This is a genomic window from Paenarthrobacter nitroguajacolicus (assembly GCF_051027655.1).
GTDB lineage: Bacteria > Actinomycetota > Actinomycetes > Actinomycetales > Micrococcaceae > Arthrobacter > Arthrobacter nitroguajacolicus.
Genome location: NZ_CP073234.1, coordinates 1,699,952 through 1,930,637, shown reverse-complemented (window position 1 = coordinate 1,930,637; position 230,686 = coordinate 1,699,952). Strand labels below are relative to the sequence as shown.

At 62.2% G+C, this 230,686-nt stretch carries 199 protein-coding genes, 1 tRNA gene and 3 rRNA genes (2 of these 203 cut by a window edge); 59 read left to right on the top strand and 144 right to left on the bottom strand.

Translation table 11 applies throughout. The features are described 5' to 3' along the window. The 3 genes from acnA to KCX59_RS09240 form a co-directional block, all read right to left on the bottom strand. Positions 1–2,565 carry the 5' portion of an aconitate hydratase AcnA gene (gene acnA, locus KCX59_RS09250; protein WP_091466740.1) on the bottom strand. The gene continues 243 nt to the left of window position 1, outside the view, so only the first 2,565 of its 2,808 coding nucleotides appear in the window; the start codon lies at positions 2,563–2,565; the stop codon falls past the left edge of the window. A gap of 243 nt (positions 2,566–2,808) precedes the next feature. After that, entirely contained in the window at positions 2,809–4,176 is a 1,368-nt protein-coding gene (locus KCX59_RS09245) for a class I SAM-dependent RNA methyltransferase (RefSeq protein ID WP_179017351.1), read from the bottom strand. Next, positions 4,176–6,149, bottom strand: a complete 1,974-nt coding sequence (locus KCX59_RS09240; protein WP_091466736.1) for an APC family permease — start codon at positions 6,147–6,149, stop codon at positions 4,176–4,178. Before KCX59_RS09240 ends, KCX59_RS09245 begins: the two co-directional genes overlap by 1 nt. A 114-nt stretch (positions 6,150–6,263) precedes the next feature. On the opposite strand from KCX59_RS09240, the gene KCX59_RS09235 reads away from it, so the two are divergent. Next, positions 6,264–6,935 carry a potassium channel family protein gene (locus KCX59_RS09235; protein ID WP_179017352.1) on the top strand — a complete coding sequence of 224 codons (672 nt, stop codon included), beginning with the start codon at positions 6,264–6,266 and terminating at the stop codon, positions 6,933–6,935. Beyond that, complete coding sequence (locus tag KCX59_RS09230) at positions 6,935–7,672, top strand: potassium channel family protein (protein ID WP_178995517.1); 738 nt, start codon at positions 6,935–6,937, stop codon at positions 7,670–7,672. Before KCX59_RS09235 ends, KCX59_RS09230 begins: the two co-directional genes overlap by 1 nt. Here KCX59_RS09230 and KCX59_RS09225 read toward each other — a convergent pair. From KCX59_RS09225 to dut, 4 genes are all read right to left on the bottom strand, one after another. Next, a complete protein-coding gene (locus KCX59_RS09225; RefSeq protein WP_178995519.1) occupies positions 7,639–8,466 on the bottom strand; it encodes a DUF3159 domain-containing protein in 828 nt (275 codons plus the stop codon). The two genes, KCX59_RS09230 and KCX59_RS09225, sit on opposite strands and share 34 nt — an antisense overlap. Then, on the bottom strand, positions 8,463–8,720 hold the full coding sequence (locus KCX59_RS09220; protein ID WP_091467644.1) for a hypothetical protein: 258 nt from the start codon (positions 8,718–8,720) through the stop codon (positions 8,463–8,465). Before KCX59_RS09220 ends, KCX59_RS09225 begins: the two co-directional genes overlap by 4 nt. A 103-nt stretch (positions 8,721–8,823) precedes the next feature. Then, positions 8,824–9,582: a DUF3710 domain-containing protein gene (locus tag KCX59_RS09215; RefSeq protein ID WP_178995521.1), complete on the bottom strand. Its 759-nt coding sequence runs from the start codon at positions 9,580–9,582 to the stop codon at positions 8,824–8,826. A 118-nt stretch (positions 9,583–9,700) separates the two neighbouring features. Further along, entirely contained in the window at positions 9,701–10,240 is a 540-nt protein-coding gene (gene dut / locus KCX59_RS09210; protein WP_179017353.1) for a dUTP diphosphatase, read from the bottom strand. Positions 10,241–10,326: 86 nt separating this feature from the next. On the opposite strand from dut, the gene KCX59_RS09205 reads away from it, so the two are divergent. Further along, a complete protein-coding gene (locus KCX59_RS09205; RefSeq protein ID WP_178995522.1) occupies positions 10,327–10,824 on the top strand; it encodes a DUF3093 domain-containing protein in 498 nt (165 codons plus the stop codon). A 16-nt stretch (positions 10,825–10,840) separates the two neighbouring features. Here KCX59_RS09205 and KCX59_RS09200 read toward each other — a convergent pair whose 3' ends face one another. Beyond that, a complete protein-coding gene (locus tag KCX59_RS09200) occupies positions 10,841–11,140 on the bottom strand; it encodes a DUF4193 domain-containing protein (protein ID WP_017198899.1) in 300 nt (99 codons plus the stop codon). A gap of 304 nt (positions 11,141–11,444) precedes the next feature. Between KCX59_RS09200 and sepH the strand changes: the two genes are divergently transcribed. Continuing rightward, on the top strand, positions 11,445–12,782 hold the full coding sequence (gene sepH / locus KCX59_RS09195; RefSeq protein WP_178995524.1) for a septation protein SepH: 1,338 nt from the start codon (positions 11,445–11,447) through the stop codon (positions 12,780–12,782). Here sepH and KCX59_RS09190 read toward each other — a convergent pair. Genes KCX59_RS09190 through KCX59_RS09175 form a run of 4 tightly spaced genes read right to left on the bottom strand, consistent with a single transcriptional unit; the run spans position 12,779 to position 18,226 of the window. After that, positions 12,779–13,537: a thymidine kinase gene (locus tag KCX59_RS09190; protein WP_178995526.1), complete on the bottom strand. Its 759-nt coding sequence runs from the start codon at positions 13,535–13,537 to the stop codon at positions 12,779–12,781. The genes sepH and KCX59_RS09190 overlap by 4 nt on opposite strands. Next, positions 13,530–14,759, bottom strand: coding sequence for an alkaline phosphatase family protein (locus tag KCX59_RS09185; protein ID WP_179017354.1), 1,230 nt, complete (start codon positions 14,757–14,759; stop codon positions 13,530–13,532). Before KCX59_RS09185 ends, KCX59_RS09190 begins: the two co-directional genes overlap by 8 nt. Next, positions 14,756–15,481, bottom strand: coding sequence for a DUF5998 family protein (locus KCX59_RS09180; protein ID WP_179017355.1), 726 nt, complete (start codon positions 15,479–15,481; stop codon positions 14,756–14,758). Before KCX59_RS09180 ends, KCX59_RS09185 begins: the two co-directional genes overlap by 4 nt. A 57-nt stretch (positions 15,482–15,538) precedes the next feature. Further along, the gene (locus tag KCX59_RS09175) at positions 15,539–18,226 is read right to left on the bottom strand and encodes a bifunctional acetate--CoA ligase family protein/GNAT family N-acetyltransferase (RefSeq protein WP_179017356.1); all 2,688 of its coding nucleotides are present in this window, start codon (positions 18,224–18,226) and stop codon (positions 15,539–15,541) included. 54 nt (positions 18,227–18,280) lie between these two features. Here KCX59_RS09175 and KCX59_RS09170 point away from each other — a divergent pair, with 54 nt between their 5' ends. Next, complete coding sequence (locus KCX59_RS09170) at positions 18,281–20,797, top strand: DNA gyrase/topoisomerase IV subunit A (RefSeq protein ID WP_091466719.1); 2,517 nt, start codon at positions 18,281–18,283, stop codon at positions 20,795–20,797. A 98-nt stretch (positions 20,798–20,895) separates the two neighbouring features. Here KCX59_RS09170 and KCX59_RS09165 read toward each other — a convergent pair whose 3' ends face one another. Then, positions 20,896–21,279 (bottom strand): VOC family protein, encoded by a 384-nt coding sequence (locus KCX59_RS09165; RefSeq protein WP_091466718.1) that lies wholly within the window; start codon positions 21,277–21,279, stop codon positions 20,896–20,898. A 129-nt stretch (positions 21,280–21,408) separates the two neighbouring features. Between KCX59_RS09165 and KCX59_RS09160 the strand changes: the two genes are divergently transcribed. Beyond that, positions 21,409–21,927 carry a DinB family protein gene (locus KCX59_RS09160; RefSeq protein WP_178995532.1) on the top strand — a complete coding sequence of 173 codons (519 nt, stop codon included), beginning with the start codon at positions 21,409–21,411 and terminating at the stop codon, positions 21,925–21,927. Between the two features lie 3 nt (positions 21,928–21,930). Here the strand turns inward: KCX59_RS09160 and KCX59_RS09155 are convergent, their stop codons facing one another. Genes KCX59_RS09155 through KCX59_RS09140 form a run of 4 tightly spaced genes read right to left on the bottom strand, consistent with a single transcriptional unit; the run spans position 21,931 to position 29,134 of the window. Beyond that, positions 21,931–22,941 (bottom strand): GNAT family N-acetyltransferase, encoded by a 1,011-nt coding sequence (locus tag KCX59_RS09155; RefSeq protein WP_179017357.1) that lies wholly within the window; start codon positions 22,939–22,941, stop codon positions 21,931–21,933. A 9-nt stretch (positions 22,942–22,950) separates the two neighbouring features. Then, entirely contained in the window at positions 22,951–26,427 is a 3,477-nt protein-coding gene (gene cydD / locus KCX59_RS09150; protein ID WP_179017358.1) for a thiol reductant ABC exporter subunit CydD, read from the bottom strand. Positions 26,428–26,434: 7 nt separating this feature from the next. Further along, positions 26,435–27,517: a cytochrome d ubiquinol oxidase subunit II gene (cydB, locus tag KCX59_RS09145; RefSeq protein WP_179017359.1), complete on the bottom strand. Its 1,083-nt coding sequence runs from the start codon at positions 27,515–27,517 to the stop codon at positions 26,435–26,437. Positions 27,518–27,535: 18 nt separating this feature from the next. After that, a complete protein-coding gene (locus KCX59_RS09140) occupies positions 27,536–29,134 on the bottom strand; it encodes a cytochrome ubiquinol oxidase subunit I (RefSeq protein ID WP_178995540.1) in 1,599 nt (532 codons plus the stop codon). A 280-nt stretch (positions 29,135–29,414) separates the two neighbouring features. Between KCX59_RS09140 and KCX59_RS09135 the strand changes: the two genes are divergently transcribed. Further along, on the top strand, positions 29,415–29,801 hold the full coding sequence (locus KCX59_RS09135) for a BlaI/MecI/CopY family transcriptional regulator (RefSeq protein WP_011774471.1): 387 nt from the start codon (positions 29,415–29,417) through the stop codon (positions 29,799–29,801). A gap of 5 nt (positions 29,802–29,806) precedes the next feature. After that, positions 29,807–30,829, top strand: a complete 1,023-nt coding sequence (locus KCX59_RS09130; protein WP_091466709.1) for a M56 family metallopeptidase — start codon at positions 29,807–29,809, stop codon at positions 30,827–30,829. A 21-nt stretch (positions 30,830–30,850) separates the two neighbouring features. On the opposite strand, the gene KCX59_RS09125 is transcribed toward KCX59_RS09130, so the two are convergent. After that, complete coding sequence (locus KCX59_RS09125) at positions 30,851–31,387, bottom strand: Chromate resistance protein ChrB (RefSeq protein WP_179017360.1); 537 nt, start codon at positions 31,385–31,387, stop codon at positions 30,851–30,853. Positions 31,388–31,420: 33 nt separating this feature from the next. Here KCX59_RS09125 and KCX59_RS09120 point away from each other — a divergent pair, with 33 nt between their 5' ends. Further along, positions 31,421–32,632 (top strand): MFS transporter, encoded by a 1,212-nt coding sequence (locus KCX59_RS09120; RefSeq protein ID WP_179017361.1) that lies wholly within the window; start codon positions 31,421–31,423, stop codon positions 32,630–32,632. Here KCX59_RS09120 and KCX59_RS09115 read toward each other — a convergent pair. Continuing rightward, entirely contained in the window at positions 32,629–34,737 is a 2,109-nt protein-coding gene (locus tag KCX59_RS09115; protein WP_017198883.1) for a DNA gyrase/topoisomerase IV subunit B, read from the bottom strand. The genes KCX59_RS09120 and KCX59_RS09115 overlap by 4 nt on opposite strands. A gap of 255 nt (positions 34,738–34,992) precedes the next feature. Between KCX59_RS09115 and KCX59_RS09110 the strand changes: the two genes are divergently transcribed. After that, positions 34,993–35,214 carry a DUF7455 domain-containing protein gene (locus KCX59_RS09110; protein ID WP_054809363.1) on the top strand — a complete coding sequence of 74 codons (222 nt, stop codon included), beginning with the start codon at positions 34,993–34,995 and terminating at the stop codon, positions 35,212–35,214. 212 nt (positions 35,215–35,426) lie between these two features. Here the strand turns inward: KCX59_RS09110 and KCX59_RS09105 are convergent, their stop codons facing one another. From KCX59_RS09105 to KCX59_RS09090, 4 genes are all read right to left on the bottom strand, one after another. Beyond that, positions 35,427–36,740 (bottom strand): RNA polymerase sigma factor, encoded by a 1,314-nt coding sequence (locus KCX59_RS09105; RefSeq protein ID WP_091466703.1) that lies wholly within the window; start codon positions 36,738–36,740, stop codon positions 35,427–35,429. Between the two features lie 246 nt (positions 36,741–36,986). Next, the gene (locus KCX59_RS09100) at positions 36,987–38,240 is read right to left on the bottom strand and encodes a DUF4192 domain-containing protein (protein ID WP_179017362.1); all 1,254 of its coding nucleotides are present in this window, start codon (positions 38,238–38,240) and stop codon (positions 36,987–36,989) included. Positions 38,241–38,323: 83 nt separating this feature from the next. Continuing rightward, positions 38,324–39,679: an MFS transporter gene (locus KCX59_RS09095; RefSeq protein ID WP_179017363.1), complete on the bottom strand. Its 1,356-nt coding sequence runs from the start codon at positions 39,677–39,679 to the stop codon at positions 38,324–38,326. A 35-nt stretch (positions 39,680–39,714) separates the two neighbouring features. Then, positions 39,715–40,653: a proteasome assembly chaperone family protein gene (locus KCX59_RS09090; protein ID WP_179017364.1), complete on the bottom strand. Its 939-nt coding sequence runs from the start codon at positions 40,651–40,653 to the stop codon at positions 39,715–39,717. Positions 40,654–41,014: 361 nt separating this feature from the next. Between KCX59_RS09090 and KCX59_RS09085 the strand changes: the two genes are divergently transcribed. From KCX59_RS09085 to KCX59_RS09070, 4 genes are all read left to right on the top strand, one after another. Next, entirely contained in the window at positions 41,015–42,538 is a 1,524-nt protein-coding gene (locus KCX59_RS09085) for a leucyl aminopeptidase (protein WP_179017365.1), read from the top strand. Positions 42,539–42,834: 296 nt separating this feature from the next. Then, on the top strand, positions 42,835–44,217 hold the full coding sequence (gene lpdA / locus KCX59_RS09080; RefSeq protein ID WP_026005508.1) for a dihydrolipoyl dehydrogenase: 1,383 nt from the start codon (positions 42,835–42,837) through the stop codon (positions 44,215–44,217). 111 nt (positions 44,218–44,328) lie between these two features. Next, complete coding sequence (gene sucB / locus KCX59_RS09075; protein ID WP_179017366.1) at positions 44,329–46,065, top strand: 2-oxoglutarate dehydrogenase, E2 component, dihydrolipoamide succinyltransferase; 1,737 nt, start codon at positions 44,329–44,331, stop codon at positions 46,063–46,065. Between the two features lie 160 nt (positions 46,066–46,225). Then, on the top strand, positions 46,226–46,579 hold the full coding sequence (locus KCX59_RS09070) for a hypothetical protein (RefSeq protein ID WP_178995552.1): 354 nt from the start codon (positions 46,226–46,228) through the stop codon (positions 46,577–46,579). Positions 46,580–46,611: 32 nt separating this feature from the next. Here the strand turns inward: KCX59_RS09070 and KCX59_RS09065 are convergent, their stop codons facing one another. After that, positions 46,612–46,995: a VOC family protein gene (locus KCX59_RS09065; protein ID WP_178995554.1), complete on the bottom strand. Its 384-nt coding sequence runs from the start codon at positions 46,993–46,995 to the stop codon at positions 46,612–46,614. 131 nt (positions 46,996–47,126) lie between these two features. Between KCX59_RS09065 and KCX59_RS09060 the strand changes: the two genes are divergently transcribed. Further along, a complete protein-coding gene (locus tag KCX59_RS09060) occupies positions 47,127–47,555 on the top strand; it encodes an OsmC family protein (protein WP_026005506.1) in 429 nt (142 codons plus the stop codon). A 76-nt stretch (positions 47,556–47,631) separates the two neighbouring features. Here KCX59_RS09060 and KCX59_RS09055 read toward each other — a convergent pair whose 3' ends face one another. After that, positions 47,632–51,153: a S41 family peptidase gene (locus KCX59_RS09055; protein WP_179017367.1), complete on the bottom strand. Its 3,522-nt coding sequence runs from the start codon at positions 51,151–51,153 to the stop codon at positions 47,632–47,634. Between the two features lie 85 nt (positions 51,154–51,238). Here KCX59_RS09055 and KCX59_RS09050 point away from each other — a divergent pair, with 85 nt between their 5' ends. Further along, entirely contained in the window at positions 51,239–52,138 is a 900-nt protein-coding gene (locus KCX59_RS09050) for a TIGR01777 family oxidoreductase (RefSeq protein ID WP_178995558.1), read from the top strand. 26 nt (positions 52,139–52,164) lie between these two features. On the opposite strand, the gene KCX59_RS09045 is transcribed toward KCX59_RS09050, so the two are convergent. After that, entirely contained in the window at positions 52,165–53,832 is a 1,668-nt protein-coding gene (locus KCX59_RS09045) for a serine/threonine protein kinase (protein ID WP_179017368.1), read from the bottom strand. 148 nt (positions 53,833–53,980) lie between these two features. Here KCX59_RS09045 and lipB point away from each other — a divergent pair, with 148 nt between their 5' ends. The 3 genes from lipB (at position 53,981) to KCX59_RS09030 (ending at position 56,527) form a co-directional block, all read left to right on the top strand. Continuing rightward, positions 53,981–54,649, top strand: coding sequence for a lipoyl(octanoyl) transferase LipB (gene lipB / locus KCX59_RS09040; protein WP_178995561.1), 669 nt, complete (start codon positions 53,981–53,983; stop codon positions 54,647–54,649). Then, positions 54,646–55,653 (top strand): lipoyl synthase, encoded by a 1,008-nt coding sequence (lipA, locus tag KCX59_RS09035; protein WP_179017369.1) that lies wholly within the window; start codon positions 54,646–54,648, stop codon positions 55,651–55,653. Before lipB ends, lipA begins: the two co-directional genes overlap by 4 nt. A gap of 112 nt (positions 55,654–55,765) precedes the next feature. Next, a complete protein-coding gene (locus KCX59_RS09030) occupies positions 55,766–56,527 on the top strand; it encodes a DUF4191 domain-containing protein (protein WP_017200871.1) in 762 nt (253 codons plus the stop codon). Between the two features lie 96 nt (positions 56,528–56,623). Here the strand turns inward: KCX59_RS09030 and KCX59_RS09025 are convergent, their stop codons facing one another. After that, positions 56,624–57,061 (bottom strand): RDD family protein, encoded by a 438-nt coding sequence (locus KCX59_RS09025; RefSeq protein WP_179017381.1) that lies wholly within the window; start codon positions 57,059–57,061, stop codon positions 56,624–56,626. Positions 57,062–57,385: 324 nt separating this feature from the next. On the opposite strand from KCX59_RS09025, the gene glnA (KCX59_RS09020) reads away from it, so the two are divergent. Then, entirely contained in the window at positions 57,386–58,810 is a 1,425-nt protein-coding gene (glnA, locus tag KCX59_RS09020) for a type I glutamate--ammonia ligase (protein ID WP_091466683.1), read from the top strand. Between the two features lie 72 nt (positions 58,811–58,882). Here the strand turns inward: glnA (KCX59_RS09020) and KCX59_RS09015 are convergent, their stop codons facing one another. The 5 genes from KCX59_RS09015 to glnA (KCX59_RS08995) all read right to left on the bottom strand — a co-directional run bounded on the left by KCX59_RS09015 (position 58,883) and on the right by glnA (KCX59_RS08995) (position 64,582). Further along, positions 58,883–59,233 (bottom strand): hypothetical protein, encoded by a 351-nt coding sequence (locus tag KCX59_RS09015; RefSeq protein ID WP_178994930.1) that lies wholly within the window; start codon positions 59,231–59,233, stop codon positions 58,883–58,885. Between the two features lie 104 nt (positions 59,234–59,337). Then, positions 59,338–59,553 (bottom strand): AsnC family protein, encoded by a 216-nt coding sequence (locus KCX59_RS09010; protein WP_178994934.1) that lies wholly within the window; start codon positions 59,551–59,553, stop codon positions 59,338–59,340. Between the two features lie 48 nt (positions 59,554–59,601). After that, the gene (locus KCX59_RS09005) at positions 59,602–60,201 is read right to left on the bottom strand and encodes a GNAT family N-acetyltransferase (RefSeq protein WP_179017382.1); all 600 of its coding nucleotides are present in this window, start codon (positions 60,199–60,201) and stop codon (positions 59,602–59,604) included. Positions 60,202–60,220: 19 nt separating this feature from the next. Next, positions 60,221–63,232: a bifunctional [glutamine synthetase] adenylyltransferase/[glutamine synthetase]-adenylyl-L-tyrosine phosphorylase gene (locus KCX59_RS09000; RefSeq protein WP_179017383.1), complete on the bottom strand. Its 3,012-nt coding sequence runs from the start codon at positions 63,230–63,232 to the stop codon at positions 60,221–60,223. A gap of 9 nt (positions 63,233–63,241) precedes the next feature. Further along, a complete protein-coding gene (gene glnA, locus KCX59_RS08995) occupies positions 63,242–64,582 on the bottom strand; it encodes a type I glutamate--ammonia ligase (RefSeq protein WP_011774437.1) in 1,341 nt (446 codons plus the stop codon). A gap of 190 nt (positions 64,583–64,772) precedes the next feature. Here glnA (KCX59_RS08995) and panB point away from each other — a divergent pair, with 190 nt between their 5' ends. Further along, entirely contained in the window at positions 64,773–65,678 is a 906-nt protein-coding gene (gene panB / locus KCX59_RS08990; protein WP_179017384.1) for a 3-methyl-2-oxobutanoate hydroxymethyltransferase, read from the top strand. Between the two features lie 12 nt (positions 65,679–65,690). Here the strand turns inward: panB and KCX59_RS08985 are convergent, their stop codons facing one another. Beyond that, a complete protein-coding gene (locus KCX59_RS08985) occupies positions 65,691–65,855 on the bottom strand; it encodes an SPOR domain-containing protein (RefSeq protein WP_017200863.1) in 165 nt (54 codons plus the stop codon). Positions 65,856–65,963: 108 nt separating this feature from the next. On the opposite strand from KCX59_RS08985, the gene map reads away from it, so the two are divergent. From map to KCX59_RS08970, 3 genes are all read left to right on the top strand, one after another. Next, on the top strand, positions 65,964–66,842 hold the full coding sequence (gene map / locus KCX59_RS08980) for a type I methionyl aminopeptidase (protein WP_091466673.1): 879 nt from the start codon (positions 65,964–65,966) through the stop codon (positions 66,840–66,842). 72 nt (positions 66,843–66,914) lie between these two features. Next, positions 66,915–67,718: a polyphosphate--glucose phosphotransferase gene (ppgK, locus tag KCX59_RS08975; RefSeq protein ID WP_091466671.1), complete on the top strand. Its 804-nt coding sequence runs from the start codon at positions 66,915–66,917 to the stop codon at positions 67,716–67,718. Positions 67,719–67,725: 7 nt separating this feature from the next. Continuing rightward, the gene (locus tag KCX59_RS08970) at positions 67,726–68,505 is read left to right on the top strand and encodes an SDR family oxidoreductase (protein ID WP_179017385.1); all 780 of its coding nucleotides are present in this window, start codon (positions 67,726–67,728) and stop codon (positions 68,503–68,505) included. Positions 68,506–68,565: 60 nt separating this feature from the next. Here the strand turns inward: KCX59_RS08970 and nrdR are convergent, their stop codons facing one another. From nrdR to KCX59_RS08955, 3 genes are all read right to left on the bottom strand, one after another. Then, a complete protein-coding gene (gene nrdR, locus KCX59_RS08965; protein ID WP_091466668.1) occupies positions 68,566–69,066 on the bottom strand; it encodes a transcriptional regulator NrdR in 501 nt (166 codons plus the stop codon). A 173-nt stretch (positions 69,067–69,239) separates the two neighbouring features. Further along, a complete protein-coding gene (hisD, locus tag KCX59_RS08960) occupies positions 69,240–70,604 on the bottom strand; it encodes a histidinol dehydrogenase (protein ID WP_178994920.1) in 1,365 nt (454 codons plus the stop codon). A gap of 4 nt (positions 70,605–70,608) precedes the next feature. Continuing rightward, positions 70,609–71,142 carry a hypothetical protein gene (locus tag KCX59_RS08955; RefSeq protein ID WP_179017386.1) on the bottom strand — a complete coding sequence of 178 codons (534 nt, stop codon included), beginning with the start codon at positions 71,140–71,142 and terminating at the stop codon, positions 70,609–70,611. A gap of 114 nt (positions 71,143–71,256) precedes the next feature. Here KCX59_RS08955 and KCX59_RS08950 point away from each other — a divergent pair, with 114 nt between their 5' ends. Next, positions 71,257–71,757: a flavin reductase family protein gene (locus KCX59_RS08950; protein ID WP_341802538.1), complete on the top strand. Its 501-nt coding sequence runs from the start codon at positions 71,257–71,259 to the stop codon at positions 71,755–71,757. Positions 71,758–71,776: 19 nt separating this feature from the next. Here the strand turns inward: KCX59_RS08950 and dnaE are convergent, their stop codons facing one another. The 23 genes from dnaE to dinB all read right to left on the bottom strand — a co-directional run bounded on the left by dnaE (position 71,777) and on the right by dinB (position 98,942). After that, positions 71,777–75,334 carry a DNA polymerase III subunit alpha gene (gene dnaE / locus KCX59_RS08945; protein ID WP_091466663.1) on the bottom strand — a complete coding sequence of 1,186 codons (3,558 nt, stop codon included), beginning with the start codon at positions 75,332–75,334 and terminating at the stop codon, positions 71,777–71,779. A gap of 58 nt (positions 75,335–75,392) precedes the next feature. Further along, positions 75,393–76,319, bottom strand: coding sequence for an RluA family pseudouridine synthase (locus tag KCX59_RS08940; protein ID WP_091466661.1), 927 nt, complete (start codon positions 76,317–76,319; stop codon positions 75,393–75,395). Continuing rightward, on the bottom strand, positions 76,312–76,920 hold the full coding sequence (gene lspA / locus KCX59_RS08935; RefSeq protein ID WP_179017387.1) for a signal peptidase II: 609 nt from the start codon (positions 76,918–76,920) through the stop codon (positions 76,312–76,314). Before lspA ends, KCX59_RS08940 begins: the two co-directional genes overlap by 8 nt. Positions 76,921–77,035: 115 nt before the next feature. After that, positions 77,036–77,734 (bottom strand): DivIVA domain-containing protein, encoded by a 699-nt coding sequence (locus KCX59_RS08930; RefSeq protein WP_179017388.1) that lies wholly within the window; start codon positions 77,732–77,734, stop codon positions 77,036–77,038. Positions 77,735–77,890: 156 nt separating this feature from the next. Next, the gene (locus KCX59_RS08925; protein WP_091466654.1) at positions 77,891–78,178 is read right to left on the bottom strand and encodes a YggT family protein; all 288 of its coding nucleotides are present in this window, start codon (positions 78,176–78,178) and stop codon (positions 77,891–77,893) included. Between the two features lie 106 nt (positions 78,179–78,284). Next, positions 78,285–78,821, bottom strand: coding sequence for a cell division protein SepF (locus tag KCX59_RS08920; RefSeq protein WP_011774422.1), 537 nt, complete (start codon positions 78,819–78,821; stop codon positions 78,285–78,287). A gap of 85 nt (positions 78,822–78,906) precedes the next feature. After that, positions 78,907–79,665, bottom strand: coding sequence for a YggS family pyridoxal phosphate-dependent enzyme (locus KCX59_RS08915; protein WP_178994914.1), 759 nt, complete (start codon positions 79,663–79,665; stop codon positions 78,907–78,909). Next, entirely contained in the window at positions 79,658–80,413 is a 756-nt protein-coding gene (locus KCX59_RS08910; protein WP_179017389.1) for a polyphenol oxidase family protein, read from the bottom strand. Before KCX59_RS08910 ends, KCX59_RS08915 begins: the two co-directional genes overlap by 8 nt. 25 nt (positions 80,414–80,438) lie before the next feature. Continuing rightward, positions 80,439–81,659, bottom strand: a complete 1,221-nt coding sequence (ftsZ, locus tag KCX59_RS08905; protein ID WP_011774419.1) for a cell division protein FtsZ — start codon at positions 81,657–81,659, stop codon at positions 80,439–80,441. A gap of 217 nt (positions 81,660–81,876) precedes the next feature. Next, positions 81,877–82,818 carry an FtsQ-type POTRA domain-containing protein gene (locus KCX59_RS08900; RefSeq protein WP_179017390.1) on the bottom strand — a complete coding sequence of 314 codons (942 nt, stop codon included), beginning with the start codon at positions 82,816–82,818 and terminating at the stop codon, positions 81,877–81,879. Further along, positions 82,811–84,178: a UDP-N-acetylmuramate--L-alanine ligase gene (gene murC, locus KCX59_RS08895; protein ID WP_179017391.1), complete on the bottom strand. Its 1,368-nt coding sequence runs from the start codon at positions 84,176–84,178 to the stop codon at positions 82,811–82,813. The genes KCX59_RS08900 and murC overlap by 8 nt, the downstream gene beginning before the upstream one ends. After that, the gene (gene murG, locus KCX59_RS08890; RefSeq protein ID WP_178994905.1) at positions 84,175–85,293 is read right to left on the bottom strand and encodes an undecaprenyldiphospho-muramoylpentapeptide beta-N-acetylglucosaminyltransferase; all 1,119 of its coding nucleotides are present in this window, start codon (positions 85,291–85,293) and stop codon (positions 84,175–84,177) included. Before murG ends, murC begins: the two co-directional genes overlap by 4 nt. 6 nt (positions 85,294–85,299) lie before the next feature. Beyond that, positions 85,300–86,601, bottom strand: a complete 1,302-nt coding sequence (ftsW, locus tag KCX59_RS08885) for a putative lipid II flippase FtsW (RefSeq protein WP_091466639.1) — start codon at positions 86,599–86,601, stop codon at positions 85,300–85,302. Positions 86,602–86,603: 2 nt separating this feature from the next. After that, positions 86,604–88,193 (bottom strand): UDP-N-acetylmuramoyl-L-alanine--D-glutamate ligase, encoded by a 1,590-nt coding sequence (gene murD, locus KCX59_RS08880; protein WP_178994904.1) that lies wholly within the window; start codon positions 88,191–88,193, stop codon positions 86,604–86,606. Next, positions 88,175–89,284, bottom strand: a complete 1,110-nt coding sequence (mraY, locus tag KCX59_RS08875; RefSeq protein ID WP_011774413.1) for a phospho-N-acetylmuramoyl-pentapeptide-transferase — start codon at positions 89,282–89,284, stop codon at positions 88,175–88,177. The genes murD and mraY overlap by 19 nt, the downstream gene beginning before the upstream one ends. Next, positions 89,281–90,771 (bottom strand): UDP-N-acetylmuramoyl-tripeptide--D-alanyl-D-alanine ligase, encoded by a 1,491-nt coding sequence (locus KCX59_RS08870; protein WP_179017392.1) that lies wholly within the window; start codon positions 90,769–90,771, stop codon positions 89,281–89,283. Before KCX59_RS08870 ends, mraY begins: the two co-directional genes overlap by 4 nt. Positions 90,772–90,777: 6 nt before the next feature. Next, positions 90,778–92,424: a UDP-N-acetylmuramoyl-L-alanyl-D-glutamate--2,6-diaminopimelate ligase gene (locus KCX59_RS08865; protein ID WP_179017393.1), complete on the bottom strand. Its 1,647-nt coding sequence runs from the start codon at positions 92,422–92,424 to the stop codon at positions 90,778–90,780. 101 nt (positions 92,425–92,525) lie between these two features. Continuing rightward, entirely contained in the window at positions 92,526–94,322 is a 1,797-nt protein-coding gene (locus KCX59_RS08860) for a peptidoglycan D,D-transpeptidase FtsI family protein (RefSeq protein WP_179017394.1), read from the bottom strand. A gap of 42 nt (positions 94,323–94,364) precedes the next feature. Then, the gene (locus tag KCX59_RS08855) at positions 94,365–95,033 is read right to left on the bottom strand and encodes a hypothetical protein (RefSeq protein WP_179017395.1); all 669 of its coding nucleotides are present in this window, start codon (positions 95,031–95,033) and stop codon (positions 94,365–94,367) included. Continuing rightward, positions 95,030–96,058 (bottom strand): 16S rRNA (cytosine(1402)-N(4))-methyltransferase RsmH, encoded by a 1,029-nt coding sequence (rsmH, locus tag KCX59_RS08850; protein ID WP_178994896.1) that lies wholly within the window; start codon positions 96,056–96,058, stop codon positions 95,030–95,032. Before rsmH ends, KCX59_RS08855 begins: the two co-directional genes overlap by 4 nt. 138 nt (positions 96,059–96,196) lie before the next feature. Then, entirely contained in the window at positions 96,197–96,628 is a 432-nt protein-coding gene (gene mraZ, locus KCX59_RS08845; RefSeq protein ID WP_091466623.1) for a division/cell wall cluster transcriptional repressor MraZ, read from the bottom strand. 445 nt (positions 96,629–97,073) lie between these two features. Next, complete coding sequence (locus KCX59_RS08840; protein ID WP_017200835.1) at positions 97,074–97,442, bottom strand: DUF3040 domain-containing protein; 369 nt, start codon at positions 97,440–97,442, stop codon at positions 97,074–97,076. A 237-nt stretch (positions 97,443–97,679) separates the two neighbouring features. Next, complete coding sequence (gene dinB, locus KCX59_RS08835) at positions 97,680–98,942, bottom strand: DNA polymerase IV (RefSeq protein ID WP_179017396.1); 1,263 nt, start codon at positions 98,940–98,942, stop codon at positions 97,680–97,682. Between the two features lie 72 nt (positions 98,943–99,014). Between dinB and KCX59_RS08830 the strand changes: the two genes are divergently transcribed. After that, positions 99,015–99,590: a hypothetical protein gene (locus KCX59_RS08830; RefSeq protein WP_178994893.1), complete on the top strand. Its 576-nt coding sequence runs from the start codon at positions 99,015–99,017 to the stop codon at positions 99,588–99,590. Continuing rightward, positions 99,587–100,681, top strand: coding sequence for a polyprenyl synthetase family protein (locus KCX59_RS08825; RefSeq protein WP_178994891.1), 1,095 nt, complete (start codon positions 99,587–99,589; stop codon positions 100,679–100,681). Before KCX59_RS08830 ends, KCX59_RS08825 begins: the two co-directional genes overlap by 4 nt. A gap of 97 nt (positions 100,682–100,778) precedes the next feature. Here the strand turns inward: KCX59_RS08825 and KCX59_RS08820 are convergent, their stop codons facing one another. Then, positions 100,779–101,132 carry an Rv2175c family DNA-binding protein gene (locus KCX59_RS08820; protein ID WP_017200830.1) on the bottom strand — a complete coding sequence of 118 codons (354 nt, stop codon included), beginning with the start codon at positions 101,130–101,132 and terminating at the stop codon, positions 100,779–100,781. Between the two features lie 260 nt (positions 101,133–101,392). Between KCX59_RS08820 and KCX59_RS08815 the strand changes: the two genes are divergently transcribed. Together KCX59_RS08815 and pknB are read left to right on the top strand one after the other, a co-directional pair. Next, positions 101,393–102,730, top strand: coding sequence for a LysM peptidoglycan-binding domain-containing protein (locus KCX59_RS08815; RefSeq protein ID WP_178994889.1), 1,338 nt, complete (start codon positions 101,393–101,395; stop codon positions 102,728–102,730). A gap of 75 nt (positions 102,731–102,805) precedes the next feature. Then, the gene (pknB, locus tag KCX59_RS08810) at positions 102,806–104,890 is read left to right on the top strand and encodes a Stk1 family PASTA domain-containing Ser/Thr kinase (protein WP_179017397.1); all 2,085 of its coding nucleotides are present in this window, start codon (positions 102,806–102,808) and stop codon (positions 104,888–104,890) included. A gap of 71 nt (positions 104,891–104,961) precedes the next feature. Here pknB and KCX59_RS08805 read toward each other — a convergent pair whose 3' ends face one another. Together KCX59_RS08805 and KCX59_RS08800 are read right to left on the bottom strand one after the other, a co-directional pair. Continuing rightward, positions 104,962–106,365 carry a class II 3-deoxy-7-phosphoheptulonate synthase gene (locus KCX59_RS08805; protein ID WP_178994993.1) on the bottom strand — a complete coding sequence of 468 codons (1,404 nt, stop codon included), beginning with the start codon at positions 106,363–106,365 and terminating at the stop codon, positions 104,962–104,964. A gap of 66 nt (positions 106,366–106,431) precedes the next feature. Further along, positions 106,432–107,223: a lysophospholipid acyltransferase family protein gene (locus tag KCX59_RS08800; protein WP_091466614.1), complete on the bottom strand. Its 792-nt coding sequence runs from the start codon at positions 107,221–107,223 to the stop codon at positions 106,432–106,434. Positions 107,224–107,333: 110 nt separating this feature from the next. On the opposite strand from KCX59_RS08800, the gene KCX59_RS08795 reads away from it, so the two are divergent. The 3 genes from KCX59_RS08795 to KCX59_RS08785 are packed head-to-tail and all read left to right on the top strand — an operon-like array spanning position 107,334 to position 109,475. Further along, positions 107,334–108,122 (top strand): alpha/beta hydrolase, encoded by a 789-nt coding sequence (locus KCX59_RS08795; protein WP_179017398.1) that lies wholly within the window; start codon positions 107,334–107,336, stop codon positions 108,120–108,122. Next, positions 108,119–108,922: an alpha/beta hydrolase gene (locus tag KCX59_RS08790; protein ID WP_178994996.1), complete on the top strand. Its 804-nt coding sequence runs from the start codon at positions 108,119–108,121 to the stop codon at positions 108,920–108,922. Before KCX59_RS08795 ends, KCX59_RS08790 begins: the two co-directional genes overlap by 4 nt. Then, positions 108,909–109,475: a hypothetical protein gene (locus KCX59_RS08785; protein ID WP_179017399.1), complete on the top strand. Its 567-nt coding sequence runs from the start codon at positions 108,909–108,911 to the stop codon at positions 109,473–109,475. The genes KCX59_RS08790 and KCX59_RS08785 overlap by 14 nt, the downstream gene beginning before the upstream one ends. Positions 109,476–109,505: 30 nt before the next feature. Here the strand turns inward: KCX59_RS08785 and KCX59_RS08780 are convergent, their stop codons facing one another. Next, entirely contained in the window at positions 109,506–110,564 is a 1,059-nt protein-coding gene (locus KCX59_RS08780) for an ROK family protein (protein WP_091466607.1), read from the bottom strand. Between the two features lie 188 nt (positions 110,565–110,752). Between KCX59_RS08780 and KCX59_RS08775 the strand changes: the two genes are divergently transcribed. Beyond that, entirely contained in the window at positions 110,753–112,564 is a 1,812-nt protein-coding gene (locus KCX59_RS08775) for an AMP-dependent synthetase/ligase (RefSeq protein ID WP_091466605.1), read from the top strand. A gap of 79 nt (positions 112,565–112,643) precedes the next feature. Here the strand turns inward: KCX59_RS08775 and KCX59_RS08770 are convergent, their stop codons facing one another. Then, positions 112,644–116,039: a pyruvate carboxylase gene (locus KCX59_RS08770; protein WP_179017400.1), complete on the bottom strand. Its 3,396-nt coding sequence runs from the start codon at positions 116,037–116,039 to the stop codon at positions 112,644–112,646. Between the two features lie 302 nt (positions 116,040–116,341). Here KCX59_RS08770 and KCX59_RS08765 point away from each other — a divergent pair, with 302 nt between their 5' ends. Then, the gene (locus KCX59_RS08765; RefSeq protein ID WP_179017401.1) at positions 116,342–117,151 is read left to right on the top strand and encodes a ParA family protein; all 810 of its coding nucleotides are present in this window, start codon (positions 116,342–116,344) and stop codon (positions 117,149–117,151) included. Between the two features lie 91 nt (positions 117,152–117,242). Here KCX59_RS08765 and KCX59_RS08760 read toward each other — a convergent pair whose 3' ends face one another. The 5 genes from KCX59_RS08760 to gcvH all read right to left on the bottom strand — a co-directional run bounded on the left by KCX59_RS08760 (position 117,243) and on the right by gcvH (position 120,313). Beyond that, entirely contained in the window at positions 117,243–117,836 is a 594-nt protein-coding gene (locus KCX59_RS08760) for a MerR family transcriptional regulator (protein ID WP_017200818.1), read from the bottom strand. 235 nt (positions 117,837–118,071) lie between these two features. Then, the gene (locus tag KCX59_RS08755) at positions 118,072–118,575 is read right to left on the bottom strand and encodes a bifunctional nuclease family protein (protein WP_017200817.1); all 504 of its coding nucleotides are present in this window, start codon (positions 118,573–118,575) and stop codon (positions 118,072–118,074) included. Further along, on the bottom strand, positions 118,575–119,291 hold the full coding sequence (gene ftsR / locus KCX59_RS08750; RefSeq protein WP_178995005.1) for a transcriptional regulator FtsR: 717 nt from the start codon (positions 119,289–119,291) through the stop codon (positions 118,575–118,577). Before ftsR ends, KCX59_RS08755 begins: the two co-directional genes overlap by 1 nt. 20 nt (positions 119,292–119,311) lie before the next feature. Continuing rightward, a complete protein-coding gene (locus KCX59_RS08745; RefSeq protein ID WP_011774388.1) occupies positions 119,312–119,788 on the bottom strand; it encodes an FHA domain-containing protein in 477 nt (158 codons plus the stop codon). Between the two features lie 138 nt (positions 119,789–119,926). Continuing rightward, positions 119,927–120,313: a glycine cleavage system protein GcvH gene (gene gcvH, locus KCX59_RS08740; protein ID WP_017200815.1), complete on the bottom strand. Its 387-nt coding sequence runs from the start codon at positions 120,311–120,313 to the stop codon at positions 119,927–119,929. A gap of 116 nt (positions 120,314–120,429) precedes the next feature. Between gcvH and KCX59_RS08735 the strand changes: the two genes are divergently transcribed. Further along, entirely contained in the window at positions 120,430–121,011 is a 582-nt protein-coding gene (locus KCX59_RS08735; protein ID WP_179017402.1) for a hypothetical protein, read from the top strand. A gap of 72 nt (positions 121,012–121,083) precedes the next feature. Here KCX59_RS08735 and KCX59_RS08730 read toward each other — a convergent pair whose 3' ends face one another. After that, a complete protein-coding gene (locus KCX59_RS08730) occupies positions 121,084–122,304 on the bottom strand; it encodes an MFS transporter (RefSeq protein ID WP_179017403.1) in 1,221 nt (406 codons plus the stop codon). A 169-nt stretch (positions 122,305–122,473) separates the two neighbouring features. Between KCX59_RS08730 and KCX59_RS08725 the strand changes: the two genes are divergently transcribed. After that, complete coding sequence (locus KCX59_RS08725) at positions 122,474–122,917, top strand: MarR family winged helix-turn-helix transcriptional regulator (protein ID WP_178995011.1); 444 nt, start codon at positions 122,474–122,476, stop codon at positions 122,915–122,917. A 127-nt stretch (positions 122,918–123,044) separates the two neighbouring features. On the opposite strand, the gene KCX59_RS08720 is transcribed toward KCX59_RS08725, so the two are convergent. The 10 genes from KCX59_RS08720 to KCX59_RS08675 all read right to left on the bottom strand — a co-directional run bounded on the left by KCX59_RS08720 (position 123,045) and on the right by KCX59_RS08675 (position 132,805). Continuing rightward, positions 123,045–123,121, bottom strand: a tRNA-Pro gene (locus KCX59_RS08720). Positions 123,122–123,262: 141 nt separating this feature from the next. Next, positions 123,263–124,813, bottom strand: coding sequence for a ribosome biogenesis GTPase Der (gene der, locus KCX59_RS08715; RefSeq protein WP_141284728.1), 1,551 nt, complete (start codon positions 124,811–124,813; stop codon positions 123,263–123,265). Positions 124,814–124,823: 10 nt separating this feature from the next. Beyond that, positions 124,824–125,519, bottom strand: coding sequence for a lysophospholipid acyltransferase family protein (locus tag KCX59_RS08710; RefSeq protein ID WP_179017418.1), 696 nt, complete (start codon positions 125,517–125,519; stop codon positions 124,824–124,826). Positions 125,520–125,547: 28 nt separating this feature from the next. Beyond that, on the bottom strand, positions 125,548–126,261 hold the full coding sequence (gene cmk, locus KCX59_RS08705; RefSeq protein ID WP_091466590.1) for a (d)CMP kinase: 714 nt from the start codon (positions 126,259–126,261) through the stop codon (positions 125,548–125,550). Next, on the bottom strand, positions 126,261–127,367 hold the full coding sequence (locus tag KCX59_RS08700) for a prephenate dehydrogenase (protein WP_179017404.1): 1,107 nt from the start codon (positions 127,365–127,367) through the stop codon (positions 126,261–126,263). The genes cmk and KCX59_RS08700 overlap by 1 nt, the downstream gene beginning before the upstream one ends. Positions 127,368–127,370: 3 nt before the next feature. After that, on the bottom strand, positions 127,371–128,582 hold the full coding sequence (locus KCX59_RS08695; protein WP_091466587.1) for a pseudouridine synthase: 1,212 nt from the start codon (positions 128,580–128,582) through the stop codon (positions 127,371–127,373). A gap of 151 nt (positions 128,583–128,733) precedes the next feature. Continuing rightward, the gene (scpB, locus tag KCX59_RS08690; RefSeq protein ID WP_179017405.1) at positions 128,734–129,399 is read right to left on the bottom strand and encodes an SMC-Scp complex subunit ScpB; all 666 of its coding nucleotides are present in this window, start codon (positions 129,397–129,399) and stop codon (positions 128,734–128,736) included. Further along, positions 129,383–130,300, bottom strand: a complete 918-nt coding sequence (locus KCX59_RS08685; RefSeq protein ID WP_179017406.1) for a segregation and condensation protein A — start codon at positions 130,298–130,300, stop codon at positions 129,383–129,385. The genes scpB and KCX59_RS08685 overlap by 17 nt, the downstream gene beginning before the upstream one ends. Positions 130,301–130,306: 6 nt before the next feature. Continuing rightward, positions 130,307–131,206 (bottom strand): ParA family protein, encoded by a 900-nt coding sequence (locus tag KCX59_RS08680; protein ID WP_024820433.1) that lies wholly within the window; start codon positions 131,204–131,206, stop codon positions 130,307–130,309. 252 nt (positions 131,207–131,458) lie between these two features. Then, positions 131,459–132,805 carry a C4-dicarboxylate transporter DctA gene (locus KCX59_RS08675; protein WP_017200804.1) on the bottom strand — a complete coding sequence of 449 codons (1,347 nt, stop codon included), beginning with the start codon at positions 132,803–132,805 and terminating at the stop codon, positions 131,459–131,461. A gap of 139 nt (positions 132,806–132,944) precedes the next feature. On the opposite strand from KCX59_RS08675, the gene KCX59_RS08670 reads away from it, so the two are divergent. From KCX59_RS08670 to KCX59_RS08635, 8 genes are all read left to right on the top strand, one after another. Further along, entirely contained in the window at positions 132,945–134,591 is a 1,647-nt protein-coding gene (locus KCX59_RS08670; protein ID WP_179017407.1) for a sensor histidine kinase, read from the top strand. Next, positions 134,588–135,301 (top strand): response regulator, encoded by a 714-nt coding sequence (locus KCX59_RS08665; protein WP_178995023.1) that lies wholly within the window; start codon positions 134,588–134,590, stop codon positions 135,299–135,301. Before KCX59_RS08670 ends, KCX59_RS08665 begins: the two co-directional genes overlap by 4 nt. Before the next feature lie 57 nt (positions 135,302–135,358). Next, on the top strand, positions 135,359–137,014 hold the full coding sequence (locus KCX59_RS08660; RefSeq protein ID WP_179017408.1) for a response regulator transcription factor: 1,656 nt from the start codon (positions 135,359–135,361) through the stop codon (positions 137,012–137,014). Between the two features lie 134 nt (positions 137,015–137,148). Beyond that, a complete protein-coding gene (locus KCX59_RS08655) occupies positions 137,149–138,234 on the top strand; it encodes a class I SAM-dependent methyltransferase (protein WP_179017409.1) in 1,086 nt (361 codons plus the stop codon). 69 nt (positions 138,235–138,303) lie between these two features. Further along, positions 138,304–138,945, top strand: coding sequence for a GntR family transcriptional regulator (locus KCX59_RS08650; protein WP_178995029.1), 642 nt, complete (start codon positions 138,304–138,306; stop codon positions 138,943–138,945). A 26-nt stretch (positions 138,946–138,971) separates the two neighbouring features. Further along, the gene (locus KCX59_RS08645) at positions 138,972–140,492 is read left to right on the top strand and encodes an MmgE/PrpD family protein (protein WP_179017410.1); all 1,521 of its coding nucleotides are present in this window, start codon (positions 138,972–138,974) and stop codon (positions 140,490–140,492) included. Then, positions 140,493–141,398: a methylisocitrate lyase gene (gene prpB / locus KCX59_RS08640; RefSeq protein ID WP_179017411.1), complete on the top strand. Its 906-nt coding sequence runs from the start codon at positions 140,493–140,495 to the stop codon at positions 141,396–141,398. A 76-nt stretch (positions 141,399–141,474) separates the two neighbouring features. Then, entirely contained in the window at positions 141,475–142,614 is a 1,140-nt protein-coding gene (locus KCX59_RS08635) for a bifunctional 2-methylcitrate synthase/citrate synthase (RefSeq protein WP_179017412.1), read from the top strand. An 85-nt stretch (positions 142,615–142,699) separates the two neighbouring features. Here the strand turns inward: KCX59_RS08635 and KCX59_RS08630 are convergent, their stop codons facing one another. After that, the gene (locus tag KCX59_RS08630) at positions 142,700–143,197 is read right to left on the bottom strand and encodes an 8-oxo-dGTP diphosphatase (RefSeq protein WP_091466570.1); all 498 of its coding nucleotides are present in this window, start codon (positions 143,195–143,197) and stop codon (positions 142,700–142,702) included. Between the two features lie 56 nt (positions 143,198–143,253). Between KCX59_RS08630 and KCX59_RS08625 the strand changes: the two genes are divergently transcribed. Further along, positions 143,254–144,012: a hypothetical protein gene (locus tag KCX59_RS08625; RefSeq protein WP_179017413.1), complete on the top strand. Its 759-nt coding sequence runs from the start codon at positions 143,254–143,256 to the stop codon at positions 144,010–144,012. A gap of 43 nt (positions 144,013–144,055) precedes the next feature. Here the strand turns inward: KCX59_RS08625 and xerD are convergent, their stop codons facing one another. From xerD to KCX59_RS08550, 15 genes are all read right to left on the bottom strand, one after another. Then, positions 144,056–145,015, bottom strand: a complete 960-nt coding sequence (gene xerD, locus KCX59_RS08620; RefSeq protein ID WP_091466566.1) for a site-specific tyrosine recombinase XerD — start codon at positions 145,013–145,015, stop codon at positions 144,056–144,058. A gap of 2 nt (positions 145,016–145,017) precedes the next feature. Then, on the bottom strand, positions 145,018–145,680 hold the full coding sequence (locus tag KCX59_RS08615) for an NUDIX domain-containing protein (protein WP_091466564.1): 663 nt from the start codon (positions 145,678–145,680) through the stop codon (positions 145,018–145,020). A gap of 27 nt (positions 145,681–145,707) precedes the next feature. Continuing rightward, on the bottom strand, positions 145,708–147,453 hold the full coding sequence (locus KCX59_RS08610; RefSeq protein WP_091466563.1) for a CTP synthase: 1,746 nt from the start codon (positions 147,451–147,453) through the stop codon (positions 145,708–145,710). Between the two features lie 144 nt (positions 147,454–147,597). Next, positions 147,598–149,337, bottom strand: coding sequence for a DNA repair protein RecN (gene recN / locus KCX59_RS08605; protein ID WP_179017414.1), 1,740 nt, complete (start codon positions 149,335–149,337; stop codon positions 147,598–147,600). A gap of 3 nt (positions 149,338–149,340) precedes the next feature. After that, positions 149,341–150,381 carry an NAD kinase gene (locus KCX59_RS08600; RefSeq protein ID WP_179017415.1) on the bottom strand — a complete coding sequence of 347 codons (1,041 nt, stop codon included), beginning with the start codon at positions 150,379–150,381 and terminating at the stop codon, positions 149,341–149,343. A gap of 12 nt (positions 150,382–150,393) precedes the next feature. Beyond that, positions 150,394–151,206, bottom strand: a complete 813-nt coding sequence (locus KCX59_RS08595) for a TlyA family RNA methyltransferase (RefSeq protein ID WP_054809331.1) — start codon at positions 151,204–151,206, stop codon at positions 150,394–150,396. A gap of 3 nt (positions 151,207–151,209) precedes the next feature. Then, positions 151,210–151,494 carry a hypothetical protein gene (locus KCX59_RS08590; protein WP_179017416.1) on the bottom strand — a complete coding sequence of 95 codons (285 nt, stop codon included), beginning with the start codon at positions 151,492–151,494 and terminating at the stop codon, positions 151,210–151,212. Positions 151,495–151,503: 9 nt separating this feature from the next. After that, a complete protein-coding gene (locus KCX59_RS08585) occupies positions 151,504–152,490 on the bottom strand; it encodes an HAD-IIA family hydrolase (RefSeq protein ID WP_091466556.1) in 987 nt (328 codons plus the stop codon). Further along, positions 152,483–154,441: a hypothetical protein gene (locus tag KCX59_RS08580; RefSeq protein WP_179017417.1), complete on the bottom strand. Its 1,959-nt coding sequence runs from the start codon at positions 154,439–154,441 to the stop codon at positions 152,483–152,485. The genes KCX59_RS08585 and KCX59_RS08580 overlap by 8 nt, the downstream gene beginning before the upstream one ends. A gap of 332 nt (positions 154,442–154,773) precedes the next feature. Further along, positions 154,774–154,890, bottom strand: a 5S ribosomal RNA gene (gene rrf, locus KCX59_RS08575). Positions 154,891–155,052: 162 nt separating this feature from the next. Further along, positions 155,053–158,206, bottom strand: a 23S ribosomal RNA gene (locus KCX59_RS08570). Between the two features lie 570 nt (positions 158,207–158,776). Continuing rightward, a 16S ribosomal RNA gene (locus tag KCX59_RS08565) occupies positions 158,777–160,297 on the bottom strand. Together the 16S, 23S and 5S rRNA genes form the textbook arrangement of a ribosomal RNA operon. 699 nt (positions 160,298–160,996) lie before the next feature. Next, complete coding sequence (tyrS, locus tag KCX59_RS08560) at positions 160,997–162,307, bottom strand: tyrosine--tRNA ligase (RefSeq protein WP_091466555.1); 1,311 nt, start codon at positions 162,305–162,307, stop codon at positions 160,997–160,999. A gap of 37 nt (positions 162,308–162,344) precedes the next feature. Continuing rightward, entirely contained in the window at positions 162,345–164,573 is a 2,229-nt protein-coding gene (locus KCX59_RS08555) for an ATP-binding domain-containing protein (RefSeq protein WP_179018916.1), read from the bottom strand. 132 nt (positions 164,574–164,705) lie between these two features. Beyond that, positions 164,706–165,362, bottom strand: a complete 657-nt coding sequence (locus KCX59_RS08550) for a DNA-3-methyladenine glycosylase (RefSeq protein ID WP_179019382.1) — start codon at positions 165,360–165,362, stop codon at positions 164,706–164,708. Between the two features lie 95 nt (positions 165,363–165,457). On the opposite strand from KCX59_RS08550, the gene KCX59_RS08545 reads away from it, so the two are divergent. After that, on the top strand, positions 165,458–167,026 hold the full coding sequence (locus KCX59_RS08545) for an AlkA N-terminal domain-containing protein (RefSeq protein ID WP_179018918.1): 1,569 nt from the start codon (positions 165,458–165,460) through the stop codon (positions 167,024–167,026). Positions 167,027–167,169: 143 nt separating this feature from the next. Here KCX59_RS08545 and KCX59_RS08540 read toward each other — a convergent pair whose 3' ends face one another. The 9 genes from KCX59_RS08540 to argC all read right to left on the bottom strand — a co-directional run bounded on the left by KCX59_RS08540 (position 167,170) and on the right by argC (position 176,765). Further along, positions 167,170–167,907: a maleylpyruvate isomerase family mycothiol-dependent enzyme gene (locus KCX59_RS08540; protein WP_179018920.1), complete on the bottom strand. Its 738-nt coding sequence runs from the start codon at positions 167,905–167,907 to the stop codon at positions 167,170–167,172. A gap of 82 nt (positions 167,908–167,989) precedes the next feature. Beyond that, positions 167,990–169,465, bottom strand: coding sequence for an argininosuccinate lyase (gene argH, locus KCX59_RS08535; protein WP_179018922.1), 1,476 nt, complete (start codon positions 169,463–169,465; stop codon positions 167,990–167,992). Further along, the gene (locus KCX59_RS08530) at positions 169,462–170,667 is read right to left on the bottom strand and encodes an argininosuccinate synthase (RefSeq protein WP_091466547.1); all 1,206 of its coding nucleotides are present in this window, start codon (positions 170,665–170,667) and stop codon (positions 169,462–169,464) included. The genes argH and KCX59_RS08530 overlap by 4 nt, the downstream gene beginning before the upstream one ends. A 71-nt stretch (positions 170,668–170,738) precedes the next feature. After that, positions 170,739–171,275 (bottom strand): arginine repressor, encoded by a 537-nt coding sequence (locus tag KCX59_RS08525; protein WP_011774347.1) that lies wholly within the window; start codon positions 171,273–171,275, stop codon positions 170,739–170,741. Continuing rightward, entirely contained in the window at positions 171,275–172,282 is a 1,008-nt protein-coding gene (argF, locus tag KCX59_RS08520) for an ornithine carbamoyltransferase (RefSeq protein WP_178996242.1), read from the bottom strand. Before argF ends, KCX59_RS08525 begins: the two co-directional genes overlap by 1 nt. Then, positions 172,279–173,619 (bottom strand): acetylornithine transaminase, encoded by a 1,341-nt coding sequence (locus KCX59_RS08515; RefSeq protein WP_218649656.1) that lies wholly within the window; start codon positions 173,617–173,619, stop codon positions 172,279–172,281. The genes argF and KCX59_RS08515 overlap by 4 nt, the downstream gene beginning before the upstream one ends. Continuing rightward, positions 173,616–174,560, bottom strand: a complete 945-nt coding sequence (argB, locus tag KCX59_RS08510; RefSeq protein ID WP_091467630.1) for an acetylglutamate kinase — start codon at positions 174,558–174,560, stop codon at positions 173,616–173,618. Before argB ends, KCX59_RS08515 begins: the two co-directional genes overlap by 4 nt. 10 nt (positions 174,561–174,570) lie before the next feature. After that, entirely contained in the window at positions 174,571–175,737 is a 1,167-nt protein-coding gene (gene argJ / locus KCX59_RS08505; protein ID WP_091466544.1) for a bifunctional glutamate N-acetyltransferase/amino-acid acetyltransferase ArgJ, read from the bottom strand. Beyond that, positions 175,734–176,765, bottom strand: coding sequence for an N-acetyl-gamma-glutamyl-phosphate reductase (gene argC / locus KCX59_RS08500; protein WP_178996244.1), 1,032 nt, complete (start codon positions 176,763–176,765; stop codon positions 175,734–175,736). The genes argJ and argC overlap by 4 nt, the downstream gene beginning before the upstream one ends. Before the next feature lie 167 nt (positions 176,766–176,932). Between argC and KCX59_RS08495 the strand changes: the two genes are divergently transcribed. From KCX59_RS08495 to KCX59_RS08480, 4 genes are all read left to right on the top strand, one after another. Continuing rightward, complete coding sequence (locus KCX59_RS08495) at positions 176,933–178,021, top strand: fatty acid desaturase family protein (RefSeq protein ID WP_178996246.1); 1,089 nt, start codon at positions 176,933–176,935, stop codon at positions 178,019–178,021. 85 nt (positions 178,022–178,106) lie between these two features. Beyond that, positions 178,107–179,072: a quinone oxidoreductase family protein gene (locus KCX59_RS08490; protein WP_178996248.1), complete on the top strand. Its 966-nt coding sequence runs from the start codon at positions 178,107–178,109 to the stop codon at positions 179,070–179,072. A gap of 154 nt (positions 179,073–179,226) precedes the next feature. Next, positions 179,227–183,138 carry a Pls/PosA family non-ribosomal peptide synthetase gene (locus tag KCX59_RS08485; RefSeq protein ID WP_179019386.1) on the top strand — a complete coding sequence of 1,304 codons (3,912 nt, stop codon included), beginning with the start codon at positions 179,227–179,229 and terminating at the stop codon, positions 183,136–183,138. Between the two features lie 11 nt (positions 183,139–183,149). Then, positions 183,150–184,484: a M1 family metallopeptidase gene (locus tag KCX59_RS08480; RefSeq protein WP_179018924.1), complete on the top strand. Its 1,335-nt coding sequence runs from the start codon at positions 183,150–183,152 to the stop codon at positions 184,482–184,484. Between the two features lie 3 nt (positions 184,485–184,487). On the opposite strand, the gene KCX59_RS08475 is transcribed toward KCX59_RS08480, so the two are convergent. Continuing rightward, on the bottom strand, positions 184,488–185,126 hold the full coding sequence (locus KCX59_RS08475; RefSeq protein ID WP_179018926.1) for a 4'-phosphopantetheinyl transferase family protein: 639 nt from the start codon (positions 185,124–185,126) through the stop codon (positions 184,488–184,490). Between the two features lie 282 nt (positions 185,127–185,408). Between KCX59_RS08475 and KCX59_RS08470 the strand changes: the two genes are divergently transcribed. Further along, a complete protein-coding gene (locus tag KCX59_RS08470; RefSeq protein WP_179018928.1) occupies positions 185,409–185,786 on the top strand; it encodes a hypothetical protein in 378 nt (125 codons plus the stop codon). A gap of 176 nt (positions 185,787–185,962) precedes the next feature. Here KCX59_RS08470 and KCX59_RS08465 read toward each other — a convergent pair whose 3' ends face one another. The 11 genes from KCX59_RS08465 to KCX59_RS08415 all read right to left on the bottom strand — a co-directional run bounded on the left by KCX59_RS08465 (position 185,963) and on the right by KCX59_RS08415 (position 199,280). Beyond that, positions 185,963–186,889 (bottom strand): phosphotransferase, encoded by a 927-nt coding sequence (locus KCX59_RS08465; protein WP_179018930.1) that lies wholly within the window; start codon positions 186,887–186,889, stop codon positions 185,963–185,965. Further along, positions 186,856–187,887: a hypothetical protein gene (locus tag KCX59_RS08460; protein WP_179018932.1), complete on the bottom strand. Its 1,032-nt coding sequence runs from the start codon at positions 187,885–187,887 to the stop codon at positions 186,856–186,858. Before KCX59_RS08460 ends, KCX59_RS08465 begins: the two co-directional genes overlap by 34 nt. Positions 187,888–187,909: 22 nt before the next feature. Beyond that, complete coding sequence (locus tag KCX59_RS08455; RefSeq protein ID WP_434122640.1) at positions 187,910–189,040, bottom strand: MFS transporter; 1,131 nt, start codon at positions 189,038–189,040, stop codon at positions 187,910–187,912. A 104-nt stretch (positions 189,041–189,144) separates the two neighbouring features. Further along, entirely contained in the window at positions 189,145–189,837 is a 693-nt protein-coding gene (locus tag KCX59_RS08450) for an HAD family hydrolase (RefSeq protein WP_179018936.1), read from the bottom strand. Continuing rightward, positions 189,837–190,784, bottom strand: coding sequence for a peptidogalycan biosysnthesis protein (locus KCX59_RS08445; RefSeq protein ID WP_179018938.1), 948 nt, complete (start codon positions 190,782–190,784; stop codon positions 189,837–189,839). Before KCX59_RS08445 ends, KCX59_RS08450 begins: the two co-directional genes overlap by 1 nt. 124 nt (positions 190,785–190,908) lie before the next feature. Then, positions 190,909–191,673, bottom strand: a complete 765-nt coding sequence (locus KCX59_RS08440) for a methyltransferase domain-containing protein (protein WP_179018940.1) — start codon at positions 191,671–191,673, stop codon at positions 190,909–190,911. Further along, on the bottom strand, positions 191,670–192,842 hold the full coding sequence (locus KCX59_RS08435) for an ATP-grasp domain-containing protein (RefSeq protein ID WP_179018942.1): 1,173 nt from the start codon (positions 192,840–192,842) through the stop codon (positions 191,670–191,672). The genes KCX59_RS08440 and KCX59_RS08435 overlap by 4 nt, the downstream gene beginning before the upstream one ends. Positions 192,843–193,447: 605 nt before the next feature. After that, positions 193,448–194,314, bottom strand: a complete 867-nt coding sequence (locus KCX59_RS08430) for a trypsin-like serine peptidase (protein ID WP_179018943.1) — start codon at positions 194,312–194,314, stop codon at positions 193,448–193,450. Between the two features lie 183 nt (positions 194,315–194,497). Continuing rightward, positions 194,498–197,041, bottom strand: coding sequence for a phenylalanine--tRNA ligase subunit beta (pheT, locus tag KCX59_RS08425; RefSeq protein ID WP_179018945.1), 2,544 nt, complete (start codon positions 197,039–197,041; stop codon positions 194,498–194,500). A gap of 2 nt (positions 197,042–197,043) precedes the next feature. Beyond that, positions 197,044–198,105 carry a phenylalanine--tRNA ligase subunit alpha gene (gene pheS / locus KCX59_RS08420; protein WP_179018947.1) on the bottom strand — a complete coding sequence of 354 codons (1,062 nt, stop codon included), beginning with the start codon at positions 198,103–198,105 and terminating at the stop codon, positions 197,044–197,046. A gap of 203 nt (positions 198,106–198,308) precedes the next feature. After that, on the bottom strand, positions 198,309–199,280 hold the full coding sequence (locus tag KCX59_RS08415; protein WP_179018948.1) for an LppM family (lipo)protein: 972 nt from the start codon (positions 199,278–199,280) through the stop codon (positions 198,309–198,311). Between the two features lie 101 nt (positions 199,281–199,381). Between KCX59_RS08415 and KCX59_RS08410 the strand changes: the two genes are divergently transcribed. Beyond that, positions 199,382–199,834 carry a hypothetical protein gene (locus KCX59_RS08410; RefSeq protein ID WP_179018950.1) on the top strand — a complete coding sequence of 151 codons (453 nt, stop codon included), beginning with the start codon at positions 199,382–199,384 and terminating at the stop codon, positions 199,832–199,834. Continuing rightward, entirely contained in the window at positions 199,831–200,460 is a 630-nt protein-coding gene (locus KCX59_RS08405; protein WP_179018952.1) for an SIMPL domain-containing protein, read from the top strand. Before KCX59_RS08410 ends, KCX59_RS08405 begins: the two co-directional genes overlap by 4 nt. Here KCX59_RS08405 and pcp read toward each other — a convergent pair. Continuing rightward, positions 200,457–201,098 carry a pyroglutamyl-peptidase I gene (gene pcp / locus KCX59_RS08400; protein WP_179018954.1) on the bottom strand — a complete coding sequence of 214 codons (642 nt, stop codon included), beginning with the start codon at positions 201,096–201,098 and terminating at the stop codon, positions 200,457–200,459. The genes KCX59_RS08405 and pcp overlap by 4 nt on opposite strands. Before the next feature lie 90 nt (positions 201,099–201,188). Between pcp and KCX59_RS08395 the strand changes: the two genes are divergently transcribed. After that, a complete protein-coding gene (locus tag KCX59_RS08395) occupies positions 201,189–202,280 on the top strand; it encodes an Rv2578c family radical SAM protein (protein ID WP_179018956.1) in 1,092 nt (363 codons plus the stop codon). A gap of 56 nt (positions 202,281–202,336) precedes the next feature. Here the strand turns inward: KCX59_RS08395 and KCX59_RS08390 are convergent, their stop codons facing one another. Further along, positions 202,337–202,771, bottom strand: a complete 435-nt coding sequence (locus tag KCX59_RS08390; RefSeq protein WP_179018957.1) for a (deoxy)nucleoside triphosphate pyrophosphohydrolase — start codon at positions 202,769–202,771, stop codon at positions 202,337–202,339. A 133-nt stretch (positions 202,772–202,904) separates the two neighbouring features. Between KCX59_RS08390 and KCX59_RS08385 the strand changes: the two genes are divergently transcribed. Further along, positions 202,905–204,113: an MFS transporter gene (locus KCX59_RS08385; RefSeq protein ID WP_179018959.1), complete on the top strand. Its 1,209-nt coding sequence runs from the start codon at positions 202,905–202,907 to the stop codon at positions 204,111–204,113. A 126-nt stretch (positions 204,114–204,239) separates the two neighbouring features. On the opposite strand, the gene KCX59_RS08380 is transcribed toward KCX59_RS08385, so the two are convergent. The 5 genes from KCX59_RS08380 to infC form a co-directional block, all read right to left on the bottom strand. Next, a complete protein-coding gene (locus KCX59_RS08380; protein WP_091466517.1) occupies positions 204,240–205,166 on the bottom strand; it encodes a cation diffusion facilitator family transporter in 927 nt (308 codons plus the stop codon). Positions 205,167–205,267: 101 nt separating this feature from the next. Beyond that, positions 205,268–206,179 carry a TrmH family RNA methyltransferase gene (locus KCX59_RS08375; RefSeq protein WP_091466515.1) on the bottom strand — a complete coding sequence of 304 codons (912 nt, stop codon included), beginning with the start codon at positions 206,177–206,179 and terminating at the stop codon, positions 205,268–205,270. A 26-nt stretch (positions 206,180–206,205) separates the two neighbouring features. After that, positions 206,206–206,874, bottom strand: coding sequence for a 50S ribosomal protein L20, sunset domain variant (gene rplT, locus KCX59_RS08370; RefSeq protein WP_011774325.1), 669 nt, complete (start codon positions 206,872–206,874; stop codon positions 206,206–206,208). Between the two features lie 119 nt (positions 206,875–206,993). Further along, positions 206,994–207,188 (bottom strand): 50S ribosomal protein L35, encoded by a 195-nt coding sequence (gene rpmI / locus KCX59_RS08365; RefSeq protein WP_011774324.1) that lies wholly within the window; start codon positions 207,186–207,188, stop codon positions 206,994–206,996. Positions 207,189–207,304: 116 nt separating this feature from the next. Then, positions 207,305–208,357, bottom strand: a complete 1,053-nt coding sequence (gene infC, locus KCX59_RS08360) for a translation initiation factor IF-3 (RefSeq protein ID WP_370629228.1) — start codon at positions 208,355–208,357, stop codon at positions 207,305–207,307. 393 nt (positions 208,358–208,750) lie between these two features. Between infC and KCX59_RS08355 the strand changes: the two genes are divergently transcribed. Continuing rightward, on the top strand, positions 208,751–209,149 hold the full coding sequence (locus tag KCX59_RS08355; RefSeq protein WP_091467627.1) for a DUF1844 domain-containing protein: 399 nt from the start codon (positions 208,751–208,753) through the stop codon (positions 209,147–209,149). 105 nt (positions 209,150–209,254) lie between these two features. Here KCX59_RS08355 and KCX59_RS08350 read toward each other — a convergent pair whose 3' ends face one another. The 8 genes from KCX59_RS08350 to KCX59_RS08315 form a co-directional block, all read right to left on the bottom strand. Continuing rightward, complete coding sequence (locus KCX59_RS08350) at positions 209,255–210,559, bottom strand: MFS transporter (RefSeq protein WP_179018961.1); 1,305 nt, start codon at positions 210,557–210,559, stop codon at positions 209,255–209,257. A gap of 51 nt (positions 210,560–210,610) precedes the next feature. Then, a complete protein-coding gene (locus KCX59_RS08345) occupies positions 210,611–211,522 on the bottom strand; it encodes an SseB family protein (protein WP_179018963.1) in 912 nt (303 codons plus the stop codon). Beyond that, the gene (priA, locus tag KCX59_RS08340) at positions 211,522–212,265 is read right to left on the bottom strand and encodes a bifunctional 1-(5-phosphoribosyl)-5-((5-phosphoribosylamino)methylideneamino)imidazole-4-carboxamide isomerase/phosphoribosylanthranilate isomerase PriA (RefSeq protein WP_179018965.1); all 744 of its coding nucleotides are present in this window, start codon (positions 212,263–212,265) and stop codon (positions 211,522–211,524) included. The genes KCX59_RS08345 and priA overlap by 1 nt, the downstream gene beginning before the upstream one ends. Positions 212,266–212,312: 47 nt before the next feature. Continuing rightward, positions 212,313–212,471 carry a hypothetical protein gene (locus KCX59_RS08335; protein ID WP_166660235.1) on the bottom strand — a complete coding sequence of 53 codons (159 nt, stop codon included), beginning with the start codon at positions 212,469–212,471 and terminating at the stop codon, positions 212,313–212,315. Beyond that, a complete protein-coding gene (gene hisH, locus KCX59_RS08330; RefSeq protein WP_179018967.1) occupies positions 212,472–213,215 on the bottom strand; it encodes an imidazole glycerol phosphate synthase subunit HisH in 744 nt (247 codons plus the stop codon). Beyond that, positions 213,212–213,838 carry an imidazoleglycerol-phosphate dehydratase HisB gene (hisB, locus tag KCX59_RS08325; protein ID WP_091466505.1) on the bottom strand — a complete coding sequence of 209 codons (627 nt, stop codon included), beginning with the start codon at positions 213,836–213,838 and terminating at the stop codon, positions 213,212–213,214. Before hisB ends, hisH begins: the two co-directional genes overlap by 4 nt. Before the next feature lie 46 nt (positions 213,839–213,884). Further along, positions 213,885–215,003 carry a histidinol-phosphate transaminase gene (locus KCX59_RS08320; RefSeq protein WP_179018969.1) on the bottom strand — a complete coding sequence of 373 codons (1,119 nt, stop codon included), beginning with the start codon at positions 215,001–215,003 and terminating at the stop codon, positions 213,885–213,887. A gap of 78 nt (positions 215,004–215,081) precedes the next feature. Further along, the gene (locus KCX59_RS08315; RefSeq protein WP_091466503.1) at positions 215,082–215,441 is read right to left on the bottom strand and encodes a LysM peptidoglycan-binding domain-containing protein; all 360 of its coding nucleotides are present in this window, start codon (positions 215,439–215,441) and stop codon (positions 215,082–215,084) included. Positions 215,442–215,789: 348 nt separating this feature from the next. Here KCX59_RS08315 and lexA point away from each other — a divergent pair, with 348 nt between their 5' ends. After that, entirely contained in the window at positions 215,790–216,533 is a 744-nt protein-coding gene (gene lexA, locus KCX59_RS08310) for a transcriptional repressor LexA (RefSeq protein ID WP_026005367.1), read from the top strand. 5 nt (positions 216,534–216,538) lie between these two features. Here the strand turns inward: lexA and KCX59_RS08305 are convergent, their stop codons facing one another. Together KCX59_RS08305 and hflX are read right to left on the bottom strand one after the other, a co-directional pair. Beyond that, a complete protein-coding gene (locus KCX59_RS08305) occupies positions 216,539–218,599 on the bottom strand; it encodes an ATP-dependent DNA helicase (RefSeq protein WP_179018971.1) in 2,061 nt (686 codons plus the stop codon). Next, positions 218,592–220,154 carry a GTPase HflX gene (hflX, locus tag KCX59_RS08300; protein ID WP_179018973.1) on the bottom strand — a complete coding sequence of 521 codons (1,563 nt, stop codon included), beginning with the start codon at positions 220,152–220,154 and terminating at the stop codon, positions 218,592–218,594. Before hflX ends, KCX59_RS08305 begins: the two co-directional genes overlap by 8 nt. Positions 220,155–220,670: 516 nt before the next feature. Here hflX and KCX59_RS08295 point away from each other — a divergent pair. Next, entirely contained in the window at positions 220,671–221,285 is a 615-nt protein-coding gene (locus tag KCX59_RS08295; RefSeq protein ID WP_179018975.1) for a class I SAM-dependent methyltransferase, read from the top strand. Here the strand turns inward: KCX59_RS08295 and dapF are convergent. The 6 genes from dapF to KCX59_RS08265 form a co-directional block, all read right to left on the bottom strand. Continuing rightward, complete coding sequence (gene dapF, locus KCX59_RS08290; protein ID WP_178996293.1) at positions 221,266–222,234, bottom strand: diaminopimelate epimerase; 969 nt, start codon at positions 222,232–222,234, stop codon at positions 221,266–221,268. The two genes, KCX59_RS08295 and dapF, sit on opposite strands and share 20 nt — an antisense overlap. Before the next feature lie 46 nt (positions 222,235–222,280). Next, positions 222,281–223,216 (bottom strand): tRNA (adenosine(37)-N6)-dimethylallyltransferase MiaA, encoded by a 936-nt coding sequence (gene miaA, locus KCX59_RS08285; RefSeq protein WP_179018977.1) that lies wholly within the window; start codon positions 223,214–223,216, stop codon positions 222,281–222,283. A gap of 19 nt (positions 223,217–223,235) precedes the next feature. Next, positions 223,236–224,765 (bottom strand): tRNA (N6-isopentenyl adenosine(37)-C2)-methylthiotransferase MiaB, encoded by a 1,530-nt coding sequence (gene miaB, locus KCX59_RS08280; RefSeq protein WP_179018979.1) that lies wholly within the window; start codon positions 224,763–224,765, stop codon positions 223,236–223,238. After that, positions 224,765–225,307, bottom strand: a complete 543-nt coding sequence (locus KCX59_RS08275; protein WP_091466491.1) for a regulatory protein RecX — start codon at positions 225,305–225,307, stop codon at positions 224,765–224,767. The genes miaB and KCX59_RS08275 overlap by 1 nt, the downstream gene beginning before the upstream one ends. Then, positions 225,297–226,340 (bottom strand): recombinase RecA, encoded by a 1,044-nt coding sequence (recA, locus tag KCX59_RS08270; RefSeq protein WP_011774305.1) that lies wholly within the window; start codon positions 226,338–226,340, stop codon positions 225,297–225,299. Before recA ends, KCX59_RS08275 begins: the two co-directional genes overlap by 11 nt. 259 nt (positions 226,341–226,599) lie before the next feature. Continuing rightward, complete coding sequence (locus tag KCX59_RS08265; protein ID WP_091466489.1) at positions 226,600–226,824, bottom strand: DUF3046 domain-containing protein; 225 nt, start codon at positions 226,822–226,824, stop codon at positions 226,600–226,602. Between the two features lie 41 nt (positions 226,825–226,865). Here KCX59_RS08265 and KCX59_RS08260 point away from each other — a divergent pair, with 41 nt between their 5' ends. Further along, the gene (locus KCX59_RS08260; protein WP_178996299.1) at positions 226,866–227,405 is read left to right on the top strand and encodes a MarR family winged helix-turn-helix transcriptional regulator; all 540 of its coding nucleotides are present in this window, start codon (positions 226,866–226,868) and stop codon (positions 227,403–227,405) included. A 90-nt stretch (positions 227,406–227,495) separates the two neighbouring features. Here the strand turns inward: KCX59_RS08260 and KCX59_RS08255 are convergent, their stop codons facing one another. The 4 genes from KCX59_RS08255 to KCX59_RS08240 all read right to left on the bottom strand — a co-directional run. After that, positions 227,496–227,930, bottom strand: a complete 435-nt coding sequence (locus KCX59_RS08255) for a helix-turn-helix domain-containing protein (protein ID WP_014921288.1) — start codon at positions 227,928–227,930, stop codon at positions 227,496–227,498. A gap of 137 nt (positions 227,931–228,067) precedes the next feature. Then, positions 228,068–228,580 (bottom strand): CinA family protein, encoded by a 513-nt coding sequence (locus tag KCX59_RS08250; RefSeq protein ID WP_178996301.1) that lies wholly within the window; start codon positions 228,578–228,580, stop codon positions 228,068–228,070. Then, positions 228,577–229,179: a CDP-diacylglycerol--glycerol-3-phosphate 3-phosphatidyltransferase gene (gene pgsA / locus KCX59_RS08245; RefSeq protein WP_091466484.1), complete on the bottom strand. Its 603-nt coding sequence runs from the start codon at positions 229,177–229,179 to the stop codon at positions 228,577–228,579. The genes KCX59_RS08250 and pgsA overlap by 4 nt, the downstream gene beginning before the upstream one ends. 23 nt (positions 229,180–229,202) lie before the next feature. After that, on the bottom strand, positions 229,203–230,686 hold the 3' portion of the coding sequence (locus KCX59_RS08240; protein WP_179018981.1) for a DNA translocase FtsK. Its footprint extends 1,405 nt past the window's final position; 1,484 of the gene's 2,889 nt are visible here — the last part of the coding sequence; its start codon lies off the right edge, out of view; it ends in the stop codon at positions 229,203–229,205.

Here is a 230,686-nt window from a genome sequence, read left to right as displayed (position 1 = left end):
CAACGGAAGGACGCCCATGCCAATGAGGTTGGAGCGGTGGATGCGCTCGTAGCTTTCAGCGACGACGGCCTTGACGCCCAGGAGCGCGGTGCCCTTGGCCGCCCAGTCACGGGACGAACCCGAACCGTATTCCTTGCCTGCCAGGACAACCAGGGGCGTTCCTGCTGCCTGGTAGTTCTGGGCTGCATCGTAGACGTAAGCCTGGGGCGCGCCTTCCTGGCTGAAGTCGCGGGTGAATCCACCCTCGACGTTGTCCAGGAGCTGGTTCTTGATGCGGATGTTGGCAAACGTACCGCGGATCATGACTTCGTGGTTGCCACGGCGTGAACCGTAGGAGTTGAAGTCCTTGCGCTCCACACCGTTGGCCAGGAGGTACTGGCCCGCGGGGGTGTCCGACTTGAAGGAACCGGCCGGGGAGATGTGGTCCGTGGTGACGGAATCGCCGAGCTTCAAGAGCACACGGGCGCCCGAGATGTCCTTGACGGGATCCGGCTGGGCCTTCATGCCCTCGAAGTATGGGGGCTTCCGCACGTAGGTGGAATCTTCGGCCCACGCGAAGGTGTCACCGGCAGGGGTGTCGAGTGCCTTCCAGCGCTCGTCGCCGTCGAAGACGCCCTCGTAACCCTTGGCGAACATAGCCTCGTCGATGGAGGAGTCGATGACTTCCTGCACCTCGATGGGGTTCGGCCAGATGTCCTTCAGGAAGACTTCGTTGCCTTCGGAGTCGGTGCCCAGGGCATCGGTATCGAAGTCGAAGTCCATGGTGCCGGCCAGTGCGTAGGCGATGACCAGTGGCGGCGAGGCCAGGTAGTTCATCTTCACGTCCGGGTTGATGCGGCCTTCGAAGTTGCGGTTACCCGAGAGGACAGCGGTGACGGAGAGGTCGTTGGCCTGGATGGCCTCGGAGATTTCCGGCTCCAGCGGTCCGGAGTTACCGATGCAGGTGGCGCAGCCGTAACCCACGATGTAGAAGCCAAGCTTCTCCAGGTACGGGGTCAGACCGGACTTTTCGTAGTAGTCCGTGACGACCTTCGAACCCGGGGCAACAGAGGTCTTGACCCACGGCTTGGAGGTCAGGCCCTTGTCCACGGCGTTGCGTGCAAGGAGGGCCGCAGCCAGCATGACGGACGGGTTGGACGTGTTGGTGCAGGACGTGATCGAAGCGATCGACACTGCTCCGTGGTCCAGCTCGAACTCGCGGCCGTCGGCCGTGGTGACCTTGACCGGCGAAGAGGGCCGGCCATGCGCACCGTTGGCGGCGGATGCAACGCGTGCCGTCTCCGTGGTGTGCGAATCAGCATGTGTGAAGGACGGCGAATCGGAGGCCGGGAACGACTCATCCAGGGCCTCGTCCACGCTGCCGTCTTCGATGGCGACGTAGTTGTGGATGTCCTTGCGGAACTGTTCCTTGGCATCCGTGAGCTCAATGCGGTCCTGGGGACGCTTGGGGCCTGAGATGGAGGGAACAACGGTGGACAGGTCCAGCTCGAGGAACTCGGAGAACCGCAGTTCGCGGGAGGGATCGTGCCAGAGGCCCTGTTCCTTGCTGTATGCCTCCACGAGGGCGACATTTGCTTCGGAGCGGCCGGTCAGGCGCAAGTAGTCCAGGGTGACGTCGTCGATCGGGAACATGGCAGCCGTGGAACCGAACTCCGGGCTCATATTGCCGATGGTTGCACGGTTGGCCAGCGGCACAGCGGCGACGCCCTCACCGTAGAACTCAACGAACTTGCCAACAACACCGTGCTTGCGCAGCATTTCGGTGATGGTCAGCACCACGTCAGTCGCGGTAGCGCCTGCGGGGATGCTGCCCTTGAGCTTGAAGCCGACAACGCGGGGAATCAGCATGGAGACGGGCTGGCCGAGCATTGCAGCTTCGGCTTCGATACCGCCAACGCCCCAACCCAGGATGCCCAGGCCGTTGACCATGGTGGTGTGCGAGTCGGTGCCAACACAAGTGTCGGGGTAGGCGCGGACAACACCGTCTACCTCGCGGGTCATGACCGTGCGTGCCAGGTACTCGATGTTGACCTGGTGTACGATGCCGGTTCCCGGAGGAACAACCTTGAAGTCATCGAATGCGGTCTGGCCCCAGCGAAGGAACTGGTAGCGCTCACCGTTGCGCTGGTATTCGATCTCCATGTTGCGCTCCAGTGCGCCGGAGTTTCCGAAGGCATCGATCTGGACGGAGTGGTCGATGACCATTTCTGCAGGCGCCAACGGGTTGACGCGCTTGGGGTCACCGCCGAGCTCCTTGACGGCTTCACGCATGGTAGCCAGGTCCACGACGCAGGGAACGCCGGTGAAGTCCTGCATGATGACGCGGGCGGGGGTGAACTGGATTTCCGTGTCGGGCTCCGCATTGGGATCCCAACCGGCCAGGGCGCGGACATGGTCAGCCGTAATATTGGCGCCATCCTCAGTCCGCAGGAGGTTTTCAAGCAATACCTTAAGGCTGAACGGAAGGCTGTCTGCGCCCTCTACGGAGTTCAACCGGAAAATTTCATAGTCGGTGCCGGCTACATTCAGTACGCCTTTGGAACCGAAGCTGTCCACAGTGCTCATGGCAGGACTCCTCTCGCAACAGTTTCATCTTTGTCGCGTGGTTGGCCGCTAGCCAGTTAGGCGCACCTTACTTAGCCGGGCGGCATCTCTCGTGGTCACCCCGGTCCGCGGCGTTGAATACTGCGGACCGGGGCTACTACAGCCATCGTAGTGGCATACTCCGGCGTTGCGTCACTGATCAGGCATCGCGACGGAAACAGGCCGTTCCTCCTTCTGCACCATGGCAGTCTGGCGGTCCGTCGGCTAAACGGCGGGGACGATCAGCCCTACCGTTTCCAAATGATGGGTGTTCGGGTACAAATCGAAGGCGCGCAGCGACTCGAGTCGCCAACCACCTTGATGGAAGTAACCCAGATCACGTGCGAAGGATGCCGGATCACACGACACATAGGCGATTGCGCGGGGCCCTGTGGCCATCAGTTGCTTGACCACAGCCTTGCCGGCTCCGGCGCGGGGTGGATCCAGCACCAGCGAGTCGAAGCTGCGGGAGCGTTGGTGCAGGACCCGCTCAACACGTCCCTGAACGATTTCCACCTGGGCTTCACCGTGCAGGTTTTTGCGGGCGTCGCGGCTTGTGCCCGGAGCGCCCTCCACGGAAAGTACCGAACCGGTCACTCCGACGGCGTCCGCCAGAGGTGCCGTAAACAGGCCCGCACCGGCGTAGAGGTCGGCAACTGCGGCGCCGGGCTGCAAGTACCCGCCGTTGGAAAGATAGCCCGTTACAGCGTCCACCAGCGTGTCCGGGGCGTCCTTGTGGATCTGCCAAAAACCCTCACCGGTCACACGGTATTCATGCCCTGCCGCACTCTCCTGCACCCAGGTTCTCCCCCGCAACTGCAGGACCTCGCCCTTGCTGGGATCGAAGCTCGCGACCGAGACGTCGTGCGGCAACTGCGACAGGATGCTGTGCAATCTCTTGGGGCTCGTGGATTCTTCCGGAGCCAGCAGGATCAGGGGCCGCGAACCGTTGGCGGGCACCGCGACCTCCACGCGGGCAATACCGGACAAGTCAAGGTCCCACAGCTTCAGCTCGTTGACTCCTGCAAGCGCCAACGGCATCTCCTTGATGGGAAGCACAACGTCGGAACGGTGCGCATGCATCCCCAACCGACCCTTGGGGGTCACCGCGAAGCTGGCGCGCGTACGCCAGCCGAGTCCGCCGTCGTGATTGTCTCCCACAGCTTCCACCTCTGTGGCCAGGTCCAAACCGGCAAGCCGCTTGAGCTGTTCGGCAAGCACCTCGGCTTTCAGGGCCCGTTGGCGCTGCAGGGAAATGTGTCCGAGCTCGGCGCCGCCCACCGGCGGAGCCCCGCGGCTCCATGAGCCCAGCGAATCGGCCTGCTTCCAGAAGTGCGGAATGCGGTCAGGTGAGGCCTCCAGGACCTCGACGACGTCGGCACGCCAGAAGCGCGACGAGTCGCCGGAGTCAGTCAACCGGATACGGACCTTCTCCCCCGGGATCGCGTGCCGGACGAAGATAACGCGCCCTTCGTGCCTGGCGACGAAGTGCCCGCCATGGGCTATGGGGCCGACATCGACCACCAGTTCAGTGGGGGCTGCACCCTGGTCTCCAGTGCGTTGGGGTTGGGGGGTATTGCTGTGGGAAGTCATTAAGTATCCTGCAGTGCCTTTGCTTCTTCGGAGGACTTCAGCTGCCAAGGAACGCTGGCAACCATGACTCCGGATTCGAAATGGAGCCTTGTCTTTATTCTGAGTGCTGTTTGGTTGTGGACGAGTTGTTCCCACCATTTACCCACCACATATTCGGGGATGTACACCACTATCAGGTCCCGCGGGGAGTCGCGGCGCACGTTCTTGATGTAGTCCATGATGGGGGTCACGGTTTCGCGGTACGGGCTGGCGAGTACGGTCAGGGGGACGGGAATCTCCAGCTTCTCCCAATCCCGGACAGTTTGCTCGGTCTCTTCCGTGTTGATGTCCACCGTCACTGCATCCAGGCGCGAAGGCCGGGACGCCCGAGCATAAGCCAGCGCACGAAGCACCGGTTTGCGGACGTGCGAGACAAGAAGTACCGCGTGCACCCGCGTGGGAAGTGCCCGCGGTGACGAATCCTCGTCCACGGCCAATTCCTTGGCCACATTGTCATAGTGGGCGCGGATGCTCCACATGATGAGGAAGAGGACAAACATGGCCAGCAACGCTATCCAGGCGCCCTGCTCAAATTTGGTGATGAGGACGATGACGAGGACCAGCGCCGTCATGCCAAATCCCACCATGTTGATAGTGCGCGACTTGAAGATCCGGCGACGGACAGCTTTATCCCTGGCCAGCTTCAGCTCTCGCCCCCAGTGCCGGACCATGCCGAGCTGGCTGGCCGTGAAAGAGATGAAGACGCCCACAATGTACAGCTGGATCAACTTGGTGACATCTGCGTTGAACGCGAGAATCAGGACCAGCGCCCCGGCTGCCAACGCAAGGACGCCGTTGCTGAACGCAAGCCTGTCACCGCGAGTGCGGAGCTGGCGTGGAAGGTAGCCGTCCTGGGCAAGGATCGAGCCCAGCACGGGGAAACCGTTGAAAGCTGTGTTGGAAGCGAACACCAGGATGATGCCGGTGGCCGCAACCACGATATAGAAAAGGATGGAGCCGGAACCGAAAATGGTGTCTGCTATCTGGCTGATGGCAGGGGTCTGGATGTAGTCCTCCGGAAGCGGCTTGCCGTCCACCAGGAATTCCCGGGCCGGATCGAGGACGATGTGGACCTTTGTAGCGTTAGCCAGATAAATGATGCCCGCAAGCATGGCCGACGCAATAACGCCCAGAAGCAGCAGCGTGGTGGCGGCGTTCTTGCTCTTCGGCTTCTTGAAATTCGGCACCCCGTTGCTGATGGCTTCGACGCCGGTCAGCGCCGCCGCCCCCGATGAAAAGGCACGCAGAAGCAGGAAGGCCCCGGCCAGCCCTACCAGGCCCTCATCGAATCCGGGCTCCGGAACGATGGTGAAGTTGGCGGAAGGCGCCTCCCCCAAGGTGCCGGTGGCAGCCTGGAAGATGCCCACCGCGGTCATTCCAAGGATGGACGCCATGAAGATGTACGTAGGGACAGCAAAGAGCGTCCCGGCTTCCTTGACCCCGCGAAGATTGACCAGGGCCAGGATGATCACGCCAATAGTGGCGATCATTGCCTGCTGGCCATGCAGTGCCGGGATGGCAGTAGTGAGGTATGTAGCTGCCGAAGACATGGACACTGCAACAGTGAGGACGTAGTCCACCAGCAGCGCAGAAGCGACCGTGAGACCGGCGTACTTGCCGAGGTTGACGTTGGCAATCTCGTAGTCGCCGCCGCCGGAGGGATAGGCGTGCACGTTCTGGCGGTAGGAAGCCACTACTGTGAGCAAAACCACCATGACGGCGAGGCCCACCAGCGGGGAGAACGCCACTGCGCTTACGCCCGCAAGGGCAAGCGTCAGGAGGATTTCATCCGGGGCGTATGCCACCGAGGACAAAGCGTCCGAGGCGAAGACGGGCAAAGCGATGCGTTTGGGCAATAAGGTGTGGGACAGGCGGTCATTCCGGACCGGCCTGCCCACCAGCACCCGCTTCGCGGCATTCAAAATTGTCAGCACTCCGCAAAGCTACTCTGAATCCACAGGGATGTCATGACGGTTGTCGCCGGCTTACCCGCGCTGCACCGGTAAAGTCATACCGAGCGGGATGGACAACACACATAAGGAGACACGGTGGCTCACTTCGTGATCATGGGTTGCGGCCGTGTTGGCGCAACCCTGGCACACACTTTGGAGGATGCAGGCCACTCAGTGGCCATCATCGACCAGGACGAGCGGGCCTTCCGCCGGCTCCGCAACACCTTCACAGGTCGCAAAGTCACCGGGGTCGGCTTCGACCGGGACACCCTGAAGCAAGCAGGAGTGGAAGAGGCCTACGCCTTCGCCGCCGTTTCCAGCGGCGACAACTCCAACATCCTCGCCACACGCGTAGCCCGCGAAACATTCCATGTTGCCCATGTGGTGGCACGCATCTATGATCCCGGCCGCGCCGAAATCTACCAGCGGCTCGGCATCCCCACCGTCGCAGCCGTCCGCTGGAGTGCCGACCAGGTCCTGCGCCGAATACTCCCCGAGCAGCACCTCGCCGGTGACTATCGCGAGCCCTCAGGCCGCCTGGTACTGGCCGAAGTGGATCTGCACGACGATTGGATCGGACACAGCATGGAGTCCATCGAGTCCGCCGCCGGTATCCGTATCGCGTACCTCACCAGGTTTGGTGAAGGCCTGTTGCCGCAAGCCGGCACCGCATACCAGGAGGGCGATACCGTCCACGCGATGGTGAGCCTGGACAGAACCTCCGAGATCAGCCGGATTCTCGCCAAAGCACCCGCCAAGGAGTCTTAGTGAAAGTTGTCATTGTTGGCGCAGGCAGCGTCGGCTCGTCCATCGCGCGTGAATTGCTCGCCCACAAACACGAGATTCTCCTCATTGACCTGAAGCCCGAAGTCATTGGGCGCAGCGGGCTTCGAGGTGCCCGCTGGCTGGTGGGCGACGCCTGCGAACTCAGCACCCTGCAGGACGCCAGACTCGAGGATGCCGACGTCGTGGTTTCTGCCACAGGTGACGACAAAGTGAATCTGGTGGTATCCCTGCTTGCCAAAACCGAATTCGGCGTGGGGCGGACCGTGGGGCGCGTCAACAACCCCAAGAACGACTGGATGTTCAATGACTCCTGGGGCGTAGACGTGGCCGTCAACACCCCGCAGCTCATGACAGCCCTCGTGGAAGAGGCTGTTGAGATTGGCGACATCGTGCGCCTGTTGACCCTTCAGACAGGGGTGGCCTCAATCGTTGAGTTCACTGTTCCGCATGATTCCCACGTCATTGGCAGCACGGTAGGCGGCATCGACTGGCCGGAAGATGCGACGTTGGTGGCAATCCTGCGCGACCACGCCCCCATCACGCCTACGCGTGATGACGTCCTGGATGGCGGCGACGAACTCTTCTTCGTCACCACCATCGCGGCCGAAGACGGCCTGAGGGCGCTGTTGTCACCCGGTTCCGACGACGGCCAGGAACCCCGTGACGATGCTGCCGAAGCAGCCGATCAATCAGCTGAGGACGACGGTTTCGACGGCTGAGGTGCCGGCTCGCCAACAGCAGGCTTAGTGACAAGCCACGCCACCCAGAGGCCCAGGATGTACAGCGGAGCTCCCATCAACAACCTGGTGGTTGCCAACGCCGTCAGTCCTGGCTCTCCCATGAAGTACAACGGCACCTGAACCACCAGGCGGAGGGCAAGCACCGCCACTACGATCCACGTACCCAGGCTGTAGGCGCGGAGCCTTTCGGGATCCTTTCGCCACTCAAGTCCCTCGTTGCGCACAAAACCGAACAAAAGCCCCGCAACCGGCCACTTGAGCACGATGGAAAGCACCATGCCCGCAATATAAGCGATGTTGGTGAAGAATCCGAGGACGTAGAAGTCCTCTGCCTTACCTGTGGTGTTGGCCAGCCAAGCGGAAATGCCCACGCCCACTACGCCTGCCAGCGCCTGCGTCAAAGGACGCCGCTGGATCAGGCGCACCACGGTGAAGACGGCGGCGGTAGCCAGCGCTGCGATGAGGGACAGTGTGAGATCACGGGTGATGGTGAAGGCGACCAGGAAGACAAGTCCGGGGAGGATGCTCTCGGCGATACCCTGGACCCCGCCCGCTGACTTCAGCATGTCCACGTGCCCCGCACTGTTCCGGTGCAGACCGGCTTTTTCGGCATAACCCGCAGCGAGTTCAGACACACTCGGTGAGTCAGCACCGGGGCTGGCAGCACCTGGCTTGGCCGCCCCTGGCTTGGCCTCTCCGGGCAGCGAAGCTTCGTCCTGCGGGGGCGTCGGGCGCCCTGTGTCCTTCGGTTCAGATCCGTTGGCCACGGTCATAGGTGCTCCTGACGGGAAAGTATTTCGTATCGGGGATTGAACATGGCCGGAAGGCCATCAACCTGGGTCACCATGCCGTTCAAGCGAAGTTCCACACCGGCTTCAATGCCGGGGACCCGCGTCCTCCCCAGCCAGATCACGCGGAGACGGTCATAGGGCTTTTTTCCCCCCGAAGCGCGCTGGTCTCCCTGCCTCAGGGTATCCACCACCACAGCAGAGAAGAACGGCTGTTCGCTGGGCGGCTGATGAGTCACGGACTCGATGAAACCGGTACAAACGGCCCTGCCCCGCGCAGGAAGATCCCGAACTCCCTGCTCAGGGGGCCTCTGACCGGATGTTCCGCTGTGCCCGGAGGAATCAACCAATCTGGGTAATCTCCGGCCCTCGCTCCGGCTGCTGCATTGCGGGCTCTTCCGGGGGAACGGCGCCTTGGGGAGCGCCGGCCTGGCCCGGTACCGCAGCATCCTTGGGCAGGCGCAGCTGCAGCAATTCGCGGGGAGGCATCGGATTATCGCCACGGACCACCACGACCTTGCGGAACAGATCTTCCAGACCTGCTGCGGCATCGCGTTCCAAGGCAGCCTGCCCGCCAAGGACACCACGGAGGAACCATCGTGGCCCGTCCACGCCCATGAAGCGGGCAGCACGGAAGCCACGGCTGCCGTCAGTAGCTTCAGCGGGCAGTTTGGCTACCAGTTCCGTGCCGAAAGCTCCGGAAACCTCTTCGGTTTCTCCGCCTTGGCTCGCTACAGACTGATTAATCTGTTCACGGATCTCGTCCCAAAGGCCTTCGGAACGCGGTGCCGCAAACGCCTGGAGCTGCAGGCTGGAGCCGTTGAGGTCCATGGTCACAGCGACCACGCGTTGGGTGGCTTCTTCCACCTCAAGCCGCAACTGGAGACCTTCGGCCGGTGCGATCAGCAGTGCACCGAGGTCAACGTAGCCATCGCGGCTTTCGATCTCGTCTATGTCCAAGGGACCTTTGCCGAGCCGGAAGTCACCGGGTGTGCCGGACCCGCCTGATTCGGAGTCTTGTGCCTCGGCACCCGACTCATCGACGGTGCCGGCGGTTTCCGACCGCTCGTCCTTGGACTTCTTGCCGCGCCCAAAAAGCATTGGGTTTTCTCCTTAGTAGTGGTCTATCCCCAAGTAAACCGCAACCACGTTAAACCGCGCTAAACCGCGCCAATGCGTCAGGCGTTGGTCTGCGGCACACGCCGGGTCCAGTAGTTTCTTAGGCCTTCGGTGCGTTGAAGCCGCCCGTGGATCCGAAGCCGCCGGTTCCCCGAACGGAGTCGGACAGTTGGTCAACAGATACGAACCGCGCGTACTCGACGCGCTGAATCACCATTTGTGCAATTCTATCGCCGCGTTTGAGGTCGATCGCATTTTTTTGGTCGGTGTTCAGGAGTGTGACCGCGATCTCGCCGCGGTAACCGGCGTCCACAGTGCCAGGAGCATTGACCACCGTGAGGCCATGCTTGGTTGCCAGTCCGGACCGGGGATGGATCAGGGCCACGAATCCGTCCGGCAGCGCTATGGAGACACCGGTTGGAACCAGTTTTCTTTCGCCGGGGGCAAGGTGCACGTCCTCGCGGGCACGGAGATCGGCACCCGCATCGCCAGGGTGCGCGTAGGACGGTGCTTCCAACCCGGCCTCGAGCATTTTCAGCTGCACCTCCAAAGTGGGGGCGCCGTACGCTGCCGTGCTTTCGCCATTATCCGCGACTGCGGAGGTTGCCTCTGTACTGAATACTGCGGTCTCGTTGCTCACAGTGATTCATTCTACTGGGACCTTCCGGTACAAGGCCCGGTCGGTCCGGGGCGAAGCCCGTTGCCGATGCCCGATAAGCTGGACCCATGCCTACGCCTGACCAGTCTTCCCCTGTGCCTGCCCGGAACACCCCTTCGGCCTCAGAGGTCCTGTACACCGAGAAGCTGTGGCCGTCCGTTTGGATCTGGGTTGTGGTTGTGGGCCTCTCCGGCGCAGGCGTCCTGATGTTTGGTCCCATCAGCGCAGCAGCCGGCATCACCGCCGCCTTGGTGCTGCTGGCCATTATGACCATCATGTTGGTGCTCTCTACGCCAACCATCACGGTCACCGCTGACACCGTCAGGGTGGGTCGTGCGAGCATCGACCGGAAGTACGTAGGTTCCGTCCAGGCGTTCAAAAAAGGCGAAGCCACCGCTGAGCGGGGTCCACGCCTGAATGGACTCGCCTACATGTGCTTCCGCGGCTGGATCGATCCGGTCGTCAAGATTGAAATCACGGACCCTGCAGACCGGACCCCCTACTGGCTGGCATCCTCGCGCCGGCCCGATGAGCTCGTTTCGGCACTCACCACGCCACGGGTCTGACACCGGGACGCTGCGCCTAGCTTTCGCACTCGGTGCAGTACTGGTGCCCGTCCCGTTCAGCGGCTATCTGGGACCTGTGCTTCACCAGGAAACAGTTGAAACACGTAAATTCGTCAGGCTGGGGTGGCATGACCTGAATGAGTAGCTCTTCACCGGAAAGATCCGCGCCCGGCAACTCGAAGCCATCGGCAAGGTCGGTCTCATCGACGTCCACCGCGGAGGACTGCTTCCCCGACTGGCGCGTCTTGAGCTCTTCCAGCGAATCCTCGCTGACGTCTTCCTCGGTCTTTCGAGGGGCATCGTAGTCCGTGGCCATGGTCCTTCTTCGTCCTCCGTACATTTTCCGGGGTTGGAAACCCGGCCGCAGGAACTTCCCTGTCGCCGGCTTATGGGTGCAAACGTCGGACGCCCCGGATTTGTGCCCGATCTCGGCCAGATTGTCCTCCCGCAGGTCCGAAAAGTCCATAGATGCACTTTTTGCTGTGGAATCGGTTGAAAAGCCTTCCGGAATGAACCGGGTTTCAGCGGAATATCACGGCACGCCCTTTGCCCTAGTAGGAAAAGCCCCCCGCGAGTGGCAGAGTTTCGAATGTCAGTTATGCCATGTGGTGGAGGGTGTTATGCAGGATCTACGACTGGTAGGCGTCCACGACGACGGCGGGCATCTGCTCTTGAGCGGCCCCGGTGGTGCGATGTTCCAGCTTCCGATCGACGAGGCCTTGAGGGCCGCGGCGAGCCGTACCCCTGCCCAGGTGGCCGCTCGCGCCTCCAACACGCCGATTTCCATGTCGCCCCGCGATATTCAGGCCCGGATCCGCAGCGGAGCCACGGCCATGGAAGTTGCCGAGCTTTCCGGCCTCCCCCTTGCCAACGTCCAACGTTATGAAGGCCCTGTGCTTGCAGAGCGTGAGTACGTAGTGCGACAGGCCCGAAACATCGAAGTTGCCGCCCCTGCTCCCGGGCATGACATCTACCGCTCCGCTTTCGGCGACAACCCGGCCACACTTGGCGAGATGGTTGACTACCGGCTTTCAGCGCACGGTATTGATTCCTCCTCCGTGGATTGGGATTCCTGGCGCCGCCCGGACGGTACCTGGACCGTCGTCGCACGCTTCGAAGCTGTCCCCGGCGCTCACGGAAGCATTGGCGAAGAACCGCCTGCCATGTGGACCTTCAGTCCCCAGCGCAAGTCGCTGCAGAATGCCAACCGTTGGGCCCAGCAACTCAGCGAACTTGAGCCGATGGACGGCCCGGTCCCGGCCCGGCGGCTTGCTGCCGTCTCGGACAGGCCGTTCGATTTCGAGAACGACGCCGAAACGGCAGCACGCGCGTCGGCGAAAGAATCCGACAGCCTGCTGGAAATGCTCCGTTCGCGGCGCGGACAGCGCCTTGGCGTGGATGAAGACGGCGACGACGCCTTGGCAGTCCTCTTGAGCAACGTTCCCGCAGCACACCCGCGACCCGGTGAGGAAATAGACGAGGCCGAGGCGCCTGGTGTAACGGATGTCGAGCCGGTGGCTCCTGCAGTGGAAGAGCCCACACGTAAAGACGGGCGTCCTTCGATGATGTCCAGGCTAAGCCTCGCTCCGCGGCACTTCGAGTCGCCCGACGACGGCGACGACTCTCTGAAGCTCCACAACGGAGTCAGCACAGACACGCGTGAAATAACGGTGGTAGCCAGCCCGCTTCGACCTGTGACTTCACTGGCAGGACGCAAGCCTGCAGGACTTGACGAACTCCTCGGCGGCAGCGGTAACCCGCAACCCCGCGCAGAAGACGAAGCCGACGGTGCGCAATCTTCCCAGGACGCCCATCAGGACGAAATGCCTGCAGAGGACCAGAAAGACGCTGACGTGCGTAAGGATGTGGATGCCCCTGCGGAACGCCAGCCGTCCCGCCCCAAGCGGTCCAGCATCCCGAGCTGGGACGAGATAGTTTTTGGGGCCCGCGGCGACTAGCCGCGCCTAAGGGCCCCTGCACCGGGCCAGAGGCACGCATCGACGTCGAAAGGCAGCGGCTGGTCTGCGCCGGCCATCAGGTTGGCGCCATGAGCTGTGACACGCCTCATGTAGTGCCGGCGGCACAACGTCTCGTAGCCCACTGCGTCAGCAGGACCTGCTTCTGCGGGCGGACTCCCAGCGGATGCACCCTCCGCGGGCCCGGCTTCGTCGCCGCTGTTTTGCGGGGCAACGTCGCCCACCATCACCTGGTCGCCCTCCACCACCATGATGCCGTTTACGGTGCGGGCGTTCTGCGTTGCCCGGCGGCCGCACCAGCACAAAGCTTCGACCTGCAGGACCTGCACTTTGTCGGCGAGTTCGATGAGCCGCTGCGAGCCAGGGAACAGTCTGGTGCGGAAGTCGGAAGTGATGCCGAACGCAAAGACGTCCACCTCCATCTCATCCACAACCCGCGCCAATTGCTCCACTTGGGTGGGCGAGTAGAACTGGGCCTCATCACAAATGAGGTAGTCCACCCGCAGTCCGTTGGTTCGCCGGGCCACCACTTCGTCCCAGAAATCGGTGTCGCCCACAACCTCCACGGCGTCGGTTTGCAGGCCCAGCCTGCTGGAGATGGTTGAATCACCTGCGCGGTCGTTGCAGCTGAACCGAACACCTCCGCGACCGCGTGCACGGTGGTTATGGTCCATTTGGAGGGCCAGGGTGGACTTGCCGCAGTCCATGGTGCCTGAGAAGAAGACCAGCTCAGCCACGTTTGCCCTTCTTGCCGGCAGCGGCGAAGCACAGCAGGGGTACTTCGCGTTCGGCCTTGGTCAGTGAACCGTGCTGCCCTACAACCTCCAGGGCTGCGGGGCGGGCCCTCCGCGTGTCGTAGAGGGCCAACGTGTCACGTGCTGCAATCATGACGTCGCCAATGCGCGGAGCCACCTCAGGGCGAACTGTGCCGAACAGCCCTGCATCCACGGCTTGCTCCCGCGTAAAGGCCCAGATCCTTTCACCAAAGCGGTGACGCCATGCCTCAATCAGGGATTCCCGGTGGGCCGGAGTGGCATCCGGCTCAAGATAGAGGTGGACCATGCGCGGCTCCCCGGCCGTGTGGCGGACTCCTGCTATCAGCTTTTCATCAGCGGAGTAGTCGATTCTCTGGGATTCCGGGACGTCCAACATGCCGTGATCGCCGGTCACCAGAATGGTGGTGCCGGCGGGCAGCGTGGCAGACAGCCTCTTGACCGTAGAGTCGAGCTCTTCGAGTTGGTGCTCCCAACGATCCGACTGGCAGCCGTAGCGGTGGCCTGCTTTGTCCAACTCGTTGGCGTAGAAGTACATAAGGGAACGTCCACCACCGGACATTGCCTCAGCGGCGGCGGCGGTGCGGGCATGCAGCGTGGTGCCGCCGACAAAGCGGCTTCCCCGGAGGGCAGCCTGTGTCATCGGGGAGTTTCCGAACTGAGGCAGGCTGACGGTCACGACGTCCAGCTCTCCGGCAAGCCGCTCAAAGACCGTCGGGTGAGGCTGCCACTGTGCAGGGTCCACTTGGGAATCCCAATTGCCCAGGAGGTTGACTACCTTGTCCTGCTCGGGATCGAGGACGTCGTAGCCCACCATTCCGTGCTGGCCGGCCGGCAAACCGGTGCCGAGGCTCGCGAGGGATGCCGCAGTGGTGCTGGGGAAGGCGGCGTCCACCCACGCGGGAACGTTGCGTTGTCCGCCGGCCATGACTGTCCGGAGGAAGGGCGTGTGGGAGGACTTCTGCTTCAAGAGGGTACGGCCGAGCCCATCGGCAAGAACCACGCAGACACGCTGCGCTGGCGGCAGCTGCAAGTGGTTGGTGAAGCCCGGCATCCCCAGGGATGCGGCAGCGCTGGTCAGGACTTCCGCTATGGACTGGCTTCCGAAAAGCGGGGGCGATGGGAGGTCAGCGGCCGGGCTGGTCCCCGAAGACGTGCTCACCGGGTTCTGTGCGGTTTCCCTCAACGCTGGTGTCCGCGGCTGAGGCGGTTGCTGAAGACGCCCGAACGCGGCCTCGGTGCAGGGATGCTGGCGTGTTGGGCCGGGGAAGGATTGCCCGTGTTGACCGCACGCAGCGCACGGGCAAAAATCTTGGCGTCCTGGACCGCCTGGAGTCCGTCCGCCTCAGCGCTGATCCGCAGGACGATATCTTCCTGGGCTATGGTTCCGCTGTAGCCATGATCGGCCTCGCACTGGGGATCCCCGCAGCTCGCCGGCCCCATGTCCAGGCGCTGCCCGCCGGACCATGCGATGGACAAGGTCATCTCCCGGACAGGATCGGACGGCTTGTAGTCCTGGGGTTGCGAATACATGTAGCTAAGGACCACCGAGCGGATCTGGGCCACGGGTACAGACTCAGTGGAGACTTGGGCAACGATCTGCTCTCCGGCCTCATCCAGCTGCTGGTCATCAACGTGAGTGATCACCAGCATGTCCTCCGTGAGCACCAGCACAGTGATGTGCCTGCGGACCTCGGCACGGTCGAAATGGGTCTCCAGGTGGACCAGGTGGGAGAGGCACTCCCGGCCATCCAGGGCGTCATCGACGACGTCGGCCACCAGCCGTGGGTAGAAACCTGCCTGCTGCAGCGCCTGGTCCAGGCCCTGTCCCTGCGAGCTGTGATGATGGGAGGTGTGGTGCCCGGCGTTGGACGGACGGGATTGAGGCGTCGGAGACTGGGTGCTCATTCCCCCATTTTCACAGATCGCTTGGTGACTACCTAACCGCGAGGTCCAGTCCTGTGGCTAACCCCGCATCGCGCGCCGGGCACTGTCCGTGCGCTGTGCCGCATTGCCGATCCATACATCCGCGCCAAGGATGGTGGCACCCGAGGGCCCCGCCAGTACGGGGTTGAATTCCACCAACGCGATTCCTGGATGGTCATCTTTTAGCTTGGCGAGCCGGGCCGCAATGTCCTCCAGAGCTTCAACATCCACGGCGGGCAGGCCTTGGTAGCCGAACAGTTTTCGGGACGCCCGTGGCGAGCGGATGACATCGTGCAGGTCCGCAGCTGATAGCGGCGGGACCCGATGCGCCCAGTCGTCCAGCAGGTTCACGGCATCCCCGGCCAAGCCGAACGACAGGACCGGCCCCAGCAAGGGGTCCTCCATGGCACGGAAGGTGCAGGCCTGCCCCACCGGCGCCATGGCCTGCACCTCAAGCGAGGGCGATCCATAAGGTTCCAAAGCACGGCGCATTTGGGCGATGTTTTGACGGAGGGATTCGGCGTCCTGAATATCCAGCCGAACGCCTCCGAGATCCAGCCGGTGCCGCAGTGCGGGATCCGTGGTCTTGAGGACCACGGGCCATCCCACAGTCTCCGCGGCCTGCACCGCCTCGTCAGGGGTACCAAATCCGAGAGTCGGCACCACATCAATCCCGTAGCCCGACAGCAGTGCGGCGGCAGCACCGGCGTCGAGCTTCCTGATCTTTTCGCCCGTGACGCCGGCCAGCATCGCGTTCAGCGTTTCCTTGGTGCCGTCGACATCGCAGCCGTCGGGCTCCACGAAAAGCCCTTGGTCACGGTCGCGCCACTGCGCGTAACGGACGATCGCCGCCAGGGCCGCCACGGCGGCACCGGCATTGGAGTAGCACGGCAGCACAGGCTTGCCCGCTCCGCCCACCATGCCCTCGACTTGCACGGAGGGATCCAGGATTCCGGTGAAGGCCGCCACGACAGGCTTTCCAGCCTCGGCAGCGCATTCGGCCAGGACGCCCGCGAGTGATTCCACGGTAAGCCCGCGGGCCGGGAGGAGGGCCGCCACAACGGCGTGCACGGAGTCGTCCGCGAGGCTTTCCTGCAGACTTGCCCGAAGTGCAGGAAGCGCCAATGACATACCGGCGTCCAGATCAATGTCCGTCACAAGGCGGCCCACATCCAACCCGAGGGGTCCGGCACTGTCGGCCACCACTTTGGCCAGCGCGACGGAATTTGAGTAGACGGCTACGCCCGGTCCTTTGGGCAGCTCCTGGGAGGACGCGATCTGGGCAATGTCCATGAGTTGTTCGATGGTCTCAACCCGGATCACGCCTGCCTGCCGCATCATCGCGTCCACTGCCGCGGATGGCGCCTGGGTGGTGCGAACCTCGTGCCCGGGCGGCAGGCTGAGGCCGGTGACATCGGACTTGGCAACGATCACGGGTTTGTTGCGGGACAATCTGCGCGCCAAGCGGGAGAACTTGCGGGGGTTGCCGATGGACTCAAGGTAGAGGCCCACGGCGGAGGTATCGGCGTCGTCCTCCCAGTACTGCATGACGTCGTTGCCGGAAACGTCGGCGCGGTTTCCTGCGGAGAGGAACGATGACAACCCGAGCCGGCGGCGGCTGGCGGCTGCATAAACCGCAACACCCACGGCAGCCGATTGGCTGAACAAGCCCAAGCTGCCCCGCGGGGGCATCGCGGGGGCCATCGAAGCGTTCAATGAGACCGCCGGGTGCGTATTCAGGATTCCGAGGGATTCCGGGCCAATGACGCGCATTCCGTTCGCCCTGGCCCGCCGCACCAACTCGTGCTGGCGGGCGAGTCCCCGCTCGCCGTCGTCGGCAAATCCGGCGGTGGCCACCACGATGCCTTTGACGCCCGCAGCGGCACAGTCGTCCACTACCTTGGGTACTTCCTCGTACGGAACAGCCACGATGGCCAGTTGCACCGGCCCCGGGATCTCCGACAAGTTTCCGAACGAGATCATCCCGGCGAGTTCGAATGCCTCCGGGTTGACGGCGTAGACCGGACCTTTGAAGCCGCCTTCAATAATGTGCTCCAGGAGCTGGTAGCCCACCGTCCCCCACTTGCGGCTGGCACCGATGACAGCCACCGACGACGGCGACAACAGGTCCCGCACGCTGCGCGCCTCCGCGCGGTGCTCGCGGGACTCCATGACGGCCCGCGATTTCTCCGTGGGATCGATGTTGAATTCAACGCTCACAACGCCGTCGTCGAATTGGCGTTTGACGTCGTAGCCGGCGTCGGCAAAGACCATCAGCATCTTCCGGTTGTCCGGCAGGACCTCGGCCGTGAAGCGGCGGATGCCGTTTTCCCGGGCGGCAACCGCCAAATGCTCCAAGAGGATGGAGCCGATTCCACGTCCCTGGTGTGCATCGGAAATGTTGAAGGCAACCTCGGCCTCGGTGGGATCTTCAAGCCTGTCGTAGCGGCCAATCCCCATGATTTCGCCGCCGATGGTGATGACGAACGCCACGCGGTTGATGTGGTCCACTTCCGTGAAGCGCCGAACCTCCTTGCCGGAGAGCTTTGGCTTGAAAGAGAAGAACCTCATGTAGATGGAGGCCTGCGACTGACCCGCGTGGAACGCCTGCAAAGCATCGGCATCTTCGGGTCGTATTGGCCGAAGGTGGGCTGTCCCGCCGTCGCGCAGCACGACATCAGCTTCCCAATATTCCGGATAAATGCCGACGCCGGGCTGATCCACCATAGGCTTAGCCTAGCTAAAACATCCGCAGTACATCTTTAAGGATCCACCGACCCCATGGCCCGCAGCCAAAAATCCGCACGCACAGCCGAGCCCCTCGGCGATTTCACCGAGAACATCGTCGACATCGACGTCACGTCCGAGATGGAAGGCTCCTTCCTGGAGTACGCCTACTCGGTGATCTACTCGCGTGCCCTCCCGGACGCCCGCGACGGACTGAAGCCCGTGCAACGGCGCATCCTGTACATGATGTCCGACATGGGCCTCCGCCCGGATCGAGGACACGTCAAGAGCGCCCGCGTGGTGGGCGAAGTCATGGGTAAGCTCCACCCGCACGGCGACACCGCCATATACGACGCCATGGTGCGCATGGCGCAGGATTTTTCCCTGCGCCTGCCCCTCATCGATGGTCACGGCAACTTCGGATCGCTCGACGACGGCCCGGCAGCACCGCGTTACACAGAGGCACGTTTGGCGGCCGCCGCGTTGACCATGACGGACCACCTGGACGAAGACGTGGTGGACTTTGTCCCCAACTACGACAACCAGCTGACGCAGCCGGATGTGCTCCCCGCCGCTTTCCCCAACCTGCTGGTCAACGGCACCACGGGCATCGCTGTTGGTATGGCCACGAATATGCCTCCGCACAACCTTGTGGAGGTCATCGCCGCTGCTCGTCACCTGATCGCCAACCCCGGTGCCACGTTGGACGAGATCATGCGGTTCATCCCGGGGCCCGACCTCCCCACAGGTGGCCGCATCGTGGGATTGGACGGAATCCGTGACGCTTACGCCACGGGGCGTGGATCCTTCAAGACCCGCGCCAAGGTTGAAGTGGAACAGCTGTCCGCCCGTCGCACCGGCCTGGTGGTCACTGAGCTCCCCTACATGGTGGGCCCGGAAAAGGTCATCGAGAAGATCAAGGATGCCGTCAACTCCAAGAAGCTGACCGGCATCAGCGACGTCGTTGACCTCACGGACCGCAATCACGGCCTCCGCCTGGTCATCGAGTTGAAGAACGGCTTCAATCCCAACGCCGTCCTCCAGCAGCTGTACCGCTACTCGCCCATGGAAGATTCCTTCGGCATCAACAACGTCACCCTGGTGGACGGCCAGCCGCAGACGCTGGGCCTCCTGCAGCTGCTGCAGGTGTACGTTGAACACCGCCTCAATGTGGTGCGCCGCCGCACGTCCTTCCGCCTGGGCAAGAAGAAGGACCGCCTCCACTTGGTGGAGGGCTTGTTGATCGCGATTGTGGACATCGACGAAGTCATCCAGATCATCCGTTCTTCGGACGAGGCTTCGGCCGCGCGTGAACGCCTCATGTCCATCTACGACCTCACCGAAATCCAGGCCAACTACATCCTGGAACTGCGCCTGAGGCAGTTGACCAAGTACTCCCGCCTTGAGCTGGAGAAGGAACAGGACGAACTCCGCCGCGAGATCGAGGCCCTGGAGGCCATCCTGGCTTCGGATGAACTGCTCCGCGATCTTGTTTCCGGTGAGTTGGCAGTGGTCGCCGAAAAGTACGGCACGCCCCGCCGCACGGTCCTCTTGGAATCGGAAGCCGTCTCCCCCACGGTGGCTGCGGCCTTGGCAGCGTCAGTACCCGGGCCGAAGGGCAAAGCCGCAGCGCTACCCTTGGAAATTCCGGACGACCCCTGCTGGGCCCTGCTGAGTGTGTCCGGACAGATCGCCAGGACGTCCAACCAGGAACCGCTGGCCGAATCGGGCCCCCGGACCAAGCACGATGTCTTCCGCTCAGTGGTCAAGACCACTGCCAGGGGAGAAATTGGTGCGGTCACATCCCAAGGCCGCATGCTGCGGCTCCAAGTGATGGACATGCCCGTGTTGCCTCCGGTCTCCGGTCTCCCCAACTTGGCCGGCGGCGTCCCCGCCAAGGACTTCATCACCTTGCTCAAGGGTGAAACCTTGGTTGCCTTCGTCCCCCTGGACTCCGTCCTCGCCATCGGTACGGTCCAGGGCGTGGTCAAGCGTGTTCAGCCGGACTACCCACTGAACCGTGAAGACTGGGAGATCATCGCCCTGAAGGACAAGGACTCGGTGCTCGCGGTGGAACCGGCGCAGGAGGACAACGTCGACCTTGTCTTCGTGACACGGCAGGCCCAATTGCTTCGATTCAGTGCCTCCAATGTCCGCCCCCAAGGACGTACGGCCGGTGGCATGGCCGGCATCAAGCTTGCAGCCGGCGACGAAGTGATCCACTTCGGTACCGTTCGCGCGGACGACCCTGCCGCCGTCGTGGTGACCATTGCCGGAACGAACGGCGCCTTGCCGGGGACGGCACCGGGAACTGCGAAGGTGACCGCTTTCGAGGAGTATCCCGTGAAGGGCCGGGCCACCGGCGGGGTGCGGGTCCACCGTTTCCTCAAGGGCGAGGACACACTGCTCCTGGCTTGGGCAGGTCATGGTCCGGCGAAGGCTTCCTCGACGGCGGGCGTCGCAAGGGCACTTCCCCACGAACATGGCCGCCGGGATGGATCCGGCGTTCCGTTGTCCCAGCCCGTGGAAGCCATCGGTCCGAGCATGGCATGGGCTGACGCCGCGGAATAACGCGGAATAATCACGGGGCACCCGAACAGCACGGCAAAGGCCGGGGGTTACAGACCTCCGGCCTTTGTGCTGCCGTGGCTGTGAAGCCACCGCACGGGCTAGCCGGTTTGGTTGATGCTCAGTATGTTTCCCTCACTGTCGAGGAACCATGCTGCGGCGCTTCCATCAGGCATCGTAGCGATGCCGTCTTCAGTCTTCAGGCCCGGGAAGTCGTAGTCTTCGAACTTGACTCCCTTGCCGCGCAGCTCCTGCACTGTGGCCCGGACATCGCTGACCGTCCAGCCCATCTGGGTATTCTTGGCAGTCCCTGCATTGGACGTTTGATAGACAAAGAATCCGGTTCCGTCGCCACACCTGTACTGGAGGTTGTCGTCGTCGTCCGGATTTTCGGGTTCCAGTCCGAGTTTTTCGCTGTAGTACGCGCGTGCCCGGGCTATGTCCTGTGCCGGTAGGACGGCACCAACCTGCTGATCCTTGAGCATTGTTTTCTCTTTCCGGCTCTCCCCCCGGAACGAACTTTACTCTTGGCAGGGTCCGTAAGTAATTGGAAAACGACACCATATTTCGTGGGCTGTAGAGGGGCCCGCGCAGGTTCAGCTTAGACTGGCCGCATGCCGATCATCCCCGATGAAAAAGACTGGACCTGGGTGCTCTCACAGCCCTGCCCCGAGTGCGGTTTCGACCCCGCAACGGTGACCCCTTCCACGGTGCCCGGCACCGTTCTGAACATGCTTCCCCGGTGGCGGGCCGTGCTGCGCCGGGAGGATGTAGCAACACGTCCCAACGACCACACATGGTCCAACCTGGAGTACGCCTGCCACGTCCGGGACGTCTTCAGCCTCTTCGATCAGCGCCTGAACCTGATGCTCACCGAGGATGACGCCCGGTTTGCCAATTGGGACCAGGACCAGGCCGCGATCGACGGTGAGTACGGTTCCGCTGATCCGCGCACGGTGGCCGACGAGCTGGAGGCAGAGGGCAAGGAGATTGCCGAGTCCTTCGCCCGCGTCACGGAGGATGATTGGCAACGCACCGGAACGCGCAGCAACGGATCCTCATTCACCGTGCTGACGTTCTCCCAGTACTTCCTCCACGACGTTGTTCATCACCTTCATGATGTGGACGGCTAAAAACTAGAGCATCTTCTCCCACGTCATACTGCGGTTTACTGGCGCATAACCCATGCCCAAGTAGAGTTCCAACGCCCCGGTGGGGTTGGCCGAGTCCACGTCCAGTGAGGCCACGTCCATTCCCGCCGAGGCGTAGCGCTGCATGGCATCGGCGAGCAGTGCTTGGGCTATGCCCCGACCGCGATAGGCCCGCCGCACACCAAGGAGCTCTGTATAGCCTTCCTTGAAACCGCGATCGGCGGCAGAATCGGGATCAAAGCTGGTTAGCTGGTATCCGGCCACCTCCCCCGTGCCGGAATCAATAACCACAGCACTGAGATCGTGCCGGGCCGTCGGTTCCTCAATAGTGAAGCGCCACGATTCTTCATCCCGTGGCTCGCTCCCCCAGTTGTCCCTGAACGCATCGTTATGGGCTTGGCGCACAGGTTCATAGAGCGATGGATCCAGCGTCCTGAGTTCAAGTCCCGCACTCAGGGGCGCCACGGGCAGTTGCTGCGACAGGGGCCGGTGCATTTCGTTGAACCAACGCACGGCGCCGTAGCCGTGACCCATCAGGAGTGTTGCCTGGTGCTCGTGCTGTTCCTCTGTCTGGATGCGGAGACGTGGCGGTGCTGTGGTGTGTCCGGCAGCTTGATCGGACTCGAACCGGGAGCGTACTTGTCCTTCCTGCCACAGCAGCACTGCAGAGCCGATGCCCCGCTGTTGCCATTCCGGGTCAACGCACGCCATTCCGGTGGCTTTGTCGCCCTCGGGATTCTTGGCGATTCGACCGTAGGCACGCGCCACACCGTCGGAGTCGACGCCCAGCAGCGTGCTCGTTTCCGCCGGGTTCTTGGTCGACTCCAGGATGTGGACCAGGTCGCCGCGCTTTTCATACCAGACGGGATGCTCGACGGCGGCCGTCCGGGCAATCAGGCCCGCCCAGTTCCCGAGGTCTTCCATGGTGGCTGGTCGCCAGCTCAGGCCGGTTGCAACGGTGTCGGGCATGACTTGGCGTGCGGTTTCGAAAGGCATGCCAACAGGCTACTGAGGAGTAGACCTTCCCACCAGTTCCGCCGCGCCCGGGCTTCGCTTCCCGGCACCCTGGGTTGCAGGCAACTCCAGCCGCCCATCTGCCGGATCAATATCATCCGGATTATGCGTAACCAGGACAACGGTGACGTCCTTGAGTCCATTGCGCAGAATGGCCATCATTTCCCGCGCCGAGCCCGCATCCAAGTGGGCCGTAGGTTCGTCAAGCAACAAGACGGTGGCTCCGGTCAGGAGCGTCCTGGCCATGGCAAGCCGCTGACGTTCGCCGCCGCTCAGGAAAGAACCGCCAGGGCCGATACGGGCATCGAGCCCTTCCGGCAGTGCCGCCACGACTGAATCAAGCCCGACGTCGGCCAGCGCCTTGCGCATCTCGGACTCGCTGGGCTTCGCTGCGGCCGGGCGGCTCAGCAGGAGGTTGCCGCGGATAGTGGAGTCGAACAGGTGTGCCTCCTGGGGGCACCACGCAGCTTTGCCGGAGAGCTTCACAGTTCCTTCTGTCAGGGGCAGGAATCCGAGAAGTACCGAGAGGAACGTGGACTTCCCTGCGCCGGAGGGGCCGGTCACGGCAAGCCAGCGGCCGGGCTCGGCAACAGCATTCACACCGGAAAAGACGTTCGGGCCACCCGGCCAGGACGCTGACGCACCCCGCATCTCCAGTCCCGCCCGGCCGGGCCGATCAGGCGGGCGACGCGTGCCGCCGTCGTGCTCTTCCGCTTGGCTCCCTGGGGTGGGGGTGTCCAAAGCGCCGGATGCTGCCACCCGGCCGAGCACGGCTGCGAGCGCCGGGGCTTGGCGCACAGCGGACACGATGCCACCAAAGGGTTCAACCAAGGCTAGTTGCATGAGGACAATGACAGCTGCCAGTTCCGGGGCGACAGTGCCGTTCAGTACGGCGGGTGCACTCAGGACGCCCGCCCACAAGGCGGCCGTAGAGCAAGCCAGGACAATCACTGCCTGGCCGAGCCCTTCAGCCCATGCCGACCGTTGTGCAGAGAGGGTGGCGGTGCGGTCTTTGTCGCGCAGTGCACCGAGGACAGGCTCCCCCACCCCGTTGGCGCTCAGTTCCGCACGGGCATCGAGGGCTGCGGCCACTCCCCGAAGCACCACTGAACGCATCTGCTGTTCAGCCTTGGCGGCGTTCCTGTCAGCCAGGACCGCAAGGGTCGGGGCAAGGACCAGGCCGACGACGGCGGTTGCCACCACCGCCGGCAGGGCCGCCGGTAAAACGATGGCTGTAGCGAGGATCGCCGCCGCCCCGACTCCAAGGGCAGTCACGGGAGGGAGGACAACCCTGGGCAGAAGATCGCGGAGGGTGTCCACGTCGTCCACGATGGAGCCCAACACGTTGCCGCCTTGGAGGAGGCGCCGGAGGGACAGCGCCCTGCGGCTCAGCGATGCCCACAGAGCACCGCGGAGCCGGGTCATCGCAGCGAAGACAGCATCATGGGTCAAGAGCCGCTCGCAATAACGCAGAACGGCCCTTCCTATACCGAAGAACCTGACACCGACGATCGCGCCGAGCAGGTAGAGAATGGGCGGTTGTTCGCTGGCGCGGATGATCAGCCACCCGGACAGACCTGACAGTGCCACTGCGAAGAGGGCGGCCAGGACGGCCACGACACCTGCGGCAAGGAACTTCCAACGTACGGGTACCAGAGTCCGCAGGAGACCATGCAGGCTGCTGGTCGTGGGAGCGGGCGGGAGGCCGCGTTGGGGACTGGCTTCCTTCGCTGGGACTATAACAACCCCGCCACGGGCACCGCGCGGACTGCTCGCCACGGCCACTATGGGCACCGAGGTCCCCTGGCGGTGCTGGTGCTGCTGCCCTACGGGTACCAGGTGGTCGGCGAGGGCCCGGGTGGCGGCGTCGTGGGCCACCAGGATCACGGTGACGTTGCCACGAAGCGACTCTATGGCGCGACGGACCACGCTGGCGGAGTATTGGTCCAGATGGGCGGTGGGCTCGTCGAGCAACAGGACCGTAGCGCCTGCGTCCACGCGGGCCAGTCCACGGGCGAGTGCGATCCGCCGCAGCTCTCCGGGGCTTAGTTCCGCTGGGTTCCTGGCAGCCAGGTGCTCTGCAGAGGCCTTCCGAAGGACACGGGTGACGGCCTCGGAGGCGTTCCCCTTGTACCCGTCAAGATAGAGTTCAATCTCTTGCTGCACAGTTTCGGTGGCCATGACAGGGTGTTGCGGAACCCACGCCACTGTCCCCGGGTCCGCACCGGTGACGGTTCCTGTGACCGAGGCTCCGGGCCCTTGGCCGATGAGCCCGGCGAGGACACCCAGGACTGTGCTCTTCCCGGAGCCGCTGTCGCCGTCGAGGGCGGTAACGCGCCCGGGCGCGGCAGTGAAGCTGAGGGGCCCGACGGCGGCTGCTGACCTTCCGTAGTACGTCACAGACAATCCGCTCACAACTACCCCGGCCTGTGCAGTGCCGGACGGTTCTGTGCAGGCCTGTTCTCTGCAGGCCTGCACAGTGTTTGAAGGCCCATGATCCTGCAGGCGCTCGTGTGCGGGGGCATCCAGTACGGCGTTGGTGGTTTCGAGGGCTGCCCTGCCGTCATCGCTTGCGTGGTGGGCGGTGCCGAGTTCCCGTAGCGGAAGGTAGCAATCCGGGGCCAGGATCAGTGCCAGGAGACCTGCTTCAAGGGCCATGTCGCCATGCACCAGCCGTACGCCGATGAACACAGCCACTACGGCCACGGAGATCGTCGCTATGAGTTCCAGGGCCAGCGCGGAAAGGAACGCCGTGCGGAGCGTGCCCATGGTCCGGGTCCGGTATTGCTCGGAGATATCTTCCAGGGCTGCGCGCTGTTCGGTGGCACGTCCCAGGCCCACCAGGACGGGAAGGCCTTTGGCGAGTTCAAGGATGTGGCCGGACAGTTTCCGGAGCGTGCTTTGCGCCTCCCGGACGGTGTCTTCGGTGTGCCTGCCGATGAGGACCATGAACAACGGCACCAGTGGAACTGTCAGGACGATCACCACTGCACTCACCCAGTCGGCGAAGAGGATCCGGGCTCCGAGCAGGAGCGGGACCGTCGCGCAGTTCACGATCGCAGGCAGGTATTGGGTGTAGTAGTCGTCCAGTGCGTCCAGGCCCCGCGTGGCAAGGATCGCCAGGCCGCCGTCGTTCATTCCCGCTACGGGCGACGAAACGCCGTCGGACAGCGAGCGCCTCAACAGCCGTGCCCGCAGTTCCTCTTTGACGCCCAGCGCAGCCCGCCTGGAGGCAATGCCTTGGCCCCACACCGTCAGCGACCTGAGGACCGCTCCCACCGCGCCCCAGATCAGCCCGTAGTTCCAGTCCGCCAGGCCGGTGTTCCCTGCCCCGGACGTTAGTCCGGCCAGCATCCCCGCCACAGCTTGGGCCATGAGCACCAGGGACAGTGCTTTGAGGGTGGACATCAGGCCAAGGGCGTAGAGCGCCGATCGTGTGGCTGGGCCGGTAGGGAACACGGGTTTCATGAGGCGGCTATTCTCCCGATTTGCGTGGTGTGGCCGGCGAGCTGTCCTTGGGCATCATCACCTTGGCGGCGATGGCTGGCAGGAACCCGTGGGCTTCGGGGATGTGGGCCGCGCTTACGCGCCGACGGAACACCCAGTACGTCCATGACTGGTAGGCAATCACGAGTGGCAGGCCAACGGCTGCAACGATGCTCATGAGGCCCAGCGTGTAGTCCGAGGACGAGGCATTGGAGATGGTCAAGTTGAAGGCGGGATCGATCGTGGAGGGGATGACCACCGGGAAGGCAGCTCCGAAGATCGAGACAGTGGCGCACACAATGAACGCGCCGAGGGCACTGAAGGCGCGCCCTTCGGACCCGGCTCGGGCCAGCCGCCACGCCAGGACCACTGCGACGATAGCTGCTGCCACCAGGGCCCAGGTCCAGGGCTTACCGCTCAGGAACTGGACGGCCACCATCCAGCCGAACATCGGCAATACCGCGAACGGCACCAGTCGAATGAACCAGCGGCGGGCGCGGTGCCGCACGTCGCCGTCGGTCTTAAGGGCAAGGAACGCCAGGGCGTGTACCAGGGCAAACGCCACCACACCGAAACCGCCAAGGAGTGCGTAGCCGCTGAACCAGGACATTGGGCCACCGACGCGGTCCCCATTGGCATTCAAGGGCAGGCCAGTGGTGGTGAGCGCCAAGGCTGCGCCGATGCCGAACGCGGCCACGAAGGACCCGATCGCGATCGCCCAGTCCCAGCGGTTGCGCCACTGCTCGGAGTCCACCTTGCCCCTGTATTCGAAAGCGACTGCCCGGAAGATCAAGGCGGCCAGGACTGCCAGTAGCGGGAGGTAGAGGCTGGAGAACAGCGAGGCGTACCAGAGAGGGAAGGCTGCGAAGGTGGCACCGGCTGCGGTGAGCAGCCACACCTCATTGCCGTCCCATACCGGGCCTATGGTGTTCAGCAGCACGCGGCGGTCGGTGTTGTGGCGGGCAAACAGCTTCATGAGCATGCCGACGCCGAGGTCGAAACCCTCCAGGAAGAGATAACCGGTCCACAACACGGCGATGGCTACGAACCAGATGGTTGGCAACAGTTCCATTGTCAGTACCCCTTGGCCTTAGTAGGCGAATGCCAGGACGTCGTCGCCGGACTTGTCCGGTCCGGTGCCGTCGTCGTTCTTGTCATGTTGGTCGTCTGAGTCCTGCGTGCGGCCCAGTTCGGGCATCGCCGAGGCCACGCCACCGCGGACGTACTTGACCAAGAGCTTCACCTCCACCACCAGCAGCACGGCATAGATGGCGGTGAGGACTACCAGCGAGGTCATGAGCTCTCCTGCGCTGACCCCAGGAGATACCGCGGCAGCGGTGAACATGAAGACCTGGTCGATTCCGTTCATGTCGGGGTTGGGGGCCACCACGAACGGCTGCCTGCCCATTTCGGTAAAGATCCAGCCTGCGGCGTTGGCGCCGAACGGTGCGAGGATCCCCAGGACGGCAAGACGCATGAGCCATTTTGACCCGGGAACCACACCCTTGCGGGTGACCCAGAGGGCCAACAGTGCCGCGAATGCGGCGAGGCCACCGAAGCCGATCATCATGCGGAAGCCCCAGTAGGTCACTTCCATGACAGGCACGTACTGGATTTCCTGTCCGGCGCGCTCACCGTACAGCGGGTTGTCCGGCAGGTGGGTGCCGTACTTCTCCTTGTACTCACCCAGCAGGCTGTTCACGCCCTTGACCTCGGTGGTGAAGTCGCCCTTGGCCAGGAAGGAGAGGATGCCGGGTACTTCGATGACAGCCACGATGTCGTCGCAGTTGGTGGCACCGAGGTTGCCGACGCTCAGGACCGAGAAGCCCGTGCCGTCATGGCAGGCAGCTTCCGCTGCGGCCATCTTCATGGGCTGCTGCTCGAACATCAGTTTGCCCTGGAGGTCACCTGTGATGGCCGTTCCTGCGAAGGAGATCATGGCCACCACTGCGCCAATTCGCAAGGATGTCATCCATACGGTGTAGTCGGCTTTGTCACGGCCCGGGATTGCGGCCTCGCCGGGAACCAGCTTGCCGTCCTTGCCCACCACATCAATGCCATCGTGGCGGCGACGCCAGAGGTGGTACCAGGCGATACCCAACAGGAAGGCGCCCGCGACAGCCAGTGCACCGAACAGTGTGTGGGGCACCGCAACCAGCGCCGTGTTGTTGGTGAACACAGCCCAGGCATCGGTCATCACGGGCCGGCCATCCACCATCTCAACGCCCACGGGGTGCTGCATCCAGGAGTTGGCCACGATGATGAAGTATGCGGAGAAGACTGAACCAATCACGGCGATCCACAAGCACGCCAGGTGGACGCCGCGCTTGAGTTGCTTCCAGCCAAAGATCCACAGTCCCAGGAAGGTGGATTCAACGAAGAAGGCCAACAGTGCTTCGAGGGCCAGCGGCGCACCAAAAACATCCCCGACGAAACGACTGTACTCACTCCACGCCATACCGAACTGGAATTCCTGGACGATGCCGGTGGCTACGCCCATGATGAAGTTGATGAGGAAGAGCTTTCCCCAGAACTTGGTCATCCGCAGGTACTCGGGCTTGCCGGTGCGGTACCAAATGGTCTGGATGATGGCCACTACCAGGCCGAGGCCAATGGTGAGCGGCACCATCATGAAGTGGTAGACGGTAGTGATACCAAACTGCCAGCGTGCGATTTCCAAGGCGTCCATGGCTGTCCTTTGTGCGGTGGACCGAAGTACGATGACCTTACTTCTACGTTACGTAGAAAACTTCTCTTCTACACAGTGTAGAACAAACGGAGGGAGACGAAACACATTCTTCAAGTGGCGTAACCCACGCGCAAGGGATCGCTCAGGGGCGCGGCGCGCCGATAGTTCTACCTCACGTAGAATGAAGCTCTGAAAAGCGGTAGATTTATTGTGGAATGTTGGATCATCGCTCCCGGCAGCAGCCACCCTGCACCGGGAAGCGGAAGGTAGGGACGTATAAATGGCAAGTCTTGGGGAACTGGAACGGGCAGTGATGGATCTGCTCTGGGCAGGCCAGGAGGCTGCAACCGCCAACACACTGCGCGATCTCCTGGCGCAGGATTCCGAGGCCGGTGACGGCACCGCGGGTCATCAAGGCAAGGATCTGGCCGTAACCACGGTCCTCACTGTGCTCTCACGCCTGGAAAAGAAGGGCCTGGTGGAGCGCGAACGCGGAACGCGGCCACACCGCTACCAAGCCGTCTCCAGCCGCGCCGATCACACCGCCGAACTCATGCACGAAGTCCTGGGCTCGGCTCCGGACCGCGAGGCCGTCCTGGCACGCTTCATTGGTTCCGTCACCGAAAGTGAAGCCGCTACCCTGCGCAAACTGCTCGGCTACAATTAGCCACTATGTTCTGGACCTCATACCTGCTTGCGGTCCTGGCAATCATTCTGGCGTGGCCAGTACCCGTACTCCTGTCGCGCGCACAGTGGCCGGCACGATCCCCCTTCACCGCCATGGTGCTGTGGCAAGCGATCGCCCTCGCTGGTGGCTTGTCCATGATCGGGGCCATGCTCGTTTACGGACTCGAGCCCATCGGGGACAACCTCATTGCGGGACTCAAGAGCCTGGCCGGGATGGTCTTCAACAACGAACCCACCACGGCGCTGGGCTTCTGGCACCTTTTTGCGCTCTCCGCAGCGGCACTGTTGACCGCCCACCTGGTCTTCACCCTGCTGCTGACCTATTACAAGATTGAACGCCAGCGGCGACGCCACCGCGAGCTGCTGGCCCTTCTGGCGTCACCGTCGGACGACGGCCCCGGCACCGTGGTGATCAACCACGACTCCCCCGTCGCCTACTGCCTCCCTGGCGGCGCCCGATCCGTAACGGTACTCTCCGACGGCCTGATGGCAGCACTGGAACCAGCTGAACTCCGGGCTGTGCTGATTCACGAGAACGCGCACCTGTCCCAGCGCCACGATCTCCTCCTTTGGGCCTTTGCTGCCTGGCGTCAGGCCCTGCCATGGTTCCCCACCACCCGGCTGGCCCAGACCGCGGTGAACTCCCTGATCGAAATGCTGGCCGACGACGTCGCCCTCCGCACCGAAAGCAAGGGCACCCTGATCAAGGCCATCGCCATTGTTGCCAGCGGCACCACACAGCCCGCCCTGGACGGGCAGTCCGTCAGCGGGCGTCAGGCACTGGCCGGCGGCCAGGCACTCAGCGCAGGGGGCGCCGTTGTCGAGGGCAATGCAGTCAGCGCCACCGGCGGTGCCGACTCCCCACGCACGACGGCGTCACGCGTCAGCCGCCTGCTCTCACCCAAGCCTCCACTCACCAGGGCTGCACGGGCACTGGTCCTGGCCGCCTCCGCCTTGCTGCTTGCGGTGCCCACTGCACTGTTGATCGTTCCGGGACTACTGGGCTGACGGATTGCCTGGCTTGACCGGCTACTGGGGAAGCGTCGCCTCGTACACCAAGGACGCGTAGCCTTCCAAGGCCTCGGCACAGCGAGCCAGGCGCTCTGAGGCAACAGCCGCCTGCGGCAAATGAAGCACATCGCGCGACTTCAACTCCCTGTACCAGCGTCTCAAACGCTCCAGGCTTTGTTCTTCTTCCTCCAGTTCGGCGAAAGTGAACTTCTCCCTCGAGATCTCTTTGGCTATCTCCTGCTCAAATTTGCCGCAATCGGCCGTGAACTCGTTCCACTCTTCCAGCCGGGCATCTTCGAATGCGCTACGGAACGTGTCCGCACCTGCGTCCCGGGGCGCAGCGTCCACCAACGTCCAGGAACCATCGCCCTTTGCCACCAGCGCCGCAGCTCGCGCGAGGCCTTCATCGAAGGCCGGATGGGCAGGCAGAACCCAAGTACCCGGCGACAAAGGAACAGCCCCGATCCGGCGCAGTTCGCGCCACACCGCCACCCTGTGCCGGGATGGCTGCGCAGGAACCTGCACCAAAATCAACAACCACTGTTCATCAATCACACTTACGAATGTAGCAGCTGTTACATTCGTACTGTGAAAGCCACGATCACTCTTACATCTTCCGTTGCAGCCAGCCAGCGTTGGCCCCTCTACGCCGCGGGATTTACCACCGCCTTTGGCGCCCATGCTGTCGCAGCGGGCCTTGGGGCAGAAAGCGCGGACATCGGTTTGAGTTTGCTTGCCCTGGGCGTTCTGCTGGCTTTGTACGACATCGCGGAAGTGTTCCTCAAACCCGTTTTCGGCGCCCTCAGCGATCGCATCGGACCCAAGCCGGTCATCGTGGGTGGGCTGGTGGCTTTCTCCGCGGCCTCCCTGATTGGATTATCGGCGGATCAGCCCGCCATGCTCGCCGCCGCGCGACTTGGCCAAGGGATGGCAGCTTCAGCCTTCTCCCCGGCTTCGTCCGCTAGCGTTGCCCGGCTGGCAGGCGGCAAGACCGGGCACTACTTTGGCCGCTATGGCTCCTGGAAAGGACTCGGCTACGCTATTGGACCGCTGCTCGGAGCCCTGGCCATCATCACCGGCGGATTCAGCCTGCTGTTCGGGATCCTGGCGGCCCTGGGCCTGGCAGTGGCCGTGTGGGCCCTTGCTTCAGTGCCCCGCCTGCAGCCGCTTCCCCGCCCCCGGTACACCATCGTCGATGTTTGGCGACAAAGCACCCAACGGTCGTTTCTTGGACCAACCCTGGTGTTGGCCGCTGCCACGGGAGCACTGGGTGCCGCCGTCGGCTTCCTCCCTGCGCTGGCAGCACGGGAAGGGCTTGGCACGGCCGGCAGCGTTGCCGTAGTCACAGTGCTCGCAGTAGCTTCCGCGCTGATACAGCCCCGCGTCGGCCAGCTGCGGGACCAAGGAAGAATCGCCGACAGGCCCGGCATGGTGGCCGGCCTGCTCGCCATCTCCATAGGCACCCTGATAGCCGGCTTGTTGCCGGGAGCAACGGGGATCTACGTCGCGGCCGTGCTCATCGGTACGGGAATCGGCGTGTCCACACCTCTCGCATTCGCCCACCTGGCCGATGCAACACCGGCCGAACGCCTCGGTAGAACCATGGGCTCAGCCGAGCTGGGCCGTGAACTTGGCGACGCCGGTGGGCCGCTGCTGGTGGGAGGCGTTGCCGTAGCGGCCGGGCTGCCTTGGGGTCTGGGCGCCTTGGCCTTGGTGGTGGGAGCGGCTACGTTCGCCGCCCCGGGCGCCCCCACGCCACAAACCGCTGATGGTGCCCCGGCTCCGTCAAAGCCGAGCTAGGCGTCGATGCGCTCCCGGTCCAGGGTGGCCGCGCCGGCAATAATGAACTCCTTGCGCGGCGCCACGTCCGAGCCCATCAAAAGATCGAAGACTTCCTCGGCACGTTGGGCGCTATCGATGCCCACCTTCCGGAGGGTCCGGTGTCGTGGATCCATAGTGGTCTCGGCCAGTTGCTGAGCGTCCATTTCGCCCAAACCCTTATACCGCTGGATAGGTTCCTTGTAGCGTTTTCCTTCCTTGGCAAGGTTGGAGAGAAGCACGTGAAGCTCGGCCTCTGAGTAGGTGTAGATCATCTCATTGGCCTTCTGGCCGGGGTTGATCACTTCCACGCGGTGCAGGGGCGGGACAGCGGCAAACACGCGGCCGGCCTCGACCATGGGACGCATGTATCGGAAGAACAGGGTGAGCAGCAGTGTGCGGATGTGCGCACCGTCAACGTCGGCGTCAGTCATGAGAATGACCTTGCCGTAACGGGCAGCGTCAATGTCGAAGCTTCGACCCGAGCCGGCGCCCACAACCTGGATCAACGCCGCGCACTCAGCGTTGGACAACATATCGCCTACGGATGCTTTCTGGACGTTCAGGATCTTGCCGCGGATGGGCAGCAGTGCCTGAAAGTCGGATGAGCGGGCAAGTTTGGCAGTACCGAGCGCCGAGTCACCCTCAACGATGAACAGTTCAGAGCGCGCGACGTCATCAGTACGGCAGTCTGCAAGCTTGGTGGGCATTGACGAAGTTTCCAGGGCGTTCTTGCGGCGCTGGGTTTCCTTGTGCACGCGGGCAGAGATGCGCGACTTCATCTCGGCGACCATCTTCTCCAGGAGGAGCGCCGACTGGGCTTTGTCGTTGCGGTTGGCCGAGTTCAGCCTTGTAGTTATTTCCTTCTCAACCACTTTGGCCACGATTGCCCGTACCGCCGAGGTACCAAGGATCTCCTTGGTCTGCCCCTCGAACTGCGGCTCCGCAAGCCGGACAGTCAGGACGGCAGTCAGCCCGGCGAGAATGTCGTCTTTCTCAATCTTGTCGTTGCCGGCTTTGAGCTTGCGCGCGTTCGTCTCCACGGCCTTGCGGAAGGTCTTCAGCAGGGCGGCCTCAAAACCGGACTGGTGCGTTCCGCCCTTGGGCGTTGCGATGATGTTGACGAAGCTGCGCATAGTGGTCTCGTAACCGATGCCCCAACGCAGGGCGATGTCCACCTCGCAGTCACGTTCAACTTCCGCGATCTTGCTGTGCCCGTTCTCATCGAGGACCGGAACGGTTTCCTTGAATTTTCCAGAACCGTGAAGGCGCCAGACATCCGTCACTCCGGAATCGGCAGCGAGGAACTCGACAAACTCGGAGATGCCGCCATCGTGATGGAACACTTCCTCATGGACACCGGCCTCTCCAGGTGTTCCGGCCAGCTTGCGCTCGTCGCGCACGGTGATTTTCAGGCCGGGCACAAGGAACGATGTTTGGCGGGCCCGTGCGGCCAGGTCGTCGTAGGAGAACTTGGCGTCAGGGGTGAAAATTTGACGGTCTGCCCAATAACGCACGCGAGTTCCCGTGACGCCACGCTTTGCCTTGCCCACAACATCCAGCACCGAGTTCTCAACGAACGGCTCGAAGGGTGCATTGGGGCTTGGTTTTGCACCGGAATCCACGAAGCGTCCCGGCTCGCCGCGGCGGAACGACATCTGGTAGGTCTTGCTGCCCCGGTCCACCTGGACATCAAGGCGGCTGGACAAAGCGTTCACCACCGAAGCTCCGACGCCATGCAAACCGCCCGAGGCTGTGTAGGAACCGCCGCCGAACTTGCCGCCCGCGTGCAGTTTGGTGAACACGACTTCGACGCCGGAGAGGCCTGTCTTGGGCTCTACGTCCACGGGGATACCGCGGCCGTCGTCGTGGATTTCCACGGAGTTGTCGGCATGCAGGATGACTTTAATGTCATGTCCAAAGCCTGCAAGAGCCTCATCCACGGCGTTATCGATGATTTCCCATAAGCAGTGCATGAGGCCGCGCGAGTCAGTGGAGCCGATGTACATGCCCGGGCGCTTGCGAACGGCTTCCAGGCCCTCAAGGACAGACAGATGCCGGGCGTTGTATTCAGAACTCGGTGCCACTCGCGGTGTGCTCCTTCGGGGTATATCTCCGGGTGCTTCCCAGCCGTGTGTTGACTGGTAATTCAAGGCAAACACTGCCCGTACAAGCGTAGCCGGGGAAGTCATCAGGCGCCGTTTGCCACTCCAGCGCGGGCGCTGCCTGCCTGGTTACGTTACGCACATGTGATACGCGGACAGCGAAAGTGACCCATCCTTGCCATGGATCTGCCTCGAATGCTGGTTATATGGATGTACAGAACTACTAAGGAGGCCGACATGACAACAGCAGTTGCAGACCGCACGCTGAACGCAGCTGACCGCTGTGACCGTTGCGGAGCCCAGGCGTACGTCCGCGTTGTACTCGAGTCCTCCGGTGGTGAGCTGCTCTTCTGCGGCCACCACGCACGTGCAGTTGAAGCTACGCTTCGGCCAATGACTTCCGGCTGGCACGATGAGACCGAGCGCCTCAACGAGAAGGCTCCCGTCCCCGTCGACTAGGCAGTCCGGTTATCCGGAAACCCTTTTTGATTACATGACAAGGCTCCTCCCACACGGGAGGGGCCTTGTTGCGTTGAACTGGTTGCGTTGAACTTGTTGCGTTGAACTTGTTGCGTTGAGCTTGTTGCGTCCAGCTTGTTGTGGCCAACAAGAAAAAGCGGCCCAGCCGGAATTCCGACTGGGCCGCTCTCATCACCGGTTCTGGGATGTTATTAGTCCAGGTAGTCCCGCAGGACCTGCGAGCGGGACGGGTGCCGCAGCTTGGACATGGTCTTGGATTCGATCTGGCGGATACGCTCGCGCGTGACGCCGTAGACCTTGCCGATTTCGTCTAAAGTCTTCGGCTGGCCGTCGGTCAGGCCGAAGCGCATTGCCACAACTCCGGCTTCGCGCTCGGACAGGGTGTCCAAAACCGAGTGCAGCTGCTCCTGCAGGAGCGTGAAGCTCACGGCGTCGGCAGGGACCACAGCCTCGGAGTCCTCAATCAGGTCACCGAACTCCGAGTCACCGTCCTCACCCAGCGGGGTGTGGAGCGAAATCGGCTCGCGGCCGTACTTCTGGACCTCGACAACCTTCTCAGGCGTCATGTCCAGCTCGAGTGCCAGCTCTTCAGGCGTCGGTTCGCGGCCGAGGTCCTGAAGCATTTGGCGCTGTACGCGGGCCAGTTTGTTGATGACTTCCACCATGTGCACCGGAATGCGGATGGTGCGGGCCTGGTCTGCCATGGCGCGGGTAATCGCCTGACGGATCCACCAGGTTGCGTAGGTGGAGAACTTGAAGCCCTTGGTGTAGTCGAACTTCTCAACTGCACGGATAAGGCCCAGGTTGCCTTCCTGGATCAGGTCCAGGAAGAGCATGCCGCGGCCGGTGTAGCGCTTGGCCAATGAAACGACCAGGCGCAGGTTGGCTTCGAGCAGGTGGTTCTTGGCACGCTTGCCATCGTGAATGACGAATTCAAGCTCACGCTTGAGCTTGGGATCCATGGATCCGTCGTCAGCGTTGATCTTTTCCTCGGCAAAGAGGCCGGCCTCGATCCGAAGGGCGAGGTCAACTTCCTGCTCTGCGTTCAGCAGTGCGACCTTGCCGATCTGCTTCAGGTAATCCTTGACGGGGTCGGCAGTAGCACCGGCCGACATGACCTGCTGGACAGGGGCGTCGTCGTCGTCGGCATCGGAGTAGACGAATCCCGTACCTGAGGGAGCAGCCTTGTCCTTGGTAGCCGTGGCGCCGTCCTCGACGTCATCTTCTCCGACTTCGACTTCCTCGGCAGCTGCGGGATCAAAGTCTTCATCCTCGCCGCTGGAATCCTCAGCGTCGGATCCTGAGGACTTGTTCGCGGCCTCAGCGGCGGCCTTCGCGCCGGGCTTGGGTCCACGCTTCTTGGGTGCCGGCTTGTCAGAGTCGCCCTCTGAGGCCTTGTTGGCAGCACGTGTCGCTGCGCGCTTTGCCGATGTTGCCGCCTTCTTTTCCTCAGCGGACAATTCGGCCTGGGCGGCGGGTTCCTTCTCGACGGAAGACGGGGTCACAGAAAACCTTTCTAGCGGCGGTCTGTGGAATCACCATACGGGCAACACCACTATGACCCTGTCAAGTCCGCGATCAATTTCAAATGCGATCGCCGCCTGCAGAGTCTCTATAGAGAACTCCCGACGACACTGTTTTGTTCCCGATGAAGGGGCCAATTCAGGCATTCGAACGCGGACCCAACCGGGTCTCGGCATCCATTGTCTCACGGTTTTGCGAAACGCATGCCTAGGGAATTTTCAAACCCCCTAGGCCACCGTGTCCTTGAACCCGCGCCATGCGGTCTCGGAGCTCCGCGCCCAGGTGCAGATGCTCCCCTGTCCCAGAAGGTCCATGAGCAGTTCGGCCAGCCGGTATCCCGGTTGCGCAGCCTCCGCCCGGCTAAGGCAGGCGTGCGCAACGGATCCACGCCCCTTGCACCAGGAAATCCAGCCCTGAAGGGTCAATGCCGCTGCAGGCACTACGCCGGATTCGTCGTCGACACATAGCCCGGCAAGAACCTGTTGCAATGCGTCAAGGGTGTTCCAACAAGGCATGTGCGGTCGCATGCCCAGTAGGACATCTCCGTAGGTGAAGACATCCCCGGACGTATCGGGCTCATGATGAACTTTGGCAGCCGGAACGGCCGGGGCCGGTACGCCGAGTTCTTGTGGGTCGAAAGGCGTGCCTGCGTCGTCTTCGCTGAAAAGTCCGAACGCCGCAGCACCGGACTTTGCGGACTCCATGCCTGCTGCCGCCATGACAACCACAGCGTCCCGCCACGCCGGGACTCTCAGGGTGGTTCTGAGGAAGCCCAGGATTTCCGCGTCAACCCCGGGCTGGAGTGAGTCATCCGCTTCACATCTCTTAAGCACGTGGTGCCACACAGCAAGGACGGCGTCCAGACACCGCTCGCTCCGCCACCCACCGAGAATCTGCTTCCCATAGCGTGTCTCTGCTGCCAGCACCAGAGGGTCCAACGTCCCCGGACTTGAAAGCCGGGGCTGTCCGGGCCCGCTCCTCGGCGACGGCCCGATGGAGCTCCCCCGGTACACCAGTTCTGCACTGAGCCTGCTGTTCTTGATGCGATCAACAGGCAATCCCGGCACCGGGCAACATTGAAGATCTGTGCAGTAGGCGCTGCGCCAGTACTCGGAGCCAACCAGCCACGCGTCCCGGACCGATAAATCAACCTCGTCCAGACTCCGCTGGAGGGCTTCGAGCAGCGGAATTGCCTGCCGGACCACATCGCCGTCCTCCCATCCGGAGTCGGTGTAGACGGCAAGCACCACCCCGTTAGCGTCCTCATCGGCGATCAGGAAATTGCGGATCTGGTCCGCGAAACCCGAGCGGGCTTGTGGTGAATCAAGGTTCGGCAGGTCCACCCGCAGTGTGGCGCCAAGGACCTTCCCTTGCATGGTGATGGCCACAAGGCTGTCCTCGGGCCAGTAACCCAGCATGTGGGGAATGTAGCCAAGAATGTCTTCGGGTTGGTGGATGCTAAGCGTTCTGTTGGAAGTCATGGTTCCACCCTGCTCAAGTCCTGCCGGAGGAGACAGTAACCATCACGCGTATGTGGAAAAGCTGCCGCAGCAGCGCGGACCGCCTAGGGCTCGTCCGGAGAAACGGTTCGTGCGGCACGTCGCCGCTCGATCCGTTCCCGACGCTGCCTGGCAAGGGCGGCCAGCAGCGGCTGCACGTGAATCCCCTGGGATGCCATCTGGCGTCGCACCTTCCGCCGTGTTACCAGGATGAGCACCGTACCAAGGCCAAGAAGAACGAACTGAACACTGAGGGCAATACGGAACGGCGCAAGCCCGTACAAATCACCGCCGGAGAAGCCACTGGCGTACAGGAGGTCGAGTACCAGACCGATGAGGTAAATGGCGACGAGCGCCGCAATAAAACCGCCAACGTTGACGATGCCGGTTGCCGTGCCGATTCGATGCGAAGGATTGAATGTCCTGGCGAAGTCGAATCCGATCATGGACCCGGGCCCACCCACAGCCAGTACCACCACCAAGACGGCCAGGAGCCACAGCGGGGCGCGCTCAGGAAGAACCAGCACGGCGGCCCAGGCCAAGGCTGTAGCCAACGCAATCAGCAGGACCATTGCGGATCTTCGCATGGGATGTTTAGAGACGAACCGGCCAAAACCAGGGCCGGCAACGATCGCCGTCGCAACAAATAGTGCCATGAGCCCGGAGACGGTCCCGGCATCGAGTCCCTGCGCCGATAACAGGAAGGGATAGCCCCATGTCATGGCAAACAGGTTCCCGCTGAACTGCACTGTGAAGTGGCTCCAGAGGCCCAGCCGGGTGCCGGGCTGTTTCCACGCGCGGGACAGCGAGATACCGGTGGCACGGAGGCCCTGGCCGGTGTCCCGGGGCGGGTGCCCGGGTGGTGCGTCCCGAAGCACTGCGAGCACGAGGACTACTGCCAGTACGGACATGGCTGCCAGGGTGAGGAACGCGGGCGTCCATCCGGCCGAGTGAAGAAGCAGCGCGAACGGAACCACGCTGAAGAGTTGGCCGAGCTGGCCGCACATGCCAGTCAGTTGAGTGACCAGCGGAACCTTGGCAGGAGCGAACCACAACGGGACCAGGCGGATCACCGAAATGAAGGTCATCGCATCGCCGGCTCCCACCAGGACGCGGCCCAGGACGCCACCGGGAACACTGTCCGCAAAGGCCAACTGCAACTGCCCCAGTCCCATGAGCACTGCACCACCTGCCACCATGGCCCGCGAACCGAACCTGTCCACCAGAACACCGACGGGGATCTGCAGCCCTGCATAGACCAGGAGTTGAAGCACCGTGAAGAAGGAGATGGCAGCGGCGCTGGCATGGAACCGCTCAGTAGCTTCCAGCCCTGCGACGCCAAACGAGGTTCTCTGCGCCACCGCCACCAGGTAGGCGAACACGCCGATCGTCCAGATGAGCCAGGCGCGGGGAGCATTCACCCAACAATTATGCCTGCCGGCAACTCAAAGCTGATTTATTGAGGCGAGTCTTTACGCGCCAGATAGGCCTCTACGGCAGCTCCAATATCCTCGGCGTTGGGCAGCTCATCATTCGAATCTGCCAGCAGCGAGCGGCGGACGATGCCCTCGGATTTCTCGTCGTAGCGCGTCTCGAGATTTGTGACTACTGCCTGAACTTCTTCAGAAGCCTCGATCTGCTCAGCGATCTGGCGGCCCACTTCACGCCCGGCTTCCCGGAGCCTGTCCGTTGGCAGCATGAGGGAGGTTGCCGCCCCCAGGTATTCCAAACCGGCGACGGCGGCCGGCGGGTACTCCGCTTCAGACAGGTAATGCGGGACATGGATGACGTAGCCGGCCACATTGCGTTCCGCTTCGGTGAGCCGGAGTTCCAGGATGTGTCCAATGGCAGCAGGAACATCTACCGTGGGTTTCCAACTTGAAATTCCCTCAATGAGTTCAGGCATATTGCCATGAACCGTCACTCCAACGGGCCGCGTGTGCGGGACGGGCATGGGGATGGAATGGATCCAGGTCACCAGGTTGACGTCCAGCTCTTCAACAATTCCGACGACGGCCCTCGAGAAGCGCTCCCACTGCAGGTCTGGTTCGAAGCCGGCAAGCAGCAGGAACGGCTGACCGAGGCCGTCATTCAGCTTGTAAAGGCCGAGCTTTGGCGCTTGGTAGTCCTGCAGGTGGTCTTCCACGAAGCTGATGTGGGGCCGCCTCGAACGGTAGTCGATGAGTTGGTCGGCATCGAACATGGCCACCACCTCCGCACCCAGTTCGTCCAACAGTTCCGCGTTGATCTGCCGGACCACGTGACCGGCATCGGCAAAACCCGTGAACCCCATGACCATGTTCAGGCCGCGAAGCTCGGGGCTGTGGAAGGTCTCAATGTTTCGCGCGTACAGCGATTCGGGGTCCAGGAGGGAGCCGGATATCCGTTCAAACACGGCGTGTTCCTTTCGCAATGACAAAGTTAGGGGAAGTCCCGGGCGCCAACCACATGGCACCTGGCCCATGACACCCAGCGATATGGGCACGCCGGGCACCATTGTTTGGCTGCGGGACTCTATTAATCCATACAACGCTCCACGCCATGACGGCATTCCTGCCCTCGATGTGCCGCAGCTCTCATTTAATTGCCGTCCGCAGCGTTCAAGAGACTACGATCGAAGCGGGCCGACGTCCTTTTGCGACGCTGGACCTGAAGACCAAGGCCGCCGTAGCAGAAAGACGTCGGGCGCGTACCGGGGCAGGCCGCCAAACATGCGGGCCGCCATGCAATGCAGAGAGAAGTGAGGACACATCCTCGTGGTCAAGACTACTGACATCATCCTGGGCATCATCGCCAAGGACCTGAAAAAGTCCCCCAGCGACGCACTTGTGATTGGCGTTGCCCAAGGCGCGGACGGGCCGGTACTGCTGTCCAACCCGTTGAGTGCGAAAGCCGCCGAATCCGTTGCGGGCTCCCTGCAGCTTCTGGGGATCACCGGCGCCGCGGACCAGGTTCACCGGCTTCCGGGCCTGCCGGAAACAGGCTCGGGGATTCTTGTCCTTGCAGGCGTAGGAAAGCTGTCCGATGCGGGCAGCCTCAGCGAAGAAGCGCTCCGGCGTGCCGCAGGATCCGCTGTTCGCCAGCTTGCCGGTGCCGCTTCAGTCACTTTGGCCTTCCCGACTGCGACCCTCACCGACGTCGCCGCGGTCGCCGAAGGAGCCGCCCTGGGCGCTTACTCCTACACGGAGCACCGATCCAGCAAGGATGGGCTGAAGGCCCCAGTGGCCAAGGCCTTCATTTTCTCGGATGTCGATGCCAAGTCCGCCCAGCCCGCACTGGACCGGGCAATTGTGCTCGCCCGCGCGGTCAACGCGACCCGCACCTTGGTCAACCAGCCCCCGAGCCACCTGTACCCCGAGTCGTTCGCCGAGTCCGCCAAGGAACTCGCCAAGGGCCTTCCGGTCAAGATCACGGTCTGGGATGAAAAGCGCCTGGAAAAGGAAGGCTTCGGAGGCATCCTCGGCGTCGGCAAGGGCTCTACCCGCCAGCCCCGCCTCGTCAAGGTGGAATACGCTCCCGCGAAAGCCACGCAGAAGATCGCCCTCGTCGGCAAAGGCATCACGTTCGACACCGGAGGCATCTCCATTAAGCCGGCCCTCGGCATGGGTGACATGAAGAGCGACATGGCGGGCGCCGCCGTCGTGCTTAATACCGTCCTGGCCATCGCCTCACTCGGCCTGCCGCTCAAGGCCACCGCGTGGCTCTGCATCGCGGAGAACATGCCCTCGGGCGCCGCAGCGCGGCCCGCGGACGTCTTCACTATCTACGGGGGCAAGACTGTTGAGGTTCTGAACACGGACGCTGAAGGGCGTTTGGTGATGGCCGACGGCATCGTCGCTGCGAGCATGGAGAAGCCCGACGCCATCATTGACGTGGCAACACTCACCGGCGCACAGCTGATCGCCCTGGGCCTGCGTACTGCCGGCGTCATGGGATCGGATTCAGTCACGGCAGCGCTGAAATCCGCGGCCGACAGGGCCGGCGAGCTGGTTTGGCCAATGCCGCTGCCTGAGGAACTCCGGCCGAGCCTGGACTCGCAGGTGGCAGACCTCGCCAACATCGGTGAACGCAACGGTGGCATGATGACCGCAGCAGTCTTCCTTCGTGAGTTCGTGGGCAAGAACGGCGACGGCCAGCAGATCCCGTGGGCACACGTGGACATCGCCGGTCCCTCGTTCAACAACGGCGCCCCGTATGGTTACACGCCCAAGCAGGGAACCGGATGCACCGTCCGCACCCTGGTTGCCTACGCCGAGGATCTCTTGGCGGTCTCCGCCTAGCACCACTCCCCCACGCCCTTCCGGGTTGCGCAGGTCCCTGACGAACGCCGTCCAGGGCCTGCGCAACCCCGGAATTATGCGGGGTGTAGCGCTGTGTCACAAGTGAACGTGAGTCTCGACACAAGCGCTCCACAAACGCCCGCAGAGGGTGGAGCATGGGTAGGTGGTTCGCTAAGGTGAACTCGATAGTCACAAATGCAAGAGAACTTAGGTGCTGGCATAATCACGGCAGAACAAGTTCCAAAGACCAGATGGCACGCAGTCCCGTGTCATCATTCACGCGAGGGAGCGTTTTAGTGGCCGATCAGGCAACTGCGCAAGAATTCGACATCCTGGTACTCGGTGGCGGCAGCGGCGGCTACGCCACTGCCCTGCGGGCCGTACAGCTTGGGTTCACCGTTGGCCTTGTGGAAAAGGCAAAGCTCGGCGGAACCTGCCTGCACAACGGCTGTATCCCCACCAAGGCACTCCTGCACTCGGCCGAACTGGCCGACCATGCACGCGATTCCGCCAAGTATGGCGTGAACGTCACGCTCGACAGCATCGACATGTCTGCCGTGAACGCGTACAAGGACGGCATCATCGCCGGTAAGTTCAAGGGCCTCCAGGGACTCATCAAGTCCAAGGGCATCACCGTCATCGAGGGTGAAGGCAAGCTCCAGGGCAACAACACCGTCGTCGTGAACGGCACCTCTTACACGGGCAAGAACATTGTCCTGGCCACGGGTTCCTACTCCCGTTCACTCCCCGGCCTGGAAATCGGCGGCAAGGTCATCACCTCGGACCAGGCCCTCACCATGGACTACATCCCCAAGAGCGCCATCGTCTTGGGCGGGGGCGTCATCGGTGTCGAGTTTGCGTCCGTCTGGAAGTCCTTCGGCGTGGATGTCACCATCATCGAAGGCCTCCCCTCCCTGGTTCCGAACGAGGACGCCTCGATCGTCAAGAACCTTGAGCGCGCCTTCAAGAAGCGCGGCATCAAGTTCACCACCGGCATCTTCTTCCAGGGCGTTGAGCAGAACGACGACGGCGTCAAGGTCACCTTGGTTGATGGCCAGACGTTCGAAGCCGACCTCCTGCTCGTAGCCGTTGGCCGCGGTCCGGTGACCGCCAACCTTGGCTACGAAGAAGCAGGCATCACCATCGACCGTGGCTTCGTCATCACCAACGAACGCCTCCACACCGGCGTTGGCAACATCTACGCCGTCGGCGACATCGTCCCCGGCGTCCAGCTCGCACACCGCGGCTACCAGCAGGGCATCTTCGTCGCCGAGGAAATCGCCGGCCTGAACCCGGCAATCGTCGAGGACATCAACATCCCCAAGGTCACCTACTGCGAACCTGAAATCGCCACGGTGGGCTACACAGAAAAAGCCGCCAAGGAAAAGTTCGGCGACGACCAGGTGCAGACCCAGGAATACAACCTTGCCGGCAACGGCAAGAGCTCAATCCTCGGCACCGGTGGCATCGTCAAGCTTGTTCGCCAGAAGGATGGCCCCGTGGTGGGCATCCACATGATCGGCTCCCGCATGGGCGAGCAGATCGGTGAGGCCCAGCTGATCGTGAACTGGGAAGCCTACCCTGAGGACGTGGCCCAGCTGGTCCACGCCCACCCCACCCAGAACGAAAGCCTGGGCGAAGCCCACCTTGCCCTAGCGGGCAAGGCCCTCCACGGCTAAGTCTTACCAAGACCCACGGATCGGGTGCATGCAGCGGAATATGCCGTGTGCACCCGATCCGAACCAGCAGAATTCATCCGCACAAAGATCAATAAGGAGAACGGGGACGACATGTCTGAATCCGTTAACTTGCCCGCCCTCGGTGAGAGTGTCACCGAAGGAACCGTCACCCGCTGGCTCAAGCAGGTTGGTGACCGGGTGGAGATCGACGAGCCGTTGCTCGAGGTTTCAACCGACAAAGTAGACACCGAAATCCCTTCTCCGATCTCAGGCGTCATCGAAGAAATCCTCGTCGCTGAAGACGAGACGGCCGAAGTAGGCGCCCCCTTGGTCCGAATCGGCGACGGTTCCGGCTCCGCCGCTCCGGCAGCTGAGTCCGCACCGGCTGAGGAAGCTCCTGCCGCGCCCGCAGAGCAGGCAGCACCGGCCGAAGAGGCTCCTGCCGCACCCGCCGCTGAAGAAGCACCGGCGGCTGAAGCACCCGCTGCTTCAGGCGAAGGCCATGAAGTAACCCTCCCCGCATTGGGCGAGAGCGTCACCGAGGGTACTGTCACCCGCTGGCTCAAGGCTGTTGGCGATACCGTTGAGGTGGACGAACCCCTCCTCGAGGTTTCCACCGACAAGGTAGACACCGAAATTCCTTCTCCGGTTGCCGGCACCCTGCAGGAAATCCGCGTCAGCGAGGACGAAACAGCAGAGGTAGGCTCCGTGCTTGCCATCATCGGTTCCGGCGCAGCTGCTCCTGCATCGGCTCCCGCTCCGGCTGCAGCGCCTGCCGCCGAGGCTCCGGCTGCTCCCGCTGCTGCACCGGCACCCGCTGCTGCACCGGCACCCGCTGCCGCACCCGCGGCTCCGGCAGCTGCACCCGCACCCGCCGAGGCTCCAGCTGCGCCTGCGGCTGAAGGGTCCTCGGAGTCCGGATACGTCACTCCCCTGGTCCGTAAGCTTGCCAACCAGCACGGTGTAGACATCTCATCGGTCTCCGGCACCGGTGTCGGTGGCCGCATCCGCAAGCAGGATGTTCTGGCTGCTGCGGAAGCAAAGCAGGCAGCCGCAGCCCCCGCTGCAGCTGCTCCGGCTGCAGCTCCCGCAGCCAAGGCCGCTGCCCCCGTGGTCGCATCCTCCCTGCGTGGAACCACCGAGAAGGCCCCTCGCATCCGGCAGGTCATTGCACGCCGCATGCGCGAGTCCCTTGAGGTCTCCACTCAGCTGACCCAGGTGCACGAGGTCGACATGACCAAGATTGCCAAGCTCCGCCTCAAGGCCAAGAACTCGTTCCAGGCCCAGAACGGCGTCAAGCTGACCTTCCTCCCGTTCATCGCCAAGGCTGTAGCCGAAGCCTTGAAGCAGCACCCCAAGCTGAATGCTGCTTACGACGAAGCCAAGCAGGAAATCACGTACCACAACGCCGAGCACCTGGCGATCGCTGTGGATACCGACAAGGGCCTTCTGGTACCTGTCATTTCCGACGCCGGCAACCTGAACCTCGCCGGCTTGGCCAGCAAAATTGCCGATGTCGCAGGCCGTACCCGCGACGGCAAGATCGGCCCGGATGAGCTTTCCGGCGGCACGTTCAGCATCACCAACATCGGTTCCGTTGGTGCACTGTTTGATACCCCGATCATCAACCAGCCCCAGGTGGGCATCCTCGGAACCGGTGCCATCGTCAAGCGCGCCGTCGTGGTTGCCGACGAAAACGGCGACGACTCGATCGCTATCCGCTCCATGATGTACCTGTCCCTCACGTACGACCACCGCCTGGTGGACGGCGCGGATGCCGGCCGCTTCCTGCAGACCCTCAAGGCTCGCCTTGAAGAAGGCGCTTTCGAAGCAGACCTCGGTCTCTAAGAGCCTGCGTCTCTAAGCACGCCTTCAAAAGCAGAAGGGCAGGTTACCGGGAAACCGGTAACCTGCCCTTCTGCTTTGCCTGCCCGCTGGCGTCCAGGTACGTCATGGTGTCAGCGTGGCTTTGCTACGGGACGTAGAACCAACTGGATAAGCTTGGGCCATGAGTATTCTCTTCAACATTTTGGTGTTCTTGCACATCGTCGGCGCAGCCATGATCGTGGGCTACTGGATCGCCACCCTCAAGGAGCCAACCGTCCACCCCCGCCAGCGTGACGGCGCCTTCCTCCAGCTCCTCACGGGCATTGCCATGATGGGTGTGTTCCCCTTGCTGCCCGACGCCGATCCCAACTATTTCAAGCTCGGCGTGAAGTTCGCCATCGGTGTGGCAGTAGCCGTTCTGGCAGTTATCGGCACACGTAAGGTGAAGAAAGGCGAGCCGGTCTCTACCGGCCTGGCCCACGGCGTTGGTGGCCTGGCTTTGATCAACATCGCCATCGCGACCCTCTGGAACTAACGCGACCCTCTGGAACTAATCCGGGCAGGCGATCACTCCTGGGCTATGCAAAACTCATTCCCCTCGGGATCCTGCATTACGTCCCAATGGAAGTCGCCGACATCTTGCCCCTCGACGAAAGTAGCCCCCAGCCTCTCAGCCTTGCGCCGCAGCGCTGAGGGGTCGGCGTCGTGAAGGTCCAAGTGCAGGCGGCGCCTCCCTTCAGTGGGTGTGGCGACCTGTTGAAAGGCCAACTGGGGAAGGCCCGGCTCAGCTGGCCGAAGCCAGATGAAACCTTCGTGTTCCGCTGCCACGGGCATGTCCAGCAGCTCGGACCAGAAGGCTGACAGTCGGGCGGCATCAGTTGCGTTTACCATGATGGACGCAATTCTGGGTCCCTGGTTGCGCTTGGCAGGCACAAGTTCTTCAGTATCCATTTCGCCAGTGTAGGGTCACAATCCACTGTCAGCGGAATGGCCGTGCGGTCCGGCAGGCAAATCCATAGGATTGATCCCGATGGCACCTGCCGACGGCTGGTTGCCGACTCACAACGACCCAAGGAGTGGACATGGCAGCAACACGCACCGCACACACGGTTTGGAACGGCAACCTGATTGAAGGCGCCGGCAACACTACGCTGGACAGTTCAGGACTGGGCACGTTCGATGTCACCTGGAAAGCACGCACCGAGCAGTCCGGCGGCAAAACCAGCCCCGAAGAGCTGATTGCCGCTGCCCACTCCGCTTGCTTCTCCATGGCTTTCAGCCACGCTCTTGCCGGCGAAGGATTCACGGCTGAAGAAGTTCAGACCAAAGCTGACGTTACCTTCGTTCCCGGCACAGGCATCACTGGCAGCCACCTGACCATGACCGCTAAGGTTCCGGGCCTGTCCGAAGAGGACTTCCGCCGTATCTCGGAAGATGCAAAAACGGGCTGCCCCGTTTCCGGCGCTCTAGCCAGCATCGAGATCACCTTGGATGCCACCCTCGCGCAGTAACACCACCTTCAAAACGCAGAAGAGCCCCGCCACTCCCTGAGGAAGTGGCGGGGCTCTTCTGTACTTTCCTGCGTATTTAGCCCTTTTGGGGACGCGAGGGCAATGGGGCCGGCCGGACCTTGCGGTAGCCCTCGCGCATTGGAGGGCGATCGGTGGGCAGCTCCTGGATCATTTCCTTGAGCGCACCAATTCCGTACTCCAGCTGCGGGTCAGTCCCGGCTGCGTAGGCGTGCGGCGGGAACAGCACCTCGATGTCCGGCTCCACGCCACGGTTTTCCACGTCCCAACCGATCCCGCCACTGAACCATGTGGCGTATCGCGGCTGGGTGACTCCGGTGCCGTCAGCAAGCGAAAAACGATTGTCGATGCCCACCACGCCACCCCAGGTGCGCGTCCCGATGACGGGGCCAATGCCCCTCAGCTTGGACACTTGGGTAATGATGTCGCCATCGGATCCCGCGAATTCATCCGCGAGGATGATGACGGGTCCACGTGGTGCGTGGTGCGGGTATGTCCGCGGCTTTTCACCGCGCGGCATGCTCCAACCTGTGACCTTGCGCCCGATCAGTTCGGCAACCAACTGGGATGTGTGTCCGCCGCGGTTGCGCCGCACATCCACAATCAGGCCGTCCAAGGCAGTCTCCGTATCCAAGTCGCGGTGAAGCTGCGCCCAGCCGTTGGCCATCATGTCCGGGACATGCAGGTAACCGAATTTGCCGTCCGAGGCCTCACGGACTGTACGCCGGTTGGCCCGGACCCAGTCCTGGTACCGCAGCCGCTCCTCATCGCGGACAGGAACCACGGCAACGCGCCGCTGGACACCCGCAGCGTCGCCATGGCCGTCGCCGTTCAAGAGGGTGAGCTCCACGGTCCTGCCTGCAGATCCCACCAGTTGCATTGCCGGCGTCAAGACCGCGGAAAGCTCGACGCCGTCGATCGCCAGGAGCACGTCACCCACCTTGGCGTCCGCGCCTGGACGGGTCAAGGGTGAAGTAGCCAGCGGATCGGAAGACTCACCTGCAAGGATCCGGGTAATTTCCCAACCGTTGGTGCCGAGCTGGAACTCAGCTCCAAGCCTGCCCTGGCCGTTTCGTCCGGGCTCCGCAACAGCGGCCGGCTTGACGTAGGCATGCGACGTTCCCAGCTCGCCGTGGATTTCCCACAGCAGGTCAACCAGGTCATCGTGGGAACCAAGCCGGTCCACGATGGGACGGTAGCGCTTGTAGACAGAGTCCCAATCCTGGCCTGCCATGTCGGCGGTCCAGAAGAAGTCCCGCTGCAGCCTCCAGGCCTCGTCGAATGCCTGGCCCCAAGCGGCCACGGGGTCCAAGATGACCCGGACCCTGTTGAGCTCCACCTGCACGAGGTCCGCGGAGTCCTCCTCCACCTTGTTGTCAGCGGGAACGGACGTGATTTGCTTGTCGTGCACGTAGATGATGCGGCTAAGGTCACCCGACAAGCGGTAGCTGTTCACTGCCTTGACGAGCGTGGCCTGCTTGCGCTTGGCAAGGTCATACCGGACCAAGGACGGCGCCGTTTTCTTGTCCTGAAGGGTGCCTCGCCCATCGCCCATGACACCGGAAAGCTCAGTATCGAGCCACAACAGTGCACCGTCACCAACAGCCAAGTCTGAGTAGTTCCCCTGAGGTACGGGGACAGCGATAACCCTGTGGGCAAGTCCCTCCGGGTCAACGCGCACGGCTGGCGCTTCGCCGTCGTCGGACTTTTTCGCGGCGGGTGAGGCGTCCTCCAGCGCGTCTACGGAAGGGCCAAACGGCGAGGGCGTGTCCGCTGCCAAAGCAACCAGGTACGGCTTGATGGGGCTCGGGAAGGACAGGTCGAACGAGTGACCGTCGTAGACGGGGTCGAAGCTCCTGTTGGACAGGAACGCCAGGAATTTTCCGTCAGGGGTGAACTTCGGGGACTCGTCGCAGAAGCGGCCGTCGGTCACATCGATGATTCCTGACTCAGGCTCTGCCGGGCGGGCGATCCTCAGCTTGCTCCGCGAACCGAAGGACGTTACCGGCTCGGACCAGACAAGCCACTGGGAGTCGCTGGACCACGCCAGTTCGTCGATGCTGCCTTCACCGACGCTGACAAGCCGCGTCAGCTTGCCGGCCGTGGTGTCCGCAACGAAGACATCGCCGAAAGACGTGCCGACGGCAAGCCAGCGGCCATCCGGGCTGACTTCCAGAGCACTCGTCCGGGTAGGGGCGGGAAATTCAAGGCGGAGATCCGCTGATTCTTCCGCCGATGCGGAAACCGCGGTTGTCGTTGTGCCTCCCGCGGTGTCTGCGGATGGCTCACCGTTGACCGGCTCCACCGTTGTTGTCCGGGCTTGGTCTTCGGACGCCCGTGTGACATTGGTACCCGCCTGCGCGGAAGCGGTTCCCTGTCCCAGCACATTCGACGCCGAGACCGGCTTGGGAAGCGGAGCTGATTCTTCGGTAGCTGCGGCGGGTTGTTCAACAACAATTTTGGGAATCTCCACCACGGCCGACAGGCGGGCGGCGATGCGCTTGATATACAGCGCTTCCACTCCCCCATGATCGGCGACGTAAGCTATGCGGCCGTCAGTAAGTGGCCGGGGCAGGCGGGCGCGGACGCCTGGTGTCGCCTCAACCACACGGGAAGGTCCGTCCTTGTGCCGGAGCCAGTGGATGGTGCCATGCGATTCCACTGCACTGGCCGTGCCGGTGACGTTGGGGAAGACATCCCCCAAGTGGGCGGAAGCCTTGAGCGGTGCGGGGCGACGGCCCGGTGATGCCGACCCAAGCGTGATGTTCAATTTGACGGGCTCAACATCCGCGTCCAGTGACGGGAGCATCCAGATCTCGCCGGCCGACTCAAAGACCACCCGGGTGCCGTCCGTGCTTGCGTGCCGGACGTAGAAGTCCTCGTGGTCCGTATGCCGGCGCAGTCCGGAACCATCAGGAAGCACGGAATAAAGGTTTCCGTAGCCCTCGTGGTCCGACAGGAAGGCAATTCGTCCTTGAATCCACAATGGGTCGGTGAGGTTTCCGTCGATCTCCGCCACCAGCCGCTCGAACTCCCCGTTGCCGTCGGCATCGATCCAGAGCTTCCCGGCGGTGCCTCCGCGGTAGCGCTTCCACCAGGCGGGCTCACGTGAGAGGACGCTTGCCAGGACTACCGGCTTCTCGTCACCGATTTCTGGCCCAAAAGCAACAGCCTCAACCGGGCCGAACGGAAGTTCGACGGCGGCGCCGCCGTCCAGCGGGAGGCTGTAAGCGTGCGTGTGACGGCTTTCGGCTTGTTGGAACGCGCTCGTTACCACCACGTTCCCTGATGGCGTGAAGCCTTTGACCTTAGTGGTGCTATGCCCGAAGTAACTCAGCTGCCTGTACCCGCCGCCGTCGACGTTGGCTGTGACCACCTCCGGTGACGTGCCCACAACAGTGGTCCACACCAGCGTCTTGCCGTCCGGTGTGAACCGTGGGTTCCTTGCCGGCAGTTGCTGGGAGGATACCCGCCAGGCGCGGCCTCCTGAAAGGGGTGCGATCCAGATGTCGTCTTCGGCCACAAAGGTGACCAGATCGCCGTGCACATGCGGGAAACGGAGGTAGCTGGAGGAGGTCATTGTTCGATCATAGTCAAGAGGCACCCTTCAGTTGCGGCATCCGCTGTCGTTTCCACCACAAGCGTTCGCCATGGTGAGATGGGTCATGAGAATCGTGATGTCCGGAGCTTCGGGAATGATCGGGACGGCCCTGTCCGAGCAGCTGGTTGCTGACGGTAATGAGGTCATCCGGCTGGTGCGGCGCCCAGCCGGGTCAGCGCTTGAATGGACGTGGGACCCAGCCAAGGGTGAGCTGGATGAGGCTGTCCTGGACGGTGCAGACGCCGTGGTTAACCTCTCGGGCGCAGGCATAGGCGACCGTCCGTGGACAAAACGCCGGATCCAGGTCCTCACGGAATCCCGTCTCCGGACCACTCAAACCCTGACCGCCGCCATGCGACGACTTGGCAAACCGCCCGCAACATTCATCAGCCAATCCGCTTCCGGCTACTACGGCGCCTCACGCGATGGGGCGTTGAGGGAGGATTCCGGGCCCGGCGACGGCGTGTTAGGCCGCCTGACCATTGAGTGGGAGCGCATGGCACGGACTGCTCCGGCCGGCGTTCGGGTGGTGACGCCCCGGACAGGCGTCGTGCTCAGCACCTCCGGTGGTGCGCTCGGGCCGCTGTTCCCCTTGTTGAAGCTCGGTCTGGGTGGACCTTTTGGGAACGGCCGCCAGTATTGGCCGTGGATCACTTTGGCCGACGAAGCCAGGGCCCTCGCGTACCTCCTTAAAGCACAAATTGACGGTGCGGTGAATGTCTGCGCCCCGGAGAGCGCGGATGTGAACACGATAGTCGCGGGCCTCGCCAAAGCATTCAACCGGCCGGCCTTCTTCCGTGTACCCCGACCCGCCCTGCGACTGGTTCTCGGTGGCCTTGCCGATGAACTCGTGATGGCCAACCAGCGAATGGTGCCCGCGAGGTTACAGGAGGCCGGCTTCCACTGGCTGCACCCGTCCCTCCCCGATGCCATGGCATGGCTGCGCCAGGAAAAGGCCCGCTGAAGATGTGCTTGGCTTCAGCGGCACCCTTACCCGGCCGGACCGGCGTCGAGAATTCCGGAAATCCGCCACCGCCCGTCCGAACGAACCAGGTCCAGCCGAAGCTGCTGCGGTGTCCCGGCGGCTCCGGTCCTGACAACTGCCCCTGACACCAGGCGTTCCTCATAGCCGGACGTGGCGGCAGTAACCTCCACCAGCACATGATCGGACTGAGCGGGTCCTTCCACGGTCAGGGCTGTCAACGCTGTATGGAGTCCAACAAACGCCGTTCCAGCGTCCCGCAGGTAATCGCTTACCTGTTTGTCGGTCGCTTCGGCCTGCGAACCAGGCGCGTTGACCAAATCCAAAAGGTCAAGTCGCCGTTCTCCCAAGGCGATGTCACGCACGGCGGACAGTGCGGACACGGCCACTAAGGGATCCTCTGATTGGAGCCCGGTGGCGAGTGCAGCCGGCAGATCCTGTGCGTCCGTTTGATCCAGGCCGTGTGGGGCTTCCGCCGCCTCACCGGGGTCGGCAACGCCGCTTTCCATCGCCGCTTGCTGCACCATCGCCGTCGTCGTGCTGTTCTGCTGCCAAAGAATCCATGATGCAGCGCCAATCAGTACGCCCGTCACTGCCAAAAGAACCAACCGGCGGCCAAGCCCACCGCCGGGCCTGCGGCTCCGGCGATGCCCAGGCTCCGCTGTTGGCAGCGCCCGCCCGCGCGTGAACGGCAGCAATCTCCACCAGATCTTCAACCAGCGGGTAGTCCGGCTTAAGGAACGGGTTGCGCGCCGCGGTGAACGTCCCAATATCTCGCGCCGGGTCAGCAATTCAGGAATAACGGAGGAATGCACGGCACCTGATAAATCCAGGGCTTCGGGAGCAGCACTCCTGAAGATCGCAGTGCCTAGCTCCTTGGCCGACGGACGCTTCCGAGGATCTGCGCTTAGAGCAGCTTCCAAGGCTGCGGCCAGGGCTTTGGGAACCTCCGGGACCAGCAATGACAGGGGTGGACGATCCTGTTCCTGCTCCGGCGTGGTCCCGGTCAGGCAGTACCAGCCGACCGCGCCGAGGGCATAGACGTCCCGCTGCGGTTGGATGGTGTCCCGGGAAATATCGCCGTTCACTGGCGATTCAGATCCTGGCTCCATGAATCCGGGCGTTCCGACGCCCAGGTCGTGTGGTTTGTCGCCTACCTTGGCGGCGACGCCAAAGTCCGCCAGCAATGGCATCCCGACGGCTGTAAACAAGACGTTTCCGGGTGACACATCTCCGTGTTCCGTGCCGTTGGCGTGCAGATAGTCCAATGCCTGGGCAATGGGAGTCAGGATCGTCACGGCCTCTCCGACCGTGAGCTTCCCCCTCGCGGACATCAGGTTGGCCAGCGAACCTCCCGCTGCATAATCCATGACGATCCCCAATGTTCCCTCAGCCGCGCCTCCCATGTGGAGGATTTCGTGAACACGTATGAGGTGCTTGTGCTTGAGTTGGGAGAGGAGCCTCATCTCACGGTTTGCGTCCGCAAGAACTTCGGCTCGTGACGTTGCCAGGCCGCCAGCGGCACCGGCTTTGGCACATTTGACCGCGAACCGGGCACCGTCCTTCTCCCTCGTGGCAAGCCAAACGGTAGAACTACTGCCCTGGCCCAGTGGGCGGGCTATTACGTAGCCCGGAATGTGGGGAGCCACGGCTGCGATAGTGTCCAGAGTTTCCATAAACAAGGTGTACCCGACTGCCGGATTTTCCGCAGAAGTTATCCACAGGCAGTGTCATGACCGCTCCCCGCTTCAACGGGTCGGGATGCGACTGAGAGCTTCACCACAAAACCATGGCCAGTCTCCTGCTGGGTCTAAGCTTGAACCCATGACTCTTGAGTTTTCACAACTGGGTCTTGCCCCGGATTTCGTAGATTACATGCAGGGCTGGGACCTGCAGCGCGAAATCCACAACAAAGTTGTTGCGGGCGAGAAGAACAGCACCGTCTTGGTCCTTGAGCACGCCGCCGTCTACACGGCCGGCAAACTCACGGAGGACCACGAGCGACCCTTTGACGGCACTCCCGTTGTTCCCGTGGACCGCGGCGGGAAACTGACGTGGCATGGCCCAGGGCAACTCATCGCCTATCCGATCCTCAAACTCAAGAACCGTGCCGGTATCCGCGACTACGTGGAACGGCTTGAGGCCATCATGATCGCCGTCATGCAGGACTACGGCATCAAGGCCGTCACCGTGAAGGGCCGGGCCGGAGTCTGGATCCTTGCCGATGACAAAGGACCCGACCGTAAGATTGCCGCGATCGGCATTCGGGTCCTGGACGGCGTAACCATGCACGGCGTGGCCATCAACTGCAGCAATGACCTCGCGCCCTATGCGCAGATCATCGCCTGTGGCATCACCGACGCCAGCGTCACCACCATGTCGCTGGAAACCGGCCGGACCATCAACCCCGCCGACATCGTTGACCGCTTCGTTGAAGAATTCAGCAAGCACGAAGAAGCACTCGTTTCCACACCCGAAGGAGCACTCCAGTGACCTTGGCACCTGAAGGCCGTAAGTTGCTGCGCGTTGAGCAGCGTAACTCGGCGGTCCCGGTTGAACGTAAGCCTGAGTGGATCAAGGCCAAGGTCCAGATGGGGCCGGAGTTCGTCCAGCTCAAGAACCTGGTGAAGAAGGAAGGCCTGCACACTGTGTGTGAAGAGGCCGGTTGCCCGAACATTTTTGAGTGCTGGGAAGACAAGGAAGCGACGTTCCTGATCGGCGGGTCCGAGTGCACCCGGCGCTGTGATTTCTGCCAGATCGATACCGGCAAACCTTCCCCGGTGGACATGTTCGAACCCACCAAGGTGGCCCGGAGCGTGCAGGCGATGCAGTTGCGCTACGCGACCGTGACCGGGGTGGCCCGTGATGACCTGGCCGATGAGGGTGTGTGGTTGTACGCCGAAACGGTCCGGAAGATCCATGAACTGAACCCGGGCACCGGGGTGGAGTTGCTGATCCCTGATTTCTCCGGCAAGCCTGAGCACATCGCGGCGATCTGTGTTTCAAAGCCGGAAGTGTTCGCGCACAACGTCGAGACCGTGCCGAGGATTTTCAAGCGGATCCGTCCGGCGTTTCGGTACGAGCGGTCCCTGGATGTCATCACCCAGGGCCGGGACCTTGGCATGGTGACCAAGTCCAACCTGATCCTGGGCATGGGCGAGACCCGCGAGGAAATCTCCGAAGCGCTGCGGGATCTGCACGCTGCCGGGTGTGACCTGATCACGATCACCCAGTACCTGCGCCCGTCCGAGCGGCACTTGCCGGTGGACCGGTGGGTCAAGCCGCAGGAATTCGTGGACCTCCAGCACGAGGCCGAAGAAATCGGGTTCCTTGGGGTCATGTCCGGCCCGTTGGTGCGCTCCTCGTACCGGGCAGGGCGTTTGTGGGCCACCGCGATGCGGAAGAAGGGCTGGGAAATCCCGGCCGCCCTGGCCCACATCGAGTCCTCCGGCACCACCCGCCAGGAAGCCTCCACCATCCTCGCCGCCCACGGCTAAGCACCACGCACAGCATCACCAGGAAGCACTACCAATCAGTACTGAAGGACCGGATGCCACCTGCGTAACGGCGTCCGGTCCTTCTGCGTACATCACGTAGAATTAAGGCACTATGGCGAACTCCTCTGATTCCAGCAATTCGACCCCCTCGGCCGACGCACCCAAGCGTGGGCTGTTCCAGCGCAAGCCCAAGGAAGCCAAGGCCAAGAAGCCGAGCCAGCTGAAGCAGATCGCTGAAGTCTTCAAGATGACCCGGCGAAATGATCCACAGGTTGTCTGGATCATGGTGCTGGCATTCCTTGCAGTGGTTGCCGTGGCCTTCCTCATTGGCTTCTTGCTGGAGAACTGGGTTACCGGCCTGATCATTGGTATCCCGCTTGGCCTGCTAGCCGCCGTCTTCATTCTTTCCCGCAGAGCTGAGAAAGCCGCCTTCGCGCAAATCGAGAACCAGCCTGGCGCTTCCGGCGCAGCGCTTGGTACGCTCCGCCGCGGTTGGGTGACCCAGGATCAGCCTGTTGCCGTCAACCCCCGCACCCAGGACGCTGTGTTCATGGCCATTGGCCGCCCCGGCGTCGTTCTGGTCAGTGAAGGTCCCACGCACCGCGTCAAGCCTTTGGTGGACGCCGAGCGCAAGCGCCTCGCGCGCATCCTGCCCAACGTAACCATCCACGTTCTGGAATCCGGTCGCGGCGAGGGTCAGGTGCCCCTGAATAAATTGGCCAAGACCATGGGCAAGCTGAAGAATGAACTCACCAAGGTGGAGGTCAATGCGGTTTCCAAGCGCATCAACTCCCTTGGAAACCGTCTGCCGATCCCCAAGGGCATCGATCCCTACAAGGCCCGCCCGGACCGCAAGGCCGCACGCGGACGCTGATCCCGAAGAGAAAACCGCCCCTGTCGCTTGTTGGAGACAGGGGCGGTTTTTCGTTTGATGGCGCGAAGGCAGAGAAAGTTCTCAGTGTGAAGGCAACTACATCCTGATGAGGATGGTGTTCATCGCCTTGTCGTGCAGGCCTCGCTGGTCGGGATCGAAGACGACCGCAGGGATGACAAGGCACAGTAGGAAGGTCCGCACTACGGCGGCCAACGGACCAGCGGGTCCGCCACCCAGCCGAACCACGTGGATTCCGGCAATCCTGTGACCGATGCTGTAACCCAACGTGCCGATCAGCAGAATCTGTTCCACGGCAAAAATGGCCAACGTTGCCCAAGGGTTGCCACCGAAGGCAAAATTGCTGATCACGAGGGCGATGGTCCAGTCCACCATGATGCCCAGGATGCGCCTTCCGGCGCGTGCCATGGAACCTGGCCCGGATTCGGGCAACCCGAGCCGTTCACCAGGATATTTGGAGATTCCGGAAGTGTCCGGCCCGCTCAGCCAAGAGCCAATGTCTTTACGATCTACCACCCTCCAAGCCTAACGGCTGGCATGCCTGGCGACCGACCGCAGGCGGATCGATCTTGGCCGCTTAGCGCCCGGATCTCCGCTCCGGTGTTCGCCCACCGGACCGACATGGACCGGACACCGGGAAGCCGACTACCGTTTACACAACAGATGATTCTGTAACCTGCCGGAAACAATACCGACACCCCCGGGAAATCCCATCTCCCTATGGTGGTATGAGTTGCCAGCCACCATGGCACGGGGAACTTTTTGTGTCTCCGGACCCTTGGAATGGGCTGCACCACGCGGCCTTCCGGGCCTGTTACTTGATATGCATAAGGAGCATAGATGTTCAAGACTGCGGACGAAGTCCTCAAGTTCATCAAAGACGAAGACGTCAAATTCGTCGATATCCGCTTCACCGACCTCCCTGGTGTCCAGCAGCACTTCAACGTGCCGGCCAAGAGTGTCGACCTCGATTTCTTCGTCCACGGCCAGCTCTTCGACGGATCTTCCATCCGCGGCTTCCAGGGCATCGCCGAGTCCGACATGCAGCTCATCCCGGATGTGACCTCGGCCTTCATCGACACGTTCCGCATCGAGAAGACGCTTGCGCTGAACTTCTCCATCGTGAACCCCCGCACGGGTGACCCCTACCACCGCGACCCCCGCGGCGTGGCAGAGAAGGCTGAAGCGTACCTGGCATCCACCGGCATCGCAGACACCGCATTCTTCGCTCCCGAAGCCGAGTTCTTCGTCTTCGACAACGTCCAGTACGAGTCCTCCCCGCAGGGCAGCTTCTACAAGATCGACTCTGAGGAAGCACACTGGAACACCGGCCGCAAAGAAGAGGGCGGAAACCTCGGTTACAAGACCCCCGTCAAGGGCGGTTACTTCCCGGTGTCCCCCACCGACAAGCAGGCCGACCTGCGCGATGCCATGTGCATCGAACTGGACAAGGCCGGCCTTGAGGTCGAGCGCTCCCACCACGAAGTTGGGTCCGCCGGCCAGGCTGAGATCAACTACAAGTTCACCACGCTGACCGCGGCTGCTGATGACCTGCAGAAGTTCAAATACATCATCAAGAACACCGCAGATGCCTGGGGCAAGTCCGTTACCTTCATGCCGAAGCCTGTCTTCGGTGACAACGGCTCGGGCATGCACTGCCACCAGTCGCTGTGGAGCAACGGCGACCCCCTGTTCTATGACGAGAAGGGCTACGCAGGCCTCTCCGACACCGCCCGCTGGTACATCGGCGGCCTGCTGAAGCACTCTTCGGCAGTCCTGGCCTTCACCAACCCGACGGTCAACTCCTACCGCCGCCTGGTCAAGGGCTTCGAAGCTCCCGTGAACATGGTCTACTCGCAGGGCAACCGCTCCGCCGGTATCCGTATCCCGATCACGGGCACCAACCCGAAGGCCAAGCGCATCGAGTTCCGCGCTCCGGACCCCTCGTCCAACCCGTACCTGGCGTTCGCGGCCCAGCTGATGGCCGGCATCGACGGCATCCGCAACCGCATTGAACCCCCGGCTCCCATCGACAAGGACCTCTACGAGCTCCCGGCCGAGGAAGCCAAGGACATCCCCAAGGCTCCGGGCTCCCTGGAAGAAGCTCTTGAGGCCCTGCGCGAGGACAACGAGTTCCTGCAGGCCGGCGGCGTCTTCACCCAGGACCTCATCGACACTTGGATCGACTACAAGTACGAGAACGAGATCCGTCCGCTGTCGCTGCGCCCGAACCCGTACGAGTTCGAGCTCTACTACGGCGTCTAATACCGACACGTAACAAAGAGGCCAGCCTCAGTCCGTTCAGACTGAGGCTGGCCTCTTTCGTGCGGGTGCGAACTACTCAGACTTGCTTTGGTCGCGGTCCCTGAGGTTCTTGGTAATCTCATCCAGCTTGTCCTTGACGAAGCTGGCGGCCTCCGAAATACCCTTTTCTGCGCTGCCCAACGGGTCCAGCTGAAGGTACACGTCCTTATCGATGGGCAGGTCGTATTCGTCCTTCAGATGAGTGCCACCTGCAACCCCCTCGAGGGACAGGTAAACAAGGGCCTCGGTCCTTGCTATGCCCGCGATAGTACCGAAGACGACCGTGAAGTCATTGGGCTGAAAGCTCACAGAATGGCCCACGTGACGCCGGTCCAGTTCTCCGGCAGGAATGGCCTTCTCGGACGGATTTCCGTTGTATTCCATGTACTTCCCCTATGCGTTGAGATCAGATACATAAGAAGTCTATAAGGATACTTAGAGTATTGGTTGGCAGATGCCGCCAAGGCCGTCACCGAACGGGCGGCCCGCTACTGCTTTCCGTATTTTTTGTGCACTGCCTGCTTGCTCACGCCCAGGCACAGCGCAATCGCTTCCCACGACAAGCCGGATTGCCGGGCAGCCCGCACCAGAGAGGCCTCCGTTCGGCCTACTTCCCTCTGCAACTCCGCAACGGCGTAAAGCGCCTCGGCCGGGCCCATGCTGTCCATAGATCCCACCAGTGTTTTCATCCGATCCACCTCCATGGCGTCAACAATAGTTGACGCCACGGAGGCCGTCAACCTTAATTGACGTCAGGGTCCTGATGGGCGCTGGTGCTGCGGTCGATCGAAAGCCTTGTACATGGTCCGCTGCGGACCCGCATTCCCGCCCAGATAGCGCCCCGAGTCTACGAATCCCGCTTTCGAGTAGGCCGCCAGCCCTGCCGGATTGCGTTCGTTAACGGAAAGCACGACGCCGGCCTGCCCGCCACCCAGCCTGGCCGTCAACTTGCGCGCTTCCTCCACTGCGGCACGCGCCGCCAAGGTACCGAGGCCGCGCCCCTGGCTTCCCGAGTCGATAAGGAACCCTCTCAACAACCACACCGACCCGTCATCCGGCCAGCCCGCGAGCTTGGCAGCGCCGGACTGAAGGGTCAACACACCAACAGCAACTCCCCCTGACTCAATGACGTAAGGGAGCCGTGATTCTTCTTCCAAGGAAATCAGCATCATGCGTAAGGGATCCCCAACGAACTCCCGCTGTTTGGCTTCAACGGCCAACTCCGCGACCGCGCCAAGCTGAATGGCGCGGGCGTCGTCGTCGAGCATTTTGAGGGGAATGAGCCAGATATCACCTCGCTCATGACGATCACCGTCGACCAATAGTTCTTCTTCTGATTCATATTCGGGCATTTTCGGAATCTCCCACGCCTCAGTTGCCGTAGAACTCTTTCTCAAAAACGCCCCTGGCACGACGACTAAGCCGCAGGTAGTCCTCTTCGAAGTGCCCCGCGTTCCCGGGTTTATATCCACACCAGCGGGCCACAGCCTCAAGGTCTTTCCTCGATGATGGAAGGAGATCCGAGGCACGTCCGGTGACGATGACGTTTGCGGAGCGGATGCGGCTGGCGAGCCGCCAGGCCTCCCTCAGGAGGGCAGCGTCGTCTTCGGCGATTAATTCCAACTTCTCCGCAGCGGCCAGGGCATCCAGAGTTGACGTGGTCCGAAGCTCGGGATGTTCTCCGGCATGCTGGAGTTGAATGAGCTGAACCAACCATTCAACGTCACTCAAGCCGCCCCGGCCAAGCTTGACGTGCCGGGCCGGGTCCGCACCACGAGGCAGGCGCTCCGACTCCACCCGGGCCTTAACACGGCGAATTTCCCGGACATCCTGCTCCGCAAGTTGCTCCGGGTAGCGGATGGGATCAATGAGACGTACAAAGTCTGCGGCAAGCTCGTCTGACCCGGCCATCGGGCGGGCTCGCAGAAGCGCCTGCGCCTCCCAAATCAGCGACCATCGTCGGTAGTACTCCGCATACGATTCCAGGGACCGCACCATGGCACCGTTTTTGCCCTCCGGCCGGAGGTCGGCGTCCACCATTAGCACTCGTTCGGCCATGATCGCAGGCTTGAGCGGCTGGGTGAGGAAGCTGGACACCTTGGCGACTATCGCCGTCGCCTGCTCTTGCGCCTCAGCATCGGTGAACCCGGGGCGGGCGCGGTGCACATAGATGACGTCCGCGTCCGAGCCGTAGCCGATCTCGCGACCACCCTGCCGCCCCATTGCCACCACCAGCACATCAGTTTTCAATGGGCCCGCCGAGGCCACCACGGACTCCGCTACGTGCAGCGCCCCGAGAACCGCGGCCCGGTCCGTCTCGGCCAGAGCCAGTCCGACGGCATCCTGGTCCAGTAATCCAGCGCTATCCCCGATCGCGGTGCGCAGGATCTCACGACGCCGGATCAGCCGGATCAGCCTCATGGCACTCTCGGGATCCGCATGGCGGGAAAGCTTGGACCGGATTTCCTGCCACTGGGCTTCGAAGGGAACCGGCGCCAGTTCCTTGTCGCTGCCCAACCAGGCAACGGACTCCGGAGACACTTCCAACAAGTCCGAAATCAGCCGCGAATTAGCCAGGACCTGGCAGAGTCGCTCCGCTGCCGCTTGGGAGTCCCGGAGCAGCCCCAAATACCAGTGGGTGGTTCCCAGGGCTTCGCTGACCCTACGGAAGGCCAGCAGTCCGGCGTCGGGATCCACTCCCTCGGCGAGCCACCCCAAGAGGATCGGCAGGAGCTGCCTCTGCAGTGCGGCTCGCCGGCTGACACCCGCCGTGAGCGCTTCGATATGCCGCATGGCGCCTTGGGGATCAAGATAACCAAGTGCGGCGAGGCGACCCTGGGCGGCCTCCGGGCTGAGCTTCGCATCTTCGCTGCTCAGCTTCGCTGCGGTATTGAGCAGCGGCCGGTAGAAGATCCGCTCGTGCAGCTCACGGACGGATTTCTTGGTCTTTTGCCAGGTGGCCATCAGTTGGTCAGGGTGTGGCCGCTCCAGCGCGAACGGACCGAGGACGGCCTTGGCGAGGAAGCGCTGGGCGTCCTCAGTGACAGGCATAAGGTGGGTCCTACGCAACTGGAAAAGCTGAATTCTGTGTTCCAACAGGCGCAGGTAGCGGTAGGCGTTGTCGAAGGCCGCTGCGTCCGTGCGACCGATATAGCCGCCCGCAGACAATGCCGCAATGGCAGAAGTGGTGTCCCGGCACCTGAGTGACTCGTCAGACTTTCCATGCACCAGTTGCAGCAACTGGACCGTGAATTCAACGTCACGGAGCCCGCCGCGACCCAGCTTGATTTGGCGCTGTTCCTCGGCGGCCGGGATATAGTCGGTCACCCTGCGGCGCATGGCTTGGACCGACTCCACGAAACCCTCGCGTCCCGCGGATGCCCAGACAAGTGGTTCCACGGCCTTCTCGTAGCGTTGGCCCAGTTCCCGGTCGCCGGCAATGGTCCTTGCCTTCAGCAGCGCCTGGAATTCCCAGCTTTCGGCCCATCGGGCGTAGTAGCTCAAATGTGAGGGGAGGGTACGAACCAGGGGTCCGGATTTACCCTCCGGACGGAGATTGGCATCAACTTCCCACAACCCGGGTTCGGGCGCCGAGGAAGAGATCGCCCTGGAAATGCCGGAGGCGAGGGCCGTGCCGATGGTGGAGGCACGGGCGTCGTCCAACTCCCCTGCTTCGATGACATAGATGACATCGACATCGGAAATGTAGTTCAGCTCCCGGGCGCCACACTTACCCATGCCAATGACGGCAAGCCCAACATGGGAAATTTCCGCAGCGTCGAACTGGGCTGCCGCTTCGGCCCGGGAGACCGCCAGGGCGGCCTCAATGGCAGCACCGGCGAGATCGGCCAGCTCGGCACCGACCGCGGGCATGAAGTCTGTTGGGGATGCCGCGCAGATGTCCTTGATGGCGAGCTCGGTTAAACCTCGGCGGTAGGCGCTCCGCAAGGCCGCGTAGGCCGGCAGTCCGGTGATTCCGGCCACCGGTCGTTGAGCGCCCGGTTCGGCTTTCACGGAGCGAAGCAGCAATGCCCGCAGCTCTTCGTTGGAAGCTTGGACCGGCTCCGGGCTGACCCGGACATTGAAGACATCCAGATGCTCCGGTCGTCGCATGAGAAACTCCCCCAAGGCCTCCGAGGCACCCAGAAGCCGGTACATGGGCTCGCTGGTGTCCGGGTCAGCCGCGGCCAGCTTCTTCAGCCCCGGGTTCTTCTCAATGAGCCGGACCAGTGACTGGAGAGCTGTGTCCGGGCTCGCCGACAAGGACAGCCCGGCGAACAGTGCGTCCTCGTCGATCCCCTCAAGTTCCGGAGCAGCAAGAAACCGTTCGCCCTTTTCGAGGTCACTGAATCCGGCTGAGATGAGCCGACGCGCAAGGCTCATTGGCCCGGCCTAGAGAATGCCGAGATTGCGCTGCAACTCATACGGGGTGACCTGGAGGCGGTAGTCCTGCCACTCTGCACGCTTGTTGCGCAGGAAGTGCTCGAACACCTGCTCCCCCAGGATCTGGGCCACCAGTTCGGATTCCTCCATGGCCCGGATGGCATCGTGGAGGCTTGCCGGCAACGGCGCATGTCCCATTGCCCTGCGCTCCGCAGTGGTCAATGACCACACGTCGTCTTCGGCGGCGGCCGGAAGTTCGTAGCCTTCCTCGATGCCCTTCAAGCCGGCACCGAGCAGCACGGCGTAGGCCAGGTAGGGATTGGTTGCGCTGTCGATGCCGCGGTACTCGATGCGTGCCGACTGGCCCTTACCGGGCTTGTACAGCGGGACTCGTACCAATGCTGAGCGGTTGTTGTGGCCCCAGCTCAAGTAGCTCGGGGCCTCTCCGCCGCCCCAGAGGCGCTTGTATGAGTTGACAAACTGGTTGGTGACGGCCGTGAACTCAGGAGCGTGCTTGAGGATTCCGGCAATGAACTGCCGCGCCGTCTTGGACAGCTGGAACTCCGCTCCGGCTTCGAAGAACGCGTTGGTGTCGCCTTCGAAAAGCGAGAAGTGGGTATGCATGCCCGAACCGGGGTGGTCCGTGAACGGCTTGGGCATGAACGTGGCGTAGGTGCCCTGCTGAAGGGCGACTTCCTTGATGACCGTGCGGAACGTCATGATGTTATCCGCGGTCTGGAGGGCATCGGCGTAACGGAGGTCAATCTCGTTTTGGCCCGGACCGCCCTCGTGATGGCTGAACTCCACCGAGATGCCGACCGATTCGAGCATGGTCACGGCGGTGCGGCGGAAGTCCTGCGCTACTCCGCCCGGTACGTGGTCAAAGTAGCCACCTTCGTCCACAGGAACCGGAGCCCCGTCCGGGCCCAGTTCCTTCGACTTCAACAGGTAGAACTCGATCTCGGGATGGGTGTAGCAGGTGAAGCCCATGTCCGCGGCCTTCGCGAGGGTCCTCTTGAGGACGTTGCGGGGGTCCGCGGCAGACGGTTCACCATCCGGAGTGAGGACGTCACAGAACATGCGGGACGTCTGCTCGGTCTCGCCACGCCACGGCAGGATCTGGAACGTGGAGGGGTCCGGTTGCGCGAGCATGTCCGACTCGAACACACGGGCAAGGCCCTCGATGGCCGAACCGTCAAAGCCAAGGCCCTCTTCAAAGGCGCCCTCAACTTCGGCCGGCGCCAGCGCCACCGATTTCAGGGAACCCACGACGTCGGTGAACCACAAGCGTACGAAGCGCACGTCACGCTCTTCGATCGTCCGCAGAACGAACTCTTGCTGGCGGTCCATAGGGCCTCTTTTCCGATTCAGTGTCCATGCCGCTGGTTTCAATGGATTGAAGCCACGACAGCTCAGCCTTCACTCTACTAAGAGTTCCGTGCTAATGCCGCAGCAGTAGCTGCGTGTAACACAGCGTTTACATAAGGTGACGCCGGGCACACTGGTGGCAGCCGCCGTCGGCACCGCTTAGGCTCTATCCATGGCCCCGAGCAACCTTCCTGAGTCCACCACGCCCGCCGAAGTTCCCGCACCTTATGGCAGCGGCCCCGCACCAGCGGCGCAAGCGCAATCGACGGCTGGCAGGAAGCCCATCAGCCGGGTCCGCATACACCACCTGCAGCAGGCCAAGGACAACGGCGAGCACTTCGCCATGCTGACGGCATACGAGCAGTACACCGCCGAAATCTTTGACCAGGCGGGAATCGAAGTCCTCCTGGTGGGTGACTCCGCTTCCAACAACGTGTTCGGCAACGAGACGAGCCTCCCTGTCACAGTGGATGAGCTCCTTCCCCTCACACGGGCAGTCAGCAGGGCGGCCAAGCGGGCGCTGATCGTAGCGGACCTGCCTTTCGGGAGCTATGAAGTTTCTCCCGGTCAGGCGGTGGCCACCGGCGTCCGGTTCCTCAAGGAGGGACTGGCGCACGCCGTCAAGATCGAAGGAACGGCATATTACGCGGACACCGTCAAAGCCATGGTCCAGGCAGGCATCCCCGTCATGGCCCACATCGGATTCACCCCTCAAAGCGAACATTCCCTCGGCGGCTACCGCGTGCAAGGCCGCGGCGACGACGCCCAGCGCCTGATCGAGGACGCCGTTGCCCTGCAGGACGCCGGCGCTTTCAGTGTCCTCATGGAGATGGTTCCTGCGGACACCGCAGCCTCCGTCGACGCCGCATTGCGGGTCCCGACCGTCGGTATCGGTGCTGGCAAGAGCACCACGGGGCAGGTCCTTGTGTGGCAGGACATGGCAGGCTTACGTGGCGGCAAGATGGCCAAATTCGTCAAGCAATACGCAGATCTTCGCACCACGCTGAGTGATGCCGCCGCCGCTTACGGGGAGGATGTCCGGTCCGGTCAGTTCCCCGGACCGGAGCATTCCTTCTAAGCAACGTCCTGGCTAATCGTCGTCCTGGGCATCCCAGGCGTCATTGCGTGCTTTCACCTTTTCCAAGGCGTGCTCGGCTTCTTCCCTGGTCTTATAGGGGCCAATGAGCTGGGTCCAATCGGACAAGGCGTCCTCTTCGATCTCGTGCGTCTTGACGTTGTACCAGTACTCCGTCACGTCTCCTCCTCAGTCTTCGGGCCCTTCGACGCGTAACGTTGGCGGGGTCACAGGAACCCGGCCACACTTTGTTACTTACGTCTCTTGTGTGCCTTATATGATCAATCTATGCCTTCTCTTGCTTCGACTGCACCCATTGGCGCCCTCACCCCGGGAACCATCAGCCCTGAACGACCCGTCCCGGCGTCGATTCCCAGGCCGGAGTATGTCGGCAAGAAGGCACCCGCCAAGTTCACGGGCTCCGAGGTGAAGTCAGCGGAGACCATCGAGAAGATCCGGATTGCCGGAAAGATCGCTGCGCAAGCGATCGTCGAGGTCGGCAAGCATATCCAGCCGGGCGTCACCACCGACCATCTGGACAAGGTGGGGCACGAGTTCCTCCTGGACCACAACGCGTACCCGTCCACCCTCGGCTACAGGGGCTTTCCCAAGTCCCTGTGTTCCTCGCTCAATGAGGTCATTTGCCACGGGATCCCGGACTCAACCGTGGTGCAGGATGGCGACATCCTGAACATTGACATCACTGCCTTCATCAACGGCGTGCATGGGGATACCAACTACACTTTCCTGGTTGGCGACGTGGACGAAGAATCCCGTCTGCTGGTTGAGCGTACGCAGGAGTCGCTCAACCGGGCCATCAAGGCCGTGGCCCCTGGCCGCGAAATCAACGTAATCGGCCGTGCCATCCAGTCCTACGCAAAACGCTTCGGCTATGGCGTAGTTCGGGATTTCACCGGCCACGGCGTGGGCGAGGCCTTTCACACCGGCCTCATCATTCCGCATTACGACGCAGCCCCGGCGTACAACACCGTGATCGAGGCAGGCATGGTCTTCACCATCGAACCCATGCTGACCCTTGGCACCATCGAATGGGATATGTGGGCCGACGACTGGACGGTCGTCACCAAGGACCACAAACGCACGGCCCAATTCGAACACACCCTGCTGGTCACCGAGACCGGCGCGGAAATCCTTACCCTTCCCTGAGCTCTCCGGAAGGTCCACGCAGCCCGGGCGGCTGCGCCATGCCCATCCCCTCCTGCCATGATCGGAAATGCATTGTCCAAGAAGGATGAGAAGACCCACAAGAACGCCCCGTTGATCGGTATCGACATCGGTGGCACCGGCATCAAGGGCGGCATCGTCGACCTGAAGAAGGGCAAGTTGATTGGCGACCGCTTCCGCGTTCCCACTCCGCAGCCCGCCACTCCAGAGGCTGTAGCTGAGGTTGTCGCCCAAATCGTTGAGGAACTCTCCAGCCGTCCCGACGCGCCGGCAGCGGATTCCCCCGTGGGTGTGACATTCCCCGGCATCATCCAGCACGGCGTGGTCAACTCGGCGGCCAACGTGGACAAAACCTGGCTTGGCACCAACATCGACGCCACCTTCACCAAACGCCTCGGCCGTCCCGTAGAGGTCATCAATGATGCCGACGCCGCTGGCCTCGCCGAAGCCCGATACGGTGCTGGCGAGGGCGTGGACGGCACCGTCCTGGTGATCACCCTGGGAACCGGCATCGGATCGGCATTCATCTTCAATGGACAGCTGGTCCCCAACGCCGAGCTCGGGCATCTTGAGGTGGACGGGCACGACGCCGAGACCAAAGCCTCCGCGGTGGCTCGCGAACGCGATGGCCTGAGCTGGGACGAGTACGGCGTCCTGCTCAACCGCTACCTCCAGCACGTGGAGTTCCTGTTCTCCCCCGAGCTGTTCATTGTGGGTGGCGGCATTTCCAAACGCTCCGACGAGTACTTCCCGCACCTTGAGCTGCGGACCAAAATCGTCACGGCAAAGTTGAAGAATGACGCCGGCATTGTGGGCGCGGCACTCGAGGTCGCTTTGCACCACAAGCTCGCGAAGTAGCCGCGGCATGACAGAGGCCGAAACCGCCGACCAGCATGGTGAACGCGGAGTCGCGATCGTCACCGGCGCCAGCCGGGGAATCGGAGCCGCCGTAGCACTCGCCGCGGCGGCTGCCCGGTATCACGTGGTGGTCAATTACTCCGCAGACGCTGAAGGTGCAAGGACCGTGGTCAACGACATCGTGGCCAAAGGGGGCAAGGCACGCGCCGTGCAGGCGGATGTCAGCCAACCGGCCGACGTCGGACGCCTGTTCGACGAAGCCACCGGCTGGGGTCCTGTGACCGCCGTGATCAACAACGCCGCCATCACGGGGAACCTGATCGGTGCCCTCATGGAGGTACCGGCGGAAACGGTCCAACGGGTTGTTGATGTCAACGTGGCCGGAATGATTTTCATGTGCCAGGAAGCAGTTCGGCGACTTTCGAAGGACAACGGCGGCAGCGGCGGTTCCATCGTCAATGTCTCCTCCACAGCCACCAAGGCGGGCTCGCCCGGAACCTGGGTCCACTACGCGGCCACCAAGGGGGCAGTGGATGTTTTGACTGTGGGCCTTGCCGCCGAAGTGGCCAAGCAGGGCATCCGTGTCAACGCCGTTGCCCCGGGCAGCACCAATACCGGCCTCCACGCAGCGGCTGGAATGCCGGACCGCGTGGAGAGGCTGAACCCAACCATCCCGATGGGCCGCGGCGCGGAGCCGGAGGAGGTGGCTGCGGCGGTGATGTGGCTGATGTCGGACGAGGCCGGGTACATTACCGGAGCCGTGCTCCCTGTGTCCGGCGGGCGCTGATCCCGGTCAGGATTGATGCCGGTGGCGGCTGCGGCTTCCCCTCCGCTGCCGCCACCGGAGCTATAGTTGGCTCTTTTCCGAACCCTTGACTTGCTTGGCGCCTGCCTTGGCCGCTTCTGCCTCATGGCGTAGCAGCGAGATGGCTGATTCGAAGTCCTCCAGGGACTCAAACGCCTGATACACGCTGGCAAAACGAAGGTATGCCACTTCATCAAGCTTCCGGAGCGGGCCCAGAATGGCCAGGCCCACCTCATGGGCATCGATCTCTGCTGCGCCCGAGGAACGAATGTTCTCCTCGACTTCCTGGGCGAGCATTGCAAGATCGTCCTCCGTGACCGGACGTCCCTGGCATGCCTTGCGGACTCCACTGATGACCTTGATGCGGCTGAATGGTTCGCCGACGCCGGACCTCTTGATCACGGACAAGCTGGTGGTTTCCACTGTGGTGAAGCGACGTCCGCATTCCGGGCACTGGCGTCGGCGGCGGATGGATGAACCGTCGTCAGCCATTCGGCTGTCGACGACGCGGGAGTCGGGATTCCGGCAAAACGGACAATACACGCTGGGCCTCCCCTGACGGCTCCGGCACGGAATCGCATGCGGCAGGACGCCGGATACGCAAAGGTGCCGGAAGATTCACTTCCGGCACCAGTTTACGGTCCGCCATGCGGTAATGACAAGCGTGTAATTACTACATGTAGTGGTAGCCACCCACATATGTAGTGGTTGAGGCCCTACGCGAAGCGAATTCGAACAGCATCTCCGTGGCCCGGAAGGTCCTCTGCACCCGACAGGCTCACAATGTGTCCACTGACTTGCTCCAAGGCGGCGCGGTCATAGTTGATGACCTGGACCGCGCGGAGGAACGTGGTGACGTTGAGACCGGACGAGAAAGCGGCCGTACCGCTGGTGGGCAGCACGTGGTTGGAACCTGCGCAGTAGTCCCCCAGGCTGACCGGGCTGAAGTCGCCCACGAAGATCGCTCCCGCGTTACGAATCCGCGCTGCAACCGTGGCCGCGTTGGCCGTCATGATTTCCAGGTGTTCAGCGGCGTATGCGTTGCAGACCGCGATCCCCTGCTCAAGATCATCCACCAGCACCACACCGGACTGCGGTCCGGACAGCGCCTCAAGAACGCGGGCACGGTGCTTTGTTCCAGCGGCCTGCCTCGCCAGTTCAAGCACGACGGCGTCAGCCAATTCCGCGGAGTCAGTCACCAGGACGGAGGCTGCTTTGGGATCATGCTCCGCCTGGCTTATGAGGTCGGCGGCCACCAACGGGGCCTGCGCGGTGGCGTCGGCAAGGATGGCGATCTCCGTGGTTCCGGCCTCGGAATCGATGCCCACCACACCCTTGACGAGGCGCTTGGCTGTGGCCACAAAAATGTTGCCCGGGCCCGTGACAACGTCAACAGGCTCAATAGACAGTTCATCACCCGTGCCAGGGATGCCGTACGCAAACGAAACAATGGCCTGTGCGCCGCCGATGGCGTACACCTCGTCAATGCCCAGGAGCTTCGCCGCGGCCAGGATGGTGGGGTGCGGGAGGCCGCCAAAGTCTTTCTGCGGCGGAGAGGCAAGCGCAATGGACTCCACGCCGGCGGCAACCGCGGGGACCACGTTCATGATGACTGAAGATGCCAGCGGAGCGAGTCCACCGGGAACGTAGAGCCCAACGCGTCCCACAGGAATCCAGTTTTGGCTGACAACGGCACCGTCGCCAAGTTGTACATCCACATTGGCAGGGCGCTGCTGGTCAGCAAATTGCCGGGCGCGGTTGATGGACTCCTCCAAGGCAGCGCGGACCTTTGGGTCAAGTTCCGTCAGCGCCTGGGTAAGTGCCTCCGCCGGGACCCTGGGGTGTGACTGCTCCACGCCGTCGAATTTCCTGGCCAGTTCGGCCAAGGCGGCAAAGCCGCGGCTACGGACGTCGGAAATGATGTCCAGGACCTTCTGTTCGGCCTCTGCCATCGTCTGATGCTGTGCCCTTGGCACAGCTGCGCGCAGCTCCGCCAAGGTAAGGCGGCGGCCCCGGAAATCGATGCTTCGGAAATTTAGGGCGTCAGTGGAGAGGGCGGAAGTATCCGAGGAAGTGGTCACCCGGCTATTTTACGGGTTTCTTCGACAGAACCCCGAACAGTGCCAGGACAAACGTGATAAAAGCGATGGCAGCAGGCCACAGAACCAGTACAGCGTAGGAGCGCAGCGTGAAGCCAAACCCGGGGCCAAGGGCAGGATCCGGGGCGGGCCCCAGCAACTGGGCGGCAAGCAGCCCAATCAGCCATGCGAAGACCGCGCCCAAAGCACCCCCAAGGAGAGCAAAGGCCAAGCGCCGCGCGGCACCATCTCCGTTTAACTTTCCGTCCAGCATCACGCCGGTGAGGCACCCTGCCAGCAGCATCAGGGCTGCGAGGACCAAGTCCCGCGGAAGCCAGGAATCAGGGTTGGCCGCATTCGCCAGATCCGGATTGCCCGAGACCAGGTTCAGTCCACCCGGAGCAAGAAGCCACCAGATGAATCCGGCAACCACACCCAAAGCCGCCGGAAGGACCAACCACAGGACGTCCTTCGAGCGCCGGGGTTTGGAGGCAGAGATCTGTTCTGCGACGGCAGGGACGTGCACGGTGGAATCGGTCATGCACCTCACATTAACAAAGGTTTACGCCGACCCGACAAAATGTGGGGCTCGCAGTCCCGGAGGAATACCCTGAAGAAGAAGACATGCAAGGCCCCAATTCAGGAGAAAACCGACGTGCCCAGCGAACCATCCGGCTTCGAGCAGACTTTCAGGGAGATGTTCCGTCGGCATGCCGCTGGAGTAGCCATCATCACGGCGAACCTCAACGGAAGCCCTTTCGGCTTCACCGCCACGTCTGTGGCCTCGCTATCCGCCGAGCCGCCCCGCTTCACCTTCAACATGGCCAGGAGTTCCAGTTCCTGGCCCGCCGTGGCCAACGCGGAGTACATCGGAGTCCACATGCTGGGGCTGGAAAACCAAGCCCTCGCCAATCGCTTCGCACGGACACGCGACCGGTTCGACGGCGACCATTGGGAGCCGGGCCCCCACGACGTGCCTATTCTCAAGGATGTCAGCGGTTGGCTCGTGGGCAGAATCCAGATGCGCCTGTCTTTCGAGAACAACGCTGTGGTGGTAGTCGAGGTCATAGACGGCCAGGTGGGCGAGGACGGCACTCCACTGCTGTACCACAGCGGCGGTTACAGCAAGCCCGCGCCGCTCGATTACGAAATCTGACCGAGCGGCCGCGAGCCTGCTAGTTATCCAGGCAGGCAGGACCCAGCAGGACCTTCAAGTCACCAAAAAGCGAAGGACTGGGGTTGACCCGCATATGGACGGGCAAGCCCATGACCTCCACCTTCGTGTCCCCCATCAGCTTGAGCCGGACTTCCGAATTTCCGCGGTGGGTTCGCAGCACGTCACGCAGGTCAGTCACTACTGCCTCGGTGGCCTTGAACGTGGGAATGGTGATCACCACGGGACCGTTCACGCTTTCACTGAGGTCCGGGACGGACAGCTCCATACAGTTCAAAGTGACCGCTCCGTCATCGCGGCGCTGCAGGCGGCCCTTGACCACAACGATCAAGTCCTCGGCCAGGACCGAGGCGATGGGACCGTAAACCTGGCCGAAGAACATGACCTCCATGGAAGCGCCCAGGTCTTCGATTTCTGCTCGGGCATAGGCGTTTCCGCTGGCCTTGGCAATCCTGCGGCTCAACGAGGTGATCATGCCCGCAATGGTGACTATCGCACCGTCGTGCGGTCCGTCCTCGGCGATGATCGACGTAATGGACTGTTCAGCGTGCTGGCTGAGGACGCCCTCCAGCCCCTGCAAGGGATGGTCTGAAACGTAAAGGCCCAACATGTCCCGTTCGAAGGACAGCTTGTCCTTCTTCTCCCACTCGGGCAGATCCGGGATTTCGGTGGTCAGCGACGCCTCGGGCTCTTGGTCTTCAAAGCCCGCGAAGAGATCGAACTGGCCAATTGCCTCGTTGCGCTTGAGCGTGATCACAGAGTCGATGGCTTCTTCGTGGATCATCGCCAAAGCACGCCGATGGTGACCGAGTGAATCGAACGCTCCGGCTTTGATCAGCGATTCGATGGTGCGCTTGTTGCACACAACGGCGGGCACCTTGAGGAGGAAATCCTTGAAGGATGTGTATTTGCCCTCGGAATTGCGGGCAGCCACCATGGCATCCACCACATTGACGCCGACATTGCGGATAGCGCCCATGCCGAAGCGGATGTCCGTTCCCACCGGGGTGAAGTTCAGCGAGGATTCGTTGACGTCCGGCGGGAGGACAGTAATGCCCATTCGACGGCACTCGTTGAGGTAGATGGCGGACTTGTCCTTGTCATCACCCACGGACGTCAGCAAGGCAGCCATGTACTCCGGCGCGTAGTGCGCCTTCAAGTAGGCCGTCCAGTACGAGATAACGCCATATGCTGCCGAGTGGGCCTTGTTGAAGGCGTAATCGGAGAACGGCAGCAGAATGTCCCACAGCGTCTTGACGGCGGCCATGGAGTAGCCGTTGTCCTGCATGCCTTGGGAGAAGCCGGCGAACTGCTTGTCCAGCTCGGACTTCTTCTTCTTACCCATGGCGCGGCGGAGGATATCTGCCTGTCCAAGCGAGTAGCCGGCCAGCTTCTGGGCCACGGCCATGACCTGCTCCTGATACACGATCAGGCCAAAGGTGCCGCCCAGGATTTCCTTCAGCGGTTCTTCCAGCTCCGGGTGGATGGGAATGACTTCCTGGATCCCGTTTTTGCGCAGGGCGTAGTCGGTGTGGGCGTTGGCGCCCATGGGTCCAGGCCGGTACAGGGCAAGAACAGCGGAGATGTCTTCGAAGTTGTCAGGCTTCATGAGCTTGAGCAGGGACCGCATGGGCCCGCCGTCGAGCTGGAACACCCCCAAGGTGTCACCGCGCGCCAGGAGCTCGTAGGACGCAGCGTCGTCGAGTTCCAGGTTTTCCAGATCAAGGTCGACGCCGCGGTTCATCTTGATGTTTTCCAGGGCATCCGAAATGATCGTCAGGTTTCGGAGACCCAGGAAGTCCATCTTGATCAGGCCGAGGCCTTCGGACGTCGGGTAATCGAACTGGGTGATGACCTGGCCGTCCTGGAAACGGCGCATGATGGGAATGACGTCGATGATGGGGTCCGAGGACATGATGACACCGGCGGCGTGAACACCCCACTGGCGTTTCAGTCCCTCGATGCCCAGGGCAGTCTCGAAGACCTTGGCGGCCTCCGGATCCGTGGCGATCAGCTGGCGGAAATCCCCAGCTTCGCTGTAACGCTTGGATTCCGGGTTCTGGATGTCCGCCAAGGGAATGTCCTTGGCCATAACGGCAGGAGGAAGTGCCTTGGTCAGCGTCTCACCCATGCTGAACGGGTAGCCCAGCACGCGCGAGGAGTCCTTGAGCGCCTGCTTGGTCTTGATGGTGCCGTACGTGACGATCATGGCCACACGCTCGTCGCCGTACTTCTTGGTGACGTAGTCAATCACCTCGGAGCGGCGGCGATCATCGAAGTCGACGTCGAAGTCGGGCATGGAAACGCGATCCGGGTTAAGGAAGCGTTCAAAGATCAGGCCGTGCTGCAGGGGGTCGAGGTCAGTGATGCGCATGGCGTACGCCACCATGGAGCCTGCACCGGATCCGCGGCCGGGACCTACACGGATGCCATTGTTCTTGGCCCAGTTGATGAAGTCGGCAACCACCAGGAAGTATCCCGGGAATCCCATGGACGTGATGACGCCCAGCTCGTAGTCCGCCTGCTTCCGGACCTTGTCAGGAATGCCTTGGGGGTAGCGGTACTTCAGGCCGGTATCCACTTCCTTGACCAGCCAGGAGGTCTCGTCTTCCCCCGGAGGGCAGGGGAAGCGCGGCATGTAGTTGGCGCCGGTGTTGAAGGAAACTTCGCAGCGCTCGGCGATGAGCAGCGTGTTGTCGCAGGCTTCAGGGTGGTCCCGGAACAGCTCCCGCATCTCCTGCGGCGACTTCAGGTAGTAGCCGCTGCCGGAGAACGCGAAGCGCGAACCGCCGTTGTCATACGTCGGCTCCAGGAGCGTGGAACCGGATTGGATGGCCAACAAGGCCTCGTGGGCCTTGGCATCATGTTCATGCGTGTAATGGAGGTCATTGGTGGCCACCAGCGGGAGGTTGAGCTCCTTGGCAAGGCGCAGGAGATCGCCCGTGACGCGCCGTTCAATGTCCAGCCCGTGATCCATCAGTTCGCAGAAGTAGTTCTCCGCGCCAAAAATATCGCGGAATTCAGCTGCGGCTTCCACAGCCTCACGGTAAAGACCGAGCCGCAACTTGGTCTGGACTTCCCCGGAAGGGCAACCTGTGGTGGCGATCAAGCCTTCGGAGTATGTGTTGAGTAGTTCCCGGTCCAACCGCGGCCATTTACCAAAGACGGAGTCCAAGGAGGCGATGGATGAAGCCCTGAACAGGTTCCTCATGCCCACGTTGTTGTAACTCAGGAGGGTCATATGGGTATACGAGCCACCACCCGAGACGTCGTCCTTGCGCTGGCTTTCATCGCCCCAGCGCACGCGCTCCTTGTCCCCGCGGGCGGTACCAGGGGTTACGTAGGCTTCGACACCGATGATCGGTTTGATGCCCTTGTCCGTGGCCTTGCGCCAAAAGTCGAAAGCTCCGAACAAATATCCATGGTCCGTGGTGGCCAGGGCGGGCATCCCCAGGCGTTCGGTTTCATCGAACAACTCACCGAGCCGGGCAGCTCCATCCAGCATGGAGTATTCGGTGTGGGTGTGCAGATGGACGAACGAATCATTGCTGGAAGTCACCACGACAGTCTACCGTCCCGGGTCCGACACAAGTCGGACCCGGGGCAGTGAATCCTGTCTATGCGGAGCCTGTCGCGAGCAAATCCAGGGCGTACTGAAGGTCCGCCGGGTAGTCACTGCTGACTTCAACCCAATCGCCCGTGCGGGGGTGGGTGAAGCCCAGCTGGCGGGCGTGCAACCATTGCCGGGTGAGGCCGAGGTTCGCAGCGAGACGAGGGTCTGCCCCATAGGTGAGATCTCCGGCACACGGATGCCGAAGCGCCGAGAAGTGGACTCGGATCTGGTGCGTCCGGCCGGTCTCCAAATGGACTTCCACCAAGGTCGCCTTGCCAAAAGCTTCCAGGACCTCGTAATGGGTCACTGACGGCCGGCCGTCCTCGATGACGGCGAACCGCCAGTCATGGCCGGGGTGACGACCGATCGGCGCGTCAATAGTGCCCTCCAGCGGATCAGGCAGTCCCTGAACGACTGCGTGATAAACCTTCTCCACGGTACGTTCCTTGAACGCCCGCTTCAGGACCGTGTAGGCGTGCTCGGTCTTGGCCACGACCATCACGCCGGAAGTACCGACGTCGAGCCTGTGAACGATTCCCGCCCGCTCAGGCGCTCCTGAGGTTGAAATCCGGTATCCGGCACCGGCGAGACCCCCCACTACAGTAGGGCCCACCCAGCCGGGCGAGGGATGGGCAGCAACCCCCACAGGCTTGTCGATGACAACGAATTCCTCGTCGTCCAGCAGGATCTTCAGGCCTTCCACAACTTCCTCCACGACTTCCAAGGGATCCGGACGCTCGGGAACCGTGACATCAATCAACGCGCCGGCAACGAGCTTTGCCGACTTACCCATTGCCACTCCGCCGCTTGTGACGTTTCCCTCGGAAATCAGCAGCGCAGCCGCGGAGCGCGAAATGTCCAGAAGCTGCGCCAGGCCTGCGTCAACGCGAACGCCGGCCAGCTCTTCGGGGACCACCACAGATTCACTCACCAGCAGGCTCCCCGCTAGTGCCGCCCGCAGGCTTCGCATCTTTGGCGGGCTTGGGTATTGCTACATGCCGCGTTCCATCCATGCCGACGCCTCGCAGCGTCAGGAGGCAAATAATAACGACGCCCGACACCACCGCCGAGTCGGCGATGTTGAAGATGGCGAAGTTCGGCAATTGGATGAAGTCCACCACGTGCCCCATGGCGAAGGATGGCTCACGGAACAAACGGTCGGTTAAGTTGCCGAGAGCCCCTCCCAGCAACAACCCCAGGGAAAGCGCCCACCACGCAGAACCCAACTTTCGCAATTGGAAGAGGATCGCCACGGAAACAGCTGCCATGACGATCGTGAAGATCCATGTCACGTTCTCGCCGATGGAAAACGCCGCCCCGGAATTACGGATGTAGTACCAGTGCAGCAACGGAGGCAGCACAGGAATGCGCTCACCCTCTGTCATGGTGCTGGTCACCCAGAGCTTGGTGAGCTGATCAAAAACGTAGGCGAACACGGCGAAGCCGGCAAAGAGCCAGAGCATGGCAGGACGCCACTTACGGCGCTCAGCAGGCGCCGGTTGTGCGGCGTCAGCGGTGAAGTCGTCGGTCATAGTGCTTTCATTCGGGAAGCGTGGCGGGCTGCTGTCAGCTTTTGGCCGCTGTCAGTCTTTAACAGCGAAAGCCGGCGGCCGAGGAGTCCTCAGCCACCGGCTTTCAGAATACTTGCTAAACGTCTGCGGTTGCTTCGCCGACCTCAGGGGCAGCAACGGACCCACGGGCGTCGAGGTCGCGGAGCTGACCCTCGATGTAAGCCTTCAGGCGTGAACGGTAGTCGCGCTCGAAGCCGCGGAGCTGCTCAACCTTGCGCTCAAGAACTGAGCGCTGCTGCTCGAGGGCACCAAGGATCTTGCGGGACTTCTCCTGGGCGTCGTTGACGAGGCTGGAAGCCTCGATCTGAGCCTCGGCAATGATCTTTTCCTTCTGCTGCGCACCGTCTGAAACGTGCTTGTCGTGCATCTGCTGTGCCATGGCAAGCAGGCCTGCAGCAGACTCAGCGGAAGAGGTGACGCCGTTGCCGGCAGCGGGTGCCTTCGGAGCTGCGGAAGCGGCAGCAGCTTGCTCGGCTTCCTTCTTCTTGGCAGCTTCGGCAGCCTTGGCTTCGGCTTCCGCCTTCGCCTCTGCTTCCTTGTCGACCTTGACCGGGGCCGGAACCTTCTCGACGACCGGGGCTGCAGCAGTTGCAGCAGGAACAGCCGATCCGGCCTCGCCGAGCTTCTTGCGAAGTTCGTCGTTCTCCTGGTTCAAGCGGCGAAGTTCCACCACGATCTCGTCGAGGAAGTCATCGACCTCATCCTGGTCGTAGCCTTCGCGGAACTTGGTCGGCTGAAAGCGCTTGTTGACAACGTCTTCTGGCGTCAAAGCCATCTGGTCACCTCGTTGGTCTAGTTAGTCAGTAGGCCTTCCGGCCGTTCAAAACTACGGTACCTAAATATCATCTTGTTCCTCTAATTCAACACCATCGTGTTGATTTGGAGAATTTGCGGCCTATGGACCATCGGTGGCCCGGGTTCCGCGGAGCAGCTACGCCAGGCTGCTGGTTACTGCCATGGCAATGCTGACGGCAATAATCAGGATCAGGAAGCCCAGATCCAGCGATATTCCGCCCAGTTGAAGGGGTGGTATGAGTTTGCGGAGCCTGCCAAGCGGAGGATCCGTTACGGAGTACACCACATGGGCTGTAACCAACGCCACACCCCTTGGCCGCCACTGGCGGGCGAACATCTGGACCCATTCGAAGATGAGTCGGATGATCAGGGCAATGAAGAACAGCAACAACACAATATAGATAAGGCCGAAAACAATGCCCACGAGTTAGCTCAGATCTCCCACTTGTTCCGGAATGCGGATCGGTCCCTACTATTGCAACACAGATGCCAGGCGGGTTGACCCGCCTGGCATCCGCAAAAAACTGTTGTCAGCTCTGGTTGAAGAAACTGGCCTGCGTTTCGCTGGCCTTCTTGTCATCTCCGATGACCTCAACGTACGACGGCGACAACAGGAAGACTTTGTTGGTCACCCTCTCGATGCTGCCGTGCAGGCCAAAAACAAGGCCGGCAGAGAAGTCCACGAGTCGCTTGGCGTCTGCTTCGCCCATGTCAGTGACATTCATGATCACAGGAATGCCATCCCTGAAACTCTCACCGATGACCTTGGCATCGTTGTATGAACGCGGGTGAACGGTGGTGATCTGCCTCAGGCCCGAGGCATCTTCGCGGCTGGACGCCGCACGCTTGATGGGTGTCACGGGTGCGCGGTATTCCTCTTCGGCATCAACAGTGGGCATTTCACGGACAACTTCCCGGACGGGAGCAGGCGCACGGCGCTCTTCCCGTTCCTGTGCCTGGGGGCGTTCTTCATCGTGGTGCGTGGCGACGGACTGCTCAGATTCGTAGTGTTCATCGCCGTCGGCGAGCCCAAGATAGATCATTGTCTTGCGCAGAGCGCCAGCCATGGTGCACTCCTATCATTTCTGCAGTAGGCGGGCCGCCATGACTTGACATATTGGAACCCCGGCCCGTCATTCCAATACTTTGACGCTACCCCACGGCCGGACGGGAACCGAGAATATCGGAGCCAATTCTCAGGTGTGTCGCCCCGAACTTCACCGCTGCTTCCAGGTCCTGGCTCATCCCCGCAGAAATTCCTGTTGCGGCGGGATGAACGGCGCAGAGGGCCTGGGAAATCCCCGCGAGCTTCTCAAACGCGGCATTCGGATCAGCCCCCAGCGGCGCCACTGCCATCAGCCCGGCCAGCCGCAGCCCTTCAGCTGATTCTATTTTTCCTGCAAGGACCTCGACGTCGGAAGGGTTGGCACCGCCGCGGTGAGCGCCGGCGTCGTCGTCCAAGCTGACCTGGATGAAGCAATCGAGGTCGCTCCGCCCCGTGGCATCCTTTTCACGGGCGATGGCCTTGGCCAAAGCGTCAACAACCGCCACTCGGTCGATGGACTGGACCGACGAGGCATACTTGGCCACGGACTTCGCCTTATTGCTCTGAAGCTGGCCAATGAAGTGCCACTTGACGTCAACATGTGTGAGCTCAGCACTCTTGGCGGCAGCTTCTTGGTCGCGGTTTTCGCCGACGTCCGTAACGCCGAGGGCGACCAAGCGACGGACGTCGGCCGCGGGATGGAACTTGGTGACCACAATCAGCCGCGGTGAATCAGTTCGCCCGGCAACGTGGACGGCAGATTCCATCCGTTGGCGGACGAGGCCGAGCCGATGAGCAAGCTCAGCGGTCCGGGGGTCGCCGCCCGAATCCTGCCCTTGTTCATTGTCATATCCAACGCTAGTCATGTGTCCACACCAAACCTGCGAATCGACCGGTTCGGGAGTCCCGCCGGTAGGAAAATAGGGAGTCGTTTTCGAGGGTGCATGCTCCGGAATACTCCACGGTGACGTGGAGTGCAGCCAACTGGGCCCGGACACCTGCGGGCAGGTCCAAGGCCGGCGTTCCCCACGAGGTGGAAGACCATGTTTCGGGAACTTTTGCTGCGACGTCGGCCCGCAGCTGTTCCGGGACCTCATAACAGGATCCGCAGATCGACGGACCGAGCCATGCGCTGATGTTGGCGGCTCCCCGGCGACGCATTTCTTCGACGGTGGCAGGTACAACGGCAGAAGCGACACCGGGACGCCCGGCGTGGGCAGCAGCTATGACGGGGTTGTCGTCGGCGTCACTCCCAACGAGCACAACCGGGACGCAATCAGCCACCATGACAGCCAGAGGCTGTGGTGGACGCGGGAATGTTGTGGTCGCTTGCGGGCTGGACGATCCCCCGGCGGTGGAGACCATAGCGTCAGCAGTGGGTCCCGGACCGTATGCCGCAATGAACTCAACGTGGTTGCCGTGGACCTGATCCATATATTGGAACTGCCCTGCAACCGGACCATTGGCGCTCAGGCCAATAGCCTGTTCCAACCGGACACGATGGGCCATCACGTCCGAGGGATCGTCCCCCACATGGAGAGCCAGATTCCCGGCGCCTGCATCCGTGAAGGCTACAGAAACGCCGGGCCGTACTTCATTTCGCCACCAAAACACCTGGTACTGACTCTCCGAACGTGGCTTACTTCAGGAAGTCGGGAACGTCGAGGTCGTCGGAGCGGCTGCCCGAAAGATCGGGTTCAACCACTGCCGGAAGGTCGACGTCGAAGCCGGAGTCCGCGGGCAGGGCGGACGGACGCTGCTGGCCCCAGTTGCTCAACCCTGCTGCGCCGATACCAGCCGTAGCGTGCTGCGGTGCGGCAGCGCTGGAAGGCGCGCTGCTCGGAGCAGCCGGGCGGTCCGAGGGCACAGGGTTCTGGGCCGGACGTGACTGGTCCATGGAGGGCGAAGTTGCCTTGACGTCGTCGAAGCCTGCGGCAATGACAGTCACGCGTGCTTCGTCACCCAGGGCGTCGTCAATGACGGCACCGAAGATGATGTTTGCCTCGGGGTGGGCCACTTCCTGCACAAGGCGGGCAGCCTCGTTGATCTCGAACAGCCCGAGATCGGAGCCGCCTTGGATGGAAAGAAGGACTCCGTGGGCACCGTCGATGGATGCTTCCAGGAGCGGGGAGGCGATGGCCAGTTCGGCAGCCTTGACAGCGCGGTCTTCGCCACGGGCGGAACCGATGCCCATGAGGGCCGAGCCTGCGCCCTGCATGACGGATTTGACGTCAGCGAAGTCAAGGTTGATCAGGCCCGGGGTGGTAATGAGGTCCGTGATGCCCTGGACACCGGAAAGGAGCACCTGGTCCGCGGAGCGGAAGGCGTCCAGGACGGAGACGTTGCGATCACTGATGGACAGGAGGCGATCGTTGGGGATGACGATCAAGGTGTCGACTTCGTCGCGGAGGGCGTCAATGCCGGCCTCGGCAGAGCCTGCGCGGCGTCGGCCTTCGAAGGTGAACGGACGGGTTACGACGCCAATGGTCAGCGCACCGAGGGAGCGGGCGATGCGCGCGACCACGGGGGCGCCACCGGTTCCGGTGCCACCACCCTCGCCTGCAGTAACGAAGACCATGTCAGCACCACGGAGAACTTCTTCGATCTCGTCGGCGTGGTCTTCTGCTGCCTGCTTGCCGACCTCCGGGTTTGCCCCGGCACCGAGGCCGCGGGTGAGTTCACGTCCGACGTCGAGCTTGACGTCGGCGTCGCTCATGAGCAGCGCCTGCGCGTCGGTGTTGATGGCGATGAACTCCACGCCCCGAAGGCCGACCTCGATCATGCGGTTGACTGCGTTCACGCCACCGCCGCCGATGCCGACGACCTTGATGACGGCCAAGTAATTCTGCGGTGCTGCCACGTTTCGTGCCCCTTGCTTGTGTCCTATAGCGAAACTGATCGAGTCCAACTTGAATCCTTGGACCTTAACCCTCTAGTTGAAGGTTATAGTTATGTCAAGTAACTCTACTGCGACGGTATTTCCTCTGGTTGCCACATGCAATCTCCGCTTGCGCGTGTCGTGTGATTGTCGCGAAATAAGGCCACCGCCGGCCGCAGGTTACGTTCTCATTTGCTGCTTATTTTGTGAATGGATGCCGGGGAACACTGACGTCGTAGATACTGACGGGAACCTTGGGGTCCGCCGGCATCCGCAGGAGCGCTTCAAGTGCCTTCGACTTCAGTTCCCTGTCCTCGGCATTGCCCCACACTACCGTCTTTCCGTCCACCAGTTTCAGCTCAACAGCATCGGCTGATGCTGCAGAGGCCGTGGACATCCTGGCCAGGATATCGGCGGGCAAGGTGTCCAGCACGGCAGCAATAGCCTTGAACAACTCTGTGTTGGTCGTGCCAACTCCAGCGTCGATCAACGGAAGTGCAACCGCCGACAAGTCCTTCGTTGCACCGAGCTGCACACCGTCCACGTCCACCATGACGTAGGAGTCCCCCTGCTTCAGCAGTGCCACCGGGACGCGTTCGTCCACGTGCACCAGCAACTCCGACGGCGGCCGCGCTTCCATGGTGGCCGAACGGACCTGGACCAACGGTTTCAGGAGCTCGTTGATTTCCTGCTCGCTGAGCTGCGGGAGGGGCTTTCCTTCGAGGCCGGACAGTGCTTTCTGCACCGCGTCCGGCGTCAGCAACGTCGTGCCATCCACGGTGATGGTCCGGACTGCGAGCACGGGCGAAAATATCGCCCCTGCAATCAAAGCACCGACCACAACGGTCACAATCGAAAGCGTCCAGAGCACGAGTCGCCGCTGGCGGCGCTTCTTCGGCTCAGGAAAGGCAATGACATTGTCCGCCGGCAAGGTCTTGCCGTCTTTGGCGGGCCTGCCAGCGGCCTTGGAGCCACCGACTGCGGATTTTGCAGCGGTTGCCGGTTTCTCCGGGGCCTTCGCCTCCGGTTCAACGGAACGCTGTGCACTGATGACCTCCGCGGAGTCACCCCGGGGACGGCCCGCCTTGCTTTGGCGAGGCGCCGTAGCCGGTTTGAAGGTCGGCTTGCGGGTGCTAGCCACCCAACGCCTCCACAATCAACGGCCCGTAGGCAGTGACGTCTCCCGCGCCCACCGTTAGGACCACATCGCCTTCGCTTGCAACGGCTGCCACCGCGTCAACGGCTTCATCGGCGGAAACCAGCCGTCCGTTCACCAGATGCTCGGTGATCAGCGTGCTTGTCACACCAGGAATGGGGTCCTCGCGGGCTGGATAGATGTCCAGGACCATGGCGGTGTCTGCCAGGTCCAGGGCGGCCGCGAACTCCTGGGAGAACTCACGGGTGCGCGAAAAAAGATGCGGCTGGAAGAGGACGTGCACTTTGTTTCCGGCGGCCACGGAACGGGCTGCAGACAAAGCTGCGCGGACCTCAGTGGGGTGGTGGGCGTAGTCGTCATACACGCGCACTCCCCTGCCAATGCCCTTGAGCTCAAAGCGCCGGGACGCGCCCGTGAAGTGGCCCAGTGCCGCCGCTGCAGCACCCGGTTCCACACCGAGTTCGACGGCGACGGCGAACGCAGCTGCCGCGTTCAGGGCATTGTGCCGCCCCGGCACCTGAAGTTCGAGTTTGTTGACGTCACCGTTATAGGCCACCGACACGTTGCCCGGGCCGGCATCGTGAAGCCGGACGTTAGCGTCGTCGGATGTGCCGTACGTCAGCACCCGTGTGGTCCCCTGGGCCGCTGTGCGCTCCGCCAGGGCACGGGCGCCGGGGTCGTCGGCACATGCCAGTAGGACGCCATCGGCAGGCAGCAGGGCCGCAAAGGCATCGAAGGAAGCGAAGACGGCTTCCGGCGTCCCATAGTGGTCCAAATGGTCGGCCTCGACGTTGGTGACCACGGCAATCAAGGGCCGGTAGTTGAGGAATGAACCATCCGATTCGTCGGCCTCTGCCACAAAAATGTCGGATGCCCCTTGTGCCGCATTAACGCCTAGTGCCGGCACGTTCGCGCCGATGGCGAAGGAGGGATCCAAACCGGCTTCCTTGAGCAGGACGGCAACCATGGAGGTGGTAGTGGATTTGCCGTGGGTACCCGCCACGGTTACCACCCGGTGGCCGGCCATGGTGGCGGCCAGCGCTTCGGAACGGTGCAACACGGGCAGCCCGGCATCACGCGCCGCCACCAGCTCCGGATTATCCGCACGGATGGCTGAGCCGGCCACGATTGTCTGGGCGTCACCCAGGTTTCCGGCGTCATAGCCCACGGCGATGCGCGCACCAGCCAGGGAAAGGTCCCGCATGACCGGCAAATCCTTGACATCCGTACCGCTGACCGGGACACCCCGTGACACCATGATGCGTGCGACGGCGGACATCCCCACTCCCCCGATGCCGATGAAGTGAACGCGTCCCAGGGACTCTAGGCGGGCGATGGTGGTCATTCGGATACCGCTTCCAAGACAAGATCAGCCATGCGCTGATCGGCGTTTCTGATACCGAGGGCCTCGGATTTACGGGCCATGTCGTTGAGCCTGCTGCTATCTGTCAGAAGCGGAATCAATTCGCTTCGCAGCCATTCCGGACTGAGGTCCTTGTCATCCACCATCATGGCGCCGCCGGCGGCAACCAAGGGAGCAGCATTGAGTGCCTGCTCTCCGTTGCCGATGGGCAAGGGCACGAATACTGCGGGAACTCCCACCGCCGCTACTTCGCTGACTGTTCCGGCGCCGGCACGGGCCAGAAGGACATCCGCAGCGGCATAAACGTTCTCCATGCCGTCCACGTACTCAACCTGCCGATAGCCGTCGGCGGCGAGAAGTCCGCCGTCGTCATTCTTGACGGCTTTGCCGACGCCTGTGATGTGGAGCGTCTGTACACCGGCAGCCGCCAGCGCAGGAAGGGCGGCCGTGATGGCACGGTTGATGCTTAACGCCCCTGACGAGCCGCCGGTGACGATCAGCGCAGGGCGGTGGGCATCCAATCCAAGCGCCGCCTTTGCGGCAGGAGCAGCAACAGTCCTGTGAAGTTGCGAGATGGCCCGGCGCATCGGCATGCCTACGTGGCGTGCACCCCTCAACCGGGTACCGGCAAATGCCACGGCAACATGGTTGCTGAACCGGGCGCCGACCCGGTTGGCCAGGCCGGCCTTCATATTGGCCTCATGGATGACGATGGGAATCCTGAGCTTCCTGGCAGCAAGGTACATCGGTGTGCAGACGTACCCGCCCACACCCACCAGAACGTCCGCGCGGGATTCCTCCAGGATGCGCCGGGCCTGCCGAACCGCCCCGCTCAAACGGGCGGGCAGCTTTACGAGGTCCGCTGAGGGCCTGCGCGGAAACGGGACCCGGTCGATGGTGGCAAGTTCGTACCCGGCGGCCGGGACGAGGCGGGTTTCCATGCCCGACGGCGTGCCAACAGCAAGGATGGCGGCCTCCGGACGCTTGTCCCTGATGGCATCGGCAATGGCCAGCAACGGGCTGACGTGACCGGCAGTTCCGCCGCCGGCCAGGACGACGGACAAGGACTTGGATGCGTTGGCGGAATCAAAAGTCATGAAGTGCTAGGTACGCTTTCGTGCGGTCTTGGACATGAGTCGCGGCAGGAATCCTGAACGCTGCTGCGCTGGCAGTTGGCCGCGGGCCAAAGACAACACTACGCCCACGCCACAGAGGGACATGATCAGCGCGGAGCCGCCGTATGAGATGAAAGGAAGCGGCACACCCACCACGGGAAGGAGTTGGGTCACTACGGCCATGTTCATGCTTGCCTGGCCGAGCAGCCACACCATGATTCCACCCGCAAGGGTGCGCTGGAACGGATCGGTCTGCCTGACCACCACACGGAAGATGGCAATACCCAGAATCGCAAACAGGACCAGGACCACAATGGTCCCCACGAGGCCGAGTTCCTCGCCGATAATGGCGAAAATGAAGTCGTTGTGGGCTTCCGGCAACCAGTTGTATTTCTGCCGGCTTTGTCCAAGGCCCAACCCGGTCCAGCTCCCCTGCGCAAGGCCGTACATGCCGTTGGTGGATTGGAAATCGAAGTCGAACTGCTCGGTGCACTGCTGGGACGCCGTTCCCAACCACGACGTGATGCGGCAGATCCTGTTGGAGCTGCTGATGGTGCCCAGGACGGCACCGACTGCACCCACTGCGCCGGCGATGGCCAGCATGCGGCCCGGTACCCCGGCGAAGTAGAGCCCGGCAGCGGTGATCGCGGCAATGACGATGACAGTTCCGAGGTCGTTCCCCAACATCACCAACGCAATCACCAAGCCTGCGCCTGGAACGACTGGAATGATGACGTGCATCCAGCGGTGGAGGAGCTTCTGCTTGCGTGCGAGAACAGCTGCGATCCAGACGCAGAGGATCAGCTTGGCCATCTCGGATGGCTGGAGGGTGACTCCGCCGATGTCGATCCAGTTCTTGTTGCCGTTAACGGTGTTGCCCATGACCTGCACCAAGGCCAGCAGAACAATGACTGCCCCCAGCGCCCACCACGACAATTTCTTCATCCAGTTCACGTTGGTCCGTGAGATGACATACATCGCAATGAGTCCAACGACGCCGAAGACCGCCTGCTTGAGGGCATCGGCGTAAGGCGACTTGCCCTCGGAGATGGCTTCGACGCTGGACGCGGACAGCACCATCATGATGCCTATCGCCGTCAACGCCAGAGCACAGCCGAGGATCAGGTAATACGTGGAGCTGTTGGGGGCTTTGCCCTTGCCTTCAAGGCTCTCCCAGAAGCTGCGCATGTGTCCGCGGAGCCCCTTGGGCCGGCTGTCGTCAACAGACGCGGCCTTGGACTTCCCGTCCCGGGGTTCGTTGCCGCGGGTGCGGGTGGGCGTGCTGACCATTGTTACTCCTCGGTGGTCGGTGCCTGCCCTTCCACAAGCTCGCGAACTGCCAGGACGAAAGCGTCGCCACGGTGAGCGTAGGAAGAGAACTGATCCATGGATGCAGCCGCCGGTGCCATCAGGACGGTATCGCCGGGCGTTGCCACTCCGGCCGCCGATGCCACGGCCTGGGCCATGATGGTCTCACCGTAGATTGGCGAAGCGGCGTCTGAGGCTGCGGTCTGCACTCCTTCAGTGTCGCCCTTGGGAGGCGCTATCACGGGGACATCCGGCGCGTGTCGTTGGAGGGCCCCCTCCAACGCCTCCGTGTCGGTTCCGATGAGTACAACGGCTTTCAACCGGGGTGCGTGCTCTTTGACGAGGTCGTCGTAGTTGACGCCCTTGGAGAGGCCGCCGGCAATCCAGACAACCTGCTGGAAAGCCGAGAGGGCTGCGGATGCTGCGTGCGGATTGGTTGCCTTGGAGTCGTTGATCCACAGGACGTCGTTGTGGTTGGCCACCAGCTGGATGCGGTGGGCACCCGGAAGATAGTTGACCAGGCCCTGTTTCACCGCTGCCGGATCAATTCCGTAGGCCCGGACGAGGGCAGCCGCTGCGAGGGCGTTGGCCACCATGTGGCGGGGCGCCACCGGACCAAGATCGGACATCGCAGCAAGTTCCGCCGCGGAGTCCTTGCGCTCAGCTATGAAGGCCCGGTCAACAAGCAGGCCGTCCACCACACCCAGCATGCTCACAGCCGGTGTATTGGTGGTGAAGCCGATGGCGCGGCATCCTTCCACGACGTCGGCGTTCTCTACCATTCGTTCGGTTTCGATTTGATCCGCGTTGTAGATGGCGGCCTTCTGCGTGTTCTCGTACACCTTTGCTTTGTCCGCGAGGTACGAGGCGTACGAGCCGTGCCAATCGACGTGGTCCTCGGCAACGTTCAGGCAAACACTGGCCACTGGAGACAACGAGTGGCTCCAGTGCAGCTGGAAGCTGGAGAGCTCAACGGCGAAAGCGTCGTAGTCCACGGGATCCCGGAGCGCGTCAAGGATAGGAGTGCCGACGTTTCCCACTGCAATCGCCTTAAGTCCGGCTGCCTGCAGCATGGATTCAGCCATGCCCACCGTAGTGGTCTTGCCGTTGGTGCCGGTGATCGTCAGCCAGTCCGCCGTCTTGCGTCCTGCCCGCTCCCTAAGACGCCAAGCGAGCTCCACATCGCCCCAGACAGCGATGTGCTTCCGCTTCGCCGCGGCAAGCAGGGCTTGGTCGGGGCGCCACCCCGGCGAGGTCACCACAAGATCGGGCAATCGTCCGTCGATCAGTGGGAGTGCCGTAACGGCTTCCTCCCCCAACAGCACATCAACGGCCCCTACAATTTTCAGGGTGTCGGCTTGGGCTTCGGCCTTTGCACTGGTGGCGGCGTCAACCACCACTACCCTTGCGCCAAGTTCGATCAGGGTGTCGGCAGCTGAGAAGCCGGAGACGCCAATGCCTGTCACCACGACGCGCAGACCGGCCCAGTCAGCATCCCAGCTAGTGAGTTCGTTGAGCCTGTCGGCGTTCGACGGCGTCGTATCCGGGTTTTCGTTCACAGCAGCACCACCCATTCAGCATAGAAAATTCCAAGGCCGGCAGCCACGAAGAGCCCTGCGAGGATCCAGAACCGGACCACGACGGTAACTTCATCCCAGCCCTTCAATTCAAAGTGGTGCTGTAGCGGTGCCATCTTGAAAACGCGCTTTCCGCCGCTGAGCTTGAAGAAGCCCACTTGGATGATGACGGAGAGCGTGATCAGCACAAAGAGGCCACCGATGAAGGCGAGCAGGAGTTCGGTGCGTGACAGGATGGCGAACGCCGCAACGGCACCACCAATGGCCAGGGAACCTGTGTCACCCATGAAGATCTTGGCGGGTGAAGTATTCCACCACAGGAATCCCACCAGGGCAGCACTGAGGATAGCCGCCAGCAGGGCAAGGTCCATGGGGTCGCGTACTTGGTAGCAACCGCTGCCGGCTTCCCGTGGTGAGCCGCAGGCCTGGTTGTTCTGCCAGATCCCCATGATGGTGTAGGCGCCAAAGACCATGATGGATGCTCCGGCAGCCAATCCGTCCAGGCCATCAGTCAAGTTCACGCCGTTGGTAGCCGCGGTGATGATCAAGTTGGACCAGAGCACGAACAGGATGGCACCTACCACCGTGCCGCCGAAGGCAAGGTCCAACCAGGGGATATCCCGCACCAGGGAAATCTGGGTAGATGCAGGACGCAGGCCGTCCTCATTGGGGAACTGGAGAACCAGGACCGCGAAGATGATGCCAACGGCAGCTTGGAGGATCAGCTTGGCGCGTGCATTGAGGCCTAGGCTGCGCTTGTTGGAGATCTTGATGAAGTCATCCAGGAAGCCTACAAATCCCATGCCCACCATGAGGAACAGCAGAAGCAGCCCGGATGCGGATGGCCCCGCAGAGTCCGGATTCATCATCCACATGATCAGGTGTGTCACGAAGTAGCTGATGAGCACCGCGGCCACCACCACGGTTCCGCCCATGGTGGGGGTGCCGCGCTTGGTGTGGTGGGAAGTGGGTCCGTCGTCACGGATGAATTGTCCGTAGCTCTTGGCCACCAGGAACCTGATGAAAAGGGGCGTCCCTATCAGGGCCACCAGAAGGGCGACGCCGGCGCCGATCAAAAGTGCAATCACAGCAGCTCGTTCCCTTCGCTTGCGGCAGCTTCGGCCGCGTTGTCTCCGGTGGGCTCGGCCCGTGGAGGTAATGCTATCCGATCACCCAAATGCCGTAGTCCCACGCCGTTGGAGGACTTGAAGAGCACCAGGTCTCCGGGTTTCAGCTCATTTTGAAGCAGCTCATAGGCTTCTTCCACAGTCTCCGTGAACGAACACTCGTCACCCCAGGAACCTTCCTGGATGGCGGAGATGTAGAGGGCACGGGCTTCGCGTCCCACTACCACCAGCCTGGAAATGTTCAGCCGCACCACTTGGGTACCTACGGCGGTGTGCTCGCGGATGGAGTCTTCCCCCAGCTCGAGCATCGCGCCAAGAACGGCCCACGTCCTTCTGCCTTGTCCAAGGTCCGCCAGCGTTCGCAGGGCAGCCCGCATCGATTCCGGGTTGGCGTTGTAAGCGTCGTTGATGATGGTGACGCCGTCTTCACGTTCAGTTCGCTCCATCCGCCAGCGGCTGGCCGCCGATTGGGAGCTGAGCGAGGAGGCAATGTCAGCGGCCGGGATGCCAGAGGCGAACGCGGCTGCGGCTGCTGCCAACAGATTGGTGACGTGGTGGCCACCGATCAGGCGGCTTCGCACCTCAACGGACGGGCCGCCGTCGGGCAGCACCAGATTAAACTCAGGAAAGCCTTGCTCGTTGACCACAACATTGCGGGCTTCCACCTCTTCGGTGGTAGCGGGCGAAGCCGTGAAGCCCAGAACCTTTGCTTGGGTCCGGGTGCGCATGGCAGCAACCCGGCCATCATCGAGGTTGATCACGGCTGTACCATTCTCGCCAAGGGCTTCCACGAGTTCGCCTTTGGTCTTGGCGATGTTCTCCACACCACCGAACTCGCCGGCGTGAGCCGTACCGACCACCAGGACCACGCCGATGTCCGGTTTGACCATCTCTGCCAGGTATTTGATGTGGCCCAGACCGGTAGCACCCATCTCGATCACCAGGAAGCGGGTATTGGCGTCAGCGGCAAATACCGTCAGCGGGACGCCCACCTCGCCGTTGTAGGAACCCTGGGGAGCCACAGTGGCTCCGGCGGTGGACAGCACACCGGCAAGGAGATCCTTGGTGGTGGTTTTGCCCGCTGATCCTGTGATGCCAATGACCGTAAAGTCCTCGCCGCGGCTCTGCCGCTCAGCACGGATGCGGCGGACGGCTTCGGCGGCCAACACGCCCATGGCCAGGACAGCATCCTCAACTACGACGGCGGGATAGGGGCGGCCGTCGGCATCGGTCACTTCGCGTTCACCGAGAACCAGAACGGCGCCTCGTTCGAAAGCGGCGTCAACGAAGTCGTGACCATCGGCGTGTTCGCCGGGCTTGGCCACGTACAGCGATCCGGGCGTCGCTTCCCGTGAATCAGTGACGACGGAAGTGGGCACGATGTCCGGAGCTCCGGTCAATCGGCCATGGGTGAGGTCGGCGATCTCCGCCGCAGTAAGTGCAATCATCTCGGTTTAGGACTCTATCCGCTGGTCCGCTGAAACGCTGAATCCCTTGGATGTCAAGGCGGCCCGCAACTCCACCCTGTCGTCCAGGGCAAGATTCACTCCCTTGACCTCTTGCCACACCTCGTGGCCGCGCCCGGCGATGAGAATAGTGTCCTTGCTGGTTGCCATGTCCACGGCCAGTTTGATGGCTGCATCCCTCGGGTAGGACTCGATGATTTCGCTGTTCAGGTTTTCCGAGTCCCGGGCTGCGTGGGCACCCTGCAGGACCTCGGCCCGGATCGCTGCTGCGTCCTCGTCGTGGGGATCGTCATCGCTGATGATCACGATGTCGGCAAGGCGGGCAGCGATGGCCCCCATTGTGGGCCGCTTACCCTGGTCGCGCTGGCCCGTTGCCCCGAAGACCACGATCACACGGGATCCTTCGAGGGGTGAACGGACGGCTTCCAGGGCACGGGACAAAGCGTCCGGATTGTGGGCAAAATCAACAACGGAGGCCGGCTCTGCAGAGACCAGCTGCATGCGTCCGGGCACTGCGACGGTGAACGGATCGTGCGAATCCAAGGCAGCCTGGAGGGCGTTTTCATCCACACCGGATGTCAGGACCATGACCGTGGCCAGCGCTGCATTTGCCACGTTGAAATCTCCGGGCAGGCCGGTGTGGACGCGCAGGGTTCGTCCGCCGACGTGCCTGAGTTCGAATTCCGAGCCCAGGCCGCGCGCCGTGATGGACGCAACGTTCCAGTCGGCGTTGCCGCTGCCGCCGTTGAGGGGCTTGGTCGCGAGGGTGGTGACCGGAATGTCGGCTGTATCCGCCAGCTTGCGCCCCCAGTCGTCGTCCACCGCGACCACAGCGTGCCTGGCCCTGCCTGCAGTGAAAAGTTCAGCCTTGGTTCGGAAGTACTCGTCCATGCTGCCGTGCAGGTCCAGGTGGTCCTGGGTGAGATTGGTAAAACCTGCGACGTCGAACATCACCCCGTCCACGCGGTGGTAGGAGATTGCGTGGGACGAAACCTCCATGGATGCCGCGTCCAGGCCCCGTTCCCGCATCAGGGCCAGCAGTGCGTGGACATCGGTGGATTCGGGCGTCGTCAGCAGGCTGGGGATCGGCTCCCCGCCTGCAACGATTTCAATGGTTCCAATGAGGCCGGGCTTCTTACCCAAGGCGCGCAACAAAGAGTTGATGAAGTAGGTGGTGGTGGTCTTCCCATTGGTGCCTGTGACACCGAACAGCGTCGGGAAGCCGCTATCCGCGGGCTGGCTGCGGTATATCAGTGCTGCCAAGCGCCCGACGGCGGTCCGCGGCTCCTGGACGATAAGTACCGGCACGGGCTGCTCGCCCGCAAGCGCAAGCTGGCGCGCCCCGGCGTCGTCCGTGACCACCGCAACCGCCCCGGCCTCGACTGCCTGCGGTACGAAGTCGGCACCGTGGCGGGAAGCTCCGGGCAGGGCCATGTAGAGGTCGCCTGCTTCGACGGCCCTGGAGTTGAGGGTTATGCCTGTCACTCCCCTGTCCCGGCTGGCATCCGGAGCGGCGACGCCCAGTGCCTCCGCGATGACTGCCAACGGCACTGCCGCCACGGATGCGGGACGAAAGCCGGTCTGGCCGGCATCCGGCGTAGTGGCGCTGATAGCTGCCTCATTGTGCTCTGACACGTGGTTCTCCGTTGGTGCTCGTGGAACGACCGGCTTGGGGCCAGCGGCGCCCGGGCCGTTAGTGGTGGATCGATTTTTGGCCGAACAGACGCCCAAAAAGCTTACTTGACGAACTGGGGCAACCGCGCGGGCGTTCCGGTAGACGGGGCCACGTTGTAGGTCCGGAGGACCTGCGCCATCACGGAACGGAAGACGGGTCCGTTCGTGACTCCATAGATGTTTCCCTTGGGGCGCTGAAGGACCACTTCAACGATGAACCTGGGGTCATCCATGGGTGCCATGCCCACCATCGAGGCTGTGAAGCCGTCGAATCCCGGAAGTCCGTCCTCGCGGGGAGCTTGGGACGTTCCTGTCTTGGCGCCGACGCGGTAGCCGTCAATGGCTGCATCCTTGATCTGCCCCTCGGTTACGGCGCTTTCCAGGATGTCCCGTACCTGCTGGGCTGTTTCCTTGGATACCACTTGGCGGGAGTCCTTGGCGGGAACCTTTTGTTCCTCGCCCTCCGGGGTGATGTAGCTGTCAATGAGCCTGGGCTGCAGCATCACGCCATCGTTGGCAATGCTTTGGAAGGCGCGAACAGTCTGGAGTGTCGATTGGGACACGCCCTGCCCGAACAGCACGGTGTATTGCTGACGGTCGTCCCACTGCTCGGGCTTGGCCAGGATGCCTGTTGCTTCCGCGGGAAGGCCGATGTCCGTCTGTTCGCCGATGCCGAATTTCTTCAACCAGTCGTACCGTTGTTCCTTGGTGAGCCGGCTGCCCGCCATCACCGTTCCGGTGTTCATGGACCAGCCGAGGATACCGGCCAGGGTGCGCTCTTCAGTGCCGTGCTCGAAGGCGTCGGTGAACGTCTGCCCATCGATGGTGTAGGCCGCGGGGGTAGTGAAGTGGTCCAGGGGAAATGACTTCCCCTCCTCAATTACGGCTGCGGCAGTGATCATCTTCTGCACGGAACCGGGCTCGTAGGCGGCCGTCACCGACCTGACGCCGCGATCCTTGGCATCAACCTTCCCAGGGTCATTGGGGTCCGGCGAATTGGTATCAGCCAAGGCAATGAGATTGCCCGTCTTGGTATCGATCACAATGATGGAACCCCACTCGGCGTTCATCTTGTTGACTTGGCTTTGGATTGCCTGCTGCGCAAAATACTGGATGTCCGTGTTGATGGTCAGCTTGACGTCGCTACCATCAACAGCCGGGGTGAGTTCATCTGTTGCCACCGGAATCCTGAGTCCATCAGCACCGATCTCAAAGACGCGTTTACCCTCAACACCACGAAGAATCTCGTCCTGGGTTTGTTCGATGCCCGCCTGCCCGTTGGTTCCATCTTTGAGGAAACCAACCACGCCGCCGGCAACGCTGCCGTTCGGATAAACGCGCTTGCTGACACCCTCCGCACTAAGGCCCGGGATATAGAGCTTGGAAATCCGGTCTTCCAGTTCCGGCTTGACGTCCTTTGCCACCATGAAGTACTGCTTATCCCCGGTCAAAGACTCACGGATAGTACTTTCATCCGCTCCCAGAAGCCCGGCCAGGTCAGAGATCCCCTGATCACGGGTGATCTCGTCCAGTTTCTCGGTCTTCTCATTGAAGCGGTGGAAAGTTTCCGTGCTCGTATTCACCGTCTGGTCCACCACGATGTTGTACCGGATCACGCTGCTGGCCAGCACCGTCCCGTTTGCATCCACAATCTGCCCCCGCTCGGCAGGGAGCACCTGCGGAGTGAGGCGGCTCGCCAAGGCAGCTTCAGCCATCCCGCCCATATCCAGGCCTTGAACCATGAACAGCTTGCCACCCACCACCAGGAGCAAGGTCAGCATGATGCCGAGGCCAACGCGCAACCGCTTTCTTGCCGCCGGCGTCTTCGTTTTTTTCGATGTGCCGGGGTTCTTCGCCACGTTGATTCCTTGCTGCTGGCCTTGCTTCGGTGGACTGACGGTCTACTGCCCTGGTGCCTTCTGCTGGGGGGCCGGTACCGATCCCCCGTGGAGCTCTACCGGCGGTGTCGCTGCCGGAGACGCCGGAGTAGCCGCCGGCGTCGGGGGCGTTGCAGCCGGGGTCGTCGGAGTTGCATCCGGCTTGCGGCTTTCCAGCGGGTCCTTGGTAGTCACCGATGGAACCACGTCAATCAACCCCTCAACAGCCGGAGCAGCAAGCAGGGCTCCGGGATTATCTCCCTTAACCGCCGGTGATGCCTTACCGGTCACAGACATGGTGTTCAGATCGATTTGGCCTTTAACTGTGGAAGCAACCATTCCCAATTCTGCAGCCTTGGCAGCGAGGTTCTGCGGAGCTTCGAAGTTCTGTTTCTTCTGCGTCAGGTCCTGGTTCTCTTTGTTCAGCGTGGCAGCTTCGGCTTTCAACTGCACCAACTGGTACTGCGCTGTGGACACGGAAATGTTCAGCACCAGGACAGTCAGGAGCGCGGCTGCCATCGCCACGAAGCACAGGACCACAAATGGCGTCCTTCGCTTTCCCGGCGCACTGCGTACCACTGATAGAGGAGTGCGTGCCTTGCGGGCAGTGTCGGGCTTTCCCGCCGGGACCGGAAGCGCACGTGCAGTGCTGCCCACCGTGGAGGGCAAGGTCTTCGCTGCGGCGTTGCTCATGCGACTCTCCTCTGTTTGATACGCTCCACTGCCCTCAACCGGGCAGACGCCGCGCGGGGGTTTTCAGCAATTTCAGCTGCTGTAGGCACTTCCGTGCCCTTGGTAATGGTCTTCAATTCGGGTTTGTGTTCTTCTAGCTCAACCGGGAAACCGAGTGGTGCCGACGACTTGGAACCTGACTGGAAAACGGATTTCACGATCTTGTCCTCAAGGGAGTGATAGGACATGACCACAATCCGACCACCCATGGACGTCGCGGCAACCGCTGCCGGAACTGCACGTTCCAAGACATCGAGTTCCTCGTTGACCTCAATCCTTAGGGCCTGGAACGTGCGCTTGGCCGGATGACCGCCACTCTTCGCTGCAGCAGCGGGGACAACGCTGCGGATCTGCTCCACAAGTTCCCCTGTGGTGGCAAAAGGCTTCTCCGCGCGAGCGTTGACGATCCGGTTGGCTATCCGCCCGGCGAACTTCTCCTCGCCCCATTTCCTGATGATGCGCACCAGTTCGTCTTCGCTGTAGTTGTTGACCACATCAGCTGCCGTTTGGCCGCGGCTGGTATCCATCCGCATGTCCAAGGGAGCGTCGTAGGAGTACGCGAATCCACGCTCACGCTCATCCAACTGCAGGGACGAGACCCCAAGGTCCATGAGGATGCCATGAACTTCCGGTATGCCCAGGTCCAGCAGGACGTCCTCAATCTCGTCGTACACCGCGTGGACAAGATCGGTACGGTCAGAAAAGGGCTCCAAGCGGGCTCCGGCCAAGGCCAGGGCTTCCTCGTCGCGGTCGATGCCAACCAAGTGGAGGTCAGGGAAGCGCTGCAGCATGGCCTCTGAGTGGCCCCCCATGCCAAGGGTTGCATCGATGGCGACAGGTCGTTCGCCGCGTTTCCTGGCGGCCTCAAACCCCGGAGCAAGCAAGTTGATGCAGCGGTCTTTCAGGACGGGCACGTGGCGCTCCGATGTGGGCTTTGCCGCGTCCTGCTCTTCCACGCTGCCTCCTCTTTCCTCAATCGCTTGCATGCTGATTCTTGAATCGGATCCCCATCCGCGCCTATCGTTCGGCCGGCCTGGCTCAGGGGAAGGTGAGCCAGGAAGACAGTTCGATGGGCGGCTGGAGATCCCATTCAAGAAGCTGGACTGCGGATTCCTCCAACCGGGTCAGATGAACCCGGGCAGATTGTCGTCGTCCGTTTCCGAGAAGGCTGCTTCCTTCTCGTTGAGGTACTCGTTCCAAGCGTCGGCATCCCAGATCTCCGCCCGGGTACCGGCGCCGATGACGGCCAGTTCCCGACCAAGCCCTGCGTATGTCCGGAGCGCCGGCGGAATCGTCACGCGCCCCTGCTTGTCAGGTACCTCATCAGAGGCTCCAGACAGGAAAACCCGAATGTAGTCACGCGCCTGCTTGGAAGACAGTGGCGCCTCCCGCATTGACTCGTGAATGCGCTCGAATTCTTTTTGGCTGAAGACGTAGATGCAGCGTTCCTGGCCCCTGGTGAGAACCAATCCATCGGCAAGTTCCTCACGAAACTTAGCGGGGAGGATGATCCGGCCCTTTTCATCAAGACGCGGCGAGTGAGTACCCAGAAACACTGGCCCACCGCCCCTCAATCAAGGTGCCCGCACATACCCAACACTGCCACTACCCTCTTATGCACTCCACTTTACTCCACAACGCCCCACAGTCAACGCAATCGATGGCGTTTCTCCACCACTTTGAGAATCGTCGGGCCCGAAGTCACGCGGATTTTAGGGCGGTGGAAGAAAGTGGAGGGCGCAATGCAGAAGGCAGAGCAGGCCGCTTTAAGATCCCGAAATTCGTGCCCCGGATCGGGCGATGCCGGGCGATGTTCAGGGCAGAGGCGTGAAAAGTGGAGAAAAGGGTGGTAAGTGGAGCGGCCGCTCCCCCACCAGAGGACGAGCCCTTAAACGCGAAAAGACCCGCACTGCGGGTCTTTCGTTATCCCCTGTGGAAAATTAGGGGCGTGTTTGATTCAGGAGTGGCCGCGGGTGACGGCTGGGAGCCCGGAAGGGTCAGTCAGTTGTCGTCGCGACGCCGTTCGTCCCAACGTTCTTCCAAGCTGCTCATGAACGAACTCTTGGGCTTGGTCTTGCCAGGTTTTCCTTTGTTGGCTTTGCCGAAGGCCGCGCCACGTAACGTGGCAAAGTAGACGCCAGCACCCATGACGATGAAACCAAGGACACCCACAGGTATCGCCTGCATTGATACGCCAACAAGCAGGAGGAGGATACCGGCAATGGCACCAAGCACACCGATGATGACATGCCGGGTAGACCAGCTGCGGATGGGATCCGAACCCATGGTGTTGGCGAACTTCGGATCGTCCTCATGAAGTTGCTTCTCAAGTTGCTCAAGCAGCTTCTGTTCATGCTCCGAGAGGGGCATCGCGACCTCCTTTAGTCAGCCAGCGTCTGGACATAACGCGTCCTGTGCGTCTGTTTCCATAACGATCGGACCAAGAAAATCGTTCCCAAAATTCCCTCTTGGTTCAGCGGGCATCCCGGGGCCGACTGTTCAGGAAACAGTTTGTCCAGACGATCTAAATCTCTGTAATAAATAGGATAGTTTGTCCGACGCCGTTCTGAAAGACGCGAGGAGTCCTGCCGGGTACCCGTGCTGGCCTCAGGAGTCCGCAGGCGGCTTTCCGGGTTCCAGGAGCCGTGCCGGAAGAAGCGTTTTGGACCCAAAACGCTCGGAGACGCGGTCAAGCGCCTGTTCGGCCGCCCGCCAGTTATCGTCCCGCCGATCAAGGCTCAACTGCAGGGATGTCTGGCCTGCCGGTTCCAATTGCTCAGCCCGCACTCCAACGAGTCGAACGCTCATGGATCGCGTCCCCAAGGATTCAAGGAGCTGCACGGCCACTTGATAGATCAGTTGCGCGCTGTCCACGGGGGTGTGCACGGTGCGGCTGCGTGTGACCGTGGAGAAGTCCGAGTACCGCAGCTTCAATGCCACAGTCCTTGCCAGCATGCCTGAGCTCCTGAGCCGGATGGCGGTGCGGTGCGAAAGACGCAGCAATTCCCTGTGCAGTAGAGCATCGTCGGCCGTGTCCACGGAGAACGTCTCCTCCGCGCCGATGCTTTTTCCAAGCCTGGCCGGAGTTACGGGTCGCGGGTCGATACCCATGGACAGGCGATGAACATGTTCGCCGCTGGCTCCCAACACCTTTTTGAGCGATGGCAAGGGCGTTGCGGCGACATCCGCTACCGTGCGAATGCCCATGCGGGAGAGCACTTCGGCAGTCTTCCCACCTACACCCCACAAGGCGCCGACAGGAAGACTATGGAGATAAGGGATGGAGTCCTCCGCGTCAATCTGGAGGATACCGTCGGGCTTGCACCGCGTGGAGGCGATCTTGGCCACGAACTTGGTGCTGGCAATACCTACGGATGCCGTGATGCCAAGTTCTGCATGAACCCTGCGGCGGATGAGATGGCCGATGTCCATCGGGGACCCAAGACGCCGAATCGCGCCTCCCACGTCCAGGAAGGCTTCGTCTACGCTAAGCGGCTCCACCAGGTCGGTAATGGAGGCGAAAATCTCCATGAGTTGGGCGGAAACCTCGTAGTACTCCGTGTGCCGGGGGTTGATGATCACCGCGGATGGACACCGCCTCATGGCAATGGACATTGGCATGGCAGACTTCACACCTGTGGCCCGGGCCTCGTAAGAAGCAGAAAGCACCACGGACCGTTCTGCAGGAAATCCAACAATGACCGGCTTTCCCCGAAGATCGGGGCGGCTGCGCAATTCCACGGAGACGAAGAAAGCGTCCATATCCACGTGAAGTATGCTGGTTCGCCGCATTTCCCGCAGTGCATCTCCGGCGCTGCGGGCGGGCTTGCTGCCGGCACTTTGAGCGCCACCGAATGCTTCCTGCCTCACAACGGCAATACTATGCCCGGCCACTGACTAAACTGGAGGCACAGTCCGGCTCAGCCCCAGGAAGGATACCCTGTGAAGCTCTTTGGAACTCCTCAATCGCGAGGGTTTGCCCTGCTCGCAGTCAGTGTCGCTTTGGCGGCCTCAGCATGCACCCCATCACCCGGCGGTTCGGCAGCGCCGTCCGCGACAAGCGCTTCCTCGCCATCGTCGGCGACGCCGACTCCGTCATCATCTGCTTCCGGGTCAACGGCGTCGCCTGAAACCACCTCCTTTACGGAAACCCCCGCAGCTGCTCCCGACACCACGGCAACGGTGAACGCGCTTGTTCCTGGTTTCCCTGAGCAACTCATCCCGGTCATGCCCAAGACTTCTGTTCGTTCAAGCAGCGTGGACAAGAGCGCTGCAGTAGCCACAGTGGCCCTCGTTGGAACAATCAAGGCTCCGCCGGAGGGCGTTGTGGACTACTACAAGACCTCCATGGAGGCGCAGGGCTTTAAACTTGTCCCCGGCCCGTCCGCTGTCGGCAATGTCACCTCCCTGGACTTCATCCGTGGTGACGGCGAGACGGTGAACGTTTCGGTCAGGCAAAAAGAAGGCGTCTCAACGTTCACTATCGGTGCCAACGTGGCGGCCGGGTCCGTCAAGTGACGGTAACTTCCCACGTCACCTCGGAGCAGGCAAAGTTCATTAGCGGTGTTGCCGGCAAACTGAGCGGGTTCATGTCTGAGCAGCGGGACCTTATGGCCTCGGTTTCTCCCGATGTGGAACCGCTTATTGGATCGATTTCGAATCTGGTCACCGGCGGAAAACGTCTCCGTGCCTTGATGTGTTACTGGGGCTGGAGGGGCGCAGGCGGCGCCGCCGACGATCCGGGCATAGTCACGGCCGGGTGCGCCCTGGAGCTTTTCCAAGCGGCAGCCCTGATCCACGACGACATCATCGATCGATCCGACACCCGCCGCGGCGGACCAAGCGTGCACAAGCGGTTCAGCCAGCTCCATGAAATGAATGGCTGGGCGCTGGACAGCGGGCGTTTCGGCGACGCGGCGGCGATCCTGACCGGCGACCTTTGCCTTTCCTTCAGCGAGGAGTCCTTTACGGAGATCGGCCCCCGGGCAGCAGCGGGAAGTCCTGCACGCCGAATCTTCAACATGATGCGGGCAGAAGTGATGGCAGGTCAGTACCTCGACATCCTGGAAGAAGTGGCCGGCCCCGTCCGCGACAGAGCCGGTTCCGTAGAGCGGGCAAAATCCATCATTCGGTATAAGTCCGCCAAATACTCCACCGAACATCCGCTGGCGTTGGGCGGCGCGCTGGCCGGGGCTCCGTCCGGCTTGCTCAACGGCTACTCGGAGTTTTCCCTACCACTGGGTGAGGCTTTCCAAATGCGGGACGACGTCCTGGGCGTCTTTGGCGATCCCGAAACGACCGGCAAGCCCGCCGGGGATGACCTCCGGGAAGGCAAACGCACCGTGCTGGTTGGTTTTGCCATCAACCAGGCACCGCCGAGCGAAGCAGACCTCCTTGACCGCATGCTCGGCAAGCCTGACCTTGGCGAGGACGAGGTAGCTGAAATACGGCGCGTCATGATTGAGTGCGGCGCCTTGGAGGCCACGGAGTCGCTGATCGCAGAGCTAAGCGATAGGGCCTTCGAAGCCCTGGAACGCCTGCCCCTCGAGGACGTGCCACTGGTGGCGTTACGCCAACTGGCCGAAGCCGCTGTCAGTCGGGCAGCCTGACCCGCAGGCAGCGCCAGCACAAACACGACATGCAGCGACGACGGCGGTGAATCACCGCCGTCGTCCGCGTTATGTCCGGCCCGCTCAGGAGGCGCTGTTACCAGGCCAGTGACTGGGCGCGGCGCCTGATCTCTGTCTTACGCCCCTCGCGCAGGGCGTCAATGGGGCGCCCCCGCAAAGATTCGTCCGGAGTGAACAGCCAGATGATCAGTTCTTCGTCGTTGTACCCAGCGTCGCTGAGAACCGCAATGGTTCCCTTAAGGCTGTCTACAACATGCCCGTCCTGGATAAAGAGGGCAGGGATTGAGCGGATATTCCGTTCTCCCCGCCGGATGGCGACAAGCGCACGCTCATCCAGAAGTCCGTGGACTTTGGTGATGGACACTTCCAACAGTTCGGCAACATCCGGCAGCGGCAGCCAGTCGGAAACAAGGCTTTCTACATTACTCACGGATCAAGGTTGCCACGCCGCCCCTCCCGGCGCATAGCCGGAGTCCGACGCCGATACCTCCAGAGCGCTTTGCAGTCGCAATTTCGACCCTCGGAATTGTGGTTATTTGTCCGGTTTGACAGGAATTGTTGTGCTCATCGACTAAGTGTGAGAGATTCACACTGATCACATTTGCATCATTGATAACATCAGCAACATTGGTAACACTGACAACAGCGCCAACAATCCCCCCACCGCTGTTTGAGATGAGGACACATTTCATGACGACGCCCCGCTCGCCGAAACGAACCATGAGCATGCCGGTCATCGCGGCAACCACGGCTGCGCTTCCCGCCGTGGTTTTGTCCTCGCTGGCCCTGGCACAACCGTCCATGGCAACACCGGCGCCTCAGCCTCGAAAGATTCCGGCTACGCTCGCTGCGGCCATGAAAGCGCAAGCAGTCACCGTGGGCTCTGTTATTCCCGCGCAGGCCGTTGCCAGCACCATCCCTGCAGCCCTGCGCCCGATGGCTCCGTCAGTACCGGACTCTTACACGATCGTGCGCGGCGATACGATTAGCGCCATCGCACGCCGCTTCAATGTGGACACGACGGCCGTTCTTCAGCTGAACAAGCTCTCTGCCACCACGCTGATCTACCCGGGACAGACCATTAAGCTCAAGGGCACAGCCACAGCAGCGCCCGCGCAGCCTGCCCCGACCGCCCCCAGTGCGCCCAGCACCCAGGGCAGCGCAACCGTCTATACCGTGGTCGCCGGAGACACCTTGGGCGCCATCGCAGCCAAACATGGCGTTCCGCTCTCCAGCATCTTCAGCTGGAACGGGCTCAACGGAAGCTCCATCATTTATCCCGGTCAGAAAATCAAGGTCAGTGGCGGATCCGCCCCATCAGCGCCCGCAGCCCCGGCACCTGCGCCCGCCCCACTGGCCGGCACAGGTTCCTACACCATCAAGGCGGGCGACACCCTCAGTTCCATCGCTTCCCGCCACGGGGTTTCCCTGGCCGCTTTGATGGCTGCCAACAACAATGTGACAGCCACCACCGTCATCTATCCGGGCCAGAAGCTCACCATCCCCGCCGCAGGCTTGCAGCCTGCCGGTGACACCAAGCCCTTGGTCCCCAGTACGTTCCTGGGCTTCACCTACCCGCCGGCAGTTGTCAGCTCGGCTAACGAGAACAAGGCCTTGCTCAACGCCTCACCGGTGCCCAGCCGGGCTGAAATGAAGAGCATCGTAGCTGACACGGCCCGGCGCATGGGCGTCAGCCCTTCACTGGCTTTGGCCTTCGCCGAACAGGAATCAGGCTTTGACCAGCGGGCAGTCTCGCCCGCCAATGCGATCGGCACGATGCAGGTTATTCCTTCTTCCGGCCAATGGGCGTCCGACCTCGTGGGCCGCAAGCTCAATCTCCTGGACCCGTACGATAATGCCACGGCAGGTGTCGCTATCATCCGGACCCTTATTGCTACCAGCAAGGACTTGGACACGGCGATTGCCGGCTACTACCAAGGTCAGTACTCGGTCAGTAAGTACGGCATGTATGACGACACCAAGCGTTACGTCGAATCGATCAAGGCCCGACAGCGCACTTTTGGCTAGGCCATCAACTGCACCTTTGAAGGGGCCCGAAACCCACGTGGATTCGGGCCCCTTCCCTGCCTCGTTTAGGATCATATGGTGCAAGAACCAACGCAGGACCACCTCATCGGGACAACCGTAGACGGCCGATACACGGTCCGTTCCCGCCTGGCGAGGGGCGGTATGTCCACTGTTTACCTGGCCACGGACCAGCGCTTGGAGCGGGACGTGGCCCTCAAAGTCCTGCACCCGCATCTGGCCAACGATCCCACATTCCTTGAGCGGCTAAGCCGCGAAGCAAAGGCGGCCGCCAGCCTCTCGCACCCGCACATCGTAGGGGTGCTCGACCAAGGTGAGGACGGCCATATCGCCTACCTGGTCATGGAGTACGTCAAGGGGCACACCCTTCGTGACACCCTTAACGAACAGGGCGCCTTGCCGCCGCGCCTTGCCTTGGCGCTGATCGATCCTGTCATTGAGGGCCTGGCTGCCGCCCACCGCTCAGGCCTGATCCACCGGGACGTCAAGCCTGAAAACGTCCTCATTGCAGACGACGGACGCATCAAGGTTGGAGATTTTGGACTGGCCAGGGCGATCTCGGCCAACACCAGTACCGGTGCCCTGATAGGCACTGTGGCTTACTTGGCTCCCGAGCTGGTGCTCGGCCAGCCAGCCGATGCCCGCAGCGACATCTACTCGGCAGGCATCATGCTCTATGAGATGTTGACGGGCAATCAACCTTACTCGGGAGACTCCCCTATCCAGGTTGCCTACCAGCACGTCAATGCTGTGGTGGGACGTCCTTCGGAGTCCGCTCCCGGCCTCGCCGAGGACCTCGATGAACTGGTGCAGTGGTGCACGGCGGCAGATGCGGAGAACAGGCCGGTGGACGGCGCTGCGTTGCTGACCGAGCTCCGCCACATCCGCACTACGCTCACAGACGAAGAACTGGACCACAGGCAAGCGTCGTCCCGATTGCCCGCCTCCCCCGCGCCCGCGGCGGCCGCCGCTGCCTTCGGCGGGTCCGGTGCAGCAGGTGTTACCAACGGGAACCCCACAGAAGCCATTGCCGCCACTGCCTCGCCCACGGAGTTGATCTCGCACCAGAGCAACCCCACCACCATCATGGCTGCGGGCGTTTCAGGCAGGCCGCAGGCTTCAGCTGTTGATCCGGGCAACGATCCGGACGTGCGCCGGCCCGGCAAACGGGAGCTGAAGAGACTCGAACGGCAAGAGAACAAGGATCGCGCACGAGCCGCTGCGACTCCAGTTCGCCCGCTACGCGAGGGCAACCCCCGCCGCCGCGGCGTTATCTGGACCATCGTAATCGTCATCCTTGCAACGCTTGCGGCGTCGGCCGGTTGGTTCTTCGGGATGGGACCGGGATCCCCGGGAACCGTCCCGGACGTTAAGAACAAAACCGTGGCCGAGGCACAGCAGCTCCTCAGAACTGCCGGCTTTCAATCAGAACCGAAGGATGTTTTCGACGACGACATCCTTGCAGGGCTGGCCGTTGGGACGGAACCGAAGTCCGGCACCGAGGTCCGGAAGTTCCAACCCATCACGCTCTTCGTCTCCAAGGGGGCCCAGCTGTTCGCCCTGCCCGGTCTGACCGGTGGCACGTTGGACGAGGCCAAGGTTTCCTTGAATTCCGCCGAAATGGCCCTCGGCAACGTCACGCAGGCCTTTGACGAGAAGATTCCCGCCGGCGTCGTGATTTCGCAGGACCCGGCCGAAGGCGCCGAGGTGAGGCATGGCACCCCCGTGTCGCTGGTGGTCTCCAAGGGGCCGCAACCCATTCCCGTTCCCGATGTGCGCGGACTGACTCAGGACGCAGCCGTCAAAGCCCTGCAGGATGCCGGGCTCAAAGCAGTTATCGCTCCGGAGACGGTGAATGACAAGACGGTCCCCAAGGGCGCCGTTGTTTCCCAGATACCGGCGACTGGAACCCTTGTCCGGGGCGAAGCGGTGACGCTCACAGTATCCAAGGGACCAAAGTTGGTGAAGGTGCCCAGCTTCATCGGCAAGCAGGCCGATGAAGCCGAAAAGGAACTGAAAAGGCTCGGTTTCAAGGTAGAGGTCAACAAGATCCTGGGTGGCTTCTTCGGCACCGTCCGGGACCAGAACCCCGTCAATGCCGAGATACCGGAAGACTCTGTGGTCACCCTGACTGTCGTCTAGGGTTCGAGCCCTGCAATTCCAAGCACAAAAAAGGCGCGGTCCGGGAATCCGGACCGCGCCATTTTGCATCTCTACCTCTTGGAGAGGGCGCCTGCCACAAGGAAGGCCATCTCAAGGGACTGCATGTGGTTCAGGCGGGGATCGCACACCGACTCATAACGGTCCAGGAATGCGTCCTGGTCGATCGGGTCGGCGCCACCCAAGCACTCGGCGACGTCATCGCCGGTCATTTCAACGTGGAGTCCACCCGGGACCGTGCCCAGGGCGTGATGCACCTCGAAGAATCCACGCACTTCGTCAATAACATCATCGAAGTTGCGCGTCTTGTAGCCGTTGGGCGACGTGACCGTGTTGCCGTGCATCGGGTCGGTCACCCACAGCACCTGCGCGCCGGAAGCAGTGACGCGTTCGACGACGGCCGGCAGCTTCTCCCGAATGTTGCCGGCGCCCATGCGGGTGATGAATGTGAGGCGGCCGGGTTCGCGGTTGGGATCCAGTTTGTCGATGAGACGCAAGGCATCGTCGCCGCTGGTGGTTGGGCCAAGCTTGACGCCGATGGGGTTCCGCACGCGGGACAGGAAGTCAACGTGGGCGTGGTCCAGCTCGCGGGTCCGCTCACCGATCCACAGGAAGTGCGCGGACGTGTCGTAGGGCAGGCCGGTGCGCGAATCGATGCGTGTGAGTGCGCGCTCGTAGTCGAGCAGCAGTGCTTCGTGGCTGGCAAAGAACTCCACGCGCTTGAGTGCCTCAAAGTCGGCGCCACAGGAGTCCATGAAGCTGATGGCACGGTCGATGTCGCGCGCCAGCGATTCGTAGCGCGCGTGTGCCGGGTTCTCGGTGAACCCCTTGTTCCACTGGTGAACCAGGCGGAGATCCGCGAAACCGCCTTGGGTGAAGGCGCGGATGAGGTTCAGCGTGGATGCGGACGTGTGGTACGCCTGAAGCATCCGGCCGGCGTCGTGTGCGCGTGATTCCGGTGTGAAATCGTAACCGTTGACAATGTCACCGCGGTACGCGGGAAGCGTGACGCCGTCGCGCGTCTCGTCATTGGATGAGCGCGGCTTCGCGAACTGGCCGGCCATGCGCCCCATCTTGATGACGGGCATGGCAGCGCCGTATGTAAGGACCACAGCCATCTGGAGGATCGTTTTGACCCGGGCGCTGATCTTGTCGGCGGTAGCTGCCTCAAAGGTTTCAGCGCAGTCACCACCCTGCAGGAGGAAGGCTTTGCCCTGGGCAGCAGCAGCCAGGCGCTCCCTCAGGACGTCCACTTCACCGGCGAACACCAAGGGCGGCACCACCGAGAGTTCCTTGACGGAAGCCTTAAAGACTTCGGTGTTGGACCAGGTGGGCTGCTGGGAAATCGGCAGGTCCCGCCAAGCGTCGAGCCCGGGATAGTTCGCTGCTCCGCTCTGGGCGGTGCTTGCGAGAGGATCTGCTGCGGAAGGTGCGGTGTTCGCGGTTAGCTCAGTCACCCTTCAAGAGTAGTAGCCCACGGCAAGGTTGCGGGACTGCAGCCGTAACCGATGCCACCGCCTACGTCACAGTTTCTCCGCTGATCCGCTTCCGTCACCACGGGGTTCATCCCTGTCCTCTGCGATGTCTGACGTGGCGTCTTCGGCAACCTCGATCTTATGGACAGGTTCGGGGCCTTTGCCGGCCAACTGGGCCTTGACCACTGCTGCGTACTCGTCCACATACTCCTGACCGGAAAGCCGCATCAATTCGTACATGATTTCGTCGGTCACAGCCCTCTGGATCAGTCGGTCGTCTTCCATGCCGTAGTAGCGGCTGAAGTCCAGGGGCTGCCCGAAAATGAGGCCGATCCGGCGGATGTTGGGCAGGCGTTTGCCGATGGGCTGGACCTTCTCCGTCCCGATCATTGCCACAGGCACCACGGGAACACGTGTTTGCAGTGCGAGCTTGGCCACGCCGACTTTGCCACGGTAGAGCCGGGCATCCGGGCTACGGGTGCCCTCCGGATATATCCCCAGCAGGCCTCCGGAGTTCAGGACGTCTTTGCCTGCCTGCAGTGACATTTCCGACGCCGCGCCGCCGGAACGGTCCATCGGCAGTTGGTTGCTCAGCCTGAAGAACAACGCAGTCAGCCGGCCTTTGAGCCCTTTTCCTGTGAAGTACTCGGACTTGGCCAGGAAGATCACCGGACGACGAACCATCAGGGGCAGGAAGATGGAGTCCGAGAAGGACAAGTGGTTGGAGGCCAGGATGGCAGCTCCGCTTTCAGGAACGTTGTCCAGTCCCTTCACCCAAGGACGGAACAGGAGTTTGAGGATGGGACCGAGAAAGATCCTCTTCATGACCCAATAGAACACGTTTGTCCTCTCACGGCCGATTGGTTGGCATGCACCCGGGCAACCCGGCCGGCACTCAACAGCAACCCTACTCCAGTGAGAAATGTCAGGAACAGTGACACGATGGACGCATGACGGAACGCAACAAACCCGCCGCGCCGCTCGCTTTCCACCATGCCGGACATGGAGCCAACGCCTCCATCGGCGTGGCCATCTGCCACGGCTTCACCGGAAGTCCCCTCAGCGTCCTCCCCTGGGCCGAATACTTAGCCAAGCAGGGCTTCGCAGTGTCCGTGCCCCTCCTTCCCGGTCATGGCACCAGTTGGCGTGACCTGGCCACCACGAGGTGGCAGGACTGGTACCGGACTTTCGAGCAGAGTTACCTGGACCTTGCAGCGACGACGGAGACGTGTTTCGTGGCAGGGCTCTCCATGGGCGGAGCCTTGGCTCTGCGGGTGGCCTCGCGCCATGATGTTTCCGGGCTGGTCTTGGTGAACCCGGGGCTGAGCTTCTACGACCGACGGGTGAGGTACGTCGGAGCGTTGAAGTACGTCATGCCCACTACCACCCCCATAGTGGAGGACAGGCCGGCGCCCATCACGGTCGAGGAAGGCGACTACTCCAAGACGCCGCTGAAGGCCGTCCACGAACTCAAGAAGCTCTTCCGCGCAGCTACCCGTGGCCTACCGCATGTGGAGGCTCCCGCGCTGGTGTTCAAATCCTCGGTTGACGACGTCGTCCCGCCGAGCTCAGTGGCCACCATCAGCAAGTACATCGACTCCTCGCGCCTCAAAGTGGTCACGCTCCCGCACAGCGGGCATGTGGCCACCCTGGATGTTGATGCACCCACCATTTTTGAAGAATCAGCCGGCTTTTTCCGCCAGCGTGCCGGGGACAGAGTAGCCTCGGAGTCATCATGAAAATGCTCCCCGACTTTTCGCCGTTCCACAGTAGCTGGAAGGGTGCCGGCCCCCGCGTGGGCGTGGTCATGTCCCACGGGTTCACTGGAAGCCCGCACAGCGTCAGGCCGTGGGCCGAACACCTCGCTGCGTCCGGCTACGCCGTAAGGCTGCCGTTGCTGCCCGGCCACGGCACCACGTGGCAGGACATGGCCACCCGCTCGTGGCGGGAGTGGCACCGTGCCGTGGATGATGCGTACCTTGAGCTGGCTTCGGAATGCGATTACGTTTTCTCTGCCGGTTTGTCGATGGGCGGCACCCTGGCCTTGCGGATAGCAGCCACGCGTCCCATTGCAGGGACAGTGGTGGTGAACCCTGGACTGGTCCTGGACGATCCTCGGGCTGTCATTGTCGCTGCCCTCAAGTATGTGGTGAAGACAACTCCGGCCATCGCCAATGACATTCTCAAGCCGGACCAGGACGAAGGTGCCTACGCCCGGACGCCAGTTGCGGCCGCTCACCAACTCAAGAAGATGTACAAGGACACGGCCACCATCCTGCCGCGCATCAGCTCACCCGTCAGGGTCTACAAGTCAACGGTGGACAACGTCATCTCGAACGCGAGCCTGGAGTTCCTCCGTTCCCGGGTTCAGGCACCGGTGGATGTCATTTACCTCCACAACAGCCGCCATGTTGCCACCCTTGATAATGACGCTCCGGAGATTTTTTCCGGAACTGTCGACTTTATCCAGAAGACCGTAGCGGCCCTGGCCGGGCACGGGCTTTCCCCCGAAAAGGACACAGCCCATGAACAGGCCTGATCCCAATTCTGCTGATCAAAGCGCCAACAAGGACGACGACGCCGTGTGGCAGGATCTGGTGGCCCGGCTGGAGGCCACGCAGTCAGGCCCGGAAGGGGAATCGCCAAAGCACGGAAAGCCGCAGGACATCAACCAGGCCCCGGGCCCTGAAGCCGGGCTTCAGCAAGAGTCCGGCAGGACTTTCAGGGACTTCGATCCGCTCGGGTTGTCCGCACCTGCCCCGGAACCGTTACCTGATCCGGCGGCAGTACGTGCCGATGCCGATGCCGGAATCCGGCCGATCGGGCCTCGTGACTTCGAAGTCGAGGACGAGGACCACACCTTCGTTCCTGAGGAGCCGCCCAGCCTGGCGGGAACTGAGCCGCTGGTCATGCTGGCGTGGGTGGGTGCCGTGGGCGGCCCCATCGCCCTGCTTTTCACAGCCATGTTTTGGCGGTCCGCGCCGTTGACGGCAGTTCTGGGCATTGTCGCCATTTTCGTGGCGTCAGTGATCTACCTCATCATGCGGCTTCCGCAGGAAAAAAACGAGGACGACGACGGCGCCCGCCTCTAGGGGCACACAGCCGTTCCCAGCATGGCAAGCCTAGCTGCGCGCCCGTCCGCTGACACGCGACAAGTCTGCTGCGCCGATCATGCCGGCACGCGGCCCGAGGGCCGCGAGCTCGATTCTTGCCATAGGACGGAAACCCCGCCCTGTGAGGTTCTTCGCGAATGACTCCCGGGCGGGTGCGGCGAGCAACTCCCCCGCGTCACACAATCCTCCGCCTATAACGAACATCCCGGGGTCAAGTGCTGCTGCAAGGTTGGCCAACCCCAGGCCCAACCATTCGCCTTGGTCGGCGAGGAGTTCGCGGGACGTGGCATCGCCCGCAAGTGCCAGCGAGGTCACGGCTGCGCCCGACAGGTTCTCTGCGGTCCCGCCTGCCTTCTCCAAGAGCGCACGGCCTGCGGGGGAATTGGTCCGCACCAACTGCCGGGCTTCGCGGCCCAGCGCGTTACCGGAGGCATACTGCTCCCAGCAGCCGCGGTTACCGCATTCGCAGCGGTGGCCCCCGGGGAAAATGATCTGGTGCCCGAATTCCCCGGCCACGCCGTAGCGTCCCCGTTCCACCCGGCCATCCATGACCATGGCACCACCAATGCCTGTGCCCAGCGTGATGCAGACCAGGCGGCTTTCGCCCTGGCCTGAGCCAAAGCGCCACTCCGCCCACGCCGCAGCATCTGCGTCATTTGTGAGCAGTACGGGACGCCTCAGCAACTTCTGGAGGCTCTCCCTCAGGGGCTCGTTACGCCACGCCAGATGGGGGCTGAACAGCACCGTGCCGCCGTCGAGGTCCATCCATCCTGCGGCACCGATACCCACCGAAGCGATCCGGTGTCCTGCGCTGAGTTCGTCCACCAACTCCACAATGGTTTGCTCGACGGCTCGGGGGTCCGCGCCTGGCGTGGACCTGCGTGCCTCGGCGAGGACCCTGCCCTCGGCGTCCACAACGCCGGCGGCTACCTTGGTACCTCCGATGTCGATCCCGATCGCCAGTCCGCGGCGGCCCAAATGGCTTCGTCGGGCAGCCCAGGGCACGTCCCTCCATGCCGAGGCCGGTGGCTTGGGTCTGACCAGGGAACTGGACCGTAGTGCGGGCATCCCCTCATCCTATTCCGCAGGGCGGGGCAGCACCGGCATCGTGGGGGCATGGATGGCATCGAGTTGCTTGAAATGACGGCTCATCCGTAAAGTTACTCGCCAGTAGGTGAAATAGAACACACCTCCGCGAGCGGGCATACTAGAGTGGAAGCAGCCCCTCGTGGCCCGTGGATATCAAAGGAGCTACCGTGCGTGAAATCAGTGTTCCTCCCCTCGTGAACATCGCCCCGGAAACCAACATCACGGACCTCGTGATCCGAGAGGCAGAAAAAGCATCCAACCCTGCGCTGTTTTCCAAGTTGGACGGCAATGGGCAGTGGCAGGACATCCGTGCCAAGGACTTCCTACAAGACGTGAGGGCCTTGGCAAAGGGCCTCATCGCCAGTGGAGTCGGCGTAGGCGATCGTGTAGGCATCATGTCCCGCACGCGGTACGAATGGTCCCTCGTGGACTTCGCCATCTGGTTTGCCGGAGCCGTCTCTGTCCCGATCTACGAAACGTCGTCGCCTTCACAAGTGGCATGGAACCTGGGCGACTCAGGCGCTGTTGCAGCCTTTGGCGAAGCCGCGCACCATGAGGACGTCATCCGCCAGGCTGTTGCCGCAGAAGACATCACGTCGGTGGCAAATGTCTGGCAGCTTGAGGGCGCCGGACTCGATGCGCTGCGCACTGCAGGTGCAGGCGTCCCCGACGACGAACTCGAGTCCCGCCGTTCCTCAGCCGGGCTCAAGGATCTCGCTACGATTATCTACACCTCCGGTACCACCGGCAGGCCCAAGGGCTGCGAACTGACCCACGGCAACTTCGTGGAGCTCTCCGAGAATGCCCGCGCTTCATTGCCGGAAATCATCAACGAGTCTGCCAAGACCATCATGTTCCTCCCCTTGGCCCACGTCTTCGCGCGTTTCATCTCCGTGCTCGCAGTGGCCGGCGGGGTGAAGGTGGCGCACACCCCGGACATCAAGAACCTCTTGGCTGACCTCCAGAGCTTCCAGCCGACGTTCATCCTGGCTGTTCCGCGGGTCTTCGAGAAGGTCTACAACTCGGCGCTGACCAAGGCAGAGGACGGCGGCAAGGGAGCCATCTTCCACCGCGCAGTGGATACTGCGATCGCCTATTCCAAAGCACGCGAGTCCGGTTCGCTGGGACTTGGCTTGAAGCTCAAGCACGCCTTGTTCGACAAACTCGTCTACGGCAAACTCCGTGCGGCGATGGGCGGCCATGTTGCCCACGCAGTCTCGGGAGGCGGTCCGTTGGGTGAACGACTCGGGCACTTCTTCCAGGGCATCGGCCTGCAGATCCTGGAGGGCTACGGCCTGACCGAGACCACGGCGCCGATCTCCGTGAACACACCGTCCATGATCAAGATCGGCACGGTAGGTGCCCCCTTGCCGGGCAACTCGGTCAAGATCGCCGACGACGGGGAAATCCTCGCCAAGGGTGTCTGCGTCATGCGCGGCTACTACAAGCGTGAAGACCTGACTGACGAAACGTTTGCTGACGGCTGGTTCCGCACCGGAGACATCGGCGAACTGGACAACAACGGCTTCCTCAAGATCACTGGCCGCAAGAAGGAAATCATCGTTACTGCCGGAGGAAAGAACGTGGTTCCGGCCCTGCTCGAGGACCAGATCCGCGCGGATGCGTTGGTTTCCCAGGTTCTTGTGGTGGGCGACAACCGTCCGTTCATCGGCGCCCTGGTCACCCTGGACGAAGAAGCGCTCCCGGGCTGGCTGGACCGCCACGGGCTCCCCGCCGGCACCACAGTCGCCGAGGCCACCGACCACCCGGTGGTCAAGGCAGCAGTCCAGGAACTCATCAGCAAAGCCAACCAGTCGGTGTCCCAGGCTGAGGCCATCAAGTCCTTCAGGATCGTTCCGGCGGACTTTACCGAAGCCTCGGGTCACCTGACGCCATCCCTCAAGGTCAAGCGGGCCCAGGTCATGAAGGACTTCGACACCGTCATTGAGGAAATGTACACAGCACCCCGCGCGTCCTAGCCAGGGCTTTTCAGCCAGGAGCAGCAAAAAAGTACCCCGTCCGGATTCTTCCGGACGGGGTACTTTTTTGCGTGGATGGCTAGCCGATCACCAGCAGCAAGTCGCCGCCCTGGACCTGCTCAACCGAGGAAATGGCGAGGCGGGAGACCGTGCCGGCCACCGGCGTCGTGATGGATGCTTCCATCTTCATCGCCTCAATGGTGGCAACGGTGTCGCCGGCGTTGACGACATCGCCCACCTTGACCGTTACGGTGACTGCGCCGGCAAACGGTGCGGCAACCTGGCCTGGCTGTGCCGGATCTGCCTTTTCCGCGGCCTTGACATTGCTGACCACGGATCGGTCACGAACAACAACGGGCCTGGACTGGCCGTTGAGCGTGCACATCACAGTGCGCATGCCCTTCTCGTCGGCTTCTGAGACGGCCTCAAGCTGGGCAATGAGGCGTACGCCCTTCTCGAGCTCGATAACGTGCTCTGCGCCCTGCTGGAGACCGTACAGGTAGTCACGGGTGTCCAGCACGGAGATGTTGCCGTAAGTGTCAACACTCTTCAGGTAGTCCTTGGTGGGTCCCGCGAAGAGCAAACGGTTCAGCGTGTGCTGCCGCGTCTTGGAATCACCCTTCAGCGCGGCGCTGTCCTCGGCGCTGATGTCGACGTCGCGCACCTTGACGCTGCGGCCTTGAAGGGCCTTGGTGCGGAACGGCTCCGGCCAGCCTCCGGGAGGATCACCGAGCTCCCCGGAGAGGAAGCCGATGACGGAGTCCGGGATGTCGTAGTTCTGCGGGTTCTCGTTGAAGTCCGCGGGATCGGCGTTGAGTCCCACAAGGTGCAACGCAAGGTCGCCTACCACCTTGGAGGATGGGGTGACCTTCACCAAACGGCCCAGGATCCGGTCAGCCGCCGTGTACATGTCCTCGATGGCCTCGAACTGCTCCCCCAGGCCCAAAGCGATGGCCTGCTGGCGAAGGTTTGACAGCTGGCCGCCGGGGATTTCGTGCTGGTAGACGCGGCCGGTGGGGCCCGGAAGACCGGATTCGAAGGGGGCATAGACACGACGAACGGCTTCCCAGTAGGGCTCAAGGGAACCGACGTTGGCCAGGCTGAGCCCGGTATCGCGGGGTGTGTTGGCCAATGCAGCGACCAGTGCCGACGCGGCGGGCTGACTTGTGGTGCCGGCCAGGGATGCAGATGCCACGTCAACGGCATCCACGCCAGCGTCAACAGCAGCCAGCAAAGTCGCAAGCTGGCCACCCGCAGTGTCGTGTGTGTGCAGGTGGACGGGCAGGTCGAAGCGCTCACGCAGGGCAGATACCAGTTTCGCCGCAGCGGCCGGACGCAGGAGGCCTGCCATGTCCTTGATGGCGAGGATGTGTGCACCGGCGTCGACGATCTTCTGGGCGAGGTCCAGGTAGTAGTCGAGGGTATAGAGGTCCTCGTTCGGGTCCAGGAGGTTGCCTGTGTAGCAAAGAGCCACCTCAGCGACGGCCGTCCCCGTTGCACGCACGGCCCGAATAGCGGGGGCCATCTGGTTGACGTCGTTGAGGGCGTCAAAGATACGGAAGATGTCAATGCCCGTAGCGGCAGCCTCGTTAACGAAGGCCTCCGTCACTTCTTCCGGGTACGGGGTGTAGCCCACGGTGTTGCGTCCGCGGAGCAGCATCTGGATGCAGGTGTTCGGCAATGCCTTGCGCAATGCAGCCAGACGGTCCCACGGGTCCTCACCCAGGAAGCGGAGTGCGACGTCGTAAGTTGCGCCGCCCCAGGCCTCCACGGAAAGCAGCTCGGGCATGAGTGCCGTCACTGCCGGACCAGCGGCCACGAGGTCGCGGGTGCGCACCCGTGTTGCCAGCAGGGACTGGTGGGCGTCGCGGAACGTGGTGTCCGTAACAGCAAGCGCCTGCTGCTCACGGAGGGCCTTGGCAAAGCCCTCCGGCCCAAGTTCGATCAACTTCTGGCGCGAACCCGACGTAGGAACCGGTCCATCGATCGTCGGCAGCTTGCTGGCAGGGTCCGAATGGACAGCGAGCTCGCCGTTGGGCTTGTTTACGGTGACCTCAGCCAACCAGGTGAGCAACTTGGTTCCACGGTCTGCGGAGATGTGCGACTTCAGCAGCTCAGGGCGCTTGTCGATGAAGTCCGTGGCCACGTTTCCGGCGTTGAAGTCCGGATCCGCGAGAACAGCCTGCAGGAATGGAATGTTGGTGGACACGCCACGGATACGGAACTCAGCCAAACCACGACGCGCGCGGGCTACAGCCGCAGGGTAGTCACGGCCACGGCACGTCAGCTTCACCAGCATTGAGTCGAAGTGCGGGCTGATCTCGGCACCGGAGTAAACAGTGCCGCCGTCGAGCCTGACACCGGCGCCACCGGCAGAACGGTAGCCGGTGATCTTTCCAACGTCAGGACGGAAACCGTTGGAGGGGTCTTCGGTGGTGATGCGGCACTGCAGCGCAGCACCTTTGATGGACACCGAATCCTGGCTCAGCCCAAGGTCCGCAAGGGTTTCCCCCGAGGCGATCCGCATCTGAGCCTGCACGAGGTCCACGTCGGTGATTTCCTCGGTGACGGTGTGCTCCACCTGGATGCGGGGGTTCATCTCAATAAAGACGTGCTGGCCCGCCCGCTCACCTTCTGTGTCCACCAGGAACTCCACGGTTCCGGCATTGACATAGTTCAAGGCCTTCGCGAACGCCACGGCGTCGCGGTAAAGGGCTTGGCGAATGTTCTCGTCCAGGTTCGGCGCGGGCGCAATCTCCACCACTTTCTGGTGTCGACGCTGAAGAGAACAGTCACGCTCGAAGAGGTGCATGACGTTGCCTTCGGCGTCGGCCAGGATCTGCACTTCGATGTGGCGGGGACGCAGAACTGCCTGCTCAAGGAACATGGTGGGGTCGCCGAAAGCTGCATCGGCTTCGCGCATGGCGGACTGCAAAGCTTCGGGAAGGGCTTCGCGCGTCTCCACACGCCGCATGCCACGGCCGCCACCACCGGCGACGGCCTTGGCGAAGATCGGGAAGCCGATCTCGTCGGCGGCAGCGATGAGCTCGTCAAGGTCCTTGGAGGGCTTGCTCGACTTCAGGACCGGGACACCGGCCTTGCGGGCGGCTTCCAGAGCAGCAACCTTGTTGCCAGCGAGCTCCAGGACCTCCGCGGGCGGGCCCACGAAGGTAATGCCTGCTGCCTTGGCAGCGCGGGCGAGGTCCGGGTTCTCGGAGAGGAAGCCATAGCCGGGGTAAATTGCGTCAGCGCCGGCTTCTTTGGCGACGCGGACAACCTCCTCTACGTCCAGGTAGGCGCGGACGGGATGGCCCACCTCGCCGATCAGGTAAGCTTCGTCGGCCTTCTGCCGGTGGATCGAGTTACGGTCCTCATGCGGAAAGACGGCTACGGTCTTGGCGCCCAGTTCATAACCAGCGCGAAACGCCCTGATCGCGATTTCGCCGCGATTGGCCACCAGAATTTTCGAAAACATACTTCTCCTGCATCATTGCGGGTGGATCGGTCGGTGGTCACAGTGTGTAGTGCCGCCAGCATCAAACACAAATCTTTGTGGCAACCATCACAAAGGAATCGTCATCTGGGCTGTATATGCGTGCGCGCGATCCGGCCGCATGCTATTGCTGCCGCTTATCCCCAGCGGTCTGGCGCGTAGAAAGCGGGAATCGACCGCGATGCACCATATGATGTTCAGGGGGCTTCGGCAAGCCCCGGCTCCGGTGCTTCCGGAGCGAATCAGCGCGATACGGCAACCGGCGTTAGGTTTTGGGTTTTCAAGTGCAAGTAGTCAGCATCAGCAGCCTCAAGGGTGGAGTGGGAAAGACGTCCGTGACCACCGGTCTGGCGTCCGCGGCCCTCGCAGCCGGTATTCCCACATTGGTGGTGGACCTAGATCCACACGCCGACGCCACCACGGCACTTGGCGTCCAGCCGGGCGGGCAACTCGACATCGGCCGAATGCTGAAAAGCCCCCGAAAAGCCAACCTCGCCGGCAATGTGGCCGGCAGCTCCTGGGTGTCCAATGGGTCCAGCAACGGCACCTTGGACGTCGCAGTGGGATCGGCCTTCACCGGAATCTATGATCGACCGGATCTGGGCCGACGCGACCTTCGCAGGCTTTCAGCCGTACTGGCAGGCACCACTAACTACGAACTTGTCTTGGTGGACTGCCCCCCGTCCCTCAACGGCCTGACGCGCATGGCTTGGAGTGCAAGCGATCGCGTAGTCCTCGTCGCAGAGCCCGGGCTCTTCTCGGTGGCCGGCACGGAACGCACCATGCGTGCTATCCAGTTGTTCCGGCAGGAGTTCGCGCCCAACCTGGCCCCGGCAGGGATTGTGGCCAACCGGGTGCGCACCGGATCCGCGGAGCACACCTTCCGCCTGGCTGAAATGGAATCCATGTTCGGCGAGCTGCTCCTGACGCCCCATATTCCGGAGCAGGCCAATTGGCAGCAGATCCAGGGTGCAGCACACTCGGTCCACCACTGGCCCGGAGACTCTGCCAAGAACGCTGCCAAACTCTTTGATGACCTCCTTGAGAGCCTCCTTGCTGGACAGTCCTCGACGCGGGACCGCCGGCAGCGCTGAGCGCCTGCGCCTCAGTACGTTAGACACGAAGAAGGCCTCGTCCCCCTAGGGACGAGGCCTTCTTTTGGGCTCGAGTTCAGTGGTCCGGTGTTTAGCCGATGCGGCGCGCTACGCGCCTCTTGCTCAATTCGTCGTCGGGAAAGGACTGCTCAGCGGCATGCTCGCTCGGAAGCGCGGCCAAGCTTCCCTCAACTTCCCGCCATACGCGCCCAACGGCGATGCCGAAGACGCCCTGCCCGCCCTGCACAAGGTCGATAACCTCATCAGCGGAAGTACATTCGTAGACACTCGCACCGTCGCTCATCAGCGTGATCTGCGCCAGGTCCTCGACGCCCCGTTCGCGAAGGTGTTCCACGGCACTGCGGATCTGCTGGAGGGATACGCCAGTATCGAGGAGACGCTTGACTACCTTCAGGACAAGAATGTCCCGGAAGCCGTAGAGACGCTGGGAACCGGAGCCCGCAGCGCCACGGACAGCAGGCTCAACCAAGCCTGTACGTGCCCAGTAGTCGAGCTGGCGGTACGTGATGCCTGCAGCTTTGCATGCGGTAGGACCGCGGTAACCCGCGTCCTCGTCCAGCACGGGAAGGTCCTCCGTGAAGAGCAAACCTTGGGCGCCGGATGCGGGCGCAGCAATACCGGCAGAGGACTGCTTCAGCTCGCCTGCTTCGCCTTTCGGACTCACGTGACCTCCTTGTTCTCAGTTCCCTTGGGGACGGTGCATACTCTGATACAACGGCGAAATGCAGCAGTGTAATTCCCGCAAGTCCGCACCTTCCAGTGTGACTTGCGCCGGCAGTGTATGCAACGGGAACTTGATAACTTCGACGTTAGGCCCGTGAGGCGTCGAGGTCAAAGACCTTGGCTCCAAAATCCCGTCGTGTCGAAAGTTTCACCCTCAACTTTAGGCTTAGGCTGAGTCAGCCTTCGAAATCTTCCGGTTCCACGTCGTCCAGGAACTCGCGGAATCGACGCATCTCGCGCTCTTCGTCCACTGCGGGATCCGGCTCCGAGTCTTCGCCTTCATCATGCTCGGTGATGCGGACACCGGCTTCTTCCATGACCGCATCGGCGCACCAGATGCGGCATTTGGCTCGCAGCGCCAGGGCCAATGCATCCGAAGCCCTCGAACTTACTACCGTACCGTCGTCGAACTGCAGCTGCCCGTAGAAGATGTTGTCCTCAACAGCCACAATGTTCACGCTGATGATGGAATGGCCCAGGGATTCGACAACATCAACCAGGAGATCGTGCGTCATAGGCCGGGGCGGGACAACGCCCTGCTGTGCCAACGCGATCGCGCTGGCTTCAGGAGTGCCGATCCAGATCGGAACATGCCTCTCACCGTTGATCTCCCGAAGGAGTACCAGCGGCTGATTGGACGGCAGTTCGATCCGGACGCCGACGATTTCGACTTCTATCATCAGCTATCCATCCGGGAGATACGGTCATGCACCAGGGCCCTGTGCAGGGTGAGGCAAAGATCGCTGATCTCACGGGCAGCCTCGGCGGCACGAGCTTGCGAAGCAGCGTCCCGCCGCGACGTCAGCGGGGCTACGGCGCGTTCCACCAGGCCGAACTCCCGCTCAGCTGCAGCTTGGAAGGGACGAAGGTGGCGGGGCTCGAGGCCGTGTCCTTCCAATTGGACACAAGCCCGGGCCACCTGGAGTGCGTGTTCGTCGAACTTGCCGCCCACGTGGGTGATTAGTCCAAAGCTCAGGAGGGATTCAAGCAGTGGAACACTGGCACCCGACTCGGCGCGTAATTGCTCTTCGGTGAGCGCGCGGGCCCGCCCTTGCACTTCGGCTGCCATTTCCGCCGAGACCACCCTGGGCGACACGGTGACTCCCGGAGGGAGGTTCTCCGGCCTCTCACCGCGGTCGATGGCATCGAGATAATCCTTGATGACCTTCAGTGGCAGGTACTGATCACGCTGAAGGGCGAGGACGAAACGGAGCCGCTCAACATCGCTGTCCGAATACTGCCGGTAACCCGCAGGAGTCCTCTTCGGGTTAATGAGGCCTTTTTCCTCCAGGAAACGGATCTTGGACGCTGTCATACCGGGAAAGTCATCGCTCAGCTGGGCAAGGACTTCCCCGATATTCAGGACCTGCGGTCCGCGACGGTCCTGCTGGGCCATAGCCACAGGCAGATACCCCGTCAGACTTGGCCTGCTGCGCGAACAGGGCTCAGGTAGTAGGTCAACCGGAACTTGCCGATCTGTACCTCGTTGCCGCTCTTCAGCTGCACGCGGTCCACGCGGTCGTGGTTGACGTACGTACCGTTGAGGCTTCCCATGTCCACCAGCTCGAAGCCGGACGCCGTCCGAATGAACTGGACATGCTTGCGGGAAACCGTGACGTCATCCAGGAAGATGTCGGCATCCGGGTGCCGACCCGCCGTGGTGGTGTCCGCGTCCAGCAGGAAACGAGCGCCTGCGTTGGGACCACTGTGCGCAATGAGCAATGCTGAGTTCGGCGGAAGTGCGTCTACGGATGCACGCTCTTCAGGAGCCAACTTGGGCGCAATGCTCGGCTCGTCCCACGTTGGCGTGATGCTGATCGAGGTGGTCTCCGACGTCGGCTGTTCCTCCGCGCCGTTCCCGACATTGGCTTGATTCTGTTCGCCGCCAACCATGGAATTTCCTCCTCATCCGCCGGCAGTTCCAAACCCTGCCGGCCACTTCCGCCTCCCGGTACCGCCGGGCAAATCGGTTGCTGGCCCGCCGTCCCGCTTTCCCGGTTATGGGAATGCGGCCTGACGGGCCAGATAACTTTAGCCTACCTGTTGTTCGTACTCCGATGCACTGAGCAGGGAATCCACTGCATCAGCTTCTGCAAGCTTTACTTCAATTAACCATCCCTCGCCGTACGGGTCCGAGTTAATGAGGGCCGGATCAGTGTCCAGGGCATCATTTCGATTGGTGACTTCGCCAGTCACCGGGGCGTAGATATCACTGACACTTTTCGTGGACTCCACTTCGCCAACAACTTCATTGCCGGTGACTTTCGTGCCCGGCTCAGGCATCTGGGCGTAGACAACGTCACCCAAGGCGTCCTGCGCGAAGTCGGTGATGCCAATGCGCACTACGCCATCGGCATCAGGAGCGGTAACCCATTCGTGTTCTGCGGTGTAGGAAAGTTCTTCCGGAATATTGCTCACTGGTGGCCTTTCATCGGGACATTTACGAACCTCGACGGCGGCCTTGCTGATGGCCACCGCTGAAAGTATAGGCACATTTCCCCTGCACCTCATGGGGTCTCTGCCATGATTGACCCATGACCGAACAAGCACAAGTACCAGCTCAGAAAAAGCGCAATTGGGGCGTAAAAATAATCCTGATCCTGGTGGCAGTACTTGTCGCTGTGGCCGCCTACTTCATCCTCGGGGCCATCCTTCCCCGATGGTGGTCCGACGTCATCGCCGGACAGATCCGGCGCGACCTTGGAGCCAGCGTGCTGGTGGGAATGTTCTACGGTTTCATTTTCACTTTCATTCCGCTCCTCGTAGCGTGGCAGGCCACCCGTAAAGCGGTGTCCTGGCCCTGGAAAATTGCTATTGTCCTGGTGGCCGTCGCCATCGCCACGCCTAACCTGCTTACGGCCGGCATCGTCTTCGGCAGCACGGAGTCAGCCCACGCCGGCCAGCGGACCTTGAGCGTGGATGCAGGATTCTTCACAACCTGGACAGCCATTTCCGCTGTTGCCGCTGTGGTGGTCTTCATTGCAGTCACAATTCTCTGGGCGCTGTGGCGCCGTAGGGGCAAGCAAATGAAAGTGCTCAAGCAAGCAGAGAACCACCGCATCAGGGCTGCGAAAAATGCCGAAGCACAAGCGCAGGACACCACACCCAGCGCCTAGGACGCAGGAAGCCCGCCATGGGATATCCATGGCGGGCTTCTTCGTGTTGCGGCCTTGCTTTGTAGTCCAGCGTCAAGCGACGGGGGCCTCACGTGGTTCGCGTTCGACGTCGGGAGTTACAGCAGGCGCCGCCACTCCCCTGCGCTTTGCTGCTGCCGCTGCCGCTGCCGCTGCCGCCAGCATGACCAGCAGCGCGGCAACGGTAATTCCGGCTCCAGCCCAGATGGGCGAGGTGTAGCCGAGGCCGGCGGTGATGGTAACGCCACCGAGCCAGGCCCCGAGTGCGTTGCCGAGGTTGAACGCGCCGATGTTCGCGCCGGATGCGAGCGTTGGTGCCGTGGAGGCAAAGTGCATCACGCGCATCTGGAGGCCCGGTACGGTGGCGAATCCGAAGCCGCCCATGAGCGCCAGTGACACCAAGGTGGCGATGCTGTTGGACGCGGTGAGGGCGAAGAAGACCAGCACCGCCACCAATCCGGCAAGGATGACAATGAGGGACTTGTCCAGGGCTTTGTCGGCAGCCTTGCCTCCCAGGAAGTTCCCAACAAACAGGCCGACACCGAAGAGCACCAGGAGCCACGGCACGGCGCCGGACTCGAATCCGGACACCTCCGTGAGAGTGAAGGCGATATAGGTGAAGGCGCCGAACATGCCGCCGAACCCAAGGATGGTCACCATGATCGAAAGCCATACCTGACCGGACTTGAATGCGCCCAGCTCGCTGCGGAGGCCCTTGGTTGGTTCCGTGCTGGCCTTAGGGACCATCAGGGCAATGCCGATCAGCGCTACGACGCCGATGGCGGTGATCGCCCAGAAAGTAGAGCGCCAACCGAAGTTCTGGCCCAGCAGCGTTCCAAAGGGAACACCCAGGACGTTGGCCGCAGTGAGGCCGGTGAACATGATGGCGATGGCACCGGCTTTCTTGTGTGCCGGCACCAGGCTCGCGGCAACTACGGAACCGATGCCGAAGAACGCGCCATGGCAAAGCGCTGCGATGATGCGGCCGATCATCATGGCCGCGTAGCTGTCGGCTATCGCGGAAAGGAAGTTGCCGGCGATGAACAGGACGAGCAACCCAATAAGGACCTGCTTTCGCGGGAGCCTGGTGACTGCGGCCGTCACCAGGAGTGCGCCGACGGCAACGCTGAGGGCATAGCCGGAGATGAACCAACCGGCCGAAGCCTCACTGACCTGGAAGTCGGCGGCAACTTCGGGCAAGAGGCCCATGATCACGAATTCGGTCAGTCCGATGCCGAATCCGCCGAGGGCAAGGGCAATCAACCCTGCGGGCATGTGGAGCTCCTTAAAGTTCGGTTCCGATCAGAAGTGGAAGTGCGTCGTCGGGAACCGTAGAATAATAGTTGCAGACGCTCTATATATAGTTGCACACGCTAGATAGTTGCGCAAACAACTACTTTTTGATGCGTCGCGATCACTACATCGAGGCAGGAGCACAGCAGGCATGGGCATCAAGGACGACGCCGTAGAAGTACGGGCGCAGGGCTGGCGAACCCTGGCCGCCCTTCACGGAAGCATCGAAGCCGAACTGGAGAAGGCACTCCAGGCCTCGAGTGACCTGTCGGTAGTGGAGTACACGGTGCTGGATGCGCTCAGTCGCCAGGACGGCTGGCACATGCGGATGCAGCAGCTGGCCCGCGCCACTGCCCTGTCCAGCAGCGCTACCACCCGCCTGGTCAACCGCCTCGAGGACCGCGGCCTGCTTACGCGCATCCTGTGCGCCGATGACCGTCGAGGCATTTACACGGAACTCACAGTGGACGGCCAGAAGCTTCTGGAGGAGGCCAAGCCCGTACATGACGAGACCCTGGCCTCCGCCCTGGAGGCCGCCGAGTCCATGCCGGAGCTGGAACCGCTGGTGAGGGCGCTCGGCGCGTTGCAGGTCTAGCCCGATCCCGGTCTTGTTTGTATCCCCCGGCGTTCAACGCAGGGGGATACAAGCAAGACCGGGACTAAACGAAGCATTAACGACCAAAGGCCGGAATCACCGTGTTTCCACGTGATTCCGGCCTTTATGGTCGGGCTGACAGGATTTGAACCTGCGACCCCTTGACCCCCAGTCAAGTGCGCTACCAAGCTGCGCTACAGCCCGCTGGTTCCACCGTTCTCCGCCTAAGTTTTCCTCCGAAGAGTCCCACCTAAGCAGTCCGGCCGAACCACCTCCAAAAGCTTACACGAAGTTGGAGGTCGGAGACGCCATCACAGCCAAAGTGGGCTGTGATGCCCGTCTCACTTAGCGCTTCTTGCCACGCTTCTCGCGTACGCGCATGTTGACCTCGATGGGTGTGCCCTCGAAGCCGAACGTTTCGCGGAGGCGACGCGTGATGAAGCGACGGTATCCGGGGTCCAGGAAGCCGGTGGTGAACAGCACGAACTTCGGCGGGCGGCTGGATGCCTGGGTGCCAAAGAGGATGCGTGGCTGCTTTCCGCCACGAACCGGGTGCGGGTGGGCTGCCACGAGTTCGCCAAGGAACGCGTTGAGGCGTCCGGTGGGGATGCGGCGGTCCCAGCTCTCCAGCGCAATGTCCAGCGCGGGGACAAGACGGTCCTTATGCCAGCCGGTCTTGGCCGAGATGTTCACGCGGGGTGCCCATTCCACGTGGGCCAGGTCCTGCTCGATTTCACGCTCCAGGTAACGGCGGCGTTCGTCGTCCAGAAGGTCCCACTTGTTGAACGCGAGCACCAGCGCACGGCCGGACTCAATGGCCAGCTGCAGGATACGGACGTCCTGCTCGCTGAGGACCTCGTCGACGGCAAGAAGCACGACGGCGACCTCCGCCTTTTCGAGGGCGGCCTGCGTACGCAGGGAAGCGTAGAAGTCGGCGCCCTGTGCCATGTGCTGGCGGCGGCGGATACCTGCGGTGTCCACGAAGCGCCACGTGCGGTCGCCAAGTTCGATGAATTCGTCAACCGGGTCGCGGGTGGTGCCGGCCAGCGGATCCACCACAACGCGCTCGGAGCCTGCGAGCTTGTTCAGCAGGGAGGACTTACCCACGTTCGGGCGACCGATCAGGGCGATACGGCGGGGACCGCCGGAACGCTCAACGCCGTCCACCAGCGAGTACTCGGGCAAGGTGTCCATGACGTGGTCGAGGAGGTCGGCAACGCCACGGCCGTGCAGAGCCGAAACCGGGTACGGCTGGCCGAAGCCCAAGCCCCACAGGGCGGCGGAATCGGCCTCCTGTGCGAAGTCGTCCACCTTGTTGGCCACCATGATGACCGGCTTCTTGCTCTTGCGGAGCATCTTCATGACGCCCTCGTCAGTCGCGGTCGCGCCAACGGCGGAGTCAACGACGAAAAGCACGGCGTCAGCAAGCTCAACGGCCATTTCGGCCTGCTCGGCTACGCGGGCGTGGATGCCCTTGGCGTCGTGCTCCCAACCACCGGTATCCACCAGGGTGAAGTTGCGGCCGTTCCAGCGCGCCGAGTACATCACGCGGTCGCGGGTAACGCCCGGGGTGTCCTCCACAACAGCTTCGCGGCGGCCGAGGATGCGGTTGACCAAGGTGGACTTGCCCACGTTGGGGCGTCCGATGATGGCCAGAACCGGGTCCAGCTTGAGGGGACCTTCCTCGCCTTCATCGCCGTATTCACCGCTGAGTAGCGCGGCATCTTCTTCGTCGAGTTCGTAGTCCTCCAGGCCTGCCCGGAGGGTGGCCGCGCGGAGCTCGGCTTCGTCGTCGTCGAGGGCCGCCAGGTTTTCCGCCACCTGGTCGGTGCCGGTGGGCGTGTATTCGTCGTCGCCGGCTCCGTGGAGGCCGGATTTTTGAGTCGTATCGCTCATTGCACTTTCCTTAGTGGTGGTCTGCCGGCGTCCCGGCTACTGCTGTATGGCGGTGCTGCGAAGTGGGTTCGCCGGGCGCTGGTTCCAGGGGAAGGCCCTGGCCTGTGGCCCGGATGGCGTCCTGGACGTGTTCGGCCAGGGCTTCACGGATCTCCGCAGCCGCCCTGTCCATTGAAACACGCCCGGGTTCGCCCTTCCGGCGCTTCACCGTGATGGGTTCACCGAAGCTGACATGCAGCTTGCGGCGGGGTTTGGGGATATGGTCTCGATGCTCGTCACCCTGTCGGGTTCCGAGAATGGCCACAGGGATGACGGTAGCTCCCGAGTTGAGGGCGAGCCATGCAACTCCACTGCTGATGGTTTCGGCAGAGCCGCTCCCCCGGGTTCCTTCGGGGAGAATCCCTACGCAACGACCGGCGTCGAGCAGTTTCCTGCCGACATGCAGGGCGGTGCGGTCACCGGCGCGGTCCACTGGAATCTGTCCGGATCCCCTCAGGACAGAGCCCAGGAAGCCTTTGAACATCTCCTTCTTAACGAGGATATGCATGGGGCGCGGCGACGCACCGTACATCACGGGCCCATCCAGGAAGCTGATGTGGTTCGCGGCAAATATCACGGGTCCGGCAGCAGGAACGTTGCTTTTGCCCGCCACGATGGTCCGGTAGATGACGTGATCCAGGAACCAACCAACCGGTCGGCTCCACATCTTGCTCCCCACAGAGGGGAGCTGATTCTCAGTCACCATAGATAACCTTGCTCACGATCGCCAATGCGGTCTGGACGGTTTCCTCAAAGTTCAGTTCCGAAGAATCGAGTGTCACCACACCGTCGGCCGCCTGGGTGAAGTTCACTACCGTTGAGTCCTTGGCGTCACGCTGGATTACCTGGGCATTGAGCTGTTCTTTGGTCTGCGTGCCGCCCAACTGGATCCCACGACGCCGCATCCTGGCTTCCTCGCTGGCGGTCAAGAGCATGCGGACCTCGGCATTGGGGACGACGACGGTGGTGATGTCGCGCCCCTCCACCACCATGCGGCGGTGGTGCTGATCGATCAGCTCGCGCTGGCGACGGATCAGCTCGGTGCGGGCACCGAGCGTCGTGGCGACAGCACTGACCGACGACGAGATCAAAGGATCCCGGATTTCGTCCGTGATGTCCGTTCCATCAACCGCCACATACTCCGTGGCAGTCGTGGTGCTGATCTCCAGCGGCATGATTTTGGAAGCCTGTTCCACCGCAGCGCCATCCTGGAGGTCAACGCCGGTCTTGAGGCAGTACCACGTCAGCGCCCGGTACATTGCGCCGGTATCCAGGTATGCCAGTTTCAAGCGCCGGGCAACTTCCTTGCTGACGCTGGACTTGCCGGACCCCGAAGGGCCGTCAATTGCGATCACGAGCGGCTTTCCGGGACGGGCAACTGTTTCCGGGCCAAAAAATTCACGCGTCATTACTGAAGTACCCGCCATCCACGGTCAGTCAAAGCTTCAACAAGGAGGTCATGCTTGCTGGGAAGCACGGAAAGCTCCACCATGCCCACGTTCTGTCCCGACGAATGGTCGAGCCGAAGGTCTTCGAGGTTCACCCCGATCTCGCCGATCTCCGTGAGGAGTTGCGCGATCTGGCCGGGCTTGTCATCCACCAGGATGGTGAGCCACGAGTACGCCTGGGGAGGTCCGCCGTGCTTGCCTGGGATCCGGGCCTGGCCTGCATTCCCCTCGCTGATGAGCTGGGCAAGGTCAAGCCGCGCACCGGGTGCAAGCGGTTCTTCCAAGGTACCGATCAAACGGTTCAGGTCCTCGCGCACACCGTGCAGGATGGACACCACCTTTTCCGCGTTGCCGCCCAGGATCTGTACCCAGAGGGTGGGATCGCTGGCTGCAATGCGGGTAGTGTCCCTGAGTCCGTTGCCCGCCAAGGAGAGGGCATGCAGCGGCGTGCCTTGCAAACGGCTCGCCAGAAGCGACGACATGATCTGCGGCAGATGCGACACCAACGCCACGGCTTCATCATGCTCGTCCGCGGTGAACTGGGAAACGATCGCTCCCAGATCCCCCGCAAGTGAACGTGCAGCCTGAAGTGCAGCATCCGACGTTTCTTCGGAGGGGCAAAGCACCCAGGGCATGGAGGTGAAAAGCTCTCCCTTGGCCGCAACAGGGCCGGACTTCTCCCTGCCTGCCATGGGGTGGGTACCCACATAGCGGGCAAGGTCCACGCCGCGTTCGCGCAGCTGCGCCTGAATGGTCGCTTTGACGCTGGCAATATCAGCCACGACGGCGGACGGGTAGTCCGCCAGGGCCTTCTGCACGACGTCTGCTGTAACATCCGGCGGAGCCGCGACAACTACCAGTTGGGGTTCTTCATCCAGCTCCCCCAACGGACGTCCTGCGCCGATATCCACCGCGACCGCCTGGTTGGTGGGCGAAGGATCGAAAAGGAAAACCGGGACCCCGCGTCCGCGCAGGCCCAGGCCGATGCTGGCTCCAAGCAAGCCTGTACCGAGGACGACGACCGGGCCATCAAGATGACCCCTGCCGTGCGTACCGAATGCCGACATGCCCTAGAGTCCCACCGATGCCAGGAGGTGTCCGACTTCCTGCCTGCCGAGGTTGCGGATGCTGCCCTGGCGCTGGTCGCCCAAGCCAATGGGACCCACCTTGACGCGGACAAGACGCTCCACCGGGAACCCGACGGCGTCGAACATGCGGCGCACAATACGGTTCTTGCCCGAGTGCAGTACAACCTCAATCAGGACGTGGCCTGGAGTGGAGTCCACCAAGCGGAAGGAATCCACTGCAGCAACGCCGTCTTCAAGTTCGACGCCGTTCTTCAGCTTGGCGCCCACACCTTGCGGGAACGGGCCACGAACCTGGACCAGGTACGTCTTGGGTACCTCATACGAAGGGTGCGTCAAGCGGTTGGCAAGTTCGCCGTCGTTGGTCAGCAGCAGCAGTCCCTCAGTGGCGACATCGAGGCGGCCGACGTGGAACAGTCGTTCGCCCTTGTTCTTGTTGTTCTTGAGGAAGTCGCTGATGCAGGGACGGCCCTCGGGGTCTTCCATGGTGGAAACGACGCCCTTGGGCTTGTTGAAGACCATGTAGACGAGGGTTTCGTCCAGCTGGATCCGGATTCCATCGACGTGGATGACGGCAGACGTTGGGTCCACTCGCATACCAAGTTCGGTGGTAACCACTCCATCAACTTCGACGCGTCCTTCGAGGATCATTTCCTCGCACACACGGCGTGAAGCCACACCGGCCTGTGCCATGACCTTCTGCAGGCGGACGCCGTCAACGTCGTGAAGGTCGGACTGCGGGACTTCCTGGCGCGGACCGCGGTTGCGACCCGGCTTCCGGATGGGGCCCAGGTTCTGGCCGAAGCGTTCGCTGCCGAAGGCCTTGGAGCCGTACTGCCGTGCAGGTTTCGCCTTGGGCTTCAGGGCGCCCGGAGTGCCCGGGGCTTTGCCGAAGCCGGGCTTGTTGGAGCCTGGCTTGCGGAACGGCTTTGCCGGCCTGGCTGCCTGGCCGCGATCGTAATCGCCCGCAGTTGTGGGGTTGTCAGGATCGAAAGGGGCCGCTTCGCGCGGCTTCGATGCCTTGAAGGGGCGTCCCTCGCCCTGGGTGAAGTTGCGCTTTCCAGCGCCGGCGCTGCCGCCGCGGCCCGAGAAGCCGCCGGCGTTGGAGCGGCCGGTGCCGCCCTTGGCCTCATTGCGTCCGGAGCTGTTGCGTCCCGAACTGTTACGTGGTGAACTCTGGCGTCCCGCCTGTGTCATGACCCGTCCTTGTGTAGTAATGGCCGGCAATTGGTGTTGGAATCAACACTAGCCAGCCGGGCAGACATCGTCTGCCCCTTGTCGCTGTGCACCTTGGTCAGGTGCCGTGAATCAGTATGAAGTTGTCTTGCAGTGCCGGTGTGGGCCGTGGCTACATCCGGCTTGCGTCGTAGTACTCGTCGATCCCTTCCAAACCCGGAAGGTGCGGCGAGAGCTGTGGCAGTTCAGCCACTGAACCGATGCCCATCCGTTCCAGGAAGTACGAGGTTGTCCGGTAAAGGACAGCTCCCGATTCGGGATCGTTTCCGGAGTCCTCGATCAAACCCCTTTGGGTAAGCGTCCGGACTACGGAATCGACGTTGACGCCGCGAATGGCAGACACCCGGGCCCTTGAGACCGGCTGCCGGTAAGCAATCACCGCCAGGGTCTCAAGCGCTGCCTGAGTAAGCCTGGTGGTCTGGCCCTCGAGGACGAACCTGCCCACGATGTCGGCAAATTCCGACCGTGAATAGATCCGCCACCCACCGGCGACGTTCCGCAATTCAAAACCCCGGGGTGCAGTACTGGCAGCGGCAAAGCCGACAGTATCCACGTCCGGGGCTTTAACAGTATAGCCGCTATACTCCCGCTGCAGGTCCTGCAGCAAATCCTCGACGACGGCGACCGTCACGTTGAGTCCGGCGGCCAGCTCCTCCGAGGTGGCCGGCTCATCAATGACCATAAGGACCGCCTCCAATGCCGCCCGCGCACCGCCGGGCAGGGCCTCCAGTTCAGCCAAGCCATCCTCGACTGCGTCCTGCTCACTCACTGGTGCCATCCCCGCTTCGATCCGCTTCTGTTCCTGATTCGTACTCCTCGCTCAGGCTGGAACCGTCCCAGCCGGCGTCATCACCTGTCCACCGAATCGTCAGCTCAGCCAACGGACCGGGCTGTTCAAACGCAACCACGCGGTCGCGGAACATTTCCAGCAACGCGAGGAAACGTGCCACCACCACCAAAGTAGTCTCGGCGTCGGCAATCAGCGACTGGAAGGATAACGGCGCGCCCAGCTTCAAGCGGTAGCCCATGATTTCGGCCTGTTCCTTGACGCTTACCGGCGGAGCATGAAGATGGTCCAAGCCCACCTCGGCAGGGGCGGAATCCTTGGGTTTAAGTGCTTTGGCGGCAAGTTCCGCGAACTGCTCCGGCGTGTGCCGCCACACCAGCTCCGGAAGCAGGGCAGCGAAATGGCCTTCCAAGGCAACCTGCCGCGGGTACCTCCGGCCTTCCTGTTCCAGTGTCTCGCCCAGGATCCCGGCGATCTGCTTGAAGGCCTTGTACTGGAGCAGGCGGGCGAACAGCAGGTCCCTTGCCTCCAGGAGCGCGATGTCCTCAGCGTCCTCCACCTCACCGGCAGGCAGGAGGCGCGCCGCCTTCAAATCCAGCAGCGTTGCAGCGATCACCAGGAACTCACTGGCTTCATCCAGCGCCCAGTCCTCCCCCAGCTCCTGGAGTCGCCTGATGTACTTGATGAATTCATCGGTGACCGTGGCCAACGCCACCTCGGTGATATCCAGCTTGTGCTTGGAAATGAGGCCGAGCAAAAGGTCAAAGGGGCCCGTGAAGTTAGCGAGGCGTACTTCAAAGCCGACCTTACGGGCTTCGGAGGTACCGGCGTCGGGCGTTTCCGCTTCAGCGGCTGTTTCCGCTACGGCGGTGGGGGCGATTGACGGTCCCACCGTCCGCTAGGGCGCGCCGCCGCGCGAGATCAGTTCCTTGGCAAGGCGGCGATAAGCGTCAGCTCCGATGTGGTTGCCGGCGTAGCTGGTGATGGGCTCGGCGGCCACGGTGGCGTCTGCAAACTTAATAGAACGCTTGATGACAGTCTCAAAGACCTTGTCCCCGAACGCCTCCACCAGGCGCGAAATCACTTCACGGCTGTGCAGGGTGCGGGCGTCATACATGGTGGCCAGGACACCGTCAACCTGCAGGCGCGGGTTGAGGCGGTCCTGCACCTTCTCGATGGTCTCCACCAGAAGCGCAACGGCGCGCAGGGCAAAGAACTCGCAAATCAAAGGGATGATGACGCCGTGGGCTGCAGTCAGCGCATTCACTGTCAGCAAGCCCAGCGACGGCTGGCAGTCGATCAATACGACGTCGTAGTCATCCTCAACGCTTTTGAGTGCGCGGTCCAGGACTTGCTCACGGGCAACCTCGTTGACCAGCTGCACTTCGGCAGCAGAGAGATCAATGTTGGCGGGCAGGAGGTCAACGCCTTCAACACCGGTCTGCTGGATGGCATCGCGGATGTTCACCTTGCGGTCCATCAGGACGTTATAGACGGTGAGGTCGAGCTCGTGCGGGTTGGCCCCGAGGCCGGCGGACAGAGCGCCTTGCGGATCAAAATCCACCAACAGGACGCGACGGCCGTACTCGGCGAGCGCAGCCGCCAAGTTGATGGTGGAGGTGGTTTTACCCACGCCACCCTTTTGGTTGACCATGGCGATGACTCTCGCCGGACCGTGGGAGGCCAGTGGAGCAGGTTCCGGGAATTCGCGGTAAGGGCGGCCCGTGGGCCCCATGATGGCGTCTTCCAGATCGAGCTCGGTGCCTTCCAGCGTAGCTGTTCCCCGTTCGATGCTCACGTATCTAACCACTCTTTCGACGACGATCTTCCCTGCCGCTGCGCCCCCGGACGACAGCGCTGCTACCCCTTTAGGCTACAGCGCCCGACACGGTTATTTGGGGAACTTGACTTTGGCCGATTGCTGAGCCTTTACCCTCTGGTTGAGGTCGAAGGTTGAGGCGCGTGCCTGGGCTGCCGCGGGAACAGCGAAGGCCGGCACCTGGTGGGGTGCCGGCCTTCGCCAAACTATCTTGCGTTGACGCTGATCCTGCTAGACCGTGGCCTTCTCGCGGTTTTCAGCCTCAGGTGCAGCCTCTTCTTCGCCGCCGTGGGCGATCATGGTCTGCTCATCGAAGGGCTCGCTGCCGGAGAGGACACGCTCTACCTGGCCGTTGTCGATTTCCTTCACCCAGGTGCCGATGAGGACTGTGGCGACTGCGTTGCCGGTGAAGTTGGTCAATGCACGTGCCTCGGACATGAAGCGGTCGATTCCAACGATCATGCCCACGCCGCCCAAGAGCTCCGGCTTGTGCGCCTGGAGGCCGGCCGCAAGGGTGGCAAGTCCGGCACCCGTGACGCCTGCAGCACCCTTGGAAGCGATGATCATGAAGACCAGCAGGGAGATCTGCGCGCCGAGATCCAACGGCGTGCCCATGGCGTTGGCTACGAACAGCGATGCCATGGTCAGGTAGATGGCCGTGCCGTCCAGGTTGAAGGAGTAGCCGGTGGGAACCGTGACGCCGACAACCGGCTTGGAGACACCCAGGTGCTCCATCTTGGCGATCAGGCGGGGCAGGGCTGCCTCGGAGGAAGAGGTGGAGAAGATCAGGAGGTACTCGCGGGCCAGGTACTTCATGAGCTTGAAGATGTTCACGCCGGCCACTGCGCGGAGCAGCGTACCGAGGATGACCACGATGAACAGTGCGCACGTTACGTAGAAGGCAAGCATCAGGGTGAACATGCTGAGGATCGCCTGGGCGCCGGTGGCACCAACGACGGCGGCGATGGCACCGAATGCTCCAACCGGGGCCAGCCACATGATCATGATGAGGATGCGGAACACGAGGCGCTGTCCGTGACCGATGGCGGTGAGGATGGGTGCACCCTGCTTTCCCATCTTCTGCAGTGCGAAACCGACCAGGATGGCAGCCAGAAGGGTCGGCAGGACCGGGATGTCGCCGGGGATGATTCCCAGGAGGAAGTCCACTGTGCTGTTGGTATCGGCCTTCTTGGTGGGATCGTACGGGGTCAGCTTGAGCCCCTCGCCCGGGTGGATCAGGTTGCCCACCACCAAGCCGATGGCGAGGGCAAACGTGGACATTGCCACGAAGTAGCCCAGGGCGAGTCCCCCGACCTTGCCAACGGTTGCGGCTTTGGCGATGGAGCCGATGCCCAGGACGATGGTGCAGAAGATGACCGGGGCAATCATCATCTTGATGAGCTTGATGAAGCCGTCACCGAGCGGCTTGAGGGACTTGCCAACCTCGGGGAACATCAGGCCGACCACGGCGCCGAGCACTACGGCCAGGATGACCGCGATGTACAGGTAGTGCGACTTGTCGAGCCCCTTGCGTCCACCTTTGGCGGCTACTGCCGACTCTCCTCGTTGAGAGGTCATGGGATTCTCCTTCTGGATACTGTGTAAGGCGCTGCGGTCCTGCACTGATGTCCAATCCGCTGCCCTTGTGTGATATCCATCATTGAGCCGTTGGTGACACGCATCACCGTTGCGGTCATATTGGTCATGGGAGGCCCACGTGTTTCACAGCTGGAGCATCGCCCGCCGCTTGTTCGTGGCGAACCTGTTGTTCGTCCTGGTCCTGACGGCGGTCTTCGGTGCGTTCTCCGTGGTGGAAGCCAGGGACAGGGCCTACGATGAAGCCGGCGGAAGGATGCAGGCGATCGCCACGTCCCTGGCCAACAATCCCCTTGTCCTGGAGGCCTCATCCACGGCAGATCCTTCAGCCATCCTCCAGCCCTACGCGTGGGAAGTCATGGACGACGCCGATGCTGATTTCATCACCATCATGGCTCCCGACAGGACACGCTGGACCCACCCCCGTACAGAGGAACTGGGCAAGCCATATATCGGGACGATTGAGCCGGCCCTCGGCGGTGAAACCTTCACCGAAGTTACTGCAGGAACCTTGGGCCCCTCGGTCCGAACCATCGCTCCCGTCAAGGACGCGGGTGGAAGCGTCAAAGCCTTGGTCGCTGCCGGCATCACGGTCCGCACAGTGGACACCGACGTTGCAGAGAGGCTGGGAGTGATTGGCGTCATCGCGTTGGTGGTCTTGTTCTTCGGATCAGTGGCCTCCTGGCTCTTGGGCCGCTATCTGCGCTCGGTCACACGGGGATGGGGACCAGAGCAGCTGGCACAACTGTTCGCGTACTACGAGTCCGTCCTCCACTCCGTCCGCGAAGGCGTGATCCTGATTGACACCCGCGGCAAGGCGGTGATGTACAACGACCAAGCCGCGGAGCTTCTGGGCCTGGGGCCGTCCGACGCCGACCGGTCCCCTGACGACGCCCCCAAACTCGCCGATCTTCCCTTCGATGGCAGCCTGCGGGCGCTTTTCGAATCGGGTAGGCCCGCACATGACGAAATCCATCTGACTGGTTCGCGGATCCTGGTGGTCAACCAGGCCCCGGCGGTAGGGCCGGTGCCTGAGCGGAGCCGGCAGAAACCCGCCGTCTACGGGACGGTGGCCACTATCCGCGACCGTACCGAAATCGAATCCCTGGGCACGGAGCTCCAGACGATGAAGACCCTCTCCGATGCCCTGCGTGCCCAGACACATGAGCATGCAAACCGGCTCCATATGATCGTTTCCCTGTTGGAGTTGGGCCGCACGCCCCAGGCTTTGGACTTTGCCACCAAGGATCTTGAACTCAGCCAGCAACTCACCGATGACATGGTGGCCTCCGTGGACGAGCCCGTCATGAGCGCCTTGGTGATGGGCAAGGCGGCGGAAGCCCACGAACGTGGGGTGGAATTGGTGGTCCGAACCTCAGGGCGCTCCGGCGTGCGTGGCCTCGAGATCCAGGACCTGGTGACCATTCTCGGGAACCTGCTGGACAACGCGATTGACGCAGCCGCTGCCGGCGACTTTCCCCGGAAGGTGGAGCTGGACGTGGAAGCCGGACCTGCCGCCGTCGAATTTACGGTGCGTGACTCCGGCAGCGGCATCAATCCGGGCTCCATCGATGACGTCCTGCAGTACGGCTTCAGCACCAAGTCTCCGGAAGGAAACCCGCAAGGTGCCCACGGTCGGGGCGTTGGCCTGGCCTTGGTCCGTCAGGCTGTGGAGCGGCTCAACGGTACGATGACCATCAGCAATCCCGGCGGAGCACAGTTCCACGTCATGCTCCCCGCGCCGGTTCCCGAGGAAGAGAAGGCATGACAGAGATCCGTGTCCTGGTGGTGGAGGACGAGCCAATAGCCTCGGACGCCCACTCTGTCTACATTGGCCGCTTGGACGGCTTCAGCTTGGTGGGGACGGCACCCGATGGCCAGTCGGCCCTGCGCATCCTCGGAGAGTTTGCGGCCTCCGGCTCCCCCGTGGACCTCGTTCTGCTGGACATGAACCTCCCTGACCTCCACGGCCTGGACGTGGCCCGGCGGATGCGTTCCGCGGGAGTCTTTGCCGACATCATCGCCATCACTGCCGTCCGTGAACTGAACATCGTCCGCAGCGCCGTGTCCATCGGCGTCGTGCAGTACCTCATCAAACCCTTCACGTACGCCACCTTTGCCGACAAGCTCAGCAGCTACCGGACCTTCCGCGAACAGTTGGCGGGCTCGATGTCCGGCATTTCCAAAGCAGGGGCCTCGCAGAGTGACGTTGACCAGGCGTTCGCGAGTCTTCGCGCACCCACGGAACTGCCGCTGCCCAAGGGACTCTCCGGGTCAACGCTGGAGTCAGTGAAGGACCTGGTGAGGGCGGGGCAGCGGCCGGTGTCCGCAAGTGAGGTCATGGACGCACTGGGGATGTCCCGAGTGACCGCCCGCCGCTATCTGGAATACCTTGCCGACGCCGGAACGGTCACCCGGGCGCCCAGGTATGGCACCCCTGGCCGGCCGGAGAACGAGTACGGCTGGAACCGGGCCTAGGGATCCTCCCGTTACCTGTGCCTCCGCAGTAAGCTGGTGGCGACCCATGGAGAGCCCATGTCCGCACAGCCGCCGCTCCGACAACCAGAATCACCAGCGCTACCGCAGCTGATGGAAGCCCGCGAGGCGTACGCCCGTGGAGAGTGGGATGCTGCGCTTCGGACCATGGAGAGTGCCGGTGAAGAATCTCCGCTGAGCCTGGAGGACCTGGAAATCCTGGCGCGCTCCAAATGGTGGCTCGGCGACGTTCAGGGTTCCATGGCATTATCCGAGGAAGTATTTCGCGGAATGGTCGCCCGTGCACAGTTCCAGGCCGCCGCTAAGGCTGCGCTGACCTTGTCCTTGCAGTGGGGTGTCCGCGGGAACATCGCTGTGTCATCGGCATGGCTGAACCGGGCGCGACGACTCTTGGACAGGCTTCCCGAGTCTCCGGAACACGGATATTTGCTGTATCTGGAGGGCAACGACGCAATCTACCTCGAAGGTGATGCGGACTCTGCCTTTGCTGCTTCCCTCCAGCTGACCGCCATGAATCGTAGGCAGAAAGCTCCCGAGCTGGAGAGTTTCGCGCTCATGTTGTCGGGTCTCGCCGCCGTCCGGAGAGGCCAGGCAGCCCGCGGCTTCGAGGACCTGGATCAAGCACTGCTTCCCGTCATGGCCGGCAAGGTCCCGGCGGAGTGGGGTGGCGATATCTACTGCTCAGTCATCCACCTCTGCTACGAACTAGCCGACTACTCGCGCATGAGGTGGTGGACTGACGCTTTGGCCGCATGGTGCGCCAGCCTTTCCACGTCCTTCATGTACTCGGGGATCGTCCGGGTCCATGAACTGCAGCTGATCAGTGCCGAAGGTGGCTGGAAGCAGGCAGAAGCGGAACTGGCGCACCTCGGCGAGCGTCTTCGGAATGCCCAGGCTTGGATCGCGGCCGACTGTTTCAACGAACTGGGCGATATTCGCCGACGGCAGGGAAACAGATCCGGCGCCGCGGCCGCGTATGCCATGGCGCGTGGGCTCGGCGTTGATGCCCAGCCCGGCTCGGCCTTGCTTGTTGCTGATGCCGGAAAGGACGAGGAAGCGCTCACGGATCTCCGCGCCGCGTTGGCAGACCGCGGGCGCCTTGGACGGGCCTGGTTGCTGCTGCCGCTCGTGGAGTTGCTTGCACCCCGGGACGCTGACAGTGCTGAGGTGTTTTGCAGCGAGCTGGAAGGAACTGCTGCCTATTACGGGACAGCGGGATTGATTGCGTGGGCGCATCATGCCAGGGGCGCTTTGTTGATGGCCCAAGGCCGCTGGCTCCAGTCGCTGCCCGAGTTCGAAGCAGCTGCACTGGGCTACCGTTCCCAGCATTTACGTTATGAGCTGGCACGGATCCATGAGCGACTATCGTCAGTCCGGGCGGCGCTGGGCGAGGCCGGTGCGTCCGACGCGGAACGCGCCACCGCTGCCGCCATCCGTACACAGCTTGGAGCTGCACCGTTCTCCTTGCCAAATGTTGATGACGCCTTGGGTGGGCTGACGGCCAGGGAAATGGAAGTACTGGGCTGCGTGTTGTCCGGCTCAAGCAACAGGCAGATAGCTCAGACGCTCACCATCTCCGAGAAAACAGCCAGCCGTCACCTGGCGAACATCTTCACCAAGATCGGCGTTAACTCCAGGACCGCTGCGGCCGCTTGGGCGCGTCATCACGGAATAGCAGAGCACCACCGGACTTGAGCCTGCATGTTTTGACCCATGGTGCGCCAAAGGATGCAGGTTTTCGCGGACGCGCTGCAAGGCTCCGCGGCCTTACCTTGAAGTTACGGATAACGGGCCGGGCAGGCCGGCCCCCGCATTATTAAGGACGCGCGATGAACAGCACCCAGGCCGGGCAACGGGCAGCATCCGCGGCGGCGGAAGCCGTCCAGCAGGCCACGGAACGATTGATCGGAATCCTCAACGATTCTTCCATCGCCCTCTTGGTGGTTGTAGGCCACCAAACTGGCCTTTTCGAGACACTGTCGGCCCTCCCTGCGGCCTCTTGCAGGCTTATTGCCGATGCGTCGGGCCTCAATGAGCGCTACGTCAGGGAATGGCTGGGCGGCATGACCTCGGCTGGCTTCGTGGACTACCAGCCGGAGAGTGGAACGTATCTCCTGCGCCCGGAATTCGTTCCTGTCGTATCAGGTGCAGGTACCGAGAATCTAGCGCGAACACTGCAGTACGTGCCGCTCATGGGCGAGGTGGCCCCGAAGATCGTCCAAGCGTTCCGGACGGGCGGCGGAACAAGCTACGAGGATTACCCGCGATTCCATCACATCATGGCTTCTGAAAGCGCTGCAGTGAACGATGCATCACTCCTGGAGGCCATTCTTCCCCTGACAGATTGTCTGGAGGCGCTGCGCAGGGGTATCTCCGTCGCTGACATCGGATGCGGCGAGGGCCATGCCTTGAACCTGTTGGGGTCCACCTTCCCTGCCAGCACTTTTACCGGCTACGACTTCTCCGCCGAAGCATTGGCAACCGCCGCTGCCGAGGCCTCAGGCCTGGGACTTTCCAACGTCCGATTCGAGCTTCAGGATGTGAGCCGGCTGGACATCTCCGAGGCGTTCGACTTGGTGACAGCGTTCGACGCCATCCACGATCAAGCCCACCCGGCTCAGGTGCTGAAGAACATCTATGCCGCGCTCAAGCCCGGGGGCACCTTCCTGATGGTGGACATCAATGCTTCAAGCCGGTTGGAGGAGAACTTGGACCTCCCGTGGGCCGCCTTCCTGTACACCATTTCCACATTCCACTGCATGGCTGTTTCCTTGGGGCAAGGCGGCGATGGCCTGGGCACGGTGTGGGGGAAGGAGCGGGCCACGGACATGCTCCGTGAAGCTGGTTTCCGGACCTTGGAGGTGAAGGAATTGGAGGAGGACCCGTTCAATGCGTACTTCATCGCCCGCGCCTGAATGTATACATTGTGGGAATTTTGCCCCTAAATAGTGCCGTGATTGACGATTCGTGTATACACTGAGGGCATGCGTGCTAGTGATCGGGCTTACTCTTCCCTTCGGGAAGACATCATTGAGTGGCGTCTGCGGCCAGGTACTGTCTTGGCGGAAGTGGAGCAGTCCGAACGTCTCGGGGTGTCCCGGACGCCGGTCCGGGAGGCCCTGGGCCGGCTCACCGCGGAGGGATTGACCACGGCGGCAGGCGGCCGCGGCGTCGTCGTCACCGACATCTCGCTGGAGAGCATCGACGAGTTGTTCGAGTTGCGCGAAACCCTTGAAGTCAGGGCCGCGGCGTTGGCTGCCCAGCGCGGGGAACCAGGGATCTTCGCCGAGTTGCATACCCAGCTGCTGCAAGCCCCCGAACTGCTCAGCGAAAACGACCCCGCACGCCACGATTACTACGCCCTGGTGAGCCGGCTGGATGACGCCATCGACGCTGCGGTCTCCAATTCCTACCTGGCCCAGGCGATGCGGAGCCTGCGCGTCCACCTGGTCCGGGTCCGCCGCCTGGCCGCCGATGACACTGCCAGGCTCCACGCGGCAGCCGCCGAGCACGCCGCGATTGCCGAAGCCATCGCCGCCGGCAACCCCCGGCTGGCAGAAGCCGCCACCACCGTCCACCTGCACCGTAGCCTCACCCACGTCAAAGCCACCCACACACCTGCCTAGCCAAACGCCTCACGAGAAGGAGCACCATGGTCAAGAACCATCACGTCCGCGTCTACAAGTCCGAAGAGAACCTCCCCCGCGAGGAGCAGTTGGCGCACAAGATCGCCGTGGTCGCCGCCGACCCCGTCGAAGTCACCCCCGAGGTCACTGACATGGCGATCAACCGGATCATCGATAACGCCTCGGTGGCCATCGCCTCGTTGAACCGGGCACCGATCGTCGCCGCCCGCGCACAAGCACTGACCCACGCCCCGTCAGCCAACGGCAAGGGCGCCCGCGTGTTCGGCATCACCGAGCAGGTCTCCCCCGAGTGGGCCGCCTGGGCCAACGGCGTGGCCGTGCGCGAACTGGACTACCACGACACGTTCCTGGCCGCGGATTACTCCCACCCAGGGGATAACATCCCGCCGATCCTGGCCGTCGCCCAGCACGTGGGAGCGAACGGCGCCGACCTGGTCCGCGCCATCGCCACCGGCTATGAGATCCAAGTGAACCTGGTCAAAGCGATCTGCCTGCACAAGCACAAGATCGACCACGTGGCCCACCTCGGCCCCTCCGCCGCGGCAGGTATCGGCACGTTGTTGGGTCTGGATGTTGAGACGATCTTCCAGTCCGTGGGCCAGGCCCTGCACACCACCACCGCCACCCGGCAGTCCAGAAAGGGTGAAATCTCCACCTGGAAAGCCCACGCCCCGGCCTTCGCAGGCAAAATGGCCGTCGAAGCCGTGGACCGCTCCATGCGCGGCCAGACCTCACCCGTGCCGATCTACGAAGGCGAAGACGGCGTGATCGCCTGGATGCTCGACGGCCCGGACGCCTCCTACGAAGTCCCGCTGCCGCTGCCCGGTGAAGCCAAGCGCGCCATCCTGGACACCTACACCAAGGAACACTCCGCCGAGTACCAGGCCCAGGCGTGGATCGACCTCGCCCGCAAACTCAACAAAGAGCACCCCGAAACCACGGACCCGGCCAACGTAAAGTCGGTGCTGATCAAGACCAGCCACCACACCCACTACGTGATCGGATCCGGCGCGAACGACCCCCAGAAGTACTCCCCCACCGCATCACGTGAGACCCTGGACCACTCCATCCCGTACATCTTCACCGTCGCCCTGCAGGACGGCGCCTGGCACCACGTGGACTCCTACGCCCCCGAACGTGCAGCGCGTCCGGACACCGTGGAACTGTGGCACAAGGTGACCACCGTGGAAGACCCGGAATGGACCCGCCGGTACCACTCCCTGGACATCGCCGAGAAGGCCTTCGGCGGTTCTGTGGAAATCACCCTCAACGACGGCACACGCATCGTAGACGAGATCGCCGTCGCCGACGCCCACCCGCTCGGAGCCCGGCCGTTCGCCCGCGAGCAATACATCAACAAGTTCCGCACCCTCGCAGCAGGACTCGTGGAGGAAGCCGAAATCGAAAGGTTCCTCGCCGCCGTCGAACGCGTCACCGAACTGGGCGCGGGTGAACTGGACCAGTTGAACATCACCGCGGCTCCCGGCGTGATCGACCTCGCGGCAGCTCCGAAGGGTCTGTTCTAAATGCTGTATTCCAAAGTCACTCCCGAACAGAAACGGCGGCGCCTCAGGGAGCTGCTGGATTCCGGGACTGTGCAGCAGTTCCCGGGCGCCTTCAACCCGCTCTCAGCACGCCTGATCGAGGAAAAGGGCTTCGCCGGGGTCTACATCTCCGGCGCCGTCCTGGCCAACGACCTCGGCCTGCCGGACATCGGCCTCACCACGCTGACCGAGGTAGCCACCCGCGCCGGGCAGATCGCCCGCATGACGGACCTGCCCTCCTTGGTGGACGCCGACACCGGCTTCGGCGAGCCCATGAACGTGGCCCGGACCATCCAGGAACTCGAAAACGCTGGCCTGGCCGGTTGCCACATTGAGGACCAGTTCAACCCGAAACGCTGCGGCCACCTTGACGGCAAGAACGTCGTTGACCTGGACACTGCCACCAAGCGGATCCGTGCCGCGGCAGACGCACGCCGGGACCCGAACTTCCTCATCATGGCCCGCACCGACATCCGCGCCACAGATGGAATCCAAGCTGCGCAGGACCGCGCCAAAGCACTGGTGGACGCCGGCGCCGACGCGATCTTCCCCGAAGCCATGCGTGACTTGAGCGAGTTCCAAGCCATCCGCGACGCCGTGGACGTGCCCATCCTGGCCAACATGACCGAGTTCGGCAAAAGCGAACTCTTCACCGTGGACCAGCTCCAAGGTGTCGGCGTGAACATGGTCATCTACCCCGTCACCCTCCTCCGCATTGCCATGGGCGCTGCAGAGCGTACTCTGGAATCGATTAAGGCTGCGGGGACCCAAGAAGCGCAAGTGGAAAACATGCTCACGCGTGCGCGCCTCTACGAACTCGTCGACTACGAGGCATACAACCAATTCGATACCGGCGTTTTCAACTTCCAGGTACCTGGCGTCCGCTAGGTTCCGGATTCATCAAGGGGAACGCAGGCACTCTGGCCTACTCGGAGCGCCTGCACTATGAACGAAGGAGTTCAGCATGGCTGCTGAAGACATCAAAAAAGGCCTTGCCGGCGTCGTGGTGGACTACACCGCGGTCTCAAAGGTCAACCCGGACACCAACTCGCTGCTGTACCGCGGGTATCCGGTCCAGGAACTGGCCGCTAAATGCAGCTTCGAAGAAGTCGCCTACCTGCTGTGGAATGGCGAACTGCCCAACGAAACAGAGCTCTCCGAATTCACGGCCCGCGAGCGCGCAGGACGTGCTCTGGACCCCGTAGTGAAGTCAGTGGTGGATACACTGCCCACCACGGCGCACCCTATGGACGTGTGCCGCACGGCAGCGTCGGTGCTGGGCGCCAGGCACGAGCTGGCGGAGGATTCCTCACCTGAAGCGAACATGAAGAAGGCGATTGATCTCTGGGCCGCCATGCCCGCCGTCGTGGCCTATGACCAGCGCCGCCGTCGCGGACAGGAACCCGTTGAACCGCGTGAGGACCTGGACTACTCGGCCAACTTCTTGTGGATGACGTTCGGCGAAGAACAGGTTCCGGAGGTGGTGGAGGCGTTCAACGTCTCCATGATCCTGTACGCCGAGCACTCCTTCAACGCCTCCACCTTCACCGCCCGCGTCGTCACCTCCACGCTCGCTGACCTGCACTCGGCGGTTACCGCCGCGATTGGCGCCCTCAAGGGTCCACTGCACGGCGGAGCGAACGAGGCCGTGATGCACACTTTCGATGAGATCGGCATCCGCAGCGAAGAGTCCCTCGAGGAAGCCGCCACCCGGGCCCGGGCCTGGATGGAAGACGCCCTGGCCCAGAAGAAGAAGGTCATGGGCTTCGGACACCGCGTCTACAAACACGGCGACTCCCGCGTGCCCACCATGAAAGCCGCCCTGGACAAGATGATCGCCCACTACGGCAGGCCTGAGCTCCTGGGCCTCTATAACGGACTCGAGCAGGCCATGGACGAGGCCAAAGCCATCAAGCCCAACCTCGACTACCCGGCCGGGCCCACCTACCACTTGATGGGCTTCGACACCCAGACGTTCACCCCATTGTTCGTCGCCAGCCGCATCACCGGCTGGACCGCCCACATCATGGAACAGGTAGCATCCAACTCACTGATCCGCCCGCTGAGCGAATACAACGGGCCGGAAGAGCGGCACGTCCCCTAACGCGTCCCGAGATTTGGCGAACTCTACGACGACGGGCCGGTCACCGAAAGGTGACCGGCCCGTCGTCGTACTTGCTTCGGTACTGCTACCGCTGAGGATCCACCCAATCAATGGTATGGACGTCGGCCACATTCTCGTTGTCTGCCGCCAAGGCCACCCTCACGGCGATGCGCTGGCCGGAAATCATGGCCGGCAGCCAGTGTTCCGCGTCAGCCCACATCCGCTCTACTGGAAGTTGCGCCACGGGGAACCATTCAGGGGCGATCTCGTCGCTTTCCGATGGCTCCCCCTCCCACGCGCGGGTCAGGAACACGGTGGTGGCCATGTTCCACTCCGGCCTCGCAGGGAAAACGAAATCAACTGTGCCCGCCGGAATCAGGTCCTTCGCGTGCACCACCACGTTGATCTCTTCCATGACCTCACGGCACGCAGCCTGTGAGGCGGTCTCCCCCAACTCAACGTGCCCGCCGACGCCCACCACCTTGCCCCGACCGAAACCTGTCTTCTTGGTCCCGAGCAGGACATGTTCTCCGTCCGCGCCGTCGCGGAGGAGGAAGCACAAAGTCACATGGGCTGCAGTCATGCTGCCTACCTTAACCTGATCTCCCCTGCCGCTGCCGCCATTGCTACAGTGAGCCCATGACTGAAGGTGGGGGCAACCGGCAAGCCCAGGTGGCAGCCGGCGAAAGCGTTGGCGAACCGCCGCCCAACGACGGTTCGGGTGCAGGAGAAACAGTCCCCAAGGCTAAACCTGAACGGGACGCCTGGTTGCCAGGCTGGCTCGTGGCACACCCGCTCTATGCAGGGTGGGCCTGGACGGTGGTTTGGGCAGGACTGATCGTTTTGGACGAAGTGGTGGACCTGGCCGGATGGACCTGGTACCTGCTGGTCCTCGTGGCCGCACTGCCCACCTTGATCTCTACGCTGGTGGTGCTGCATGCCACGCCGCGAAGCCACCTCAGGGCAGTCGACGCAACCGTCTTGGGCCACTTCTTCGTCCGGTTCCTTGCACTGGTGGCAGCCTTCATGGTGTGGGCAGCCTCAGTGGTGATGAGTGCTTCCATCTCCACCACCGTCCAGTCCGTGATTGGCGATTCCGAAAAGGAAGTCACGGCTCTGGGTTTCAATCTCATGCTGGCAGCAGTTCCGCTGGTGCTCTCTATCCTGTGGATGGCGTTCATCGTCCGCTGTGCGTGGTTTCTGCGGCGGCTGCGGGGCTGGCGTCAGATACCACTGAAGACACGCGTACCGAAGAAGTTCCTCCGCGGACGCCCCCGGCTCAAGCGCGTGGTGGTAGGGCTGGCACACCCCGGCCTCTTGCTAGTAGCTGGCTTGGGGACCTCGCTGCTGGCATTGTTCGTGGACGCCGTGGAGCTGACGCTTAACGTGCTCGAGTAACCTTGGCGTTATCTTAGGGTCTGGATTTATCCCGGCGCCCTGGTTATCCGAGCGCCCTTGGATGCGCTGCTGCGTAGACCTCACGCAAAGTATCCGCGGTGACCAGCGTATAGACCTGGGTGGTGGTCACGGACGCGTGTCCCAGCAGCTCTTGAACCACCCTGACGTCCGCCCCACCCTCCAAGAGGTGGGTGGCGAAGGAATGGCGCAGCGTGTGTGGAGAGACATCTTTGGTGATATTCGCCTTCTCGGCGGCGGCCTTAAGGATGGTCCACGCACTCTGCCTGCTGATCCGGCCACCCCGGGCGTTGAGGAACAGCGCCGGGGAGCCCTTGCCCTTGGACGCCAGCAATGGCCTGCCGCGAACAACATAGGCCCCGACGGCGCGGGCACCGTAAGAGCCCAGGGGTACCAGGCGTTCCTTGGAACCTTTGCCGAACAGCCGCACGATGGCAGGGTCACCGCCGGTGTCTTCGAGGGAGACGTCATCGACGTCCAACCCCACGGCCTCGCTGATGCGGGCTCCCGTGGAGTAAAGGAATTCAAGCAATGCGCGGTCTCGCAGACCGGTAGCGCTGTCTGAGCCGGCAGCTTCCAGGATGCGCGTCACTTCACCAACGCTGATGGCTTTTGGCAGCCGCTTGCCCGGCATTGGTGGGTGCACATCGCTGGCTGGGTCCGCCGTCGTGGTTCCTTCCAGCGCCCAAAACTTGTGGAGGCCACGCACAGCTACCACTGTGCGTGCAGCAGAGCGCACCCCCAGGGCGGCGGCGCCGTCCGAACCGTCGGACAAGGCCTGCACGAAGGCGGTCACGTGATGCCGTGTGATGTTTCCCGGCTGATCCACGCCTTGCGCGGCAAGGAAGTTCGAATACCGGGCGAGGTCCCTGCGGTACGCGGACAGCGTGTTCGCCGCCAAGCCGCGCTCCACGCCTACGTGCTGCAGATAGTCGGTTACTGCACGGTCAACGCCATTGACGGTTCGAGTGGCGGCCTCGGCCATGCTCAGCGCTGGCTCGGGTGAGCCGGCCAAGGCGCGTTGGCTGGACGAAGGCTGGTGAAGCCATCAGCCTTCGCAGCAGCGGCAGCGAGGATCCCCAGCACTGCCGACGGATTATGCAACCGGCCTTCCAGCACTGCTTGCACGGCGTCCTCGAGCGGCACCCAGTGAAGTTCAATTTCAGCTTCTTCATCGGTGCGGACATGCCGGTCCGCCAACGGTACGTCACTGAGGCCCCGTGCCAGGTAGATCCGGACTGCCTCGCTGGAGGAACCCGGCGAGTTAAAGAAGTCCACAAGGACGTTCCAGGTAGCCGCTACCAGGTCGGCTTCCTCCGCCAGTTCCCGGGCCGCGCCCACCACGAAGTCCTCGCCTTCAACGTCCAGCAGGCCGGCGGGGATCTCCCACAGATCCATGGCGACCGGATGCCGGTACTGCTTCAGCAAGAGAATCTCACCGTCCACGTTCATGGGCAGCACCGCTACTGCGCCGGGGTGGTCGATGTAGTCACGAACCAGGGTGTCCGTGCCGTCGCTGAGTTGGAACGAGTCGCTGACGACGTCCCAAATGCGGCCTTCATATACCTTGCTGGTAGACAAAAGACGGCGCGGGCTCGGCATGTCCGAAACCTGCCTTGATGTGCGGGGGGTTTCAGAAATACCGGGCATCGCGCCGTCCTTCGTTAGTACTTGCGTTTACTTGGCAGCTACCGTGCGGGCACCGGTCTTGGTGGCCACAGGCGCACCTTCACGACGTTCCAAGGCAGCCTTGACCAAACCTGCGAACAGCGGGTGGGGGCGCGTGGGGCGGGAGCTGAGCTCCGGGTGCGCCTGGGTTGCCACGTAGTACGGGTGGACTTCGCGGGGAAGCTCCACATATTCCACGAGCTTGCCGTCCGGGGAAGTACCCGAGAACACCAGCCCCTCGGCAGCGATCTGGTCGCGGTACTTGTTGTTGACCTCGTAGCGGTGGCGGTGCCGTTCGCTGACAGTGGTGGTGCCGTAGGTCTCGGCAATGACCGAGCCTTCGTCCAGCTTGGCTTCGTAGAGGCCCAGGCGCATGGTGCCGCCGAGGTCTCCCTTGCCTTCCACGATGTCCAACTGTTCTTCCATGGTGGCAATAACCGGGTACTTCGAGTCGGGCTCGAACTCGCTGGAGGAAGCACCTTCAAGGCCAACCACGTTGCGGGCGTACTCGATCACCATGCACTGCAGGCCCAAGCACAAGCCCAGGACCGGGAGCTTGGTTTCGCGGGCGAACTTCAAAGCGCCAAGCTTGCCTTCGAGGCCACGGATACCGAAGCCGCCGGGAACGCATATGGCGTCCACACCGGCCAAGGACTTGGTGGCACCTGCCAGGGTTTCGCACTCGTCCGAGGGGACCCAGCGGATCTTGACCTTGGCTTCGTTGGCAAAACCTCCGGCGCGGAGAGCCTCAGTGACCGAGAGGTAGGCGTCCGGGAGGTCGATGTACTTGCCCACAAGGGCAACCTCGACCTCGTGCTTGGGGTTGTGGACAGCTTCAAGCAGCTTGTCCCACTTGGTCCAGTCAACATCCTTGAACGGGAGATCCAATGCACGGACGATGTAGGAGTCCAAGCCCTGCGAGTGAAGGGTCTTGGGGATGTCGTAGATGCTGGGTGCGTCAGCAGCGTTAACCACTGCGTCGATGTCGACGTCGCACATGCGGCCGATCTTTTCGCGCATGGCATCAGGCACTTCGCGGTCCGAGCGGATCACGATGGCTTCAGGCTGGATGCCAATGGAGCGGAGGGCAGCCACGGAGTGCTGGGTGGGCTTGGTCTTCAGCTCCTGGGAAGGGCCAATGTACGGCACCAATGAAACGTGCAGGAAGAAGACGTTGTTGCGGCCCACATCCTGGCGGACCTGGCGTGCGGACTCAAGGAACGGCTGCGACTCGATGTCGCCCACCGTGCCACCGATTTCGGTGATGATGACGTCCGGAGCGTTTTTGCCTTCGGCAGGCAGGCGCATACGGCGCTTGATTTCATCCGTGATGTGGGGAATAACCTGAACTGTGTCTCCAAGGTATTCGCCGCGACGTTCCTTGGCGATGACGGTGGAGTAGATCTGGCCCGTTGTGACGTTGGCCGAACCTTCAAGGTTCTCATCGAGGAAGCGCTCGTAGTGTCCGATGTCGAGATCGGTTTCGGCACCGTCGTCCGTCACGAATACTTCGCCGTGCTGGAAGGGGTTCATCGTGCCCGGATCCACGTTCAGATAGGGATCGAGCTTCTGCATAGTTACAGACAAACCACGTGCCCGCAGCAGGTGACCGAGGCTTGAAGCCGTCAGACCCTTACCGAGCGAGGACGCCACACCACCGGTGACGAAGATGTGTTTGGTCGTCTTGGACGAGCCCGGGAACCGGGAATTTACACGGGAATTTGATCGCTGCACCACGGAATTCGAGCTTATCATCAATTACGCCTTCCAAGCGTCTGTTCGGATTCCCCAAATGGTCAATAGTTGCTCACCACCGCATTCCAAGCAAGACCTGGGCGGGAAGAAGCGCACCAATGTGATTGTGCTCGCACTAGCCCGCGGCAGCTAACCCCGGCAACGCTACGCGCGCTGCGGCAGGAGCTTCGCGTCGTCCAGCAATTCCTGGGCATGCGCCTGCGCGCTCTCGGAATCCTCTTGACCGGCCAACATGCGGGCAAGCTCCTTGACCCGCTCGTCGTCGCCAAGAAGCTGAACGTCACTGGACGTGAACCCCGTGGTTGTCTTCCCATCAGCGCCACGCACGGAAGTTTTCGTCACGCGGATATGTTGATCTGCGAAGGCCGCTACCTGTGGCAGGTGTGTGACCACAAGGACCTGGACGTGCCGGGCGAGCATGGCCAGCCTTCGGCCGATTTCGACGGCGGCACGCCCACCCACGCCGGCGTCCACTTCATCGAAGACGAACGTGGGGACGGGATCCACTGCGGCAAGAACTACCTCGATTGCCAACATGACCCTGGACAGTTCACCGCCGGAGGCACCCTTGCCCAGTGGCCTCGCCGGAGCCCCGGAGTGAGGCCTTAGGAGGAAGGCGATCTCATCGGTGCCCCACGGCCCCAGCACGCCGCTGCCATCAACCTCGATGACCAACGTGGCGTCGGCCATGGCCAAGGCCTTCAGCTCGGCGCTGACCCGCGCTGAGAGGTCCTTGGCAGCTTTGAGGCGGGCTTTGGTGATGCCCGCGGCCAGCTTGCGCAGGGTTGCCTCCGCAGAACCCACCTCGGCGTCCAAGGCCTCGATGCGGCTGGAGTCATCCTGCAACTCGTCGAGGCGTGTCCTGGCCGCAGCAGCCCACTCAAGCACTTCGTCAATGCTGGGGGCGTACTTTCGAATCAGCCTGGCGAGGGCAGCGCGGCGTTCCTCGATTTCGGAGAGCCGTTCGGGGCCTTCCGTGTCCAGCGCTGCCTGGTAACTGGACAACTCGGCGGCGATGTCATTGAGGAGGAAGCCGACCTCCGCCAGCCGCGTTGCTGCGGAACGAAGTTCCTCGTCGTGCTCCGCCACGTGCTCCAGTGTCCGTTTGGCGGCATCCACCATGGTCGTTGCGTCGCCGGCGTCTCCGAATTCTTCGGCAATGAGGGACTCATGGGCCGCAGCTGCCGCCAAACGCAGTTCTTCCACATTGGCCAGTTTTACGGCCTCGGCCTTAAGAATTTCGTCTTCACCAGGCTGGGGATCCACCTCATCGATTTCCTTGAGGGCCGCGTCCAGGGATTCAGCCTCCCGCAAACGCTCGCGGGCTTCGCTGCGCAGTGTTTCGAGTTCGGACTGGATGGCCTTCCAGTGGTTGAACAGTTCCTGATACTCCCCCAGCGTCGTGGCGAGGGGTGCTCCGGCAAACCTGTCCAAGGCGTGCCGCTGTGCGGTGGCGCTCTTGAGCCGGATCTGGTCTGACTGGCCGTGGACCACCACCAGGCTCTCGCCCAATTCAGCCAATACACCCACCGGTGCCGCACGTCCGCCAACATAAGCCCGGCTACGCCCGTCGGCACCCACGGTGCGGGCCAGCAGGAGCTCAGCAACGCCGTCGAACTCTTCCGCCTCCCCGCCGGCCTCCTTGGCGCGTTCCACCGCACTGTGCGCTGGATCGAGCTTCAGCACAGCTTCCGCCGACGCAGATTTGGCGCCGCTCCGAACGGCGCCGGCATCCGAACGGGCACCAAGAAGAAGTCCGACGGCGGTCACCACCATGGTCTTGCCTGCACCGGTTTCGCCGGTGACGACGCTGAGGCCGGGGCCCAGCGGCAGGGCGGCGTCGGCTATGACGCCGAGGTCACGGATTCGGAGTTCTTCGAGCATGTTTCACTTCGCATTCGTGGGGTCTGATGGCTCACCGTGCCCCCGGTCCGGGGCCGTTCCGGAGTCCCGGGGGCTGGGCAACGGTGCCGGTGACAGTGTGCGGATGACAGGGATGGGTCCGGTGTGCACTTCGCCGCTCCGGGGCGCCGGGCCGCGCCAGCCATGGATGGGAAGTTGGAACTTCCGGACAAGCCGGGCCGAGAACGGTGTCTTGTGCGTCCGGGCCAGCCGCACCGGGGTCGCCGAACGCGTTACTTCAACGCGTGCTCCAGGCGGGAGATCCACCGAACGACGGCCGTCGCACCAGAGGACCCCCACGGCGTCGGTACGGTTCATGATTTCGACGGCCAACTTGGAACGGGGCGACACCACCAAGGGTTTTGCAAAAAGTGCGTGTGCACTGATCGGGACGATGACCAAAGCCTCAACCTCAGGCCACACGACGGGCCCACCTGAAGAAAAAGCGTAGGCCGTGGAACCCGTGGGCGTCGCGAGGACAACACCATCACAGCCGAACGACGTCAAAGGACGCTCGTCAACTTCGGTGACAACTTCCAACATGCGTTCACGGTTGGCCTTCTCAATGGCAGCCTCGTTCAAAGCCCACGTGTGCCAAATCTTCTGGCCCTTGACCCACACTTGGACATCGATGGTCATGCGTTCTTCCACCGTGTATTCACGGCTGGCTATCCACTCCACCGTTTGGGCCAGATCGGCGCGTTCACTTTCCGCGAGGAAACCCACGTGACCCAGGTTGACGCCCAACAGCGGGACATCGACTTCACGGACCAGCTCAGCCGCGCGGAGTATGGTGCCATCGCCGCCCAGGACCATCACGAGTTCCACGTCCTCCAGATTGACGTGATCGTTGAGGATCTCGATGGGCGTATCGAGTGCACCAAAGAACCGTTCGATATCTGCAAGTTCGGACTTCTGCAGCACGGGAACCAGACCAGAGGCATGCAGTTGCGTACAGGCATCCCACGCTGCGCGGAGCGATTCCTCCCGCCCGGTGTGGGCAAGGACAAGTACACGCCTGCTCATCGAATCTGCTTTCTAGTGGTTCGGCCAGAGTTTCCGGATCAATGCAGCAACGTCCTCGTCCCGCTCTTCGATCTTAGGCAACACCGAGGACATCCTGCGCGTCATCCACAGGAAGTATTCAACATTTCCGTCCTGCCCGGGAAGCGGACTGGCTGCCAGGTCCTGAAGTTCAAGGCCGGCATCCACTGCTGCGCGGGCCACTTGGGCGACCGCCCGCCGTCGTTCATTCTCTGAGGACACCACGCCGGTTCGGCTCAGACGCTCCTTGCCAACCTCAAACTGCGGTTTGACCATAAGGACTAAATCGCCGCCCGGCTCGGTGCACTGCGCAAGCGGCCACAGGACCAGCGTCAACGAGATGAAAGACAAATCAGCCACCGTCAGCTGTGCCGGACCGCCGATCTGCTCCGCCGTCATATACCTGACGTTCAGGCCTTCGTGGACCTCCACCTTGGGATCCTCCCGGAGGTGCGTGACCAGCTGGCCGTGCCCCACGTCCACCGCCACTACTTCGGCGGCACCTTGCCGCAGCAGGACGTCAGTGAAACCGCCCGTGGAGGCACCGGCGTCGAGGCACCTCTTCCCGGAAACGACGACGGCGGGAAACGCCTTCAGCGCGCCGGCCAGCTTATGCCCGGCGCGGCTGACGTAGATGTCCTCCAGGTGGGACTCGACATCCAACCCGGTCGTAGCATCCACTTGGTGCGAGGCTTTGACGAGGACGTTGCCGCCCGAGCTGACCTTGCCGTCACTAATGAGCTTGGCGGCATGGGTACGGGACCTCGCCAGCCCGCGGGTGACGAGTTCCTGATCAAGTCTTGGCATACGTTAGCTGTCGCCTTCCGGGCGGGGATCGCTGGGGGTGCTTTTCGGGACTGCCGGAAGCCCCGGTTCGGCATCCAAGGCTTCCAACAAGCCGTCATGGATGCCGGCGTACAGGTCCCCATGGTCCGGCACGGGCAATTTATTCACGTCCTCCAGCAGGCCTAGTGCCCTGTCCACCAGCGGATCACCTGTGGGGTTTGCGGCCTCAGGCCACTGGACCGCGGGTCGCTCCGGTTCAGGATGTTCCGCCTCTGGGTGTTGAGGCTCTGAGTGTTGGGGCTCGGTCATCGCACCAGTCTAGTGATTTCGCCATTCCAGCTGCGGCGCCTGCGCCACGTCCGTGTCGGGAACCGCTGCCCACCATGCCGCGCACGCCGCGCGCCATGCATCGAGGTCACCCTCAAGGCCAGTCACCGTGACGGTCCCGTCCCCTGCAACTGCAGTGGCTGCACCGCAGCGGAACGTGCCGGCGTCGCTGACAACCTCCGGATACGGCGCATAAAGGCCTTCCAGGTCTGCCAGCAGGTAATCCGGACGTTCGTCAGTTCGCGCCGCAATGATGGTGTGGGTGGTGTCCACACCGGTGAGGACTGCCGCCGTCGCAAATCCTGCGCGGTTGCCACCCAGGATGTCCGTGTCCAAACGGTCGCCCACAACCAGCGGACGATCAGCATTTAGCCGTTTGGCTGCCGCGTGGAAAAGGGGCGCTTCGGGCTTGCCTGCCACCAACGGCGTCTTACCCGTGGCAGCCGCCACCGCGGCAACCAGCGTTCCATTACCCGGTGCCATGCCGCGGGCCTGCGGGATGGACATGTCTGTGTTGGTGGCAAACCACATGGCACCCCCGGCTACGACATATGATGCCTCCGCCAGATCCTTCCACCCAATCTCCGGGTTGAATCCCTGGACGACCGCAACCGGTGATTCGGCGGCGCTGTGCACCGGTTTGAGTCCCACCAGTTCGATCTCATGGGCCAATGCTGCGCTGCCAGTGATGAGGACATGCGCCCCCGCAGGCAGCATGGAAGCCAGAAGCTCCCCTGCCGCCTGGGAGGAACTAACCACTTGGTGGTCCTCAGCCGGTGCTCCGAGCTCACGCAGATGCGCCGCGACCTGGGCAGGGGTGCGTGAGGCATTGTTTGTCACGTAACCCAGGCCGACGCCTACGGTTTCGAGACGCTGCAATGACTCCACAGCCCCGGGAATGGCGTGCGGTCCTGCGTAAACCACTCCATCCAGATCCGAAAGGACAGCATCAAACGATGAGATCAGTGAATCAGCCATGCTGGGAGTCGGAGCCCTCGTTCTCGGTGTCTTCGTCTTTTGCTTCTGCTTCTTCGTCCGCTGAATCGATGTCAGATTCAGCGTCATCGGATTCGAAGTAATCAGACTCGACGTCATCAAGCTCAACATCATCATGCTCAACATCAGCGGCTGCGGCCTCAACGATGACCGTCTCCGTTTCAGGCTTCACGACGTCGGCGTCCGGGGCCGGCTTCTCGAAGCGCGGCTTACGCGCAGCTGCTTCTTCCTGCTCGTCCCAGCCCAGGTCCAGAATTTCGGGTTCAGCGAAGTCGCCCACGCCCAAAGCGTTCTCAGCTACGAGCGCCTGCCGGGCCCACTTGTCTGCTTCTTCGGTACGACCCACAGCACTCAGAGCTTCAGCGTATGCGCGGAAGAGGCGGGGGCTATACGAAAAGGCCCGGTTGATGTCCAGCTGCGGGATCTCAAGCTCGCTGACCGCAGCATCCAATTGCTTGAGGTCCGCACGTGCACCTGAGGCCACGATGGCAAGCTCAACCTTGCCAGGAGCGTCAAGATCCTGGGCTTCGGGAGAACGGACCATGTCAAGGGCGCGATCCGGACGTCCCAAGCCACGCTCGCAGTCAGCCATCACCGGCAAATGCACGTTGGAACCACTGATGCGGCGGTACGTACGGAATTCGCGCAGTGCCTCACCGTAGTGGCCGGCAGCGTAAGCAGTCAGCCCGACCGCTTCACGCACGGCCGAGAGTCGTCCGCCGCGTCGGCTCGCGGCGAGGGCGTGCTGGAATGCGAGCTCCGGCTCAATGTCGATCAGGCGGCCTGCCATGACCAGGTGCTTCGCGACCCAGCCCGCGCTTTGCTCCTCGAGGGTCTTGATCTGGTGACCCGTGGCGCGGTCGAGTTCCTTGCCCGTGACGTCCTCGTCAATCTCAGGAGAGCGTTCGCGGTCAGGACGGTTGGCGCTGCGGATGTCCTTGGCATTGGGGACCCGGGCCGGACGCTCTTCCCACGAACCGCCACGGTCGTTGCGGTCACCGCCGAAGTTCCGCGGTCCGCGCTCGGGACGGTCACCGAACGGCTTACGGTCACCGCGGTCATTGTTGAAGGGGCGACGCTCACCATCGCGTGCCGGACGGTCACCACGATCACCGAACGGCTTACGGTCACCGCGATCATTGTTGAAGGGGCGACGGTCATCGTTATCGCGACGGGGGCCATCGAAATTACGCGGTCCGCGCTCGGGACGATCACCGAACGGCTTGCGGTCACCGCGGTCATTGTTGAAGGGGCGACGCTCACCATCGCGTGCCGGACGGTCACCACGATCACCGAACGGCTTACGGTCACCGCGATCATTGTTGAAGGGGCGACGCTCACCATCGCGTGCCGGACGGTCACCGAACGAACGGCGTTCACCGTCTCGTGCCGGACGGTCACCGAACGAACGGCGTTCACCGTCTCGTGCCGGACGCTCGTTACGGTCACCGAACGGCTTACGGTCACGGTCGCCGCCGAAGGAGCGACGCTCATCGTTATCGCGTCGGGGGCCATCGAAATTACGCGGTCCGCGCTCGGGACGATCACCGAACGGCTTACGGTCACCACGATCGTTGTTGAAGGGACGACGCTCACCATCGCGTGCCGGACGGTCGTTACGGTCACCAAATGAACGGCGTTCGCCGTCTCGTGCAGGACGATCGTTACGGTCACCGAACGGCTTACGGTCACGGTCGCCGCCGAAGGAGCGACGCTCACCATCGCGTGCCGGACGATCGTTACGGTCATTGTTGAACGGGCGACGCTCACCATCGCGTGCCGGACGATCGTTGCCATCCCTGTTCTCCCTGGAACGGAAGCCACGGGGGTCTCCGCCGGAATTGTTGTTGGCGCGGTACGAACCGCGATCATCCCGGTTCCCTCCGAAGTTTCCGCGATTGCCGCCGCGATTGCCGCCGTTGTGCTCAGCCATGGTGGATTCCTCCTGTTGCGAGCCGACCACTGGCGCGTGCGTAGTCGCTCATAACCCTTATTTCGTTGTCACGCCGCCGGCAGCACTCGTCTGCCGACTCGTATATCTTGTTCAATTCTATTCGACACCGCCACAGCGACCGAACGCCGAGGCCATCTCTGGGGCGTCCCGTGGCAAGTCTCACAAGCGCCGAACACCTGAAGTACCACATAGCAATAGCTGCGTTCGGGTGTGGGCTTAGCCACTACTGGCAGTCAAATGAGTGTGAAGGGTTGTTAAATGCGGGAGACCCCCCGACCCGTGGTGGGTTGGGGGGTCTCTACCTAATGGTTGTCCGGCGGTGTCCTACTCTCCCACACCCTCCCGGGTGCAGTACCATCGGCGCTGTGGGTCTTAGCTTCCGGGTTCGGAATGGGACCGGGCGTTTCCCCCACGCTATGACCGCCGTAACCTTGTTACCCGTCCCCGGTGTTGTGCCTGGTGTGGGCTGTTTTTCGGGGTGGGAAATCTGTGGTGGTTACAACTGTGGTGTTGTTATTTAGTTGTTGGTTCCTGGAACAAGCGGGTTGTTGTTCGGGAACCACATAGTGGACGCGTGCAGTGTGTTGTGTGTGGTGTAAGTTGTTGGCCTATTAGTACCGGTCAGCTTCACGAGTCTTTAGTCCTCGCTTCCACATCCGGCCTATCAACCCAGTGGTCTGGCTGGGGGCCTCTCACACATAATGTGTATGGAAATCTCATCTTGAAGCGAGCTTCCCGCTTAGATGCTTTCAGCGGTTATCCCATCCGAACGTAGCTAATCAGCGATGCACTTGGCAGTACAACTGACACACCAGAGGTTCGTCCGTCCCGGTCCTCTCGTACTAAGGACAGCCCTTCTCAAATTTCCTGCGCGCGCAGCGGATAGGGACCGAACTGTCTCACGACGTTCTAAACCCAGCTCGCGTACCGCTTTAATGGGCGAACAGCCCAACCCTTGGGACCTACTCCAGCCCCAGGATGCGACGAGCCGACATCGAGGTGCCAAACCATGCCGTCGATATGGACTCTTGGGCAAGATCAGCCTGTTATCCCCGAGGTACCTTTTATCCGTTGAGCGACGGCCATTCCACAATGTACCGCCGGATCACTAGTCCCGACTTTCGTCCCTGCTTGAGATGTCTCTCTCACAGTCAAGCTCCCTTGTGCACTTACACTCGACACCTGATTGCCAACCAGGCTGAGGGAACCTTTGGGCGCCTCCGTTACTTTTTAGGAGGCAACCGCCCCAGTTAAACTACCCATCAGGCACTGTCCCTGACCCGGATCACGGGCCGAAGTTAGATGTCCAAAGTGACCAGAGTGGTATTTCAACGATGACTCCACCCGAACTGGCGTCCGGGTTTCAACGTCTCCCACCTATCCTACACAAGCCACTCCGAACACCAATACCAAACTATAGTAAAGGTCTCGGGGTCTTTCCGTCCTGCTGCGCGTAACGAGCATCTTTACTCGTACTGCAATTTCGCCGAGTTTATGGTTGAGACAGCGGGGAAGTCGTTACTCCATTCGTGCAGGTCGGAACTTACCCGACAAGGAATTTCGCTACCTTAGGATGGTTATAGTTACCACCGCCGTTTACTGGGGCTTAAATTCTCAGCTTCGCCACAAGTGGCTAACCGGTCCTCTTAACCTTCCAGCACCGGGCAGGAGTCAGTCCGTATACATCGTCTTGCGACTTCGCACGGACCTGTGTTTTTAGTAAACAGTCGCTTCCCCCTGGTCTCTGCGGCCCACACCCGCTCACGGAGAGCAAGTCTCCATCACGGGGCAGGCCCCCCTTCTCCCGAAGTTACGGGGGCATTTTGCCGAGTTCCTTAACCATAATTCTCTCGATCGCCTTGGTATTCTCTACCTGATCACCTGTGTCGGTTTGGGGTACGGGCGGCTAAAACCTCGCGTCGATGCTTTTCTTGGCAGCATAGGATCACCGGATCCCCCCATACGGGGGTCCCATCAGATCTCAGGATCGTGCTCGAAGCACACAGGAACGGATTTGCCTATCCCTGACCCTACATCCTTAGACCGGGGCAACCATCGCCCGGCCCGGCTACCTTCCTGCGTCACACCTGTTAATACGCTTACCTCCCGGGATCAGGTCCCGCGCTCGGCCAAAACCCACAACACCACAAGGGTGAGCGGGCAGGCTCCGGGCGGTTAGTATCCCCCGCTTGGCATGGGCGGTTTTTCGCCGGTACGGGAATATCAACCCGTTGTCCATCGACTACGCCTGTCGGCCTCGCCTTAGGTCCCGACTTACCCAGGGCAGATTAGCTTGACCCTGGAACCCTTGATCATTCGGCGGACGGGTTTCTCACCCGTCTTTCGCTACTCATGCCTGCATTCTCACTCGTGTAGGCTCCACCGCTGGTTTCCACCGCGACTTCACTGCCCACACGACGCTCCCCTACCACTCCACACCCCTGAACCACGAAGGCTAGGGCATTATGTGAAATCCACAACTTCGGCGGTGTACTTGAGCCCCGCTACATTGTCGGCGCGGAATCACTTGACCAGTGAGCTATTACGCACTCTTTCAAGGATGGCTGCTTCTAAGCCAACCTCCTGGTTGTCTTCGCAACTCCACATCCTTTCCCACTTAGCACACGCTTAGGGGCCTTAGTTGGTGGTCTGGGCTGTTTCCCTCTCGACTATGAAGCTTATCCCCCACAGTCTCACTGCTGCGCTCTGACTTACCGGCATTCGGAGTTTGGCTGACGTCAGTAACCTTGTAGGGCCCATCGGCCATCCAGTAGCTCTACCTCCGGCAAGAAACACGCAACGCTGCACCTAAATGCATTTCGGGGAGAACCAGCTATCACGGAGTTTGATTGGCCTTTCACCCCTACCCACAGCTCATCCCCTCCATTTTCAACTGAAGTGGGTTCGGTCCTCCACGACGTCTTACCGTCGCTTCAACCTGGCCATGGGTAGATCACTCCGCTTCGGGTCTAGATCACGCCACTACACTCGCCCTATTCAGACTCGCTTTCGCTACGGCTACCCCACACGGGTTAACCTCGCGACGTAACACTAACTCGCAGGCTCATTCTTCAAAAGGCACGCCGTCACAGTTACTTGTGATTACTCACGACTGCTCCGACGGATTGTAAGCACACGGTTTCAGGTACTGTTTCACTCCCCTCCCGGGGTACTTTTCACCTTTCCCTCACGGTACTGGTCCGCTATCGGTCATTAGGAAGTATTTAGGCTTATCAGGTGGTCCTGACAGATTCGCACGGGATTTCTCGGGCCCCGTGCTACTTGGGATACTCCCCAGGCCGTGCACAACATTACGGTTACGGGGCTCACACCCTCTCTGGCCGGCCTTTCAAGACCGTTCACCTATGCCTGCACCTCACCTCACTGGTCCGGCAGAACCAGAACGGAAAGTCCCACAACCCCGCCCATGCAACGCCCGCCGGCTATCACACATGGAAACGGTTTAGCCTGATCCGCGTTCGCTCGCCACTACTAACGGAATCACTATTGTTTTCTCTTCCTGCGGGTACTGAGATGTTTCACTTCCCCGCGTTCCCCCCACGCACCCTATGTGTTCAGATGCGGGTCACACAATCACCTTGCAGCGTTGTGCGGGGTTTCCCCATTCGGACATCCTGGGATCAACGCTCGGTTATCAACTCCCCCAGGCTTATCGCAGATTCCTACGTCCTTCTTCGGCTCCTAATGCCAAGGCATCCACCGTGTGCCCTTAAAAACTTGACCACACAAGATCAATAAACTTACTCGAGAGAACCACGACCACAAGGGCCAGGTTCATTCATAAGAAATTGCTGTAAGAACACACACACCAACCACCCCACCCAAAAGGGTAAAGACGATCAGCCACGTGCGTGTTCTAGATGCTCGCGTCCACTATGTAGTTCTCAAACAACAACCCCGTCAACCAGACCACCACCCACCACAACCCACACCAAAGCGGGGCCGTGCACGATGAACAGTGCTACCGGAAGCAGGAACAAAAGAAACACCAGAAGATGCCCCCATGCATTGCTGCAAAAAGGTCCTGTTGCCTCAGGACCCAACAGTGCGCCAAACACAACCCCACACAATCCACGCCCCGACACGTTCCAAACAACACCACACCCACAAGAGGCACAGGTCGCCGTACTGGCACCAGGACACAACCAGTGAAGGCCATGCCAAACAAGTTTGATTCGTTGATATTCCACCCATGAGCACCCACCGCAGAACAGACGCCTGCGCAATGGGCAACACTGACAACCACCACCACACCCATGCAGGCGCAGCAACCAGCTGTTAGCAGCTCCTTAGAAAGGAGGTGATCCAGCCGCACCTTCCGGTACGGCTACCTTGTTACGACTTAGTCCCAATCGCCGGTCCCACCTTCGACGGCTCCCCCCACAAGGGTTAGGCCACCGGCTTCGGGTGTTACCAACTTTCGTGACTTGACGGGCGGTGTGTACAAGGCCCGGGAACGTATTCACCGCAGCGTTGCTGATCTGCGATTACTAGCGACTCCGACTTCATGGGGTCGAGTTGCAGACCCCAATCCGAACTGAGACCGGCTTTTTGGGATTAGCTCCACCTCACAGTATCGCAACCCTTTGTACCGGCCATTGTAGCATGCGTGAAGCCCAAGACATAAGGGGCATGATGATTTGACGTCGTCCCCACCTTCCTCCGAGTTGACCCCGGCAGTCTCCTATGAGTCCCCGCCATAACGCGCTGGCAACATAGAACGAGGGTTGCGCTCGTTGCGGGACTTAACCCAACATCTCACGACACGAGCTGACGACAACCATGCACCACCTGTAAACCGACCGCAAGCGGGGCACCTGTTTCCAGGTCTTTCCGGTTCATGTCAAGCCTTGGTAAGGTTCTTCGCGTTGCATCGAATTAATCCGCATGCTCCGCCGCTTGTGCGGGCCCCCGTCAATTCCTTTGAGTTTTAGCCTTGCGGCCGTACTCCCCAGGCGGGGCACTTAATGCGTTAGCTACGGCGCGGAAAACGTGGAATGTCCCCCACACCTAGTGCCCAACGTTTACGGCATGGACTACCAGGGTATCTAATCCTGTTCGCTCCCCATGCTTTCGCTCCTCAGCGTCAGTTACAGCCCAGAGACCTGCCTTCGCCATCGGTGTTCCTCCTGATATCTGCGCATTTCACCGCTACACCAGGAATTCCAGTCTCCCCTACTGCACTCTAGTCTGCCCGTACCCACTGCAGAACCGGAGTTGAGCCCCGGTCTTTCACAGCAGACGCGACAAACCGCCTACGAGCTCTTTACGCCCAATAATTCCGGATAACGCTTGCGCCCTACGTATTACCGCGGCTGCTGGCACGTAGTTAGCCGGCGCTTCTTCTGCAGGTACCGTCACTTTCGCTTCTTCCCTACTGAAAGAGGTTTACAACCCGAAGGCCGTCATCCCTCACGCGGCGTCGCTGCATCAGGCTTGCGCCCATTGTGCAATATTCCCCACTGCTGCCTCCCGTAGGAGTCTGGGCCGTGTCTCAGTCCCAGTGTGGCCGGTCACCCTCTCAGGCCGGCTACCCGTCGTCGCCTTGGTAGGCCATTACCCCACCAACAAGCTGATAGGCCGCGAGTCCATCCAAAACCACAAAAGCTTTCCACCACCATGACATGCGCCAGATGGTCGTATCCGGTATTAGACCCAGTTTCCCAGGCTTATCCCAGAGTCAAGGGCAGGTTACTCACGTGTTACTCACCCGTTCGCCACTAATCCCCCAGCAAGCTGGGATCATCGTTCGACTTGCATGTGTTAAGCACGCCGCCAGCGTTCATCCTGAGCCAGGATCAAACTCTCCGTTGAAGTAAAACAAAACCAAACAGACACAACCACACCCACCGGAAATAACGGCGAACACGGCTGCACAAAATTCGAAACCAGCTGAAAACCAGACCACCACACACGGGGGTGCATAATGATCCAGCCATAATTTCAACCAATTGAAAAACAATCGGTATCAACAAACTTGGCACACTATTGAGTTCTCAAACAACAGACACACCCGGCACCACCAAACCCCACACAAGGGGCCAGGATCGCTCCGGAGCAACTTTTCAAACTTACCCGAACCAGCCGCACAAAGCAAACCAGAACCCGGGCCTCCCCCACCAACCAGAAGCACACAAAAGCGCTACCGGAACCGGTAATTTGAAGGGAGTCGGTCGCTATCTTTCCGCATCAGCGGCGGCGACTCGAATAACTTTACACGCGCCCAACCCCCACACCAAATCCACCCCAACACCACCCAAAAACCCCGCAAACACAAGGAAAACACGCCCAAAAGCACTCCAATCAGCTCAAACAGACATTTGTGAAGCGCGTCACCCGGACGAACCCGCGGGATGTGAGAGAGCCATGCCCCCAAACCAGCGGGATGTGAGAGAGCGTCGGGAGGAGGCGGCACCCAGCCATCCCAGCACTTCCCCAACCACGCTCAAACGCAGAAAGGGCCGGCAACCATAACGGTTGCCGGCCCTGTCGGAACTGGACTACTGATGAAAGCTAGGCTGAAACCTCGATGGTGGCCAGGTTCTTCTTGCCGCGGCGGATCAGCAAATAGCGGCCGTGAAGCAGTTCGTCGCGGGCAATGACAGCGTCGGGATCGGACACCTTGGTGTTGTTCACGTACGCACCGCCCTCGCCAACAGTTCGACGAGCAGCCGACTTGCTGTCCGAGAGCCCCGAAGCGACCAAGAGGTCGATGATGCCAAGTCCGTCGGCGCCAATGGTGGCGGAGGGAAGTTCCGCAGTGGCTGCTTCAAGGGTGCGCTCATCCAGTACCGTGAGGTCGCCGTTGCCGAAAAGCGCAGCCGAAGCTGCGATGACTTTCTCGGTTGCGTCGACGCCGTGCACCAAAGAGGTCACTTCGAAGGCAAGCTTCTTCTGGCCTTCCCGGGCAAAGGGGCGCTCCTCCACAGACTGACCAAGCGCCTCGATCTCGGCGCGCGACAGGAAGGTGAACACCTTGAGTCGATCAACCACATCAGCATCGGCGGTGTTGAGCCAGAACTGGTAGAACGTGTACGGGCTGCACATGTCCGGGTCCAGCCAAATGGCGTTGCCTTCGCTCTTGCCGAACTTGGTGCCGTCAGAGTTGGTGATGAGCGGCGTGCCCAGGGCATGGACGCTCTTGCCTTCCACTTTGCGGATGAGTTCGGTACCGCTGGTGAGGTTTCCCCACTGGTCCGAGCCGCCGGTCTGCAGGGCGCAGCCGTAGTCACGGAAGAGCTGGAGGTAGTCCATGCCCTGCAGGATCTGGTAGCTGAACTCTGTGTAGCTGATGCCTTCGTCTGAGTTCAGACGTGACGCCACGGCATCCTTGCGAAGCATGGTGCCTACGCGGAAGTGCTTGCCGATCTCCCGGAGGAAATCGATGGCACTGAGCGGTGCTGTCCAGTCCAGGTTGTTGACCATGCGGGCCGGGTTCCCGCCCTCGAAGCTGAGGAAGCGTCGCACCTGGCCCTGAAGGTAGCCAACCCACTCCGCGACGGTGTCCTTGGTGTTCAAGGTGCGCTCCGCCGTCGGACGGGGGTCACCGATCAGGCCGGTGGAACCGCCCACCAAACCGAGCGGTTTGTGGCCGGCCAACTGCAGGCGACGCATCACCAGCAACTGCACCAGGTTGCCCAGGTGCAGCGATGGCGCAGTGGGATCGAAGCCACAGTAATACGTGATCGGGTCCCCGGCGAGCAGCTTTTCCAGTTCAGTTTCATCAGTGGAAACGTGGACAAGGCCGCGCCATTTGAGCTCCTGCCATACGTTGGCAAAGGCGGGATCGTTGTGCTGGGACTCGAGGTTGTTTACGTGTGACACGAGATCTAAGTTAGCAGGATTGCAGGGTCCGTTTTTCCTAGCGCTCGATGCCGGCGGGTACCGGCGCGGCCGCGATGAGGCGCAGGCGTTGCGTGGCACGGGTCATGGCGACGTAGAGGTCGCCTACCTTGCCGTGCTCATGGTTCAGCATGGCGGCCGGTTCCAGAACCACAACACCGTCGAATTCCAGGCCCTTGGCTTCCTTGGGACTGATCACCACGATGTCTTGCTGGTAGCTGCCTGCGCCGCTGCCGATGCGGCGTCCGTAGACCTCACGCAGCGCGGCGGTGGCCTGCGGCAGCAGCGGTCCGTCGGCGATGACAGCCAGCAGGCCGCCGTCGATCGCTTCCACTTCCTCCGGCAGGACCTCTACCAAGCGCTTGACGATGCCGTCCGACTCCACATGGTCCACGATGGGCGACCATTTGCCTTCGCGTACGGCCTTGGGGGCCGAGACAACCAGGCCTGCGCGGTTGGCCATGCGGACAGCCGCCTCGGCAATCTGCGACGGCGTGCGGTAGTTCACGGTAAGTTCTTCCAGCGTCCAGCGGTCACCGAACGACGGCGCCAGCGCACTTTGCCACGAATTGGCCCCGGCCGCTGCACTCGTTTGTGCAATGTCACCCACGATGGTGAAGGACTTCAGCGGGCAACGCCGTACCAGGAGCCGCCATTGCATGGGCGAAAGTTCCTGGGCCTCGTCAACCACGATGTGGCCGAAGGCCCACGACCTATCGCTCGTGGCGCGTTCGGCAGCGGTCAGCCGACCTTCACGTTCCTGGTTCTGCTCGGCAAGCTCTTCAGCAGTCACCAGTACGTCCACGCCCATCGCTTCCATGTTGGCGAGGGTCTGCTTGGCGTTGGCGAGATCGCGGGCACGGTCGGCTTCCTGCTGTGCCAATCCCCTCCCGGCGGCTGGATCCAGTTCACCCAGCAACTCTGCAGCCTCATCCAGCAACGGAACATCCGCTTCCGTCCAAGGGGCATCCACAGGACGCTGCAGCAGGGCGCGCTGTTCGGCAGTCAGGTGCGGCGTGCAGGCTTCGAGGATGGCCGGCTTGCTGAAGAGTTCAGAGATAAGTTTCTCGGGCGTCATGGGCATCCAGCAGAGGTTCAGTGCAATACGTACGTCGCGGGCAGACCTAACATCTTCCGCCAGGTAGGCCCGATCGGCGTTGTTGCCGATGTTGCCTTCCTCGACCAGGTCCGTGAGTTGTTCCGTGAGCTCGCGCAGGAGGATCTTGACGAACGTGAGTCGGGCTTCGTTGTGGGGCTTTCCTGTGGCGCGGGCTTTCTCCCGGGCACGGCGCACCTGGCGGACCGTCAGCGTCAGCTTCCGCGAATCGACTTCGAGGATGCGGTCCTCGGCGGGCGTCCGTTGCCGGTTGGCCACGGCATTTGCCACCACGGTTGCCATGTCCAGCTTGCCTTTGAGGGCGGCAACATCCGCATCTTCCTCGGGAATAGCGTGAATCCCGGGCATGAGGCGTCCCAGGCTGGCCATGACCACACCCGTCTCGCCGAGCGATGGCAACACTCGTTCGATGTAGTGCATGAAGGAGGACGACGGGCCCACGAGTAGGACGCCGGCGCTCTTGAGCCGCTCACGGTGCGTGTACAGCAGGTAGGCGGCACGGTGCAGGGCCACGGCGGTCTTGCCTGTTCCGGGACCGCCCTGCACTACCAGTGCTCCGGAGATGGAGGAACGGATGATCCGGTCCTGCTCGGACTGGATAGTGCCCACGATGTCCGACATGCGGCCCGTGCGCTTGGAATTGAGCGCAGCCAGCAGGGCGCCTTCGCCCTGAAGCGAGTCGTTGTCCGCGAGCATCCCTGCGTCCAGGACGTCGTCTTCAATCGCTTTTACGTCCCGCCCCTGGAGGATCAGGTGGCGACGACGACGCACGCCTTGACGGTCGAACGCGGTTGCCTGATAGAAGTGCCCTGCTTCCGGCGCACGCCAGTCGACCATAAGGCGCTGCAGATCGGCGGTGGACAGCCCGATGCGGCCAATGTACTGAGCCTCACCGGAGTCGAGGTCAAGGCGGCCAAAGACCAGGCGATCGTCGACGGCGTCGAGCTGGGCCAGACGGTCTTCATACAGTGCCGCGAACGCGTCACGTTCTGAGACGTTCTGCATGGTTCCCACCGCGCCGGCCTTGCGCACCTGCGCCAGCTGGGCGCGCTTTTCGGCGCGCAGCTCATCAAGCCGGGCATACAGCCCGGCAACATATTCCTGCTCGTGGACCAAATCAGCGTCGTGCATCGAACCGTAACCCCTATCGCAAAAGACAGACCGTCCATTCTACAGCGATTTTGGTAAACGTGGGGGGTGCACGTCATAAGGCGGACTGCGTCACAGAAAGTTCATGTTTCACTGATCCACCAGCGTCGAAAGTCACCCGGCAGCGCTACGGGTCCGGGGCCGGGCAGCCTTGTACCTGGACACGGTGGGATCGTCCTCAATCCAAAACCGCCAAGGATATTCGGTGCTTCCACCTGGACCCGCTACGCCCACCCGCGGTCCGCTGGCGACGGCAGCTGCGGGCGTCGTCGGCAACCACAGGCTGAACGGTGAGGCGAGGGCGTCACGGCCAGTATCCGCCGTCGTGAGTCCCAGCGCGGAGGCGAGCCTGGCAGGTCCACTTGCCAGGTCCTTGTGCGCCTTGGAGGCCGGCCTGCGAAGGGCAGCGAGCTCATCCCCGTCAACAATCTGTCCAGCCCGCAGAAGCAGCGCAGACGCGGAGCCGTCAGGACCGCAGACGATGTTGGCGCAATAGTGCATGCCGTAGGTGAAGTAGACGTACAGGAAACCCGGCGGCCCGAACATTGGTGCATTCCGGGCGGTAGGACCACCGAAGGTATGGGAACCGGGGTCGGGATGCTCTGAATCGCGCGGGCCCATATAGGCCTCCACCTCCGTGAGCCTGACCGAGACTGGACCGGCTTCTGAGTTGTGGGTAAGTACCGCGCCAAGAATCAGCGGGGCGATGACACGTGGATCACTCCCAAGGAACTTGCGCACTTGGGACGGGCTGCTGACTCCGTTGTCCATGGACGGGCTCATGAGCAGACCCTAGCAAAATTTCCTGCCACGGCTATGTCCGATTTCCGCTAGCAAGGGCTTCGGACGACTGGAAGGATGAAGCCATGGACTTCTGGCAGCGATACCGGGCGATCGACGCCCGCGACACCCGGTTTGATGGTCAATTCTTCACTGCCGTCAGCTCCACGGGCATTTACTGCCGGCCGTCGTGCCCTGCCCGAACGCCCAAGGCTGAGAACGTCACCTTCTACGAAACCTCTGCGGCCGCCCATGAGGCCGGGTATCGCGCCTGCAAGCGGTGCCTGCCCGAAGCTGTGCCCGGAACGCCCGCGTGGAACACCCGTTCCGATATTGCGGGCCGCGCGATGAGATTGATTAACGACGGCGTGATCACTCGCGAAGGCGTCGACGGCCTCGCGAACCGCCTGGGCTACTCCGCGCGGCAACTCAACCGCATCCTCAGCAACGAACTCGGCGCGGGTCCCCTCTCACTGGCACGGGCAAGCAGGGCGCAGACCGCCAGGACCTTGCTGGTCTCCACCGACATGCTCCTGGCCGACGTTGCGTTCGCCTCGGGGTTCAACAGCGTGCGGCAATTCAACGACACCATTGGCGAGGTGTTCGCAATGACCCCGACGGCGGTGCGTGCCACCGGGACGAAGTCCGCTTCTCGCCAAGGTACCGGGGCACTTGGGCCGGCGCCATCCGCGCTGACTCTGAACCTGCCTTACAGGGACCCCTTCGATCCGGGCATTTTCGACTTCCTGGCAGTTCGTGCGATACCAGCCATCGAAAAAGCAACGACTGACGGCGACGGAAGCAGGAGCTACGCCCGCACGCTGCGGCTCCCCCGAGGCAGCGCATCCTTTTCGGTTACCTACAGCCCCTCAACACCCGGCAAACCCTTGCAACTCACAGCCACGGCCGTGGACCTGCACGACCTCCCGGCACTGTTGAGCCGGGTCCGCAGGCTATTCGACCTGGACGCCGATCCGCAGGCGATAGATAGCGCCTTGGCAGCGGATCCGAGGCTTACGGCTAGCATCGCCGCGCTCCCGGGGATGCGCGTGCCGGGTGCTGTGGATCCCCAGGAATTGCTCATCCGGGCAATGATCGGACAGCAGATCACCGTCGCTGCTGCCCGAACTGCCCTTACCCAGTTGTCTGCGGCCGGATCCGCCGTCGATGGCGCTGCGCCAGACCTTGATCGACTATTTCCTACAGCGGCAGAACTCGCCGAACACGGACGTGCCTTACTCCGAGGACCACAGCGCCGCATCGACTCCATCGTGGCCGCCTCCGAGGCCATGGCCAGCGGGGAACTCGACTTCGGCTACGGCGACGATCCGGCCAGCCTCGGCAGCAAACTGCTTCCGTTACCAGGCGTTGGGCCGTGGACCGTGGGGTACGTTGCCATGCGGGTGCTTGGCGCTCCGGATGTGTTCCTGGCCAACGACGCGGCAGTGAGGAACGGCGTGAAGGTGCTGCCCGCAGGCCTTGGACTCAGCGCGGACTTCAGGGAGGTCAGCCCGTGGCGTTCGTACGCCACCATGCACTTGTGGAGGGCAGCGACCGTGAAGACCAAGAGCAGATTGCTCCCTGAAAGTGAGCGAGCGACCGGCTCAAACCCGAGGGAAGTGAGCGAGCGACCGACTCAAGCCCGAGGGAAGTGAGCGAGCGACCGGCTCAAACCCGAGGGAAGTGAGCGAGCTACCGGCTCAAACCCGAGGGAAGTGAGCGAGCGACCGGCTCAAACCCGAGGGACGTGAGCGAGCGACCGGCTCAAACCCGAGGGAAGTGAGCGGGCGACCGTGTGTCAGCGGGCCGCCGGCTGCGCGGCCGGCCACGGCAGCAGCTCCGGCAGGTCCACTCCGTCAGCGGCTGCAGTAGCCCTGAGGCTCCCAAGGCTTGGCTCGCGGCCCGCTAGCCACGCGGCGATGTCGGTCAGCATGCCGGTAATCGCGATGGAGGTGCCGCCGCTGCCGATCGTCCTCTGAGGCAGACCTGTGGGCTGCAGAACGAATTTGTACGAGTCAGGAACGCGAGCGGCAAGGAAGCCGATCAGATGTTCGCAGAAAGGCCTGTTCCACGTCTCCGGACCGTAACCCAAGCCAAGGTCGGCAGCATGAATGGTGAGTTCGCGCCACAGGGCCAGGCCGCCGTCGAACACTGTGCCGTCCCGGTACGCGATACGCGCCTGCCAGTCCTCCGGGCCCAAGGCCTCGAACGCGGCAATCGCCGCATCCAAGGCGGTGGTGACGGCCTCCGTGTGCTGCGCGAGGCTGTGCCCTGCAGCGAGTGCGATGGCCTTGTTACGGCCGTCCATGCCGCCGTCGTACAGTTCCCTCGTTTCGCCGCGGCGCGCGTACTCAAGTTGCCGAGCCATGGCGTTCGCGATTCCGGCAAGGTGGGCAAGCACGTGACCCCGGGTCCAGCCTGGAAGCTCTGACGGTTCAGCGACGGATGAGTCGTCCAGTTTGGCGAGGAGGCGGGTGACGGTGCCGGCGGCTTTGTGAAGCTCTGCGGGCAACGTCTCGGGGGTGATCTGAGTCATAGCGCCATGTTAACGCACCGCGGGACGGCACCTCGCGTTGCCCTGCCCGAAGGCATGGCCGCGACGTGCCGTCCCGAGTGGTCTAGCTGGCGTAGGAACGCGCTGCGTCCAGTTCCGCTTCAAGGGCAGCCAATTGGCGTTCGACGGCGGCCGGTGCTGTGCCGCCCTGCGAGTTGCGGCTGTTGAGCGAACCTTCGGTGCTCAGAACGCTGCGGACCTCGGGAGTGAGGTGTCCCGAGATTGCTGCGTATTCCTCGTCCGTCAGGTCCCACAGCTCCACGCCGCGGCCTTCAGCTTGCTTGACGGCAGCACCGGACAGCTCATGGGCCTCACGGAACGGAACGCCCTGGCGGACAAGCCACTCAGCAATGTCCGTGGCCAACGCGAAGCCTTGGGGAGCCAGGGATTCCATGCGCTCGGTGTTGAACCTTAGCGTGGCGATCATGCCGGACACGGCCGGAAGCAGCAGCTCCAAGGTATCGGCGGCGTCGAAGACCGGTTCCTTGTCCTCCTGCAGGTCGCGGTTGTACGCAAGCGGCAGTCCCTTCAGGGTTGCGAGCAGCCCGGTCAGGTTCCCGATAAGGCGTCCTGCCTTGCCGCGGGCGAGCTCAGCGACGTCCGGGTTCTTCTTCTGCGGCATGATCGAGGACCCCGTGGAGTACGAATCATGCAGCGTGACGAAGGAGAACTCCTTGGTTGCCCAGAAGATGACTTCCTCGGAGATCCGGGAGAGGTCCACGCCAATCATGGAACACACCCAGGCGAACTCAGCGAAAACATCGCGTGAGGCGGTGCCATCGATCGAGTTGTGGACCGCCGAGAAGAAACCAAGGTCCGCGGCAACAGCCTCGGGGTCCAGTCCCAGGGAGGAACCAGCCAGCGCACCCGAACCATAGGGCGAAACACCGGCGCGCTTGTCCCAGTCCTGGAGTCGCTGCACATCGCGAAGCAGTGCCCAGGCATGCGCCAGAAGGTGGTGGCTCAGCAACACCGGCTGGGCATGCTGCAAGTGTGTCCGGCCCGGCATGGCAACACCCCGGTGGGCCTTTGCCTGCTCCACAAGGGCGTCGATGGTGGCAAGGACACCGCTGGCGATAATCCGGGCGTGGTCGCGGAGGAACATGCGGCCCAAGGTGGCAACCTGATCGTTGCGGGAACGGCCGGCGCGGAGCTTGCCGCCCAAGTGGGTTCCTGCGCGCTCGATCAGGCCACGTTCAAGTGAACCGTGCACATCCTCGTCGCTCTCAGCCGGGAGGTAGGCGCCGCTCGCGACGTCCTCGTCCAGCTGGTTGAGGGCGGCGAGCATGCCTTCGAGCTCGGCGTCGTCCAACAGTCCGGCCTTGGCCAGCACGCGGGCGTGCGCCTTGGAACCGGCGATGTCATAGCGGGCCAGCCGCCAGTCAAAGTGCGTGGACTTGCTCAGTGCGGCCAGCGCATCCGCGGGGCCGCCGGCGAACCGGCCGCCCCACAGTGCACCTTCGTTCGTCCCTGAACGCTCCCCTACCTCGCTACGCTCGGCCGGGGACCCCTGCGTCCCGGGGCCCTGCTGCGGACTCACTCGCCTGCGACGCGCAGGTCGCGGCCGGAGGCAACCTTGGAGGACATGCCCCACAGCTCGATGAAACCGCGTGCCATGGACTGGTCGAAGGTATCGCCGGTGTCGTAGGTGGCGAGGTCGAAGTCGTACAGCGAGGTCTCGGAGCGGCGACCGTTGACGATTGCCTGGCCACCGTGGAGGACCATGCGGATGTCGCCGGAAACGTACTGCTGCGTGTCTTCGATGAAGGCGTCCAGGGAGCGCTTGAGCGGGGAGAACCACTGTCCGTCGTAGACCAGCTCTGCCCAGCGCTGGCCAACAGTTGCCTTGAAGCGGGCCTGCTCGCGCTCGATGGTGATGTCCTCGAGGTGCTTGTGCGCGGTGATCAGCGCCATGGCACCCGGGGCTTCATAGATTTCGCGGGACTTGATGCCGACGAGGCGGTCTTCAACGACGTCGATGCGGCCAACGCCCTGAGCGCCTGCACGGCGGTTCAGCTCCTGGATGGCCTGCAGCGGGGTGACCTTTACGCCGTCGATCGCTACCGGAACACCGGCCTGGAAGGAGATGGTGACCTCATCGGGCGCCGGCGGGAATTCCGGGGTGGCGGTGTAGTCGTAGATGTCCTTGGTAGGAGCGTTCCAGATGTCCTCGAGGTAACCGGTCTCGACGGCGCGTCCCCAGACGTTCTGGTCGATCGAGTACGGGTTCTTCTTGGTTGTCTCGATCGGCAGTCCCTTTTCCTCGGCGAAGGCGATGGCCTTGTCGCGGGTCAGGGCGAGGTCGCGGACGGGTGCAATGCACTTCAGGTCCGGGCCGAGGGTCTGGATGCCAACTTCGAAACGGACCTGGTCGTTGCCCTTGCCGGTGCAGCCGTGGGCAACGGTGGTGGCACCGAATTCGCGGGCAGCCTTCACGAGGTGCTTCACGATGACCGGACGGGAGATGGCGGAGACCAGCGGGTAGTGGCCCTGGTAGAGGGCGTTGGCCTTCAGGGTGGGCATGGCGTACTCGTTGGCGAACTCGTCACGGGCGTCGGCCACGTAAGCCTCAACCGCGCCGCAACCGAGGGCGCGCTGGCGAATGGTCTCCAGCGACTCGCCGCCCTGTCCGACGTCGACGGCCACGGCGATGACCTCGGCGCCGGTGGCTTCACCGATCCAGCCGATGGCTACGGAAGTATCAAGGCCACCGGAGTAGGCCAGAACAATGCGCTCAGTCACGAGAGTGCTCCTTTGTTATTGCTTGGTTCATTCGAATCAATGCTGTGTGAATCAATGCTGAAGAAGATCAATTAGTTGCCAGGCCCGGCTTCTTCGGCCATGCGCAGGAAACGCGCTGCCAGTTCCGCCCCGCCATCGGGATCCCGTGCGACCAGCAGCAAAGTGTCGTCGCCTGCGATCGTACCCAATACCGACGGCATCACGGAGTGATCAACGGCCAGGGCCAGGAAGTTGGCTGCTCCCGGTGGGGTGCGGAGGACCACGATGTTGCCCGATGCCTCAGCTGTCACCAGGAGTTCGCCGCAAAGCCGCGTCAGCCGCGCATCCAGGATTTCCTGGGTGACGCCGCTCTTGGCGTTGCGGTCCCCGCCCTCCCCCGGGACAGCGTAAACAAGTGCGCCTTCCTTGCCCCGGACCCGTACCGCACCCAGTTCCACGAGGTCGCGGGACAGGGTGGCCTGGGTGACCTGGACGCCGTCGTCCGCCAGCAGGGCTGCAAGCTCTGCTTGTGAACGCACGGACTCACCCGTCAGGATCGCGGTGATACGCGCCTGGCGGGCAGTCTTTGTGGCTGGGCTGGCGCCCGGCACGGAAGGATTGGTGGACACTAGAACGTGCTCTCCCCGGTTCCTTCGATGGGAGAAAGACCATCCACGAAAGCAAGCCCGGAGCGGTGCATCAGCCAGGCCATCAATGCCTTCTGGGCGTGCAGGCGGTTCTCCGCCTCGTCCCAGACAATCGACTGCGGGCCGTCGATCACTCCGGCGGAAATTTCGTAGCCGCGGTAGGCCGGGAGGCAGTGAAGCACGACGGCGTCCGGCGCGGCCTGCGCCATGGCGGCCTCATCCACGGAGTAGTCGCGGAAGAGCTGCAACCGGGCTTCCTTTTCGGCTTCCTGGCCCATGGATACCCACGTGTCCGTTGCTACGACGTCGGCGCCCTTGAGGGCTTCTGCAGCATCGCTGGTGATGAGCACTGAGCCGCCTGTCTCGGCCGCACGTTCCTCGGCGGCCGCCACGATCTCCGGCGCCGGAAGATAGCCTTCGGGGCCGGAAATGCGCACATGCATTCCGGCCGTCACACCGGCAAGGAGGTAGGAATTGGCCATGTTGTTGGCGGAGTCACCCAGATAGGCCATGCTCAAGCCGGCGAGTTCACCCTTGTGCTCCTTGACGGCCAGGAGGTCGGCCAGGAGCTGGCAGGGGTGGTAGTCGTCGCACAAGGCGTTGATGACGGGGACCTTGGAGTTTTCCGCCATGGCCACCAGGCCCGAGTGGGCACCTGTCCGCCATACGATGGTGGACACCATGCGCTCCAGGACCTTCGCCGTATCCTCCACGGATTCCTTGTGGCCGATCTGGGCTTCACCCGGGTTGATGATCAGTGCGTTGCCGCCCATGTCCGCGATGCCGGTGGCGAAAGAAACACGCGTGCGGGTGGAGGTCTTGTCAAAGATCACGGCCACCGTCTTACGGCCGTTGCCCTCGGCGGCGAAAGGCTGCACGCTGTACGGCGCTGCCTTCATCCGTGCGGCGAGTTCCAAAACCTCAGCTTGCTCGGCGGGACTCAGGTCCGTGTCCTTGAGGAAGTGACGGGTGGTGTTGGTAGTAGTCACTGTGCGTCCTTAGCGGTGTTGGCTGTAGCCGTAGCGATCAGGGTGGGTAATGCATCCAGGAAGCGGTCCGCTTGATCGATGGTCAGGATCAGCGGCGGCGCAAGGCGGATAGTCCTCGGTCCCGGGCTGTTGATGATGAAGCCGGCATCCAAAGCTGCGGTAACCATGGCAGGTGCGATGTCGGCATTCACATCGAAGCCAATCAACAGACCCTCGCCGCGGACTTCAGTGACAGCCTCGATGGCGGCCAGTCCCTCACGAAGGTGGTTGCCGACAGTGACCACGTTCTGCAGCACACCTTGGCTTTCGATGGCGTGCAGCGTGGCCAAAGCGGCGGCCGTAGCCACTGGGTTCCCACCGAAAGTGGTGCCGTGCTGCCCGGCGGTGAGCAGGGCCGACGTCGTACTTCCGAACGTGACCAAGGCACCCACAGGAAAACCGCCGCCGAGTCCCTTGGCGAGGGTCACGGCGTCGGGAACAATTCCGGCGTCTTCGCTGGCCAGCCATTTACCGGTGCGGCCGATGCCTGTCTGGACCTCGTCCAAGATCAGCAGGGCGCCCGCTGCGGTGGTCACCTCGCGGGCTGCCTGCAGGTATTCGGCGCTGAGTGGGCGGACGCCCGCTTCGCCTTGGATGGGTTCCAGGAAGACGGCCGCTGTGGAATCGTCGACGGCGGCACGCAAGGCTTCGATGTCGCCGAACGGGATGTGAACCACGCCACCGGGCAATGGTTCGAAGGGTGCACGGTAGGCCTCCTTGGCCGTGAGCGCCAAGGCACCCATGGTTCGGCCGTGGAAGGCGCCCGCCAGGGCGATGACCTTGGTGCGCTTTCCATCGGAGTTGTTCCGTCGTGCCAGCTTGAACGCTGCCTCGTTGGCCTCAGTACCGGAGTTGGCAAAAAAGACCTTGGACCCCGCCGGAGCCTTGGTGAGGGCGAGGAGCTTTTCAGCCAAAGCAATTTGCGTGGGACTCGTGAAGAAGTTCGAGACGTGCCCGAGCGTGGCCAACTGGCTGGAGATCACTGACGTGACGAAGGGGTGCGCGTGACCCAGAGCGTTCACAGCGATGCCGCCCAGGAGGTCCAGGTATTCCTTGCCGTCGGCGTCCCACACGAGGCAGCCTGCGCCGCGAACCAGTACTCGCTGCGGGGTGCCAAAGACACCCATGAGGGACGACGAGTAACGGGCAAGCCAGTCAGCGCCTGAGCTCTGGGAAACGAGCGTGGTTGCGGCAGCCTCAGCAGCGATAGGGGCCCCGCCCGCTTCGCGGTGCCCGACCACACCCGGCCCCCCATCGCTGCTGCGGCTTTCGGCCGAATGGCTCAGTTCGGTGCTCATGCGTTCACTTCCTCGTCAGGTACTACTTGGGTGCCGATGCCCGCCGTCGTAAAGGTTTCCAGCAGCATCGAGTGCGGGAGGCGGCCGTCAACGATGTGTGCGCGTTCCACGCCTTCGTCGATGGCTTTGAGGCAGGCGGCCATCTTCGGGATCATCCCCGACTCGAGCTTGGGCAGCATCTCGCGGAGTTCCGATGCGGTGAGCGAAGAGATCAGCGACGATTTGTCCGGCCAGTTGGCGTACAGGCCCTCGACGTCGGTCAGGATTACAAGCTTGGTGGCGCCCAAGGCGGATGCGACGGCGGCAGCTGCAGTGTCCGCGTTGACGTTGAGGACCTGTCCCGTCGTAGGACCGGAACCGTTGCCGTCGTCGAGAATTTCCGGGGCGACCGTTGAGATGACCGGGATGCGGCCGGCGTCGAGAATGTCCTTGATTCCGGCAGGATCCACGCCCACCACTTCTCCCACCAGGCCGAGGTCCACCTCTTCGCCGTCAACAACAGTGCCCGTGCGGACGGCGCGCAACAAGCCGCCATCTTCGCCGGACATGCCCACGGCATAGGGACCGTGGGAGTTGATGAGGCCGACGAGTTCGCGACCGACTTGGCCCGTGAGGACCATGCGGACCACGTCCATGGCTTCAGGGGTGGTGACGCGCAGGCCGCCCTTGAACTCGGACTCGATGCCGAGACGACCGAGCATGGAGTTGATCTGGGGGCCACCGCCGTGGACCACTACGGGGTGGATGCCAACGTGGTGGAGGAACACAATGTCCTCTGCGAAGGCACGACGAAGGTCGTCGTTGACCATCGCGTTGCCGCCGTACTTGATCACCATGGTGGTACCGGCGAAACGCTGGATCCACGGGAGGGCCTCGATCAGTGTCCCGGCTTTGTCCTGGGCGTCACTCATGGAGGTGGTTTCGCGGGTGTGCGCAGTCATGGTCATCCGCTCAGCTCGAGTATGCGCTGTTCTCGTGCACGTAATCGTGCGTGAGGTCGTTGGTCCAAATGGTGGCCTCGGCATCGCCGGCCTGCAGGTCGATTTCGACCAACACTTCGCGTGGCTCCAGGTCCACCAGGTTGCGGTCCTCGCCGATTGCGCCGTTGCGGCAGATCTGCACACCGTTCATTGCGACGTTGAGTTGGTCCGCCTCGAATATGGCGTCAGTTGTTCCCACAGCCGAGAGCACGCGGCCCCAGTTAGGGTCCTTGCCGAAGATGGCGGCTTTGAACAGGTTGGAGCGGGCAACACTGCGGCTGACGATCTCGGCGTCGCGTTCGCTGGCGGCGTTGAACGTCCGGATAGCGATGTCGTGGCTGGCGCCCTCGGCGTCACCGATGAGCTTGCGTGCCAGTTCGGCGCAGACCTGGGTGACCGCATCGCTCAACTGTTCGGCAGACGGCAACGCCTCGGACGCCCCTGATGCCAACAGCACCACGGTGTCGTTGGTGGACATGCAGCCATCCGAGTCCGCCCGATCAAAGGTCACGCGAGTGGCGTCCCGGAGGACGACGTCGAGCTCATCCGCAGGAACCTCGGCGTCGGTGGTAAGGACCACAAGCATCGTTGCCAGGCCCGGCGCCAACATGCCGGCACCCTTGGCGATGCCACCGACGGTGAACTGCTTGCCCTCGGCGTCGGTGCCTGTGAAGACCGCTTCCTTGGACACGCTGTCCGTGGTCATGATCGCTGTGGCCGCAGCGGAGCCGCCGTCTTCCGACAGTTCGCGGAAGGCGGACTCGACGCCGGGAAGAATCTTGTCCATGGGCAGCTGCTCGCCGATCAGGCCTGTTGAGCAGACCACGACGTCGGAAGCAGAGACTCCCAGCACGCCTGCCACTTTCTCGGCTGTGGCGTGGGTGTTCTGGAAGCCCTGTGGACCGGTGCAGGCGTTGGCTCCACCGGAGTTCAGGACCACGGCATCCACTCGACCGTCGCTGACCACCTGACGCGACCAGTGGACCGGTGCAGCAGCCACGCGGTTGGAGGTAAAGACGGCGGCGGCGGACTTTTGCGGTCCGTCGTTGACTACAAGGGCCAGGTCCGGGTTGCCCGAAGCCTTGATGCCGGCTTTGATGCCTGCGGCGCGGAACCCCTTGGGGGCGGTAATGGTCACGGTGCAACTCCCTGCAGGTTCAGGCCGGCAGTTTCATCCAGGCCGAGGGCAATGTTCATGGACTGCACGGCTCCGCCGGCGGTCCCCTTGGTGAGGTTGTCGATAGCGCATGTCACGATCACGCGGCCCGTGTGGGCGTCGAAAGCCAACTGCATTACGGCGTGGTTGGAGCCCTGGACCGACTTGGTGGTGGGCCACTGGCCCTCCGGAAGGAGGTGCACGAACGGTTCGTCGTCGTAGGCGTCTGTCCAGGCTTGGCGCAGTTCGGCTTCAGTAACGCCGTGACCGACCTTGGCCGTCGCCGTCGTCAGGATGCCGCGGCTCATCGGAACCAGTGTTGGCGTGAAGGAGACTGTTACCGGCTCGCCGGCAGCGTTGGCCAGTCCCTGTTCGATCTCAGGCGTGTGCCGGTGTCCGCCGCCGACGCCGTAAGGGCTCATGGAACCCATGACTTCAGCGCCAATCAAATTGACTTTGGCAGCCTTGCCCGCGCCTGAGGTCCCTGATGCAGAGACAATCACGACGTCGTCCGTCAGGAGGAGGTTGTTGGCGAACCCGGGCGTCAAGGCGAGCAGGGCCGACGTCGGGTAGCACCCGGGAACGGCGATGCGCGTGGCACCTTTGAGGGCTTCGCGCTGACCAGGGAGCTCCGGAAGACCGTATGGCCAGGTGCCCGCGTGGGCGGAGCCGTAAAACTTTTCCCATGCCGCGGCGTCCTGCAAACGGTGGTCAGCACCGGCGTCGATAACTACGGTGCCTTCAGGCAACTGCGCAGCGATTTCGGCTGAGGCACCGTGCGGCAGGGCAAGGAACACGACGTCATGGCCCGACAGGTTCTCCACGGTGGTGTCTTCCAGAATCCGGCTGGCCAAACCGTGGAGATGCGGCTGCAACTCCCCTAGTCTGGAACCGGCGTTGCTGTGCGCGGTGATGGCACCGATGGTGACGTTTGGATGGCCTGCCAGCAAGCGCAGCACTTCTCCCCCGGCGTAGCCGCTGGCACCGGAGACGGCAACTGAAATAGTCATGATCCTACTGTACAGCAAGAATATTCATGCTGTCCGATATTTATGCATGCAGTTGTGAGCAGTCTCATTATTTGGGGGATTGCACGTATGCTTAGTGGAGGGTGATCCAGACCGTGCAGTCCGAACGTCGGCTGCAGCGTTGCCCGTTAGCGATACGGGGCACATTTATGTCACCCACGTCCACCGCTGAGCGCCCCAAAGCTCGCGCAATTCAACCAAATCCCGTCGTCCAGAGCTACTCAGAGCTCCTCAAGAGCGTCAAGTCAGCCGGACTCCTCGAACGCCGTAGCGGCTTCTACATCTGGGTCTTCGTGGCCTTGGTGCTGCTCATGGCCGGCACCTGGCTCGGCTTCGCACTCATAGGCGATTCCTGGTACCAGCTCCTGATCGCTGCGGCCGTTGGCATCCTGTGCACGCAGCTTAGCTTCCTTGCCCACGAGGCAGGTCACAAGCAGATTTTCGCTTCACGGCGCGCCAACGACTGGTCGGCCCGCCTCCTGGCCACCGGCGTGGCCGGCATCAGCTACTCCTGGTGGGAGCAGAAGCACGGAGCCCACCACAACCACCCCAACGTCATTTCCAAGGACCCGGACATCCGGAACAACGCCTTGGTCTTCCACGAAGAGGCAGCAGCAGAGCGCAAGGGCCGCCTCGCGTTCCTCACACGCAGGCAGGGCTGGTTCTTCTTCCCGCTCCTGATGCTCCTTGGCATCAGTCTGCAGTTCGACTCCCTACGCTTCGTGTTCGGCAAGCAGAACGTGCGCCACCGCTGGGTTGAGACCCCCATCCTCGTGACCAGGCTGGCCGCCCTTCCGATTCTGGCTTTCACGTTCCTGCCCATCGGCATGGCATTCGCCTTCCTGGGCGTACAGATCATGGTTTATGGCTTCTACATGGGCGCCTCGTTCGCCCCGAACCACAAGGGCATGCCGGTCCTTCCCAAGGACAGCCGCGTGGACTTCCTCAACCGCCAGATCCTGACCTCGCGCAACATCTCCGGTGGCATCTTCATGGACTTCCTCCTCGGCGGGCTGAACCGTCAGGTTGAGCACCACCTGTTCCCGGACATGGCTCGCCCCCATTTGTACAAGGCCACAAAGATCGTGCGCGAGTTCTGCGCCAAACACTCCATCCCGTACACCGAAACCACGCTGATGCAGTCATACGGCATCGTGGTCAGGTATCTCAATGAAGTAGGCCTGGCAGCGGGCCGCGGCTTCGACTGCCCCGTCGCGTCGACGCACGGACGCCGCTAGGCGTTCGACACCGGAGGCCCCAACCTCCCTAGGATGGATTCTGAAACCGGGCACCGGAAGGACCGCCCCGGATTAAGGAGCCACCATGACGCACGCCATCGTTGCCAAGCAGTCCGGAGGACCTGAGGTCCTCGAGTACGTATCCGTGGAAACGCCGTCGCCTGGCCCCGGCCAGCTGTTGATCAAGGTCGCAGCTGCCGGGGTCAATTTCATTGAAACCTACCAACGCAGCGGCACTTACAAGGTGGACTACCCGTTCACGCCAGGAGCCGAGGCAGCCGGCACCGTGGAGGCCGTCGGAGCGGGCGTTGAGGAATTTTCCGTCGGCGACCGTGTTGCCACGGCCGAGGGAACCAGGACCTACGCGGAGTACGCCCTCGTTGACGCGAGCAAGGCGCTTCCGGTTCCTGCCGGCGTCGATGACCACACCGCCGCAGCCCTGCCGCTGCAGGGAATCACCGCCCATTACCTGATGAACTCATCGTTCCGGGTAGAGCCGGGCCACACCGTTCTGCTTCACGCGGGCGCAGGTGGCGTTGGTCTGCTGTTGACACAACTGCTGAAGGCCCGCGGCGCCCGCGTCATCACCACCGTCTCCTCCGATGAGAAGGCCGACCTCTCCACGCTGGCGGGCGCCGATGAAGTGCTCCGGTACGAGGACTTCGCTGACAAGGTCCGTGAACTCACCGATGGCGAGGGCGTCAACGTGGTGTACGACGGCGTTGGTAAAGACACGTTCGACGACTCCCTTAAGAGCCTGCGCATCCGCGGTGCCATGGTGCTCTTCGGCGCAGCCTCCGGCCCGGTGCCGCCCTTCGATCCCCAGCGTCTAAACGCCGCAGGTTCTCTGACGCTGACCAGGCCCACCATGGCGCACTTTGTTCAGAACGCCCAGGAACGCCGCTGGCGCTCAGCCGAAATTTTCGACGCCGCCGCCAACGGCACCCTCGCTGTCAGGGTGGGCGCAACGTATCCCCTCGCGGAAGCCGCCCAGGCGCATAGGGACCTTGAAGGTCGCCGCACAACCGGGAAAGTCCTGTTGGTTCCCTGAACCCCTTGTGAACTCCACATGGGCAAAAAGCGAACAAGGGTGCAACAAAGTGTGACGAGTGGGAAACGTCAGACACCTTTTGTTCATCTTTCTGCGGAAAGCTGAGGTTGTGAGCACAGAACATCCCGCTGGGGCTGGCACTACGCCTGCCCTGATGACGTACCGTCCCCAGCTACCGGGAGGCGCTGCCGCACCCGCCGAGCGTACTCTCGTCGACATCCTGGAAGAGACCGCGTCATCGTTCCCCGAGGCCTCGGCCTTGGATGATGGCCAAAAGTCCTTGAGCTACACCGAGTTACTCAAGGCCGTTCGCGCTTTTGCCACACAGTTGAACCGCGCGGGGCTTGGCCGGGGAGACAAAATCGGCGTCCGGATCCCCTCAGGCACCAATGAGCTCTATATCGCCGTCCTGGGAATTCTCATGGCCGGCGCCGCCTATGTGCCCGTGGACGCGGACGACCCCGATGAGCGGGCCCGTCTGGTGTTCGGCGAAGCCAAGGTAGGCGCGGTCATCGCTGCCGGCCTGGACATTCAGCTCTCCGGTCCGGCTCGGGAAGCCATCTCCCCGCCAGCCATCCCCGGATTGGACGACGATTCCTGGATCATCTTCACCTCCGGGTCCACCGGGACGCCCAAAGGCGTTGCAGTCAAGCATCGTTCATCAGCAGCGTTCGTCGACGCTGAGGCCCGTATCTTCCTTCAGGCTGAGCCCATCGGCCCTCAGGACCGGGTACTCGCCGGCCTTTCTGTGGCCTTCGATGCTTCCTGCGAGGAAATGTGGTTGGCCTGGCGGCACGGAGCTTGCCTGGTACCCGCACCACGGGCGCTTGTTCGAACCGGCATGGACCTCGGCCCTTGGCTCATCAACCACGGCATTACGGTAGTTTCAACTGTGCCCACGCTTGCCGCGCTGTGGCCGGCTGAGGCCTTGGAAAATGTTCGCTTGCTCATCTTCGGCGGGGAAGCATGCCCGCCTGAGTTGGCCGAGCGCCTCGCCGTGGACGGTCGTGAAGTGTGGAACACCTACGGGCCTACGGAGGCAACCGTCGTTGCCTGTGCCGCTCCGCTGGGCGGACCCGGCCCCGTACGGATCGGCCTGCCGCTGGATGGGTGGGACCTTGCCGTCGTCGATCCTCAGGGCGTCCCTGTCGCAGAAGGTGAGATCGGTGAACTGATCATCGGCGGCGTGGGGCTGGCCCGCTACCTCGATCCCGCCAAGGACGCCGAGAAGTATGCCCCTATGACAACGCTTGGATGGGAACGCGCATACCGTTCAGGTGACCTGGTGCGATTTGAAGCCGAGGGCCTGATCTTCATGGGTCGCGCAGATGAACAGGTCAAGCTGGGTGGACGCCGGATCGAACTGGGCGAAGTGGATGCGGCACTGCAGTCCTTGCCTGGCGTCGCCGGCGCGGCTGCTGCGGTGCAAACGACGGCGGCAGGCAACCAAATCCTGGTAGGTTACCTGGCTCCCGTTGACGGCTATGAATTATCCATGGACGAAGCACGGCGCCTGCTGGGCGAGAGCCTCCCGGCTGCTTTGATCCCCTTGCTCACCGTGGTGGATTCCCTTCCCACCAAGACCAGCGGCAAAGTGGACCGTCATGCGCTCCCTTGGCCGCTGGCGGGAGCCGGCGCTACTGAGGCCGGCAACGCACCACTGAATCTGCCCGATGACGCCCGCTGGGTGGTGGAGCAGTGGGAGGCGGTACTGGGCAGCCCCGTCAGTTCACTGGACGCCGATTTCTTCGCCTATGGCGGCGGATCTTTGGCTGCAGCCCAACTTGTTTCCGCCCTTCGTGTCCGCTATCCCACCATCACGGTGGCTGATATCTATGCCACGCCCCGTGTCGGCGCCCTGATCGACGCCGCCCGGCAATCACTCCCCCACGGCGGCTTGCCGGGACCCGCTGCTGAGCGAACCGTCCGCCCTACGGCCTTGAAGTCGCAAATTTTCCAGGTCCTCATGGGCGCCCCGCTCCACATACTCGTGGGCATGCGCTGGCTGACCTACCTCATGGCTGCGAACAGACTGCTGGCTGACGTCGCTGGCTCTGCCGCCGCACCCGTTGTGTCGTGGTGGTGGATTGCGGCATCATGGCTGATCTTTGTCAGCCCCTTAGGCCGGATGACGATCTCCGTGGTTGCGGCCAAAGTGCTGCTTGGCAGGATCCAACCCGGCACATACCCGCGTTCCGGTAAGACCCACCTCCGTTTGTGGCTGGCCGAGCAAATTCAAGACCTTTCCGGTGCCATAGGCCTGGCCAGTGCTCCCTTCGTCCCCTACTACGCACGCGCTCTTGGTGCCAAGATCGGCAAGGACGTCCACCTGCACTCTTTGCCCCCGGTCACCGGCCTGTTGTCTTTGGGCAGCGGAGCCAACATTGAGCCCGAAGTGGACCTTTCCGGCTGGTGGGTGGACGGGGATTCCGTCCACATCGGACAAATCCATGTGGGAGCTGGTGCCGTTGTGGGAGCACGAAGCACCCTGATGCCCGGAGCGACCATTGGGGCCGGTGCCCACGTCGATGCTGGATCGGCCGTGCTGGGCAAAGTGAAAGCCGGACATCTCGTGGCCGGGTCTCCGGCCGAACGCCGTGGCAAGGCCAAGCACGAGTGGCCGGAAACAGTCAGCCGGCGTCCCGTGGTTGATCGGCTCTGGTTTTCCGCCTTCGCCAGCGCTTCGGCGTTGCTGGCACTGATCCCCTACATCTCGGCGTTCGCCGGCGCGCTGGTGGTCTTGGCTTTCATCCAGGGCCACGAGTCGCTGCAAACGGCGCTTCCGCAGATTGCCCTGGCCCTGCCACTTGCCGCTATGGTGTGGTTCTTCGGCAACCTGGTGTTGATTCTGATTGTTGCGAGGCTTCTCGGTTTGGGCCTCAAGGAAGGCTACTACCGGGTGCGCAGCCGCGTCGGTTGGCAGGTTTGGGCCACGGAACGCCTCTTGGACATGGCCCGGGACCTCCTCTTCCCCATCTACGCGAGCTTGTTCACGCCCCTCTGGCTTCGGCTCCTCGGAGCGAAAGTGGGGAAGAACGTGGAAGCCTCAACGGTGCTGCTGGTTCCCAAAATGACCACCATCGGCGATGGCGCTTTCCTGGCCGACGACACCATGGTGGCCTCCTACGAGTTGGGCGGCGGATGGATGAAGATCGCTCCGGCCAAGATCGGCAAGCGCTCCTTCCTTGGCAACTCGGGAATGACGGCTGCAGGACGAAACGTGCCCAAGAATTCCCTTGTCGCGGTGCTCTCGGCGACGCCCCTCAAGGCGAAATCGGGCACTTCGTGGCTGGGCAGTCCCCCCGTCCGGTTGCGTCGCACCGCCGTCGATGCTGACCAAACCCGAACTTTCCGCCCGGCCCTCAAACTGAAGGTGGCACGGGCGTTGTGGGAACTGTGCCGCCTGATACCGGTCATCCTCACAGTGACCATCGCCGTAAGCGTGATGCTGGTGCTGGACTGGATCGCCCGCGGATGGGGTTACTGGATAGCTGCGGTCCTGGGAGGCGTCGTCATGCTGGCAGCTGGGGCTGTGGCCGCCCTCAGTTCCATCGTGGCCAAATGGGTGCTTGTGGGGACCATCCGCTCCGGAGAACACCCATTGTGGAGCTCGTTCATTTGGCGCAACGAGGTTGTGGACACGTTCATAGAAATGGTGAGCGCGCCGTGGTTTGCACGCTCGGCTGCAGGAACTCCCGCCTTGGTGTGGTGGCTGCGCGGACTCGGAGCCAAGATCGGACGCGGAACGTGGTGCGAAAGCTATTGGCTCCCCGAAGCCGACCTCGTGACCCTCGGCGAGAACTCCACAGTCAACCGTGGCTGCGTAGTCCAAACACACCTCTTCCACGACCGTGTCATGAGCCTTGGCACCGTGACACTTGGCAACGGCGCCACCATGGGCCCGCACGGGGTCATCCTCCCCGCGGCGAGCATCGGTGACGGCGGAACTGTGGGGCCGGCGTCGTTGGTGATGCGCGGCGAAACCGTCCCGGCCGGGACGTACTGGATGGGCAACCCTGTGAGCCCATGGGTGGGTCCGTCCTCACAAGCGCCGCGCCTCAAGTAGATTGGACGGATATGGCCGCTCCAATCAATACTCCCCTTACCGAAGCCGACCCCTACGCCATGAACCACGGCAGCAGCGCCTACCGCGTGGACAGGTACGAGTTGGACCTCGACGTCAGGCTGGGCAGCAACAAGCTGATCGGCAAGGCGGTCCTGCACTGCACAGCTTTGGAGCCCTCGGCCCGGATTGTCCTGGACCTTGTGGGGCTGCGGGCCTCGAAAGTTCAGCTGGACGGCAAGAAGGTCCCGAAGTTCAGTCAAAGGGCAGAGCACCTCGTGCTGACCCCGGCGTCTGCGCTCAAGCCCGGCCAGCAGTTCTCGCTGGAGATCCGCTATGACGGCAACCCCCAGCCGCGCCGCGGCCTATGGGGCGAAGTGGGCTGGGAGGAACTGAACGACGGCGTCCTGGTGGCCGGACAACCAAACGGCGCGGCGTCCTGGTTCCCCTGCAACGACGATCCCCGCTACAAATCCAGCTTCCTCATCTCCGTGACCACGGACGATAATTACCGGCCTGTGTGCAACGGAAAGTTGGTGGCCCGCTCCCGCAAGTCCAGCCGGGAAACCTGGGTCTACGAACAGGTTGAGCCCATGGCGACGTACCTCGCCACGGTGCAGATCGGCCGGTATGACAGGGTTCCGCTGCACGTGGACGCCACCCATCACCGAGTCCCCCAATTCGTCGCGGTCAATCCCGAGATGGCCGTGGATGCTCTTCAAGGCCTGCGGCGCCAGCCCGACATGATGCGCACCTTCGAGGATTGTTTCGGCCCGTACCCGTTCGCCGAGTACACCTCGGTGGTCACGGAGGACGAGCTGGAGATTCCGCTGGAAGCCCAGACGGTCTCCATTTTTGGGCGTAACCATATGCGTGACGCTTGGGATTCGCAGCGCCTGATCGCCCACGAGCTTTCCCACCAGTGGTTCGGGAACTCGCTGACGGCCAGCACCTGGAAGGACATCTGGCTTCACGAAGGCTTTGCCTGTTATGCCGAGTGGTTGTGGTCCGAAGAATCCAGGACCATGACTGTTGCCGCGCGCGCAACGGCTGCGTGGAAAAGGCTCGACGCCGGGCCACAGGACCTGCTGGTGGGCGATCCCGGCCCTGAGCTGATGTTCGACGACCGCGTCTACAAGCGCGGCGCCCTGGCCCTTCACGCTGTGCGGATGGCTGCCGGAGATGAGGCGTTCTTCGGTTTCCTGCAGCATTGGACGGCCTCCAACCGGCACGGTTCGGTCTCAACCGGGACGTTCATAGAGGCTGCAGATTCATTCGTCCCCGGGATGGATGCCGCATCGATTCTCAGCCCGTGGCTCTACCAGTCCGCGCTGCCCGCGCTTCCGTAATCCTCAGCCGATAGCCAGGACTGCGACGAGCCCGTCAGGAATTTCAGGGCCCGTAATGTCCCGCAGGCCAGGACGGTCCAGCACATCCAGCTCCGCGGGATTGCGCCTCAAACCTTCACCGGTCATTTTCAGCCAGGCTTCTTTGCGCGCCCATAGCCGGGCGCGCTGCGTTGCTTGGTCTTGTTCCGGGATGGACGTCAGGAATTCCTTTTCGGCTGCGGTCAGGGCGACGTCGTCAAAGCCTTCGAACGCTGCTTGGCCGACCGCTTCAAGGTCCACTCCCAGCCGGAGGCCATCCGCTGGATGTACGACGCCGGCCAGCAGCACCCAGCCCGACGCCCGGGACGCGCTCAGCACCAAAGGTGCCGGACCGCCGTCGAGCATGAGCCCAGGGCGACCGTGGTCCTGGCGGGGGCCGCACTGCGGGCAGTGATAGTTCGGCACCAGCCTGGCAGGGTCCACGTCGAGGAGCGCGGCGGCAAACTCCATCAAGGCCAGCCGCCCTGCAACGAATTCCGCCCGGTCTGCAGGATTGGCGAGTCGAAAGGCGCGGCCCAAGGCTGGCGCACCCAGCACCTCAAACGGACCGCCGGGGCCGGGCGCGCTGTCAAGCCTGAACAGCTCAAGCAGTGGGCTATCCATCTCGGCCTTCCTTGCACTTTGCTCGTGAGTCGCAGCCACATATGATTCCGAGATTGTAAGGTGCAGCGAGGACAACCTGATAAATGAACTACCCCACGAGGCAGGACGCCACATATTGAGGAGCTGGTGGAGCACCAACTCTGAACACTACTGTAGTTCTCCCATACGACTTTCCACGCCGAGTTGCTGGTTGAAGAAGCGCGCACGCACCAACTTGACCGTCACCCGGCTGTGCGTCGGTCCTTCCAGCACATTTACCGCTAGGAAGGCCTGCGCACGGCCATGTTCACGAAATCGTATGTGCTTCAGTTGGTCAGTTCGAGCGCGGTCCTCGTTCGCCGGTACGGTCTGGTGCCGGCCCGGTGGCATGTTCTCTTCAACAATCTGCGTGAGCCCCCCGCGCTTGGGGTCAACAAGGCGGACAAGCGTCTCCTCGTCACCCTCTTCCGCCGCCCGATCGGCGGCGACGACGTTTTGGGCGATCTTGAGTGCTTCCTTGGAAACGACAGCGAGTTCTCGACGTTCTCGATCGCGTTGACTCGAAGCTGCTCGATGCGTTCAGCAAGGGACCTTCAAATCGAGCTGACCCGCTCCGCCGTGGGGAAGCGCAGGTGCTCGGCGATCCGATTCACGAGCCCGGGCCTGTCGGCATCAGGGTGATGGTTGTATTTGCCATCGACCTGACAACGACCTCGCTCATGTGGCCATAAATGAGTTGGGTGGTCTTCGCCCGGGACGCGCCCACGGGGACCCCGCCCTACACTAGCGTGAAGGGGCTTCCATTCTCGGATCCGGTTCATCCCAGTCCGCCACGTAGGGAGATGTGCACAGCGGTCTCACAATTGCGAAACCAACTCTCGGACCCTTCCGAGAAACATCGTCCGCAAATCCTTGTTCGGAGCGACTGAGCTGAAGACCACAGCCAGCATTACCGCCGTGTCCAGTCTAAGGATTGGCCACGCCGGCGAGTCGTTCATGGCCCCTGCGTCCTGGTGAGCATATCCGGCACAGAAGTCCTCATAGTTCAGCCCGTTCTCAGCAATAGCCGCATACTCTTGGACACGGGCAAGCTCAACTTCCGGGGCGGCAACCAGCGCATTGCTCCAGTCAAAAATGGATTCGGGCTGGCCGTTCCGGACGCGCACATTCTGGCGCCGTAGATCCAGGTGTGTTAGCCGAGGCTGTCCCAAATACTTCTCCAAGCTGCCGATCATCTCCCGATTCGGCGGAAGCGAGGGCAGTTCGGTGTCCTCCCCTAAAACGTCGTAGCGCTGCACCAGCCGCTCCACGATCCTTGAATGAATTGAGCTGCCATTTTGCGCAACGAGAGCCAGTGAAGGTACTGGTTTTTCGTGCATCCGCGACATGACCGCGCCCAGCGCTGACGAGTCCAGTACCGATCCGTCGTCTTCAACGACTTCGAGGACGAGGACGGGGTACCCGTGCTGCTCGAAGAAATCTAGAGGTTCCGCACTGGGTATCCCGTTGCTCGTGGCCCAGTCTGCCAATGCCATCTCTTGGAGCTGCAAGTCACGGGCCGACACACCGCGGTTATTTGCGGTATTAAATTCCGGAGTCTTTGGGATCCGGTATCCCTCCTGTCGCCCGTCTTTGTTGGCGATGAAGAACAGGAACTCAGTTCCGGAACCCGCGAGAACCACCTGATGCGCGCCCCTACGAGCGGCGGCTGCCTTTGCGATATCAAGTGGTCGCCAGAGCGTCTCCTTGCTCATTGAAGCACCGCCGCCGCCGACGAAACCCAAGTATTGTGCAACCACCGCTCGTATGCGTCGCCACCGGGCCTGGGGACGGTCAGGTAGAAGGGGTGGAGCACCCGAGAACTTCCGCCTTCCCTCCCGGCGTGCATTGAGCCGATGTTATTCGTCACAAGCAGGTCGAACTGCTCACTAACCAAACAAGTTTCGTACTCAGCTTTGAAGTCAGAAGCCGATAGCCCTAGACCCTGATAAACAACGTGACAGAAAAGCCTTAGTGTCTCCCCCAAGCACTGACCGCATGGGCACTGGGCAATCAGCGGTTCAAGATCCGGAAAAAGCAACCGGTGTTCCAAGGGAACGGGTGCTTCTTCACGAATCAAAGGTGTCCCCCTGAGACTCGTCGTCCCGACCCCAAGCATGCCGGCGAGAGTGGGGTAATTACTTCCGTGAAGGGGACGCTCACGCACGGCCGAGCGCAAATTCGCTGCGTACCATCGGCTTGCGCTTTCCACGCCGATGCAGCCCTGTCTGGCCGCTGCGTCCATGACTACACGGACCAAGTCCACGTGAGGGGTGACACTGAGCCCCTGGCCAGGATCGGAGATGAAAATGCCTTGATAGAGCTTATGCGTGTGGGTTGTCGTGAACCCTGTCGCAGAAAATACCCTTTCATCCTCTTGCCAATCTTCGACTAATTCCCTGCTCGGAGTCAGGTAGGAGGAATGCTGCCCGTCATGATGCATGAGCATGTTCCGGGTGGGAGCCTCGCTAGGCATGATTGTTGTCTGGGGCAAGTCGACTTCCACATAGAGCTCACTTGGCGCCCCACTTTGAATCATCGAGGAAGCCAGGGCACGCATGATCTGTTCGGCAACGTCACGGCTTTCGTCGTGACCCAACCGAAGGCGGCCGATCCGGAAAACGGCGTATCCGTTTTTGGAGAGGGACTGAACCCCCCGTTCAGCCGCACAATCAATTGACAGCCCGTTGACGGACGATCCGGCTCCGGGCTCTATGACTGCATCGGGGTTGGCAAATTTCATAGCGTTCCTCTCGAAATAATGACTAAACCTTCAAGGCTGGGATTTCAGTGGGTCGCCACCGGTAGCGCCTAACGGACGGAGACAGCAACAGCAGAAGCATGGTAATGACCGTTCCCACGACGGATCCAACAAACACAGCGGTAACACCCACGGCGGAGGCCACTAGCGGCGCGATGATGAAAGAGGCGGGAAGGAGGCTGAATGAGATGAAGGCGTTCAACGAAGCTACCCGCGCCAGGGAGCCAGGGACCACAGCTCTCTGCATCGCTGTAGTAACGGTCACCGTATAGAAGCCAAGGGCAACTCCAGTGGCCGCTTCTGCAACGACGAACCACGCGGGATGCCATTGCATGATCAAGCAAATTGGTGGGAGCGCCAAGGCGGCAACACCGTAGGAAGCCCACTTCAGTACCGGAGCCTCATGTCGAACCCGTCCCCCCAGCAACGCACCCATGATCTGCCCGATCCCAAAAACTGCCAGGGCAATGGGCCACAGGGACGGGGTACCAAGTGCTGCGGCCGCTGCCGGCCCCAATACTAGGAACGGCCCCGTAACCATGAAAAGCAAAATGGCTGACGCGCACATTTCGGACACCAGCCACGGCACGGCCAACAGGTCCTTGGATCCAGACCTGACCGCGGCCCAAGTTGACGTCGATTTGGAGATGGTCCCTCGCGATGCCGGGAGTCCGCTTAGCAGGGCTGACGCCGCAATGAAGGAGATCCCATCGGCGACGAGCGCCCACGGCGCGATCTCCAGCATCACGAAGACCGCTCCTATCAACGGCCCGACCGTCGATGCGACGCTGGAGGCTGTTGTCAGGGCGGAGTTCGCCGAGGCAAGTTCCTCCGTCGTCGTAACGCTTGGTAGATATGCCGTGCTTGCTGGTCTGGAAACTGCTACGGCAGAGCCGAATATGACTTGAGTCAGTATCAAGAGCAGAGTCGGACCTTGGAACAGGAGGATCGCACCTGAGATGATCTGGGCCAACCCTGCAAGTAGGTAGGCGAGAATTAGAAGTGTTCGACGCTCGTAGCGGTCACCAGCAATGCCTCCCCAAAGCAGCACTGCGCATTTGGGAACGGCAGAAGCAGCCAGAATCCAGCCAGTCTCCACAATTGTGTAGCCAGCGATGCTGGTCGCCAACGCCATTACGGCCAGAGTGGCTCCATCTCCGATAATGGAGATAGCGCTGCTTGTGAGGAATCGACGCCGGTATGTTCTTGGAGTGCCTTTATCAGATGCTTCGCACGGCTTCATCCCACGAGCTCCAATACGTCGGGCAGTTGCTCAAGGCTGCTAATCACCGTGGCATCGGGGTAGTTCATAGTGCCCGTGCGGTCAATGAGAATGAGCCGAATCCCTGCGGCACGAGCAGCGCCACCATCGACAACCATAGAGTCCCCCACCAAAACAGTATCTTTGAGCTCACTGCCCAACGCGGCAGCAGCATGTAGAACCGCTTGCGGGTCAGGTTTCGCGTAGCCTGTTTCGCCACTGATCGAAAGATGGTCAAAATAACGAGTGAGGCCAAGAAGATCAAGTATTTCCCTCAACCAGGGATCAAAATTGGATAGGAGACCAATCGCCCGGACACGGTGGTCGGTCCTAAGGTTCTCTAGACACGAAAGAACATCCGGATAGTCCGTGTAATTGGCCGGATCAAGGATAGATTCCGCGGCACGGAGGCATCTGGTCGAATCCGTCACTCCGCCGGAACGCGCAATAGCAGTTTCCACGAAGGCATACCAGCCTTTCAACCGAAGGTCGGGATCCGGTTCGTCCTCCGGCCAAAGTGAGTCAGTGCCCATGCTTGTCAGGGCATGTTGAATAGACGCCTCGGGATTCTCGATATCCCACCTGCCACCGCTCAGCAGTAGTTCACGAAATGACCGCCTAGGCGTCACGAGCGTTCCGCTGGCATCAAAAAGCACAGTGATTTGAGGCATTAGAGAACCGCCAGCTCTGTGAGTTCAGCTCGAACCGCGGAGTCGCGTTTGGCCCAGTATTCGTGGATCAGTCGGTTCTCCGTCGAGATGAAGTTCACCATGGGCTCTATGCGGCAGCCGCGAAGCTGTTTGGCCAAGAGTGCCTCGGGACCGTAGTTGATGCTCCGCACGTTCGTACCACGGAGATTCCTGATGAGCGAGTAGAACGCCAGGTTGAAGTAGAGGCGGGCGTTACGGGTGGTTGTGTTCTGGACGAGTCCCAGATGACGAGGCTGTGCCGATGAGGTGCCTTGGATGAAACTCAAGAAGCCAATAGGTGAGCCATCGACCGCTGTGGCAAGAAGCATTCGGTACGAATCACCCAAGTCTTCGATCGCTTTGTAGTGACTTCTCATCACGTGCTCGACTGAACCGCCAGTGAAACCATGTTTGGCATATGTGTCCAACTGAAGTTGTGCTAAATCCTCACTAAATTCCGTCACCTCGACAGCCCGGATTTTGCATCCGGCGGTCTCGAATATGCGAAGCTCTTTGCTCACGCGCCTCCGTTGGTTAGGCGTGAGGCCTTCGAGATAACGTTCTGCTCCATTTGGGAGGTCGAGGACACCCTGGGCTCCGCAGAGATACTCGATGTGGTCACTTTTCAGCATGGCAGCCTTAACCAACGACGCCCTGCTCATCTCAACATTGAGCATTCCGCGGGTTCGGAAGTTCCTCCGACCGAAGCCAATCCATGACTCCAACGCTCCCTCAAGGTTCTTGCCTACAAAACCGGCCATGTAGGCGTTGGGAACTGCGCACCCAATGGCAGGATAATCGGAGTCGTTCCCATGAGGACCGACTGGATCGAAGGCCTTATAGGCCGAAGGCTTTGCAAGATCGTAGCTAACCAGTGCGCCTTCTCCGCCGGCAACGATGGATTCTCGGCTTCCGATCCGACCGGACATGCAGCTGAGCCAGGGAAGAGTTCGTGTGACATACTCGTCCACACTGAGACGTTCCCAAAGCCTCTTAGCCCGGGGATCATCGAGAGAGAGAAACTCCGGGGGCTGGTCCAACGAGTGGGATGTTCTAAGACTTGATTGCAAGGTATCCCTCAAATTGGAGCGACTTGTGGATTATTCCGACCGTTCCGAACCCAGCTGACCGGAGACGCTCAAGGTTCTGCGCACTCGAACTTGGCGCGAGCACGCTTTTGAGACTGCGTGTCTTGGACACTATCTGCAGTGGCGAGAAGCCCCTCTCAAGCTTGAAATCCGTGTGCAATTGAGTGTGTATGTCTTGGATGACGCTGCTGCTCTCAAGCACCTTCTCGAAGAGCATGAAGGCTCCCCCTGGACGCAGCGCTTGGAAGACGTGTTCAATGGTCGCAACCCGTTCGCTCGGTTCAAGAAACTGAAGCGTGTAGTGGCTTGCCACGAAATCACATCGGTCATAGGGAAAAGATGTGATGTCCCCCAGCTCGAAGCTGAGGTTGGATTTGGCATGCAATGCCGTTGCATGCCGAACCATTTCTCCCTCTACATCTATACCAACGACGTTCACGCCCAGGACGCCATGCTCGTCAGCCAGACGAACACTGAGTGTTCCGGTCGAACAACCCAACTCGTACATGATGCCGCCGGGTTTGGCGAAGTACTTCGACATCGCGATCGTCAGGTCATGGCCCCAGGCGTAGCCGGGAACGCTGCGGGCGATGTGGTTGTCGAAGGTCCCTGCGACTCCGTGCCCAAATGACCAATGGCCGGCCCCGGCAGTTATGTCGTCGCCGACATCAGTGGCTGTCGCAGCGGGTGTGACCAATGAGATTGACTCCGGTCCCTGAACAGTTGTCACGATGCTCCCATCTCGAACCGGTGTGCGTCGGCATGACCAACTGCCAAATTCAGTGCCTGCTCTGGTGTGGGCGCTGTAGCTACGACGTACGCAAGACGCGATTGTTTCGTTACCGACATCTTGGGCGGCAGTGGTCTGTAGACAACGTCGACGCCGTCAGGCCACGGCCGGTCTGGTTGTTCCAGCGACACGAGCACACCCTCTTCCTTCGGAGAGATAAACCAGATGCTCCCCGCATCCTCCACTGGCCCAAGAACGACGTCTGCCGACTGACCGCAATGAAGGCCGACATAGTGAGACACCAGGTCAACGCCAGTGGAGTGTTGGACTATCCGAGGTATGTCACCGCCAGCGACACGTGGGTTGATCTCGATCAATGCTGGACCGTTTGGGGTCAGCCTTAGCTCAACGTGGGCAACTGTGCCTTCGAGGCCGACGGCCCTTAGCCAACGCTGAAGCACTTCTTCAATTTCCGGAGCAATCTGGTTGCCGGGCATACCAGGAAACACAACACCCAACTCCCTACGGTGAGGCGCCGGGCTGATGTGCGTCTGCGTCAGACCCACCAGAATCCACCGTTGAGTGCTGGTCTCCCAAGCCAGCTCCGCGCTGAATTCAGGGCCTTCCACCGCTTCCTCGACGATAATCGGCACGGCGGATCCGGTACTGTTTACGGACCTTGAGGCGTTCAATAGAGCTGACCTGAACGAATCGTCGTCATCACAGATGTAAACACCAAGGGATGAGCTGCCAGTGGACGGCTTGACGATTGCTGGATACCCAAGGGGTGACTCAGAAGTCGAAGGCTCGACTTCCACAAACCCGACTTCGCGACCGATGCCCGTTACCGCCAACCTTGTTTGCCGTTTGTCCTGGCACAGGTCGATCGCCCGGGGAGTCGCGCCTGGTAGGTGAAGCATCTCGCGAACCGTGGCTGCTATTTGCTGGCTGTGGTCATCAAGGGCAATCACGCCCAGGACGCGACGACATCGGCATGCCTCAGCAATTTCTTCTGCATTGTAGTCATCAGTTTCGATCTCCAGTACCTCATCGACCTTGGCCAAGTCGATCCCTGCAGCTACATACTTCGCCGGGTTTGACGTAACAAGGACAATGCGGTGACCGAGAGACCGTGCAGCATCCAGGGCGTACGGCGTCGCACCCGTCATGGCCAACTCAATGAACGCTATTGCCGAAGAGCTCGAAGTCGTCCCGTGTTCCCCAATTACCGCTGCCAAATTTCCCCCAAGCTTTTGATCAGGCGATTAACCTGAAGCCAATATTCCATTCATTGAACAAACCGGCTGCAGGCTACCACTTGATTCGGTATTGACGCTTGTCACATGCGTCGTCCAAATCGTTAAAGTGTGAACATCGCCGAACGCGACGTTTTTTGGAAACCTAAGAAGGGCAGGGGACCCGCTTAGTCTCCACCGGCAAGCGCTGGGTGTTGCGACCTCAAACTACTCTGGTTGTTCCTGGACCATGTGACTGGCAGCGCCGAAGTGAAAGGCTTCCCGCATTCACGGTGCATCCCCAGTCCCAGCACGGACTGGGCAACTACTGAATGAAGCTCGGTTCTGCAGTCCTAGGCCCCTTCCGGACCCGCCAGAGGGACGGGCCGGGTGCGGGGAAAGGTTGCTCAGACGCCCAGACAACCAAGCATCGTTACTAAACTGTCGCCTGATGCTGACACGTTCCGTACGGGACACAAATGTTCCCCGCAGCCAGGATTGCTGCGGGGAACACTTGTTGGCGAGTTAACTCAGCCGAGTTACTTCACCGAGGTCAGGTAGTTCGCCAGCGTGGGCGTGATGCGTGTGCCGGAGTTGGAGCTGCCACCGTTGGTGTGGATGGCAACGATGGTGTTGGAATTGTTGTAGACAGGGGCACCACTCTGGCCACCATAAGTGTCCATCTTGTAGAACACCTTTTCCGCCTGCGTGCTCTCGATGGGTCCGGTCATGGACCACATGGTGCCGAATGCCTTGTCTCCCGGATAGCCGCGCACTGTGGTGCTGGTTCCATTCAGGCTGGCGGTGGTACCGATGTAGTTGAGCCAGCCGGTGGTGTTGCCGATGGTGCAGTCGAGCTTGATGACGCCCCAATCAGCGTTGGTGTTCGCCGAGTCGATCCAGCGCTGGTCCGTGAAGATCTCCGTTGCACCGCATGTGCCGTAGGGGTCGGTTGAACCATTACGGCCCGGGGCAACTTTGACGCCCCAGGAGTAGTCGGCCTCGGAGCCGGTGCCGCCCTCATGGACACAGTGTCCAGCCGTCAGCACGGTGTCATCGGAGATCAGCGCGCCGGAGCAGATGTAGCCGCCGTTGAACTCAATCTGCACGATGGAGCGATTAGGGGCTGCCGTGGTGTTGGTGATTCTTACCCGGCCATCGGCGCCGATGACTGAGTCCGTGGAAGCGTTGCCATTCTTGGTGGGTGCGGCAATGGTGTACTTGTCGGCCAGAGGGGATGCGGCTGAGCCCGACGTCTGCGTCTTGTCCACCGTGTGCCCTACGGGCTGAACCTCGGCAGCGGTTACTTGGGGCGTCGACCCTGACGCCACTGCAGCTCCACCAAACGAGGACGTCAGGGCCATTACTGCTGCCCCGACAAGCAAAGCAACGTTCTGCTTCTTCATGGGTACCTTTCAAAGGACGGCTCTTATGGAACCGTGCGAGGGATGTGATACACATGTTTCACATGTGCATGACAAAACTGTCATGCACGCATGAATAGTCTGTCAAGATGCTGGGAGTTCAATCTCGATAAAAGAAAATCCCCGGAACCATATGGTTCCGGGGATGATCAATCGCGAGCAATATCAGCGCTGCACAGCTCCGAAGCGCTCGGCTGCAACAGCAACAGCTGCGGCACGGGCTTCAGAAGCCTCATCCGCGGTCAGCGTGCGGTCGTCAGCACGGAAGCGGAGGCCGAAAGCCAGTGACTTCTTACCTTCGTCGATTCCGGGACCCGCGTAGACATCGAACAGCGCGACGTCTTCGAGGAGCTCGCCTGCGCCTTCACGCAGCGCTGCCAGAACCTGGTCCGCTGGCACATCCTGCGGGACAACCAAGGCAACGTCCTGCGTTGCAACAGGGAATCCGGAGATGTGCTTGGCCACGATCACGTCAGCAGCAGCTTCGAACAACGCTTCCACATTGACCTCAAGCGCCACGGAGCGGGCCGGCATGTCGTGCGCAGCCAGCAACTTCGGGTGGAGCTCGCCGGCGTAGCCCACTACGTCTCCGTTGCGCAGCGAGAGCTGAGCTGCACGGCCAGGGTGGAACGCCTGATGGCTTCCCTGGCTGACAACCAATTCCACGCCCAGAACATCGGCGATCAGGCGTGCCACGTCAACTGCGTCTGCCCAATCCCACGCCCGAGGCGTGTGCGTCGCAGCGGCCGGTGAATCATGTCCGGTCAGGACAGCGGCGATGTGCAGTGGCTGGTGCGGGACGCCGTCGTACAGTGCATCCAGAACCTCATCGGAAGGCTTGACGCCCAGCGGCGGGATGGAATCCGTGCCCAGGGTTTCGCCCGGGAGGAACACCAAACCTGCCTCGTAGACAGCCAAATCGCGGAAACCACGTGAGTGGTTGCGGCGGGCAACCTCTATAAGGCCCGGCAGGATGGACGTCCGGAGGTATCCCTGTTCCTCGCTGATGGGGTTCGCCAGCTTGAGGGCCGGCCGGGCTTCACCTTCAGCTGGAACGCCAAAGGTGTCGTTGGCGGCCTTGGAGACAAACGGGTAGGACAACACCTCAGTGAGTCCTGCATCAGCCAAAGCCTGGACTACCCGGCGCTTTTGCTGCTGGCTGCGGCTCAAACCACGGCCCGGAGGCGCCACCGGAAGCGTTGAAGGGATGTTGTCGTAGCCCACCAGCCGGGCGATTTCCTCGGAGAGGTCTTCCTTGGTTTCGAGGTCATTGCGCCAGCTCGGAGCGGTCACAACGTAACCCGACGACGTCTTCTCCACAGTTGCACCCAGGTCCACCAGGGATGTGGTGATCTGCTCTTCGGTGAAATCGATGCCGATCCGGGCGGCGGCGAACTCGGCGGGCAGTTCAATGGTGACAGCCTCAGGAGGGGTTCCGACGTCGGTCCCGGCCTCGTCTGCCGTACCCCCGGCAAGTTCCACCAGGAGGTCAACGACGCGCTGCGCAGCGATGTTGGCAACGTGCCAATCAACACCGCGCTCGAAGCGCTTGGAAGCTTCGGACGGCAGCTTGTGCCTGCGACGGGACCGGGCGATGGAGACCTCATCGAAGTGCGCGGCTTCCACCAGGATGTTCGTGGTGGAATCGGACACCTCGGTGTGTGCACCGCCCATGACGCCTGCAATGCCAATAGCACCCGAGTCATCCGTGATCAGGAGATCTTCGACGTCAAGCGTGCGCTCTTTGTCATCGAGGGTGGTGATCTTCTCCCCCGCTACTGCACGGCGAACCACGATGTCGCCGGCAAGCTTATCGAGGTCATAGCAGTGATTCGGCTGACCAAGCTCCAGCATGACGTAGTTGGAAATATCCACCGGCAGCGAGATAGAGCGGACCCCGGCCAGGCGAAGGCGGGAGGACATCCACGGCGGTGTGGGACGGGAAGCATCCACGCCACGGACTGTGCGGGCCACGAAGCGGTCGCATCCGGGCTTGCCGTAGATGGGCGCGTCGTCGTTGAGCTTGACGCCGTAGCCGCCCTGCAGGGAAGCCGGTGCGTTGACCTTGGACGCGGGGTCCGTGAACGACGTTCCGGTAGCGTGGGCGTACTCGCGGGCCACACCGCGGATGGAGAAGGCATACCCGCGGTCCGGGGTGACGTTGATTTCGGCTGCTTGGTCGTACAGACCCAGCAGTTCCATCGCGTCTGAGCCGATTTCCGGGTCCAGTCCGATGCGCGAGAGCACCAGGATGCCGTCGTGATCATCACCGATACCCAGCTCACGGACGGAAGCGATCATGCCCGCGGACAGGTGACCGTAGGTCTTCCGCGCCGAGATCTGGAAGTTTCCGGGCAGAACAGCGCCCGGCAGGGTGACAACAACCTTGTCGCCCTCAACAAAGTTGTGGGCACCGCAAATGATGCCCTGCACGCCGGAAGGATCAATGCCCTCGCCGGTAAGGGTCTGCTCCTGGCCCTCGGGAACCACGCGCACCTGGCACCAGTTGATGGTCTTGCCATTGGTCTGCGGCTCCTTGACCAGGCTCAGAACCTGGCCAACCACAACGGGACCCGTCAGCTCATCCGTGGGACGGTGGACTTCTTCTTCTTCAAAACCAACCTTGACCAGATCAGCCATGACGTCTTCGGCCGTTGCATCGGCCGGAACCTGCGCGAATTCACGCAGCCAGGAAAGTGGGATACGCACTGTTAGATCTCCATCCCGAAGTGCTCGCTGAAACGTACGTCGCCTTCGATCATGTCGCGCATATCGCCGACCTCATTGCGGAACATGAGCGTGCGCTCAATGCCCATACCGAAGGCAAAACCTGAATAGATGTCCGGATCGATGCCGGCTGCCCCGAGGACGTTGGGGTTGACCATGCCGCAGCCGCCCCACTCGATCCACCGCGGACCGCCCTTGGCACCCGGGTGCCAGATGTCGAGCTCCGCGGACGGCTCGGTGAATGGGAAGTAGTTGGGCCGCAGGCGAATGGAGGCGTCGTCGCCGAACATCTGGCGGGCGAAGTGCTCCAGCGTTCCACGGAGGTCCGCCATGCTGAGGTTCTTGTCGATCGCCAGCCCTTCGAACTGGTGGAAGACAGGCGTGTGCGTGGCATCGAGTTCATCGGTGCGGAACACCTTGCCCGGGCACAGAACATAGATGGGCACTTCGCGTTCCAGCATGGAACGAACCTGCACCGGCGACGTGTGCGTGCGCATCAGCAAGTGGGCTTCGGGTGGCTCCACGAAGAACGTGTCCTGCATTTCGCGCGCCGGGTGGTCCGGCTTGAAGTTCAGGGCATCAAAGTTGAACCACTCGGACTCCACCTCGGGGCCTTCGGCGATTTCCCAACCCATGCCAACAAAGATGTCCGAGACGCGATCCTGCAGCGTGGACAGTGGGTGCCGTGCACCGGCACGCCGACGACGCGGACCCGCCGTGACATCCACAGTTTCCTCCACCAGAATGCGGGCGTCGTTCTCGGCTTCGAGAACCTGGGTCCGGGCTGCGAGCGCCTGGTTGACCCGGCCACGGGATGAACCCATGAGCTTGCCGGCGGCAGCCTTGTGTTCCTTGGCGAGGCCACCGATTTCACGGTTGGCCAAGCTCAGCGGCGACTTCTCACCAGTGTGGGCGAGGCGGACAGCCTTGAGTTCTTCAAGGGAGGAAGCAGCCGCAATAGCAGCAATGGCGTCCTCGACGGCGGCGGTGATGGCGGCTTCATCCAGCGGATTCGGGATGGCAGCGCCTGGCAAAGTGTCAGTCATCTACTGTTCTTAGCTACGAGTAGGGAACGGCCTGGCAAGGCAGGCCTGCAAAACGAAAGGGTAGTGCTCGCCGCGGACGGCAGGCACTACCCTTCAGTCTAGTTGAACCTCACAGTCGGGATTTAACCGCCGCGAATTTGTACAGCCCATGACCCGGCGGGAACCGCTGAGGGGCAGTAGCTGTGCCAGAAATCCCGCAGCGCCTAGGCGCCGGAAGCGGGCGGTGCCGACGGCGGCGGAGGTACCCGGCCGTCGTCGTGCGTTTGGCCGTGCGTTTGGCCGTGCGTTTGGCCCGGCGGCTGGGTGGGCTGCTGAGCCGGCGCACCCGGAGTGTAACCTTGCCCTGCCCAGTCCTGCTGGGGGCGCTGGGCCGGCGGTTGTGGCTGGGACTGGTAGCCCTCCTGGCCCGGCTGGACCGGATTGTCCTGCTGTGCCTGATAACCCGGCTGGGCTGCATAACCCGGCTGTCCATACGGAGCTGCACCGGCGAGCCCCGGCTGCTGTTGGGACGACCTCTTGCGCAACAGAACGAACAGCAGGACCAGCGCGGCGGCAATGACGAGGACTGCCACGAGGATCCAAATGATCCACAGGGGAATTCCGGCGTTGGCCTCGGCCTTGGCTTGGACCACCGTGTCCTTGACGGACAGCATGTCGAAAGTGGCTTTGTTACCGTCCACGGTGGCGCCGTTGGCTTCCACTACCTTGCCGGGGAAAGTGAACGTTACGGAGGCTTCGTCGAACATGGACTTCGCCATGGCTGATGATGAGGCGTCGCCGCTTTCACCGCCGGTCACTCCACCCATGGAGATGACGTAGAAGTCCCCGTCCCTTTTCAGTTCGAAGGGGCTCTCGGAGCTGGAGGACTCCGCCAGCTTGGCTGGGTCAAGGTTGGCAGCGGTGATCCGCTTGCCTTTGTACTTCTCATCCTCGTAATCCACCACTGTGGCACCGTCCGGGATGTCCATCCCCTGGCTTCCGGTACCGTTCGACTCCATGAATTCGTCGAAGGACTTGTCTCCCAGCACGGATTTTTGGATTGCGTAGACCACCTCGTAGTCCACGCTCTTTTCATTGTTCACCTTCACGGACATGTTGAGCTTGACGCAACCTGTCAAAGCCAGCATGAGTGCGAGCAGTACACCGACGACGCCCAAGGCGCGTTTCGCGTTCATTTTCCTTCTTCCCCCAATGTGAGTGCGGCACCGGCGGGTGCCCGATCAGCGTATCCCCGCCACCCGTGCCGCGCCATACGCCACGGGGCTAGCATTGCTTCATGACTCCCGCGCAACGCTTACGGCAGATCGCAAACGTCCTCAACCTGTCCACGCCGCTGGGATTGGTGGCGGCAGCCGCATCGGGGTGTGCGGTCGCCCACGGCCCCCGCGGGCTTCTGATTGCGTCCGGCTACCACTGGACACTCCCCCACGCCGGCGCCTTCACCCTGGGAAACGTCATCCTGTACCGGGCGCCGCAGGGCGTGGCCGGCACGAACACAGTGCTTTTGGGGCATGAGGAGCGGCACAGTACCCAGTACGCGTACTGTCTCGGCCTTCCTTTCCTTGCCCTCTACGGCATCGCCGCCGGTTGGTCCATGCTTCGAAGCGGGAATCCGGCGTCGAGGAATTTCTTTGAACGGCAGGCCGGCCTGGTGGCCGGCGGCTACGTTGACACTCACCACCGCCGGCAGGGCAGTCCGTCGGACCAGCGAATCGAGGCCACATCATGAACCGAACCATCACTGTTACCGGGACCGCGAGCGCAAAGGCTGTTCCGGATTTGGTGACGTTGACGCTCGGTGTGGAAACGCGCCGCGGTACAGCCGCTGAAGCCTACGACGACGCCGGCAAAGCGGCCAACGCTGTTGCAGCCAGCTTGCGGGATGCCGGTGTTTCTGCCGTGGATCTTCGAACGAGCGGGTTGAACCTTCGCGCCGATCTGGTCTGGGTGGAGGGGCAAGGTCAGAAAGTGACCGCCTATGTGGCGTCCACCAATCTGCAGGTGGGCATCCGTTCCCAGGCGGACGCTCCGGCTGCGATTGCTGCCGCAGTTGCTGCCGGCGGAGACGACATCCGGATCAACGGGATCGAACAGGGCTTTGCGGATTCTTCCTCCGTCACTGCCCAGGCGCAGGAGGCTGCATGGCAGGATGCTGTGGCACGAGCCGAACAGTACGCTTCGCTGGCTTCCTCCCGGCTTGGGAAGGTGGTCTCCATCTCCCAGGAGCCTCTGCATGGCGGTCCCATCCCCTTGGGTGGAATGGTGAGGGCTTCCTTCACCGCCGAGGCCATGCCCGTGGAAGCAGGAGAGTCCTCCGTTTCAGCGAGCATCAGGGTTGAATGGGAGCTTGTCTAGCGGATAGCCCCGGCCGAAAATTTCACGTCGGCCGGCGTGTGCAGGGCAGTCCTGACAATTTCGGCGATTCCTTCCGCCATCGTCTCCAAGGGCATGGATGGCGTTGCGCTGCCTTCCGGAAGCTGTTCCGGCAGATAGGGGACGTGGACGAATCCGCCGCGGATGCCGGGCTTGGCTGCCAAGGAGTGCATCAGCGCATAGAAGATGTGATTGCACACGTAGGTGCCCGCAGATTGAGAGACTTCTCCCTTGATTCCCGCGATCTGGAGGTTCCTGAGCGCAGCCTTGATGGGCAAGCTGGAGAAGTACGCCGCAGGCCCGCCCTGGATGACCTCCTCATCGATGGGACGCTGGCCCTTGTTATCGGGTATTCGAGCGTCATCGCAATTGATGGCGACGCGTTCCAGGGAGATCCGTCCACGGCCTCCAGCCAAGCCGGTACAGACCACAATGTCCGGGTTCAGGCGGGTCATGGCATCGCCGAGGACTTTCGCCGAACCACCAAAAACGCACGGTAGCTCCACGGCTTCAACAGCAATACCTTGCGCAGTGAGCAACTCGCCCGCCCGACGGACTGCCAGCCACGAAGGATTCACAGTGTCCTCGCCAAACGGTTCGAAGCCAGTCAGCAGAATCATGGGCCAACCTTAGCAACGCCCGGCTCCTCAATCACCGGCCTCGCATGGACGGCCTTGACATTTATTCGAACATACCTTCGAATGGAGTCCATGAGATGGGACGCACAAGCACTTTCACCTACACGTGGACCGGCGTCAGAACCTAGTGGTTTCGGGGCGCCAGGCCCTGCCCCGGCCTTGGACGCCTTGCTGCCGCTTGCCGGGCTTGTGCGTTCCATCTCGACGCCCGAATTCTCCGGAGTCACCTTCCATGAGGTCACCGCAAAGTCAGTGCTCAACAAGGTGCCTTCGGGTTCCAATATGCCGTTTGAGTGGACCGTGAACCCGTATCGCGGATGCAGCCATGCCTGCGTGTACTGTTTCGCCCGGAAGAGCCACACGTATTTGGAGTTCGACGCCGGGCGGGACTTCGATTCGCAAGTGGTGGTCAAGATCAATGCCGCCGAAGTTCTCCGAAAGGAACTGGCCAAGCCTTCTTGGGAACGGCCCCAAGTCGCCCTCGGCACCAACACGGATCCCTATCAACGCGCAGAGGGCCGCTACATGCTCATGCCCGGAATCATCCGGGCCCTCGCAGATTCCGGCACGCCGTTCTCCATCTTGACCAAGGGCACGCTGCTGGCCAGGGACATTCCCCTCCTCAAGCACGCCGCCACCCAGGTCCCCGTGGACCTTGGCATCTCCCTGGCAATGACCAACCAGGACCTCGCTGAGCTCATAGAGCCTGGCACGCCTTCACCCAAGGCCCGGCTCAAGCTCATAGCCCGGCTCCGCGACGCCGGCCTGGGGTGCGGCGTCATGGCCATGCCCATCCTGCCATGGCTGACGGACTCGGACGAAGCCCTCGATTCACTATTCGCGGAACTAACCAAGGCGGGCGCCACAGGAGTCACCGCCGGCGCCCTGTACCTCAAGCCAGGAACCCGTGAGTGGTTCATGAAATGGCTGGCAACCGAGCACCCGGAGTTGGCGGGCAAGTACCGGCGACTCTATGGACAAGGCTCCTATGCTTCCAAGGAGTACCGTGCGTGGCTCACCGGCCGGATCACCTATTTCAAGGCGAAGTACGGCTTTACCGGAACATCGGGATTCAGCCACCGGAACGCTCGCACTGCCACTGGGTCGGCGGCCGCAACCGTGGACGCCTCCGCGCCCCTTCCTGGACAGCAGCCGCTTTTCTAGGTTGAAGGCCACCGGCTAAGGGAAGCAGCCTTCTCTTCCATCCAAGCGCCCGGTTCTCAAGCGGGAGCGGCCACCCGGATAAGCAACGCCCGGACTATTGGAAGGTCCGCCGGAATCCATGGCAGGCCGAGAGCTTCGTCACTGTCAGCCAACGATACCCAACGCAATTCGTCGTGATCCTCCAGCGGCCGCGGCTCTCCCGACGCCAGCTCGGCGAACCACACACGCATGGAGGCACGCTCATTGAGCGTCCACCCAGTGGTGTTACCCGAGTCCAGCTCGGGCCCGAGTTGCACTTCAATGCCCAGTTCTTCCGCGAGTTCACGGTGCAGGGCAGCCTCTGCGGTCTCACCGGCTTCCACCTTGCCGCCCGGAAATTCCCACATGCCCGCGAACCGGGGCGGCGCAGTGCGGCGCGCAACAAGAAGGCGGGTGGGGGCTTCCAAGGAGTCGACGACGGCGGCGCCCACGACGTTGATCAGTGCAGTCACCGAAACAGTCTATGGGGCCCGATGAATGGGCATCGTCACATAGCAGCGACAAGTCACGGGGCCCCGGACTAAACTTGTTATCGGATTTTCTCCAATTTCCCCAGCCCACAAGGCACCCTCAAGAAGCAGGCTTATGACTACCACCGTGTCCACCCCCGCCACCGCCAAAGCAGCAAGGAAACACCTTGGCTTGGCCATCCTGGCCTTGGCCATGGGCGGGTTCGCCATCGGTACCACCGAATTCGCCATGATGGGCCTGCTGAAGGAAATCGAGGAGGGGCTGGGCATCAGCACCCCCGAAGCGGGCAACCTCATCTCGGCTTACGCCTTGGGCGTCGTTATCGGCGCTCCCCTCTTCGCTGCGTTCGGGGCAAAGCTTCCCAGAAAGCACCTTGCGTTGGGGCTCATGCTGTTCCTGTCCTTGGCAAACCTGACGTCCTTCATCGCACCGGATTACGGCTTCATGCTGCTCTCCCGTTTTGCTTCCGGACTTCCCCACGGAGCTTTCTTCGGAGTGGCAGCCGTCATCGCAGCCGGACTCGTCGCGCCTACCAAACGGGGCTGGGCAATCTCCATGGTGATGGCAGGACTTACGGTCTCCAACGTCATCGGGGTTCCTTTGGCCACATGGGTTGGGCAGACCTTCGGGTGGCGGCTCCTCTTCGTCATTGTGGGCGCCATCGGATTGCTGACCGTCGCCATGGTGTGGAAATTCGTCCCCTTCGAGGCAGCCCACCCCGAGGCCAGCATCCGACGCGAACTTGGAGCCCTCAAACGGCTCCAAGTTTGGCTGGCGCTACTGATCGGCATCATTGGGTTTGGTGGCTTCTTCGCCGTTTACACCTACATTGCACACACCATGACCTCTGTGGCTGGCATACCGGAGAACCTGATCCCCGCCGTTGTGGCCCTCTACGGACTGGGCATGGTGGTGGGAAACATCTTCGGAGGACGCCTTGCCGACAAGTCCGTGATGGGCACCATCTACTGGGTCATGCCGGGAATCGCCGTGGCCCTGGTGGTCTACGCCATCGCTGCGCACTGGGCCTGGGCCGCCTTCATCATGGCGTTCGTGGTGGGCGGTGTGGGCTCCATGCTCACTCCCGCGCTGCAAACCCGCCTCCTGGACGCTGCCCCGGGCGCCGCATCGCTGGCATCCTCGCTGAACCACTCCGCCCTCAACATCGCCAACGCGCTCGGCGCCTTCCTGGGCGGCACAGTTATTGCCTGGGGTTGGGGATATGTGGCTCCCGCATTGGTTGGCGCGGTCCTTGCCATTCTGGGCCTCGGAGTGGCCCTGGTCAGTGGTCTGCTGGAGCGAAAAAAGCCGCTGTCCTCCTGATCCACCAGAAGAGCGCTGGTTGGCCAGAAAACCACACACAACAAGCATGGGCTCCGCCACGGCGGAGCCCATGCTTGTTAAGCACATATCGAACCTACTAATCCGGAAGGAACATTTCCGGAACGGCTAACCCTGCGGCGCCTGGACGCGTTCTATGTCAGGTTCGAGGTAGATGACCCGCGCAATGGGGACTGCCGCACGGATACGCTGCTCGGCGGCGTCGATCCCCTTCGCAATCTCTTCGCCCGTCTCAGAGGCCTCCATGGAGATCTTCGCAGCTACAAGCAGCTCTTCCGGACCCAGGTGCAAGGTTTTGAGGTGGATGATGCGGGTGCCGTCAGCTTCCAGTGCCTCCGTGATGCGCTGGACATCTTCCTTGGTGGCAGACTCCCCCAGCAGCAGGGACTTGGTTTCCAGCGCAAGGACCACTGCGATGGCCACCAGCAGGAGGCCAATCATCGCTGTGCCGAGTGCATCCCAGACCCCGTCACCGGTGACCAGCGTCATTCCCACACCGAAGAGCGCGAAAATCAGGCCAAGCAAAGCGCCAAAGTCCTCCAGCAGGATCACTGGCAGTTCCGGCTGCTTGGCGTTGCGGACAAACTTGACCCATGATTGCTTGCCGCGGATGTGGTTCGACTCAATGATGGCCGTGCGGAACGAGAACGACTCAGCAATGATGGCACCGACCAAGACGGCCAACGGGACCCACCAGAAAGCCCCCTCGATACCGTGTGGGTGCTGGAACTTCTCCCAGGCCTCGTACAAGGCAAACAGGCCACCGACACTGAACAGCACGATGGAGACGATGAACGCGTAGATGTACCGCTCACGGCCATAGCCGAACGGATGCTCGGGGCTGGCGGCCCGCTTGGCCCGTTTACCTCCCACAAGAAGCAGGATCTGGTTTCCGGAGTCCGCCACCGAGTGGATGGCTTCAGCCAGCATGGACGATGACGCCGTCAGGAAGAATGCAATGAACTTCAATACGGCAATAGTCAGATTGGCGGCCAAGGCCGCCACAATCGCTTTGGTACCGCCACCTGCAGCCACGAAAGCTTCACCTCTTTGGGTTCGGGGAAAGAATGGGATGTGCCAAGAAGAGTCGTCATCGTCCGATCTTGCATCCAATACCGTACCCGGCGATGCGCTGTTTACACATTCTCCAGTCGGGCGCCCTGCTGGGAACGCGCGCTGGCGTAAAGACACACCGTGGCGGCGGTACCCAGGTTCAGGCTTTCAGCTGCCCCATAGACAGGAACCGCCACGCGATGATCAGCCAGTGCAAGCTCCGTCTCCGACAAACCCTGCGCTTCGTTGCCGAACAGCCAGGCCGTAGGTGACTCAAGGGCATAGTCCGAGGTCACTGATTCATTCCCCAGTCTCCGCGCCGCATTCTCGTCCTGCAGTTTGTCCAAGTTGACGGTTCCATATCCGTCCGCAGCCAGGACACCGATACCGCGATCCCGGCAGTGTGCCACCAACTCCTCAACATCGGCACCCAGCACCACCGGCAAGTGGAAAAGGGAGCCAGCTGTCGACCGGACAGCCTTGGGGTTGTAGATGTCCACGCTCGAACCAGTAAGGACAACTGCGTCGGCGCCGGCAGCATCCGCAGCGCGGAGAACAGTCCCGGCGTTACCGGGATCGCGCACCTGGCACATGACAGCGATCAGGCGTGGACCGGCGTCGAGCACTGACTCCAAGCTGACGTCCACAAAACTGCACACAGCCACAATCCCCTGCGGATTGACGGTATCCGCCATGGCGGCAAGGACTTCGTCACTTGCAAGCCGGAGCTGCGTTTCCTGCGCCAGATCGGCAAGCTCAGGGAGGCGCTCAAGGCACGCTTCGCTGGCAAAAACTTCATGCACGACGGCGGGTCCTCCGGCCGCAGTGCGCTCACGGTGCAGGGTCAAAGCCTCACGCACCGCCTGCGGACCCTCAGCAAGGAAGCGTCCGCGTTTTAAACGCGCCGGGCGCCCGGCAAGCCTGGCGACGTCCCTCACCCGATCAGCTCGGGGGTTGGTCATCGGAAAGTCTTGCGGGCGCCCGGTTTCGTTCATATAAAGAACTTTAGTGGCAGTTGCGACTAGTTCTTGATCTGCTGGCGGGCTTCGCCACCTGCAGGCTCAAAGCCAGCGGCCTTTGCAGCCTCAACGGTGGAGAACCAGTACTCAGCAGCAGTGGTGTTGTACCAGGTGGAACCCGGAACGTGGTACTTCTTGGACTCGGCGTTGCCCTTGATGGCGTAGCCTTCCGGGGCCTCGTCGCCATCAGCAGCAACTGCGCCGTCGATAGCCGGCTTCTCGGAAACAACAGCCTTGACAGCCGTTGCGGTGGCAGCAGCCGGAGCAACCTTGGCGGCCTTGGGAGCGGCAGCAGCTGCCGGCGCGGAGGTGTCAGCCGGAAGTGCAGCCTTGGCAATGTTCACCAGGGCGGCGAAAGCGTTGGCGTCAGAGACAGCCAGCTCGGCCAGCATGCGGCGGTCAACCTCAACCTCAGCGGCCTTGAGGCCCTGGATCAAGCGGTTGTAGGTGAGGCCATTGGCGCGGGATGCAGCATTGATGCGCTGGATCCAGAGGCGACGGAAGTCACCCTTCTTCTTGCGGCGGTCGCCGTAGCTGTACACAAACGAGTGCAGCAGCTGCTCTTTGGCCTTGCGGTACAGGCGCGAACGCTGTCCGCGGTAACCCTTTGCGCGTTCGAGGACAACCCTGCGCTTCTTGTGGGCGTTTACCGCCCGCTTCACACGTGCCACGTGCGTACTCCTTCAGAAATCTTTATCCCAAGCTGCTACTGCCGGAAACCCGGCCGGCCTGAGAAGGCTTTTGGTGTAGTCGGTCCCTGCCGGATGGCAGTAACCAAAGAACTTGGAACTTAGACGCCGAGCATCTTCTTGATGACCTTGGCATCGCCCTTGAAGACGAGCTTGTCGCCAGCGAGGCGACGGGTCAGCCTTGAGGACTTGTGCTCAAGGTAGTGACGGCGGTTGGCCTGCTGACGCTTCAGCTTGCCGGTGCCGGTCAGCTTGAAGCGCTTCTTAGCACCGCTGTGGGTCTTCATCTTCGGCATGGGAACCGATCTCCTTACGTATCCACGGACGAGTCCGCGATTCTTTCGCGCAGCCGGCCTACGAGGGCCGGCGTGCTGGTTGCTTGCCGTTGGAGGCGGGCCTCCGAGGCGTTGAACTAGTTGGTCTTGCGTGATGCAGGCTTGGGCGCAACCTTGGGGGCCGCGGGCCGAGCTGCCGGCTTGGGAGCTGCCGGCTTAGCGACGGGCTTCGGAGCCGACGGAACTGCAGGCTTCGGGGCGGCTGCCGGAACAACTGGCTTCGGAGCCGCTTCTGCCGGTGCTGCCTTGGCGGCCGGTGCAGTTTTCGCCGGCGCAGGCGCTGCCTTTGCCGGAGCTGCCTTGGCTGCAGGAGCCTCGACCACGGGTGCTTTTTCAACAACCGGAGCAGGAGCTTCCTCAGCAGCAGGAGCTTCTTCAACAACCGGAGCCTCTTCAACAACCGGAGCTTCCTCAGCAACGGGAGCTTCTTCAGCAGCCGGAGCCTCTTCGGTAACCGCTGTCTGGGCCTCGGGGGCTTCGACAGTGTCCTGCTTGGTCTCCTCTTCGGTGACCTTGAAGCCCTCGGGAAGAAGGTCGGCGAGGCTCTGCGTCAGCGGAGTCTGTTCGCCCGTGGTGTCTACACGTCCGGATGCCTTGGCCTCATTCTGAGCCTTGGCTTCAGCACGCTGCGTAGCGCGACGGGCTTCGGCCTTCGCTTCAGCCTTGTTCTTCAGCGGTCCGATCACCATGACCATGTTGCGGCCATCGATGCGCGGGCTGGACTCGATGATGCCAACCTCGGCAACGTCTTCAGCAAAACGCTGCAGCAGGCGGATACCCATCTCGGGACGCTGCTGCTCACGGCCGCGGAACTGGATCATGGCCTTGACCTTGTCACCGGCGCCCAGGAACCGAAGTGCGTGACCGCGCTTGGTTTCGTAGTCGTGCTTGTCGATCTTAAGGCGGAAGCGAATTTCCTTCAGAACCGTGTTGGTCTGGTTCTTGCGGGCCTCGCGGGCCTTCACGGCAGCTTCGTACTTGTACTTGCCGAAGTCCATCAACTTGCAAACAGGAGGCTTAGCCTGCGGGGCAACTTCAACGAGATCGAGATCGGACTCGGCAGCAAGACGCAGGGCGTCCTCAATGCGGACAATTCCTACCTGTTCGCCGGCAGGACCGACCAACCGCACCTCGGGGACGCGGATACGCTCATTGATTCTTGGCTCGCTAATGTTAAAGCTCCTGTGGTTGTGGTGATGTCACCGGCAAAAAGAGAAGGCCCCCAATTGCTGGTGCAATCGAAGGCCTCGAAGATCGGCTGCACCTCCCCGCGGGAAGTACGCACCCCCGGAAGCAATGCCACCGGAAGTGTCCGACCAGGTACCCGGCAACCTCTTGTCCCGAAAGGGATCCTGTCCCCGAAGGGAACGGTTGACGCGGGTGGGAGAGAACTCCGCTTGCAAACTGAAAGTCAATTCTACAGAAACAACCCGCCAAGCGCACATTGCGGAAGGCGGGAGCAAGAACTGCAGATGTTGACTGTGAATAACGACTTCCAGTCGGTCTGTGACAAGCTTACCAGTATGAGCACTGAAGACAGCAATTCCCGTAACTCCTATGGGGAAGACGCCTCCCCCGCCGTTGATGCCGGAGTGTCCCAGCAGATCCGTGACATCGCTGAAGTTCCCGCAGTGGAAGTCATTACCACGGGCGCCGTTCACCTCATGAGCGCGGCAGCCGTCAAGGTGGGCCTGGCCGATGATCCCAATGCCGAGGACCTCAAGGACTTGGACGAAGCCCGCAAGCTCATCACGGCCCTCGCCGGCCTGGTGTCAGCAGCCGCCCCGGAAATCGGTTCACAGCACGCCGGCCCGTTGCGCGATGGCTTGCGTTCACTGCAGCTGGCATTCCGCGAGGCTTCCCTCATTCCTGACGCCCCGGGCAAGGGTCCGGGCGAAAAGTTCACCGGACCGGTGAATTAGCCCCAACTTCCGCAATAGTCAACGACGGCGGGTCGACCACGTGTGGTCGGCCCGCCGTCGTTGCTTGCTTGGTGTTGAGGTTCAGCGCTTCAGCGTTTCCGGGTTTCAGACGCGGGCGGCGCGACGGCGCAAGGACGTCAGGATGAGTCCAGTAGCGCAGAGAGCGACGCCAGCGATGCCGACGGCGGCAAAGCCACCCGACGGACCGACGGTGTCGATAAAGACCCCGGCCAGAGGCGCGCCCAAGGCAACACCTGCAGTCAGTGCCGAGCCGTACCAGCCCATCGCTTCACCCCGGCGCTCCTCGTCCACAAGGTCAGCCACCTTCTCGGACGACGCCGACAAAACCGGTGCGCACAAAAGGCCGGGCAGGAGCGAGAGGAACGCGAGGGTCCAGGTGTCTTGGGCAAAGCCCATCGGAATGGTGAGTGCGGCCATGCCCAGGAGCAAGAGCATTGGCGAAACGGTCCGCTTCATTGACCCGTAGATGAGTCCACCGACCACGGACGCTGCGCACCAGAAGAAGAACACGATGCCGATTTCATTCTCGTGTCCACCACGTTCCAGCAGCCCGACGATGCTGACATCCGAACCACTGAGCACCATTCCGGATCCCGCGGCTACGGCGAAGAGTGCCGCAACGGAAACCGTGAACCAGGTGAAGTTCCTGGCGACGCGACTCCGGAATGCTGCTTTGCGCGAGGTTGAGGACGCCATTTCCGAGGCCGCCTCCTGGACGTGGGCAGGCGCTGACGCCACCATCGCAGCCTCCGCAGCAGCGAGGTCAGCCGCCGCCCTGTCTGCAGTCTCCTGCGGGGTGCAGACCACTTCGCTCCGGGTTGGCGGGTTGAACCACATAAGGAACAGCCCGGCAACGGAGACCGAAATTCCTACTGCCGTCAGTCCGATCGCCGAGAAGCCACTGGTTGCCACGATGGCGCCGACAGCCGGGCCGATCATGAACACCAGCTCGGTGGCGATGGAATCGAGGGCAAAGGCCGATCGCCGCTGCTCGCCATCCACCATGACACCCAGCGACTGGCGGACAACACTGAAGATCGGCAGGGTGAAAAGACCGCCGACAAACACCAATGGCAGCAGCCATTCATACGAAACGTGCGGGACTATCGACCAGATGACGGTTTCGGACACAACCGAAGGGATCAGGGCCTTCCTCAGCCCCACCATGTCCACCCGTCGACCACGCCAGGGTGCACCCAGCGCAATGCCGATGGTCATGACAGCGGCTGCTGCACCGGCGGCGGCGTAGCCCTGGCCCAGCGTCAGCACGATGTGCAGAGTGAGGAGCACGCCCGCCGCCGAGTGTGGAATGCGCGCAATCATGCCCACAACCAACAGACGCCGGACAGGACGGATGGACAGCATCTCTTTATAGAGAGCGAAGTTCACTGGCTAAATCCTCTTGTTCCCCAGGGCAGCCCCGGAGAACCGGCACTGCCATTAATGCCGCGCGGGCTCCTGTGCTGCGCGCTGCAGTTTTACTTCCATGGAATCAACGCCCTCGGCAAAGGAATCCATCCTTGCCCACGCATCGTTCAGTTGGGCAAGGAGCGTCTGCACAGCCACGGCGTCGAGTCCATCTTCGAGGAAGAGCACCACACGCAGTTCCGGCCCTGCACCGCCGCCATGTACACGTCGACCGTCGGCCGTCAGGGACGCAACACCGCCACCGGGTTGCGTCTCCAAGCGACGGACGGTCCGAAATGCCGAGACCGTTGAAACGAGAGCAGCCTCCAGTTGATCATCAAGGTATGACGGCGTCCAGTCCTTCTGCTGGGCAAGGGCCCACATTGCCGGGCGCCGCACAACAAATGCGAAGTCGGAGCCTGGGTCCATCACCAACAGCTGCGCGCCCTCGGATACTGCAGAAAGCGCTGCGCGCGCAGCGTACACGGCCACGGGCCGCGCCTCCGAATGCCATTTCTTGAGGGCAGCTGCAGAGGTAAAGACCGGCATCGCAGTGCGACCATCGGGAGCCTTGAGTGTGACCAAAGCCATATCGGCTTGCTTGTCTGCATGGAGGCCGTCGACGCCCGATGCTTCTTCAGCCAGCTGGGCAACGACCGGAACGAAAACCCTCGCCGTCGCCAAGGAGGCAACAACGTCTGCCTCGCTGCCGGTTCCGTTGATCAGTGCCGCGATGGCGGCTACATAACCGGCGTCCGCCGAGCCGTCGTCGTCCTCAAAATTGTGGATTTTGGCGTCGTCACCGCTGAGGCTCCTTCCGGACCAAGGCTGGCCGGCAGAGTCGGTAGCTCCACCGGCACCGGCCAAGGCGGCCGCTATGTGACCGGGAAGCTCACGCCTGCCGTGGCCATGATCGTCGTGCTGATGTCCTGCGTTGTGGGGCATCAGCGGCGGCCGGCAACGTCCAGCGCCTCGGGCAGCGTGAAGGCACCGGCGTAGAGAGCCTTGCCTACGATCGCGCCTTCAACACCCAGCGGTACCAGTTCGCGCAGAACGCGCAGGTCTTCCAAGCTGGAGATACCGCCCGAAGCGACAACGGGCTTGCCGGTCTTCTCCACCATCTGGCGAAGGAGTTCCACGTTCGGGCCCTGAAGGGTTCCGTCCTTGGTGACGTCTGTGACAACGTAGCGGGCGCACCCGGCGTCCTCCAGGCGTGCCAGAACCTCCCAAAGGTCACCGCCCTCCTTGGTCCAACCGCGTCCGGCAAGAGTTGTCCCGCGGACGTCAAGGCCGACGGCGATCTTGTCACCGAAGCGGTCGATTGCCTTTCGGGTCCACTCCGGGTTCTCCAACGCTGCCGTTCCGAGATTCACGCGCGCGACGCCCAGCTCCAGCGCACGTTCCAGGGATTCGTCGTCCCGCAAACCGCCGGAGAGTTCCACCTTGACGTTGAGCTGCGATACGACCTCGCTGATCAGCGCGGCGTTGTTTCCACGGCCGAAAGCGGCGTCCAGGTCAACCATGTGCACCCATTCGGCACCCGCGTCCTGCCAGTTCAAAGCTGCTTCCAGGGGTGTACCGTAGCTGGTTTCCGAGCCGGCTTCTCCCTGCAGGAGGCGGACTGCCTGGCCGTCAACGATGTCGACGGCGGGCAGGAGTTCCAGAACGGACTGGGCGGAGGTGGTCATGTGTGTCCTTGGAGTTCGAAGGTGACGCGATTTGTTGAGCGACTGGTTTAGTTACCCAGCGTCAGGAGATAGGCGGCCAACAGGGACATCCCGGCCAGCACGTAGAAAGAAATGGAAACCCAGCGCGGTTTATTCTGCTGGTGGAAGGAGATACCCCCGCCTATCAGCAGGCCGGCGAGGGCCATCAGCAATACTGAGCCCCACATCTAGGCGGTATCGCTTCCGGATGCTTCCGGAGCGGGCTTACGGAGGCTGTCCACCCAGTTTCGCAAGAGCCGGGCTCCGGCATCGCCTGACTTCTCCGGGTGGAATTGGGTAGCGCAGAGTGGGCCGTTCTCGACAGCAGCAATGAAACGCGCACCATGCTCGGACCAGGTGACCATGGGAGGAGCCATGCGGGGCTGAACGACGTCGAAGTTCCACTCCTGGACACCGTAGGAGTGCACAAAGTAGAAACGTTCCTGCTCAACGCCGGCGAACAGCTTTGAGCCCTCAGGTACGTCCACGGTGTTCCAGCCCATGTGCGGCACTACCGGAGCGGGAAGGAGTTCAACCTTGCCCGGCCACTCGGCCATACCCTCGGATTCGGTGCCGTGCTCTACGCCGGCTTCGAAGAGGACCTGCAAGCCGACGCAGATGGCCAGCACGGGGCGGCCACCAGCAACCCGGCGTCCAATCATGCGAATGGCATCGACGGACTTAAGCTCCTTCATCACCGTCTCGTAGGCACCAACCCCGGGCACCACCAGGCCGTCAGCGTTCAGCACGTCCTCAGCCTTGGAGCTCAGAACGACGTGGGCGCCAGCGCGCTCAAGAGCACGGACGGCAGACCGTACGTTGCCCGATCCATAGTCCAGCACAGTGACAGTGGGCTTGCCTTCGGGCGACTCCGGCTTCACGGATGCAGTGGCGTCAGCCACCGCTCCATTCTTCAGAAACTGGCCGCTCATAGTGCGCCCTTGGTGGAAGGGATGCCCTCCACGCGGGGATCGGATTCCACGGCTGCACGTAAAGCGCGGGCAAAAGCCTTGAACTGGGCCTCGACTATGTGGTGCGGGTCCCGGCCAGCCAAGACATTCATGTGCAGGCAGATTCCGGCATGCAGCGTGATGGCTTCAAAAACGTGGCGTGTCAGCGAGCCCGTGAAGTGTCCACCGATCAGGTGGTACTCCTGCCCGGCCGGCTCACCACCGTGCACCAGGTAAGGACGCCCGGAAACATCCACGACAGCGTGCGCCAGCGCTTCGTCCAAAGGAACAGTTGCTTCGCCGAAGCGACGGATTCCGGCCTTGTTGCCCAATGCCGTCCGCAGGACCTCGCCAAAAGTGATGGCGACATCTTCCACGGTGTGGTGCGCGTCGATGTGGGTGTCGCCTGTGGCCTTCACCGTCATGTCGATCAGGGAGTGCTTGCACAGTGCCGTCAGCATGTGGTCGTAGAACGGAACCGAGGTACTGATGTCCGAGACACCGGAACCGTCCAGGTTGATCTCCACCAGGACTGAAGACTCGCTGGTGGTGCGCTCCATGCGCGCGGTGCGGGCAGCGGTCGGCGTGGTGCCGGTTTCGCTCATTGGGACGTCCTTATACACGGAGGGTGGGTTGGGTCTATGGACAAGTTTAGGCGCGCTGCGGCGCCGTGCCGTCCAGCAGTGCTTCCAAGGCCTCAAGGAAGGCGGTGGTTTCCGGTTCGGTTCCGGCGGTGACACGCAAATGCCCAGGGATGCCGACGTCGCGGATCAGCACGCCGGCATTGAGCAGGCCCTGCCAAATCTTGTGTGGCTCCTCGAGGCCGCCAAAGAAGACGTAGTTGGAGTCGGAGGCCGCGGGCTTGAGGCCCATGCGAAGCAGCTCAGTCACAATCCGGTCGCGTTGTACCTTGATGTCCTCGACGTCGGCCATAAGGGCTTCGCGGTGGTTAAGCGCAGCCAGCGCCGTTGCCTGCGTGACGGCAGACAAGTGGTAAGGAAGGCGGACCAGCCTGATTGCGTCTGTGACTTCCGGGGCTGCCGCCATGTAGCCGAGCCGGGCACCCGCAAGGGCGAACGCTTTGCTCATGGTGCGCGAGACGATCAACCGCTCGCGTCCTGGCAACAACGTCAAGGCGCTCGGAGTATTGTCGTGCGCGAACTCGTGATACGCCTCGTCCACGATCACGATGGCCTGGCTCGCTTCGCCGGCCTCGTAGACGGCCTCAACAACGTCCAAGCCCAACCCTGTACCGGTTGGGTTGTTCGGTGAGCACAGGAACACGATGTTGGCGCCCGTTTCCCGAACCTGCGCGGCGGCCGATTCGGCGTCCAGCCCGTAGTCGTCAGCACGCACGCCGCGGACATACTCTGTGTCCGTGCCACTCGCCAGAAGGGGGTACATGGAGTACGTGGGCGGGAAACCGAGCGCTTTGCGTCCCGGTCCACCAAATGCCTGGAGGATTTGCTGCAGGACTTCATTGGATCCGTTGGCGGCCCAAATGTTGTCCGGAGAAAGTTCGTGGCCAAGGTACTCCGCGAGGGCTACCCGTAGTTCAGTGAACTCACGGTCCGGATAGCGGTTCAGCCCTGTGGCCGCAGCGGCGACAGCCTCGGTGATGGCGGCCTGGACATCCGCGGGGACGCCATGAGTGTTTTCGTTGACGTTGAGCAGGATGGGGACGTCAAGCTGCGGTGCGCCGTAGGGGCTCAGTCCACGCAGGTTGGTCCGGAGGGGAAGTCTGTCAAGTCGCTCAAGCTGGTCACTCACCATCACAGTTTAAGGGGCGGCCCGGACTGCCGACTAACTGTGACGCCGGGCGATCGGTTCCTGCGGATGGTGGACGACTCAGTTTGCAGGGACGAACAGCTGCTGGCCGGGCAGAATGCGGCCGCCGCGGAGGTCATTCAGCTGGATGATCTCCGCGATCACGTCACGCGGGTCCCGCTCCGGAGCGGCCGCGCCGGCAATGCCCCACAGTGATTGGCCCGGCTGGACCGTTACAGTGACTGCAACGGGCGGTCGCAATTGGGACTGGGAGTCCGAGGCCTTGGCCGGGGAGTTGATGAAACCGGCAAGGGTCAGCAGCGCCGCCACCAACAGCATTGCCGGGATGCCGAAGAAGACAATCCGTCCCCGCCGGGTGAGACGCAGGCGAGCGGGTGCCTGAGTGGTGCGGAAATCAGCGAACGTAGTGACTGCGGACATGAGCTGAGCCCTTCTGAGCTATTGCCAGGTTCCGGGGTGCCCGGAGCTTGGCGGCCAATTCTTTGCGTTCCCGTCCTCTGATCCCGGATGTTCGAACACTCTGTTCGAACATCCGGCTCCAGCATCAGGTTTATAGAACACATATTCGAACCTTGCTATGACATTTTTAGCACTTATCAACGAACGGTGTCGAGACTCGCTAGAACAAATGTTTGATAAACGCCTGTGCCTGCCCTACGTTTGAGTGAAGAAACAGCACTGTTTCAGTGGAACAGGAGGGTCTGACATTTTTTGCAGACCCAACGACCCCGGGCTAGTTTCGGGCGGAATGGAAAGGCATTGGCGAACATGGCAGCGAAAGCCACAGGCGGCGGGGCACCCCTGCGGAGCCAGCAGCCTCAAAAGAGTCCCAAGAGCCTGACTGTGCGGCAGAAAAAGATCCTGGAGACCATCCAGCGGTCGGTCAATGACAACGGTTACCCGCCCAGCATGCGCGAGATCGGTGACACCGTGGGCCTGGCCAGTTTGTCCAGCGTTACTCACCAGTTGTCCCAATTGGAGAAACTTGGCTACCTGCGCAGGGACCCCAAGCGGCCCCGCGCCATGGAAGTCCTGATGCCGCTGACGCTCGATGGTGGCACCATTCCGGGCGTGGAAGCGCCCACCACCCTTCGCAGCGCGGGCGGCCTTGCCGTAACGGAGCTGGCCAGTGCCAGTGATACCGCCATGGTCCCGCTGGTGGGCCGGATCGCCGCCGGCGGACCGATCCTGGCTGACCAGACGGTGGAAGACGTACTTGCGCTCCCCCGCCAACTTGTGGGGCATGGGGAACTGTTCATGTTGAAGGTGGCCGGCGATTCCATGATTGACGCCGCCATCTGTGACGGTGATTGGGTTGTGGTCCGCCGCCAGAATGACGCCATCAACGGCGACATCGTTGCTGCCCTGCTGGATGACGAAGCAACCGTAAAGACTTTCCGCCAGCGGGATGGCCATACGTGGCTGCTCCCGCAGAACACCCAGTACGAACCCATCCTGGGCGATCAAGCCACCATCATGGGCAAGGTAGTTTCGGTACTGCGGTCCCTCTAGGCGACCTACGGGGCTTTAGCCGAGCCCAGCCGCTCCAGAACGCCACGGACCACTCCCCGGTCCGTCGTTGCCCAGAACGGCGGCAGGGCGGCACGCAGAAAGCCTCCATAGCGTTCCGTCGAGAGCCGCGAGTCGAGCACCGCAACTACTCCTTTGTCTCCTGTCGAACGGATCAGGCGGCCAGCACCCTGCGCCAGTCGAATGGCAGCATGCGTCGCCGATACGGCCATGAAGCCATTCCCACCTGATTGCGCCACTGCGCGGGAGCGCGCAGTCATCAGGGGATCATCAGGCCGCGGGAACGGAATGCGGTCAATGACAACCAAGCGGCATGAGCCCCCCGGAACGTCTACGCCCTGCCACAGTGACATGGTTCCGAAGAGACAGGTGTCTGGCTCATCCGCGAATTGCTTTACGAGGGCCGCCATAGTGGATTCGCCTTGGCAGAGGATATCCACGTCCAATCGGAGCCGCATGGCATCGGCTGCTTCTTCGGCCGCACGCCGTGAGGAGAACAGGCACAGGGCTCCCCCGCCGGACGCGCGAATGAGGTCTTCCAGTTCGTCGAGCGCCTCGGGGGAAGTACCACGACCGGGTTTTGGGAGGTGCTTGGCCACATACAGGACACCCTGTTTGGGATAATCAAAGGGCGAACCCACATCGATCCCGGTCCAGCTCGGGGCGCCGTCGCCGATGAGGCCGAGGCCACCTGCTGCCGGTTCGAAAGCCGAGCCGATGGCCAGCGTGGCGGAGGTCAGCACCACCGTGTGGCCGGCGAAGAGACCTTCGCGAAGCCGTCCGGCAACGCTGAGCGGGGCGATGTTGATCAAGGCGGGAGCAGTCTCGTCCGGTTGGGAATAGCCCTGCTGCGGGTCGAACGTGCTGTTCCTGGAGAACCATACGACTTCGCGGTTCTCCTTGGCGGCCAGCATGCGTTCGCACAATTCCAGGATCAGCATGAGCCGTGACCGCGCCAGCTGCCGTCCGCCGTCGACTGCGTTTGATGAATCTGTCTTCGAATCGGAGAGCGCAGCGCGGGCGGCGTCCCTTAACTGGTCCAGGCAATCCAGCTGTTCGTCGTTGAGGCCGTTGGGCAACAGCCCGTTGGGCACCCCGGCGATGGCCATATCCAAGCGCTCCGCGGCAGCGTTGAGCGCATCCACTGTAATGGCCGTGTGTTTGCGTGCACTTGATGCCGCCGCGTGAACCATGGCCACCGACAACTGGCCTGAAACAGCACCGGTCACGCGGTCCTGAAGTTCATGCGCCTCGTCAACCACCACGACGTCGTACTCAGGCAGCACGGCCAGGCCTTCAAAGGCACTGACGGCCAGCATTGCGTGGTTGGTGACCACGACGTCGGCTTCACCCGCCCGTGAGCGTGCCAGCTCGCTGAAGCACTCTTCTGCTACGGGGCACTTCTGGGCGCCCAAGCACTCCATGGACGTTACGGATACCTGACGCCAGGCCCTGTCGGTGACCCCTGGCATGAGTTCATCGCGGTCGCCGGTAGCGGTTTTCTCCGCCCATTCCCGGAGACGGACTACTTCCTTACCCAGCTGTGATTGCGGACCGCCCATGGAAGCAGCAAAGTGGGGCACGCTGGTGTCCTCGCCGAGGGAGAACAGCTGCCCTTCGGAGGGCTCTTCGCTGGGGAACCCGCCTTCGAGCTTCTGCAGGCACACATAATTTGCCCTGCCCTTGACGAGCGCCACATTGACCGGGCGCTCAAGGGCAGGGTTGATGGTCTCCAGCAGCCTGGGAAGGTCCCGCCCGACGATTTGGGTTTGGAGTGCCAGGGTGGCGGTGGACACGAGAGTCGGTTTATCGCTGTCCATGGAATGGGCGATCAACGGAATCAGGTAAGCCAACGACTTACCTGTTCCCGTTCCCGCCTGGACCAGCAGGTGCTCCCCGGTCTCGATGGCCCGGGTGACATGCTTGGCCATTTCGTGCTGGCCGGCACGGCTTTGTCCGCCCATGCCGGCAACAGCCCGATCCAACAGTTCGAGGGTGGTCTTCTCCCCCACCGATTCGACGGCGTCCGCCGCCACCTTCTCAACCATTACTGACGAATGGCTCCAGTTCAGCGGCCAGGCCTTCGCGCACCATGACAACTACCCGGGTCCCGTTCTCCTCGTGCTCAGTGCTGAGGATTTCCGAGTCGGAACTATGCAATTTGCTGATCATTTCCCCGCGGTCGTAGGGAATGAGCAGTTCAAGGCGCACGCCGGGCCGGGGAATGGACCGGCTGATGTCTTCCAGCAGCTCCGCGATGCCCTGGCCCGTGCGGGTGGACACAACAGCATGCCGGGGCTCTTTCTGCTTGAGGCGCTCCACCACGAAGGGATCCGCGACGTCCACCTTGTTGAGGACGATGATCTCGGGAACCTTGCGGGCATCAACCTCGGTGAAAACGGCCCTTACCGCTGCAATCTGTCCCTCAGGATCGGGGTGCGATGCATCCACCACGTGGAGGATCAAGTCCGCATCCGCAACTTCCTCCAGCGTGGAGCGGAAAGCCTCAATGAGCTGGGTTGGGAGTGAACGAACGAACCCAACGGTGTCTGCGAGGGTATAGCCGATGCCGTCCGGGGTTTGCGCCTTACGGACTGTGGGATCCAGGGTGGCGAACAAGGCGTTCTCCACCAGGACACCTGCGTCAGTAAGGCGGTTGAGCAGGGACGACTTCCCAGCGTTCGTGTACCCGGCGATGGCAACAGACGGAACCGCATTACGACGGCGGTTGGCACGCTTGGTCTCACGCGCAGGCTTCATCGCGGCGATTTCGCGACGCAACTTGGCCATGCGGGTGCGGATTCGGCGCCTATCAAGTTCGATCTTGGTTTCACCAGGACCACGCGAACCCATTCCAGCGCCTGCTCCACCCACCTGGCCACCGGCCTGGCGGGACATGGAGTCACCCCAACCGCGAAGCCTCGGGAGCAGGTACTCGAGCTGTGCGAGCTCCACCTGCGCCTTGCCTTCGCGGCTCTTTGCGTGCTGGGCAAAGATATCCAGGATCAGCGTGGTGCGGTCAACTACCTTGACCTTCACAATGTCCTCGAGGCCGCGTCGCTGCGAGGGCGCGAGCTCAGTGTCCACAACCACAGTATCTGCGCCCGTGGCAGCGACGATGTCCTTGAGCTCCTGGGCCTTACCGGAACCAAGGAAGGTCCCGGGGTCCGGCTTCTGCCGGCGCTGAACCAAACCGTCCAACACCTCGGATCCGGCGGTCTCTGCAAGTGCCGCCAGCTCGCGGAGGGAGTTCTCAGCGTCCGCGAGAGTCCCCTCAGTCCACAGACCGGCCAGTACGACGCGCTCCAGGCGCAACTGTCGGTATTCGACCTCAGTGACGTCTTCAAGTTCGGTTGACAGTCCTGCGGTACGGCGAAGGGCGCGGCGTTCAGCCAAATCTTCCTGGTCACCGTCGTAGATACTGTGTTCACGGTCCAGCGTGGAAATCGCCTGCGCCTTGCCGAACACACCGTTGGCGTCGTTGTCGTCGGATGCCTGCGCAGGTACATCCTTGGAAAGAATCCGGTCGATGACGGCCTGGATTTGTTCAGGACTCATGTCCTGGGCGTCGGAATCGGATCCGGAGTGCTTCTGGGTGGTCATGGTCTCCTTAGACTGTTCGGCAATTCCAGAATAGTGCGGTTTCGTGCTCGATGGGGCGCTATTCGCGCTGGGCTGACGGACATCGGCCAAAAGGGCCTCCTGTGTACTGGGCAGTCGGTGCCTTTCGGAGGCAGGGGCTGCTGGAATGTGGCGTGATTGATTCCGCGGGGAGGGTCCTTGGCCAACGTGAGGATGCTCTGCCTGCCCTACGCGTTTAGCCGGATGGATACAGCTGTCCACTAGGGTGCGGGGCGAAGTCTTCAGAGCGTCCGGCTCCAAATACTGGATTTGCCGGACTGAGCCAGTGGGACCTGCCGGGCGGAAAGGCCTGCCGGGCTGAAATGCCAAGTGGGCCTGCGTCGCGGGCGGTACCGTCAAACGCCGGATGACTCCGGTGTCTGTGGGCTGATTACTCGAAGATCAAGAACATGCGTTCCACGTTAGCAGCCATTGTCAAACCTGCTGCCGAAGGAGGCGGTTTCCCAAGCCGACGATAGCCAACTAATCTGGCAAATTATGGAGTCTGCACACTATTTCACTGCCCAACCGGCCGGACCATTCACCCGCAAGCCACTCACTGTGGAACTCGCAGGAGCCACGCGCCAGCTGCAGACCTCGTCGGGAATCTTCAGTCCCGACGGCGTGGACAAGGGCACGGCAGTACTTTTCTCCGAGGTTCCACCGCCGTCACCGAAGGGTCACCTGCTGGACATCGGCTGCGGCTGGGGTCCGATTGCCCTCACCTTGGGGCTGATGGCACCACATGCCAAGGTCCATGCGGTGGATGTGAATGAGCGTTGCATCACGCTGACCAATGAGAATGCGGCGGCGCTCGGCCTCACCAACGTCACTGCCAGCCTCCCGCACGAGGTAGACCCCGCCGTCGAGTTCGACACCATCTGGTCCAACCCGCCCATCCGCATCGGAAAAGACGAATTGCATACCCTGCTGCTGACGTGGCTGCCCCGGCTGGCACCGGGCGGTAACGCCTGGTTGGTTGTCCAGAAGAACCTGGGCTCCGATTCCCTCCAGCGGTGGCTGTCCACCGCACTGGACAGCTCCTACACGGTCTCCCGTGAGAGCACATCCAAGACGTTCAGGATCATCCGTGTCAGGAAAGCGTCCCAGTAGCCACGATGACGGCTGGGCCACTAAGTTCAACATGCTCGCGGCCTCCCGCGCCAGGGAAGAACTTCACACCTACGACGCCGCCTGGTACCTTCACGTGCCAGTCGTTGGGAGCCGTATCACCCGCCCAGTGACGAATCGCGACGGCGGCGGCGCACGCGCCTGTGCCGCAGGATTGCGTCTCCCCCACGCCGCGCTCGTGAACGCGCATGGTGATGGTTCCTACGCCGTCCTCCACCAGGGGCTCGGCGGGAACCACGAACTCAACATTGGTTCCGTTTGTGGGCTTGGGATCCACCACGGGGGGCTTGAACAATTGTGTGGCTGAAAGCTCGCTGAGTTCTGCGAGGGCAACTACCGTGTGAGGGTTGCCCATACTAACTGACAGACCGGGCCTTGCCACTTCCAGGCCGTCAGCGCTTACCAGCGCATCCATGGCCTTGCTGGTGGCCTCCCGGGGGAAGATGAACTCCCATGGGCCCATATCCACGGCATAACCGTTGACTGTCCTTACAACCTTTTTGACGCCGCCACGAGTGCCGATGGTGAGCGTCTGACCGGGCCCCAGGTTCACCAGGTTCTCCGCAATCAGGAAATGGACGAAAACGCGTACGCCGTTGCCGCACATTTCGGAGAGCGAACCATCTCCGTTGCGATAATCCATGAACCACTCGGCTTCGGGATCCTGCTCAAGGGCGACACGACCTTCCGGGAGAAAGCGGGAAGGAACTGCCCGGATGAGGCCGTCACCCCCGATGCCCACATGGCGGTCGCACAACTGCGCGACCTGCTCGGCCGTGATCTCGTGGGCGTCACCGGGATCAGCGATGAGGACAAAATCATTGCCCGTTCCGTGACCCTTGGAGAACTCCAGCCCGGCGAGGCTGGAAAGTGGCACTGGAGCACCGGCAGTTGCGGGCTGCGGGGCGGGAACTGCGGCGGTTTCGTCCATGGATCTAGGCTACCTGCCACGGCTGTGCGGCCAGAAATTGCAGCGGTTAGGTCGTGGGCGCGCTGGCCGCATTGACAGCATTGGCTGCCTTAGCCACAAGCTCCGGATCCTGCCAGTCGAGCCAAGTGATTCGTGGATCGGCCCGGAACCATGTCAGCTGGCGCCGTGCAAACTGCCTGGTTGCCACGATGGTTTCCTCGGCGGCGGCATCCGCAGTCATCCCGCCGTCCAGGACCTTAAGGAATTGGGCGTATCCCAAAGCGCGCGAAGCTGTCTTGCCGCTCCTCAAACCGACGGCGTCGAGTCGTTCGACTTCCTGCTGGAGCCCTGCATCTACCATCCGATGCACCCTCAGTCCCAGACGTTCCCGAAGTTGCTCCCGATCGACCTCCAGGCCGATCTGGAGTGCTGGCTGGAAATACTCGCGCTGTGGCATGAACGAGCTGAAAGGGCGGCCAGTGAGACTGTGCACTTCCAATGCCCGGATCACGCGTCGTGCGTCTCCAAGGCGGGCAGCCGAGACGGGATCGACTTCCTCGAGGCGGGCCCGCAACGGCGCAAGCCCTTTGGTTTCGCATTCTTCTTCCAGCTGCCTGCGGAGCACGGGATCGGTGCCCGGGAATTCCAGCACATCCAGTGCCGCCCGCACATACAGCCCGGATCCGCCCACAAGGATGGCGCGCTTTCCCCGTGAATGGATGTCATGGATGGCCGCGCGGCATTCATTTTGGAAGTCGGCCACACTGGCTTCCTGCGTGACGTCCATGGTGTCCAACAAATGGTGTGGCACACCCTTGCGCTCTTCCACGGTAATCTTGGCAGTTCCAATATCCATGCCACGGTAGAACTGCAAGGCGTCGGCGTTGACCACCTCGCCGTTCAGGGCCAGAGCGAGGTTGACGCCCAGATCCGACTTACCGGAACCTGTCGGACCAACAACGGCGACGACAGGCTGATGGGGTTCCGAACTGGCAAACGACATGCTGTCCTGGCTCACGGGCCTAGGCGCGGCGAACCGGCAAGGCCGGCATGCCCAACGCCACCCCCGTCTTGCCTGACGCCGATCCTGCAGCCGGGACGCCGCACGAATCAGCCTGCGAGCGATCCCAGGCATCGCCTGCACGGGAGCGGCGCAAAAGGTAATCCTCTGCTGTTGCCGGGTCAGCCACAAGGTGGAAGGCTGCGGCCTCGGTAATGGTCACGGTGACGAAGTCACCCGGCCGCGGGGTCCCGGCTCCGGCCGGCACGGAGAAGTGCACCAGCCTTTGGTCCTTCGAACGACCGGACAACCGGTGTGTTTCGCCGGCTTTCCGTCCTGACTGCGCTGTAACCAGGACTTCCACTTTCCGCCCCAACTGCTTGGCGTTCTCTTCTGCGGCAATACGGTCCTGCAGCGCAGTGAGGCGTTCGTAGCGCTCCTGCACCACGGCCTTGGGGAGTTGCTCTGGAAGGTCTGCAGCCGGCGTGCCGGGCCGCTTGGAGTACTGGAACGTGAAGGCGGAGGCAAACCGCGACTTCTCCACGACGTCGAGGGTCGCCTGGAAGTCTTCCTCGGTTTCACCGGGGAAGCCGACGATGATGTCGGTAGTGATGGCAGCATGCGGGATGCGTTCCCGCACTTTGTCCAGAATTCCCAGGAATTTGCTGGAACGGTACGAACGGCGCATGTCTTTCAGTACCTTGTCCGAGCCGGACTGCAGTGGCATATGCAACTGTGGCATGGCGTTGTGTGTTTCGGCCATGGCGTCAATGACATCATCAGTAAATGCGGCGGGGTGGGGGCTGGTGAAACGAACACGTTCCAGGCCTTCGATTTCACCGCATGCGCGGAGGAGTTTGGAGAACGCCTGGCGGTCACCAAATTCCACACCGTAGGAATTCACATTCTGGCCGAGCAACGTGACTTCCACAGCCCCGTCATCCACGAGAGCCTGAATTTCCGCCAGAATCTCGCCGGGACGCCGGTCTTTCTCCTTGCCACGGAGCGAGGGCACGATGCAGAACGTGCAGGTGTTGTTGCAACCCACGGAGATTGACACCCAACCTGCATACACAGAATCACGCTTGGTGGGGAGCGTTGACGGGAACACATCCAAGGATTCGAGAATCTCGAGTTGCGCCTCATTGTTGTGCCGGGCGCGGTTCAGCAGGGCCGGCAGGGCTCCCACGTTGTGCGTTCCAAACACGGCGTCCACCCACGGCGCCTTCTTCACAATGGTTTCCCGGTCCTTCTGGGCCAGGCAGCCACCAACAGCAATCTGCATTCCGGGGTTTGCTTCCTTGACCTGCCGAAGCTGGCCAAGGTTTCCATAGAGTTTGTTGTCTGCGTTCTCCCGCACAGCGCACGTATTGAAGACCACGACGTCGGCCACTTCACCTTCAGCGGGCACATAACCGGCTTCTTCGAGGAGTCCCGCCATGCGCTCTGAATCATGGACGTTCATCTGGCAGCCGAAAGTACGAACCTGATAGGTCCGGGGCTCAGCAGAAGGAGTGGCGGCAGCTGTTGGGGAGGGAATGGTCAAACTCACTACTCAAGGGTACCGGCTTCTGCCAGCACCTCACCGACGATCCTGAACGCCATGGAGGGGGCGTACCCCTTGCGGGCCAACATTGATGCAAGCCGGCGGGTGTACTTGTCCCGCTCGGCCCGATCTGACAGATCCATGCTGGGCCGCAGTTTGCGCTGAACGAGCTCCCGGGCAGCCGATTCCTCGTCCTGGTCGCTGAGTTGCGACAGGGCTTCCTCTGCCGCATCCAGCTCTATGCCTTTGTCTGCCAGTTCCCGACGAATGGCACCTTTGGCAAGCTTCTTGCTCTGCGAACGGCTGCGGACCCACATCCTGGCGAACTCAGCATCATCGATCAGCTGAACTTCTTCGAAGCGGTCCAGAACTGCCTCCGCCACGTGCTCGGGAACGTTCCGTTCAGCGAGTTTCCGGGACAGTTGCAGCCGGCTCCGCGGCGCCATCGTCAACTGCCTCAGGACGATGGCACGCGCCACGGATTCGGGATCAGGTTCGGGATCGGCCGCAACGGAAGAATCCGGCTCCGGCCCTCTCCTAGCCGTCAACGGCCTTCAGCTTCGGGGAATCTTCTTCAGTCTTTACAACGCCCACGCCAAGCTTTTCCTTGATGAGGCGCTCCAGTTCCTGGGCGAGCTCAGGGTTGTCACGCAGGAATCGACGCGAGTTCTCCATGCCCTGGCCCAACTGATCGCCGTCGTATGTGAACCACGAGCCCGACTTCTTGATGATGCCGTGCTCCACACCCATGTCAATAATGCCGCCCTCGCGGGAGATGCCCTGACCGTAGATGATGTCGAACTCGGCGATTTTGAACGGCGGAGCCATCTTGTTCTTGACGATCTTCGCCTTGGTGCGGTTACCGACGGAGTCCGCACCTTCCTTCAGGGTCTGGATACGACGGACGTCGATTCGCACTGAGGCGTAGAACTTCAGGGCCTTACCACCGGTGGTGGTTTCCGGGGATCCGAAGAACACGCCGATCTTTTCACGCAACTGGTTGATGAAGATGGCGGTGGTCTTGGTCTGGCTCAAGCGGCCTGTGATCTTACGCAGTGCCTGGCTCATGAGTCGGGCCTGGAGGCCAACGTGGGAGTCGCCCATTTCGCCTTCGATTTCGGCGCGGGGTACCAAGGCGGCTACGGAGTCAATGACCACGATGTCCAGCGAGCCGGAGCCCACCAGCATGTCCATGATCTCCAATGCCTGCTCACCGGTGTCCGGCTGGGAAACCAAGAGTGCATCCGTGTCCACGCCAAGCTTGGCGGCGTAGTCCGGGTCAAGTGCATGCTCGGCGTCAATGAACGCTGCGATGCCACCTGCGCGCTGTGCGTTGGCAACAGCATGAAGGGCCACGGTGGTCTTACCCGAGGATTCCGGACCATAGATTTCCACCACGCGCCCCCGGGGCAGGCCGCCAATGCCAAGGGCGACATCCAATGCAATGGAGCCGGTCGGGATGACCTCAATCGGGGCGCGGGTGTCATCACCCAGGCGCATGATGGAGCCTTTGCCGAACTGCTTGTCGATCTGGGCAAGCGCTGCTTCGAGCGCCTTTTCACGATCCGGGGTTGCCGCCATGGTTCACACCTCTGATGCTTTCTCGCTGTGGAGTGGCCCGAAAGGCCGCTTTCCTGTCATGTCTGACGCTATTACGGTGCTCTGACATTTTTAGTAGCCGGCACCGGCTATGTGGATAACCCGGGCTGCCGGAAGCTCTGGAATGCGTCTTTCGAGATCAATTTTCCTCTCACAGGAGCATATCCCCATCCGAACAGATATTCGAACAACGTTCCGGCGTGTCCCACCTCGGACGGCAGTCCGCATCGTGTGCCGGAGTTCAGTTGGAAGCCGGCTTGATGTCCCTGCCCAGCCTGCGTTCGGGGGGAACGTCCTGCACCTCGCACACGGCCAACCAGACTTCGCGGGGTTGGTGGCCGGAGGCCAAAGCCTCTACGGCAGTTCGCCCGCCAACGCCGGCGAGTACCAGGGAGTTGGCCAGGACCCGGGAGTAGCCTGCCCCGAATTCGTCGTCCATTAATCGCCAAAAGTCACTTGCCCTCACGGATAGAGTCTCTCATGGCGCCGGACTCTAGAATGGTTGCCATGAGCAATCCTCTCCAGAGCACGCCAGGTCCGGCCGTGCCAGGCGACGCCGCGGACGACGCCCTCCAGCAGGTGGAACACCAGCTGAGCCTGCTCTGGCGCCGCGCCCGTTCCATCTCGCATCAGTTGTCACGCCAGGTACATCCGGACATGGAACCGGCCGCCTATGGGCTCCTCACGGTCATCCGCAGGGAAGGTCCCATCCGACTCACCGACCTCGCCACCTGCATCGGAGTGGGCAAGCCTTCCGTGAGCCGCCAGATTGCCTTCCTGGAAAGCATCGGCCTCGTCTACAAGGAGGCCGATCCCCAGGACGGCAGGGCGCAGTCCATCCGTTTGACGGAAAAGGGCGAAGAGAAGATGCACCAGGTTCAAGATGCCCGCAGGCAGGTCTTCCGTGAACGACTCGGCGAATGGCCCCTCGAGGATGTCCAGACACTTGCTGACTACATGGGCCGCCTCAACGCCATTTACGGGGACGGCGTGCTCAACGTGAAGGAACCGGAGATCGACGTCGAGGACAAGCCCGCAGGCGTTTGAGCAGCACCCGTCGCAACCGACACCCCAAATTCAACGAAAAAGGTCCCCAGCCTGAGGCTGGGGACCTTTTCCTTGGTTTTGCTGGAACGCTTACCGGGCTCCGGAGAGCATTCCTTGCGGGAAATCATCCGTGAGGTCCAGATCGCGACCGTAACGCTGGGAGAATTCCTGCGGAACGGTGTCCGGAACTGCAACACCTTCTGCGACGGCCACGCGGTCGCTGACTTCGCGAAGCATGTGGGACAACGGAACATCCAGGGCTGTGCAGATAGAGGACAGGAGCTCGGAAGAAGCCTCCTTCTGGCCGCGTTCAACTTCACTCAAGTAACCAAGTGAGACGCGGGCGCTGTGCGAAACCTCGCGGAGGGTACGGCCCTGACGCTGGCGGACATCGCGCAGTACATCACCGATCTCGTGGCGTAGTACAACCATTTTGCGCTCCTTCTGTTCGCTCTGTGCCTGATCAGCCAAGCCCACATCCTTCCAGCGGACAACGCCGTTCACGGATACGGGCTGCTTTACCATCTGTATCGCCTTGCTCCCTCATTCATCCGGTTCGCTGGCTGGCGGACCGGGTTGGTTTTTACATCCTAGGCGCCCCGGCTCTTCCGAAGCGACACAATGACACAACTATTGGCAATCAGTTTTTGTTCCCGACTACTTTACGAACGGTAACCAACGTCACTCAGTGCATCAAGCAGACGCGCCAAGGCGGCCTCACAGGCCTGCTCCCTGATGGACTGCCTGTCCCCCGAAAAACTGTACTCAAACGATTCGGTTCCGGATCTGCCGGCTATTCCGATGAACACGGTTCCTACTGCTTTGCCGTCGTGCGGCTCGGGTCCCGCCACGCCCGTGGTGGAAATCCCGAGATCGGCGCCGCAGACGCGCCGGGCGCCGTCGGCCATTGCCTCGGCCACCTGCCCGTCCACTGAGCCGGCGTCCGCAAGTAGTTCCTGCGGAACTCCCAGCACACCGGCCTTCACTGAGTTCTGGTAGGCAATCACGCCGCCTTGCAGCATCCCCGATGCTCCCGGCGTGTTGGCCAGCGTTGCCGCCACCATCCCGGCTGTCAGTGACTCGGCTGTAGCCACCGTGAGCTTGTTACCGATGGCAATAGCGACTGCCGCCGTCGCCGTTTGCTCGGCGACGGAAGCGCCGTCATTGAGCGTCATGCACGCCGCCCGGCCGCGCGAAGCTTCAGCGCTTGGATGACATATTCGACGCCGGTCCACAAGGTGATGGCCAGCGCCACCATCATCACCCAGAAGGCGACGTCGCCCAGCCAGGGAGCGATCGCCTTCAGCGGCAGGATGTAGAGGAATATGGCCACGGTCTGGATTACTGTCTTCAGCTTGCCACCGCGGGAAGCCGGCATGACGCCGTACTTGATAACGACGAACCGAAGAGCGGTAATCCCCCATTCCCGCACCAGGATGAGGATGGTGACCCACCAGGGCAACTCTCCCAGGATGGATAGGAGAACCAGCGCGGAACCGATAAGCAGCTTGTCGGCGATGGGATCGGCAATTTTGCCGAAGTTGGTGATCAGGCCCCGCGCCCTGGCGATGTCGCCGTCGAGCTTGTCCGTATAGATGGCCACCGCGAAGGCGACAACAGCCGCCCAGCGCCAGATCCCGTACTCGCCGTCGTCGGCCACAAGGAACCATACGAAGAACGGAACCAGAACGATGCGGAGCATCGTCAGGATGTTGGGCAGATTCCAGATGTCGGAGCTGTTGGAAGTCGCGTTATCACCCTCGGCTGTAGTCACCCCACAAGGCTACCTTCTTTGGGCTACCTTCCCGTGAGCGACCAGGCGTCTTCTCCGCCCTCTTCGTCGTCGTTCGGGCCGTCCGCGCCGTCGTAGTATTCGATGGCTTGCGTCCGGTTGTCCAGGTCCGTCTGGACAAGGTCTTCGGCATAACCTCCGACGGCGATGTTCGAGTTCGCGTTGTCGCTCAGGGCCGCAGTGTGCGCGTCGGGCGCTGCGGGTGACTCCTGGCCCTTCATCGCGGCAAGCACCGCGGCGAGGTCATCGGGCTTGACCAGGACGTCGCGCGCCTTGGAGCCCTCCGAAGGACCAACAACGCCACGGGACTCGAGGAGGTCCATAAGACGGCCGGCCTTGGCGAATCCCACACGAAGCTTTCGCTGGAGCATGGACGTTGAGCCGAACTGCGTGGTCACCACAAGCTCTGTTGCCTGGAGCAGGACCTCGAGGTCGTCTCCAATGTCGTCGTCGATCTGCTTCTTGGGTGCCTCGGCAGCGACGTCGTCGCGGTAGACGGCCTGCAGCTGTCCCTTGACATGCTCCACGACCTTATGGATCTCGGATTCGGTAACCCAGGCACCTTGGACACGCATGGCCTTGGAAGCACCCATCGGAAGGAACAGTGCGTCACCCTGTCCAATGAGCTTTTCAGCGCCAGGCTGGTCCAGCACAACACGGGAGTCAGTTACGGAAGACGTAGCAAACGCCATACGGGACGGGACGTTCGCCTTGATCAGACCGGTCACAACGTCCACGGACGGGCGCTGCGTTGCAAGTACCAAGTGGATGCCGGCGGCACGTGCCAGCTGGGTGATGCGGACAATCGAGTCTTCAACATCCCGCGGGGCCACCATCATGAGGTCGGCGAGCTCGTCAACGATCACCAACAGGTACGGGTAAGGCTTCATGACGCGCTTGGAATCCACCGGCGGGACAACCTTGCCTGCCCTGACCGCTTTGTTGAAGTCGTCGATGTGCTTATAGCCGTAGTTTGCGAGGTCGTCGTAGCGGGCATCCATCTCGCGAACCACCCATTGCAAGGCTTCGGCGGCCTTCTTGGGGTTGGTGATGATGGGCGTAATGAGGTGCGGTACGCCCTCGTAAGCCGTGAGTTCCACGCGTTTGGGGTCCACCATGACCATGCGCACTTCATCCGGTGTGGCGCGCATGAGGATGGAGGTGATCATGGAGTTCACGAAGCTCGACTTACCAGCACCGGTGGCACCGGCGACGAGCAAGTGGGGCATCTTGGCGAGGTTGGCCACCACGTAGCCACCCTCAACGTCCTTGCCGACACCCATGACCATCGGGTGGTCGGTCCGGCGTGCGTTCTGGCTCCGCAGCACATCGCCCAGCGACACGGTCTCACGGTCTGTGTTGGGAATCTCGATGCCGATGGCGGACTTGCCGGGAATCGGGCTCAGGATGCGGACATCACTGGACGCCACGGCGTAAGAGATGTTCTTGGACAGGGCGGTGACGCGCTCCACCTTGGTACCCGGAGACA

Coding starts and splice junctions, on each gene's coding strand:
- KCX59_RS09245 (WP_179017351.1), bottom strand. CDS start 4,176: ATGACTTCCCACAGCAATACCCCCCAACCCCAACGCACTGGAGACCAG.
- KCX59_RS09225 (WP_178995519.1), bottom strand. CDS start 8,466: ATGACCGTGGCCAACGGATCTGAACCGAAGGACACAGGGCGCCCGACG.
- KCX59_RS09215 (WP_178995521.1), bottom strand. CDS start 9,582: ATGCTTTTTGGGCGCGGCAAGAAGTCCAAGGACGAGCGGTCGGAAACC.
- KCX59_RS09205 (WP_178995522.1), top strand. CDS start 10,327: ATGCCTACGCCTGACCAGTCTTCCCCTGTGCCTGCCCGGAACACCCCT.
- KCX59_RS09200 (WP_017198899.1), bottom strand. CDS start 11,140: ATGGCCACGGACTACGATGCCCCTCGAAAGACCGAGGAAGACGTCAGC.
- sepH (WP_178995524.1), top strand. CDS start 11,445: ATGCAGGATCTACGACTGGTAGGCGTCCACGACGACGGCGGGCATCTG.
- KCX59_RS09180 (WP_179017355.1), bottom strand. CDS start 15,481: ATGAGCACCCAGTCTCCGACGCCTCAATCCCGTCCGTCCAACGCCGGG.
- KCX59_RS09175 (WP_179017356.1), bottom strand. CDS start 18,226: ATGGTGGATCAGCCCGGCGTCGGCATTTATCCGGAATATTGGGAAGCT.
- KCX59_RS09170 (WP_091466719.1), top strand. CDS start 18,281: ATGGCCCGCAGCCAAAAATCCGCACGCACAGCCGAGCCCCTCGGCGAT.
- KCX59_RS09165 (WP_091466718.1), bottom strand. CDS start 21,279: ATGCTCAAGGATCAGCAGGTTGGTGCCGTCCTACCGGCACAGGACATA.
- KCX59_RS09160 (WP_178995532.1), top strand. CDS start 21,409: ATGCCGATCATCCCCGATGAAAAAGACTGGACCTGGGTGCTCTCACAG.
- KCX59_RS09155 (WP_179017357.1), bottom strand. CDS start 22,941: ATGCCTTTCGAAACCGCACGCCAAGTCATGCCCGACACCGTTGCAACC.
- cydD (WP_179017358.1), bottom strand. CDS start 26,427: ATGAAACCCGTGTTCCCTACCGGCCCAGCCACACGATCGGCGCTCTAC.
- cydB (WP_179017359.1), bottom strand. CDS start 27,517: ATGGAACTGTTGCCAACCATCTGGTTCGTAGCCATCGCCGTGTTGTGG.
- KCX59_RS09140 (WP_178995540.1), bottom strand. CDS start 29,134: ATGGACGCCTTGGAAATCGCACGCTGGCAGTTTGGTATCACTACCGTC.
- KCX59_RS09135 (WP_011774471.1), top strand. CDS start 29,415: ATGGCAAGTCTTGGGGAACTGGAACGGGCAGTGATGGATCTGCTCTGG.
- KCX59_RS09130 (WP_091466709.1), top strand. CDS start 29,807: ATGTTCTGGACCTCATACCTGCTTGCGGTCCTGGCAATCATTCTGGCG.
- KCX59_RS09110 (WP_054809363.1), top strand. CDS start 34,993: ATGACAACAGCAGTTGCAGACCGCACGCTGAACGCAGCTGACCGCTGT.
- KCX59_RS09100 (WP_179017362.1), bottom strand. CDS start 38,240: ATGACTTCCAACAGAACGCTTAGCATCCACCAACCCGAAGACATTCTT.
- sucB (WP_179017366.1), top strand. CDS start 44,329: ATGTCTGAATCCGTTAACTTGCCCGCCCTCGGTGAGAGTGTCACCGAA.
- KCX59_RS09070 (WP_178995552.1), top strand. CDS start 46,226: ATGAGTATTCTCTTCAACATTTTGGTGTTCTTGCACATCGTCGGCGCA.
- KCX59_RS09065 (WP_178995554.1), bottom strand. CDS start 46,995: ATGGATACTGAAGAACTTGTGCCTGCCAAGCGCAACCAGGGACCCAGA.
- KCX59_RS09060 (WP_026005506.1), top strand. CDS start 47,127: ATGGCAGCAACACGCACCGCACACACGGTTTGGAACGGCAACCTGATT.
- KCX59_RS09055 (WP_179017367.1), bottom strand. CDS start 51,153: ATGACCTCCTCCAGCTACCTCCGTTTCCCGCATGTGCACGGCGATCTG.
- KCX59_RS09050 (WP_178995558.1), top strand. CDS start 51,239: ATGAGAATCGTGATGTCCGGAGCTTCGGGAATGATCGGGACGGCCCTG.
- KCX59_RS09045 (WP_179017368.1), bottom strand. CDS start 53,832: ATGGAAACTCTGGACACTATCGCAGCCGTGGCTCCCCACATTCCGGGC.
- lipB (WP_178995561.1), top strand. CDS start 53,981: ATGACTCTTGAGTTTTCACAACTGGGTCTTGCCCCGGATTTCGTAGAT.
- KCX59_RS09030 (WP_017200871.1), top strand. CDS start 55,766: ATGGCGAACTCCTCTGATTCCAGCAATTCGACCCCCTCGGCCGACGCA.
- glnA (WP_091466683.1), top strand. CDS start 57,386: ATGTTCAAGACTGCGGACGAAGTCCTCAAGTTCATCAAAGACGAAGAC.
- KCX59_RS09015 (WP_178994930.1), bottom strand. CDS start 59,233: ATGGAATACAACGGAAATCCGTCCGAGAAGGCCATTCCTGCCGGAGAA.
- KCX59_RS09010 (WP_178994934.1), bottom strand. CDS start 59,553: ATGGAGGTGGATCGGATGAAAACACTGGTGGGATCTATGGACAGCATG.
- KCX59_RS09005 (WP_179017382.1), bottom strand. CDS start 60,201: ATGCCCGAATATGAATCAGAAGAAGAACTATTGGTCGACGGTGATCGT.
- KCX59_RS09000 (WP_179017383.1), bottom strand. CDS start 63,232: ATGAGCCTTGCGCGTCGGCTCATCTCAGCCGGATTCAGTGACCTCGAA.
- glnA (WP_011774437.1), bottom strand. CDS start 64,582: ATGGACCGCCAGCAAGAGTTCGTTCTGCGGACGATCGAAGAGCGTGAC.
- panB (WP_179017384.1), top strand. CDS start 64,773: ATGGCCCCGAGCAACCTTCCTGAGTCCACCACGCCCGCCGAAGTTCCC.
- map (WP_091466673.1), top strand. CDS start 65,964: ATGCCTTCTCTTGCTTCGACTGCACCCATTGGCGCCCTCACCCCGGGA.
- KCX59_RS08970 (WP_179017385.1), top strand. CDS start 67,726: ATGACAGAGGCCGAAACCGCCGACCAGCATGGTGAACGCGGAGTCGCG.
- KCX59_RS08955 (WP_179017386.1), bottom strand. CDS start 71,142: ATGACCGATTCCACCGTGCACGTCCCTGCCGTCGCAGAACAGATCTCT.
- lspA (WP_179017387.1), bottom strand. CDS start 76,920: ATGACCGACGACTTCACCGCTGACGCCGCACAACCGGCGCCTGCTGAG.
- KCX59_RS08930 (WP_179017388.1), bottom strand. CDS start 77,734: ATGGCTTTGACGCCAGAAGACGTTGTCAACAAGCGCTTTCAGCCGACC.
- KCX59_RS08920 (WP_011774422.1), bottom strand. CDS start 78,821: ATGGCTGGCGCTCTGCGCAAGACAATGATCTATCTTGGGCTCGCCGAC.
- KCX59_RS08915 (WP_178994914.1), bottom strand. CDS start 79,665: ATGACTAGCGTTGGATATGACAATGAACAAGGGCAGGATTCGGGCGGC.
- murC (WP_179017391.1), bottom strand. CDS start 84,178: ATGACCACCATCGCCCGCCTAGAGTCCCTGGGACGCGTTCACTTCATC.
- murG (WP_178994905.1), bottom strand. CDS start 85,293: ATGACTTTTGATTCCGCCAACGCATCCAAGTCCTTGTCCGTCGTCCTG.
- ftsW (WP_091466639.1), bottom strand. CDS start 86,601: ATGGTCAGCACGCCCACCCGCACCCGCGGCAACGAACCCCGGGACGGG.
- murD (WP_178994904.1), bottom strand. CDS start 88,193: ATGGGTGGTGCTGCTGTGAACGAAAACCCGGATACGACGCCGTCGAAC.
- KCX59_RS08870 (WP_179017392.1), bottom strand. CDS start 90,771: ATGATTGCACTTACTGCGGCGGAGATCGCCGACCTCACCCATGGCCGA.
- KCX59_RS08855 (WP_179017395.1), bottom strand. CDS start 95,033: ATGAGCAACGCCGCAGCGAAGACCTTGCCCTCCACGGTGGGCAGCACT.
- rsmH (WP_178994896.1), bottom strand. CDS start 96,058: ATGCAAGCGATTGAGGAAAGAGGAGGCAGCGTGGAAGAGCAGGACGCG.
- KCX59_RS08840 (WP_017200835.1), bottom strand. CDS start 97,442: ATGCCCCTCTCGGAGCATGAACAGAAGCTGCTTGAGCAACTTGAGAAG.
- KCX59_RS08815 (WP_178994889.1), top strand. CDS start 101,393: ATGACGACGCCCCGCTCGCCGAAACGAACCATGAGCATGCCGGTCATC.
- pknB (WP_179017397.1), top strand. CDS start 102,806: ATGGTGCAAGAACCAACGCAGGACCACCTCATCGGGACAACCGTAGAC.
- KCX59_RS08795 (WP_179017398.1), top strand. CDS start 107,334: ATGACGGAACGCAACAAACCCGCCGCGCCGCTCGCTTTCCACCATGCC.
- KCX59_RS08790 (WP_178994996.1), top strand. CDS start 108,119: ATGAAAATGCTCCCCGACTTTTCGCCGTTCCACAGTAGCTGGAAGGGT.
- KCX59_RS08785 (WP_179017399.1), top strand. CDS start 108,909: ATGAACAGGCCTGATCCCAATTCTGCTGATCAAAGCGCCAACAAGGAC.
- KCX59_RS08780 (WP_091466607.1), bottom strand. CDS start 110,564: ATGCCCGCACTACGGTCCAGTTCCCTGGTCAGACCCAAGCCACCGGCC.
- KCX59_RS08770 (WP_179017400.1), bottom strand. CDS start 116,039: ATGTTTTCGAAAATTCTGGTGGCCAATCGCGGCGAAATCGCGATCAGG.
- KCX59_RS08755 (WP_017200817.1), bottom strand. CDS start 118,575: ATGATAGAAGTCGAAATCGTCGGCGTCCGGATCGAACTGCCGTCCAAT.
- ftsR (WP_178995005.1), bottom strand. CDS start 119,291: ATGGCCCAGCAGGACCGTCGCGGACCGCAGGTCCTGAATATCGGGGAA.
- KCX59_RS08745 (WP_011774388.1), bottom strand. CDS start 119,788: ATGGTTGGCGGCGAACAGAATCAAGCCAATGTCGGGAACGGCGCGGAG.
- KCX59_RS08735 (WP_179017402.1), top strand. CDS start 120,430: ATGACCGAACAAGCACAAGTACCAGCTCAGAAAAAGCGCAATTGGGGC.
- KCX59_RS08730 (WP_179017403.1), bottom strand. CDS start 122,304: ATGCCCGCAGGGTTGATTGCCCTTGCCCTCGGCGGATTCGGCATCGGA.
- KCX59_RS08725 (WP_178995011.1), top strand. CDS start 122,474: ATGGGCATCAAGGACGACGCCGTAGAAGTACGGGCGCAGGGCTGGCGA.
- der (WP_141284728.1), bottom strand. CDS start 124,813: ATGAGCGATACGACTCAAAAATCCGGCCTCCACGGAGCCGGCGACGAC.
- KCX59_RS08710 (WP_179017418.1), bottom strand. CDS start 125,519: ATGTGGAGCCGACCGGTTGGTTGGTTCCTGGATCACGTCATCTACCGG.
- cmk (WP_091466590.1), bottom strand. CDS start 126,261: ATGACGCGTGAATTTTTTGGCCCGGAAACAGTTGCCCGTCCCGGAAAG.
- KCX59_RS08700 (WP_179017404.1), bottom strand. CDS start 127,367: ATGTCGGCATTCGGTACGCACGGCAGGGGTCATCTTGATGGCCCGGTC.
- KCX59_RS08695 (WP_091466587.1), bottom strand. CDS start 128,582: ATGACACAGGCGGGACGCCAGAGTTCACCACGTAACAGTTCGGGACGC.
- scpB (WP_179017405.1), bottom strand. CDS start 129,399: ATGGCACCAGTGAGTGAGCAGGACGCAGTCGAGGATGGCTTGGCTGAA.
- KCX59_RS08675 (WP_017200804.1), bottom strand. CDS start 132,805: ATGACCTCTCAACGAGGAGAGTCGGCAGTAGCCGCCAAAGGTGGACGC.
- KCX59_RS08665 (WP_178995023.1), top strand. CDS start 134,588: ATGACAGAGATCCGTGTCCTGGTGGTGGAGGACGAGCCAATAGCCTCG.
- KCX59_RS08660 (WP_179017408.1), top strand. CDS start 135,359: ATGTCCGCACAGCCGCCGCTCCGACAACCAGAATCACCAGCGCTACCG.
- KCX59_RS08655 (WP_179017409.1), top strand. CDS start 137,149: ATGAACAGCACCCAGGCCGGGCAACGGGCAGCATCCGCGGCGGCGGAA.
- KCX59_RS08650 (WP_178995029.1), top strand. CDS start 138,304: ATGCGTGCTAGTGATCGGGCTTACTCTTCCCTTCGGGAAGACATCATT.
- KCX59_RS08645 (WP_179017410.1), top strand. CDS start 138,972: ATGGTCAAGAACCATCACGTCCGCGTCTACAAGTCCGAAGAGAACCTC.
- prpB (WP_179017411.1), top strand. CDS start 140,493: ATGCTGTATTCCAAAGTCACTCCCGAACAGAAACGGCGGCGCCTCAGG.
- KCX59_RS08635 (WP_179017412.1), top strand. CDS start 141,475: ATGGCTGCTGAAGACATCAAAAAAGGCCTTGCCGGCGTCGTGGTGGAC.
- KCX59_RS08630 (WP_091466570.1), bottom strand. CDS start 143,197: ATGACTGCAGCCCATGTGACTTTGTGCTTCCTCCTCCGCGACGGCGCG.
- KCX59_RS08625 (WP_179017413.1), top strand. CDS start 143,254: ATGACTGAAGGTGGGGGCAACCGGCAAGCCCAGGTGGCAGCCGGCGAA.
- xerD (WP_091466566.1), bottom strand. CDS start 145,015: ATGGCCGAGGCCGCCACTCGAACCGTCAATGGCGTTGACCGTGCAGTA.
- KCX59_RS08615 (WP_091466564.1), bottom strand. CDS start 145,680: ATGCCCGGTATTTCTGAAACCCCCCGCACATCAAGGCAGGTTTCGGAC.
- KCX59_RS08610 (WP_091466563.1), bottom strand. CDS start 147,453: ATGATAAGCTCGAATTCCGTGGTGCAGCGATCAAATTCCCGTGTAAAT.
- recN (WP_179017414.1), bottom strand. CDS start 149,337: ATGCTCGAAGAACTCCGAATCCGTGACCTCGGCGTCATAGCCGACGCC.
- KCX59_RS08600 (WP_179017415.1), bottom strand. CDS start 150,381: ATGAGCAGGCGTGTACTTGTCCTTGCCCACACCGGGCGGGAGGAATCG.
- KCX59_RS08595 (WP_054809331.1), bottom strand. CDS start 151,206: ATGCCAAGACTTGATCAGGAACTCGTCACCCGCGGGCTGGCGAGGTCC.
- KCX59_RS08590 (WP_179017416.1), bottom strand. CDS start 151,494: ATGACCGAGCCCCAACACTCAGAGCCTCAACACCCAGAGGCGGAACAT.
- KCX59_RS08585 (WP_091466556.1), bottom strand. CDS start 152,490: ATGGCTGATTCACTGATCTCATCGTTTGATGCTGTCCTTTCGGATCTG.
- KCX59_RS08580 (WP_179017417.1), bottom strand. CDS start 154,441: ATGGCTGAGCACAACGGCGGCAATCGCGGCGGCAATCGCGGAAACTTC.
- KCX59_RS08555 (WP_179018916.1), bottom strand. CDS start 164,573: ATGCACGACGCTGATTTGGTCCACGAGCAGGAATATGTTGCCGGGCTG.
- KCX59_RS08550 (WP_179019382.1), bottom strand. CDS start 165,362: ATGGACAACGGAGTCAGCAGCCCGTCCCAAGTGCGCAAGTTCCTTGGG.
- KCX59_RS08545 (WP_179018918.1), top strand. CDS start 165,458: ATGGACTTCTGGCAGCGATACCGGGCGATCGACGCCCGCGACACCCGG.
- KCX59_RS08540 (WP_179018920.1), bottom strand. CDS start 167,907: ATGACTCAGATCACCCCCGAGACGTTGCCCGCAGAGCTTCACAAAGCC.
- KCX59_RS08515 (WP_218649656.1), bottom strand. CDS start 173,619: ATGAGCACCGAACTGAGCCATTCGGCCGAAAGCCGCAGCAGCGATGGG.
- argB (WP_091467630.1), bottom strand. CDS start 174,560: ATGACTGCGCACACCCGCGAAACCACCTCCATGAGTGACGCCCAGGAC.
- argC (WP_178996244.1), bottom strand. CDS start 176,765: ATGACTATTTCAGTTGCCGTCTCCGGTGCCAGCGGCTACGCCGGGGGA.
- KCX59_RS08495 (WP_178996246.1), top strand. CDS start 176,933: ATGTCACCCACGTCCACCGCTGAGCGCCCCAAAGCTCGCGCAATTCAA.
- KCX59_RS08490 (WP_178996248.1), top strand. CDS start 178,107: ATGACGCACGCCATCGTTGCCAAGCAGTCCGGAGGACCTGAGGTCCTC.
- KCX59_RS08485 (WP_179019386.1), top strand. CDS start 179,227: ATGACGTACCGTCCCCAGCTACCGGGAGGCGCTGCCGCACCCGCCGAG.
- KCX59_RS08480 (WP_179018924.1), top strand. CDS start 183,150: ATGGCCGCTCCAATCAATACTCCCCTTACCGAAGCCGACCCCTACGCC.
- KCX59_RS08475 (WP_179018926.1), bottom strand. CDS start 185,126: ATGGATAGCCCACTGCTTGAGCTGTTCAGGCTTGACAGCGCGCCCGGC.
- KCX59_RS08470 (WP_179018928.1), top strand. CDS start 185,409: ATGTTCACGAAATCGTATGTGCTTCAGTTGGTCAGTTCGAGCGCGGTC.
- KCX59_RS08460 (WP_179018932.1), bottom strand. CDS start 187,887: ATGAAATTTGCCAACCCCGATGCAGTCATAGAGCCCGGAGCCGGATCG.
- KCX59_RS08455 (WP_434122640.1), bottom strand. CDS start 189,040: ATGGCGTTGGCGACCAGCATCGCTGGCTACACAATTGTGGAGACTGGC.
- KCX59_RS08450 (WP_179018936.1), bottom strand. CDS start 189,837: ATGCCTCAAATCACTGTGCTTTTTGATGCCAGCGGAACGCTCGTGACG.
- KCX59_RS08445 (WP_179018938.1), bottom strand. CDS start 190,784: ATGTCCGGTCGGATCGGAAGCCGAGAATCCATCGTTGCCGGCGGAGAA.
- KCX59_RS08435 (WP_179018942.1), bottom strand. CDS start 192,842: ATGACGGGTGCGACGCCGTACGCCCTGGATGCTGCACGGTCTCTCGGT.
- KCX59_RS08430 (WP_179018943.1), bottom strand. CDS start 194,314: ATGAAGAAGCAGAACGTTGCTTTGCTTGTCGGGGCAGCAGTAATGGCC.
- pheS (WP_179018947.1), bottom strand. CDS start 198,105: ATGACTGACACTTTGCCAGGCGCTGCCATCCCGAATCCGCTGGATGAA.
- KCX59_RS08415 (WP_179018948.1), bottom strand. CDS start 199,280: ATGAACGCGAAACGCGCCTTGGGCGTCGTCGGTGTACTGCTCGCACTC.
- KCX59_RS08410 (WP_179018950.1), top strand. CDS start 199,382: ATGACTCCCGCGCAACGCTTACGGCAGATCGCAAACGTCCTCAACCTG.
- KCX59_RS08405 (WP_179018952.1), top strand. CDS start 199,831: ATGAACCGAACCATCACTGTTACCGGGACCGCGAGCGCAAAGGCTGTT.
- pcp (WP_179018954.1), bottom strand. CDS start 201,098: ATGATTCTGCTGACTGGCTTCGAACCGTTTGGCGAGGACACTGTGAAT.
- KCX59_RS08395 (WP_179018956.1), top strand. CDS start 201,189: ATGAGATGGGACGCACAAGCACTTTCACCTACACGTGGACCGGCGTCA.
- KCX59_RS08385 (WP_179018959.1), top strand. CDS start 202,905: ATGACTACCACCGTGTCCACCCCCGCCACCGCCAAAGCAGCAAGGAAA.
- KCX59_RS08375 (WP_091466515.1), bottom strand. CDS start 206,179: ATGAACGAAACCGGGCGCCCGCAAGACTTTCCGATGACCAACCCCCGA.
- rpmI (WP_011774324.1), bottom strand. CDS start 207,188: ATGCCGAAGATGAAGACCCACAGCGGTGCTAAGAAGCGCTTCAAGCTG.
- KCX59_RS08355 (WP_091467627.1), top strand. CDS start 208,751: ATGAGCACTGAAGACAGCAATTCCCGTAACTCCTATGGGGAAGACGCC.
- KCX59_RS08345 (WP_179018963.1), bottom strand. CDS start 211,522: ATGCCCCACAACGCAGGACATCAGCACGACGATCATGGCCACGGCAGG.
- priA (WP_179018965.1), bottom strand. CDS start 212,265: ATGACCACCTCCGCCCAGTCCGTTCTGGAACTCCTGCCCGCCGTCGAC.
- KCX59_RS08335 (WP_166660235.1), bottom strand. CDS start 212,471: ATGTGGGGCTCAGTATTGCTGATGGCCCTCGCCGGCCTGCTGATAGGC.
- hisH (WP_179018967.1), bottom strand. CDS start 213,215: ATGAGCGGCCAGTTTCTGAAGAATGGAGCGGTGGCTGACGCCACTGCA.
- hisB (WP_091466505.1), bottom strand. CDS start 213,838: ATGAGCGAAACCGGCACCACGCCGACCGCTGCCCGCACCGCGCGCATG.
- KCX59_RS08315 (WP_091466503.1), bottom strand. CDS start 215,441: ATGTCCGCAGTCACTACGTTCGCTGATTTCCGCACCACTCAGGCACCC.
- lexA (WP_026005367.1), top strand. CDS start 215,790: ATGGCAGCGAAAGCCACAGGCGGCGGGGCACCCCTGCGGAGCCAGCAG.
- KCX59_RS08305 (WP_179018971.1), bottom strand. CDS start 218,599: ATGGTTGAGAAGGTGGCGGCGGACGCCGTCGAATCGGTGGGGGAGAAG.
- hflX (WP_179018973.1), bottom strand. CDS start 220,154: ATGACCACCCAGAAGCACTCCGGATCCGATTCCGACGCCCAGGACATG.
- KCX59_RS08295 (WP_179018975.1), top strand. CDS start 220,671: ATGGAGTCTGCACACTATTTCACTGCCCAACCGGCCGGACCATTCACC.
- dapF (WP_178996293.1), bottom strand. CDS start 222,234: ATGGACGAAACCGCCGCAGTTCCCGCCCCGCAGCCCGCAACTGCCGGT.
- miaA (WP_179018977.1), bottom strand. CDS start 223,216: ATGTCGTTTGCCAGTTCGGAACCCCATCAGCCTGTCGTCGCCGTTGTT.
- recA (WP_011774305.1), bottom strand. CDS start 226,340: ATGGCGGCAACCCCGGATCGTGAAAAGGCGCTCGAAGCAGCGCTTGCC.
- KCX59_RS08260 (WP_178996299.1), top strand. CDS start 226,866: ATGAGCAATCCTCTCCAGAGCACGCCAGGTCCGGCCGTGCCAGGCGAC.
- KCX59_RS08255 (WP_014921288.1), bottom strand. CDS start 227,930: ATGGTAAAGCAGCCCGTATCCGTGAACGGCGTTGTCCGCTGGAAGGAT.
- KCX59_RS08250 (WP_178996301.1), bottom strand. CDS start 228,580: ATGACGCTCAATGACGGCGCTTCCGTCGCCGAGCAAACGGCGACGGCG.